The sequence below is a fragment of the Rhodococcus sp. NPDC060090 genome, assembly GCF_042729855.1.
In the GTDB taxonomy this organism is placed as follows: domain Bacteria; phylum Actinomycetota; class Actinomycetes; order Mycobacteriales; family Mycobacteriaceae; genus Rhodococcus.
Window position 1 is genome coordinate 195,143 of sequence record NZ_JBHWXB010000003.1, and the last position, 194,281, is coordinate 389,423.

Consider the following 194,281-nt stretch of genomic DNA (forward strand, 5'->3'; position numbering starts at 1 on the left):
CACCCTCGTCGGATTCGTAGGCCTTGTCGATGTCCTGGAATGGGACGATCTCACCGCATTCGCTGCACACACGCTGGTATTTGATCCGGCCGCCGTCGGCGGCGTGGACCTGATGAAATCTGATGTCGTGGCTTTCCGTCGCCGAGTACACCTTCACGGGCACGTTCACAAGCCCGAACGCGATTGCACCCTTCCAGATCGATCGCATGGTTCCATCATGATCGACGAGAACCCGGATTGCTGGGCTTCACCGGATACCCCGCAGGATCGACCCCCGCACACCGGACGGAACAGCGCCGAACAACCGGCACATCCCGTCAAGGGTGCCCACGACGTCGGTCCGGCGTGACAGATAGGAACGTTGCCGGTCGATGGGCAGGTCGAAGAACGCAGCGAAGAACTCGGGGACCTCGGCCGGGCGCAGCCCACCGAGCAGTACCCGCAGCCCGACGTTCCGGATCGCCGCGACCGCGCGTGCAGATCTCGGCCACAGGAGCCGGTACGGATCCGAACCCGATCGGATCGCCGCCGCCAGCGGATCCGCGGCGGTGAGCGCGGCGGCGACCGCATAGCCGGTCGCCGGGTGCATCAAGCCTCCACAGGCGCCGAATCCGAGTACACCGTCGTGTCGCCGTGGACCCCCGTCGACCGAGAACCGAACCCGCTCGACGGGGGCGGTCGCAGGCACTGCGACGCCACGGGTGGACAGTCGTACCCCGAGCCTGTGTTGAAGTTCGGCGAGGGGGAGCGCAGGCCGTCCCACCAGGCACGTTTCTTCGAGAAGTACTCGCTCGTCATCCAAGGGCACGGCATACAGGAACGACGGTGTGTCCGTCTCGGCGGTGCCGTTGTCCCGCCGCCAATCCATGAACCATGCAGAGCGGCCCTCCAGGGCCGCGGCGGCGGTCTCCGCGTCGGTCACCACACCGAAAGCCGTCTGCTGCGCGGATTTGGATGCGACCGGCACACCGCGGGCGTCGAAGACGTGTGTGGCCCGCAGCCGTTGACCGTCGTCGAGGATCACCTCGCCGGGCGCGAGGGAGCGGACCCGGGCCTGTGTCACTGCCACGGACTCGAGCGACAGCGACCGCTGGAGCGCCGCGGTGTCGAGCACGGTATAGGGACGGTCGAGGACATGGGGACGGGTGGTCCATACGCCCGGGGACTCGACCCGGGCCGCGAGGACGTTCTCGGGCAGCCACGACGGTAATTCGTCTGCCCATGCGCCGTATGTGGCGGTCCACACCCGATGCGGTGACGGATCGACGGCGCGCACCGACAGGCCGGCGTGGGCGCAGCGGGCCGCCAGCGCGCGCCCGGAGGGCCCAAGGCCGGCGACCAGCACGTCCGCGGTCCGAACGGCAGTCATGCAGTCCTCGCGGTGATCATGGTCATCACACTAAACCGTTCGCACCCCGACGTAGTGCATCTCACCTCGTGAAATAGCTCGTGGCGCGGTAAAATCAATGGTTCGTGCGCCGCCTGTCCGGCATCATGACCCACACACTCTTACCCATCGAGGAGCTTCACGCGTGATCACCGCCACCGACCTGGAAGTCCGCGCCGGCGCGCGGACGCTGCTCTCTTCACAGGGGTCAGCGCTGCGTATCCAGGCGGGTGACCGGATCGGGCTGGTCGGGCGCAACGGCGCGGGGAAGACCACGACGCTGCGCATCTTCGCGGGGGAGAGCGAGCCGTACGCGGGCACGGTGATCCGCTCCGGTGACCTCGGGTACCTGCCGCAGGACCCGAAGGAAGGCAACCTCGAGGTCCTCGCCAAAGACCGGGTTCTCTCCGCGCGAGGTCTCGACGAGATCCTCCGCAGCATGGAGAAGCAGCAGGCATTGATGGCCGAAGCCGTCGACGACAAGGTCCGAGATCGCGCCGTGCGCAAGTACGGGTCGCTCGAGGAGCGGTTCTCGACGCTCGGCGGGTATGTCGCAGAGTCCGAGGCCGCCCGGATCTGCCACAGCCTCGGCCTGCCCGACCGCGTCCTCGGTCAGGCACTGAACACCCTGTCGGGTGGTCAGCGTCGTCGTGTCGAACTGGCCCGGATTCTGTTCGCTGCATCCGACGGATCCGGTGGCAAGTCGGACACCACACTGCTTCTCGACGAACCCACCAACCACCTCGACGCCGACTCGATCACGTGGCTGCGTGGTTTCCTGCAGAACCACGAGGGTGGCCTCGTGGTCATCAGTCACGATGTGGACCTTCTCGCCGATGTGGTCAACAAGGTGTGGTTTCTCGATGCCGTGCGCGGCGAGGCCGACATCTACAACATGGGGTGGAAGAAGTACCTCGACGCCCGCGCGACCGACGAGGCGCGCCGTCGTCGTGAACGCGCGAATGCGGAGAAGAAGGCCTCCGCCCTGCAGAAGCAGGCCGCGAAGCTCGGTGCCAAGGCGACGAAAGCCACCGCGGCGCAGAACATGGCCAAGCGTGCCGAGAAGCTGCTGGGCGATCTCGATGATGTGCGAGTGGCCGACCGGGTCGCCAAGATTCGTTTCCCCACGCCCGCGGCCTGCGGCAAGACACCGCTGATGGCGAAGGAACTGACCAAGGTGTACGGATCCCTCGAGATCTTCACCGGCGTCGACCTGGCCATCGACCGGGGCAGCCGCGTTGTGATCCTCGGACTCAACGGTGCCGGTAAGACGACTCTGCTGCGTCTGCTGGCGGGTGTCGAAACCCCCGATCTCGGCGAGCTCGTGCCCGGTCACGGCATGAAGGTCGGCTACTTCGCGCAGGAGCACGACACGATCGACGATGGTGCGTCGGTGTGGGAGAACATCCGGCACGCCGCACCCGACGCAGGCGAACAGGACTTGCGCGGCCTGCTCGGTGCGTTCATGTTCACCGGACCGCAGCTCGATCAGCCGGCAGGCACCTTGTCCGGTGGTGAGAAGACCCGTCTGGCGCTCGCGGGTCTGGTGTCGTCCGCGGCAAATGTGCTATTGCTCGACGAACCGACCAACAACCTCGATCCGATCTCGCGCGAGCAGGTGCTCGATGCGTTGCGGAGTTACGAGGGCGCTGTGGTTCTGGTCACGCACGATCCGGGAGCTGCCGAGGCGCTGAATCCCGAACGCGTGATCATGCTGCCGGACGGAACCGAAGACCATTGGTCGCAGGATTACCTCGAATTGATCCAGCTGGCGTGACAACCCGGGCCGGGGCATGTACACCCGGCCCATGGTTTCCGCCATCGATCCGGTCGGCGTTGCGCGATCCGCTCCGGGCGCTGCCTGCGTGATCTAGCCTGGGTGCTGGGACCTTCGGCGAGGCGACGGGAGGATTCGATGGCGCGAAATCCTGACACTGGGCAGCCTTCGTACGCGAAGGGAGCCAGAGTGACCGGTGAGTCCAGAGACCGCTTACAGGCCGAGCTCAAGCGACGCTACGAAGCGGGCGCGAGTATTCGGACGCTGGCGCAGGAAACCGGGCGATCCTATGGCTTCGTGCACAACGTGCTGGTGGAGTCGCAAGTGCGCCTACGAGGTCGAGGCGGCCCGAACCGACGGCGTGCTGCGCCCGCGAGCAACGGTGCCAGCTGAGAATCGTGCGTGGCGCTCGGTACTGAGCGCGGTCAGTCGCGTCGGCGGACCGATTCTTCGACGAGGTCGAGTACTCGGCCGAGTTCGTCTTCCGCGTGGCCGGACGCGAGCCGGGAGATGAGCCCGTCGAGGACCAGATCGAGATATGCGACGAGTACTTCGGTCGGCACATCGTCGCGGAGCTTCCCGGCCTCACGCTGTCGTTCGAGACGGCCGACGGTGGCCTCGGTCAATTCGGCGGAATGCTGGGTCCAGGCCCTCGCGAACTCGGGATCGGTGCGAAGTCTGCGCGTGATTTCGAGTCGTGTGCCGAGCCAATTGAACTGCTCAGGTGTGGAAAGCATGTCGCGCATGACCTGGACGAGGCCCTCGTTGCTGGCGACGTCCGCCATGCGTTTGGCGTCTTCCTGCGCGAGTGCGAGGAACAGCCCGTCCTTGTCTTTGAAATGATGGAAAATCGCGCCGCGAGAGAGGCCGGTCGCGATCTCGAGGCGTCGTACGGTCGCTCCGTCGTAACCGAAGTCGGCGAAGCAGCGGCGTGCACCGTCGAGGATCTGGCTGCGCCGCGCGGCGAGGTGATCCTCACTGACCTTGGGCACTACCCACATCCTTCCGGAATCGGATCATGGCGGGAACTGGACGGCCGGTGGTGGCACGGCGGGCCCGAGACGAGTGGTGTCCCGAGCCCGCCGCTGTTGCACCGGAGTGACCGTGGCGGTCACGAATCCGATCAGCTACGGATCATGTTCCGCAGCACGTATTGCAGGATTCCGCCGTTGCGGTAGTAGTCGGCTTCACCGGGCGTATCGATACGGACGACCGCGTCGAACTCGACCTTCTCGCCGTTCTCCTTGGTGGCGGTGACCTTCACGGTCTTCGGAGTGACGCCGTTGTTGAGCTCGGCGATACCCGAGATGTCGAAGACCTCGGTGCCGGTCAGGCCGAGCGATCCCGCCGACTCGCCCTTCGGGAACTGCAGCGGCACAACGCCCATACCGATCAGGTTCGAGCGGTGGATGCGCTCGAAGGACTCGGTGATGACAGCCTTGACGCCGAGCAGGCTGGTGCCCTTGGCTGCCCAGTCACGCGACGAACCCGAGCCGTACTCCTTGCCGCCCAGGACGACCAGCGGGATGCCGGCAGCCTGGTAGTTCTGCGACGCGTCGTAGATGAACGCCTGCGGCGCGCCTTCCTGCGTGAAGTCGCGGGTGTAGCCACCGGAGACGTCGTCGAGCAGCTGGTTGCGCAGCCGGATGTTCGCGAACGTACCGCGAATCATCACCTCGTGGTTACCGCGACGCGAGCCCAGGGAGTTGTAGTCCTTGCGCTCGACACCGTTGGCGTCCAGGTACTGGGCGGCCGGAGTGCCGGGCTTGATTGGACCTGCCGGGCTGATGTGGTCGGTGGTGACCGAATCGCCGAGCAGCGCAAGGACGCGAGCACCCGAGATGTCGGTGACCGGAGCCGGATCCATCTCCATGCCGTCGAAGTACGGGGCCTTGCGGACGTAGGTCGAGTTCTGGTCCCACTCGAAGGTGTCACCTTCGGGGGTCGAGAGATTCTGCCAGCGGCTGTCGCCGGCGAAGATCGTGGCGTAGGACTTGCGGAACATGTCCTGGCTGATCGCCGTCTTGATGGTCTCTTCGATTTCCTGGGTGGACGGCCAGATGTCCTTCAGGAAAACCGGGTTGCCGTCGGTGTCGTTGCCGAGCGAGTCGGTTTCGAAGTCGAAGTCCATGGTTCCGGCAAGACCGTAGGCGATCACGAGCGGCGGGGAAGCCAGGTAGTTCATCTTGACGTCGGGGGAGATACGGCCCTCGAAGTTGCGGTTACCCGACAGCACCGCGGTGACCGACAGGTCGTTGTCGTTGATGGCCTTGGACACGGCCTCGGGGAGCGGTCCGGTGTTGCCGATGCAGGTGGTGCATCCGTAACCGCCGAGGTAGTAACCGAGCTTCTCGAGGTACGGCCACAGGCCGGCCTTCTCGTAGTAGTCGGTGACGACCTGCGAACCGGGAGCCATATTGGTCTTGACCCACGGCTTGGTGGTCAGGCCCTTCTCGACAGCATTGCGTGCGAGAAGTGCGGCACCGAGCATGACCGACGGGTTGGACGTGTTGGTGCAGGACGTGATGCCGGCAACGACGACGGCGCCGTGATCGAGTACGAACTCGCCGGCGTCGGACTTGACGACCACAGGCTTGCTCGGGCGACCTTCTGCACCGTTGGCTGCAGACAGAACGTCGACGGCTCCGTCGTCAGCGAAGGACAGTGCAGCCGGATCGGAAGCGGGGAAGGACTCTTCGACGGCCTCGTCGAGCTGGGTGTGCTCGGCCGGAAGCTGCTCCTCCACGTAGTTGTGGATGTCCTTGCGGAACGCCGTTTTGGAATCCGACAACAGGATCCGGTCCTGCGGGCGCTTCGGGCCTGCGATCGAAGGAACAACCGTTCCCAGATCGAGCTCGATGTACTCGGAGAAGACGGGCTCTTCGTCGGGGTTGTGCCACAGACCCTGTTCCTTGGCGTATGCCTCGACGAGCGCGAGCTGCTCGTCGCTGCGGCCGGTCAGGCGCAGGTATTCGATCGTTTCGCTGTCGATCGGGAAGATCGCTGCGGTGGAACCGAATTCGGGGCTCATGTTGCCCAGGGTCGCGCGGTTCGCGAGCGGAACCTCGGCGACACCCTTGCCGTAGAACTCGACGAACTTGCCGACGACGCCGTGCTTGCGCAGCATCTCGGTGGCGGTCAGCACGACGTCGGTTGCGGTGACTCCGGGCTTGATCTCGCCGGAGAGTTTGAAGCCGACGACGCGGGGGATGAGCATGGAGACCGGCTGGCCGAGCATTGCTGCTTCGGCCTCGATGCCGCCGACGCCCCAGCCGAGCACGCCGAGGCCGTTGACCATGGTGGTGTGCGAGTCGGTGCCCACGCATGTGTCGGGGTAGGCCTGTCCGTTACGGGACATGACGGTCGGTGCCAGGTACTCGATGTTGACCTGGTGGACGATGCCCATTCCCGGGGGGACGACCTTGAAGTCGTCGAATGCGCCCTGACCCCAACGCAGGAACTGGTAACGCTCGCCGTTGCGCTCGTATTCGAGATCGACGTTGCGCTCGAGCGCATCGGCCTGGCCGAAGACGTCGAGGATGACCGAGTGGTCGATGACCATGTCGGCGGGGGAGAGCGGGTTGACCTTGTTCGGGTCGCCACCGAGCGCGGTGACGGCCTCACGCATCGTCGCGAGGTCGACGATGCAGGGCACGCCGGTGAAGTCCTGCATGATCACGCGGGCGGGCGTGAACTGGATCTCGACGCTCGGCTCGGCCGACGGATCCCAGCCCGCGATCGCGCGGATGTGGTCGGCGGTGATGTTCGCGCCGTCTTCGGTGCGCAGCAGGTTCTCGGCGAGGACCTTGAGGGAATAGGGGAGTTTCTCGGTGCCGGGGACCGACGACAGGCGGAAGATCTCGTACGAGTTCTCTCCGACCTGCAGCGTCCCCTTGGCGCCGAACGAATCAATACTGGTGCTCACATCAGCTCCACTCGTCGTTACGGCTCGCCGCCGACGGGGCTGTGTCGACGGCTCAAGCGAGGCTCACGGCCATGTCCGGGGGTTGACCGGTGCCGCGGCATCTCGCCACAAGTCTAACAGTACGCTTGTCCTACATAGGCCCGGGGGAGGCTCTCGAAGCGATTGTGACGGACGGTGCCGGGTGAGGCGCGGTTGCAGGGACATGCCGGTTCATCGCGTAATGTGCGGTGGTGCCGTACGAGTGCGGCATGCCTGCGACACCGTCGGGACCCCGTCTCCCTCGGCTGCCGCGGCGAGTGCGGTTCGTCCGCTTCTGACCAGCACCACCGGAGAGAGATGTCTGCGCCACTGCTTCGTATACCCGGGCCCGCGGCCACGGACCTCCCTCCCGGAGTCACCCTCGAGACGATCCTCGCCGACCTGGCCGACGATCAGGTGTCGGTACCCGAAGGGGTGAAGGACTCGGAACTCGGTGGCCCCGAACTCGGTGGCCCTGAACTCGGTGGCCCCGAACTCGATACTTCCGAACTCGTCGAGCAGGTGCAGCGTGCACAGGATCACGGCATCGACCTCAGCGTCGTCGTGGTCGAGAGCAATCCGTACATGGACTCGCAGCTACGCGACCTCGCCACCGCGGTCGGGTCCGAGGACGGCGGCACCGTCCTGGTGCTCAGCCCCGACTGGGTCGGTACGTTCAGCGACTCGCTGGACCGCGTGACGCTCGAGGCGGCACAGGACCGCACTTACACGGGCGACCCGGTGGTGTCGACGACCAACTTCGTCGACTCGTTACTCGAACCGTCGCCGCCCTGGACACTGATGACCATCGTGTTGATTCTGGTGGTGGCGGCCGTCGGTGCACTGACGTATCTCGCCAAGCGGCGGCGTGCGGGCACCGAAGCCGCTGCAGGAGCCACGGGCACCGAACCCGACGTGGGCTCCAGGGGCACGCAGGTCACGCCCGGAGACGCCGGCTCCGTCTGATCTCGTTCGCGGACGCCGAACCTCCATTCGATCGAGACGGACTCCCCGGCTCCGGCGACAACCGGGTCACGCCTGTGGTCGGGGGAGTCGCCAGTATTCACGTGTGAGCGACCTGGTCTTTCCGGACGAATATCTGTGACTGTCGTGCGGGGGGTGGGTGCTGTGTCGTACGGTTCACGTGGCGCTCTTGGGGAAGAAGTGTCACAAGCCGAGTCGCGGGACGCTGACCGTGATCGGTACGAGACCATCAGCGATCGACCGCGCGACCGCGGGCGATCGGTGCTGCGCGCTCTTCTCCAGGCGTCGGGGTCGACCGGTGCGATCGGTCGGCACGACCGAGGGAGAGCACAGTGCGACGGTTCGGTATCCACGGGGGGATTCCGCGACGGTCTTCGTCATCGGACAGTGAGCTGATACGCAGATACGTGTCGTCGGATCCGGACAGGGACTTGTCCCCCCGGACAGGGCGGCGCGTTCCGCGATTGGTTGCGGGACTCGGATTGATCACGACCGTCGTCGTCGGGCTCGGCTCCACGGCCGGGGCGGTGCCACCGCCACCACCGAACCCGAGCGAGGCCCAACTCGACGCCGCCGATGCCGCGGTGAGTTCCGGCGTCGACCGGATCGGCTCACTGATCGTGCAGATCGCAGGCGCCGACCAGCAGTTGGTCGAACTCGACGCGCAGGTGGCGATCAAGCGCGAAGACGTCAACCGTGCCCTCGTGGATCTGCAGTCCGCCCGCGATGCCGCCGACGCGGCCGCGCAGGAGGTCGCATCGTCGGAACTGGCGCTGCAGGATGCGGGAGCCCGAATTCTGCACGCGCAGGACGACTTCGACGACTTCGCACGCAGCAGCTACATGCAAGGCGTCAACGGCGCGTCTCTCGCGGCCTTCCTGTCGACGGACGGGCCCGATGACCTTCTCGACCGAGCCCAGGTGATGCGACTGTTGTCATCGGGCAGGACCGCGGTGCTCGAGGCACTGGAACGGGCCCGCGCCACCGAAGCCAACAGCAACTCCCGCGCGCGTGCCGCGAAACTCGACGCCGACGCCGCGGCGACCGCTGCGGAACGACGCCGCACCGAGGCGGAAGCCGCGATCTCGACGGCTCGGGCCGCACTCGAGGCGCAGGCCGGCGAGAAACGACGCATCGAGCAGGAACGCGCCCAGGCCCAGGGCGCACTCGACCAGGCCCGAGGGAACGTCGTCGGGCTCGAAGGTCAGCGCGCCGATTATGTGGCGTGGGACGACCGTCGTCGCGCCGAGCAGGCAGCCGCGGCCGCCGCCACGCAGGTCGCTGCGCAGGCCGCATCCGAAGCGGCAGTGCGGGTCGCTGCGGACGCTGCCGCGCGGGCGCGTGCTGCCGAACTCTCGAACGGTCAGCGACCCCATACACAGCTCGACATCCCTGCGCCGGAAGTGACCGGACCGACCGTGACTGCGCCGACCGAGACGGAAGTCGCCGAAACCGAAACACCGGAGACCGCACCGACCGATCCCGGCGATACGGGCGGTGGCGCCGACACCGACACCGGAGTCGAGGACGACGAGGACGTCCGTGAATGGACGAATCCCGATCCTGCCGACGAGACCGGTCCATCGACCCCGCGCGAGTCCGGCCCCCGATCGTCCCCGCGCACGACCCAGCGTCCGACGCTGACCGGGACCGCTGCCGTCGAGACGGTCATCGACCGGGGACTGTCGCAGATCGGCGTGCCCTACGCATGGGGTGGCGGTGATGAGAACGGCCCCACCCGCGGCATTCGTGACGGTGGTGTCGCCGACACTTACGGCGACTACAACAAGACCGGCTTCGACTGTTCAGGACTGATGATCTACGCCTTCGCCGGCATCGGTGTCTCCCTCCCGCACTACACCGGGTACCAATACACCGCCGGTACGCAGGTCCCCGTGTCGGAGATGCAACGCGGAGACATGATCTTCTACGGACCGAATGCCAGCCAGCACGTGGGCCTGTACCTCGGCGACGGCACAATGCTCGAGGCACCGCAGTCGGGTGCGCATGTGAAGATCTCGCCGGTACGCTGGGACGGCATGACACCGTATGTGGTGCGCATGGTGTCGTGACGGCGATGCGGCGCAGGTCGCGCGGGGGTGACGACACGGAATACCGGTACCTGCAATAGTGGTGCCGGCAGGTGTTTCCAGCGGAGCGACAGGCGAAAGCGGTGGATTGTTGGTGACCTCACGCGAGGGTGGGACGTCGGGGACTGCAGGGTCGAACGACAAGAGCGAATCGACCGTCCAGAAGAGCGGCGAGCGAGGCAATGCGGTGAATGCCCCGGCGGGCAGCACCCCGGCAGCGAACAACGCAGCAGTGAACACGACGAAGGCGCAGAAGCCCGTTCCGCCTCGCAACGACGGCCCGACACCCGACGGCCGGAACCGAGATGGTCAGGGCGCGCCCAATGCGGTCGATCCTGCTCAGGACATCCGGCTCCTGGAGCGGGCCATCTACGAGGTCAAACGAGTGATCGTCGGCCAGGACCTGCTGGTCGAGCGGATGCTCGTCGGCGTTCTCGCCAGAGGACACGTGCTGCTCGAAGGTGTGCCCGGTGTCGCCAAGACCCTGGCGGTGGAAACCTTCGCCAAGGTCGTGGGCGGTTCGTTCTCCCGTGTGCAGTTCACCCCCGATCTCGTTCCCACCGACCTGGTCGGTACCCGGATCTACCGGCAGGGTCGTGAGGAGTTCGACACCGAACTCGGCCCGGTCGTCGCGAACTTCGTCCTCGCCGACGAGATCAACCGTGCCCCCGCGAAAGTGCAGTCGGCGTTGCTCGAGGTGATGGCCGAGCGGCACGTGACCATCGGCGGCAAGACCTTCCCGATGCCCGACCCGTTCCTGGTCATGGCCACCCAGAACCCGATCGAGAACGAGGGCGTCTACCCTCTGCCCGAGGCACAGCGCGACCGTTTCCTGTTCAAGGTCCTCGTCGACTATCCGACGGTCGAGGAAGAACGGGAGATCGTCTACCGCATGGGTGTCGCCGCACCCGAACCCAAGCAGATCCTCGGTAGCGACGAGTTGATCCGCCTGCAGAAGGTCGCCAGCCGCGTGTTCGTGCACCACGCACTCGTCGACTACGTGGTGCGGGTGATCTTCGCGACTCGTGCACCGGCAGAAGTCGGCCTCGACGATGTGCAGGGGTGGATCGCATACGGCGCCTCACCCCGCGCGACCCTCGGCATCATCTCCGCCGCTCGCGCACTGGCGATGGTCCGCGGACGCGACTACGTCATCCCCCAGGACATCCTCGACGTCATCCCCGATGTGCTGCGTCACCGCCTGGTGCTGTCGTACGACGCACTCGCCGACGATGTTTCACCCGATCACATCATCACCCGGATCCTGCAGACCGTGGGTCTGCCGCAGGTCGCGCCCCTCGCGTCGCCCCCGCAGCCGGTACGTGCCGGCGCACCGTCCGCCGGGCCCGAGGCGGGTGCGGCGCCCCGGTGAGTGAACGCGCCCCCGGGTCGCCGCCGACGTTCCGTGCCGGACAACTGCGTGAACCCGAGCTGACCGCTGCACTACGCACGCTGGAACTGACGGTCCGACGTCGCCTCGACGGTGTCCTGCACGGCGATCACCTCGGTCTGATCCCCGGTCCGGGATCCGAGCCCGGCGATGCCCGCGAATACCAGCCCGGCGACGACGTCCGGCAGATGGACTGGTCGGTCACTGCCCGCACCACCCACCCGCACGTACGGCAGACCGTCGCCGACCGTGAACTCGAGACCTGGCTGGCACTCGACCTGTCGGCGAGTCTCGACTTCGGCACCGGAAACTGCGAGAAGCGCGACCTCGCCATCGCCTCTGTCGCTGCGATCGCATATCTGACCGGCGGCGGCGGAAACCGCATCGGCGCGGTCGTGTCCAATGGCCGCGACGTTGCACGGATGCCCGCTCGTGGCGGGCGTCTGCACGCGCAGTCGATGTTGCGCACCATCGCCACGACTCCGCATCCCCCGGACGGCACCCGCGGCGATCTGCGCGGTGTCATCGACTCGCTTCGTCGTCCACAACGACGCCGCGGACTCATCGTCGTCATCAGCGATTTTCTCGGCCCCATCGAGTGGGAGCGACCGTTGCGGGCACTGTCCGCCCGCCACGAGGTGCTCGCCGTCGAGGTGCTCGACCCGCGTGATCTGGAATTGCCCGATCTCGGTGATGTTGTGCTGCACGACCCCGAAACCGGACGAACCCGCGAATTCACCACCACGCCACAACTGCGCGCCGACTTCGCGCAGGCCGCCTCCGACCACCGTGCGGCGGTGGAACAGGCGCTGCGTCGGTGCGGTGCACCTCGGTTGAGCCTGCGCACCGACCGCGACTGGATCGGCGATGTCGTCCGCTTCGTGGCAGCCCGCAGACACAGCATCGGCGCAGGACAGGGGGGACGATGAGTTTCTCCGGTTTCGCCTCACCGTGGTGGCTGCTGTTCCTGTTCGTCGTCGCGGCGCTCGCTGTCGGATACGTGCTCGTGCAGCGGCGCCGGCTCGCCCACACTCTGCGGTTCACCAATTTCGAACTGCTCGAGAAGGTCGCACCCGACAGGCCCGGTCGTGCGCGGCACATCCCCGTCGCGCTGCTCCTCGTCGGTCTCGCGCTGCTGACCGTCGCACTGGCCGGCCCCACCTCCGAACAGCGGGTTCCCCGTAACCGCGCCACCGTCGTCCTTGCGATCGACGTGTCGCTGTCGATGGAGGCCACCGACGTGGCACCGTCGCGGCTGGCAGCTGCGCAGGAAGCCGCGAAGTCGTTCGCCGACGACCTGACCCCGGGCATCAACCTCGGGCTCGTCGCGTTCTCCGGCACGGCGTCGGTTCTCGTCTCACCCACCACCAACCGGGAAGCGACGAAGACCGCGATCGACCACCTCCAACTGAGCGAACGCACCGCGACCGGCGAGGCGATCTTCACCTCGATGCAATCGATCGAGACCCTCGCCGCGGTCCTCGGCGGCAGCGATCAGGCTCCGCCGGCCCGCATCGTGTTGCTCTCCGACGGCAAGCAGACCGTCCCCGAAAGCCCCGACGACCCCCGCGGAGGATTCACCGCGGCCCGTCAGGCCGCAGAGAAGGGCATCCCGGTCTCCACTATTTCGTTCGGTACCCAATACGGCAGTGTGACGATCGAGGACGATCAGATCCCGGTGCCCGTCGACGATCCGTCACTCGAGGAGATCGCCGAACTGTCCGGCGGAAGCTTCTTCGCCGCCTCCAGTCTCGAAGAACTCGAAGGCGCCTACGACACCCTCGAGGAGCAGATCGGATTCGAGACCACCCGCGGCGACGCCAGCCGGCCGTGGCTGATGCTCGGCGTCTTCGCCGTCGCCGGGGGACTCATCGCCGCCATGGTGCTCCGTCAGCGACTTCCGTGACCGCAGTTGTGGCCGCCGCGGTGTCTTTTCCGTACTCGATCCACCACCAGATAGGTTTGTCCGCATGACTGACGCAACCAGCGCCGCACCGTCGCGGCACGTGGCCACCCCCCGTTCGGTCCTCGTCACCGGGGGTAACCGGGGTATCGGGCTCGCCGTGGCCCGCCGCCTCCAGGCGGACGGACACAAGGTCGCCGTCACCCACCGCGGTTCCGGTGTGCCCGAGGACCTGTTCGGCGTCGTCTGCGATGTCACCGACAGTGACTCCGTCGACCGCGCCTACACCGAGGTCGAGGCACACCAGGGGCCGGTCGAGGTACTGGTCGCCAACGCAGGCATCACCGACGACACCCTGCTGATGCGCATGACCGAAGACCAGTTCACGAACGTTCTCGACGCCAACCTCACCGGCGCGTTCCGGTGTGCCAAGCGCGCCAACCGCGCGATGCTGCGAGCGCGCTGGGGACGGATGATCTTCCTCGGCTCGGTTGTCGGCATGGCCGGTCAGGCAGGCCAGATCAACTACGCCTCCTCGAAGGCCGGCGTCATCGGCCTGGCACGCTCGGTGACCCGTGAGCTCGGCTCGCGGTCGATCACCGCCAACGTGGTCGCCCCCGGCTTCGTCGAGACCGACATGACCGCCGATCTGTCCGACGACATGCGCGACATGGCGAAGAAGTTCATCCCGCTGCAGCGTCTCGGTAAGCCCGAGGACATCGCCGCGGTGGTCAGCTTCCTCGCCTCGGACGATTCCGCCTACGTCTCCGGCGCGGTGATCCCCGTCGACGGCGGTATGGGCATGGGCCACTAGCAGCCCGCGACACCGGACCACATCCGAAACACACTGGAGGATCGACACACTCATGGGCGGACTGCTCGAGGGCAAGACCATTCTCGTCACCGGCATCATCACTGATGCCTCGATCGCGTTCCACACTGCGAAGGTCGCGCAGGAACAGGGTGCGAAGGTGCTCATCACCGGATTCGACCGGCTCAGGTTGATCGACCGCATCGCGCAGCGACTGCCGCAGCCGGTACCTCCCGCCGTCGAACTGGACGTACAGAACCCCGAGCACCTCGCCGGTCTCGCCGACAGGATCCGGGAGATCGCACCAGAAGGCCTCGACGGCGTCGTCCACTCGATCGGTTTCGCACCGCGCTCGTGCCTGGGCAGCCCCTTCCTCGACGCGCCCTGGAACGATGTGGCCGTCGCGCTCGAGGTGTCCGCGTACTCGTACGCGGCGCTCGCCAAGGCCGTGCTGCCGGCAACGAATGACGGTGCCTCCCTCGTCGGCATGGACTTCGACCCGGCGCGGGCTGTCCCGTTCTACAACTGGATGGGCGTCTCCAAGGCCACTCTCGAATCCGTCAACCGGTACGTCGCGAAGGAGGTCGGCCCGCGCGGTATCCGTTCGAACCTTGTCGCGGCCGGACCCATCAAGACCCTCGCCGCCAAGGCCATCGCCGGGGACGCCACGGGGCCGGGCGCCGAGATGAACAAGCTCAACGACGGCTGGTCCGCCGCGTCGCCGATCGGCTGGGACGTCGACGACCCGACCCCGGTCGCGAAGACGGTGTGCACGGTGCTGTCCGACTGGCTTCCCGGTACCACCGGGTCCATCGTCTACGTCGACGGTGGCTTCCATTCCCAGGTCGGCTTCGGCGCCTGACGGCAGGAGCATCGATCATGGTGAACACCCCCGAGGTCTACGACGCGCTGATGGTGCTGTCGTTCGGCGGACCCGAAGGCCCCGACGACGTACGCCCGTTTCTCGAGAACGTCACCCGCGGTCGCGGTATCCCGCCGGAACGGCTCGACGACGTGGCCCGGCATTATCTGCATTTCGGGGGTGTCTCACCGATCAACGCGCTCAACCGCGCGCTCATCGACGCCGTGCGTGCCGAATTCGACGCGCACGGAATCGATCTGCCGATCTATTTCGGCAACCGCAACTGGCATCCGATGATCGAGGACACCGTTGCGGAGATGACCCGCGACGGAGTCCGCAATGCACTGGTGTTCGCGACCTCGGCGTGGGGCGGATACTCCGGGTGCCGTCAGTACCACGAGGACATTGCGAGGGCACACGCCGCTGTCGACGGCGCCCCGGACCTGACGAAGGTGCGCCAGTTCTACGACCATCCGCTGTTCGTCGAGGCGGTCGCCGACGCCGTCCGCGCAGCACGTACGGAACTCCAGGACGACGCGGAATCCGCGCGCCTGGTATTCACCGCACACTCGGTTCCGACCGCCACCGACGCGACCGGCGGCCCGCCGGACGCGGGTGGCCGGCTCTACAGTCGTCAGGTCGCCGAGGCGGCGCAGCTGGTCGCACAGGCCCTCGGCGTCGGCGACTACGACCTGGTATGGCAGTCCCGTTCCGGCCCGCCGCAGGTGCCGTGGCTCGAACCCGACATCGTCGATCATCTCGACGCTCTCCACGACCGGGGTGTGGGTGCGGTGATCGTCGTACCCGTCGGCTTCGTCTCCGACCACCTCGAGGTCGTCTGGGATCTGGACACCGAAGCACGCGACCGCGCCGCCGAACTCGGAATGGGATTCGCCCGGGCGGGTACGGCCGGAACAGACCCGCGCTTCGCGTCACTGGTCCGCGAACTGGTCGGGGAGCACCTCGGAACCATGACGCCACGGCGTCTCGGGACGGAACCCCAGTTCGGCGTCGGCTGCAACGGCCGGTTGTGCGCGGTGCGGTGCTGCGAACCTCCCGCGCGACCGTCGCGACCCGCCGCTGCCGGCTGACCGGGCCCGCTCGGACCTCCCCGGGGGCGAGCGAATGGATCCTTCGCTCGATCCAATGAGACGGGTGATACATTCGCTCACTCGGGGCAGTCCGGGGACGTCGCGTCAATTGCCGGTCGCGGGCCGGCGCCGATCGAGGGCGCCGAGGGTGGCCGCGACCGCCCCGAGGCGAGCGACTCGCACCGCTGCCCACAGCGGACGCAACGCGTCCTCGCGGGCGGCTGCTGCCGACGCCGAACCTGCCTGGAGGCCTTCACCCGCGGCCGCGACGGTCAGGATTGCCGCGACCTGATCGGCGGATTCGAGAATCCGCACGGCCCGCGGGGGCAGCGCCTCCGGGTACCGGTGCTGCGCGTACTCGGCGACTTTCTCGGCGATCGCGGCCCGCGGATCGCTCCGTCGGCCGTTCGAGTCCACGGTGTGGATTTCCGTCAAGGTCGATGCGGCGTCGCGCACCGCCTCGCGCATCGCGAACTCGGCCTCGCCGAGACCGGGAGGAGCGGGCGGCTCGGGAAGTATCGGAAGTGCGAACACCGTCCAGCGCAACACATCCGGGCCCTCCACGGTGGGTACGAGTCCGATGCCGGGGGTGCCGGGCGCCCCCACCAACACCCCCTCGCGGGCCGTGAGCGCCGCCGCTGCGAACTCGGTGCCCGCGGGCAGCCCGTGCACATCACCGGCAGCCGGGAGCACCAGGCGAATCCCGGAACCACCGGCAGGGTCGGCGCGGCGGATCGTCGTGAGCAACACGGCGGCACCGTTCACCGGGCGCGTGCCGGACAGTCCGGCAGCCGCCGCAGCATCCTCGGTGTGGGCGGCGACCAGATGCATCGGCGCCCACTCGTGCAGGGCGTCGATCACATCGTCGGCGGCCGCGTGGCCGGACAGCCACGAACCCGCCCACACGGTCACAGTCAGGCTGGGTGAACTCACCGGATGAGCATAAAGCGGGCCACCGATAGGACCCAGCGCACGCCGCGGTACTCGGCGTGGCGGCCCCGGGCCGTCGGTGCACTGTCCTAACGTGGTCGGGCGTGAGCCCACGAGACATGTACGGTGCCGACATCTTTGCCGGCCATGGCCGTACGAAGAAGAAGCCGGTTCCGGAACTGGAAGCAGAGAAAGACCTGGTGGTCGAGGACGCAGCCTCCGGATGGTGTGGGGCGGTGGTCGGTTTCGAACGCACCTACGACGGTGATTTCGTCCGGCTCGAGGACGCGAACGGACGAACACGGCTGTTCGCGATGCGCCCGGCGGCCTTCCTCGTCGAAGGCGCCCCGGTGACCTTGACGCGTCCGACGCCGCGCGCCGCCGCGACACCGACCCGCTCGGCGTCCGGGTCGGTGCGCGTCGAGGGGCTCCGTGCGCGGGTGGCGCGCGGTAGCCGCATCTGGGTGGAGGGTGTGCACGACGCGGCGCTCGTCGAGCGCGTGTGGGGGCACGATCTGCGCGTCGAAGGGGTGGTCGTCGAGCAACTCGAGGGTCTCGACAATCTCGGAGCGCGGCTCGCCGAGTTCCGGCCGGGTCCCGGGCGCCGAGTCGGGGTGCTCGCCGATCACCTGGTCGCCGGGTCGAAGGAGGAAAGGCTCACCGCGAATCTGGGTCCGTACGTGATGGTGACCGGCCACCCCTTCATCGATGTCTGGGAAGCCGTCCGTCCGGCAGTGTTGGGGATCGACGCGTGGCCGAAGATTCCCCGTGGTCAGGACTGGAAGACCGGGGTGTGCCGCGAGTTGGGTTGGGGCTCACCGCAAGAAGGGTGGCGCCGCGTCTACGGTGCCGTGTCGGGTTTCCGGGATCTCGAATCGCCCCTGCTCGGCGCAGTGGAAAGGCTGGTCGATTTCGTGACCGAACCCGACGGCGCCTGACCTGCGTACGGCCGGGGCCCGGCGTCCGCGCGTCTGCGCCGGATGTCCGGATTGTGTCAGGATGGGTTTGTGACGGCATTGATTTGGCTCATCGCCGGTGTCGCGTTGGCGGCCGGCGAAGCGTTGACCGGCGACTTCGTCCTGCTGATGTTGGGCGGCGCCGCGTTGGCGACTGCCGGGGTCGCGGCCGTCACCGATCTGCCCGTGTGGTTCGACGCCTTGGTGTTCGCGATCGCCTCGCTCGTGTTGCTGCTGGGGGTGCGTCCGCCGCTGCGGCGTCGTTACGCGCAACCACCGGCGTTGACGACGGGAATCGATGCGCTACCGGGCAAGCACGCACTGGTGCTCGAACCGGTCGATGCGCATTCGGGGCGGGTCAAGATCGACGGCGACGTCTGGACAGCGCGACCATTGGACGAGACCGAATCGTACGAAGCCGGAACAACCGTGACCGTGATGGAGATCGACGGCGCAACCGCCGTCGTGTGGAGGGGTCCGTAGATGGAAGCATTGATAGTGCTCGCCGTATTGGTGGCGCTTGTGGTGATTGTGGTGGTCAGGTCGGTGGCACTGGTGCCGCAGGCAGAGGCCGCCGTGATCGAACGACTCGGCCGGTACTACCGGACGGCGTCGGGGCAGTTGACCTTCCTGGTGCCGTTCGTGGATCGGATCCGCGACAAGGTGGACCTGCGTGAACGCGTCGTTTCGTTCCCGCCGCAGCCGGTGATCACCCAGGACAACCTGACGTTGAGCATCGACACGGTGGTGTACTTCCAGGTCACCAATCCGCAGGCCGCGGTCTACGAGATCAGCAACTACATCGCCGCTGTCGAACAGTTGACCGTGACCACCCTGCGCAACGTGGTCGGTGGTATGACTCTCGAAGAGACCTTGACGTCGCGTGATTCCATCAACGGACAGCTGCGCGGAGTCCTGGACGAGGCCACCGGCCGGTGGGGGCTGCGGGTCGCCCGTGTCGAACTCAAGAGCATCGATCCGCCGCCGTCGATCCAGGAGTCGATGGAGAAGCAGATGAAGGCGGACCGCGAGAAGCGCGCGGTGATCCTCACCGCGGAGGGGCATCGCGAGGCCGCGATCAAGACCGCCGAGGGCGACAAGCAGTCCAGGATCCTCTCGGCAGAGGGCGCGAAGCAGGCTTCGATCCTCGAGGCGGAAGCAGAACGGCAATCGCGGATCCTGCGGGCGCAGGGTGACCGTGCTGCCAGCTACCTCGAAGCACAGGGCGAGGCGAAGGCGATCGAGAAGGTGTTCGCCGCGATCAAGGCCGGTAAGCCGACACCGGAGTTGCTTGCCTACCAGTATCTCCAGACGTTGCCGGAGATGGCACAGGGCGACGCGAACAAGGTGTGGCTGCTGCCCAGCGATTTCGGGGATGCGCTCAAGGGATTCGCGAAGAGCCTCGGTGCACCGAGCGACGACGGTGTGTTCCGGTTCGAACCGAGCCCGGTCGAGGAAGGCCTGCAGCGCCCCGAGGACGATTCGGCGGAGGTCGAGGACTGGTTCACCACCAAGAGCGACCCGGCGGTGGCGAAGGCCGTCGCCGAAGCCGAGGCTGTGGCGCGTAAGCCGGTCGACCCCGATGTGCCCGGATCGGCTCCGCGGCACAAAGCAGGTGGGGTCGCGGGAACGCCGCCGCAGGCGTTGCCGCAGTCGCAGCCTCCGCAAGACGGATGGATGCCCACCGGTGAGCCGGAGCAGGAGGCGGATCCCCAGCAGGATCCGCCTCGACAGCAGTAGATCTTTTCCGTGGTACCCGTCGCGGCCCGCACATCCGATGTGCGGGCCGCGACGTTGTCATGTGGTCGACCCGACCTTCGGTGCGGGGATCTTGTTGCGGCGCCGACGACCGGTGGCGAGCGGGAGTGTCATCGCCGCGACGATCATCCCGGCGCCGAGGATGGCGAGGGGTGAGATGGATTCGCCGAACGCCAGGGCACCGAGGAGCAGCGCGACGACGACCTCGAGATACGACAGACCCGACAGTTCCGCTGCCCGCAGGTGCTTGCCCGCGACGACGAGCAGACCCAGAGCGAGCAGACCGCATACGACGAAGAAGCCGGCGGCCCACGCCCAGTTCGTGGCGGTCATGCCCGTCATATCAGGGCGGGTGACCGCGACCATGGCTGCGGTGGCAACGGCCCCGAAGGCGAAGTTCCAGAAGCTGCGGACATCGGCGGGCATGTCGGAGCGGTACCGGTAGCAGAGCAGGGCCAGACCGTAGAAGATGCCCGACGCGACGCCGAGCACCGTGCCCAGGGCTTCCTGCTCGGACCCTGCCGAGGGGCCACCGCCGATCAGTCCGGCGGCCAGCAGCATCCCGGCGAACGCCGTCACCAGCGACAACACGTCCAGTCGCGTGATCGATTCCTTGAGAAGAATCCTGGCGAGCACCGTCGCGATGAGCGGACCGAGGTAGTGCAGGACGACGGTCCGTGACAGGTCGGTGAGCAGGGTGGACGACAGGTAGGTGGCCAGCGACAGACCGAGGAACACGCCGCCGAGGACGATCGACGGGGACAGTCGCGTGCGGCGGATCGCGCCGAGTCGGCGCGAGAAGACGATCAGCAGCATCATGCCCAGGGCGCCGACGAGCATGCGGCCGAGTGTCAGCGCCTCGCCGAGTGCGGCGCCGGGTGGGGTGGCCATGCGACCGAACAAGCCTGCGGCGCCCATCGCGGTCGCGGAGATCACGATGGCAGCGATGCCGAGTCGTCGGTTCGGGCTCGGCCGCGACGGCGGGGGAGTGGGCGACGGTGCGACACGGGACGGAACAGGCTGGACGCGCAGGGGTGCGCCGATGGTCAGGGCCACGGAACTTCCTCCGGACAGGGTGCATCACGCACCGGGGGCGGTGGTTCCCCGCTCTGTCATCGGACCTGAGAGCTTTCACGGATCTTGTGGGATCCGCCTACACCGTCGGTGAGCCCCGAAGGGCTGCTTTCCAGAGTTGCCTCGCGTGCGGCGGTCTGTGGGCCTGAGAGATTCCCGGGAGGTTGCTCCTTCGGCGCCCGCGGATGCGGGACTCTCCCGCCGCAGTTCAATGGCATATTCAGTTGCGCCCGCAAGTATGCCAGCCCGGCTGCGTCGGTGAGAACTCAAGTGATCAAGGCGTGGCCGACCCCACACGCGGCGGCAGCCCACAACACACTCGTCGACGTGCCGATGATGAACTGCTCGGACGCCTGCGGTTCGCGCAGTTCCGGATACCGAGCCAGCCCCTTGACCGCCATGATGATCGCGATGCCCTCCGGCCAGCCGGCCAGGATCGATGCGGCGACTGCGCCGCGTTCGAGGACGCCGATCACCCGACCGCCGCGCAATGGTCCCGGCGGCGGTGTCGGGGTCGGTCCCGCGTCGGGTTGCCGACGGGCGATCCGGAACGCGACGAGTACCGCCGGTCCGCCGCCGGTGATGGCGACGATGGTGGTGAGGGTGAGTGTCGCCCCGAGTGCGAAACCCTGAGCGGGATCGGTGGCAGCAGCGGTGAGCGCTGCGGTTCCGAGCGCGATCGCGGTGACAGCCGCCCCGATCCACACCGGAAGACGCGGAATCAAGGACAGTGCCGGCGCGACGGCTGCGACAGCGAGGAGCACCAGGGAGGCGACGGTCAACGGTCGGCCCTTTCGAGGAGTCGGTGCAGGAGCGGACGGCCGGCGAGTTCGGCCTGCCATCCGGCGGTGAGCAGGCGCTGGGACACGGCCTGTTTGCTGATGCCGAGTTCGGTGGCGATCTCGGCCTGCGGTAGGCCGGCGCGGGCGAGTGCGACGGCTTCGGCACCCTGATCGGTACGGCGCAACACGATCGTCGCGAGCAGGGTCAGGGCGGCATCGACGTCGGATGCGGACTCGGTGTCGACGCCGTCGGCGGCGATGCGGCCGGGTGCGTTCTTGGCGCGCTCGACGGCGGTGCGTGCGTGCTCGAACGCGGGACCGCGGCCGGCGCGCGTCTGGGCGGGCAGGGGCGTCTCGACGGGGCCGATGCCGATGCCGATGCTCCAGTTGTCGCGGTCGAGGAGATTCAATGCGAGGTCGAGGACGATGGCGGCGTCGTCGGCCACCGCCTGGACTTCGTCACCGGCGGTGCGTTCGAACTTCCGGAGAAGTGGGGCGGCGCGGAGTTCGGCGAGCAGATTCGCGACGCGGTCGATGTCTCGGCGACTGCCGCGTTGGTCGACCGTCAACACATACATCAATCAAGGATGGAGCCTTGAATAGTAAAAATCAAGCCTTCAGGCTTGTCTCATCGTGTTCTGGGTCGATGACGGCATCGAGTGCCGACCCCGCCGGCTGGGGCAGGCGCGCCTCGATCAGAAGTCCGCCGACGCCGAGCGCGATGCAGATCGCCGTCACCACCATCAGTCCCGGACTCGACTCCCCGGTGAGCACATCACCGAGGAGCACCACGGCGACGGTGCCCGGCAGAATCCCGACGACGGTCGCGAGCGTGTACGGCAGCAGGCGCACCGCCGACACCGCACAACAACAGTTCACGACGAAGAACGGCGCTGCGGCGATCAGCCGCAGCGACCCGACCGCGAGCCAGCCGCGCCGCGCGAGTCGCAGATCGACCGCCTTCGCAGCAGGATGCGTCAGATAGGACGCCACGACACCCCGACCCAGTGCCCGTACCAGCAGGAATGCGAGAACCGCACTGACGGCGGTCGCCGCGCTGGTGACCGCGATGCCGACCAGGGGACCGAACAGCACACCGGCGCTGAGGGTGAACACCGTCCGCGGCACCGGGCTGATCGTCACCAGCGAATGGACGGCGAAGAAGATCAGTATCAGAAAGGGGCCGTCGACCGAGTGCGACCATTCCCGGATCTGCCCGATCGACGGATGCGGAAGCAGCAGCGCCGCCGCGGCAAAGACCGCGAGAAGAACGAGGATGCCGATGACCCTGCGGTCTCTGAAGATCCTCATCACAGGGCGCCAGCCTACCTCCCGTCCTGCGCGCACACCTGGCACGGAGAGATACAGACTGCAGGATCACACCGACTCGTCCACGCGGTGAACGAACGCTAGAGAAATTGTGGTGATCCCCATGATTCCCCACCGGCGTGTGCGGCTAGCATCACAACGACATCGGCTTAATGTTTTGCGAGGCGCTACGCCCCGTCGGCCCACCCCGGCCGCCCGACAGCCTGCCCACCCGCAGTAGGAGGAAATCGCACGTGTCATTAGCAGCAGAGGCCGAGGACGCCGCGCGCGCATACGCGCAGTGGCAGCAAGCGGTCGCGGGCGTACTCGCAAAGTCGCGCCGCGTCGATCCCGCAGAACTCGGCCCGGAGCCGCAGCGTCTGCTCGAGACCACCACATACGACGACGTGACGGTTGCTCCGCTCTACAGCGGCCGCGACGAACGCCCGGAAGCACCCCTGCCCGGGCAGTTCCCGTACACGCGGGGCGGTTCGTCCACCCGCGACGTCAACGCCGGCTGGCTCGTCAGCGCCCGCTTCGACGGAACCGACGCCAAGAACCTGGGCGAACAGATCCTCGACGCTCTCGAGAACGGCGTCAGCGCCCTGTGGCTGCAGGTCGGCGACGGTGCCCTACCCGTCGACGGACTGTCCGTTGCACTCGACAAGGTCCTCGTCGACCTCGCGCCCATCAGCCTCGACGCCGGCGCTGACGTCCCTGCCGCAACCACGGCCATGTACGCGCTGCTCGACGCACGCACCGACGTCGCCGACCGCGGCGCCGTGCGCATCGCGCTCGGCGCCGCGCCGCTGACCAGCGCCTTCTCCGGCCGCGCCGACATCACCGTCGACGAGGCCGTTGCACTCGCCACCGCGGCAACAGAGCGCGTCGAGACGGTCCGCGCGTTCACCGTCGACGGCACCGCCTTCCACAACTCCGGTGCATCCGACGCCGAGGAACTCGGCGCGGCCATCGCCGTCGGCATCGAGTACGTCCGCGCGCTCGTCGCTGCCGGTCTATCTGCCGAACAGGCTCTCGGCCAGATCGAGTTCCGATTCGCGGCCTCCGACGATCAGTTCCAGACCATCGCGAAGTTCCGCGCAGCCCGTCTGCTGTGGGCACGTGTCGCGCAGGTCGCCGGAGCAGGCGACGCGGGCAATGCGCCGCAGCACGCGGTGACCTCCGCCGCCATGATGGCTCAGCGCGACCCGTGGGTGAACATGCTCCGCACCACCCTCGCCGCCTTCGGCGCCGGAGTCGGTGGCGCCGACTCCGTCACCGTCCTTCCGTTCGACTCAGCGCTGCCCGCCGGCGCCGTCGGAGTATCGGAGGCGTTCTCCGCGCGTATCGCCCGCAACACCAACCTGCTCCTTCTCGAGGAATCCAACCTCGGCCGTGTCCTCGATCCGGGCGCCGGATCCTGGTACATCGAGGACCTGACCGCACAGGTCGCGGCGAAGTCGTGGGAGTTCTTCCAGCAGATCGAAGCGGCCGGCGGCTACCGCACGGCGCTCGACGCCGGGCTGGTCGCGGACCGTATCGCCACGACCCGCGCCCGCCGCGAGTCCGACATCGCGCACCGTAAGACCTCCGTGACCGGCATCAACGAGTTCCCGAACCTCGGTGAGGCCCCGCTGCCCGCCGGCGTCGCCGACTCGGGTGCCTTCGCGGCGCGCTACGCGGCACCGTTCGAGGCGCTGCGCAACCGCTCCGACGTCTACCTCGCCGTGCACGGCTCCCGGCCCACGGTGCTGCTCGCACCGCTCGGCCCGGTCGCCGAGCACAATGTGCGCACCACCTTCGCCAGCAATCTGCTCGCGGCCGGTGGCATCGACGCGATCAACCCCGGGCCGGTGGACCCGAGCGACGACACCCTCGCCGCCGCGGTCCGCGACTCCGGCGCCACCGTCGCCGTGCTCTGCGGCACCGACGCCCGTTACGGCGAGCACGCAGGCACCGCCACCGCCGCGCTGCGCTCCGCCGGGATCACCACTGTGCTCCTCGCCGGCCCGGAGAAGGCCGTGGGGGACGCGCAGGGCGACAACCGTCCGGACGGTTACCTGACCGCGCGTATCGACGCGGTCGCTGCACTGACCGATCTTCTGAACACCCTGGGAGCGTAAGTGAGCATCCAATCCGAGATCGGCAGTTTTGCCGATGTCCCGCTGACAGATCCGGATTCCACGGAACCCGCTGCTCCCACCGCGGAGCAGACCGCCGCGCTCGTCGACTCCGTTGCGTCCGCCAACAACTACACCGTCGACGACGTCGTGTGGACCACCCCCGAGGGCATCGACGTCAAGCCCGTCTACACCAAGGCCGACCGCGACGCCATCGCCGCCGACGGCTACCCGCTCGGCAGCTACCCGGGTATCGCGCCGTTCGTGCGCGGCCCGTACCCGACGATGTACGTCAACCAGCCGTGGACCATCCGCCAGTACGCGGGCTTCTCCACGGCCGCCGAATCCAACGCCTTCTACCGCCGCAACCTCGCGGCCGGCCAGAAGGGCCTGTCGGTGGCCTTCGACCTGGCGACGCACCGCGGCTACGACTCCGACCATCCACGCGTTCAGGGTGATGTCGGCATGGCCGGAGTCGCGATCGACTCGATCCTCGACATGCGTCAGCTGTTCGACGGCATCGACCTGTCGAAGGTCTCGGTGTCGATGACGATGAACGGCGCGGTACTGCCGATCCTCGCGCTGTACGTCGTGGCTGCCGAAGAGCAGGGTGTCACCCCCGAGCAGTTGGCCGGAACCATTCAGAACGACATTCTGAAGGAGTTCATGGTCCGCAACACCTACATCTACCCCCCGAAGCCCTCGATGCGGATCATCTCCGACATCTTCGCGTACACCAGCACGAAGATGCCGAAGTTCAACTCGATCTCCATCTCCGGCTACCACATCCAGGAAGCCGGAGCCACAGCCGATCTGGAGCTCGCCTACACCCTGGCCGACGGTGTCGAGTACATCCGCGCAGGCCTCGACGCCGGCATGGAGATCGACAAGTTCGCACCGCGTCTGTCGTTCTTCTGGGCCATCGGCATGAACTTCTTCATGGAGGTCGCCAAGCTCCGCGCCGGTCGGCTCCTGTGGGCCGAGCTCGTCGAGAAGTTCGATCCGAAGAACGCGAAGTCGCTCTCCCTGCGCACCCACTCGCAGACTTCCGGCTGGTCGCTGACCGCGCAGGACGTGTTCAACAACGTCGGCCGGACCTGCGTCGAGGCGATGGCCGCGACCCAGGGCCACACCCAGTCGCTGCACACCAATGCGCTCGACGAAGCGATCGCATTGCCCACCGACTTCTCGGCCCGCATCGCGCGGAACACCCAGCTGCTGCTGCAGCAGGAGTCCGGCACGACCCGGCCCATCGATCCGTGGGGCGGCTCGCACTACGTCGAGTGGCTCACCCACGAGCTCGCCAACCGGGCCCGCGCGCACATCGCGGAGGTCGAGGAGGCCGGAGGCATGGCGCAGGCCATCTCCGAGGGCATCCCGAAGCTGCGCATCGAGGAAGCCGCTGCCCGCACCCAGGCGCGCATCGACTCCGGCCGCCAGCCGCTGATCGGTGTCAACAAGTACGTGCCCGCAGAGCCCGACAGCATCGAGGTTCTCAAGGTCGAGAACTCGAAGGTGCGTGCCGAGCAGCTCGCGAAGCTCGTCAAGCTGCGCGCGGAGCGTGACGAGGCAGCCACCCAGGCCGCGCTCGCCGAGCTCACCCGCGCCGCGTCGTCCACCGAGGACGGGGCGAGCGGAGCGACGGGGAATGTCTCGATGGAGAACAATCTGCTCGCGCTCGCGATCAACGCGGCCCGCGCGATGGCCACCGGCGGCGAGATCTCCGACGCGCTCGAGAAGGTCTACGGCCGGCATCAGGCCGAGATCCGCACGATCAGCGGCGTCTACCGTGACGAAGCAGGGGAGGCGAGCAACATTTCCACGACCATCGAACTCGTCGAGAAGTTCGCGGAAGAGGAGGGCCGCCGCCCCCGTATCCTGGTCGCGAAGATGGGACAGGACGGCCACGACCGTGGCCAGAAGGTGATCTCCACGGCGTTCGCCGACCTCGGCTTCGATGTCGACGTCGGACCGCTGTTCCAGACACCGGAAGAGGTCGCCCGGCAGGCGGCCGACAACGACGTGCACGTCATCGGCGTGTCGTCGTTGGCTGCGGGACACCTCACACTGGTGCCCGCGCTCAAGGCGGCGCTCGGGGAGGTCGGCCGTGAGGACATCATGATCGTGGTCGGTGGCGTCATCCCGCCCGGCGACTTCGACGAGCTGTACGAAGCCGGTGCCGCGGCGATCTTCCCGCCCGGCACCGTCATCGCTGATGCCGCCGCCGGCCTGCTCACCAAGCTCGGTGCCCGCCTCGGACATTCGCTCGGGAGCTGATGCGCACATGAGCGACACCTCGATCGGGACCACCGCGACGCCTCGGCGTCCGGTCGACCTCGACGCCCTCGCGGAGTCCGTACTCGCCAACGAGCGTGCCGGACTCGCGAAGGCGATCACCCTGATCGAATCGACTCGAGACGACCATCGGAAGCAGGCGCAGCAGCTACTGTTGCGCCTGCTCCCGCAGGCGGGCGGGGCGATCCGGGTCGGTATCACGGGCGTTCCCGGGGTCGGGAAGTCGACGTTCATCGACTCGCTGGGTATGTATCTGATCGGTAAGGGGCACAGGGTCGCGGTCCTCGCCGTCGATCCATCGTCGACGAGGACCGGCGGGTCGATCCTGGGTGACAAGACCCGGATGGCGCGGTTGGCGGGAGAACAGGACGCCTTCATCCGTCCGTCTCCGACAGCAGGCACCCTCGGCGGTGTCGCCAAGGCGACCCGCGAGACCATGGTGCTGCTCGAATCGGCCGGGTTCGACGTGATCCTGGTCGAGACGGTCGGTGTCGGGCAGTCGGAGGTCACCGTCGCGAACATGGTGGACTGCTTCTGTTTCCTGACTCTCGCCCGCACCGGCGACCAGTTGCAGGGCATCAAGAAGGGCGTGCTCGAGCTCGCCGACCTCGTCGCGGTGAACAAGGCGGACGGCAACCACGAGCGCGACGCGCGTGTCGCTGCCCGCGAACTGTCCGGTGCGATGCGCATGGTGCATCCACACGACGCAGTGTGGAAGCCCCCGGTGATCACCATGAGTGGGCTGGAACGCGTGGGTCTCGACACGTTCTGGGACACCGTCCTCGAACACAAGAAGGTGCTCACCGAGGCCGGGCAGTTCGACGAGAACCGCAGTCGTCAGCAGGTCGACTGGACGTGGACGATGGTGCACGACCAGCTGCTCCGCCGACTCGAGAGCAACCCGCGGGTCAAGGCGATCCGCGGCGACGTCGAAGCCGGGGTCCGCACGGGGTCGCTCACCGCGGCCATCGGTGCGCAGCGGATCCTGGATGCATTCGACGGTGTCGACGGTGTCGACGGTGTCGACGGTGTCGACGGGGCCGACGGGGCCGACGGTGTCGACGGGGCCGTCGAGAACGACGGTCCCGCTCTGTGACCCGGAGCGTCGCCGCGCGGATCGTGTTCGCGGTTTTCGGTGTGCTCGCCGCGGTGCATCTGATCGCCCAGCTCATCGATCCCGAGGCGATGCTGGTCGACGCCACCCAATGGCTGCTCATGCCGGTGCTGGCGGCAGCACTGGTCCTGGGCACGACCGCGCCCCGGTCCCGGCTCGTCGAGCTCACGTTGGTGGCATTGACCTTCTCGTGGCTCGGCGACACCGCACCCGACCTGTTCGACGGCGACACCTCGTTCCTCGTGCTCGTCGGATTCTTCCTGTGCGCGCAGGTGACGTACATCGCGGCGTTCATGCCGTACCGGGCCGACAGCGTGCTGCACACACGACGGTGGGTGCTCGCGGTCTTCGCGGTCGCGGTCGTCGTGCTGGTGGCCGTCTGCGCTCCGGGTGCGGGCGTGCTCTTGATCCCGGTGGTGCTCTACGCGTTGTGCCTGGCCGCGATGGCGATCCTCGCCACCGGGGTCGGGCCTACCGTCGCGATCGGCGCGGTGATCTTCGTTGTCTCCGATTCGCTGATCGCATTGCGCGCGTTCATCGACGACTTCCCGCTGCCGCTGTCGGGTTTCTGGGTGATGCTGACCTACATCGCAGCGCAGGTTCTGATCACACACGGCGTGATGACCCGAGCCCGGGCGACCCGGAGCGAGAACGATGACCGGACTGCGGTTCGTCAACTGGACTGATCGACGGAGAACGGGCGTGGTCATCACAGCTGTGATGACCACGCCCGTGTCGTCGCAGAGGGGGACCTCTTGATCAGAGGCCGAGAAGCTCGGTGGCGACTCCGACCGCAGCCGGCCCGTCCAGGCTGGGGAACTCGGCCCATTGCCCGCCGGTGACCGAGACACGCACATCCGGGAACTCGACGGTGGTGACGGTGATGCCGGCAACGGCTGTGCCCATGTTCATGGTGTACGCGACGCCACCATTGGACTCGACGGCGCTGTCGGAGAGCACTTCGAGTCCTGCGGTACCGAGTACCGAGGTGTCGGACACGGCGCCGTTCCCTGTTTCGATCATGACCTCGACCGTGCGGATGTCGTCGAGGCTCGTGGCAGCTTCGGGTGTAGTCCAGGTGCAGTACACGCCGTAGTCGCTCGAGCCGTTGTTCGGATCGGCGTCGAGCCCTTCGATGTACTGCTCCACGGCGGGTGCGACGTCGTCGCAGCTCGTGAACTTGGCGAGGAGGTCGGCGTCGAGTGTCTCGACGCTGACGTCTCCGTCGGAGAACGAAGCGTCGGCGGTCTGTGAGGCGCTGTCGCCATCGGATGAGGACGAAGCGTCGTCGGAGGAGCAGGCGCCGAGGATGAGTGCGCAGGCGAGGAGTGCGGGGAGGGCCGCGAGACGGTGTCGATTCACGCGGCGAATGCTATCCGGTGTGGTGTCCCGCACTGATCTTGGTATGGGTGTTTTGTCCGTTCACGTGGCGTGCTAGATTTTTTGGCCCTGCGGGTCTTCCTGCAAGACCGCGGGGGTCGGAGCCTCGAGCTTTTCGAGACCACCCGACGACTCGGCCGGGGTGAGCTTCGAGCGCTTCCACGACACGACCAGCAGCGTGATCCACCCGGCGATGAGCAGCATGTAGAGCAGCGTGGCGACCATACTGGACACCTCGAACGTGTCGAACAACTTGTACAGGTTGGTCACGACGATGACACCGCCGACCGCGGTCCCCAGTAGCGTCGCGGGAACGCGCGAGACCAACCATGCAGCCACCGGAGCAGCGAGCGCACCACCGATCGCCAACCCCGCCACGATGACCAGGTTGTCGAACGATTCGCGTCCCAGGCCGATCAGGAAGCCGATGCTGGCTGCGACGGCGACGAGGAACTCCGAGGCACTGACCGAGCCGATCACCGTGCGCGGCGCGGTCTTTCCGCGAGAGAGCAGCGTGCTGGTGGTGATGGGACCCCAGCCGCCGCCACCGCTCGCGTCGACGAAACCACCGAAGAATCCGAGCGGTGAGAGGAACTTGGCGGTGTGCGGCGAGGTACGGGCGTTCGCCACGGCGGGTGGGCGCACCGAGAAGCGCAGCGCGACATACACACCGATGATCAGCAAGATCGTCGCGGTCACCGGTACGGCTGCTTCCGTGGACAGGCCCGAGAGGACGGTGGCGCCGAGGAATGCGCCGATCGCACCGGGAACGCCGAGTCGCAACACGACCTTCCAGTCGATGTTGCGGAACCGCCAGTGCGCGGCACCGGACACCAGGGTGGTACCGACCTCGGCCAGGTGGACCGCCGCGCTCGCGTGGGCCGCGCCGACGCCACTGAAGATCAACAAGGTGGTGGCAGTGACACCGAATGCCATGCCGAGCGCACCGTCGACCAACTGGGCGCCGACGCCGACCAACGTGAAAACAAGGAGATTGAGCATGCAACGCTCCGTGCGACTGGAAGGAACCTAGACGAACACGACGAGCGGTGCGACACCGCTCAGAAGGACATCCAGGTACAACACTCGCAGTCGAAGCATGCGCCACGACGGGTAGGCCAGAACGCCATCAGCGCAAGCCGAGCGGCAGGAGCCGTCTCGATGCTCGTCGCGTGCATGATGTCCCAATTCTTTCGTCGAACCACTTCGGTCGCCGGACAGGCGACCGATCGAGCATAGCCCGTCGCCGACGACGGATGCACGTCGGCGCGGAGATTCAGGGCAGTCGGCGCGTCGAGATCTCGAAGCCCGCTGCGCGCAGCCTCTCGGTCAGCACATCACCGAACGCCACCGCAGGAGTCAGTACCCCGCCACCCGCATGGAGTGCAGAACCCCCGACTGCCAACGACAGCGCGGATTCACCCAACATCACCGCAGTCGCCTTGTATCCGGGGTCGCCGTTCGCCGCGAATCGCGCCGTGTAGCGGGCACCGGTCTCGGTGGTGGTGTACAGATCGACCGTGAAATGACCCTGCTCTCGGGTCTTCTCCGACGGGCCCTCGCCGGGTGCGGGCAACAGTTTGTCGAGCAGGTACCGGGTCGGACGGAACGACAGGCCCGCCACCAAGGCGCCCAGTCCTGCCGCGACAGCCCCGGCGATCACCGGGGATGCCACCGACGACCCGACGCTCATCACCTCCCGATACCGGAACCGCGGTCCGTAGGTGCCGTCCGTGAGGGCGCTGCTGCGCCGCACCACCCGGGTGTTGACCGATGCCATCGCGAACGGCGCCTTCCATCCGGTCACCTCGGGAGCGATCGTCTTGCCGTCGACCAGCGCGACATCGCTCTGCCTGCCGTGATCGGGTTCCTGGTCCCGGTCGGGCGACAACGAGTAGGGGCTCGCCGCGATCTTCCGGGCCGTGCGATCGGTGCGGACGACGTCGATCTGGTTGCGCAGGGAATCGATCGTGCCGCCGCTGATGCCACCACTGAACGACGTCAGGATGAATGTGGTGTCGGTCAGGGCGCCGGCGTTGTCGGCCTCCGCGGCGCGACGCAGGGCATGCACACCGAGATCGGACGGAACCGAATCGAACCCGCACGCGTGCACGATGCGGGCGCCGGTGCGGTGGGCGACCTCGTCGAACCGGTCGATGCTCTCGCGTTGGAACAGGACCTCGCCGGTCAGATCCACGTAATCGGTACCTGTCTCGGCGCACGCCTGGACCAGCGGCATGCCGTACCGGGCGTACGGGCCGACCGTCGTGATCACCACGCGGGTCTCGGACGCCATCGCGGCCAGGGAGTCGGGGTCGTCGGCATTCGCGATGATCAACGGCCACTCGGCGGCCGCGGGAGGAAGTGTCGAGCGTACGGCGGCTAGTTTGTCGCGGGAGCGACCGGCGAGACCGACCGTCAGGCCGGACGGCAGGTGGTGGGCGAGGTACTCCGCGGTCAGGCGGCCGACGAAGCCGGTGGCGCCGTAGACGACGACGTCGAGATGGCGTGAGGCAGTCATGCCGCCCACCCTACTGGCGAGTAAGTCGCGGTGCGACCGTTCTCACACGGGAGTGTCGGTGACGGGTCCACAGCACCGTCCAGGACACCACGACACACACGACGACAGCGGCGCGCACCGACCCGAGCGCCGATTCGGGATAGATCACACCGGTGAGATAATGCTCGATGAATCCGCCCGGCGGCAGCCCCGACTCACCGGCCCGGGTCCGAGCCCAGTTCTCCGCAGACGTCAGCGGGCAGTCGAAACCGATGAGCACCGACGCGGCGCCCCACACCACGGCGAGCACATGCGTGACGAGCGTGCGGGGCCACCTCCACGTGAGGAACCCGCCGAACGCGACGTAGAGCACGAACAGCAGATGGGCGAACGCGGTCGCGTCGGCGAGCAGCCGGTAAGCCATAGGACCAGCGTAGGCCGGTCACTCGTCCTTCACGACGAGCACGGGAACCGCTGCTTCGATGATCACGCGCTGCAGCCCACGCTCGAGGAGGAACTTGCCGGTCGCGGTCCGGCCGCGGCTACCCACCACGGCCCGGTCGGCGCCGCTTCGCGCGAGCAACTCGATCAGCGTTCCGACCGAATCGCCGTCGTGCACCTCGGTGAGGACCTCCCAGTCGCCCTCGCCGAGGACGCCGAGGACCTCCGCGCCTACCGTGTCGCTCTCAGCGGGATCGTCGAGGGGCGCCAGCACGACCAGCTTCTGCCCGCGGTCGGCGGCCTCGCGGGCGCCTGCACGCAGGGCGGCGCGGCCTTCGGGGGTGTCGGCATGGACGACGGCGACAGTCATGATGCTCCTAGGCGCAGTGGAACGGTGGGTCGACTGTGTACCAGTATCGCGGCCCGCACGGGTGAATCGGGCATCGGACCCCTGTGGAAATGGTCTCTGCCGTCGGAGTCCTGTCGGTCGGATCTCACCGGGCGGGCCGTCACCAGGGCGCAGACGCGTAGTCCTTGAGGAAGCACCCGTAGAGATCCACGCCCGCCTCGCCCTGCACGATCGGGTCATACACCCGCGCCGCGCCGTCGACGAGGTCGAGGGGCGCGTGGAAGCCCTCCTCGGCCAGCCGGATCTTGGTGTGGTGAGGTCGCTCGTCGGTGATCCACCCCGTGTCGACGGCGGTCATGAGAATGCCGTCGCCGAGCATCTCTTCGGCGCTCGTGCGGGTGAGCATGTTGAGCGCAGCTTTCGCCATGTTCGTGTGCGGATGCCCCGGCCCCTTGTACCGGCGGCCCGCGAATTGCCCTTCCATCGCCGAGACATTGACGACGTACTTGCGGCGCGCCGGAGACGCGGCCATGGACGATCGCAACCGGTCGACGAGGATGAACGGCGCCACCGAGTTGCACAACTGAACCTCGAGCAGCTCGAGCGGCTCGACCTCGCCCACGGTCTGCACCCAGCTGTTGGTGTGCACCAGGTCCGGAAGCAGCCCGCCGGCGTCGATCGCGATGCCCGCGGCGATTCGCTCCGGGGTGGCGGACCCGGCCACCATGGCCAGCGACGACACGGACTCCGGCGACAACGCACTACCCGAGAGGCTGCCCGCGAGTGCGGCGGGATGCGCCTCCGACGGCTTGCCGAACGTGAGCACCTCGGGACGAGGACCTGCCGGTAGGGCTGCGGACTCCGCCTCGGCGAGCGCCGAATAGGCGCCGGGGGAGCGGCGGACGGTCTGCGCCGCATTGTTGATGAGGATGTCCAGCGGGCCCTGCGCCGCGACCTCGTCGGCGAGAGCCACGACCTGCGCCGGGTCCCGCAGGTCGATGCCGACCACACGCAGGCGGTGGATCCAGTCGGCGCTGTCCTCCATCGCGCTGAACCGGCGGATCGCATCGTTCGGGAAACGGGTGGTGATCGTCGTGTGCGCGCCGTCGCGCAGCAGTCGCAGCGCGATGTACATGCCGATCTTGGCGCGACCACCGGTGAGCAGCGCGCGCCGCCCGGTCAGATCCGTGCGCGCGTCACGCTTGGCGTGATTCTCCGCCGCGCACTCGGGGCACAGCTGGTGGTAGAACGCATCGACCCGGGTGTACTTGTCCTTGCAGACGTAGCAGCCACGCGGACGCAGCAGCGTGCCCGCGCTCGCGTTCCGTGCGGACGACGTGAGCGGAACCCCGGCGGTCTCGTCGTCGATGCGGGTGGGGGAGCCGGTCGCGGTCGACTCGAGGACCTCGCGGTCGGCGGCGGCCTTGCGGTCGCGTCGCTCGATGCGGCGCAGCCGCTTGAACTTCTTGAACATGTGCCCGACGGCGCGCTGCACGGTGACCGCATCGGGATGATCGGCCGCGAGATCCCCCGCGAAATCGAGAACGCGGAGGCAGACTTCGAGATCGGCGGAATCGATCCGCTCGGAACCGAGTGCGTCGGTGAGTGTCGTTGCAGTGTCGCTGTGGGGGTCCATGTGGCCTTTTCCGGTGTGTACTGAAGCCCGACTATGGTACCGGGCGAGTGCGGACGGCCCGCTGCTCATGTCCTGAGGATCACTTCGGAGGAATGATGAGCTCGACCACACCGGCGCGTGTCAAGAAGAAGTTCGCCGATCTACCGCCGTGGCAGCGAGCCCTCGTGCTGGTTCTCGCGAGTGTCCAACTCTCCCTCGCCGCGACGGCCTGGGTGGATCTCGCGACCCGCCCCGCAGAGAAGGTCAACGGCAACAAGCTGAAGTGGGCGCTGATCATCGCCGTGAACTTCATCGGTCCGATCAGCTACTTCCGCAAGGGCGCCGCAATTGAGCGACATCCTCTCGACGAAGAAGGCCCCGATCCTGAATCAGGTTCGGGGCCTTGATATTTCGCGTGTCCGAGGGGGGACTTGAACCCCCACGTCCGTTAATAGGACACTAGCACCTCAAGCTAGCGCGTCTGCCATTCCGCCACTCGGACCGGTGCCACACGGGCACGCGGTGTGCTCCCGCTTCCGCGGGCGCTGTCGAAAACAGTAGCGCATGGATGCTCTGTTCCCCAATTCGCCTACCCCGTGGTCACCGGAGCTGAGGCGTCCGTGCCGAGAGCACTCGACCGACCGGCCGGACAACGATGAAGGCCCCGAACCTGATCGGTTCGGGGCCTTCATCGTCTGTCTCGACTCAGAGTGTCCGAGGGGGGACTTGAACCCCCACGTCCGTTAATAGGACACTAGCACCTCAAGCTAGCGCGTCTGCCATTCCGCCACTCGGACTCGAGCGCGCCCCCACTCCGGCGGGCGCTGTGAAAGATTAACGCACCACGCCCCAGCTCCCAAATCGCTACCCCCACCTGCAGTGATTCGCGGCGTCGTCGATGGTAGACATGCAGGCATGGCCACAACATCGAATGCGCACCAGCCCTCCAGAGCCGAAGCAGAGGTCGTCGACCTCGTGTCCCGGCTCATCCGCTTCGATACCTCCAACACCGGCGACCTCGCCACCACCCGCGGTGAGAAGGAATGCGCCGAATGGGTCGCGTCCCAACTCCAGGAGGTCGGATACGAGACCACCTACGTCGAATCCGGCGCCCCCGGTCGCGGCAACCTCTTCGCCCGGCTCCCGGGCGCCGACCGCGACCGCGGCGCGCTGATGCTGCACGGGCACCTCGACGTGGTGCCCGCCGAACCGGCCGACTGGAGCGTGCACCCGTTCTCCGGAGCGGTCGAGGACGGCTACGTCTGGGGTCGCGGTGCGGTCGACATGAAGGACATGGTCGGGATGATGATCGCCGTCGCCCGACGCTTCAAAGCGGAGGGCATCGTCCCGCCCCGCGATCTCGTCTTCGCGTTCCTCGCCGACGAGGAGGCCGGCGGTACCTACGGCTCCCAATGGCTCGTCGCGCACCGCCCCGACCTGTTCGAGGGCGTCACCGAGGCCGTCGGTGAGGTGGGCGGCTTCTCGTTGACCGTGCCGCGTCCCGACGGCACCGAACGCCGTCTCTACCTGGTCGAGACCGCAGAAAAGGGCCTCGGCTGGATGCGTCTCACGGCGAAGGGCCGCGCCGGGCACGGATCGTTCCTCCACGAGGAGAACGCCGTCACCATCCTGGCGCAGGCCGTCGCTCGGCTGGGCGCCCACACGTTCCCACTCGTGGTCTCCGATTCGGTCGCCGAATTCCTTGCCGCCGCGGGGGAAGAGACCGGCCTGAACTTCGACCCCGCCTCCCCGGATCTCGAGGGCACCCTTGCGAAACTCGGGTCGATCGCCCGGATCGTCGGTGCGACGCTGCGCGACACCGCCAACCCCACGATGCTGAACGCCGGCTACAAGGCGAACGTGATCCCGCAGACCGCAGAGGCCGTCGTCGACTGCCGCATCCTGCCCGGACGCCTCGCCGAGTTCGAACGCACCGTCGACGAACTGATCGGCCCCGACGTCACCCGCGAATGGATCACCAGCCTCGACTCGTACGAGACCACGTTCGACGGCGACCTCGTCGACGCGATGAACGCCGCCATCGAAGCCCACGACCCGCTCGGCCGCACCGTGCCATACATGCTGTCGGGAGGCACCGACGCCAAGGCATTCGCCAAGCTCGGAATCCGCTGCTTCGGCTTCGCGCCCCTGCAGCTCCCCCCGGACCTCGACTTCGCCGCACTGTTCCACGGCGTCGACGAGCGTGTCCCCGTCGACGCACTGCGCTTCGGCACCCGCGTCATGGAACACTTCCTCATGCACTCCTGATCACGAACTCGATCACCGAACACAACCCGAAAGGACCGGTATGGCCTTCGATTACGACCCGTACAAGTTCCTGCCCGAGCTGCCCACCTTCCAGGTGACCAGCGAGGACTTCGCCGAAGGTGACACGTGGAAGCTTCCACAGGCCAGCGGCGCGTTCGGCATCCCCGGCGGCGGCGACGTCTCACCGCAGCTGTCGTGGTCGGGTTTCCCCGCGGAGACGAAGAGTTTCGTCGTGACCGTGTTCGACCCGGACGCGCCGACCGGATCCGGCTTCTGGCACTGGGCTGTGGCGAACATCCCGGCCACCGTCACCGACCTGCCGTCCGGGGCCGGCAGTACGGACTCGGCTGCTCTGCCGATCGGTGCGGTCTCGCTGCGCAACGATGGCGGCGCATTCGGATTCATCGGCGCTGCGCCGCCGCCTGGGCACGGGCATCACCGCTACATCGTCGCCGTGCATGCCCTCGACGTCGAACTGCTCGAGGGTGTCGGCCTGGAATCGAGCCCGGCGTTCCTCGGCTTCAACGTCTTCGGGCACGCCATTGCACGCGGCCTGCTGACCGGTACGTACGAGGTCGAGTAGAGGAACAGACAGCGGGGGCCGACACCGTCGATGGTGTCGGCCCCCGCCGTCTGCCGGGAGTAGCTCAGCGACCGGCACCGACCGCATCGGCGAGCGACGCGTAGCCGGAGGCCCGCACCTTGCGGGCGAGGCCCTTGTTGAGTCGCCGCGTCCAGAACGCGCCACCGTAGATGAACCCGGTGTAGCCCTGCACCAGCGACGCACCGGCCAGGATGCGCTCCCACGCCTGCTCCGGCGTCTCGATGCCACCGACCGACACCAACGTCAACCGATCACCGACACGCGCATACAGCCGTCGCAGTACTTCGAGGGACCGCGTGGCCACCGGCGCACCCGACAGGCCGCCGGCCCCGATCTCCTCGAGGCGGGCGGGGTCGGTGCGCAATCCGTCGCGGCGGATGGTGGTGTTGGTGGCAACGATCCCGGCGAGCTTCAACTCGACGGCGAGATCGGCGACCGCGTCGACGTCCTCGTCGGACAGGTCGGGGGCGATCTTCACGAGCACCGGCACCGTCACGGTGTCGAGTACCGCCTGCAGCAGCGGCCGCAACGACTCGACGGCCTGCAGATCCCGCAGACCCGGGGTGTTCGGGGACGAGACGTTGACCACCACGAAATCGGCGAGCGGACCGAGCAGCTGCGCGCTCGCGGTGTAGTCCTCCACCGCCTGCTCGGCAGGCACGATCTTCGTCTTGCCGATGTTCGCGCCGATCGGCACCGTCCGGCGACGTTGCCGCAGTTGATTGGCGGCTTCACCGGCACCGTGGTTGTTGAACCCCATCCGGTTGATCAGCGCGCGGTCCTCCGGCAACCGGAACAGTCGCGGCGCGGGGTTACCGGGCTGCGACTGCGCCGTGACGGTGCCGATCTCTGCGAAACCGAACCCGAGTGGCCCCCACGCGTCGACCCCCTTCGCGTCCTTGTCGAACCCGGCGGCCATGCCCACCGGATTCGGGAACCGAACGCCGAACACGGTGCTGTCCAGCACCGGATCGTCGACGGTGAGGATCTTCGAGGCGAGCGCGCGGGTCGGTCCGAATCCTGTGATCAGACGCAGCACCAGGAACACCAGATGGTGAATCCGTTCCGGCGGCACGAGGAACATCACGCGAAGAAGCAAGCTGTACACGAACAACTCCCTGCAGATCCGGGCAGTGACCCGGGTGATCGATCAGCGGACGGTGGGTTCGGGGAGGTGACGGCCGGTCTTGCGGCGACGCAGCAACACCCGCCGACTGCCGTCCGGATACAACCGCAGCCGGGTCAACTCCCAGCCGTGGAACTCGGCGGAGATCGCGAGTCGGAGCGAGGCACTGATCCGCGACACTTCCTTCGGAAGCTTCAGCGGTACGTACTCGTAGTCGTCGTTGCTGGTGTCCCACCCCACCGGGAGGCGGGTGAACCGGCTCGCACTTTCGCCTGCCATCACTACCCTTCGACCGGAATCCTCTGCAGTCCGTCGCCGGTCGCGGATGCCACCACCAGCGCAGCATCGGCCGGGTCGACGGCGAGCGAGTTGGGTTGCTGCACTGTCGCGAAGCGGTGGCGCTCCCTCGGAATACCGGTCGACAGATCGTAGCCCACGACCTCGTTGCTGCCGGTCAAGGTGACCCACACCAGGTCACGTTTCTCGTCGTAGGCCACCGCGTACGGTGCCGGACCCGCCGGATACCGCTGCCGCAGGACCAGCGAATCGAGGGTGTGGACGAGTAGTTCGTCGCCGTCTGTGTCGGTGACCATCACCCGCCCGAACGGGTCGCTGGTCATCTGCGTCGCGCCCTCGCCGGCGCGGAGCGCCATGCGCAGGTTCGCATCCTCGACGTCGACTTCGTTGATGGAGGTCTGGTGCCGGTCCAGGGCCGCGAGGGTGCCGTCGGCGACCGCGAGCGCGTCGACGGAGATGAGCCCGCCGATCGTCGACTCCACGTCACCGGTCTCCGGGGCGACGATGAGGACCGTGCCGTCCGCGGTTCCGACCGCCCAGCGGCCGTCGGGAAGGACCGCAGCCGAGAGCGCCTCGCCGTCGATCGGAACTTCGGTGACGGACCCGGTGGTGACGTCGACCTGCGCGACCACGCCTGCCGCGGGAGCCAGCACGGTTCCGTCGGGGCCGACGGCGACGGTCGCCGCGCTCGCGGGCAACGGCACCTCGCGCGGCGCTGCGTCTGCTCCGTCGATCAGCAGCACCTGCTGCCCGTCGTCGACGAGGGCGGCGACGACGCCGGTCCCCGGTGCGATGACCATCGCTTCCACCGACTCCGCGAGGGGGGTGATGATGCCGGCGGGGGCAGCGGTCACCGCGGGTGACACCGCGGCGGTGGCCGGTTCGCGGGTCGGCACCGACTCGGCAGCCTCGTCGGACGAGGCGCATCCGGCGACCAGCGTCACCGCGAGCCCGATCACTACCGCGGCGCTGCGCATCACCGGTCCACCCATCGTCGTTGCTCCTCGCTGTCGTCCTGTGACTGTGGCAGTGCCCGAAGACAATGCCACCACCCAGTGTTCCCGATCGGCATCCGGTGGGTGCAGGCGCCTCCGTGCCGGTCAGCGCAGGTGTGACGCGGCGCTCACGGCGTCGGTGCGGGTCCGTCCCGATGCGGCAGTACGAGCGGGGTACCGGTCTCCGGGTGCGCGCCGACCCGTACCGGATAGTCGTAGACCCGGCTGAGCAGTTCTTCGGTGAGCACCTCGGCCGGAGCACCGTCGGCGACGAGAAGGCCCTTCTCCAGCACGCAGATGCGGTCGGCGTACGCGGCGGCGAGTCCGAGGTCGTGCAGGACCACCACCACGGCGTGACCGTGATCGGCGCGGGACCGCACCACCCGCATGATCGTTTCCTGATGCCCGATGTCGAGCGCCGCGGTCGGTTCGTCCAGCAGCAAGGTCTGGGTGTCCTGGGCCAGCACCCGGGCCAGCGCGACCCGGGCCCGTTCGCCACCGGACAACGCCGGGAACGGTCGGTCGGCGAGATGTGCGACATCGCACGTCGTGAATGCGTCGTCGACGAATTCGAGGTCTGCGGCTTGCCGGTCCGTGCGCGCCCATGCGGCGCGGCCCATCTGCACCACCTGCCGCGCAGTGAACGGAAAGCCGACGGTATGCTGCTGCGGCAGCACGGCACGTCGCCGCGCCAATGCGAGGGGAGTCCACTCGGCGAGGTCCTGCCCGTCGACCTCGACGTGCCCGGCGCTGAGCGGATGGTCGCCGGTCAATGCGGCGAGCAGCGTCGACTTGCCCGCGCCGTTGGGGCCGACCAGGGCAACGATCTCGCCGGCGCGGACCTCGAAGTCGATGCCGTGCAGAATTTCGCGTTCGCCGCGCCGCAACCGGACCCCGGTGCCGCGCAGCGTGACGGAACCGGGCGCGGATCGCTCGGGCAGGTCGCGGCGGCCGCGTAACCGACCGAATTTCTGGGCGAGCGATGCGACGGGAGAGGTCCGTGATGTGGCGAGCGTGAACGAGGATCGACTCACGCCCACCCACCCTGCTTGGCGCGGGTGCGGCGCAACATGAGGAAGAACACCGGGCCGCCGATCAGCGCGGTGAGCATGCCGAGCGGCAGGTCGGCGTTGGGCACCAGGGTGCGGGCTCCGAGATCGGCGGCGAGGAGCACCACCGCGCCGCCGAGAACGCTGGCGACCATGAGCACACGGTGGGCGGGGCCGAGCGCCAGACGCATCAGATGCGGCACCACGAGCCCGACGAACATGATGATGCCGGTGAACGCCACCGCGGCACTGACCAGCACCGCGACCGCGACGATCGCCACCTGCCGCACCCGTTCGACGTCGACACCGAGATGACGGGCCACGCTCTCGCCGAGGGCGAGCACATCGAGTTTGGGGGCGAGCACGATCGCCACCGCCACACCGACCACGGTGAGCGGGGCGACGACGCCGACGACGTCCCACGTGGCGCCCCCGAGACTGCCCAACTGCCAGAACACGATCTGGTCGCGGGCCGCGGGGTTCGCGACGAAGGTGAAGAGCGCGATGAGTCCGCCGGCCATGGCGTTGACGGCGACACCTGTGAGGATCACGGTGACCACCTCGGTGCGGCCACCCGAACGCGACATCGCGTACACGAGGAAGGTGGTGACCAGACCCGACAGCATCGCCGCCCCGGCCAGTGACCACCCGGACGAGAAGGCGCCGCCGAGCACGATCACCGCGGAGGCGCCTACGGCGGCACCGGACGACACCCCGATAACCCCGGGCTCGGCGAGCGGGTTCGCGAAGATGCCCTGCAGCAGCGCCCCGGAACAGCCGAGCGCGGCGCCGACGAGCATTGCCACGACCACCCGGGGGAAGCGCACCTCCCAGAGTGTCACCTCACCGGCCGGATGGGCCGGCATCGGACCGATGTCGAGACCGATGCGGTGCAGCACACTGCCGACCACTTCGGCGGGGCTGGTCGGCACCTGACCGAGGCATGCCGACACGATCGCCAGTCCCACGAGCGCGACGACGAGACCCGCGAACACCACGGTGGTGCGGGTGGATCCGGCCTTGCGGAGCGCCTCCACGGGCAGTCCGGTGGTTTCGCCGACCTCGCTCACCGCAGGCACTCGATCACGGGGCATCGGACGGATAGAACGCCTCGACGAGGGCCGCGAGCACTTCACCGGTCTCGGGCCCGAAGCTCAGCAGCACCGAATCCTCCATGTCGATGATGCTGCCGTTCTTTCCGGCCGGGGTCTGCGCGACACCCGGTAACGCGGCCAGGCCTTCCGGGCCGCCGACGGACTCGAGACTGCGCGTCATGATCAGGATCGTGTCGGGTGCAGAGGCGATCATGGCTTCGCTGGTGATCGGCATGAATTTCGAGTCGAGACCGGCCACGGTTCCTGCGTCGCGTCCGCCGAGGGATTCGATCAATGCATCGGCTCCGGAACCCGGGCCGCCGAGCATCTTGATCGCGGAGCCGCGCAGGTACAAGAACGCGACGGTGAAATCGGGGTGATCTTCCGGAATCGAGGCCTGCGCAGCGGCGATTTCCTCGTTGGTGCGCTGCACCAAGGCCTCGCCCGCCTCGGGAACGCCGAGTGCCGCCGCGACCGACTCGATGCCCGACGCCACAGTGTCGAGGTTGCGTTCGGGATCGACGAACACCACCGGTACACCGGTGTCGCGCAACTGCTGCTGCACGGCCAGCGGCCCGATCGAGGTGTCGGTGAGCACCACCGTGGGGTTCAATGCCAGGATCGCCTCGGTGTTGAGGCTGTGCCCGCCGGGTGTGACGTTCGTCAGGTGCTCCCCGGCGGGGAAGATCGTGGTGGAGCGGCCGACGACGTTGTCTCCGAGACCGAGCGAGAACACGGTCTGTGCGAGGGTGCCCGAGCGGTCTGCGACCACGATCCGCGACACATCGGTCACGGTGACATCGACACCGTCGACGCTGCGCACCGTCGTGGGGAGCGTCGGGGACGGGTCGGTGGTGATCGGTCGTGGATCGGGGTCGGCGACGGTCGCGGTGCGGGCACCCGCAGCGGCGGACGCGTCGGTTCCGCCGGAATCGGTGCTGCAACCGCCGAGCACGAGCACGACGATCGCCACGAGCAGCGCCGACAGGATGTTCACGGTCGAACGGAACATATCGTTCAGACCTGCGTCCGGTATCGGTCGAGATCGGCGGCCAGATCGGCGAACAGCGCGCCGTTGAGTCCGAACACGAGGTTGGCCTCGTCGATCAGCCGCTGCTGCTGGGTTCCGTCGAGGGGAGCGGCGTCGAGTTTGGCGCGGTAGGAGTCCTTGAACGGCTTGGTCTTCGGGATCTCGTCGAAGGTGTAGAAACGCAGCCCGTCACGGTCGTATCCGTAGGCGCGTTCGAGCATGCGGCGGATGATCTGCCCACCGGACAGGTCGCCCATGTAGCGCAGGTAGTGGTGCGCCAGAAACGCTTCCGGTGACCTTGCCGCGACCTGCTGCATGCGGTCGACGTAGGCGACGGTCGCGGACCGCGGCGCGAGACCGGCGCGCCACTGCGCACCGAGAAGGAACTCCAGGTCGGCCTCGAGTGCCGCCGTGCGCAGCAGTTCGGTGGACAGGAAGGGGCCGACGATCGGATCGTCGGTGTAGGTGTGCCCGATCCGTTCGAGTGTGTCGTACACGAACCAGGTCTGGGCGAGTAGTGCGGCGTGCGCGGCGGCGTCGAGTTTCCCGTCGAGCAGTTCGGTGACGAACACCGAGTTCTCGGTGTCCGAGTGTGCCTGCTGTGTCTCGATCCGGATGCGCTCGGCGAATCCTGCGATCTCGGTCGTGGTCATCGACCCCACCTCCCTGTGCTGCCGTTACCAACCCTGTTGGCAGGACAGCCTAACCTTTGTGCCAAGGATCGGCGAGCGGCGGTTCCCCCTCACGCACTGACGTCGTCGAGTGCAGCCGAGATCGCAGGCGGCAACGCCAGTTCCTCCGCGACCAGCACCCCCGTCAACTGTGCCAGATCCCGCGCCCCGACCAGGGCCGAGGCGACATGCGGACGATCACGCACCCACGCCAACGCCACCGCCAACGGCGACGTACCGAGCCCGTCCGCGGCCGTGGCAACCGCGTCGACCACCCGGATCGCGGACTTCGTCAGATACCGCTGCACCTCCTCGGTGTGTACGTCGTCGGCGCCGCGCGAGTCGGCGGGCATTCCCGAGCGGTACTTGCCGGTCAGCACACCACCTGCGAGCGGGACCGCAGCGAACACGCCGACGCCGTGATGCGCGGCCGCGGGAATCAGTTCCTCTTCGACTCCCCGGGCGAGCAGCGAGTATTCGACCTGCGTGCACACCAGGGGAGCGGGCCGGCGGGTGCGGGCCGCCGCCGTCGCGAGCTGCCATCCGAGGTAGCCCCGCACCCCCACATACCGGACGCGGCCGCTGGACACGGCGAACTCGAGGGCCGAGACGACTTCGTCGATCGGAGTGTGCGGGTCCCACGTCGCGACCTGCCAGATATCGAGGTGATCGGTGCCGAGCTCACGCAGCGTGTGGTCGAGCTGCGTGAGCAGACCACCGCGGGAGCAGTCCACCCGGCCTGCGCCGAGCTTGGTGGTGTCGATTCCGGAACTCCCCGACAACACCAGTTCGTCGCGGGGCACCACATCGTCGAGCAACTCGGCGAGGATGCGCTGCGCGACCCCGTCACCGTAGGCGGGCGAGGTGTCGATCAGGGTTCCTCCCGCGTCGACGAACGCCGACAGCTGAGCCGCGGCCTCGTCGCCGTCGGTACCGCGCCCCCAGGTCAACGTTCCGAGTCCGAGTCGCGACACGCGCAGTCCGCTCGAGCCCACAGTTCTGTGTTCCATACCTCTGCTGTCCCTCCCGACCCGAGAGAACCGGTCGATCGATACACGACCGTTCTCATGACTGGCACCTTAATGTCGAACGCTCGACGAGTGATGGTTCGCCGCGCCAAGTACTGTTTCGCGGGTGAATTGGAATCTGCGCTCATCGAATGCGGGCACCTCGACCCACCGATCATCGACCTCCCGCTACCGTGCCGAGGCATCGGCATGACCGAGGCGATGACCTGGCTGCAGACGATCATCCTCGGACTCGTCCAGGGACTGACCGAGTTCCTGCCGATCTCTTCGTCCGGTCACCTGCGCATCGTGTCCGAGTTGTTCTTCGGAACAGATGCAGGCGCGTCCTTCACCGCCGTGACACAACTCGGTACCGAGGCCGCGGTGCTGCTGTATTTCGCGGGCGACATCCGGCGCATCGTGTCCGCCTGGTTCCGGGGCATATTCCACAAGGAACACCGCGACAACCACGACTACAAGATGGGTTGGTACGTGATCGTCGGCACCATCCCCGTCGGCATTCTCGGACTGTTGTTCAAAGACGAGATCCGCACCGTGGCACGTAATCTGTGGCTCGTCGCCACGATGCTCATCGTGTTCTCCTTCGTCATCGCCGCCGCCGAGTACTACGGACGCCAGCGTCGCACCGTCGAGCAACTCACCCTCAAGGACGGCCTGATCATGGGCTCCGCCCAGGCACTCGCCCTGATCCCCGGGGTGTCGCGCTCCGGCGGCACCATCTCCGCCGGCCTCTTCCTCGGCCTGACCCGTGAGGCCGCCGCCCGCTACTCTTTCCTGCTGGCCATCCCCGCCGTCCTCGCCTCAGGACTGTTCAGCCTCCCCGATGCGTTCGCACCCGTCGGCGAGGGACTCGAGGCCTCGGGCGCACAGTTGGTGGTCGCAACACTCATCGCCTTCGTCGTCGGCTACGCGGCGATCGCGTGGCTGCTCAAGTTCGTGGTGAACCACTCGATGTACTGGTTCGTCGGCTACCGCATCATCATCGGCCTGCTGCTGTTCGGTCTGCTCGGTACGGGTGTGATCACCGCGACGTAGCCGTCGCCGGGCACGCACGGCCGCCGCGGCGCGGCAGGACATCTAGGCTGGATCACATGACGGTCATCCTGCTGCGCCACGGACGGTCCACGGCCAACACCTCGCACATGCTGGCGGGCCGCACTCCCGGAGTGGAACTCGACGAGGTCGGCCACGTGCAGGCCAAGAACCTCCTCACCCGACTGGAGGGCCTCGAGATCGCCGAGATCGTCCGGTCGCCGCTGCTGCGCTGTAGACAGACCGTCGAGCCGCTGGCACTAGACCGCGGCCTGACACCGACGATCGACGACCGACTCGCCGAGGTCGACTACGGGCAATGGACCGGCCGCACACTCGGCGAACTCGTCCGCGAACCGCTGTGGAAAGTCGTCCAGCAGCACGCGTCCGGCGCGGTATTCCCCGGCGGGGAAGGACTCGCCCAGGTGCAGGCCCGCGCGGTCGCGGCGATCCGCGAGCACGACCGTCGGCTGGCCGACACGCATGGCAAGGACGTCGTGTGGGTCGCGTGCAGCCACGGCGACGTCATCAAATCGATCCTCGCCGACGCGCTGGCCACCCATCTGGACGGGTTCCAGCGCATCGTCGCCGAACCGGCATCGATCAGCGTTGTGCGTTACACCGACACCCGGCCGTTCGTGCTGAGGGTCAACGACACTGGCGGTGATCTCACCGGCTTCGCTGCGGCAGACGCTCCGAAATCTGTTCCCGGTGGCGAAGTGCCCGGAAGTGACACCGAAGATGCCGCAGGCGATGCGGGAGAAGGACACGGCACCGGGGGCGGATAATGACAGTGACCCGCATGGCACAGTGAACGGACTCGAGGAGGTGCAATGTCCCGCGCAATACACGTCTTCCGGACTCCGGACCGGTTCGTTGCCGGCACTGTCGGTGAACCCGGCGACCGGGTGTTCTACCTGCAGGCCGTACACGACTCCCGGGTGGTGAGCGTGATCCTGGAGAAGCAACAGGTGCAGATCCTCGCCGACCGGATGGGACTGCTGCTCGAAGAAGTCCACCGGCGCTTCGGCACCACGCTGCCCGAGGCCGCCGACGTCGATACCAGCCCTCTGGAAACCCCGATCGACGCGGAATTCCGGGTGGGCACCATGGGCTTGGGCTGGGACGCCGACTCCGGCGCCGTCGTCGTCGAACTGCTCGCCGTCACCGAGACCGAACTCGACGAATCCGTCGTCCTCGACGACACCGAGGAAGGCCCCGACGCCGTCCGGGTGTTCCTCACCCCGATCCAGGCACGCAGCTTCGCGACTCGCACCGAGATGGTCATCTCCGCCGGGCGTGCCCCGTGCCCGCTGTGCGGAGAACCCATCGGCGGCGAAGGCCACATCTGTGTGCGCACCAACGGCTACTTGCGCACCCCGGGATTCGATCCGACGTCGTGGTTCGACGACGAGGAGAGCTGACGCCGTGACCGCGCCCGACGTGCGCAGCGTGCTGACCGACGGAGAGCTGACCGTCATCGGGCAGATCGTGCACGCCAGCAACGCCACTCTCGTCTGCGACGCCACGCTCGACTCGCAGACCGTGCGTTGCGTCTACAAACCCGTCCGCGGAGAACGCCCGCTGTGGGACTTCCCGGACGGCACCCTCGCCGACCGCGAGGTCGCGTCTTATCTCATCTGCGAGGCTCTCGGCTGGGGCGTCATCCCTCTCACCGTGCTGCGTGACGGCCCGTTCGGGCCGGGCATGGTGCAACGCTGGATCGACACCCGCGAAGACTCCGTCGACCGGCTCGACCTCGTCGACATCTGCCCTATCGACGCCGTCCCCGACGGATGGCTACCCGTGCTGCACGCCCGCGACATGGACGGCAGCGAGGTCGCGCTGGTCCACGCCGACGACCCGCGCCTCCAGCGCATGGCCGTGCTCGACGTCATCCTCAACAACGCCGATCGCAAGGGCGGCCACGTCCTCGAAGGCCTCGACGGCACCGTCTACGGCATCGACCACGGCATCTGCCTGCATTCACACAACAAGCTGCGCACCGTGCTGTGGGGATGGGCGAACACCTCCGTCGACCAAGCACTGCTCACCGACCTCGACAAGCTCGCCCGCCGCTTCGACGAGGACTTCGCCGACGTGCTGAGCGAACACATCACCGGGGACGAGGTCGAGGCGCTGCATCATCGCATCACCGCGCTGCTCGACCGGCCGGTCATGCCCCGCCCCATCGGGGAGCGGCGCATCCCCTGGCCCGCGTTCTGATCCTGCCCGCGTTCTGATCCTGCCCGGGTCCTGAGCGGGTCAGTGCGCTGCGGCGTTCTTCTTCCGCTTCGGAATGAAATGCACGATCAGGACGACGATCGCACCGAGAACGAGCCCGACGATCGCGGACGTCACCGTTCCTGCCGTCCACGACAGGACACCACCGAACCCGCCGTGCACGAGCTCGCCGAACCAATGCTCGAGATCGTGGAGACGATCGGCAGGCCAGTGGAATCCGGCCTCGCCGACGTTGACGATCAGGATGTGGCCACCGACCCACAGCATCGCGGCGATACCGACCACGGTGAGCACCGTCATCACCTTCGGCATCGCCGCCACCAGACCGCGCCCGATGCGCCGGCTGAATGTCGAGGTGCGCTGCGCGAGCGACAGGCCCACGTCGTCCATCTTCACGATCAACGCCACCACCCCGTACACCAGGGCGGTGATCATGACCGCGACGACGAGGAGCACCAGCAGCCGGGTCACGAACGGTTCGCTCTCGACCGACGACAGCGAAATCACCATGATCTCGGCCGACAGGATCAGATCGGTGCGGATCGCACCGTTGATCATCGACTTCTCGAACTCGGGTCCGCGCGCCGCCGCGGGAACGTCCTCCTCAGCGTGATGACCGCCGAACAGCGCTTCGTAGACCTTCTCGGCACCCTCGAAGCACAGGAACAAACCACCCGCGATCAGCAGATACGGCAGCGCCTGCGGCAAGAACTGGCTCAGCAGCATCGCCACCGGCAGGATGATCAGAAGTTTGTTGCGGATCGAGCCGATCGCGATCTTGCGGATGATCGGCAATTCGCGGTCGGGGGAGAACCCGTGCACGTACCGCGGGGTCACGGCGGTGTCGTCGACCACCACACCCGCGGCCTTGATGCTGGCCTTCCCGGCCGCAGCTCCGATGTCGTCGATGGACGCCGCGGCGGCCTTCGCGAGCACCGCAACGTCGTCCAGCAGAGCGACGAGACCACCGGCCACCGGAACCTCCCACAGTTCTTCGAATCGCTAGAGCCGAACGCACGTGGTCGTGGCCGACACCGAACCCTACCGAATCCATGGTGACGCACATCCCGCGGAGCAGGGGCGAGGCTGCGCGATTCGCCCATTCCATTAGGCTCGGGTGCATGCTGTCTTGGTCCGATGTCGCGATTCCGTCCGTGCCCGGTGAAGGCCCCCCGCTGAGGTTGTTCGACACCGCCGATCGGGCGGTGCGACCCGTCACCCCGGGCGCGACGGCCACGATGTACGTGTGCGGCATCACCCCGTACGACGCCACCCACCTCGGGCACGCCGCCACCTACCTCACGTTCGATCTGGTCAACCGCATCTGGCGCGACAACGGTCACGATGTCCACTACGTGCAGAACGTCACCGACGTCGACGACCCGCTGTTCGAACGCGCCGACCGCGACGGCGAGGACTGGGTGGTCCTCGGCATGCGCGAGACCGCTTTGTTCCGTGAAGACATGGAGGCGTTGCGTGTCCTGCCGCCGCGCGACTTCATCGGCGCCGTCGAATCGGTGGGCGAGGTGGTCGAACTCGTCGAGAAACTCGTCGCCTCCGGGGCTGCGTATGTGGTCGACGACGAGCAGTATCCCGACGTGTACTTCCGCGTTGACGCCACCGAACAGTTCGGCTACGAATCCGGCTACGACCACGCCACGATGATGCAGTTCTTCGGCGAGCGCGGCGGCGACCCGGATCGTGCAGGCAAGCGCAACCCGCTCGACGCCCTGCTGTGGCGCGCCAAGCGTCCCGGCGAACCCTCCTGGCCGTCCCTGTTCGGCGAGGGTCGCCCGGGCTGGCACATCGAATGCGCCGCGATTGCGCTCAACCGCATCGGCAGCGGCTTCGACGTCCAGGGCGGCGGCAGCGACCTGATCTTCCCGCACCACGAATTCTCCGCTGCACACGCCGAGGCCGTCACCGGCGACCGCCGCTTCGCGCGCCACTACGTGCATACCGGAATGATCGGCCTCGACGGCGAGAAGATGTCCAAGTCGCGCGGCAACCTCGTGTTCGTCTCGAAGATGCGCGGCGAGGGCGTCGACCCCGCCGCGATGCGCTTGGGTCTGTTGTCCGGTCACTACCGCGTCGATCGGCCGTGGACGTCCGAGGTACTGGAGTCGGCCCAGGCACGTCTGGATCTGTGGCGCCGGGCGGCGGCGTTGACGTCGGCATCGCCTGCGGACGACACGATCGCGCGGCTGCGCCAGCATCTCGCCGACGACCTCGACACTCCCAAGGCTCTCGCCGCACTCGACGCGTGGGCGCAGTTCGCCGTCGACCGGGGCGGCGACGACGACTCCGCGCCGCGTCTGTTTGCCGACGCTGTTGACGCACTTTTGGGAATTGCTCTGCGGTAATCGCTTGTGAGTGTGCAGTTTTCGTCGCGACACGCCGGGGGGGAGCGACGGAAACTGCACGCTCGATCCGATGCGGTCAGTGCAGGAGCGCCCGGATATCATCGGCAGTCAGGGCAGAGGAGAACATCTCCCCGTCGTCGACGACGGACGAGAACAACTCCGCCTTCCGTAGCTGCAGTGCCCGTACCTTCGCTTCGATGGTGTCGCGGGCGATCAACCGATACACCATCACGTTTCGGGTCTGCCCGATTCGATGGGTGCGGTCGATTGCCTGCGCTTCCGTCGCGGGGTTCCACCACGGGTCGAGCAGGAAGCAGTAGTCGGCCTCCACCAGGTTCAGTCCGAAGCCGCCCGCCTTGAGGCTGATGAGGAACACCGGCGCCGTCCCGGACTTGAATCGGTCGAGGACATCCCCGCGTTTGCGGGTCTTGCCATCGAGGTAGAGGTAGTCGATGCCGACGGAGTCGAGCCGCGCCCGGACCCGGTCGAAGAATCCGGTGTATTGACTGAACACCAGTGCCCGGTGCCCGCCGGCGATCACGTCGTCGAGCTGCTCGAGCAGCGCATCGATCTTCGCAGAACCGATCGTGCTGTGCGCGTCGTCGACGAGCGACGGATCCAGGCTCATCTGCCGCAGCGTCGTCAGTGATTGCAGGATCGTGAAACGGTTGCTGTCCAGGTCGTCGACGAGCCCGAGAATCTTCTGCCGTTCCCGCTGTAACTGCAGGTCGTAGAGGGTGCGGTGTTTCGGTGCAAGATCTACTTCGAGCACCTGTTCCTGCTTGTCCGGCAGGTCGGTGGCGACTTGCTCCTTCGTACGACGCAACATCAACGGCTTGATGCGCTGACGCAGCTGCACAAGCAATTCGGGATTATTGCCGCTCTCGATGGGTTTGCGGTAGTAGTCCTGGAACTTCGTGGGGTGGGGAAACAGTCCGGGTGCGGTGATCGACAGCAGCGACCACAACTCCATCAGATTGTTCTCCATCGGTGTGCCGGTGATCGCGACCTTCAGCGGCGCCTCGATCTGCCGCACGCACTGGTACGCCTTCGCCCGATGATTCTTGACGAACTGCGCTTCGTCGAGCAGCAGCATCGACCAGCCGTGTTCGAGATAGTCGCCGATGTCGAGTCGCAGTAGCGTGTACGACGTGACGACGACGTCGATACCGCCGAGCAGATCATCCAGTCCCACACCGCGTTTGCCGGCCGTCTCGGTGATCGCGACGACGTTCAGATGCGGCGCGAACCGCCCGGCCTCGGCAGCCCAGTTCGGAACCACCGACGTCGGTGCGACGATGAGCACGGGTGCATCCGAAGGTCGTTTCGCGCGCGCGTGGCAGATCAAGGCGAGAGACTGCACAGTCTTGCCGAGCCCCATGTCGTCGGCGAGGATCCCGCCGAGTCCGTGGGTCCACAGGAACGTCAGCCACCGGAATCCATCGAGCTGATACGGCCGCAGCGTCGCCTGCAATGCCTTCGGCACCCGGGTCTTCGCGGTCGACTGCACGTCGAGAAGTCCTTGTACCTGCTTCTTCCAGGCCGCGGCCTGCTTGTCGACGACACCGAGCGCCGACAACTCCTCCCATATACCCGCCTGGAATCGGCTCAGTCGCAGCCGATCCGGGTCGTCGTCCTCGTGCAACGAGCGGGCTTCGTCGACGAGCCGGCGCAGCTGCTGCAGCTCCGGCTTGTCCAACGACAGGTAGGCCCCGTCGGGAAGCATCAGATACGACGCACCCTCGCTGAGCGCGGTGAACACCTCGCGGAACGGGACCGTCTCACCGTCGATCTCGAGGGTGATGTTCAGGTCGAACCAGTCGGAGTCCCCGGTCGCCTTGGTGGACAGTCCGATCCGAAGACTGTCGCTCACGTCGCGATAGTCGGCGGGGGTGCCCTCGACCCGCACCTCCACGTCGTCGCGGTCGGACAGCAGAGGCAGCAGGTCGGACACCAGTCGTGCGGTGTCGAGGTCGGTGATGGTGACGCGCGAGAACAGTCGCCGATCGATGGTGTTGTCCAGTCCGAACGGGGCGACCACCGGACGGATCTCGGTGAGCAGTGCGTCTTCGGCGTCGCGGTCGCGGACGGTGTCGGTGAGGCGTTCGTACAGTTCGACCGCGTATTCACCGTCACCGACGGTGTACACGAACTGCCAGTGCAGATCGGCGCGGTGACCCGGCCGGAACGCGACCTGCAGCCGCAGCGTGGGCCCGGAGATCGTCGGCGCGGTGAACGAGCCGTCCGAGGAGACCACCGTCGTTGCCCGTTGCAGGCGTGGGTAGTAAGCCGTCGCGAACCGTGGCACCTGATCCGTCGGCACCGTGAGCGCACCGTTGCTCTGCAACAGGTGCTGCATGCCGTCGGTGACGGTGTTGCGCAGCCGCGCGAGTCGGAACGGGTGATCCGCCGGTGCACCGCCGTGATGGCCCGGAGGGAGATGGATCACGCCGTGGGCCGGGGCGCCGATGAATCCGACTGCTGTCGCAACCTCGTCGTCGCCGATGCGTACGGTGGGGGTGACCGTGAGGCCATCACCCGAGTCGGCCACGTCGACATGCACATCAGCGGTGCCCGGGGGCGGTACCGCACCGTGCTTCTTCTTCGCGTAGCGCAGCTCGATCCCGAGGCCGTGGGCATCGTCGAGCAGCGTCCACAGTCGCGGCGACACCGCAGACAGGTCGATGGTGGTCTGGGCGGAACTGTAGTAACTCCGTGTCGATGCGTGTACCAGCGCCGCGAATTCGAGCAACAGCTGCCTGTGCTGCGGGTTCACATCGTAGGTATAGGACAGGTTCTGCCACGAGATGTTGCCGGATACCCACCCGGTTTTGCCCGGGCGCAGCACCCGCGCAGTGAGCGCCGGTGCGGGAGTGTGTGCTCGTTGTGTCAACGCCAGTTGCAGTGCGAGGGGCACGCCGGTGTCGGCGTCGTAGTCCACGAGAATCGCTTCGAACGGTGCCTCCCATGAGGAGGCGACAGGAGCCGTGGCCTCCTGCGAGCTGAGCAGTGTGAGCAGAAGTGCCACGGTGTGTTTGCAGTCGAAGCTCACCGGGCACGAACATTCTCCGTACTCGAACTCGAGGCCCCGTGGTCCGGGGGTGAGCTGAACCTCGGCGCGATACATCTGCGTCCCGGCGATCGTTCCGAAACCGAAGAGTTCGTCCTCGTCGAATCCGCAGTCGACGACCGCACCTGATGCGGCGTAGCGCTTGCCGCGGTCGAATGTGGGTCGGCCCACCGCGTCGATCAACGACTGGACGAGGTGGTCGTATCCGGGATTCCTGGACATGGAGCAGCAGTCTATGCGCCCACACCCAGTGCTCGACTGGGGGAGCGAAGTGCTACCGGAGGCGCCTACGGTCGACGCTGCACTGGCCGCGATCGACGCGGCACGCTACGATTGCCACGATGATGACTCATTCTGATCCAAGATTGGGGGCCCAGTTCGCTCGCGGTGAGTGCTGATGCACCCCCCGACCGCGAACGGGTTCGACCCCCGACTGTCCTTCTGGCTGCGCGTGCGCGAGTTCGCCGTGCCGCCGGCCGTGATCGAAGCCGCAACCGACCGGCGTCTCGCAGGTGACTGGTGCGGCGCCTGTGCAGCAGCGGGATTCGATGTCGACATCGACCTACGCGTACTGGCCCGCACGCATGGCTTCGACGTCGCCTCGCAGGTCCTGGACGACCTGCGTCATTTGGCCCCCGACCTGCTGCGCTGGCACCTACCGCGCGTGGCACCCGACGGACTACTGCGCCCCGGGCTGACTGTCGCACTGGCCCGATACGGACCCTCGGGGAGCGAAAAACGTTGCGGCGAAACCTATTCGGTGTACCTGGTGGTCCGCACCGCTCCGGCCTGGGCGGATGCCGGGCAGAGGATCGTGCTGGCACTGTGGGACGGTTCAGCTGCCGCGAACCATCCGCATCCGCGACCCAACAGGCGGTTCCGGCTCGACCTCCACCGGCACCTGTGGGATACGCGCAGATCCGGTGATCTGCGAATACGCAGTGGGACAGGCCGAATGCCAGGCACCACCGTCCTCGACCCAGCCCTGGCCGCGGCGATCCCGGAGGGCTGCGCCGTCGACCGCTGGGCTGACGAAGCCCGCATCCTGCTCCGCGCGGACGGACAATGTGACGGTCCAGTGCGGGTGCGATGCGGAGGCCGGCACGACCTGGTGGTGGAGCCGGTCGGCGGAACCGACCCCGCCGCGGTGCATCTCGTGGACGACCACCCGCGCGGCCGGCTCGCCGCGCTCCCGGTGCTGCCCGATGCCGCAACCTGGGTGCTGCCCGACCTGGAACTGATCCGGTCGGGAGCGATCACCGCCGATCGGCTGCACCCGCTGGTCGCCGCCGTCCTGGAAACGAGCTCGTCGTCGCCGAAGCCTTCCCGGACGCCGAGCCGGGAAAACCGGGTCCACCTCGTCGACTGCCGTGGTGAACGGCACCGGATCGGACTGGTCGACGGCGGCCTGACCGCACTCGATCACGACCCCGCCGAGATTCGGCGCGAAGAACTGCTCGCCCAGCTGGGCGGCACTCCGCTGCCGTGTCTGCAGGTCATCGACCAGGCGCTTCGTCGTCCGGACTGCCTGCCGGGCGTTCGTGAACGTTTGGACCACGGAGATGCAGACGGGGCGCTGGCCGTCGTCGAAGAACTACTCGGTCCCGACGCGATTCTCCGTGACGGGCCCCTGCTGGACGAACTCCGTGCGTCCGTGGACCGCCGCACCATCTACGACCGGTTCCGCACGGCACCGGTCGAGGCGCCGCCCGCATCGCGACCACGGCGCACCGGACGGTCGCGCCGTACCCGCTCCCGCTGAACCCCTCCTCGCTCCCCGAAACTCACTGTCCCGCAGCGCAGCGCGGCCGACCGGTCGCATCCTGCTGTTCCCCCGAGATACCGCAGGTGATGCACATGTCTTCCACATTCCTTCCCCGCAATCCCGGCAACATCGAACTCGACAGTGCCGCAGCTCTGTTGGCGATGCTCGGCACCGTCACCACTGAACCTCGCCCCGACGACCAACTCGAGGCCCTCACGCTGGCGGTGTCCGCGGACCTACCGGTACTGCTGTGGGGCGAACCGGGAATCGGTAAGACCGCCGCCCTGACCCAGCTCGCCGAAGCCGTGGACCTACCACTGACCACCGTCATCGCGAGTGTGCACGAGCCGTCGGACTTCTCGGGTCTGCCCGTTCTCGGGGACGACCCGGCGACACAGGGCGTCCCGATGGCCCCGCCCGACTGGGCCGTCCGGCTGGTGGAGGCCGGGCGAGGATTGCTCTTCCTGGACGAACTGTCGACGGCACCGCCCGCCGTGCAGGCGGCCCTGCTGCGTCTCGTGCTGGAAAGACGAATCGGGGCACTGCAACTCCCACCCGAGGTCCGCATCGTGGCCGCAGCCAACCCGCCGTCTTCGGCAGCGGACGGCTGGGAGCTGAGTCCGCCTCTGGCGAACCGATTCGTGCACCTGCACTGGACCTACGACCACGACGTGGTCGTCCGGGGTCTCGGCGGAACCTGGCCACGTGCGACGCTGCCGCGCCTCGACCCGGCGACGTTCTCCGACGCGGTGACGTTCGCCCGCCGGGCGGTCTGCGAGCTTCTCACTGCCCGCCCCACCCTCGTCCCTCAACTGCCCAGCAGTCAGACCCGCCGCGGCAGTGCCTGGCCATCGCCACGCAGCTGGGACATGACCGTGCGGCTGATCGCATTCGCGACCGCCACCTCGTCGTCGAAGGACGTCCTGTCTCTGCTGGTCCGGGGGAGTGTCGGCGACGGGCCAGGATTCGAGCTGCTGGCCGCCATCGAGCGAATGGACCTTCCGGACCCCGAGACGCTGCTCGCCGATCCGGCGTCCGCAGACCTCCCCGATCGCGGGGATCTGCGCCAGGCAGTCCTCGACGCGGTGGTCGCCGCCGTCCGCCGACGGCCGGAGAAGTCCCGTTGGGACGCGGCGTGGGCGATCCTGGTCACTGCGGTGGAAAGCGGGCCACCCGACCTCGTGGTCGTCCCGGCGACCACCCTTGCCACCCTGCGCCAGGACGACTGGGAGGTGCCCGCGGCGATCGACCGGCTCGCCGGGGTCGTATCTGTCGCTCAGGCGGCAGACCTCGCCGGCGACCGTGCTGCCTCACAGGCCGGTCGATGACGGCGGCACCTGTGGTCGACGTGGACAAGATCTACGCCGCGCGGTTGTACGCTGCTCGCGTCCGGCCCTACCTCGCGACCGCCTTGTATGCGCTGCATATCGTCGCGTCGCCTCGTGTGCCGGCCATGGGTGTGGACCGTCATTGGCGCTGCTACGTCTCACCCGCCTTCGTCGCCCAGCGACCGGTGGAGGAACTGGCCTCAGTGCTGGTTCATGAGGTGTCGCATCTACTGCGCGATCACCACGGCCGCAGCGACAGTTACGCCCGCACACACGGATTGGATTCCCGCGCCGATCGGCTGCGGATGAATCTCGCTGCTGACGCGGAGATCAACGACGACGCGTTCGGCGACGGGTTACCGATACCCGACGATGCCGTTCTGCCGTCGACCTTGCGGCTGCCGGCCGGACAGCTCATGGAGGACTATCTGCAGCAGTTCGGTCTCGGTCCATGCACCGAGCGGCTGGCTTGGCTCGAGTGCGGTAGCGGCGCCGACGGGCTGGACCGGGAGTGGGAGTTGGGGGCCGACGGTGCGGACGCGCTCAGCGACCAGCAGCGGGACGCTGTCCGGTTCCGCGTGGCGAACAGCATCATCGGGCAACCGGGCAGTACCCCTCGCGGATGGCGGCGTTGGGCGGAGGAGGCCTTGCACCCGCCACAGCCGTGGCGAGCCCTTCTGGGTGCGGCGATCCGCTCGGCCACGTCGTCGTCCGGCGCCGGCGAGAACTACACCTACCGCAGGCCCGCGCGGCGTTCTGCCGCCGTGCCCGGTGCGGTACTACCGAGCCTGCGGCGCACCCCACCGCGGGTCAGTGTCATCGTCGACACGTCGGGCTCGGTCAGCGACGCGGACCTGGGTAGCGCGCTCCTCGAGATAGCCGCCATCGCGCGGGCCGTCGGCGGGCGTCGCGACCTGGTCACGGTGCTGTCCTGCGACGCGGCAGCCCGGGTCGTGCATCCGTTGTGGCAAGCCGAAAACATTCCGCTGTTCGGGGGCGGTGGCACGGATCTGCGCGCGGGATTCGCCCGGGCGTTGCGCAGTCGGCCGTGCCCCGATGTGGTGGTTGTGCTCACCGACGGGCAGACCCCCTGGCCCAGTAGCCGTCCGGGATGCCGAACGGTGGTCGGCCTGTTCCCCCGACACGTTTCCTACAGCGAATCGAACCCCGACTACGTTCCGGACCTACCACCGGAATGGGCGCATGTAGTGGAGATCGGCACGCCTGCCATCTGAATGGCATCGGAATGAAATCGTGCTGGACGAGCTGTTCGACGTTAACGGTGCTCAGCGGGCCGGTCGAGCCGTGATCACCACCTCCGATCACGGGCACATCATCGAGCGCCGCACTTCCGTCAAACGTGACCGCGTGGCCGTGTACGGGCAGCGCGCGCACGGCGACCTCGACCGTGTCGACGACGGTGAAGTCGTGGTGCGCGGTCCGCGGGTGCTCACCGACAGCGGCGCCGCCGTACTCGCCGTCGACGACACCATCCGCTACGGCCCCGTCAACGCCGGTTACCACGGCGGCGCCAGCCCTGCAGAGGTCGTTGTGCCGGTACTCGCCCTGCACACAGGGGAGTGTCCCGACACTCTCACCGCGCTCGATCCCGCCGAACCGCACTGGTGGTACAGCCCGGTGCAGGCGGATGCGCCCGAGGTGCGTGCGGAACCCGTCGCGAAACAGGCGGCGCCCACCCTGTTCGACAACGACGAGCCTGCCGCCACCAGCGCCGGTGGTGACGTGGCCGAGCAGGTGCTCGCCACCGCGGTGTTCGCCGACCAGATTCGCTTGGCGGGACGAATCATGTTGCGCGATACCCAGATTCGGATGCTGCTGAGCGCACTGCTCGCGACGCCGGCACGAGAAGTGACCACCGAGCGCGCTGCCGGTCTGCTCGGCTTGGCCCCGGGCCGTGTCGGGGGAGCGCTGTTGCAGGTCAAGCAGGTGCTCGACGTCGAGGGTTACGAGGTGCTGCTTCTCGACGGTGCTGTCGTCCGCCTGGACGAGGCGGCCTTGCGCGAACAGTTCGGGATCGGCTCATGACAGCCGCAGTGTCGCCGCGGCGCCGCCGCGAAATCCTCGACGCACTGCGCCGCGGCACCGTGCCGTCCAACGGCCTCGACCAGCTGGCCGTCGGCCTCGGCCGGTTCGAAACCGAACTGGATGCCGAGCTGTCCGTCGTCGCCGGTGGCGGCGCGATGTTCAAGGCCGTCCGCGGCGACTACGGCTCTGGTAAGACGTTCTTCGCCCGCTGGCTTGCCGACCGCGCCGTGAAACGGGGATTCGCGGTCGCCGAAGTGCAGATCAACGAGATCGACACGCCGCTGCACAAACTCGAAACCGTGTACCGCCGCAGCATCGGATCGCTGCGGACCGCGTCGATACCGCCGTCTGCGCTGCGGCCGATCCTCGACGCGTGGTTGTTCACCATCGAAGACGACGCCACCACGCAGGGCGTCGGGGTCGACGAACTGCTCGAACGGCGACTTACCGACGTCGCTACCCGCGCACCCGTGTTTCCCATGGCGATCCGCGCCTACCGGCGGATGCTCGCCGAAGGCGACAACGACGGCGCCGACGGACTCGTCGCGTGGCTCGGCGGGCAACCCCACGTCGCTGCTGCCGTGAAACGCCGCGCCGGGATCAAGGGCGACCTCGACCACTTCCTCGCCCTCGGATTCCTCCGCGGACTCCTCGCGGTCCTTGCCGACGCAGGCAACGCCGGACTGGTGCTGGTCCTCGACGAGATCGAAACCCTCCAGCGAGTGCGGTCCGATGCCCGCGCGAAGGCCCTGAACGCATTGCGGCAGCTTGTCGACGAGGTCCACGACGGGCATTTCCCGGGTTTGTATCTGCTCATTACCGGCACTCCCGCGTTCTTCACGGGGCGTCAAGGAATCCAGCTGTTGCCGCCGCTCGCGGACCGATTGCACACCGATTTCTCCCGCGACCCGCGCTTCGACAACCCTCGTGCCCCGCAGCTGCGACTGACCGGGTTCGACCTCGATCGGCTGGTCGAGCTCGGCGGGCGAGTGCGGGAATTGTTCTGCAGTGGTATCGAGTCGTCGAACCGCGTGCGCGCAACGGCCGATGACGAGTTCCTGCGCCGCTTCGCATCTGCCGTTGCCGGGGGGCTCGGTGGTCGCGTCGGTATCGCGCCGCGCTTGTTCCTGCGCAAGCTCGTCGATGTACTCGACGTGATCGAACTGCACCCCGATTTCGACCCGTACAGCGACTACGAGATCAAGATCGCGCCATCGGAGCTGTCGGACGCAGAACGCGAAGTCGTCAGCGCAGACGACGTCGAGCTGGATCTGTAGAGCGGATCCATGCGAAGCACGGTCCAGTTATCTCCGTGCATGTCCTCGGTGAGTTGCTGCATGGATATGGGGGCAACCCGCGCCGCCTTGCGCCAAGGAACGGGCAACCCTCGATATCAGGCAATCTTCGGTCTCGTCGATCACAGGCACGCAGCTCGGACCTATGGTGGATGTGCCGGTATCAGCCGGAAGGATCTGGCATGACTGAACGTACGCTCTCCTCCGACAGTCGACGCCTCCGCGCCGTGCTCCGCACTCGCAGCGTCGAGGTTGCTGCCGTCCTCGACCGGTACGGTGCCTACGACGTCAAGTTGTTCGGTTCCGCGGCACGTGGTGACGCCGGACCACAAAGCGATATCGACCTCATGGTCAGTATCAACGCACCCGAGTACGAGCAGATCGTCTCCATGCTCGGACTAACTGAAGAGCTCTCCCAACTCCTCGGACTGAAAGTCGACGTCGTCGCACGTGGCGTCGCCCGGGAGGGCGTGTCCGCGTCCGCACGCGTCGACATACTCGACGTGTGAGCCGCGAGATGATCGTGAACGTTGCCGAGCTGGGTCTGTTTTGCGTTGGTCGATCTGCCCACACCTCTACAAGCGATACTCTGGCGACAGGTGTCCAACCGATCGAGAGGATCCTCGGCGATGAACACGCCAGTGCGCTCCACGGACAGCACACGAATCATGGCTGTGTTGGTGAAGTCAGCTGAGGACATTCGACGGATCGCCGCCGAGTACGGAGCAACCGACCTCAAGATCTTCGGCTCGGTGGCGCGCGGCGACGCAGGCCCGCACAGTGACGTCGACCTGGCTGTGACGCTACCCGGTCGGCGTGTGGACAAAGTGATGTCCATGCTGGGTCTCGGAGAAGAACTGTCGGCGCTGTTGGGGGTTCGCGTCGACGTGGTTGCGCGCGGTGTACTCGAGCCCGAGTATTCGTCGGTAGCTCAGCGGGAGGAGATCGATCTGTGAGCAGGGGTGACGAGGCCCGCTGTGCTGACATCGTCGAGGTAATTGCCGCGATCCGGGAGTATTGGCCGAGGTAGCAGGGCCGAGGCGAAACATGGCCTACGACGCTGTGATACGCCAACTCGGAATCGTCGGCGAAGCGGCCGGCCGTCTCAGCGACGGAGCCAAAGCGAGTGTCACTGGAATTCCTTGGCCGAAGATCATCGGATTCAGGAATCTCGTTGTGCACGAGTATTTCCGACTGGACTTCGATGAGATATCGGTGATCGTCGAAGAGTTCTTGGAGCCGCTTCTCGTGGCGGTGAAACAGATCCGCGCAAAGTAGGCGATTTGCGTCGCACGCAGTTCCATTCGGTATCGCGCTGCGCTTGCTCCTCCGCAAAACTTGCCGACGTCACCGAATCGCATCCCAACTTCGACCGCGATGTATGTCGTCATACGGGAATCTTCACACCGCGCTGCGGGTGGTGTCGTCAATCTTGTGGCGGACGGCGGCGAGTGCGTCCAACGTCTCTGCAGGGACAGCAGCCAAGGCCGCCGCAATGGATTCCATGAGGGCGGTCCGCCGCTCGGGACGATCCGAAAGGAGGTCGAGCAGGCGCGCTCGGACGAAGGTGGACGTGGGAAGTCCAGCAGCGTCGGCCAATGCCGCGATGGCGTCGTATTCCTCGGGATTCAGACGTACCTGAAGCACCTTCGCTCGAGGGTTGCCGCGGGTGGTCGTCGCTCTCGGGTTGACCTCGAAGTCGTCGCCCTGAGCTTCGGCTTCCGCAGCGACCCGGTCGATCAGTGCTTGCGTTTCGGGGGACGGGTTCTTGTGCGTCATCGCTGCTTCTCCTTGTATCGAGCCAGGTGAGGCCCGCGCTTGATCGTGTAGGCGGTGGCGGACCACAAGGCTGCCGTCTGGTTCGCGGATGATCACGATGCGCTCGGGATCACTGAGGGCTTCTCGCACATGTTCGTCAGGCAGTTTGTGTTTGGTGGCTGCGACTGAGGTCTGCGTCGTCGATATCCACACCTTCAGTGTAATATATTTATGCCTGTTGTAATACGAGCGGTTTGCCTCGCGAGCTGCTCGGCGACCCGACCAGCCCCGCAGGGGCACGACCTCGCGCAGTGCGGCGAACACGGCTACGGCACCTGCTATCGAGGGAAGGCCATCGAGGCCGACGACGTAAGCTGGTCGTTCGAATTGTCCGTGTCGAGGTCCGGAGCTAGCCTCGCACTTTCGTGCTGATTGGTCGGGCGGCCGTGTCGAAGACGAAGAATGGTGCCCTGAACTGGGATAATTCGACTTGCTGAGGGTCGAGTTTCAACCAGTTCGAGGAGCACCATTCAGGTGAGCAAGTCTACGTCCCCCTACCCACACGTGTCCGCATCGGGCACCGGAACCGGCGTCGTCGTGTTGTTGCGCACCGCGGAGAAAACCGGCCTCACCGCGGCATTGACGACCGAGCTCGCCCGGTTCCGGAAACCGTTGGCACGCCACGATCCCGGCAAGATCCTGCTCGATCTGGCCGTCTCCCTGGCGGTCGGTGGGGACTGTCTCGCCGACATCGCACAACTACGCGCTCACCCCGAACTGTTCGGTGCGGTGGCGTCCGATCCGACCGTCTCCCGCCTGATCGGTGTGTTGGCCGCCGACGCCGAGACCGCACTGGCCGCGATCGGTCGGGCCCGCGCCACTGCTCGTGCTCACGGCTGGACCGCCGCTGGCTCCTCGGCACCGGATCACGCCATCGACGAGCAGACACCGCTGGTCATCGACATCGATGCCACCCTCGTCACCGCCCACTCGGACAAAGAACATGCTGCCCCGACCTTCAAACGCGGCTACGGGTTTCATCCACTGTGTGCGTTCGTCGACCATGGTGAGCACGGCACTGGTGAACCCGTCGCGATGCTGCTGCGCCCGGGCAACGCCGGTTCGAACACCGCCGCCGATCACGTCACCGTCGTGCAGGACGCACTGGCGCAGTTGCCGTTCGATCCGGGATATCGGGTCGGGAAGAAGGTGCTGGTCCGGATCGACGGCGCCGGCGGCACCCACCAACTGATCGAGTATCTGACCAAGCGCAGGCTCTCGTATTCGGTCGGATTCGGGTTGACCGACGCCCACGCCGAAGCAATCGATCTGGTCCCTGAGCAGGCGTGGACTCCAGCCTACGACCCGGACGGGCAGGTCCGTGACGGCGCCTGGGTCACCGAGATCACCGACCTGCTCGACCTGTCGACGTGGCCGAACGGCATGCGCGTGATCGTGAGGAAGGAGCGTCCGCATCCGGGTGCGCAGTTGCGGTTCACCGACCGTGACGGCCTGCGCCTGACCGCGTTCGTGACCAACACCCGCCGTGGGCAACTACCCGATCTGGAGGTGCGGCACCGGTGTCGCGCTCGGTGCGAGGACCGGATCCGTGCAGCGAAAGTCGCCGGGTTACAGAATTTTCCGTTGCACGGGTTCGATCAGAACCGGATCTGGCTGGCGCTCGTGCAACTGGCATGCGAGCTGACCGCGTGGATGCAGATGCTCGCGTTCACCGACACTCCGGCGCGGCGGTGGGAACCGAAACGGCTACGGCTGCGGGTGCTGTCGATCGCCGGGAAGATCGCCCGGCATGCCCGCCGTGTTCGACTGCGGCTGGCCGCGACGGCTCCTGGTGTCGATGTTCTCGTGGCCGGCTTGAACAGGCTCACTGCACTACCTGCGCCTGTGTGACCTGCACGAACCTTCATTTATCGAGACGAAAGGACACTCAGTTCGGGGCCGTGGACCTCGACGTCACCCGACTGTGTCGGGTGGTCGATCGTGGACGCACACCGGATCCACGGTCTCCACATCCAATCCGAAGACGCTCAGGCCGGCACGCCGGACTCAAGAAAGATCGAGGCTAGCGAGATTGGTTGCGAAGTTGCTCTGTCCGGGTCGACCGCGAATGATCGACGATGTGTCCGAACATCATTCGACCGAGGGATTCGATTTGTGACCGACGACGCCTTCGGCATGCTCCACCCAGGAGTCCAGTACCACCTCGCGAACACCCTGCGCTGGGATGGGCTGCGGCCGACACAGGCTGCGGCCGTCGCCCCGATCCTCGCCGGCGACGACGCCCTGGTGCTGGCGCCGACCGCCGGTGGAAAGACCGAAGCCGCAACCTTCCCGTTGCTGTCGGCCATGGCGGAACACGACTGGCAGGGCACCTCGGTGCTGTACGTGTGCCCACTGCGCGCCTTGTTGAACAACCTGCAGCCCCGCCTACACGGCTACGCACAGTGGCTCGGTCGCACCGCCGCCGTGTGGCACGGGGATGTGGGTCAATCCGCGCGGCAGCGAATCCTGCGCGATCGACCGGACATCCTGCTCACGACGCCGGAATCTCTCGAGGCGATGCTGGTATCCACGAAGGTGGACCCTCGAGTGCTGTTCGAGGGACTACGCGCGGTGGTCGTCGACGAGGTCCACGCGTTCGCCGGAGACGATCGCGGCTGGCACCTGCTTGCCGTCCTCGAACGGCTGTCCCGCATCGCAGGTCGGGAGATTCAGCGCATCGGTCTGTCGGCGACCGTCGGCAACCCGGATGAACTGCTGTCATGGCTGCAGGGCGGGTTCACCGACCGGACGAGGCGGGTCGTCGCGCCCACCGTTGCTGGGACAGTAGTCCGACCCGACATCACCGTCGACTACGTCGGCTCCGTCCCGAACGCCGCGACAATCATTGCGTCGCTTCACCAGGGAGAGAAGCGGCTGGTTTTTGTCGACTCGCGGCGTCGCGCCGAAGAGCTCGGCGCCGCGTTGCGTGAGCGAGGCGTGACGACGTTTCTGTCGCACTCATCGTTGTCGGCGGCGGAACGTCGACAATCCGAGGAAGCTTTCGCCGAGGCCCGCGACACGGTGATCGTCGCGACGTCCACCCTCGAATTGGGTATCGACGTCGGCGACCTCGATCGGGTGATCCAGATCGGCGCACCCCGCACTGTCGCGTCTTTCCTCCAACGACTCGGACGGACCGGCCGTCGCTCCGGATCAACCCGAAACTGCCTGTTCCTGTGCCTCGACGACGAACAGCAACTCCTCGCGCTCGGAATGCTGGATCGCTGGTCGCGTGGGTGGGTCGAGCCGATCACGCCGCCGCCATCCCCGCGACACATCGCCGCCCAGCAGATGATGGCGTTGTGCCTGCAGGAACACCGCATCGGAGCCGCATCGTGGCAACAGTGGTGGGGTGCACTGCCCGTGTTCGACAATACGGCCGGACAAATCATGGAGTTTCTCTGTGCTGAAGGCTATTTCGAACGTGACGGCGAATTCCTGCACATCGGCCCCGAAGCCGAACGGCGTTTCGGTCGCCGCTACTTCTCCGACCTCACCGCGGTGTTCAGCGCGCCTCCCGAATTCACGGTCCTCGCAGGCCGCAACGAGGTCGGCACCATCGGCACCGATCTGCTCGTCGAGGAGGTCGAGGGGCCGCGAGTGCTGTTGCTCGCGGGGCGGTCTTGGCAGGTCACCCACATCGACTGGTCACGACGACGGTGCTTTGTCGAACCCGTCGACTCCGGTGGGCGCGCGAAGTGGTCGGGGCTCGGGGGAGGAGTCTCCTATGAGATCGCGCAGGGAATGCGGGCGGTGCTGCTCGGCAACGACCCCGACGGAGTGACCTTGACCAGGCGTGCGCGGAGCACCCTCGACGAGCTGCGCGAGAACTACACCGAGTCGGTCGCGGCAGACGCGTCGGTGCTGGCCTTGCCGTCGTCGGGCACCGGACGCTGGTGGACCTGGGCCGGAACCGCCGCGAATCGAACCCTCCACGCGTCGTTGCCTGATCTGGTCGACCCACGGCAACGTATCGACGAGAAGTCGTTGCGTCTGCTACCCGGCGTCACGGCGGGTGATGTGTCCGATGCACTCGGTCAGGTGGCCTGGCGGACCCCCGTGGTCGCTGCGAATGCGGTGTCGGGACTGAAGTTCTCCGCGGCGCTGCCTCCTGGGCTTGCCGAGCGCACACTCGCCGAGCGACTCGGTGATAGTACGGGTGCCCTGGCGGTGGTGGACTCACCGCGCACGATCTACCGCAGCTTCGAGTAGGGGTTGCGCGCGGCCGTGCGGTCGTGAGCTCCACGGGTAGTCAGGGAACGGGCGTAGATTCTTGGCGGTCCCGCCACCAGACCGTGCGAACGGCCGCGGGCCGAAGACCTCAAATGCAAGATGGATCTCATGGCATACGTGCACCGTTTCGACCACGTCGGCATCACCGTCGCGGACCTTCCCTCGGCAACAGCGTTCTTCGTGGGGCTTGGGCTCGAGGTAGAGGGCACCGGATCGGTGGCAGGCGAGTTCGTCGAGACCGTATGCGGCATTCCCGGTGCGCACTGCGAGATCGTGATGCTGAGGCCGCCTGACGGAGGGTCCGGGCTGGAACTGGCGAGCTTCATCACGCCCGACCACGAGCCCGGATCGCCGACAGCGATGGCCAACGAGATCGGACTGCGTAACGTGTCTTTCGAGGTCGGCGACCTTCAGGCTGCGCTCGACGCCGTGGCAGCCGATGGGTACGGGCTCATCGGTGGTATCGGTGAGTACGAGAACAGTGTGCGGATGGCCTACGTGCGTGGGCCCGAGGGAATCATCGTGTCGCTGTTCGAGCAGGTCGGTTGACCAGACCGGACTGAAGACGCATGTCACCCGGTCGTCGCTGACGCACTGCACTCGACAATGAGACTGGATCGGTCTGCGTCGTCATCGACCCCCCACCGGTCCGATCCACTCGGGGAATTGCGGAGCGCGGGGGGTTCCGGGCACGACTCCGGCTGCGCGGAACGTAGTGTTGCCGCCAACTTCCAGCGTGTCTGGGTGGTTTGCCAGCCACCAGGCGGTGCAGGCGGGTTCGGCAACGTGTTTTTCCGTGTTGAGGCCTTGTGGAAGCAGACGAGTGATTCTCCAGGTGCCGAAAACGTTCCAGTCGGGCGTGCGACGGGCGCGAGGGTCGTGGTTGGCACGGTCGGTGTCGGCGATGCCGGGGAGGCCCGGGGTGTCGGCAGTGTTGTGCAGGGAGGCGGTCCATGAGATCCCGTGACGGGTGATCCTGTCGTTGGTAATGGTTTCGGTGTACACGATGTCGTCGCAGACGCTTGCGGTGATGTCGGTGGGGGTTTCGATTAGTTCGGTGATGTGGTAGCGGATGGTGTGTTCGTCGACTTGGTCCCAGTCGGTATTCCCCGAGTCGGCTCCCCTGACGATGTTCTGGATGGAGGGGCGGGGGTAGCCGATGGCTTCGCGGTATCCGGGGAATGAGTAGGTGATCGAGTACATCTCTGCTTGCCAACTGGATTCGAATGCGGCTCGGATGAGTTCTGCTTCACGGCTGAGCAGGTCGATGCCGGGTTCTGCGGACCACGAACTTGTGTAAATCGGTTCGAAATCCGGTGGCGTGTCGGGGTCGCCAGGAGCGTGTGAATTCGGTTGGGTGGTGCAGCTACTGACGAGTGCGGCGAGGGCGAGCGCGATCGCGATGCGACTGCGGTAGACCATGTAGCCTCAATTCTGGTATCTGTTGCGGTGCGTGGTTGCGCGTGGACCTGTTGGTGGGTCACCTAGGTGGCTTGACTTCGTCATACGCGAGACGAAGGCCGTACTGGTTACCCGATTCGCTCAACAGATTGGCGAGCAGATAGTCAGTAGCTGACCAACTCGCGGTGTTCCCAGATGCTGAGTAGAGCTCATCGTACGAGCGGATGTTTCCGTTCTCGTCGAATACATCGTGGTATTTGGTTCGAAGGTCTTCTGGGAAGTCCTGAAAGGCTGCCAGAGAAAAGTAACTGAGACGCTCGAAATTTGGACGATTCACATACGCTTCGGCTGCTGGGTCTGGTTTGGGGCCGATCATTGATTCCTTCATTGGCTCTCCGCCCGCGGAAATGGTATCGAAGAGTAAATCAGTGCCAGGGAGAACGTGACCTCCGAGCCACGTTACGGCGTTGTAGGCGTTGGCCTTTTGTTCGTACACAGCTAGATCTCGGGCCGCTTCGTCGTCGTACCGGTCCTGCAGCGACATTTCGATACCCTTGTCGGTCAACGCCAACAGTTGACCGGCGTTGGCGAGATGCTGGTTCGAATTCGGAGCATCAGGGTTCTCTCCGAATCGGATCTGGGCCGCGACGGACTCTTTCAGGGCGTGTGATTGGAAGTGCGTCCCAGCTTCGTCATCAGTGCTCAACGCGGCGAAGACATTTGCGGAGCCGCGGTAACTTCCAGAACCCTCGGGGTCTGTCCACCCTTCGATGTCGAAGCCGGGTCGATCAGGTACTTCGACGCTTACGAGACTCGGGATGTACGGCGTCATGCTGTGGGAAATAGTGCGCACCAGTTCGGGATTCGCCTCACCGATCGAGTGGTGGTCCGTGCCGGGACTACTCGACATCTGCTGCCACGCCGCATCTGTGCTCATGGCCGACGCGACCGCCGACATGATCTGTCCGCTACGGGTTGCCTCTGCAACATCGACGGGATCGTGGGGATCCTGGACGGCACCTTCGAGTTCGTCGAAGTCGAACATCGGCTTCACGGCGGATTCATCGGACCACGAGTGGGTCAGGACGTCTCGGACGAAATCGGATCCGTTCGCGTCTGTGACCGCCTGCTCGACGGCGACTCGATCGTCGGAGACCGCTGCGAATATCGGGTCGAGGTACGGATCACCCGGGGTGAAACCGTCGACCTCGAAGATGGTCGTTCGTCCCTGAGGATCTTGATCGTGTGTGACGTGCGCATCGAGATACTCGCGACCGGCAGCGAGGAGTTGCCTGTCGAGTTCGCTGCCGTTGCGGTACTCACCGTCTCCTGCAGAGACGATTGACGCGATGGCGTGCGTGTCTTCGACTCCGAGGACGGTGGTCTGTCTGAGTGCAGTGCCGCCGAACGCCTCGACGCCGTGCACCACCCGGTCTTCTCGCGACAGTGAGTCGCGGATGCCCTCGGGGAGAAGGTCGAAGCTGCCCCGTGCCGGGACGTCCGGGTCGCCGCTGGTAGCGACGGTGACGGTCTCGGTCGAGATGATCTGCAACGAGTTGGCCAAACCCGCTCGTGCATCGTCCGGCAGCGTCGACATCAACTGCTGCAGCTCCTGCGGGCTGAGCTTGTCGAGAGAGCGGGCCATGGTGCCCAGATATTCCATCTGGGATGCCGGAATCGATGTGGGTTCGCCGGCGCGCAGGTCGGCGAGTTGTTCAGGTGTGAGAGTTCCCGATTCGGTGATGCGGTGCAGGGTCTGGGCGTCGGGGTTTCCGGCCGCGAGGGCAGCGGCGTCGGTCATGCCCTGAGTGTCTCCGAGCGCGGCTGCGGAGGTGAAGGCGAGTCGCAGGCTGGTGCGGGCCTCGTCCAGGCTGCGCGTCAGGTCGAGGTCTGCCTGTTCGGCGAGCGAGGCGTAACGCTGCAGGTTGGTCTGCAGTCCCGTCCGGAACGCCTCGCGGTCTTCGTCCGGTTCGGTGCGGGGGTCGATCACCTCGAGTTTTTCGGTGATGGTGTAGCAGTGTTCTCGGGCGGTGGCGAGAGCGTCGCGCGCGACGTCGAGGTTGCCTTTGATCGCGTGGTATCCGGTGGTGATGGTGTCGGCTACCCGTTCGAGTGTGTCGACGATGGCGCGGGCGGTGGTGCGGTCGTTGTGGGCGCGCTCAAAGGCGGCTTCGGCGGCCACACCTTCCCAGTACTGGCCGTCGACCTTCTCGACGTGGGAGACATAGTCGTCGAAGAGTGCTTCGATGCTGGTTCCGAGGCTCAACCAGCCGTCACGCCAGGTGAGTAGCGAGCCGGGAGTCCAGTTCTCGACCTGCGTTTTCGTCGGTGTCACGCGTCGCTGCTCGTGGTCCAGGTGCCGGTGGCAGACAGGTAGGTCGCGGCGAACGGGTTATCGGTCCGGTTTGGGAACAGGTTTCGAATGGTCATTGAGATTGCGAGGGGCCGATCCACTCGGGATATTGCGGTAAGAGAGGTTCTCCGGGGATCTCTGTAGCGGGGGAGAAGGTGTAGTTGCCCAGCACTTCGGACCCGGGATGCCGTTCGAGCCACCAGTCGGTGCATGCGGGGTTGGCGATTGCGGTGGAGGCGTCGCGCCCTCCGGTGCGTAATTGGGTGATGTTCCAGGGTCCGAAGACGTCCCAGTCGGGCACGCGGCGGGCGCGAGGGTCGGAGCCATCGGGGGTGGTGTCTACGATGCCTGGAAGGCCAGCGGTGCCACCGGTGTTTGTCAGGGACACGATCCATGAGAATCCATGTCTGACGGGGGTGTCGTTAGCGTACGGATCGACTTTGACTCGTTCGTCGCAGACCTCGGCGGTGATTGAGTTGGCGGTCTCGGTGATTTCGACAATGTGATATAGGTAGGTCAATTCCGAGATCCATCCGCCTCGTGGGCGCCCTCTGGCGGCGGTGTCGGCAATTTCGCTGTAGTTGACGTTTGGATAGCCGATCGCTTCTCTGTATCCGGGGAACGACTGGCTTACTGAGAAGAACGAGGCATGACGGCCGGCTTCGATTGATGCGCGGACGAGTTCTGCGCCGCGGCTGAACAGATCGATGTCAGGCTCCGCCGACCACGAATTGGTGAAAGGGAGAGGTGGATCGGAAGGAGGCTCGGAGGGTGCGACTTCTCCTGGATCCGGTGAGTTCGTGCATCCGGATGTCAGCAATACGAAAACTGAGAGCAGCCCCAAAGTTCTTTTCTTAAACATGATTTCGTCTCACCAGGCCGTAGGCATTGCTGATAGCGGATCCTTGCCCTTGCTGAGGACCGTAGAGGTTGAATACTTCCCTCAAGTACCCTTCGCGACGATCCGCATCATCGTCTGAAACTCCTGGCTCGAATATTTCTTCGTAAGGCCTCATCGAGCCGCCCTCATCGAGGATGTCTGGGTACCTCAACGTGATTTCCGGGGAGAATGCGGGTGCATCCGTCAGTGACACATAGTAGTGCTTCGTCAATGCCGGATCGTCCACGTCGGCCATGTTCGCAGCCCCGGGTTGCGTACCAATTACGATGTCTTTGAGTGGGTTTCCGCCCGCGGACACAAGGTCGAAGAATAGATCGGACCCGGGTATCACGTGTCCGCCGACCCAAGTCACTGCATTGTATGCATCGGCTTTCCTGTCGTACATCTCCTGCTCTCGAGCAGAGGCATCGTTGTATTGGTCCTGGATGGCCAGTTCTATACCTCGATCGGTCAAACCGAGAAGACGACCTGCAGTCGTGAGGTGGTTTGTTGCCCCACCCTCGTAGGGGTTCTGGCCGTAGCGGATTTCGGCGGCAGTGGCCTCCTCCAGCGCACGGCTATTGAGGCTCTTCCCTGCCAGTTCGTCGGTGTTCAGAGCCGCGAACACGTTGGCGGAGCCAATGTAGGTCTCGTTCCTGATCGGATCCAGCCAGCCTTCGTTGTCGAATCCTGGGCGGTCGTCCAGCCCGATGTTGACGAGCCTAGGAATGTACGGACTCATGCTGTCGGCGACCGTGCGAACCAACTCCGGATTGACGTCACCGATCGATAGGTGGTCGGTTCCGGGAATGTTCAATAGTGAGGCCAACGATTCGTCGGTGCTCATGGACTTCGCCACGGCCGACATGATTGTCCCGCTGCGCGTTGCTTCTTCGACATCGATGGGATCGTTCGGGTCCTGGACGATACTTTCGAGCTCGTCGAAGGCAAACATCGGTGTCACGGACGAAGGATCCTGCCATGGGTGCATCAGAACATCACGTACGAAGTCGCCGCCGCCGGGGCCAGCGACAGCATCTTCGAGCACGAATCGGTCGTCGGAGATCGCGGCGAATATCGGTTCGAAGTACTCACCACCTCGAGGATCGAATGTTGCGTCGCCGTCCGCCACAAGGTAGGAGTACGCAGAATCGCCGTACTGTTCTTGGTCGACTCGAGCTCCCAGGTATTGGCGACCGGCGTCGAGTAGGTGCTGGTCGATGTCGCTACCCATGCGATATTCGCTGTCGCCTGCCGCGACGATCGCAGCGATCGAGCGAGCATCTTCGATGCCGTTCAGGTCGGCGCGGGGGTAGATTCGGCCGTTGACGATCTCGCTGCTGGTGACCACCCGGTCTTCCCGGGACAGTGAGTCGCGGATGCCTTCGGGCAGGAGATCGAAGCTGCCCCGTGCTGGGACGTGCGGGTCGCCGCTGGTTGCGACGGTGATGGTGTCGGTCGAGATGATCTGCAACGAGTTGGCCAAACCCGCTCGGGCATCGTCCGGCAGCGTCGACATCACCTGTTGCAATTCGTGTGGGCTGAGCTTGTCGAGGGAGCGGGACATAGTGTTGAGGTATTCCATCTGAGAGGCCGGAATCGATGTGGGTTCGCCGGCGCGCAGGTCGGCGAGTTGTTCAGGTGTGAGAGTTCCCGATTCGGTGATGCGGTGCAGGGTCTGGGCGTCGGGGTTTCCGGCCGCGAGGGCAGCGGCGTCGGTCATGCCCTGAGTGTCTCCGAGCGCGGCTGCGGAGGTGAAGGCGAGTCGCAGGCTGGTGCGGGCCTCGTCCAGGCTGCGCGTCAGGTCGAGGTCTGCCTGTTCGGCGAGCGAGGCGTAACGCTGCAGGTTGGTCTGCAGTCCCGTCCGGAACGCCTCGCGGTCTTCGTCCGGTTCGGTGCGGGGGTCGATCACTTCGAGTTTTTCGGTGATGGTGTAGCAGTGTTCTCGGGCGGTGGCGAGGGCGTCGCGCGCGACGTCGAGGTTGCCTTTGATCGCGTGGTATCCGGTGGTGATGGTGTCGGCTACCCGTTCGAGTGTGTCGACGATGGCGCGGGCGGTGGTGCGGTCGTTGTGGGCGCGCTCAAAGGCGGCTTCGGCGGCCACACCTTCCCAGTACTGGCCGTCGACCTTCTCGACGTGGGAGACGTAGTTGTCGAAGAGTGCTTCGATGCTGGTTCCGAGGCTCAGCCACCCGTTGCGCCAGGTGAGTAGCGAGTCGGGAGTCCAGTTCTCGACCTGTGTTTTTGTCGGTGTCACGCGTCGTTGCTCGTGGTCCAGGTGCCGGTGGCAGACAGGTAGGTCGCGGCAAGTTGTTCCACCGCGTCGTCATCGGCGTTCCTGTACTGGACCACGGCCTGGCGCATGACATCGGCGGTTTCCTCGAACCGTTCGGTGACGGCAGCGACCAATGCTGTGTCGAGCAGGTCGGTGGAAATGCTGATGACTGCCTGCAACGACGACAGGCACGTCGCAGGCGCGCCGATCCAGGCTTCCTGCGGTACGACCTTCAGCGTCTCGGCGCTTCGTGCGAGTTGGTCGAGTCGACCCGACAGGTGTGTGAGTCGATCAAGATCAACTCGCAAGGCATCATTCGGCATGTGTCCCCCCTTGACAGCGTTGGAGACTAGCAGAGCCGGAGCGGACGGCAGCCAACCGGAACGCGCAGTGGCTACTCTCGAAGAATGGCGGCGATTCCGGATTCACCAGTAGAGACGAACACGGCGGTATGTGGTTTCGAGAGCACCTTCGTCGACGAGCTCGGCGTCCTCACTGTGGCCTGGCAGGGCGCCGAGGTTCCGGACCCGACGCTGCTCGTGCTCAACGAGCAGCTCGCGACGTCGCTGGGGTCGGACGCCGCCACGCTACGGAGCGACGACGGGGTCGCGGTCCTGTCCGGTGCGGCGGCGCCTGCCGAATCGCAGCCGGTCGCGATGGCATATGCCGGACACCAGTTCGGTGGGTACGCCCCGCTCCTCGGAGACGGCAGAGCGTTGCTTCTCGGCGAACTCGTGGACACTGACGGTCGACGGGTCGACTTGCATCTCAAGGGATCGGGGCCCACACCATTCTCTCGGGGTGGCGACGGATTCGCGGTGGTCGGCCCGATGCTCCGCGAATACCTGGTGAGCGAGGCAATGAGTGCCCTCGGCATCCCCACCACGCGCGCGCTGTCGGTGGTGGCGACGGGTCGTGCTGTTCACCGCAACGGCGTCGAACCCGGTGCCGTGCTCGCACGGGTCGCAGCGAGCCACCTCCGGGTGGGGACCTTCGAACTCGCGGTCCGTCAGGGCGAAATCCTGAGTACGCTCGCCGACTACGCGATCGCCCGTCACTACCCGGAGCTCACCGAACTACCGGCGGAGGGCGAAGGGAACCGATACCTGGCGTTCCTCGAGGCCGTGGTCGAAGTGCAGGCATCCTTGGTCGCGCGATGGATGCTCACCGGTTTCGTGCACGGGGTGATGAACACCGACAACACGACGATCTCGGGGGAGACCATCGACTACGGTCCGTGCGCCTTTCTCGACGCCTACGACCCGGCCGCAGTCTTCAGCTCCATCGACCAGAGCGGCCGCTACGCGTTCGGCAACCAGCCCACCGTCCTGAAATGGAATCTGGCGCGTTTCGCCGAAGCGCTTCTACCGCTGCTCGATTCCGATCCGAACGCCGCGATCCCCGCAGCGACCGCGATCCTCGGCACCTTCGACGAACACTACGAAAACCACTACTCACACGGCATGGCGGCCAAGCTGGGTCTGAACGGCGACGACGTCGATCGAGCGTTGGTCGACGAACTGCTGACGCTGATGGCCGAACACGCAGCCGATTGGACAGCCACCTTCCGGGCCCTTGCAGACGAACTTCGTGGACACGCGACACCACTCGACCACCTCGTCCCACGCGAGGATATCGGTCCGTGGCTGACACGCTGGCGCGGTGCTGTCGAGGGGCGCGAGCACGACACGGCGGACGCGATGGACCGCGTCAACCCGCTCTACATCCCGCGCAACCATCGGGTTGACGAAGCCTTGCGCGCGGCGACGGACGGTGATCTCGCGCCGTTCCAGAAGCTGTTGGAGGTCGTGACGCATCCGTTCGAGCGTCGCGACGAGTGGGCCGAGTACACCACCCCTGCACCGCGGGAATTCAACGACACCTTCCGGACATTCTGCGGTACATGACGGGTCAACCCTGCACGAGTCGCGTGCGACCCGCGGCGTGTCCTTCCCAGTACTCCTCACGAATGTGCCGCTTGTACAGCTTGCCGTTCGGATCGCGGGGGAGTGCGTCCACGAAATCGATGCTGCGTGGGCACTTGTAGGTGGCGAGCTCGCGGTGGCAATAGGTCCGAAGTTCTTCCGCGAGCGCGTCGGTCGCGGCAGCGGGGTCTACCAATTGCACGACCGCCTTCACCGCTTCGCCCATCTCCTCGTCAGGGACGCCGATGACAGCGACGTCGAGCACTGCGGGATGGCCGATGAGCACGTCCTCGGTCTCCTGTGGGTAGATGTTCACCCCACCGGAGATGATCATCAGGGCCTGCCGGTCGGTGAGATAGAGATATCCCTCGTCGTCGACGTATCCCATGTCGCCGAGTGTGCGCCACCCTTTCGGGTGAGTGACTCCCGCGGTTTTCTCGGGATCGTTGTGGTATTCGAAGGGGCGCCCGCCGTCGAAGTACACGACACCGATGTCACCGGCGGGTAATTCCTCCCCGTTCTCGCCGACGATGTGGCATGCCTGCATGGGTTTGCCGACGGAGCCGGGGTGCGCGAGCCACTCTGCAGACGAGATCTGTGTTGCTCCGACATCCTCGGTGCCCGAATAATATTCGTGGATAATCGGGCCTATCCATTCGATCATCCGGTACTTCACCGACACCGGACACGGTGCCGCACCGTGCGTGACTTCCTCGAGTGACGACAGATCGTATGCCGCTCGCTCCTCCGCGGACAGCTTGAGCATCCGCACGAACATGGTCGGCACGAATTGCGCGTAGGTGACGCGGTGCCGTTCGATGAGTTCGAGACACCGGACCGGATCGAAGCTTTCCATCACGACGACGGCGGCGCCGAGACGCTGTGCCGACATGCAGAACACCAGGGGAGAGCCGTGGTACAGCGGTGCCGGTGAAAGATACACGCTTCCCGCGGTGATTCCTCGCGCCGCGATGCCCTTGGCGACCTGGACGGGCGGCGAGGTGGGATCGCCGAACGGCGTGGCCGGTAGAGGTTTGCGGACACCCTTGGGGCGTCCGGTGGTTCCCGACGAATACAGCATCTCGCGGCCTTCGACGCACTCGTCGAGCGCCATCGGCTCATTGCTGTCGAGGATCGAGGCGTAGTCGTCGAAGCCGGGCAGTGCGCCGACGGTACACACGCGGACGCCGATGTTCGCCAGATCGATACCGTCGATGACGTCGGCCATCGATGCGGTCGTGATCAGGGCGGCCGAGCCGGAATCATCGAGGATGTACTGCACCTCGGCGGCCCGCAGGTGCCGATTGATCGCCGTGTAATACAGGCCCGAGCGTTGGGCTGCCCACGCGACTTCGAGAAAGGCCCGAGAATTCTCCATGAGGATGGCGATGTGGTCGCCGGTGGTGAGGCCTTGCGCGCGTAGGTACGTAGCGAACCGTGCGGATCGATCGTCCAGTTCTCGGTAGGTGACGACGTCTCCTTCGCCCATGATGATCGCGGGCGCGTCGGGTGTGCGCAGTGCGTGGGCGGCAGGAGTCAGTGCGAGCTCCACCGGTTCGGCAGCGACTGCTGTCATGAAGGCCTCCCTGGTTCGACGTGCTGCAGAATAATATTCTTTCGTGTGAGAGTATCGTTTCGGCAATGCCTGGGCCACCCCGGGTTTTCCTGTTCCGAGCCGAACCCCGTGCTCCCGCAGTCACTCCAATGAAGGAGTCTCGAGATGTTGAACCTTTTGTGTCGCCGATCCACGATTCGACGCCCAATGCTGCTGACAGCGCTTGTCGCGTCGCTGGCCATGGTGGTGGGGGCCTGCGGGAACGGCGGTGCAGTGCGCACCGATGAGGCAGCGGTCGGCGACCCGGTCCAGGGTGGGACGGTCAGTGTCGTACAGGGAGGTGAGCCGCGTTCGCTCGACCCGGCCACTCTCGTCAACGCCTGGGTGTCGAACAGTCTCATCGGTAACGCGCTGTACGGAACTCTACTGGTCAACGATCCTGAGACCCTCGAGATCACGCCCGTTCTCGCCGAATCTTTCGACACCTCCGACGGTGGTGCGACCTTCCAACTGGAGTTGCGCGAGGGACTCCTCTTCACCGACGGAACCGCCTATGACGCTGATGCCGTCCGGTACAACTGGGACCGCATGCGCGACGAGGCCTCCGGATCCCCCTCGTTGATCCAGTCGTCACAGATCGCCGACCTCGAGGTGACCGATCCACTGACGCTGAAGGTGACACTCGACTCGCCCAACCCGCACTACGCGCAGGCCGTGGTGTGGAGCGGCCTCAACTGGATCGCTTCACCGACCGCGCTCGAAGCCGGACGGCAGGCATTCGACGAACGCCCCGTCGGGGCAGGACCGTTCACAATGACGCAATGGCGGCGACAGGACCGCATCATGCTCGAACGCAACACCGGATACGAGCCGGCGCCCTACCTGGACGGCATCGAACTGGTCCACAACGGCGACACGAACCAGCGCATCAACGCCGTGGTCTCCGGCCAGGCCGGTCTTGCCATCGAAGGAAGCTGGGCGTCTCTCGGTCGCGCCGAGGACGCCGGCCTCCGCACCATCGTCGAACCCACCGGTGGCGGGCAGTTCCTGGCACTGAACACCCGCCGTGCACCGTTCGACGACGAACGCGCCCGACGAGCGCTCGCGCTCGCCATCGACATCGACACACTGAACGAGGTCGTCTTCGAAGGCCGCGCCGAACTTCCGCGAACTCTCTTCGACGAATCCTCACCGTTCTATGCGGACATCGAGATCCCGGCGCACGACCCGGACGCTGCGCAACAGTTGTTCGACGAACTCGCCGCCGAGGGAAAGTCCGTGTCGTTCACCTTCCTGGCTTACACCTCGGTCGAGAACAAGGCCGTCGCGGAAGCTGTCCAGGCACAGTTGAGTGCGTTCGACGGCGTCGAGGTCCAGGTGGAGGTCCTGGATTTCACCTCCGCATTGCCACGGCTCAGCAGCTACGATTTCGACGTCGCGATCACATCGGCGACGATCCTCGACCCGGACACCGCACTGTGGGCCAATTTCCACGGCGATTCGACCGGGAACTTCACCGGTATCGACGACCCGGAGCTCAACGCAGCCATCGACGAAGGCCGGATCGCGGCCGAACTCGAAGAACGCAGCGCCGCCTACGAAACGGCTCAGCAACGAATCGTCGACTTGAACCCTGCTGTGTGGTACATCCGCACTGCGCCCGCGGTCGTACTCGGTGAGGGCGTCCACGGCGTGCAGATGTACGGGATGGGGTCGCTCCGGCCGGAATTGCTGTGGATGAACCGATAGTGTCCGGAGTCTCTGAGCAGAAGCGCACGGAGCTCATCGAACTAGTGAGAACGCTGATCGAGGGAACTGTTGACGACGAGGACGAGCACCGCTGGCTCGACCGGCTCGAAGCGGCGGTGCCCGATCCGCGTGTCAGCGACTACATCTACTGGGACAGGTCCGATCCGCCGCTGACCGCAGAGCAGATCGTCGACAAGGCATTGTCGTATCGTCCGATCGCGTTCGGCGGATCCGAGTAGCCGCAAAATCGACCGGCGGTGCCGATCTCAATCCGGCGAGTAATCGGGTATGGACGTCTGCTCATCGAGCGACGACGACACCGCGAGACCCTGGGCGGCCGCGGCGGTGCGGACCGCGTCGATCACCAACTGCAGCGGCCGTCGTTGTGCGTCCGCGCCGCGATGGGCGATGGAGATCGTGCGCATCAGCGGGTCGGTCAGGGCGACCACTTCTATCCCCGGTGGACGCAGGGTCAGCCCGAGGTCGGAGACGAGGGTGACTCCCAGTCCTGCAGCGACCATGGCGAGTGCCGTCGCCTGCTCACCGACCTCGTGGTTGATTCTGGGTTCGAATCCGGAATGTTGACAGGCCGAACGCACCGCCCGGCCGAAATGTGAGTTGGGTCCGGCCAGCACCCACGGATACTCGGCGAGATCTGCCAAGGACGTGGTGTTCGCAGGTTCCGAACCGGGAGGCATCACTGCGTGTAATCGTTCCACCGCGATGACCACCCGGCTCAGCTCCGGATCCCACGGCATCGGATAGTTGGAGTAGTCGATCACGAACGAGAAATCCAGCGTGCCGACCTGGACGGCACCCGCGGTGTCCTCCGGCGCGAGTTCCTTCGTGCGGACCTCGATGCCCGGATACTCGGCAGCAAGCAACGTCAGTGCCCTCGGCAGCAGGCTCGATGCGACCGACGCCCACACACCACCGATCAAACGTGCGGTGACCCCGTCCTGTGTTCGTTCGAGAGCGGTCGTCGCGCGCTCGACCGATCGGAGGATCTCCTCGGCGTGCTCAGCGAGGACGAGGCCGACGTCGGTGAGCTGCACCCGGCGACCATGCCGGACGAAAAGAGTTGCACCGACGTCACGTTCGAGCAGAGCGAGTTGTTGGGACACGGCCGAGGTGGTGTAATGCAAAGCCGCGGCAGCAGCGGTCACGGTGCCTCGGCGATGCAACTCGCGAAGCATCCGCAACCGGCGCAGAGACAGCTCCATATCGCCAGGGTAAGGGCTGTGTAGGAACCGTGAACGCAATCATTCAAGTTTCGTAACTGGACGCCGGACCGCATCCACCTGCACGCTGGCGTTGTCAGCCGATTACTCGTGGCGACGAAATTCTACTGCGGATGATTGGGGTGGCTCACTATGACCTCGACGATGGAGCGCGCGTTCGGCCAAGGCCCGGACAATGCAGAGCAAGGCCCCCGTGAGCCTCTTCTTCGGATGACCTGGACCGATCCGATCACCGGAGCACACGGATACCTCGTCGTGCACACGTCGGTCTCCGGGCTTTCCACCGGCGGCACCCGGATGCGGGCGGGCTGCACGGTGTCGGAGGTCGAGGATCTGGCTCGGGGGATGGCAGCGAAGACTGCGGTGTTCGACCTGCCGGTGGGCGGTGCGAAAGGTGGCATCGACTTCGACCCGAAGGATCCCCGAGCGATCGGTGTTCTGGAGCGGTTCTGTCATGCAATGCGTCCGTGGTTGGACACTCATTGGGTGACCGCGGAGGACCTGGGAGTGCCGCAGCATCTGATCGATGACGTCTTTGCGCGGCTCGGACTCCAGCAGTCGTACCATGCCGCAATAGGACGCTCGGAGAATCCGGAACGCACACTGCAGCGCGTCCGGACCGCACTCAATGCACCGGTGAGCGGCGGCTTTCTGCTCGGTGACGTGGTCGGCGGGTACGGAGTTGCACAGGCCTGCATCGGCACGATGCACGCGCACGAGTGGGTGCCGGCCGACACGACCGTAGCGATTCAGGGCATCGGCACCATGGGAGGTGGTGCAGCCTGGTATCTGCACGAAGTCGGCGTTCGCGTGATCGCTGTCGCCGATGCCGCGGGCACGCTGTACTGCGCGGACGGACTCGATATTCCGACTCTGCTCGATCTGCGCGACGGCTACGGCGAGATCGACCGCACCCGTGTTCCGGCACATGTTGAGCAGTTGCCGCGCGCAGCTGTAATCGGTGTAGCCGCAGATATTCTCGTCCCCGCCGCGATCTCGTATGCGATCACGTCGGACAACGTCGACCAGGTCGCCGCTCGAGTCGTCGTCGAGGCCGCAAATGCTGCGACGACCCCGGATGCCGAGGCGTCGCTGATCGGGCGGGGTATTCCGGTGGTTCCGGATTTCGTGGCCAACGCCGGGGCAGTCGCCTGGGCATGGTGGGTGCTGCTCGGTCAGGTCGGCGACGATCCGGAGGATTCATTCCTGCGGTTGCGTACCGAGATGCTGGCCAAGGTCGCGCTGCTGGTCGAGCGATGGCTACTCGACCGTGTACCGCCGCGACAGACCGCGGGGGAGTTGGTCGCGGCGCACCACAACGCGTCGGCTCTGGTGGACCCCGTTGCGGTGCCGGTGCTGGTGATCCCGTAGACGTTCCTCCCGGCGTGCGGGTTTCCTCACGAACACGACCCACGGAAACCCGCGCGACGCGAGGAAAGCTTGTGCCTCTGTAGTTACCGTCATCGCTGTTCGGAGCGCCGAGTGCACACGAGCACCGCGTTGGCACCGGCTTGGAACTCGTAGTCGACGCTACGAATATCAGTGGTGATCCCGTCGTCGGCCAGACCCTGTCGCAGGGTGTCGAGATGCGGGTACCGGTCTGGTCCATAGTTACGAGAGGGAAGAGGCGCACCTCGGTCGCGGCCACCCTCATGAGTTCACGCACTGCGTCGTGGTGGAACGACAGGTCGAGCCGGTCTGCGTAGCTGAACAACAAGTGAGAGCTGACCACCAAGTCGAACGCTTCGTCGTCGAAGGGCAATTGGGGGAGTCCGCCTGCGACGTAACGCTCGGGATGTGCAACGTGGTGGCCTGAGAACCGACGTCCGGCTTCATGGACACCGTAGCGGAAGCGGCTTTCGATTGCCGAGCCGAATCCGAGCTTTCCGCCGGTTGTGTGGGTTTCCGTGGGTCGTGTTCGTGGGGAAACCCACACGGCGGGAGGAAAGTTCACGAGGTAGGGGCCTCTCCGTCACCATGACGACGCGGACGCGCGACGTTGCTGACGACGACCACCCTTTCCGTCGTGGTTGCGCCGTCCTGGGATTCGATGTGCCCGCCGACGCAACGCCAGCTCGTGTTGAAGACGTTCGGCCGACAACTTTCCCGGTCCGTGAATGCGGCTACCGTCGGCTTGCTCGATCACTACAGACATCTCAGTCCTTCGTCGTTGTTTATGTGAACGGGACAGTATTGCGCGCGGGGCATCACCGAGGCACGCGAATTTCATGGACCTCCACAAGAGTTGCGCGCAGCTTGCACGGTCGGAGTCGCTACAGAAGATCGGCGCACGACGAGCATGAGCTCTGGACAACTCGGTTAATTGCCCCTAACTTACAGGGGTGAGCGAACGTTACCCCCTACCCGATCTGGCGGACCTGCCCGAGGACATCGTCGAACGCATCCTTGAAGTGCAGGACAAGTCGGGTTTCGTCCCGAACGTGTTTCTGGCCTTCGCGCGTCGACCCGCTGAATGGCGAGCATTCTTCGCCTATCACGACGCGATCATGCTTCGTGAGGAGTCAGGATTGACGAAGGGCGATCGCGAAATGATCGTGACCACCATCTCGGCGGAGAACAAGTGTCTGTACTGCGTCGTCGCGCACGGTGCGATCCTCCGAATCTACGAGAAGAAGACGACTGTCGCTGATCAGGTGGCTGTCAACTACCGCGTCGCCGACATCACGTCCCGGCAGCGGGTGATGCTCGATTTCGCGAGCAAGGTCAACACGCGGTCGCACGAGATCTGCGATGACGACTTCGCGGCACTGCATGCACATGGGTTCACCGACGAGGACGCGTGGGACATCACCGCAATCACAGGCTTCTTCGGATTGAGCAATCGCATGGCGAGCGTGACCGGCATGATGCCCAACATCGAGTTCTACACGATGGGACGTCAACCTCGGGCATGAAACAAGCAATATCGGCGTGAAGTCCTGTTGTTTCGAACCGGTGAGGGCGGCGACGTCACCGGGGGCACGCCGCCGCAATGATCCTCTCAGCCTTCGATGATGGCGCCGCAGATGCCGCATTCCTCCAGCTGTCGGCGCTTCCAGCGAGCGACCGGAATGAAGAACAACGTGAACTGCTTGAACTCGCGCAATCGTACCCACTGTGTGGTGTTGTGACAGCGCGGACACGTTCGGACATGCCCTGAGCCGAGGTGTTGCCGCTTGGTGCCGTATCCGAACAGAAGGAACACCACGCCAGCATAGAACGTCCCCGCGTGCTGACACTCCTGGCTGCGATGGGCATCCGTTCCTCGCCGGGCTTCCGAGCCAGGGACCAGACGCGGTTCACGACGGACCCGCCGCAGTGGGGGCGCTCGTGCCTTTCGGTATGACGGGAAGCCCGCCCGGACCCGTCTCTCATATGCCATCAAAGGATGCGGGGATCGAGAACTCCAGTGCGGACCGCTTTCACCAGCCGTCGCGGAACGCGATGGGTGACGCCGTCGACAGTCACGGGAACGAGAGCAGGGACGCCCGCCGTCCACTGGGAGCGCCGGGAGCGGGTGTTGGAGCGTGACATGCGGCGTTTGGGAACTGCCATGGCTGGATCCTTTCGAGAGAACGATCAGGGGCGGCGACGGCCGTACTTGCGTTCGAATTTTTCGACACGTCCGGCCACATCCAATGTTCTGGCGGTCCCGGTCCAGAACGGGTGGGATTCGCTGGTCACGTCCGCCACGATCAAGGGATAGGTGTTGCCGTCGGACCAGGCGATCGTGCGGTCGGACCGGGCCGTCGAGCGGGTGAGGAAAGCGGTTCCGGTGTTGGCGTCCTGGAACACCACGGGGTGGTACTCGGGGTGGATGGCTGGTTTCATCGTCGTCTTTCTTCTTCTGTCCGTGAGGTTTCCGGTTGGCTGAGAGCAGACGGCTCACAGGGGTCTTCGTGGTAGTTGCCGAACGGGTCGTTCCAGCTCGTCCACAGGTGGGGCTTCGCTAGTTCGGCATCGGTGAGCAGCGCCCGGTCCAGGGCGGCGCGGATCGAGTCGGGTTCGGTGTCGTGGGTGAGGATCGCCAGCGAGGTGTCGCGGTCGCCGAACCTCTCGTCCCACCGCAACGCGGCAAGGGCTTGCCGTTCGCTGCTCACGTCCCGGAGCTGTTCGGGCTCCATCGAGGTAAGCCACGGCCCCGCGTGGGCGACGCGCAGACCACCGCCGGCGGATTCGAGCAGTAACGCATTGTCGGGTTGTGTCGCCACCCAGGCGCGGCCGCGAGAGCGGACCACGCCGTCGAGCAGAGCGTCGATCGCCTCGTGTAGGCGTTCGGGATGAAATGGGCGACGGGCGGTGTATTCGAGCAGGTGCACTCCGCAGTCCTCGTCGAGCGGCGGTTGGCCGCGCAGGAGCGGTGAGTGCGCATCGGAGATCGTGCCGCGCCGAGCGGTCGGTGGAATACGTCGTAGCAGGCCTTCGATGTCGCCGGGTTCGCCCCAGATTACGGGCGCATCCGGTGCGAGCCGGGACAGCACAGCATGCAGCCGTGCCTGTTGCCATCCGTCGGACCCGGGACAGACGACCAGGGCATCGGCGAATTCGACCTGCCCGACGACGACCTGCGCGAGCGTGCGCTCGTCGTCGAGTTCCTCGTCACCGGTGGCATCGTCGAGCCAGGTTGCGGCGTCGACGCAGGTGATGGTGCCCTCGATCCGCACGTCGCGGGAGGCGGGGGCGTCGATCCGGCCGACGATGCCGGTGACCATCACGTGTTCGATTGCCCAGCACAGTGCTTCGGGCTCGAAAAGTGGGTCGAGCAGTAGGACGATGCGGTCGACGTTGCTGCGGTCGTGGAGGCGACGCAACAGCGGGAGTAGGTCTTGGTTCAGTGTGCAGGAGACGCAGCCGTGGGCGAGTTCGAGTATCTCGTCACGTTCGTCGTCGGTCGTGGTCATTGTGCGTCGCACGATGCCTTCGTAGACCTCCGTCAAGTTGTAGCGCACGAGGATCGTCCCGGGCCGTAGGAGGGCGTGCGCGGTCTGTTCGATCGGTCCGCGCCACCCGGCGACGAGGATCAGTGGTGTCCGGAGGTTCACCCTGCCCCTTTCGATAATGATTGTCATTTACGTTGCCCTGAGCGTACAGTCCTGATCGTTCCTTGTCGAAAATGATTGTCGTTAACGAGGCGACGGAGAGGGCATCGTGTCGGCACACTGCCAAGTCACCGGACGCGTTCCAGGATTCGGAAAATCCGTATCCCATTCGCATGTCCGCACCAACCGACGCTGGGATCCGAACATCCAGCGCAAAACCTATTTCGTGCCCTCCGAGAGAAGGCGGATCACCTTGACCGTCTCAGCGAAGGGCATCAAAACCATCGACCGTGACGGGATCGACGCCGTGGTTGCCCGGCTGCGCGCCCGAGGGGAGAAACTGTAAATGGCCCGTAACGAGATCCGCCCGATCGTGAAGCTGCGCTCGACCGCCGGAACCGGGTTCACGTATGTCACCCGCAAGAACCGACGCAACGATCCCGATCGTCTCGTGCTGCGCAAGTACGACCCGGTGTTGCGCCGGCACACCGAGTTTCGCGAGGATAAATAGCCGTGGCAAAAAAACCGAAGATCGCACGGAACGAGCAGCGACGTGTGATCGTCGCCCGCTACGCCGAGCGACGCAGCGAACTCAAAGAGTGTGTGCGGCGCCCCTCGAGCACCCCGGAGGAGCGACGAGCCGCGCAGGCCGCTCTGCAGCGACTGCCGCGCGACGCCAGCCCCGTGCGGGTGCGCAACAGGGATGTGGCGGACGGGCGTCCCCGTGGTCATCTGCGCAAGTTCGGGCTTTCCCGTGTGCGGGTGCGCGAACTGGCGCACCGGGGCGAGTTACCTGGTGTGCGCAAGTCGAGTTGGTAAGGGCTACAAGGGAGTCGCCCTGTTGTGCACGTCTCTCTCCGGCCCCGGTCCGCTGAGTACTTTCCGAACACCTGCCCACCGGCGGGACAGGACTGTCCCGCCGGCGCCGTTTTTCGTCAGGAGGGAAACATGAAAGTTCGCGCATCTTTGAAGCCACGCTCTGGACATGCGTCGTCGTTCGGTTGGTCGGCGTCGCGGCCTGTAGGGGGGGCGGTCCGGCCGGTCGATCTCCAGCACCCGCCGGATTCATCGTCGATCAAGAACGCCGATGCGGACGTGATCGGCCCCATGCTGCCCTGACGCGATGATCGTGGCCGCATGACGATCGTCGAGCATGGAGGTGGTTTCCGAGAAATTGACGCCTGGATCGAGAAAAGTCAATATAGACGGATGTCGAATCAGCAGTCGAACGAAGGCGCTCCGTGCTGCCCGCCCCTCGCACAGAAGCCGCTGACTTCCGATTGGGCCACCGATCTGGCCCGCATGTTCAAGGCTCTCGGTGATCCGGTGCGCCTGCGCATGTTGAGTCTGATCGCCGGCCATCAGGGCGGGGAGAGCTGCGTGTGCGACATCAGTCCTGAGTTCGATCTGTCGCAGCCCACCATCTCGCACCACCTCAAGGTGTTGCGCGAAGCGGGCCTGCTCGAGTGCGAACGTCGCGGCACCTGGGTCTACTACCGTGTACTCCCCGAAGCCCTCGAACAACTGTCCGCGGTGCTCGCGACCGAATCCGGTGTGCTGCAGGGATCGGCCTGCGCCTGCGCCTCGACCGAACCCTCTCAGGAGACGGTCTCGTGACCACCACGACCGAAAACCGTTCAGTCGTCGGCAAGATGTCGGTCCTCGACCGGTTCCTGGCCGTGTGGATCGGCATCGCCATGGTCGCCGGCCTACTGCTCGGCCGACTCATCCCCGGACTCGGCGACGCACTGAGCGTCATCGAGATCGACAACATCTCCCTGCCGATCGCGCTCGGTCTGTTGATCATGATGTATCCGGTGCTCGCGAAGGTGCGCTACGACCGCCTCGACACCGTCACCGGCGATCGCAAACTGCTGATCTCCTCATTGATCCTCAACTGGGTGCTCGGCCCGGCGCTGATGTTCGCCCTCGCCTGGCTGCTGCTGCCCGACCTGCCCGAATACCGCACGGGCCTGATCATCGTCGGCCTTGCCCGATGCATCGCGATGGTCATCATCTGGAACGACCTCGCCTGCGGCGACCGTGAAGCCGCTGCCGTCCTGGTCGCGATCAACTCGATGTTCCAGGTGATCATGTTCGCGGTGCTCGGCTGGTTCTACCTGTCGGTCCTGCCCGGCTGGCTCGGTCTCGAACAGACCAGCCTCGATGTCTCGCCGTGGCAGATCGCCAAGTCGGTGCTGATCTTCCTCGGTATCCCACTCGTCGCCGGTTTCGTGACCCGCCATGTCGGTGAAAGGGCCAAGGGTCGCCAGTGGTACGAAGAGACGTTCCTGCCGAGGATCGGCCCGTGGGCGCTCTACGGACTCTTGTTCACAATCGTGATCCTGTTCGCGCTGCAGGGCGAACAGATCACCTCGCAGCCGTGGGACGTGGTGCGAATCGCGCTGCCACTGCTCGCGTATTTCATCCTCATGTGGGGCGGCGGGTTCCTGTTCGGTGCGGCGGTCGGGCTCGGTTACGAGCGCACCACGACGCTCGCGTTCACCGCTGCCGGTAACAACTTCGAGCTCGCCATCGCGGTGGCTATCGGCACCTTCGGGGTCACCTCTGGTCAGGCTTTGGCCGGGGTGGTCGGTCCGCTCATCGAGGTACCCATCCTCGTTGCCCTGATCTACGTCTCGCTCGCCCTGCGGAAGCATTTCACCCGCTCGCCGGCCCCCGTCGTGTCGTGAGGATCCGTGGGTAGGTCCCAAGGGATCGTGCTGAAGTGGTGATCACCATGAGCTGCAGCGATCCACGACGATATCGATCTCCGGGCGCGCGCTCGGCTCACCGATTTCGATCCCGCCTCGGTGTGAACCCACTTCGACAGGACGTTGCACTTCCATGACCACCGATTCCTCGACCGGTCGCATGTCCTCGGTGTTGTTCGTCTGTGTGCACAACGCCGGCCGTTCCCGGATGGCCGTGGGCTTCCTCACCGCGCCGGCCGGCGACCAGGTCGAGGTCCTGCTCGCCGAACTCGTTCCTGACGAGGACCCCGCCCGACCATCTCGAAGTGTGTGACCGATGCTCCCGGATCATCGGTCACACAAACAGCACCGTACTGCGGGTCTACCGATGCGACTCAGCTGATGTCGGCACCGGCGACGCGTAGCGTAGATCAGTGCGCCCACCGCCACGACGGCCACACCGGCAAGGACCGAACTGCCAGGCAGGCTGAACGCCAGCATCAGGCACCCCGCCAGCCCGAATACCGGAATGCCGCGCCCGAACCATCTCTGGGCCGGGGGGAGCGTCCAGGCGGAGGCGTTGGCGACGGCGTAATAGAGCAGTACACAGAAGGACGAGAATCCGATCGCGGCGCGCACATCGGTGGTCGCGACGACGATGGCCACCACGGCACCGACGGCGAGCTCGGCGTGATGCGGCACCGCGAATCGTGGGTGCACCGCCGCCAGGATGCGCGGTAGATGCCGGTCGCGTGCCATTGCCAGGGTGGTGCGGGAGACGCCGAGCACCAGAGCCAGCAGCGAACCCAATGCCGCGACGACGGCGCCGACACGCACCACGGGCTCCAGCCATCCGGCTCCGGCTGCGGCCACCGCGCTCGACAGCGGTGCGGTCGCTTCGGATAGGCCCTGTGGGCCGAGCGCCATCAGTGCGATGACGGCGACGGCCGAATACACGACCAAGGTGATGCCCAAAGCCAGCGGGATTGCGCGGGGGATAGTGCGCGCCGGATCGCGAACTTCCTCACCGAGGGTGGCGATTCGCGCGTACCCGGCGAAGGCAAAGAACAGCAGCCCGGCCGCTTGCAACACACCACCGACCGTGATGTCGGAAGCCCATTCCAGTCGCGCAAGGTCGGAAGCCTCGGAGGTGGACGCCGCGACGACGACGGCGGCGAGCACGGCCAGCACGATCGCCACGATCACCCGGGTCAGTAGCGCCGACTTCTGGACGCCGCGATAGTTCACCGCGGTCAAGGCCACGACCGCCGCGACAGCGACCGCGTGGGCCTGCTCAGGCCAGGCGTAGGCGCCGACGGTCAACGCCATGGCTGCACACGAGGCGGTCTTGCCGACAACGAAGGACCAGCCCGCGAGATAGCCCCAGAATTCGCCGAGTCGTTCGCGCCCATACACGTACGTGCCGCCGGAGACCGGGTACCGCGCCGCCAGCCGAGCCGACGAGGTCGCATTGCAGTACGCGACGAGCGCCGCCACACCGAGTCCTATCAGCAGCCCGGACCCGGCGGCCCTGGCAGCCGGCCCCAGGGCCACGAAGATACCCGCTCCGAGCATCGAGCCGAGACCGATGACGACGGCGTCCGTCAATCCCAGACGCCGCTTCAGTTCATCCGGTGTACCCGCCGCGATCTTCTTCGGCATCATGCTCCCGTCACACACCGATGACCAAATTACATCAATCTAGTTTGATGTATCTGATGATATCCTCGTGGCGTGGAGCTGTCGCGTCAACTCGTCCCGTCCTTCGTGCAACTGGCCGCTCATCCGCTGCGGTGGCAGCTGTTGGCGATGCTGTCCGGCGGCGACTATCGGGTTCGGGAGATGGTGACGCTGGTCGGCGAGTCGCAGAACCTGATCTCATACCACCTGCGCTTGCTGCGCGACGGTGGGCTGGTGCGTGCCAACCGCAGCAGCTTCGATGGCCGCGACAGCTATTACCACCTGGATCTGGACAGCTGCAGCCAGATGCTGGCCGGTGCCGGCGCCGCACTTCATCCGGCACTTGTCATGAACCCCACACCCCCGAAGCTCGGGTCGACGACGCCGGCGTCAGTCCTGTTCGTGTGCACCGGTAACAGTGCCCGCTCTGCGATCGCGGAAGCGCTGCTACGCCACCACGCCGGTGCTCGGGTCGACGTACTCAGCGCCGGTACTCGCCCCAGGCCGGAGATGCACCCGAATGCGGTCCGGGTGCTGCGAGGAGAGTTCGGGATCGACATTTCCGATCAGCGGCCCCGCCACGTGGACACCCTCGCCGACCGCCGGTTCGATAGGGTGATCACCCTGTGCGACAAGGCTCGCGAAGTCTGCCCGGAGTTCGGCGACTTCACCGGCTGGGCCCACTGGAGCATCCCCGACCCGGCAGCATCGGGCGGCGCCGACGACGATATCTATCCGACCTTCCAGGCCACCGCCGCTGAGATCGACACCCGCATCCGGTATCTGCTGCCGATGCTCACCGCTCAGCTGTGAAGTCGGCTTCACTCTGCGCACCAACCCGGCTCCCGCCTTCGCCGACGTGATCCGCGGCTCGTTGCGGATTCTGCTGTCGGCGCGGCCAGTTCGGGGCGCGCATCGATGGTCGTTCAGGTGAGATTCTTGCTGAGCGCCCTCGGGGGAGTCTGGTTGTGGTGTTGAAGATCGAGCCGTCGAGTGCCACATGCTTCGCAGCGGACGTAGAGCACTCGTCCCATCGACGTCTGGTGGCTCGACTCGACCAGCCACCCGTGTTCGTGGACGGTGCTCTGTGCGCCGGCGGGTGTGGGGCTGTCGTGGGTTTCCCGTGTGATCATGCCTACCACCATGATGTAATGGCATTATGCATCTCAACCCTTACGGCGAGTACGCGGTCGTCCTGGCTGCGTCACTGGCCAATGATTGGCCCGCCACTCGCGCCGAGATCGAGCAGCGGACGCGAGACGTCGGGATGACGATGGAATTTGCTGAAGCACCGGACGATCATGCACTCACTCGGGCCGTGATCGACGAGTGGTTGACCGTCGTGGACGCATCCGACCCGCAGGTGCGCGCACGGCTGCTCAACGCGCAGATGGCCACGGCCTCGGCCTATCCACGGCTGACCGATCATGACGGTGAAGGGTGGCATCTGCACTACCGCGCTGAGGAGAAATCGCTCCCCGATGTCCTCCGATCCATCATCAGCGTCGGCACCGCACTGCACCTGACCACCCGCGGAATGCATCGCCTCGGACGGTGCGCCGCGGGGCAGGTTCCGGGGGATCCGTGCTCTGCCGTGGTCGTCGATGTCACCCGTAACGGCCGCCAGAGGTATTGCTCCGTGCGGTGCGCGAATCGCGATGCCGTTCGTCGGCATCGCGCGAGGGTGAAAGCCGATCACTGAGCGCAGGGGAGCATCAGGGACCGAGACGATTCAACCCGTTCATCACCCCACTCCCTTCTTACTTTGAAGTAAGGTCTGGGCATGGAACCCGTCCTGACATCGACATACCGGAGCTGGCTGAAGTTGCCGCGCAACGCCGTCGGCTCCGCGCTCTTCTCAGTGGGCATGTGCGTGCGCGTGCCCTATTTCGCGACAGTGCTACCTCGTGTCACGCACCTCGAACCGGGCCGCTGCGAGGTGCGAGCCCCGAAATGGTGGGGCGTCCACAACCATCTCGGTACCTTCCACGCGATCGCCGCGTGCAACCTCGCCGAAGCCGCCATGGGGATGCTCGCCGAAGCGACAGTGCCCTCGACGCATCGATGGATCCCGAAGGCCATGTCCACCCAGTACCTTGCCAAGGCGGAATCTCGTCTTCGCGCGGTGGCCGAACTCGGCTCGCTCCCGGACTTCGCATCCGATTCCGAAGGTCTGGAACTGGTTGTCCCGGTGCGTGTTTACGATACCGGCGGAACCGAGGTCGTGCACGCGGACATCACGATCTGGGTCACGCCGCGCTAGCGCACCCGGTATAACGTCTCCTTCTCCATCATCGTGAATCAGTTGGAGTCCTTGACCTCGAGTGGACTCGAGGTTGCACCGTGGAGTTGTGGTTCAACACCGACAACGAGGAGGAACAACGATGCGGCAAGTACTGCCTGACCTGTGGGAAACACAACAAGACAATCCGTTTCCCGGCCTGACCACGCATGCCTACCTGTGGACCGGAAACACCAACGTGCTGTTCTACTCGGTTGCCGGCGAGGCAGACTTCGCCGAATTGGAGCGACGGGGTGGATTCACGGATCAGTATCTGTCTCATCAGGACGAAGCGGGCCCGATGCTCGGAAGGATCGCCGTGAAATTCGGTGCGAAGTTGCACGCACCCGCCGCCGAAGCCGACGCGATCGGCCGGCACGCACGCATCGACGTCCCGCTGGCGAACCGGCACACCGATCACAATGGAGTGGAGGTGATTCCGACACCCGGGCACACCATCGGCAGTGTCTGTTATCTCGTTCCGGGCGCCGACGGAGCTCGCTACCTGTTCACCGGCGACACGCTGTTCGTCGGTGCGTCAGGAGAGTGGACGGCGGGGTACATCGAAAGCTTCAGCGACGCCCGCACTCTGGCCGACAGCCTGCGGCTGCTGGGCGCGCTCACGCCGGACGTGGTGATCTCCAGTGCCTTTCCCAGCGAGTCGGCGGTACACAGGATCGACCCACAGGAATGGCGATCCCACCTCGAGCAGGCCCTGGCCGGGCTGCCTGCTGCGGTGCAGCGGTGAGGTCAGCGCGGGTCGAGTATGGCGGATGCCGCGTCGAGATCGGAAGCTTCTCCGGTGGTCAGGGCGTAGAGGGCATATCCGATGGGGGAAGCGTCCCATAGGTGTCTTGCCTGGGCCGCGAGACCGGGGTGAGTCTGTCCGCCGGCGGCGGCATAGGAGTCGATGGTGGCCTGCAGCATGTCCTCGCCAGCAGCACCGTATTGGGCGGACAGGTCGCGGGCAGGGTCGTCGACGCGGGCGGTGGTCCAGTCGAGAACCCCGGTGATCGAGCCGTCCTCGTCGAGCAGGACGTGCGCCGGATAGATCTCGCCGTGTGTCATGACTGTGACTTCGGGCCAGCAGGTGTCGTCGGCGAGCCAGGCCTTCCACGCTCGGCTGAGGGTAGGCGCGACGGTGAAAGCCGCACTCACCCGGTCGATGTCGTCGCGCCACGACTCGCGTACCTGGGCGGGCGAGCGAACCTCGACGCCCGCGGTCTCTGCTTGCTGCGCGCCGATGGAGTGCAGGCGGGCCAATAGGTGTCCCAGGCGTCGGGCGTAGTCGGGGCTGGCAGGGTCGATGTGCCAGACGGGTTCTCCGGTGTCGGTGAGGGTCAATCCGGGCGCACCGGGTAGAGCAGGATAGGCGATCAGCTCAGGGGCGCGGATCTGCCAGTGTGGGACGGCGATACTGTCCTCGGCCAGGACGGGGGAGACCAGGTCGAGAATGCGCATTTCGGTGGCCATGCCCGCAGAGACGTCGTCGCGGCGGGGCACGCGCAGCACCCAGCGTTGCCCCGCGTCGTCGGAGGCCATGACTACGCGGTAGTCCAGGCCGGCTTCGTTCACCGTGGCGTCCTCCGCGGACAGGTGCAGGCCGTGCGCTGCGGCGAGCGAGGTGGCGTCGGTGGCGTCGAAGGAGGTCATGACACTCACCATTTCACCCATGTGAAGGGCTGGTCCAACGAGTTTCACTCGAATGCGGCGGAGACCCGGTCCTCGGCGAGCTTTCGCTGAGCCGGTACCAGCCCGATTCGAGTGCGGCGATCGAGCACGTCGCCGACGTCGAGTGCCCCCTCGTGGCTCACCGCGAACTCCACTTCCGCTCGGGTGACATCGATTCCGGGTGCAAACCGCTCCAAACGCGCAGGATCGGTGGTGAGCAGGGATGCTTCGGTCCCGTAGCGCTGCACCAGCGACTGCGGCGCCGTCAGCGTGCGGAGCACGGCGGAATCTGCAGCACCGACCACCGGAAGTTGCCGGGTACGGCACGGCCCCGCAGTCAGGCCGGCCACTTCGACGGCCGCATCGACAGCGTCCTCGGCCATCTTCCGGTAGGTGGTGAGCTTGCCGCCGACAATGCCGATCGGTCCGCCGTCCGAGCAGATGACGGCGTGTTTGCGTGATAGGTCGGCTGTGGCGCCCCCGGCGTCGGAGGTGGTGGTGTCGAGCAGCGGGCGCAGTCCGGCGAAGGTGTCCAGGACGTCGTCACGGGTCAGTGGTGTCGCGAGTGCCGTATTGACCGTGTCGAGCAGGAACTCGATCTCACCGTCGCTGGCGTGAGGCACATCCGGCAGCTCACCCGGCGCTTCTTCGTCGGTCAACCCGAGGTAGACGCGACCGAGCTGGGCGGGCAGGGCGAACACGAACCGGTTGCGTTCACCTGGGATCGGCACCGTGAGCGCGGCCGTCGGGTTCCCGAGTGCTGCTGCGTCGAGCACGAGGTGGGTACCGCGGCTGGGTCGCAGCCTGATGGTGGGGTCGACACGACCGGCCCACACTCCGGCGGCGTTCACGACGGCCCGGGCCCGGATATGTAGGTTTGTGCTGGTGAGGGTGTCGCGGAGCGTTGCGCTGTTGCCGGTGACGTCGCGGGCTTCGACGCGGGTGAGGATCCGCGCCCCGTACGCGGCGGCCGTGCGGGCGAGCGCAACGACGAATCGCGCGTCGTCGACGAGTTGACCGTCGTAGGCGAGGAGGCCGCCGCGCAGCCCGTCACGCCGAACGGCCGGGGCAAGCGCTGCGGTGTGCGCCGCGCTGACGCGCCGGGACCGCGGAAGAACGGTGGCCGGTGTTCCGGCGGTGGCGCGCAACACGTCACCGGCGAGAAATCCGGTGCGCACCAGAGCTGTGTCGGCGGCTCCTACGGAGGGCAGGAGGGGTACGAGCTGGGGGAGTGGCCGCACGAGATGCGGTGCGGTGCGCGTCATGATGATGTTGCGTTCGACGGCGCTCTCCCGGGCGATGCCGACATTGCCCGTGGCGAGGTAACGCAATCCGCCGTGTACGAGCTTCGAGCTCCAGCGGCTGGTGCCGAAGGCCAGATCGTGGCGCTCGGCGAGCACGACGCTCAATCCGCGGCTGGCAGCATCGAGGGCGACACCGGCTCCGGTGACACCGCCACCGATGACGAGGACATCGACGTCGGAGTGTTCGCCGAGTTCGTCGAGTTCGCGGCTACGGCGGAGGGCATTGAGGGCGCTCGACCCGGTGGGGGTCATCAGGGGCGCCTTTCCGTGGGAGCCAGGTAGGAGTCGACGGCGTGTCCGAGTTCGTCGAGCAATGTTCGGTGGTCGACGACCTCGCTGATCATGCGGACGGATTGCACCGTCGATTGGGCGGTGAGCAGCACGAACGCAGCGAGTGCGCGTGGGTCACCGGTCCGGACGGATCCATCGTGCTGACCTTGTTCGATCGCAGTGACGAGGACGTCGAGGATGACGCGTTGGCTGGTGCCGAGCCGGTCGACGATGTAGGTGATGAATATTTCCGGGTCTGTGCGCAGGACCTTCTCGAAGATCGGGTGGGTGCCGATGTCGTAGGCGGCAGCGGTGACCGCCGAGACCAGGAGCGGACGAATAGGCCCGACGCCGCGTGTGTCGGGAATCGCGGCTCGGATTTCCCTGGTGAGCAGGTCGGCGAGGACCGAGTCGGTGTCCGGCCACCGACGGTAGACGGTGGGTCGGCTGACGCCGGCTCGTCGAGCGATCTCGGCGAGGGTGGTGCGCCGCAACCCGAAGTCGAGCAGACAGGAGCGGGCGGCGTCGAGGATCCTGTCCTCGACGCTGTTGTCGGTCCGGTCTGCTGCGGGCGACATCGAGTGCTGCGCGGATACCGCGTCACCGAATTTGTCGTTACGAACAGTCGTCATGTGTAAAACTGTAACGCATGACTGAGAGCGTCACGCCCCATCGACCCGACCAGCCCGCCCCGGACATGGAGTGGGACGCGTGGGGAACGGCCGAACACCGAACCGAACTCGGCCCCGAGGTGCACACCCTGCTCGAGCAGGCGCTCGGAGTGCGTCCCCGTCGAAACCCGCTCGCCGAATTCGACGTCCGGCTCGCCCCCGCCCAGCTGACTCCGGAGCGCCGAACCGGTCTCGTGCACCTTCTCGGCGCCGAGCATGTCCTCGACGACGACGCGACGCGCCTGCGTCACGCCGGCGGGAAAAGCACCCTGGACCTGTTGCGCCGGCAGGATCGCGACCCGCAGCCCGCACCCGACGCAGTTATTCTACCCGCCGACCATGACGAGGTCCTTGCGATTCTCGAATACTGTGCAGCACAGTCGATCGCAGTTGTTCCCTTCGGTGGGGGCACCAGTGTCGTCGGGGGCGTGGACCCCGACTCCGGTCACCTCTCTGCCGTGATCGCCGTGGATCTGCGCCGACTGAATGCTCTCAGCCATCTCGATCCCATCTCACGTATCGCCACTCTGCAGGCCGGTGCCACTGGGCCTCAGGCCGAAGAGTTGCTCAGCGCGCACGGCTTCTCGCTCGGCCACTACCCGCAAAGTTTCCGCCACGCGACCATCGGCGGGTTCGCAGCCACTCGGTCCTCCGGTCAGGCCTCGGCCGGATACGGGCGGTTCGACGACATGGTCGAACACATGACCGTGGCGACGCCCCGCGGCACCATCCAGGTCGGTCACCCACCGGCTTCGGCGGCGGGCCCGGACCTGCGGCAACTCTTCCTCGGATCCGAGGGCACGTTCGGCATCATCACGGAAGTCGGTGTGCGGGTCCACCCCATTCCTGCCGTGGTCGAGCACCGGGCATGGACCTTCCCCGATTTCGCTACCGGCGCGGACGCGCTGCGAACTCTTGTCCAGAGCGGCCTGCCGCCGACCGTGCTCCGGCTCTCGGACGAAGCCGAAACCGGCCTCAACCTCGCCCTGCACAAGGACATCGGGCGCACATCTCCTGGCGGATGTCTTGCGGTGACCACCATCGAGGGCGACGAGCGATACGTGCGCGACCGTGCGGCAGCGGTGCAGGAAATCCTCGGTGCGGCAGGAGGTGCCGACCTCGGTGCGGAGCCTGCCCGCCAATGGGAACACGGACGATTCGGCGCACCACACCTGCGGGATGCGCTGCTACAGGCGGGTGCCCTCGCGGAGACCCTCGAAACCGCGACCACCTGGTCGAATCTGTCGCGACTGCGTGCCGCGGTCACCGAGGCGCTCACCGGCACACTCCGCGAGGGCGGCACGCCACCCTTGGTGATGTGCCACATCTCGCACACATATCCGGCCGGTGCGTCACTGTATTTCACCGTCGTGTGCGCGCAGACCGACGATCCGGTCGGCCAATGGGTAGAGGCGAAGAAGGCCGCCACCGCCGCGATGGTCGCCGTCGGCGGCACCGTCACCCACCATCACGCAGTAGGGCGCGACCACCTGCCGTGGATGACGGACGAAATAGGTCACTGCGGTGTGGAGGTGCTTCGCGCAGTCAAGAACGCGCTCGATCCGCACAACGTCCTCAATCCCGGAAAGCTCATCCTGTGAGCACCAGGTCGATTGTCGTGCTGAGCAATCCCGCTGCCGACAAGGATGCCCACCACACGCTCGCGGTGGCCAGCGCGCGACTACGTGAACACGGGTTGCGCATCGCCCACATCGCCGCCGATTCCGTCGAGGAATCGATAGCATTGGCCCGCCACGCTGTCGAGGACGGCGTCGACGGGATTGTCGCAGTGGGCGGAGACGGTATTGCCTGGCAGGCGTGGCAGGCAACCGCCACCACGGGCACACCCGTCGGCATCGTCCCCGCCGGAACAGGAAACGACCTCGCCCGGGTCCTCGGAATTCCCCACGACCCGGCCGCGGCAGCCGAGGTGATCGCCGCCGGCCGCCTACGCACGATCGATCTGGGGCGCGTGAGCTCCGCCCACGGCCCGGACCACTGGTTCGGCACCGTCCTCGCCGGTGGCTTCGATGCCCTCGTCACCGATCGCGCGAACCGCATGACATGGCCGCGGGGCAGACTGCGCTACAACGCCGCCACCGTCGCCGAACTCGTCAACCTGCGGTTACTCCCGTACCGGATCACCTTCGACGACGAACCGGCCATCGAACTCGACGCCACACTGGTGGCCGTCGGCAACGCCTCCACCTACGGGGGCGGCATGCGCATCGCACCGGGCGCGCTGCTCGACGACGGACAGCTCGACGTGGTGGTGGCCACCTCCGCGAACCGCTCTCGCCTGCTGCGCTTGTTCCCGACCGTGTATCGGGGCACCCACGTCGACCTGCCCGAGGTGATGGTGCGCCGAGCACGGCGGGTACGGCTCGAGAGTCCCGGCATCACGGTCTATGCCGACGGCGAACCCCTCCGCCCGCTGCCGGTCGATGTCGAGGCGGTGCCGGGCGCCGGGACCGTGTTGGTGCCGAACCCCTGACCGTGCCCACACCGCGGTCCGGAGCGTCACGGCGGCAGCCCCACGATGAGCGCAAACACCGGCGCAGGCAGGTCATCCCCGAGTTCTGATGCGGATCGACCTGCGCTGAGGACACTCCCGCGTCCACCATCGTGAGGGTGCGCAGCACCGGACATGCGTGCTTGACCGCACCAGTGCAGGCAACGTTTCCGCCGTATTGTCCCGACATTCATATCGGCCCAGCGATAGGAGTGCGCGGATTCGTCAACTTCTCTCCCCATGCCCTTGTCACGTAGATCATTTCTCACCGCTGATCTGGGAATCAGCATCGTCACCACGGTCACCTCCGTCAGCGCCACCGGCTGCGGCCGCGCGAGAGCGTCCGGATTGAAGGGCGACCCGTTCATGCTCGGGGTCGCCTCGGGCGATCCGGCACCCGACGGGTTCGTCATCTGGACCCGGCTCGCGCTCGACCCCATCGCCGACGACAGTCTCGGCGGCATGCCCAACCGCAGCATCCCAGTGCAGTGGGAGGTCGCCGAAGACGAGCAGATGGCCCGGGTCGTGGCGCGCGGCGAAGAACAGGCAGTCCTCGACAGCGCTCATTCAGTACACGTCGAACTCTTCGGGCTTCGACCGGGACGCGAATACTTCCACCGATTCCGCACCGGCGACCACATGAGCATCGTGGGGCGCGCGCTGACTACTCCGGCAGCGACCGAGACGCCCGCCGCACTGGCCATGGCCTTCGCGAGCTGCGCCCAGTACGAACACACCACCGGCGAGTACGTCAGCGACACCGGACTCGTGCGGGCTGTCGACGGCCCCCAGACGGTCACGCTCGAGAACTACCGGCAGCGTCATGCTCGTACAAGTCAGACGCCGATCTGCAGGCAACCCATGCGATCGCGCCGTGGCTCGTCGGCACCGACCGGCCACGACATGAAGATCTTCCGGCGCATCCAGTGGGGGAACCTCGCCAACTTCCACATGCTCGACACCCGTCAGTACCGCGACGATCAGGCCGCAGGCGATGGTTGGCAGGAGAACATGGCCGAGCGTCACGACGAAGCGCGCACGCTGACCGGAGCCGAGCAGGAGGCGTGGCTGCTCGACGGATTCCGAACATCCACCGCACACTGGGACTTCCTGGGCCAGCAGTTGTTCTTCGCCGAACAGGACAAAGATCCGAGCCCGACCACCGACGAAGTGAGCATGGACAGCTGGGACGGATACGCCGCGTCCCGGCGCCGCATCACCGAAGGCTGGGTCGATTCGCCGGTCCGCAACGCGGTCGTGCTCACCGGTGACGTGCACCGGCACTGGGCAAACGACATCAAGGTCGATTTCGCCGACCCCGATGCACCGAAGGCGTCCTTTGAGATCGTGTCCGGGCAGCCGGGATTGCAGGAGAAGGCCTGACGACGAGCTTCACGCGCGGACGCCAGCTTCCCACTGCAGCGATTGCGTGAGCGGGAATCAAGGATGGTCGCGGGAACGGAGTGCCACGACGGCGGTCAAGCGCTTAGGTGGTCCGTCATCGACGTTTCCGCTTCTTCTTGCGGTTTCGCGGGCGCGACCGCCGTGCGCGTTTCGCGGTCGGATGCTCCACGGGGTCGTCGGCCTCGGCAGCAGACTCAGGCATCTGCTCCTGCAACGCCCGCTCCATTTCCCTGCGCAGACTGTCCATCAGTTCGGGGGAGCGAAGCAGAAACGACGCCTCCTGCAGTGCGACGTACCGCGCCTTCGAGATCAGCACCGCCGTGTCACGTTTCCCGGTGATCTCCACGGCAACCGTGTCGTCGTTGACCTGTCGAATCAGGTCTTTCAACTGTCTGCGCGCGGACTTCACCGTGGTTGATGGCACCCGCATCGGCTCCGTTCGTCTACTCGTCTGACTCGCGCATCATCCCATCACCGGACCCGAATCGGGTGCGGGATGCGATCCCGCGTGTCAGAGCACAGACACGCGATGAATTCCGCGCCCCCCGGAGGTCGGTACCGATAACCGTGATCCGTGTATCAACCGAATGGAGTGGTGATGCCCCCGAAACCCCGTGGTCTGCGAATCTGCTTGCCGATCTCCGATCGTACGAATTCGATGATCTTCTACCGAGACACGTTCGGATTCGAGCTGGTGGGCGAACCGGCCGACGACGGCGTACCCGAACCGTTGATGTTCCGTGTCGATCAGCAGACCATGTTGATGCTCATCCCCGCGGGCGGTTTCGGTTGGGCCCTGGGAGAAGGTCGTGAGCTCGCCCCCACCGGGACCAGCGAGTGCATCGTGGACGTCGGCGTCGCCGATGAAGACGAGGTCGCCGTTCTCGTCGAGCGCATCCGCAGTGCAGGGGGTAAGGTGCTCGGCGAACCACAGCGCAAGCCCTGGGGATACGAAGCCACGTGCACCGACCCCGACGGTCATGTGTGGCAGGTCAGTGTCGAGCCCTGATGCGGCAGCGCGAAAAGTTCACCACTGGGCACGCGGACACGATCCAGCCGAAGCGCCGTTCTGCACAAGAACTCCTCGACGAAGCGTGGAGGCGCCCGAGGTCGCTCCGGCGGGTTCACATGATCGTCCGGTCTGCCCAACCTTGAACGATTTCCTGCTGATCTTCGTCGATGCCGAGCTGCACGCCCCGACCTGGCCGCAATGCGTTCCATGGAGTGGTCTGCGGTTTCCGGCAGGTGCTGCGCCTGGCGATGCGGGCCCGGTGGAGCCCAGGACCGCGCTCGAGCGTGCCGTCATGACCACCTACGATTCTTCGGTGACCGAATACGACGACTTCGACATGTTCGGCGGCCTCGACGCCTCCACGTTGCCGCCCCGCCAGCAGCGGATTCTGGTAACGATCCGGGATTGGGTGGCAGCGCACGGATGCCCGCCGAGCACCCGACAGATCGCGGACGCGGTGGGCCTGAGATCGACGTCGTCGGTGTCCCAGCACCTGAAGAGCCTCGAGGAGAAAGGCTTTCTCCGAAGGGGCACGTCCATGGCCCGCCAACTGGACGTACGCCCGTTCTTGGCCGGCACCGAGCAGGGCCGTTCGAACGACAACAACGTGGCAGTGCCGGTGGTTGGCGACATCGCGGCCGGCGCACCGATCCTCGCGGAGGAGTACATCGACGAGACCCTGACGCTTCCCCGCGAGCTCGTCGGCTCCGGCACCGTGTTCGCGCTGCGGGTGCGCGGGGACTCGATGACCGACGCCGCGATCTGCGACGGCGACGTCGTCGTGGTGCGCCGCCAGGACGAAGCCCATTCCGGCGACATCGTCGCCGCGATGATCGACGGCGAGGCCACGGTGAAGGTACTCCGCCGCCGCAACGGTCATGTCGTCCTCGAACCCCGCAATCCCGCTTACACCGAGATCGACGGCGACGGTGCAGTCGTCCTGGGTAAGGTCGTCTCGGTCATGCGCCGCATCTGACGAAACGCAGCGAGTCCACGAGAATGTCGTCCTCGACTATCGACGGAGATGCTCCAACAATTCCGGGATCACTCGCTCCTCCATCACAGCTCGCCCGGACCGCTCCAGGGCCGTTGCCAGTTCGGGATCCCACGGCGACTCGGCGCGTGTATCGGTGGACTTCAACGTCTCGGAGTCCCCACGGTTGAGCGCCTCACGATACGTAGCCGCATCCATCAGCCAGGGCAGTGCGTCGAGTTCGGTGCATGCGCGACCGGTGGTGCGCAGCCCGGTCCAATCGAAATCGCCGCGCCAGTACACGGTTCCGCGGGCCGTGCTCATCAACCTACGGACGGCCTCCGACGGCTGTCCCTCCGTGCACACCAACGGCTTGCACAGTGCACCCAGTTCACGTTCGGCGGCCTGGACGACGGTGGGATTTTCACACACGTACACCTCGTCCGCAGTCAACGTCGCAGTCCACGTGCGAAGCTGCGCCAGTGTCCACACTTGATGGATCCCCGCGTCCGCCGCGGCCTCGGAGATCGTCACTGCTGAGGGGTGGCCTCCGAGTCGTACACCGAGGGTCAGTACGCGACTCGTCAGGCCGCTGTCGAGTACCCCGAACTGTTCCCACAGCGCGGCGCGCTCGGCACCGGTCGAGGGTGGGGAGACGCCACGCGCTGCCGCGAGAATGCGCAGGACCCATCGGCGTACCGGTGTATCGGTCAGGGCCTTGGTGTCACCGAGCGCATGATCGGCAAGCTCGACCGGTGACGCGCCCTCGGCGGGCAGTGCCACGAGAATGTGGGCGACGTCGCGCATCGTCCCCGATATCAGGTCGGGTGTTGTGACTCGCGCGGCGTTGAGGAGTTCGAGCCACTGCCGATGCTCGGGCGCCGCGAGAATCGTATGGATCCGGTCCCACGCGCGGTCGATGGCCTCCTTCTTGGCGGCCCGCTCGGCGGGTCGGTCGACGAGCGGTGACTCTGCGTGCAGCACTTCGAGCAGCGAGCGACCGCCGTTGAGAGGGAGTCGGAGAAAGATGTCGAGAGATCGGATGTAGATGGGCACCGTGGGCGAGGCACTGTTCACATCGACTCCGCGCATCGCGAGCGCCAGTCGATAAAGATGGGGCGCCTCCTCGGTGACCGGCACCGTGATCTTCCCGGTCACCTGAAGTCCGTTGCGCTCGAGATGCCGGCGGGCCCTGTCGAGCACCGCACGCAGTTCGTTGCTTCCGGCCCAGCTCATCTACTCTCCCCGGAATCCCATGCCGATCAGGCGAACTCGAACGCACCATCCACCGGCTGCGTCACCCGCCGCGTACCCGGCGACCCCAACGCCGTCGCCAGATCCGACCCGTCGTGCTCGGCGAGCAACTCACCACCGGACCACACCAGCAGCGTCGCCGCGACCGTGTGCTCCACCACCGAATGCGACAGATCGTAGTGCGCACACCCCGGCACCCCACCGTAGGTGATCCACAGATCGAACCCGGTCATGAACAAGTCGAGGTCGAATTGCACACACAGGCCCAGCAACTCGCTGCGCCCGGTGTCGTCGACACCCGCGAACGCCTCATCGAGCGCCAGCAACCGCGGCGCATGCGGATCGGCGGAATCGAGCATCACGTGCGCCGCCGCGAACAACGGCAGATGCAGCGACACCGACTGCTCACCACCGGACAACGCCGAATGCCGTGCCGGCGTCAACCGGTCCTCACTGCCATCCGACCCGATGAGGCTGAACGAGAACACCCGCCAGCGCCGGTAATCCAGCGTCGCCGCGAGGATCTCCGGGTACGACCGCTCCGGATGAGCCGCCCGCTCCGCGCGGATCCGCGACGCGAAATGCGCCCGGATCCCCGCCAGATCCTCCGGCGACAACGCCGACGCATCCCGATCGAGCAGTTTGCACACCGCCCGCGCCCGCTCGTCCAGATGATCGGCGAGCACCCAGTGCACCCCGATCGTGTTTCCCGACGACATGTGCCGCTGCCGCATCTCGGTCCCCATCCGGCCGATCAGATCGCGGGCATCGACAGTGCGTTCGTGGATCTGCTGAGACAACCCGGTCAGCAGCGCATCCTCGAGGATGCGACGCTCCGAATCGGTGAGCAACGCCTCCTGCTCCTGCCGCGCCCGCGCGATGCGCGCCGCGAACCGCCCGACCGAGGTGTAGCCCTGCTCGTCCTGCACCTGCACCACCGTCACCCCGTCGGGAGCATCCCAGGTCAGGCGATAGTCGCGTCCCCGCGCGAGTTCGGCATCGAAGTCCTGCAGCGCCGACGTCAACGCCGACCCCGTCGACTTGCGCGCAGATTCCCCGGCCGACACCGACTCCGTCGCAGTCTGGAGCGACCGGAACAACCCGGCCACCTCGACGGGCAGCACCTCGACGGGCGGCACCTCGACGGCAGCGCCGTCGACGCCTGTAGCGTGCCGGATCCGGTAGACCACCTGATCGGCATCGAGCCACGCAGCCTCGCTCGCCGGCCACATGTGCTCGCTCTGCACCTCGAGCAACGCCAACAGGTCGCGGTGCGAGAACGGCGCCAACTTACGGGCATCGACGTGACATTCCACCAGCGCCGACCGCAACGTCTGCTCCGCAGCCGTGTGCGCGGCCTCGGACTTGCCGATCTGCTCGAGTGTCGACTGGAACGCATGTCGAGCCGCGCGTTCGGCTGTTTTCGCCGACTCGATTCGAGTCCGGGCCTCCTCGAGTTGCGCATCGATGCGCTCGGCGCTCGCGCCGATCGACTCCCGCAATGTCTCGAGCCCCTGCTGCTGATGTGCCAACGACTCCGCGGCCTCGAGAGACTGTTCGGCGGCCTCGTCCGCCGCGACCCGCGCCTCGTCGTGCCGAGACTGTGCTTCCCGCAGACGTTCGGCTGTGTTCGCCTGATCACGCAGCGCCCGGAGCAGCGTCTGGCCCTGCGTCCGGAAATGCCGGATCGCAGCGTCGAGGCTGTCCAGCTCGACGGCGGTGAGCGGGCTGCGGTGCCGCGCCGCAGCCGCACGCAGCTGCTGTTCCTTGACCGACGCATCGGCGATCGCCTGATCGTGATCCCGGTCGGCCGCCGCCGCCGAGTCCTGCGCGGTACGCAACGCACCCGCACACTCGGTCACCTTCCGCAGCGCGGCGAGGACCGAGCCGGTGCGGGGAAGTGCCTTCACTGCCCGGTCGAGAGCCGTGAGACGGTCGCCGAGCGACTGCTCTTCCTCACGCAGGGTCTGCGCCTCCGCGCGGGATTCGGCAATGGTCGCTTCGAGTTCGGCGATGCGCCGCTGCCGTCGTCGTGCACGGGCCGTCGCCCCGATGAACTCCGCATGATCCTTGCTGTGACGACCGAGCTGCACACCCTGCCGATATCCGCCGCGCACATCCACCGCGACGCCACTGCCCGGCTCCGCCGTCAACGCGATCGACGCGAGTACCTCCGCGACCCGAGACTCAGGTACCGGCGTATCAGATTCGGGCACGAGAACATCCGACAGGGTGCGGCCGGTCGGTCGTTGCTCGGGCGGCAACGCCAGCAGCAGCTGCTCCGATTCGAGATCCGGGATTTCACCGGCGCCGCCGACGAGCCACCCGTCGAGCAGATTCGCTGCCTGCAACGCCGCCTCGACGCCCGCCGCGTCCTCCGCCGACACATCGTCCCGGAATCGCACGAGCTGCCACAGCGGCGCGCCGTCCATATCCGCTCGGCTCCCGCAGCGCGCGGGAAACGGCGGGGGAGCGTCGTCCCGCTCGGCTGCCACCGCGGCACGCTCCTGCTCGAGCTCACCGATCCGCACCCCGAGCGCATCGATCTCGGAGACCGTCGCGCGCCGCCGGAACCGGATCTCCTCGACGACCGGGCCGGTGTGCTCGGCCAGCACCGCAGTCGGCGAGGTGGCGTCATCTTCACCGACCACACCGAACGCGGCATCGAGCGCCTCGAACACCGGTGTCGACAATCCCACGCCGGACAGGGTGTTCGTGTGCTCGGTCCACCAGCGCCGCAGCTCGTTCGCCGTCTCACTGCGGGCCAGTTCGACGACGGTCTCCGCTGCCTCCACCGCCGCCAGCGCCGTGTCGCGCTGACCGCGGCTGCGCGTCGCCGCCACCTCCGCTCGCGTACGCGCCGCAGCCGCCCCCTCGACCTTCGACAATGCGCTGCGCACCGCCCGCACGTCGGCGTCGCGTTCCTCGGCGTTCGCCTCGATCACCGCGACCAGCCGCTCCGTCCGATCGATGTGCTCCACACCCGACCATGCGATGGACGCATCCTCGGCCGCAGCCTGCATCGCATCTTCCGTGCGGCGCCGCGTCGACGTCGCGGCGGTCACGGCGTCCTCGGCACGAGTCTGCTCGCCGACCCGATCGGCCAACGCAGCCTGCGCCCGCGTCGCATTGTCGGTCTGCGCCGCGGTGGTGCGTTCCAGGTTCGCCACCACCGACGCGAGGTCGTCGAGCTGCTGCTTGCCCTCGTACGCGCTCGACCGCTGCAACGCATCGAGCGTGGTGCGGGCCTGCTCGTGCTCCCGCTCCGCACCGGCGAGCCGCTCCTCCGACTCGGCGCGCGCAGCCGTTGCCTCCTGCTGCGCGGCGCCGGCCTGCCGCAACGCGAGCACCGCGGCGTCGACGGCCTCGAGCCGCCCCGCCACCTGCTCCACCGTCACCCGCGCCTGCTGCCGTACATACTTCGAATAGACGGTGACGAACCGCTGCGCCGCATCATCGGCGGCTGCCAGCGACTCCAGCGTGCGGGCCACCTCCTCCATGTCGGAGAACGACCGGGCCGCTTCGACGACCAGCTCGTCGTCGAGCGGCCGCAACCCGTCGGTCAGGGCCTGCGACAAGCCCTTAGGATCGAGATTCTTCGCCAGCTGCGGACGCCGCAACGTCAGGATCAGATTGATCAACTGGTCGTACCGTTGCGCGCCGAGACCGAACATCCGCGCATCGATCGCCGCCCGATACTCGATCGGACGTTCGGTGATCGCATCGGCACCGACCTGCTCGATCAGCTGCTTCTTCGTCAGCGGCCGATCCTCGTCGTCGAGCAGCGAGAAGTCGACACCGACCCGGCCGTCCACCACGAAATGCCAGCGGGTGACCTTGTCGTTGCCCTTCGTCGCGCGCATCCCGACCCCGACCGTCACAGCCTCCGGGTCGTCGCGCTGCCCGCGGCTGAACTCCATCCACACATACGAATGCGCGCTCTCCTGCCCCTGATACAGCAGATTCGAGCGCATCGTGCGTTCCTCACCGGCGAACGGGTTCAACCGGCGCGGCTCGATGCGCCCGTCCAACACGAACGGAAACAACACCTCGAGGGCCTTCGTCTTGCCCGAGCCGTTCGGACCACGCAGCACCAGACGACCGTCGGCAAACGAGAACTCCTGATCGCGGTAGTCCCACAGATTGATGATCCCGGCACGCGTCGGGCGGAAACGGGCGCTGCTCATGAGATCTCCGTGTCGATCGAATCGGAAACAGTGGAAGCCGAAGTGCTGGAAAGATCAGGGTCACTGGGCGCGGGCCCGCCCGGAGGCGGATCATCCGCCGACGCATCGGGAAACAGATCGAACTCCGGATCACGCTTGCGCACACTGACCGTCACGCCACGGAACCGCGCCAGCGCCGGCAACGCCAGCACCCCGCCGGGCGTGCGCACCACCAACCGCATCTGCTCGAGCCGCTCCGTCGCCGCCTGCGCGAGCCCCGCCGGGTCCGCCTGCCACTGCGCAGCGAACGTCCGCCCATAAGTCTGGACGAGCCGCCCGATCGTGCCCGCGATCCACGAATCCTCGATCAACGGATGCATCGGGGCCGGACGCTCCGACTCACCCTCGAGACGATCGACCAATTCTCCCGGCGCCGCGGACGCCAACGGGGTGAACAACCCCGACCGCGGAATCGCACCGTCGATCGCCGCCGCCAGAGCACCATGCCGATCAGAGGGCAACGGCATCCGCTCCGGCGCCGCAGCATCCGGATCCAGCACCCGATCGCACATCTCCCCGGCCAACAGCAACGCGACCTGCGCGACCGTCCCCGTGTTCGGGAACCGCACATCCGACAACCGGCCCGACGTCTCGACCAGCGCCACCCCCTCGGCGCGCCGCTCACACACCAGCCCCGTCAACAACTCCACCTCCTCGGTGGTGCGCGGCAACGCCAACTGCAACGCCTCGTCGTCCGACAACTCCTCGGCGTAGACCACAGGCTTCTGCACCAGCGCGCGACGCACCCGCCGCCGCACCTCACCGGTGTCGGTGTGCGGCACGGACGAGCCGAGCAGCGCCCGCACCGACGTCAGGTGCTGCAACGCCCGCGGAGGACGGAACACCGCGGCCACCACCGCACGATCGATGTCGTAGAGCGCCTCCCCGCGCCCCGGGTCGCTCGCCCAGCCACTCGCATCACCATCGGCGAGCGCCAGCGCACCCCGCGCCGTCAACCACGCCACCGCATCGACGAACGCATCCCGATCCGCGCTGCGCTCGGTGTCGAGATCGATGCCTTCCACCCGGCTCGCATCCGACGCCACATGGTCGGCCAACTCCGACAACGTGATCTGACCACCACCGCGACCCAACGCCGCGATCGACAACGCCAGAAACGCATACCGGCGACGATCGAACGGCCGGTCCGTCGCGGTACTCGTACCCGCACCCGGATCGAGCCGATCCGCGACCGTGAACAACCGCGCCGTGGTCTCGGTGACCTCGAGCCGATACCCGAACGTGGCGAGGAGATCCTCACGCAATTCCGTCGCCCACCGGCGCAGCGACGACAACGCCGACCGATCCGGGAACGTCGCCGTCACCAGATGATGCGTCAGGATCAGCCGCGCCGCCCGCTGATACGCATCGAGATCGACCGACGCAATCGCACGCGCCCTCACTGCACCTCCACCGACAGATGATCCAGATACAAACTGCCCCGCGCGGTGCGCACCACCATCGACTCCTCACTCGGCCGCAACGTGAGCTTCACCCCGTTCTGTGTCCCCGACGTTCCCTCATCGGACCGCACCCGCCCACTGACCGGCACCCGCGCAGACAACGCCGCATCGAGCAGACTCAACAACACCTCGGCCTCCGGCTCCGAAAGCTCCCGCTCCCGCACACCACCGACCGCGAGCGACTTCGCGGCCTGCGCGCGGCGCCGCTGCGTCTCGAGCTGCTTCTCCCGCAACCTGCGCACCCCGGCATCATTACGCTGGATCCGTCCGGGCGCTCCCGCAGCGGGACGCCGCCCGGTTTCCGCGAGCGTGCGCGAGATCTCCACCGGCGGCGCCTCCCACCACGAACGGGTGACGGGGATGACGTCCGCGTCGGGATGCGGTATCGAGAAATGCCGGGGCCGGCCGAGGTCGAACACGGCGCCGAACAGGGCATGCGCGGCGTCCTCTGTGGGCGCGTTCGCGAACCACCCCGCCAGGTGCCGCAACTGCGATTCGCGGCTGACGCCGCCGCGTCGTTGCTCGGTCAGGCGCCGCAGCAGCGACAGCACCGCCGAGATGGCATTGATCGTCGCGCCGCGCAGCCGCTCCGATTCGCTCGGCGCGGACCCCACACCGACGAACCAATGCTCGACACCGCGCCAGCGCATCCGCCAGTCGGCTTCGCGTTCCTCGAACGAGAGCAGCACCCGCTCGTCGTGCTGCGCCGCCAGCGTGGGCAGTGTGTCGGAGCCGGTGGCATGGACACGGTCGAGCGCCGCGGTGAGCTTCGGGGCGTAGCGGGCAAGATCGGAACTGAACTCGCGCATATGCGTGAGCAGCGCGTCCTTCTGGTCGAGGAACACTTCCGGGGTGATCTCGGTGGTGCGCACCAGATCGCCGAGCACCAGGTAGAACCGGGCGGCGCGTTCGGCCATGTCCGACAGCGTCGAGTCGAGCCGGCTCAATTTGCGGTAGACGAGTTCACCGTCACCGGCGGCGTTCGCGTCGGCGAGTTCGGTGAGATCGGCGAGCAGATCGGCCAGCGCCAGCCGCGACAGGGACACGTCCTCCCCGCGCGCCGACAGCACATCTTCCACTGCGCGGAACGCCCGGTAGCCTGCCTGGCCGAACTGGTAGACGTAGTGGCGGTTGCGGTACTCGGCGAGCGTTGCGGCGCGGGTGCCGTCGTAGCTGCGCTCGAGAACACCCCACGCGTGGAGTTGCTCGAGCAGAGCCGGAAGGTCGGAGGCCTCGGGCGCGTCTCCGGGTCGGTCTGCTGCGATGCGGTTCAGGACGGTCTCGACGTCCCCGGCGTGCAGCAGCACCGTGTAGTTGCCGCGCGCGTGGTCGAATGCGCGCAGAACCCACAGGTAGTGAGTGCGTTTCTCGGCGGTCGCGAACGAGAACAACCGCAGCCGATCGTCCCGCACCAGCGGATCCTCGACCGCTCCGACGGGGGATCGACCTGTTTCGTTCACTGTGACAGGGTAGGCGGACGAGGCACTCGGGCCTGCATCACCCACGGCCCGTGTCGGCGACCGGCGTGCGCGTTCGCCCCCCGCGTGGGTCGCGCGGGCGGTAACGTCCCTGGCCATGAGACGACCCACGCGTCGTGTGCTCGCGGCGATCGTCATCGCAGGTTCTGTCGCGGTGCCAGGGTGGGCCCACGCCACCCCGAGCGCGGGAATCTCGGGCGTGACATGGGTGGACATCGAGGTTCCGCCGAACCTTCTACCGTTCGTGCCCGACGGGGTGCACGCCGTGGCGCGCGAGATCACCATCGACCCGGGTGGAACGACAGGGTGGCACTACCACGACGGGCCCGTTCTCGGCATCGTCCGGGCGGGCACGCTCACACATCCCGGAGCGGATTGCGCGCCGGTGATCTACGACGCGGGTGACGTGATCGACGAACCCGCGGGGGCTGACCACATGCACGAGGGCCGCAATGCAGGGACGGTGCCGGTGATACTCGACGTCGTGTATCTCACGCCGATCGGAGCGCCGTTGTTCGAGGATGCGCCGGCCCCCGCATGCGCCGCGATCTGAACCGGCCATCGAGGGCGTCCGCGACCTTCCCCATGGATCTAGAGTGGGCACCGACGCCGGGAAGGGAGCAGATCGCGCTGCCCGGCTCCACCTTCGACCACAGGAGGACACGTTGCCGAGCGTGCCGAGTCGTCTACTGCCCACGGTCATCAAAGCGATGCGCCGAAACCGCAACTACCTCGACCCGGCCACCGCGCGCGACCACCTGAAGGACGTCTCACTCCGACCGCGACCCTACGGGCCGCCTGCCCGGTTGCGCCGCGACGTGACAGTGACCATCGACCGGAGCGGACAGTGGCCGATCTACACGATCACCCCCGCCGCGGGAGAACCCCACGGCAACACCGTCTACGTTCACGGCGGGGGGTGGGTCAACGAAATCGTCTCGCAGCATTGGGATCTCGCGGCACAGATCGCCGCGGAGGCACAGACGACCGTCACGGTGCCGATCTATCCGCTGGTGCCGTTCGGTACCGCCGGGCAGGTCGTCCCGGCGATCGCCGAACTCGTCCGGGCCAACCACGACCTGCACGGCACCGTGTGCCTGGCCGGTGACTCCGCGGGCGGGCAGATCGCGCTCTCGGCCGCAATCGCGCTGCGCGACGAGCACGCGCTGATACTGCCGCGCACGGTACTCATCTCGGCGGCGCTCGACCTGTCCCTGTCCAACCCCGAAATCGATGACGTCCAACCCACCGACCCGTGGCTCGCCCGCGAGGGCACCCGCGTGTTCATCGACCACTGGCGGCGCGACCTCGCCCTCGACCACCCCTGGGTCAGCCCCCTCGCCGCCGACCTACACGGACTCGGACCACTCACCGTGTTCATCGGCACCCGCGACATCATCTACCCCGACACACGCCTGGTCGTCGAGAAAGCGACGACCGCAGGCGTCGACGTCGACTATCACACCGGCGACGGGCTTCTGCACGTCTACCCGCTGACCCCCACCCCCGAGGGGAAAGCCGCCCGCAGCATCATCGTCGACCGACTTCGGGCACGACGACCCGTGCAGCCCTGACCTGAGTGTTCAGGCGCCTACGGGCACTCAGCGATGAGGATCGTTCGGGACTGTGGCACTTGCCTGCGACTTCCTCGTCCCCCTTTCACGTTATACACGATCGGTGCCGCTCATGAGGCCCGGAAAATTGGTCCATACTCGCCTCTCGCATTCCGAGACCACAGGTCAGGAGCAGGGAATGGGCTATGTGCTGGGCTTCGACGAGGTCGACCGCACAAATATCGCAGAGGTCGGAGGAAAGGGCGCGAACCTCGCAGAATTGTCGCGCCTCGCAGGCATTCAGGTGCCGGACGGCTTCTGCGTGACGACGGAGGCCTACCGCCGGGTCATGACCGACGCACCGCAGATCGACGCGCTGCTCGAACGACTCTGGGAGCTCGACGAGCGCGACCGCGAAGGAATCCGAGCCTCGAGCGCCGACATCCGCCGCGCGATCGAACAATGCGCGATCCCCGACGAGGTGGCGGCCGCGATCGTCGGCGCACACGCTGAACTCGGCGAACACGGCGCATATGCCGTCCGCTCGAGCGCGACCGCCGAAGACCTCCCGAACGCCTCCTTCGCCGGCCAACACGACACCTACCTCAACATCGTCGGAGCGCAGGAGATCCTCCGGCACGTCAGCCGGTGCTGGGGTTCATTGTTCACCGAACGCGCCGTCACCTACCGGCTGCGGAACGGGTTCGACCACCGCACGATCCGGATGGCGGTCCTCGTGCAGCACATGGTGTTCCCGCAGGCGTCCGGGATCCTCTTCACCGCAGACCCCATCACCTCCGATCGCACCGTCGTCTCCATCGACGCCGGATTCGGATTCGGCGAAGCTCTCGTCTCCGGCCTGGTCGACGCGGACGTCTACACAGTGCGCCGCGGTGAAGTCACGGACAGGGCCGTGGCGAGACAAGAACTCGCCCTCGAGGCAGAACCCACAGGCGGAACGAGAATTCGGTCCCTCGCACCCGAGCAGCAGAACCGGCCGGTGCTCACCGATGCGCAGGCAGTGCGGCTCGCGCAGCTCGGTCGCGACATCGAAGCCCACTTCGGAAGTCCCCAGGACATCGAATGGTGCCTCATCGACGACGAAATCCGGATCGTCCAAAGCCGGCCGATCACCACACTCTTCCCGATCCCCGAAGCCGCCGACGACGCCAACCGCGTGTACGTATCGGTCGGCCACCAGCAGATGATGACCGACGCCATGACACCGCTGGGGCTGTCCGTGTGGCAGATGACGAGCACGGCGCCCATGCGCGACGCCGGAGGCCGGCTGTTCGTCGACGTCACCGAACGATTGGCATCACCCACCGCGCGCGCCGGCCTGGTGGCGGCGCTCGGCAGTTCCGAACCACTCGTCGGCGATGCATTGCGCACCCTCGTCGACCGCGGCTTCGTTCCTACCGTCCCGGACACCGATCCGGTCGAGGCGCCGACCGACGGTGCCGCACCCGCGCCGATCCAGCCCGACGAGGCACTCGTCACCGAACTGATCGCCGACAGCGAAGCCTCCACCGCAGCATCGACCCGCGACATCCGCACCCGAACAGGGCCTGCGCTGCTCGAGTTCATAGCCGACGACATCGGGGAACTCCGACGGATCCTGTTCGCGCCGAAGAGCTACCGAGCGATCACGGCCTCATTGGACGGCGCAACCTGGCTGCGCGACCACCTCGAGGAGTGGTTGGGGGAGAAGCACGCGGTCGACACCCTCACCCAATCCGTTCCCCACAACATCACCTCCGAGATGGGCCTCGAGCTGCTCGACGTGGCCGACGTGATCCGGCCGAATCCCGAGGTCGTCTCCATCCTCCGCCGTGTCGAGGACGCGGGAATGGACGAGGCGCACTTCCTCGACGCATTGGCCACGGTCCCCGGTGGGCGAGAAGCCCGCGCTGCCATCGACTCCTTCCTCGACAAGTACGGGATGCGCTGCGTCGGAGAAATCGATATCACCCGGCCTCGATGGCGCGAGCACCCCACCGCGCTCGTCCCCACCCTCCTCGGCAACGTCGCACACTTTGCACCGGGGGCCGCCCGCCGACGTTTCGACGACGGACTGCGCGCTGCACAGCAGAAGGAACACGAGGTGCTCGAGCGGCTGCGCGCACTACCGGACGGTGCGCGCAAGGCGGACGAGACCAAGGAAATGATTGACCGCGTCCGCGCGTTCGCGGGGTACCGCGAGTATCCGAAGTACGGAATGGTCTGCCGCTACTTCGTCTACAAGCAGGCCCTCCTCGGCGAAGCCGAGCGCCTCGTCGGGGCCGGTGTGCTTCGGCGCGCGGACGACATCTTCTACCTGCGATTCGACGAACTCCGCGAGGTCGTACGCACGCAACATGCCTCCGCCGAGCTCATCCGCGAACGACAAGAGGCGTTTCGCTCGTACCGGCTTCTCACACCGCCACGCGTGCTCACCTCGGACGGCGAGACCGTCACCGGTGTGTATCGCCGAGACGACCTTCCCACCGGAGCACTACCCGGCCTGGCAGTATCCACGGGGGTCGTCGAAGGACGCGCCCGCGTGGTCGCCGACATCGCGCGGGCCGATCTCGACGCGGGCGACATCCTGATCACCGCGTACACCGATCCGAGCTGGACGCCACTGTTCGTCGCAATCGCCGGCCTGGTCACCGAGGTAGGCGGACTGATGACCCACGGTGCGGTGATCGCGAGGGAGTACGGTGTGCCCGCCGTCGTCGCGGTGCCCGATGCCACCCGGGTGATTCGCGACGGGCAACGAATCCGGGTGAACGGAACGGACGGGTACGTCGAGATCCTGTCGGACGAGACATGACATGACATGGCAAGGCACGCAGATACGCCTGTCCGACAGGGAAGTTCAGCCGACGGCGTGAACCTTCTGCCAGTGATAGTCCATCTGCCGCGCGACGCGGAGCGCGAGGATATCGTCGACCAGCGACACCAGGTGCAGGGCGAGGTCGATGCCCGCAGAGATTCCCGCGGAAGTGTAGACGCCACGGTCGTGCACCCACCGCGGTTCGGTCAACACGGTCAGGTCGGGGAACCGACGTGCCAGTTCGGCCTGGTCCTCCCAGTGTGTGGTGACGCGATGATCGGTCACCACGCCCGCTGCGGCGAGCAGAAACGCGCCCGTGCACACCGACGCCACCACGGGAGCGGAGGATCGCGCCGCGATCCAGGACACGACGGCATCGTCGTGCTCGACCCGATCGGTGACACCGCCGGGGACCAGAAGAACATCGAAGTGTGGGGCGTCGGCGATCGACACGTCCGTCTGTACCCGCAGGCCTCCACGCGCTGTGATCGTCGACCACTCGGGGTAGGCGGCCACCAGGACGGCTCCGGCGATGTCGGTCGGGCTCAGGCGTGCGGCAACGGAGAACACCTCGAACGGACCGAACGCGTCGAGCACCTCGACGTCGTCGAACAGGAGGATGCCGTAGCGGATCGGTGTCACGCCAGCATTGTAAGGGCGTGGTCGCGGGGCCCTGCCCGTCGAGCTGCCAACTCTCAGTGCGTGCGATCGTGCTCGATCTGCGCCGCGAGGATCTCGGGCACGCTGTCCTCCACGAGGAACAGGAGGGTGAGGAGCGGAGTGACGATGCGGTGCCCCAGGTCGGTGAGCGAGTACTCGACGTGCGGGGGGATGGTCGTGAGGACCTCGCGGTGCACCAGGCCGTCGCGTTCGAGGGTCTGCAGGGTTTGCGAGAGCATCCGTTCGCTGATGCCGTCGACGTGGCGGCGTAGTTCGGAGAAGCGGTGGGTCTTCTCGGACAGCGCCGCGAGGACGAGGGCACCCCAGCGTCCGGTGATGTTCTGAAGCACCGGACGGGACGCGCAGTCGCGCGCGAAGACATTGGCTTCGGGGAGGTCGGCGGTGCTCATGGCTGCCCATTTTACCTCGCGAACCTTGAAGAAGCACTGAGGAAAATGTTGCACTATCGAAAAGTAAGCGTATAACTAGTGGGGAAGTTGAAGCATCAACAGTTCGCGCGCTTCGGCGAGCGGGCCCAACACGAGGAGGCACACATGACCATCGCCGTGACCGGAGCTGCCGGACACCTCGGCCGCCTGTCCATTGCCGCACTGCAGGAACGCGGCGTCGCCGCCGCCGACATCGTCGCAATCGTCCGTGACACCGCCAAAGCCGCCGATCTCGCCGCCACCGGCGTTCAGGTCCGTGCAGCCGACTACACCGATCCGGCTGCGCTCCGCGAGGCCCTCACCGGCGTCGACAAGCTGCTCCTCATCTCCGGTAGCGAGGTCGGCCGGCGCCTGCCGCAGCACACCAACATCATCGAGGCAGCCAAGGCAGCCGGAGTCGGATCCATCGCCTACACCTCGGTCCTGGCCGCGGACACCAGCCCCTTGGCGCTCGCCGCCGAACACAAGGCCACCGAAGAACTGCTCGCCCAGTCCGGAATCGCCCACACACTGCTTCGCAACGGCTGGTACTGGGAGAACTACGAGACGGCCGTCGACACGGCCAGGGCCACCGGCGCACTGTTCGGCGCGGCCGGCACCGGGCGCGTCGCCGGAGCCGCACGCAAGGACTTCGCCGATGCTGCCGCTGTCGTTCTCACCACCGACGGCCACGACGGCGTCACCTACGAACTCGGCGGCGACCAGCACCTCACCTACACCGACATCGCCGACGTGCTCTCCCGCGCTATCGGCACCGCCGTCACCTACAAGGACCTGCCGCAGGCGGAGTACGCCACCATGCTCGAGGGTGCTGGAGTGCCGGCGCCATTCGCTCGGATCCTTGCCGACTCCGATGCCGGAATCGCTGCAGGCGTACTCGACACCGATCGCGACGACCTGCGACGCCTCACCGGACGTCCCTCCACGCCGTTGGCGGATGTCCTCGGCGCCTGACACTCAGCGCACCTGGAAGAGCACACCTGAATACTGAGTCGATGTCCACACCCCGGAGACGCGTCGCCGCCTACGTGATCCGCCACCGCGCGGGCCCTGAACTGCTCGTGTTCGACCACGTCGGTATTCCTGACGCGGGCACCCAGATCCCGGCCGGAGGTATCGAACCAGGGGAGGACCCACACGCAGCCGCGCTCCGGGAGGTCACCGAAGAAACCGGACTCGACACCTGCACCGTGATCGGGGTGGTCGGCATCGATCACCGACCGCACCCGATCACCGGGCAACCACGCCACACCCATGTCCTCCACCTCCGCGTACCCGACGACGCTCCCGACACCTGGACCCACACCGTCCGCGGCGACGGCACCGACACCGGACTGCAGTTCGCATGCCACTTCGTGCCGCTACCACTGCCCGAACCGCTCGCCGACGAGCAGGATCTGTTCCTCGGCCACCTCGATCCCGACTGGACGACCCTGACCCGCCGATAGCAGCACTCGCACGCACCGACACACGCAGGCCGACCGGAGGGGACCAGAAACCGGCGTGGCAATGGCAGGATCGGATCCGTGAGTTCCGCGAACCTTTCCCGAGCCGAAACCGCCGCGCGCGCCCGCGCTCTCGACGTGCACTCCTACCACGTCGAACTCGACCTGCGCGGTGCCGTCGACCAAGACCGCACCGGCTTCCCCACGGTGACCACGATCGAGTTCACCGCTTCCACACCGGAGACCTGGGTCGACTTCCTCGGGGACTCGGTCGAATCCGTCACCGTCAACGGCGACCTGATCCCCGTGGTCTACGACGGCGCACGGATCAGTATCAGCGGACTCCGCGAAATCAACGTCGTCACCATCGTCGCCACCGGCCGATACAGCAGGTCGGGGGAGGGCATGCATCGCTTCCTCGACCCGGTCGACGGTGAAACGTACCTCTACACCCAGTACGAACCCGCCGACGCCCGCCGCGTCTTCGCCTGTTTCGAACAACCCGATCTCAAGGGCGCATTCACATTCGTCGTCACCGCACCCGCACACTGGCAGGTGGTCTCCAACCAAGCCGTCGATCACCGGCAGCGCGGCGGCGACAACCAGACCGTCACGTTCGCCCCGACCCTGCCGATCTCCACCTACATCACCGCTATCGTCGCCGGGCCCTACCATCGCGTCGACTCCTCGTGGAGCAGGGGAGAACTCACCGTGCCGCTGCGGGTGCTGTGCCGCGCCTCGCTCGCCGAACACCTCGACGCCGACGAGATTCTCCAGGTCACCACCGAAGGTCTCGACTTCTACGCCGAACACTTCGACTACCCGTACCCGTTCGGCAAGTACGACCAGGTGTTCGTCCCCGAATACAACCTCGGCGCCATGGAGAACCCCGGCTGCGTCACCTTCACCGAGGCCTACGTCTTCCGCGGTGCCGCCACCGAAGCCCAGTACCAGGGCCGCGCCAACACGATCCTGCACGAGATGGCGCACATGTGGTTCGGCGACCTGGTCACCATGAAGTGGTGGGACGATCTGTGGCTCAAAGAATCTTTCGCCGACTACATGGGATCGCTCGTCAGCGCCGAGGCCACGAAATACACCGACGCCTGGGTCGCGTTCGCCAACCGCCGCAAGGCCTGGGCGTACCTGCAGGACCAACTCCCCACTACCCACCCCGTCGTCGCCGACATCGTCGACCTCGAAGCCGCCAAACTCAACTTCGACGGCATCACCTACGCCAAGGGCGCCAGCGTCCTCAAACAACTCGTCGCCTACGTCGGCCGCGACGCCTTTCTCGAAGGATCCCGTCGCTACTTCCGAGCCCACGCCTACGGCAACACCACCCTCGATGATCTCCTCACCGAACTGTCCGCAACCTCCGGCCGCGACCTCACCGAATGGGCGCGCGCGTGGCTGCAGACCTCCGGTGTCTCCACCTTGGTCCTCGAACCTGCAGGCGACGGCCGCTACGACATCCTGCAGACCGACCCGCGACCCCACCGCCTCGCGGTCGGCTGCTACGACCACGATCCCGCCGGCGACCTCGTGCGCAACCACCGCATCGAGGTCGACGTCGCAGACGCCCGCACCCGGCTCGAATTGCCCGACGCACCACTGATCCTGCTCAACGACGACGACCTCACCTACGCCAAGATCCGCCTCGACGAACGCTCCCTGACCACCGTCGAATCCGCACTCGACCGGGTCCGCGACCCCCTCGCACGCGGTCTCATCTGGTCGGCACTGTGGAACGCGACCCGCGACGGTGAGCTCACCGCCCCCCGCTACCTCGCGATGGCGAGACGCTTCTCGACGAACGAACCGAACCTCGCGCTGCTCACCGCTGTCCTCGCCAACGCTCCCGCGGCCATCGAGCATTACCTTCCCTCGGCGGCCCGCCCCGACGCGCGCGCAGCGTGGCTCGACGCAGTCTGGCACGGACTCGAGATTGCGGAACCCGGCAGCGGCGCCCAACTCGCGTTCGCTCGCGCTGTCGGCGCAGCCGCCACCATGGACGCTCACCGTGCCGCCGACCTCCGGGCACTCCTCGACGGCATCACACCCGCACCCTCGGGACTTGCACTGGACGCCGATCTGCGATGGACCTGGTGGACGGCGCTCACCGCTACCGGATTCGCCGACAAGCCCGACCTCGACGACGAACTGAGCCGCGACGACACCGCCACCGGCCGCACCGCGCACCTGCGGGCCATGACGGCCCGCCCTCGTGCCGAAGTGAAAGCCCACGCGTGGGCGGCCATCTTCGCCGATCACACCCTGACCAACGACCACCTCGACGCCACCATCGGCGGTTTCCACGCCGGCGCGCGCCGCGATCTGACCGGCCCTTACGACCACGACTACTTCGCGGTCCTGCGCGACACCTGGTCCGAACGCAGCATCGAGATCGCCCGCCGCATCGTCCTCGGGCTGTTCCCCGCGACCGACAACCTCGACCAGGTCGACGCGTGGCTCGAATCGAACACCGACGCACCCGGCGCACTGCGCCGCCTCGTCGTCGAGCAACGCGACCACCTCGCCCGCGATCTGCGCGTCCAACAGGTCAGCGAGGCCTGACCGATCCCATGAGCACCGAACACGTTCCCGAGGTCGTCGTCCCGGCAGACCTCGCCCACTACACCCCGCAACCCCCGGACACCATCGCCGACGCCATGCGCCGGCTACGGGACAAGGCCGCCTCCGACAACACCCGTGCCGCACAACTGAACGACTGGGACACCTACACCCGCTGGTGCCAGAGCACCGGCCACAGCCCCCTCCCGGCGACACCCGACCAGATCTCCTGGTTCGTCACCGAGAAATCGGTCGAAGTCCGCGCCGACGGCCGCTACGCCTATGCGCCGTCGACGCTGTCCCGCTGGGTATCGACGATCAACAAGATGCACTCCCTGGCCGGACACCCGAAACCCGGACACCACGAATCGGTCCGCGAACTCCTCCGCGGAATCCGCCGCGACCGAGCCACACCGCCCGCCCGGCGGACCCCGCTGCTCACCGACGACATCCGCACGATCCTCACCCACATGCGCGCCGACGCCGCGGCCGCAGGCTGGGCCGAACGCGCCGCCGAACGCCGCGACGCCGCCCTGCTGCTCATGGGTCTCGCCGGGGCACTGCGCCGCTCCGAACTGACCGCCCTGACCGTCGTCGACGTCGTCCCTCACCGCGCCGACGGCCTCTACGTCACCGTCCGCCGATCCAAAACAGACCGCGATGCGCGTGGCCGCACCGTGACCCTCCCACACGGACACGACCCGCACACCTGCCCGGTGTGCGCGTATCGGCGCTGGCGGGAAGTACTCGACACCTGGGACGCCGGAGGCAGACCCGCGGTCGCGGCGCTGCTCGAACACGGCGACGAGGGGCCGGTGCAGCATTGCTGCCGGGGCCTCGCTGCCGGAGCCAAGGCGGGCGGTCACCGTGCGCTGTTCCGGCCGGTCCACCGCACCGGGTCGCTCGGCGCCGAAGCGTTGTCCGGACAATCCGTGCATTCGATGATCCAGCGCCGCGCCCGCCGCGCCGGATTCAGCGACGAACTCGTCGCGACCCTCGGCGGACACAGCCTGCGCGCCGGATTCGTCACCCAGGCCGTGCGGGGCGGCGCCACCACTCAGACGATCATGACGCAGACCGGGCACGCCGACGAACGCATGGTCGCGCTGTACAGCCGCCAGCACGCGGGCCTCGTCGCCAACGCCGTCACCCGACTCGGACTGTGAGCAGTCGTATCAGCCCACCCGCAAGGTCTGCACCTGCGGCCAGATCTCGTTCCACGGCATGGTGCGGCCCGACAGCAGCCACACACCGGTATCGATCTCGTCGCTCACGGGCCCGCGTAGCTGCGTGACCTCGGTGAAGAAGGGAGCGAGTGTCGACGGGTCGGTCCCGGCGAACAGGACCTCGGTCCGCGAGTCGTCGGGTAGTGGGAAATACCCGTAGGCACGGTTCGGGCTGTGGGCCGGTGGCAGATCGACAGTCGCCGCGTATCCGTCGAGATAGGCGGCGATGATGTACGACTGGCCGATCACCGCGATACGGTCACGATCGTCGGACAGTTCCCGGTACGCGCCGGCTGTGCTCTCCGCGATCCGTTCACCCACATCACTGTTGGAGATCCCCACCGACGTCGCGAGCACCACCCCGGCGATGAGTGCACTGACCGCGAACGCCGGCCACGCCGTCCAACTCCAGCGGTGCAGACCCCGTTCGCGTCGCCGCTGCAATCCCACCGCCCCGACTGCGATGAGCGCGCCGTGGAACCCGGCGAGATAGTAGGGCCGCCCTGCGGTGACCGTGAAGATGATCAGCAAGGCAAGGAAGGCGACCGCAAGAAACCGATAGTGGCGGAACTCCCGATCGCGCAGCAACCACCACAACCCGAGCAGGACGAGCACCGTGCCCGCCACACCGGCCCACACCAGCATTTGAATCGTGACCGAAGCCCGGCCTCCGTACAGCACCTCTGCTTCCTCGGCAACGATCTCGGACATCAGCAACTGCGGCCAGCCGTGGCGCGCCTGCCACACCAGGGTCGGTGCGGTGATCACGGCTCCGACTGTCACACCGGCCCAGAACATCGGTCGCCGTAACACTTCACGCGGCCCGCACACCAGCACAGCGACCACCAGCGCCGCACACAACAACATGACCTGAAACTTCGTCTCCGCAGCGATCCCCGCCACCACACCGACAAACAAGAGCAACCGGTCGTCGCGGAGCCGCACCCACCGGACGAACAACCACAACAGAAGCAACCACTGCACCGGCTCGAGAGTGTACGGCGTGAGCCAATGCCCGAACAACGCCGCCGAAATCGACGTCGCCTGCGCCGCCGCAGTGATGCCCTGCGCCCGCCGATCCCCGCCGAGTTCGCGCGCGATCAGCGCCGCCACGACCACCGCCGCGACCGTCGCCACGATGGGCACAAATCTCAGAACCAGGATCGAACCCGGCGCAACGACATCCGACACCCGCGCCAGCAGCGGCGCGACCGGCGGCTGATCGGCAGATCCCCAGTCCAGGTGATCGCGGCCGATCGCGAGCATGTACACCTCGTCGAACCAGTAGCCGTCACCACCCACCACCGCCGCCACCAGATGAGCGACCGCGACGACCGCCGCGATCGGCCACACGACGCGGCCCGCAAACGAGTGCACCTGCTCGTGCACGAAGGACGCAGCGCCATCTGTGCGCTGTTCCGCTGCTCGGGCCCACGCCATGGGCACTCAACTCCCGAAGCTGCTCGATCCGTGCGAGTGTCTACGGCCACGCCGCGCAGGAGCGACCGGCCTCCTCACGGGCCACCCACCAATGAATCCGAGATCGACGAGTGAGACGCCTGTGCGGTGGGTACCGTTCTTCCAGAGGGTACGCGCTCGAGCCGATCGTGCAGCACGTCGTCACGGGCGGTCGCCGACAACGAGGAGCCCGATGCAGATCTCCGACACCGCTGACTCCAGCGCCCTGACCGGCGACGGTCTCCATGAACTCCATGCATGGTGGCGTGCCGCCAACTACCTGTCGGTCGGGCAGATATACCTCATGGACAACCCTCTCCTGAGGGAACCGCTGCGTCCCGAACACATCAAACCGCGTCTACTCGGCCACTGGGGCACCACCCCGGGACTCAACTTCATCTATGCGCACCTCAACCGCGCGATCCTCGCCCGGGACCTCGACATGATGTACGTCATGGGCCCCGGCCACGGCGGACCTGGACCGGTCGCCGCAGCGTGGCTCGAAGGCACCTACAGTGAAATTTATCCCGACGTCTCCCAGGACGAATCGGGCATGCGCCGCCTGTTCACCCAATTCTCCTTCCCCGGCGGCATACCCAGCCACGTGGCTCCGGAGACCCCCGGGTCCATCCATGAAGGAGGCGAACTCGGGTATTCACTGTCCCACGCATATGGCGCCGCGTTCGACAACCCCGACCTCGTGGTCGCAGCAGTCATCGGAGACGGCGAAGCCGAAACCGGTGCACTCGCCGCCAGTTGGCATTCCAACAAATTCGTCGATCCACGCCGAGACGGCGCCGTGCTCCCGATCCTGCATCTCAACGGATACAAAATCGCCAACCCCACGCTTCTCGACCGCATCGGCGACGACGAACTCGAATCACTGCTCCGCGGATACGGGCACGAACCCATCGTCGTCTCCGGTCAGGACCCCGACTACATGCACCGGCACTTTGCCGACGCGCTCGACCGCAGCCTCGACCGCATCGCCGAGATCCAGCAAGAGGCACGACAATCCGGTCGCAGCGACCGACCCGTGTGGCCGATGATCGTGCTGCGTTCCCCGAAGGGCTGGACCGGACCGGTCGAGGTCGACGGACTCCCCATAGAAGGGACGTGGCGGGCACATCAAGTGCCCTTCGCGAACGCCCGCGACAACGACGAGCACCGGCGCATCCTCGAACACTGGCTGCGCAGTTACCGGCCCGACGAATTGTTCGACGACCATGGAACGCCGATACCGGCCGTCCGTCACCTGCACCCCGCCGGTACTCGGCGCATGAGCGCCAATCCGCACACCAACGGTGGCCCCGCCGTCCGCGACCTCGCCCTGCCCGACTTCCGCGACCACGCTGTCGCCGTCGACCGACCCGGACACGAACAGGCGGAGGCCACAAAGGTTCTGGGCACCTTCCTTCGCGAAGTCATGCGGTACAACCCGACAACCTTCCGCATGTTCGCACCCGACGAGCACAACTCCAACCGCCTCGGCGACGTCCTCGACGCCACCGATCGCACCTGGAATGCCGACATCCTGCCGACCGACGAACACCTCGCACCCGACGGCCGGGTCATGGAGATCCTGTCGGAACACACCTGCCAGGGATGGCTCGAGGGATACCTGCTGACCGGACGGCACGGACTGTTCTCCTGCTACGAGGCGTTCGTACACATCGTCGACTCGATGGTCAACCAGCATGCCAAATGGCTGCGCACCACCAACCGGATCGAGTGGCGCCGACCGATCCCGTCCCTCAACTATCTCCTCACCTCACATGTGTGGCGGCAGGATCACAATGGGTTCTCCCACCAGGACCCCGGATTCATCGATCACGTCGTCAACAAGAAGTCCGACGTGATCCGCGTCTACCTACCACCGGACGCCAATACGCTGCTCTCGGTCGCCGACCACTGTCTACGCACCCGCCAATACATCAACGTCATCGTCGCCGGGAAACAACCGGAGCCGCAGTACCTGTCGATCGACGACGCCATTGTTCACTGCACCAAAGGCATCGGGATCTGGGACTGGGCGGGCACCGACCGCGGCGCCGAACCCGACGTGGTGCTCGGCTGCGCAGGCGACGTTCCCACCATGGAAACTCTTGCCGCAGTCGAGATCCTCCACGAGTGGTTTCCCGACCTGTTGATCCGAGTGGTCAACGTCGTCGACCTGATGAGGCTCCAAGACGACAGGGGACACCCGCACGGCCTGCCCGACCCCGACTTCGACGCCCTTTTCACCACCGACACACCCGTCGTGTTCGCCTACCACGGGTACCCGTGGCTCATCCACCGGCTCACCTACCGCCGCCGCAACCACGACAACATCCACGTGCGCGGATACATCGAAGAGGGCACCACGACAACCCCATTCGACATGTGCGTCCTCAACAGGATCGACCGCTTCGATCTGGCGCTGGACGTCATCGACCGCGTCGAACGCATCCGCCCGGTCGCCGCCTACGCCCGCGAACACCTGAAGAACACGTTGATCAGGCACCGGCAGTACATCCGGGAGCACGGCGAGGACATGCCGGAGATCGCCGACTGGCGCTGGCACGGCCTCAACCCTTGAACAGCCGCAGAGTCAATGTGCGCGCCGCTCCAGTCGTCCGGCGGCGAACGCCTCACGGTCCACATCATCGAGCGAGGTCACGACGAGATCTGCACCCGCCCGCGCCAATTCGTCCTCGTCATCTGCACGCGCCACACCGAGCGTAACCAACGCTCCCGCCTTCGCGGCCTGCACACCACTGACCGCGTCCTCGACCACCACACACCGCTCCGGAGCCACACCGAGTTCGGCGGCCGCGGTGAGAAAAATTTCCGGATCCGGCTTGCCCCTGGCGAAATCGCGACCCGACAGGTCTGCGTCGAACACGTCGAGCAGCGATGTGTCGAGCAAGGATGTGTCGCCACCGCCGAACTCTCCGAGCCGGATCGCCCGTAGGAAGCGATGTGCATTCTTCGAGGACGACGCCGCGGCGACGGGAATGCCCGCGGCGCGCACCGCCAGCACCAACCGAACCCCGTCGGCATATGCGTCGAACCGGGCCTCTTCGATCAACCGGAGCAGCATCGTCTGCTTACGCTCCGCGTACTCGCTCTCACGCTGCTGCGCGTCGGGTACCTCGAAGTACTCGAGGCAGGCCAGTGCTCCCTCGTGCCGAGGTTTCCCGGACAGAACCTCGCGGTAGACCCGCGAGGTGAATGCGTCCGGCGACCATGAGGAACGCTCGGCCGCGTCCTGCCACGGGCCCGTCATGAGCTCCGCCAGCGACTCCCGCCAGGCCACTTCGTGTGGTGAATCGACGAGAACGCCGTCGACGTCGAATATCACACCTGCGAAACCCATTGCGGGCGAAGTCTCATCGCGTGTCATGGCGATCCGCTCGCTCAGGCAGGTAGGGGAGTGGTCGGGACCTGGAACTCGTGCGATTGCCCCGCTTCGAGCCGCACCGTCTCTCCGTTGACTCCCACCCGCACCGGCACCCGGAACCCCTCGACCTCCGCGAGCACCGACAATGTCTCACCCGAGATCTGCACTCGCAGCGGGGTACCCCGATACCTCATGGAGAACGACACCCCGTCGAGGTGGGGGAGCAGCCGCGGCCGGAACATCAGCACACCGTCGTAGATCCGGGCGCCGACGTAATAGCGCTGTACCAGATCCAGCGTCCCGGCCATGACCCCCATGTGGATGCCCTCCTTGGTGGTGCCGCCCTGCAGATCGCTCACATCACTCTCGAGGGCCACCTTGAACCGCTCCCACGACGACTCGGGATCGAATCCCGCCAGTACACCCGCGTACGCGACGAAACTGAGAGTGGACCCGTGAGAGGAACGCTCGTCGTAGTAGTCAACGGTGCGTCGCACGAGATCCCGGTCGTACTCGTAGCCGAGACGCTCGAAGATCGGCCGCAACTCGTTGTCGTCGAACAGGAAGAACAGCATCACCGCATCCGCCTGCTTGGACACCTTGTACCGATTGGGATCATGCCCCTCGGCCCGTAGAATCCGGTCCATCCGCTGAATGTTCGGATACGACGCGCGATAGTGTTCCCAGTCGATCTCGTCGAGCTTCTCGTAACCCTCGAACTGACTGATGACACCGTCGTGGAACGGCACGAACATCTTGCGGCTCATCTCCGACCAGCGCGCCAGTTCCTCGTCGGTCACCCGCAGGGCAGTCTGCCTGCTCGTCGAAAGCAATTCGAGCACCTCGATTGCCTTCGACGCGATCCACGCCACCATCACGTTCGTGTATGCATTGTTGTGCAGCCCCGGCTCGTCCGACCCGGGGTAGCGCTCATGGAACTCGTCGGGCCCCATCACCCCGTGGATCTCGAATCGATCCAGCTCTGGGTTGTATTCGGCGATCGACGCCCAGAACCGGGTGATCTCGAGCATCATCTCCGCACCGTGGTCGGCCAGGAACTCGAAGTCGTCGGTCGCCTGGTAGTACCGCCACACGTTGTAGAAGATCGCGGCACTCACGTGTCGCTGATGACGGCTCAGGTCGGGATCCCACAGACCCGACATCGGATTGAGGTGGACCAGCTGGGTCTCCTCGGTACCGTCCGATCCGCTCTGCCACGGGTACATCGCACCCCGGTACCCGGCCTCGGACGCAGCGGCCTGTGCCTCGACCAACCGCCGGTACCGATACATGATCAGGCCCTTGGTGACTTCCGGCATCCGCAGATCCAGGAACGGATACACGTACAGCTCGTCCCAGAAGACGTGCCCGCGATACGCCTCGCCGTTGAGCCCCCGCGCCGGGACCCCGGCATCGAGGCGCGACGTGTGACGCGAACACACCTGGAGGACATGCGCGACGTGCAGACGCAGCAGCAATTGGGTCCGTGGCTCCCGGGGGAGCCGGATATCGCAGATGTCCCACAGCTCTTCCCACGCCGCGGCGTGTTCGAGATGCGCCGCGGCGAAATCGGAATATCGCAGCACATGGCGGCCGGCGGATGCGAGCGGCTCGGTGATCGCGTCATCACGCGAGGTGAACATCGCCACGATCTTCTCGACGCGGATCGTATGCCCCTCGGTGACGTCCAAGGCCAAGACTTGTTGGATGTAGTCCTCGGTCTGATACAGGTCGCGTTCGACCTCGGTGGGCTCGGTGTCGTTGCCGGAGAACACCCGCGTGCGTGCGGCCTGCGCGATGTAGATGTCCGACTGCCGGATCTGCACTTTCAACGCGATCGTCTCGGGTCCGAACGTGCGGGGCGTGACCGGATCGAGATGGCGACCGACGAGATCGCGGTAGCGGGCGACCGCGCGGTTGGTGACACGGCCGTCGAGTGCCGAGACGATCTCGACGTGGCCGGACCAGTTCTCGGGCGTGAGTGTCCATTGGAGTGCGCCCTGATGCGAATGCGCCATGCTGACGAAGCGTCGACTCGTCAGCGATGTCTCGCGGCCGTTCCGATCGCGGAAGCGGAGTTCGCGGATGACCGTCGCGGTGCGAATGTCGTAGACGTGCCGGTACGACAACACCTCGACATTCGACAGCCGGATCGCGTCTTCGCCATCGATGCGCAGTTTGAGGACGAGCCAGTTGGGAAGGTTCACCAGATCCTCGTTGAGGACCGGGCTTCCGCCCATGATCGTCGTCTCGCGGTTGTAGCAGCGGTGCGCGTAGGTGCCGGGATAGTGGACCTCGCCCATGTCTTCCCACTCGGCGGTGCCGCGCGTGCAGAAGTAGCCGTTGCCCGTAGAGGTCATCGATTCCCGCAGGCCCTCCGCCTCGGGATCGAACCGGTCGTAGTCGAGGGTGAACTCGGGGTCGTACACGGAGTACCTCCTGGCGGTCGAGCCGTTCGGTCACATGCTGGTCAACATCCCAATTCGGAGAGGAAGCGTGCTACGTCATCCACCGACGTGAGCCCGAATTCGGCTGCGGTGACCCGATCTTTCATCTCGGGATCGTCGGGGCTGCCCACGAGAATCCCGATCCCCGTGCCGCGGATGACAGTGAATGCGTCCTCGTCGGTGATGTCGTCGCCGAGGTACATCGGGACGATATCGTCGGAATCGAGGCCGAGCACATCGATCAGGTGCAGGACTGCCTTGCCCTTGTTCCAGTCGACCGCCGGCCGCAGCTCGTACACCATCTTCCCCGGGACGACCTCGAGGCGATCGGGCATCTCGGCGAGCAATGCGTGGACGATGTCGTGGACACGCCGGCGTTCCTGAGGCCCGGCATTGCGATAGTGCACGGCCACCGAGGCCTGCTTCGGTTCGAGGGTGACCCCGTCGGTGTCGGCGAGCCGGTCGCGCAAGGTGGCGGTGGTATCAGCGACGAGTTCGGTGAAGTCGCCGAGGGAATCAGGAGAGATTGCACCCTGACCGGGCCTCCAGATGTCGAAGCCGTGACTTCCCGCGACGGTGAGATCGTCGACCCCCATCAACTGCTGGACGACCGCGCGGTCGCGGCCGGTGATGATGCAGACGGGGCAGCGGTCGGCCAAGGCACGGACGATGGCTCGCATCGTGTCGGACAGGACCGCATCTTCGGGTCGGTCGACGATGGGGGTGAGCACGCCGTCGTAGTCGAGGAATACCGCGGGCCTGCGGCCGCTCGAGCGCTTCCCCAATGCTGCCGAGTCGAGCGCCGAGGTAAGGCCCTCGACCGCCGATGTGGAATCCATCTCGGTCGAACCTCCTGTTACGCGTGTACTGCCACCCCGAACCGTACAGGGACTCGGCGACCCGGTCAGTGGACGGGCCGACGCCAGTGCGCTTCGTCGGCGGTGAGCTGCGCACGCAGATGTTCCGCAGCCTCCTGATTGCGGAACGGGCCGGACAACAGGTCTGCGTACACGTGCGACGGAGCAACCCTCCGCAGTGCCCCGGAGCGTTCCATTCGGTCGAAGACCACCGGCGACCACGGAATCGCGACCACCACGTCGCCACCGCGATCGACGGGGCGCAATCCCAATGCCCCCGCGAAGTCGTCGGGGTCGTCGGCGTACAGCTCGAGCACATCGGGTTGTGCGTAATCGGTGGCGCCGACACCGCTGAGGGCGTAGGTGATGTCGATCCGCTCGGCGAGCTGGTTGCGCACGATATCGAGGCCGTCCGGTGCTGCGAACCGGCGCGTCGCGCACATTTTGCGATCGGCGGCCCAGGCGCGCAGCATCTGTTCCCACCGGACTTCGGTGATGCCACCGCGGGGGATTCGCCGGATGAGCTCGCGTTCCACCAGGACTTCCACCACGCGGTAGGTCGCGCCGGTGGATGCCCCGGAGAGTGTGATCAGCTGGGGCACCGTCATCTCACCGGAGTGGTCGGCGAGGGCACGGACCACACGGTCGGACGGTTCCCCGGTCAGGACACCGGAGGGGCGCCCCGGCCCCCGCCAGGGATCTGCGTCGGCGCCACGATTGCGTACCCATACGGCGGGCCGTGACGCGACCAGCGTGAGATTTCCGGTGGCGTCCGCGTAGGAGATTCCGTGCTGATCGAATTGACGGCGAACAGGATCGGACAGGTAGTGCGCGCACACGAAGCCGCGGTCGGAGTCGGAGAGTTCGGCAACGATGCGCGCGACGTCGCCGCTGAGGACACCCCGTGATGCGACGATCGCGAACGACACCGACTCACCGTCGGGTGCGGTGACGACGAGACGCTGCGGGGCCTCGGGGGAGCGCGGCCTGTCGCTGGACATCGTCCACCCCAGAGGCAGGCACGCGTCCAGGCACACCGACGCGCGGCGATAGATGTCGATCGGCCGTTCCGGCTTGGGGCCGGCGGCGGTTTCGACGGCGTCCGATGGGTCCTGTTGCATCACATCCGTCACACTAACAGTCTGTACAAGACGGAATACCTAATTAAACGAAATGACGGTGCTGTAACGCGCGTCACGTCAGTACAACCCGCAAAGTGCTGTAGGTGCATGCGCTAACTTCATCGATATGAGTGACACCGCGCGCCGTATCGCGTTCATCCAGGCCACATGGCACCGCACTATCGTCGACCAGGCGAAGGAAGGCTTCACCGACGAGATCGTTGCCCTGGGGTACGCGAAGGACTCGCTCGATTACTTCGAGGTGCCGGGAGCGTTCGAGATCCCGCTGCACGCCCAGCGCCTCGCCCGCTCCGGCCGGTACGACGCGATCGTCGCCGCCGGCCTGGTTGTCGACGGTGGTATCTACCGGCACGACTTCGTGGCGACGGCCGTGATCGACGGTTTGATGCGCGTCCAGCTCGACACGGATGTTCCTGTCTTCTCGGTCGTGCTGACCCCGCACCACTTCCACGAGCACGACGAGCACGTCGGCTACTACACGCGCCACTTCGTCACCAAGGGCGCTGAAGCTGCGCGTGCCGTCGATGCGACGGTCAAGTCCTTGCGGGCACTCCCGGTGGGGGAGTAGCGCTGAGCCCGGGAGTTGTCGCTCCCTCGAATGAGGGGGGATTCCCTGGGGGCCGCGAGGGTCTCCCGGGGAATCGGGGGAGTGAGCACCTGATCGAGTCGATGTAGAGAAACGCCCGCGTAGTGCGGGTGAAAGATTGTCGCCGAGGGTAGTTCGATCCAGACCGCAGCGTGCCTTCAAATATTCTGCATTATACGGAACAAATAGAAAAACAGAATATCCACACCACTTCCCGCCTAGCCTCACCCATCAAAGACGGCGTGGACTTTGCTCACCGATCGGTTGCGGGCGTCGAATCCGCAGGCATGACCAAGGGCGCCACCACTGCGAGCAGTACCGCAGGCACGATGAACGCCGCGAGCGGATGCGTGGCATACAGGGGAGTCAATGCGACGGGTGCCAGGGCTGCACCGCCGAAGCGAAATGCCAGGACCACCGAGACTGCGCCACCTCGATTGCCGCCGGAGTCGCCGAGGACCGCGGCGTTCGCGGCCACCAGGACGCACTGCGAGGCAATCCCGGCGACGAACCACACCACCGCGATGACGGCAATGCTGCCCAGTGTCCCCGCTGCGACGACGAGGACACCTCCGGCAACTGCCCCGATCAGTACCGCGCGGTGCGCGCCGATCCGGTCGATGAGCGTACCTACACGGCGGGCCGTGAGGATCCCTGCCAGCCCGAACACCGTGAGCAGCGCACCTCGCCCTGCGGGAGAGAGACCGAAGTCGTCCTCTACCCGGAACGCAAGAAGGAACCCCAAGCCGCCGAGCGCTCCGAAGCCGAGGAGCGCGACCACCCCCACGCGGAGCACCCGTGGCCGCAGTGCGTCACGGAGCCGAGCCGAGCCATCCTCCGCCTCGTCCATCCGACCGGGCAGGCCGATCACGGCGAGTACGACCGCTGCGGCGGCGAGCACAACGAACGCCCACCTCCAGTTCACTTCGGCAGCGAGACCCCCGACGAGCGGCGCCGTGGTCTGCCCGGCGGCCTGCATCGCGCCGAACAGGCCGAGCGCACGCCCGAGGGAGGCACGAGGAGTGATTGCGGCCAGGGCTGCCAGCAACAGGGGAGTGGTGAATGCGTTGCCTGCACCCTGCAGCATTCGGGCGCCGATCAGCAGTGAGAACGTCGGCGCTAGTGCTGCAGCGATCGAGACCACCGCGTACATCACGTATGCGGTACGCACCGTCCGCAACCGGCCCCAGCGGGCGCCGAGGGTCCCGGAGAACAACATGAAGACGGCAAACACACCCAAGTACGCGGTGACTGTGGTCGCGGCGACCCCTGCGGAGACCCCGGTGTCTTCCCCTATTTCGGGGAGCATCGACACGACGACGCCACCGCCGAACGGACCGAGGAATCCACCGATGTAGAGCGCCGCGCGCTGGATGGGTTCGCGGAGCCCGTTCACTGAGCGAACCCGCCGGGGCCTCTCCTTCGCAGATAGCGTTCGAATTCGGCGGCGAGTGCATCACCGTCGATCTTGGAGATGACCTCGGAGATGTCGGTTTCTGCGTCGCCGGCTTCTTCGAGGCTGCGGACGTAGTCGCTGATGTCTTCGTCGTCCTCGGTCATCGAGGTGACGGTTTCTTCCCATTCCTCGGCGAGTGCGGGGAGTTCACCGAGTGGAACCTCGACGTCGAGGACGTCTTCGACGCGGCGCAGCAGCGCAACGGTGGCCTTGGGGTTCGGTGGATGCGACACGTAGTGGGGGACGGCCGCCCAGAAGGACACAGCGGGGATTCCCGCGCGCACGCAGGCATCCTGTAGGACCCCGTTGATGCCGGTCGGTCCTTCGTACCGGGACTTCTCGAGGTTGAACCGTTTGGCTGCTTCGGCGCTGTAGGCGGTGCCGGTCACGGGTACCGGGCGCGTGTGCGGGGTGTCGGCGAGCAGTGCGCCGAGCACGATGACGGTGTGGATTCCCAGGTCGTCGATGAGTTCGAGGATCGCGTCGCAGAAGCTGCGCCACCGCATGTTGGGTTCGATGCCGCGCAGTAGGACGATGTCTTGGTCGCTGCCCGGCGGGGAGCATGCAGACAGGCGCGTCGCGGGCCAGTCGATCTGTCGGGTCACGCCGTCGACGAGGCGGGCCTGGGGGCGGTTGACCTGGTAGTCGTAGTACTCCTCGGAGTCCAGTTCGGCGAAGGGTTCGGCGTCCCAGATCAGTTCGAGGTGCTCGACAGCCCCGGTAGCGGCGTCGCCTGCATCGTTCCATCCTTCGAATGCGGCGACGAGCACCGGGTTTCTGAAGTCGGGAACGGCCTGCTCCGGGGTCTCGGGATACTCACTTGCACTCACCCGTCCAGCCTACGGCGGGGTGCGGTTTGCGTGCCCACTACTCTGGTTGCCATGTCCACCCCACTGAACTCTGCCTTGTTCGATGCGCTGAAGCAGCGCGTTGTCATCGGAGATGGGGCGATGGGCACCATGTTGCAGGCCGCGGATCTGTCGCTCGACGACTTCCGCGGCCTCGAGGGGTGCAACGAGATCTTGAACGAGACTCGTCCCGATGTGATCAAGGGGATCCACCGGGCGTACTTCGAAGCCGGGGCCGACATCGTCTCGACGAACACCTTCGGCTGCAACTTGCCCAACCTCGCCGATTACGACATTTCCGACCGGATTCGTGACCTTTCCGAGCGTGGCACCCGGCTTGCACGGGAGGTGGCGGATGAGATGGGTCCGTCCGCCGACGGTGTGCCTCGGATGGTGTTGGGTTCGATGGGACCCGGTACAAAATTACCCACCCTCGGTCATGCGCCGTTCGACGTGCTGCGCGATGCATACGGCGAAGCCGCGCTGGGCATGCTCGACGGTGGTGCCGATGCGATCCTCGTCGAGACCTGCCAGGACCTGCTGCAGGCGAAAGCCGCGATCATCGGTAGTCGCCGCGCCATGGAACAGGCGGGCAGGCGGGTCCCGATCATCGCGCATGTCACGGTCGAGACGACGGGCACGATGCTGCTCGGTTCCGAGATCGGAGCGGCCCTCACTGCGTTGGAACCTCTCGGTATCGATCTGATCGGGTTGAATTGCGCGACGGGGCCCGCCGAGATGAGCGAGCACCTGCGGTACCTGTCGCAGCACGCCCGTATCCCGGTGTCGGTGATGCCGAACGCAGGTCTGCCTGTGCTGGGGAAGAACGGTGCCGAGTACCCGCTCACGCCCGCGGAGCTGGCCGACGCACTGGCCGGGTTCGTGTCGGAGTTCGGTCTGGCGCTGGTCGGTGGGTGCTGCGGCACGACTCCCGAGCATGTCCGTCAGGTTGCCGCCGCGGTGCGCGAGGCGCAGCCTGCGCAGCGGAACCCGGAACATGAGCCGGGTGTGTCGTCGCTGTACACGGCGGTGTCTTTCGAGCAGGACGCGTCGATCCTGATGATCGGTGAGCGCACCAACACGAACGGGTCGAAGGCGTTCCGTGAGGCGATGCTCGCCGGCGACTGGGAGAAGTGCGTCGACGCCGCGAAGGACCAGGTGCGCGACGGTGCGCACATGCTCGACCTCAATGTCGACTACGTGGGTCGTGACGGCGCACTCGATATGGCGGAGCTCGCATCGCGGTTCGCCACCGCATCGACACTGCCCATCATGATCGACTCGACCGAGCCGGAGGTGATCCGGGCGGGCCTCGAGCATCTCGGTGGTCGGTGCGCCGTGAACTCGGTGAACTACGAGGACGGTGCGGGGCCGGGGTCGCGGTTCCAGCGGATCATGGAGCACGTCGCCGAGCACGGTGCCGCAGTGGTGGCACTGACGATCGACGAGGAAGGTCAGGCACGTACGGCCGAGCACAAGGTGCGTATCGCCGAGCGTCTGATCACGGACCTGACGGAGAACTGGGGCCTCGATCCCGACGACATCATCGTCGATGCGTTGACGTTCCCCATTTCGACTGGGCAAGAGGAGGTGCGACGCGACGCGATCGAGACGATCGAGGCGATCCGCGAGCTCCACCGTCTGCATCCGCGGGTGCATTTCACTCTCGGTGTGTCCAATGTGTCGTTCGGTCTGAATCCGGCCGCGCGGCAGGTGCTCAACTCGGTGTTCTTGAACGAGTGCACCGAGGCGGGTCTCGATACGGCGATCGTGCATGCGTCGAAGATTCTGCCGATGGCGCGGATTCCCGACGAGCATCGGCAGGTCGCGTTGGATCTGGTGTACGACCGCCGCCGCGAGGGTTACGACCCGCTGCAGAAGCTGATGCAGCTGTTCGAGGGGGTGTCGGCGGCGTCGGCGCGCGAATCACGCGCGCAGGAGCTTGCTGCGCTGCCGTTGTTCGAACGCTTGGAGCGGCGGATCGTCGACGGGGAGCGGAACGGACTCGAGGCCGATCTCACCGAGGCGATAACGGCGGTGCCTCCGCTGGAGATCATCAACGAGACGTTGCTGTCGGGGATGAAGACGGTCGGTGAGCTGTTCGGATCGGGACAGATGCAGTTGCCGTTCGTGTTGCAGTCCGCCGAAGTGATGAAGGCGGCGGTGGCGCATCTCGAGCCGCACATGGAGTCGACGGGTGACGACGGCAAGGGCCGGATCGTGCTGGCGACCGTCAAGGGCGATGTGCACGACATCGGTAAGAACCTCGTGGACATCATCCTGTCGAACAACGGGTACGAGGTGGTCAACCTCGGTATCAAGCAGCCGATCGCAACGATCCTCGATGCGGCGATCGACAAGCGCGCCGACGTGATCGGAATGTCCGGTCTGCTGGTGAAGTCGACCGTGGTGATGAAGGAGAACCTCGAGGAGCTGAACTCTCGAGGTGTTGCGGATCAGTTCCCGGTGCTCCTCGGCGGCGCGGCGCTGACCCGGAGCTACGTCGAGAACAATCTCGCAGACGTGTATGCGGGTGAGGTGTCGTACGCGCGCGATGCGTTCGAGGGCCTGTCGTTGATGGATCGTGTCATGGCGATCAAGCGCGGGGAGGGTCCGGATCCGGACAGTCCGGAGGCGCTCGAAGCCGCGCGCAAGGCGGCCGACCGCAAGGAGCGGCACGAGCGTAGTAAGCGGATCGCGGAGAAGCGTAAAGCGGAGGAGACTCCGGCGGTGATCCCCGAGCGCAGTGATGTGGCGGCGAATCTGCCGGTGCCTGCGCCTCCGTTCTGGGGTACACGGGTGGTCAAGGGCATCGCGTTGGCCGACTATGCGTCGTTGGTGGACGAGCGGGCGTTGTTCCTCGGGCAATGGGGGTTGCGCGGGCAGCGTGCCGGTGACGGTCCGTCGTACGAGGAGTTGGTGGAGACCGAGGGCCGGCCGCGGTTGCGGTACTGGCTGGACCGGTTGTCGACCGAGGGCATCCTGCAGCACGCTGCGGTTGTGTACGGGTACTTCCCTGCGGTATCCGAGGGCGACGATGTGGTGATCTTGACGGAGCCGCGTCCGGATGCTCCGGAACGGTATCGGTTCACGTTCCCGCGTCAGCAGCGGTCGCGGTTCTTGTGCATTGCCGATTTCGTGCGGTCGCGTAAGGATGCGATCGAGTCGGGTCAGGTCGATGTGTGGCCGTTCCAGTTGGTGACGATGGGTCAGCCGATCGCGGATTTCGCGAACGAGTTGTTCGCGGCGAACTCGTATCGCGACTACCTGGAGGTACACGGCATCGGTGTGCAGTTGACCGAGGCCCTGGCCGAGTACTGGCATCGGCGGGTCCGGCAGGAGCTGGCGTTCTCCGGTGGCGGTACTGCTGCGGACGATGATCCGGACGATGTGGCCGAGTATTTCAAGCTCGCGTACCGGGGTGCTCGTTTCGCGTTCGGTTACGGCGCGTGCCCGGATCTCGAGGATCGGATCAAGCTCGTCGAGTTGCTCGAGCCCGAGCGGATCGGGGTGGTGTTGTCGGAGGAGTTGCAGTTGCATCCCGAGCAGTCCACCGATGCGTTCGTTCTGCATCACCCGGAGGCCAAGTACTTCAATGTCTGAGTTGATCAGCAACGTATCCGGTTCGACGAGCGGGACGGGTGCGTTGCAGGCGGTGTTGTGGGACATGGACGGCACGCTGCTCGAGTCGGAGCAGTTGTGGGACATCGGGATGCGGGAGTTGTCGCTGCATCTGGGTGGGCCGATGTCGGAGGAGACGCGGATCTCGACGATCGGCGGTCCGCTGGATCTGTCGGTGTGGCGGACGTTCGACGGTCTCGGGCTCGCTCCGACGCCCGACGAGCAGACCGCGGCGGAGGACTGGCTCAACGCGTACATGTCGGAGTTGTTCACGCAGGGGTTGCCGTGGCGGCCGGGTGCGCGGGAGGCTCTGGGGTCGGTACGGGCTTCGGGTCTCGGGCAGGTGTTGGTGACCAATACCGGCCGGAGGTTGTGCGATGTTGCGCTCGACACTCTCGGCCGCGACCATTTCGATCACACGGTGTGCGGCGACGAGGTGCCTGCGGGCAAGCCGGATCCGGCGCCGTATCTGCGGGCGGCGGAGTTGCTCGGGCTCGATCCGGCGCAGTGTCTGGCGGTGGAGGATTCTCCGACCGGGGCGGCGGCGGCGGATGCGGCGGGCTGCACGGTGCTGGTGGTGCCGTCGTTGACGACGGTGCCTGTTTCGCCGCGGCGGGTGTTCCGATCGACGCTGGAAGGTCTTTCTGCGGCTGATCTGCACGTGCTGTACGCATCCGGTCGGCAGTGATCGTGGCTGTTCCGAAGATCGTCCTGTTCTACAAGTTCACGGCGTTGCCGGATCCGGAGGCGATCCGGTTGTGGCAGTACACCCTGGCTGCGTCGAACGGGTTGACGGGCCGAATTCTGATCTCCGAGCACGGCATCAACGGCACTGTCGGTGGCGATATCGCGGCGGTGAAGAGGTATGTGCGGGGGTTGCGCAGCTATCCGGCGTTCCGCGATGTCGACGTCAAGTGGTCCGACGGCACCGGCGACGATTTCCCGCGGTTGTCGGTGAAGGTGCGCCCCGAGATCGTCACGTTCGGTACGCCCGACGAGGTCGAGGTCGACGAGAACGGTGTCGTCGGCGGTGGGACGCATCTGTCGCCGCTCGCCGTGCACGCGTTGATGGCCGAGCGGGACGACGTGGTGTTCTTCGACGGCCGAAACAGGCTCGAGGCACAGATCGGGCGGTTCCGGGATGCGGTGGTGCCCGATGTGGATACCACCCGTGATTTCGTTGCCGAGCTGGACAGTGGCCGGTACGACCATCTCAAGTCGAAGCCGGTGGTCACGTACTGCACGGGTGGGGTGCGGTGCGAGGTGTTGTCGGTGTTGATGCGCAATCGTGGTTTCGAAGAGGTGTACCAGCTCGACGGTGGGATCGTCCGGTACGGCGAGACGTTCGGTGATGCCGGGTTGTGGGAGGGCTCGCTGTACGTGTTCGACGGTCGGATGAATGTGGAGTTCTCCGAGGATGCGGTCACGTTGGGTCGCTGTACGTTGTGCGGGGCTCCCACATCGCGGTATCGCAATCATCCCGATGTGAACGGTCGTGAGTTGACGTTGGTGTGTGAGGGGTGTGTTCCGGACGGTGTCGTCGAGGGCGCTGCCGGAGCCGGGTCCTGACGTGAGTAGTGCACCGTTGCCGGTGCGTGACGGGTTGGGGCCGGATCGTCTCCGGATGCCGGCCGAGGGTGCCGCGCGCACGGTGCTCGGGTTCCTGATCGAGGAGCATCCGGAGGAGGATTGGCACACTCGGATGGCCGCGCGGGAGCTTGTCGACGAGCATGGGCGGCCGGTGGATGAACTGACCCGGTTCCAGCCGGGCCGGTTCGTGTATTTCTATCGTGAGCCGCCGCCGGAGACGCCGGTGCCGTTTTCGGTGGAGGTGTTGTATCGCGGCGATGGGCTGGTGGTGGTCGACAAGCCGCCGTTTCTGTCGACGATTCCGCGGGGTGCGCATATCCGGGAGACGGTGACGGTGCGGTTGCGGCGGGATCTGGATTTGCCGGATCTGGTGCCGGTGCATCGGCTCGATCGGATGACTGCCGGGGTGTTGCTGTGTACGAGTGATCCGGCGTTGCGACGCCCGTATCAGGGGTTGTTCGAGCAACAGCGGGTGCGCAAGGTGTATGAGGCGATCGCGGGGTATCGGCCCGAGCTGGAGTTTCCGCGCACGGTGCGGACGAGGATCGTCAAGCGGCATGGTGAGTTGACGGCGACGCAGGTGCCCGGCGAGCCGAATTCGGAGACTCGGATCGAGCTCGTCGAGCATCGTGGCGGTCGGGCGCGGTATCGGTTGTTTCCGCGCACGGGGCGTACGCATCAGTTGCGGTTGCACCTGTTGTCGTTGGGGGTGCCGATCGAGGGGGACAATTTCTATCCGGTGTTCGTCCGCCGGGCGCCGGGGCAGTTCACCGATCCGTTGCAGTTGCTGGCGCGCACGTTGGAGTTCACGGATCCGGTGAGTGGTCGGGTGCGTCGGTTCGACAGTGTGCGGGAGTTGTCCTGGTGAGTGGACCGGTGTCCTGATTGTGGGTGCGGGGCCGCGGCATGAAACAATCGGTTTCCGTGAAGACCTTCGAATCCCTGTTCGCCGAGCTGACCGAGCGTGCTGCGACCCGCCCTGAGGGTTCCGGCACCGTTGCTGCGTTGGATGCCGGTGTCCATGCGCAGGGCAAGAAGGTACTCGAGGAAGCCGGCGAAGTGTGGATCGCCGCCGAGTACCAGTCCGATGAGGAGCTCGCCGAGGAGATCTCGCAGCTGCTGTACTGGACGCAGGTGTTGATGGTGGGGCGTGGACTGAAGCTCGAGGACATCTACAAGCATCTGTGACGGCCGGTGAGCGTCGCCTCGGTGGCGGGTGCGCCGTCCGTGCCCCGGATGTGTCCTGATCGAATCTTCGTGTCCTCTTCTGTCTGAAAGGTTTTTTCCATGCTGCGCGTTGCGGTTCCCAACAAGGGTTCGTTGTCCGAGTCCGCCGCCGAGATTCTGAGGGAGGCCGGTTACCGCTGGCGTACCGATTCTCGGGATCTGACTGTGATCGATCCGGTCAACGAGGTCGAGTTCTTCTTCTTGCGTCCGAAGGACATCGCGATCTACGTCGGGTCGGGTGAGTTGGATCTGGGGATCACCGGCCGGGATCTGGCGTTGGATTCGGGTGCGCCGGTCAGCGAGCGGTTGTCGTTGGGGTTCGGGTCGTCGCGGTTCCGGTATGCGGGTCCGAAGGATCGGGCGTGGAAGATCGAGGATCTGCAGGGTCTGCGGGTCGCGACGTCGTACGCGAATCTGGTGCGTAAGGATCTGGCGGAGCGGGGTATCGAGGCGACGGTGATCCGGCTCGATGGTGCGGTGGAGATCTCGATCCAGCTCGGTGTCGCGGATGCGATCGCCGATGTGGTGGGGTCGGGTCGCACGCTGCGGCAGCATGATCTGGTGGCGTTCGGTGAGTCCCTGTGCGATTCGGAGGGTGTGCTGATCGAGCGGGAGGGCGCGGATCGGGCCGATCGGGCTCGTAACCAGTTGATTGCCCGGCTCGAGGGTGTGGTGTTTGCGCAGCAGTACGTGATGATCGATTACGACTGCCCGAAGCACTTGCTCGACGCCGCGGTGAAGGTGACCCCGGGTTTGGAGTCGCCGACGATCTCGCCGCTGGCGAACGATTATTCGGTGGCGGTGCGGGCGATGGTGTCGCGTAAGGGTCACAATGCGGTGATGGATCAGCTTGCGGAGCTCGGTGCCCGCGCGATCCTGGCGTCGGACATCCGGTCGTGCCGTGCGATGCGGGGCGTCGCGGGCGAGTGAACGGTGCCCCCTGCCGGGGGTGGGTGACGGGTGCGGTCTCGCGTCAGCGGGGCCGCACTTGCACGTTCTGGGTGATGCGTCCGAGCGGGCCGTGTTGGTCGTGGAGTGCTCCGGTGGTCATGCCGATGCCGTCGGGGCCGACGGAGGTTTCGGCGGAGATGCCGGTCCAGTGGCTGCTGGGTTCGCGGAACAGGTGGACGGTCAGGTCGGTGTTGAGGAACAGCCAGTGTGCGGGGTCGAGTTTCGATCCGATGCCGTTGGCGACGTCGGCGACGGTGAAGAGTCGTTCGAGGCAGGTGGGGGTTTCCCCTTCGACGAGGTCGAGGCGGGCGCGGAGCCATGCGGCGGACGGCCCGGGTACTCCGAGTGGGGTCACGATGTGCCAGTCGAGGGTGTCGATGTAGCCGCTGAGCCCGAACAGGGTCATGTCGGAGGGCTCGGCGGCGGGGTCGATGGGGGTCAGTGCCGGTTCGGAGGTGCGGGCGACGTCGGGGAGGTCGTGGGTCTGAAGGCGCCATCCGGTGCCGCGCGCCACGGCGCGTGCGGTGCCGCCGGGGGTGGTGGCCCACAGTTCGGCGACGACGAGTTCGATCTGGCGGCCAGGCCGGTCGAGGCGGGTGCGCACTTCGATGTCGGTCAGCGGTACGGGGCCGAGCAGGTCGATGCAGAGGCGGGAGAGCCGGGTGTCGGGGCGTGGCAGGTGGCGGGCGAGGGCGCGGGCGAGTAGGGCGGACGGGGGTGCGCCGTGCTGCAGGTCGGGACCCCAGGTGCTGACGGTGTGGCGGGTGGGTCGGAAGTATTCGACGTGGGTGTCGGGTGGGGTGCGCTCGCGTGTGCTTTCGGGTGCGGGGATGGGCACGAAATAGGCGGTGTCGCTCACGCGGTCGGTCTCCCGGGTCTGGTCGAGTATGAGCTTTCGATGATGGCAGGGCCGGTGGGTGTGGGGTGCGTGGGGGCTCACCTGCGGTCACCTGGCAGGCTGGTGTGCGGCCTGGCACCGTGTCGGGTCTGGCGTCACGGGTGTGGCGGTTGCATGTAGGTGAAGGTGGCACGGCGATGGCAGTAGGCGGACTCGGGCGCAGCGGACCGTTCGAGGTGGGCGATCGGGTGCAGTTGACCGACGCCAAGGGCCGCAAGTACACCGTGGTGCTCGAGCCGGGTAAGGAGTTCCACACCCATCGCGGTGGGATCCTGCATGACGATCTGATCGGCACGGACGAGGGCACGGTGGTGACCTCGACGAACGGCACGCCGTATCTGGCGTTGCGTCCGCTGCTGGTCGATTATGTGCTGTCGATGCCGCGCGGGGCGCAGGTGATCTATCCGAAGGATGCGGCGCAGATCGTGCACGAGGGCGACATGTTCCCTGGTGCCCGTGTCCTCGAGGCAGGTGCCGGGTCGGGTGCGTTGACGTGTTCGCTGCTGCGGGCGGTGGGCCCGGAGGGCAAGGTCATCTCGTACGAGGTGCGCGACGATCATGCGGTGCATGCGGTGCGCAATGTGGAGACGTTCTTCGGGGAGCGCCCGGCGAACTGGGATCTGACGGTCGCCGATGTCGCGTCGTACGACGTCGAGAAGCACGGGCCGGTGGATCGGGTGGTGCTGGACATGCTGGCGCCGTGGGATGCGTTGCCTGCGGTGGCGAATGCGTTGGTGCCCGGTGGTGTGTTGATCGTGTATGTGGCGACGGTGACGCAGTTGTCGAAGGTCGTCGAGGCGATGCGTGAGCAGACGTGCTGGACCGAGCCGCGGTCGTGGGAGTCGATCGTGCGGGACTGGCATGTGGTGGGGTTGGCGGTGCGGCCGGAGCATCGTATGCAGGGACATACCGCGTTCCTGGTGTCGGCCCGCAAGTTGGCGGAGGGGACTGTCACGCCGAGGCCGCAGCGGCGCCCCAGCAAGGGCTGAGACGCCGCCGTCGGGAGAGCGCCGGTTCACTCGCAGGTCAGGCGACCCAGTTCGAGGAGGGAGCAGGTGCTGTCGTCGGCGAGCAGCCATGTGTCGTCGACCTCGGTGAAGGTGAGTGTCAGGGGCGCGCCGCCGTGCGGGCCGTCGACCTCGGTGACCGCGGTGACCGTGGTGTCGTCGACGCCGGTGACTTCCCCGACCGTGGCGGTGAGCGGGTAGCCGGTGAGTATGTCGTTGAACTGGGTGAGCACGGCGGTGCGGGCCTCACCGTTTTCGATGACGGTGACCTTGGCGTCGACGGGGGCGGCGGGGTCGAAGAACACGTCCATCTGTGTCTGGAGGTCGGGGGCCGTGACGGGCGCGTCGACGGTGCCGGTGGGGGCATCGAGTGCGTCGGCGCTGGTGGGGGTCGTGGTCGACGTTTCGGTGGTGGTGTCGTTGTCCGAGGAGCAGGCGGGCAGCACGGTGACGGCGAGGACGGTGGCCGCAGCGGCCCAGAGGGTGCGGGTGTTCACAGAAGTGGTCCTTTCGGGAACATACGTAACGGCACGAACGTCGAGATTAGGTAAGGCTAACAGCGTGGCGGCCGGGTGTGCCGCCGTGGAGCCGTGACAGGAGCGACACGCGTTCGCAACACCCGGATTTCGTGTCACCCCCCACTTTTCGGTGAACTGCCGGTAGCGTGGAATGACCAAGTGGAGGGAGTCGCACATGAGCTCGTCAGAGAATCCGGACTCGGGTGCTGCCGCACGGGAACTCGAAGAACTGCGCGCCGAGGTGGTCGCCCTCCGGACCAGGCTCACCGAACCGTCCGACCGGCTCCGCGACCTCGAGTCGCGGCTCGAATCGGTCACGATACGTAACGGGAAGCTGCTCGAGACTCTCAAGGAGGCCCGGCAGCAGTTGCTCACGCTCCGCGAGGAGGTCGATCGTCTCGGTCAGCCGCCCAGCGGGTACGGGGTGTTGCTCGAGGCGTTCGAGGACAGCACGGTCGATGTGTTCACGTCGGGCCGCAAGATGCGGGTGGGGGTCTCCCCGAATCTCGACGTCGAATCGTTCCGGACGGGCCGGACGGTGCGTCTGAACGAGGCGTTGACGGTCGTCGAGGTCGGCGGGTTCGAGCAGGTCGGGGAAATCACCACGTTGCGTGAGTTGCTCGGCGACGGGCGCCGCGCGCTGGTGGTCGGGCATGCCGACGAGGAGCGGGTGGTGTGGCTGTCGGAGCCGCTTGCGCAGATCGCGGCCCGCACTCTCGATTCGTCGGTCGAGGAGGTCATCGACGAGAACGGTGACCGGTTGACGTTGCGCTCGGGTGATTCGTTGCTGGTCGACAGTAAGGCCGGGTACGCGTTCGAGCGGATCCCGAAGGCCGAGGTCGAGGATCTCGTGCTCGAGGAGGTGCCGGACGTCGACTACGGCGACATCGGTGGTCTGGGTCGGCAGATCGAGCAGATCCGCGATGCGGTCGAGTTGCCGTTCCTGCACAAGGATCTGTTTCGCGAGTATGCGTTGCGGCCGCCGAAGGGTGTGCTGTTGTACGGCCCACCCGGGTGCGGTAAGACTCTCATCGCGAAGGCGGTCGCGAATTCGCTGGCGAAGAAGATCGCTGAGGCCCGCGGTGAGGATTCGAAGGAGGCGAAGTCCTTCTTCCTCAACATCAAGGGTCCGGAACTGCTCAACAAGTTCGTCGGTGAAACCGAGCGGCACATTCGGATGATTTTCCAGCGGGCTCGGGAAAAGGCGTCCGAGGGCACTCCGGTGATCGTGTTCTTCGACGAGATGGATTCGATTTTCCGTACCCGCGGTTCGGGTGTGTCGTCGGATGTGGAGACGACAGTGGTGCCGCAGCTGCTCAGTGAGATCGACGGTGTCGAGGGGCTCGAGAATGTCATCGTCATCGGTGCCTCCAACCGTGAGGACATGATCGACCCGGCGATCCTGCGGCCGGGCCGGCTCGATGTGAAGATCAAGATCGAGCGTCCCGATGCGGAGGCGGCGCTCGACATCTTCTCGAAGTACCTGACCGAGCAGTTGCCGGTGCACGCCGACGACATCGCCGAGTTCGGTGGCGACCGGACGGCGTGTGTGCGGGCGATGATCGAGCGGGTGGTCGATCGGATGTACGCGGAGTCGGAGGAGAACCGGTTCCTGGAGGTCACCTACGCCAACGGCGACAAAGAGGTCCTGTACTTCAAGGACTTCAACTCGGGTGCGATGATCCAGAACATCGTCGACCGCGCGAAGAAGTACGCGATCAAGGCGGTGCTGGACACGGGGACGAACGGTCTGCGGGTGCAGCATCTGCTCGACTCGATCGTCGACGAGTTCGCCGAGAACGAGGATCTGCCCAACACCACCAACCCCGACGACTGGGCGCGGATCTCCGGGAAGAAGGGCGAGCGGATCGTGTACATCCGCACGTTGGTCACGGGCAAGAATGCAAGCGCGAGCCGCGCGATCGACACCGAGTCGAACACCGGCCAGTACCTGTAGGACGCCTCATGCCGTTGCCGCGTGTGCTGGCCCGGGTCAATCGGGTGGCCACGAATCGGATTGCGACACCGGTAGCCCGGTTTCTGCCGGGCGCCGGTGTCGTCGAGCATCGTGGTCGTCGGTCGGGGCGGCAGTACCGGACACCGGTGTTGTTGTTCACCGACGGTGCGCGGTTCCGGGTGGCGTTGACCTACGGCACCGACACCGACTGGGTCCGTAACGTGCGGGCCGCCGGGGGTGCGGTGCTACTCACCCGGGGTCGGCGGGTGCCGGTCACGGACCCGACCATCGGATGTGATCCGGGGGCGGGGTGGGCGCCGTGGCCGGTCGGGGCGGTGTTGCGGATGATCGATGCGTCGAGCTATCTGGATTGTGCGGCCCGCCGCACGGGCGCGGGGTCCTCGATCACCTAGTCTCGATGGTATGCAGCGGATCATCGGTATCGAGGTCGAGTACGGGATTTCGTCGCCCAGTGACCCCACAGCGAACCCCATCCTCACGTCCACCCAGGCGGTGCTCGCGTACGCCGCGGCGGCCGGGGTGCCGCGCGCGAAGCGGACCCGGTGGGATTATGAGGTGGAGTCGCCCTTGCGGGACGCCCGCGGGTTCGATCTGGGGCGGTTCAACGGCCCGGCGCCGGTGATCGACGCCGACGAGGTCGGGGCGGCGAACATGATCCTCACCAATGGGGCGCGCCTGTATGTCGATCATGCGCATCCGGAGTTCTCGGCACCGGAGGTCACCGATCCGCTCGATGCGGTGATCTGGGACAAGGCCGGCGAGCGGGTGATGGAGGCCGCGGCGCGGCATGCGTCGAGTGTGCCGGGAGCGCCGCGCCTGCAGTTGTACAAGAACAACGTCGACGGTAAGGGCGCCTCCTACGGCACGCACGAGAATTACCTGATGGCGCGGGACACCCCGTTCTCGGCGGTGGTCGCGGGGCTGACCCCGTTCTTCGCGTCCCGGCAGGTGATCTGCGGGTCGGGGCGGGTGGGGATCGGGCAGTCAGGGGACGAACCGGGTTTCCAGTTGTCGCAGCGCGCCGATTACATCGAGGTCGAGGTCGGATTGGAGACCACCCTCAAGCGCGGCATCATCAATACCCGCGACGAGCCGCACGCCGATCCCGACAAGTATCGGCGTCTGCATGTGATCATCGGTGATGCGAACCTGGCGGAGATGTCGACGTATCTGAAGGTCGGTACGACCGCGTTGGTGCTCGATCTGATCGAGGCGGGGGTCGATCTGTCGGATCTGCAGTTGGCGCGGCCGGTCACGGCGGTGCATCACATCAGTCACGATCCGACCTTGCGGAAGACGGTGGCGTTGTCCGACGGCCGGGAGGTCACGGGTCTGGCGTTGCAGCGTCTCTATCACGAGCGGGCCGCGAAGTTCCACGACGGCACCGACGATGCGCGGGTGCTCGACATTCTCGATAAGTGGGCGATGGTGCTCGATCTGCTCGAGCGGGACCCGATGGAGTGCGCGGATCTGTTGGATTGGCCCGCGAAGCTGCGGTTGCTCGAGGGATTCCGGCAGCGGGAGTCGCTGGCCTGGTCGGCGCCGCGGCTGCATATGGTGGATCTGCAGTATTCGGATGTGCGTCTCGACAAGGGCCTGTACAACCGGCTGGTGGCCCGCGGGTCGATGCAACGTCTGGTCACCGAACAGCAGGTGCTCGATGCGGTGCATTCCCCGCCGACGGACACCCGCGCGTATTTTCGTGGTGAGTGTCTGCGCCGGTTCGGTGCCGATATCGCAGCGGCGTCGTGGGATTCGGTGATTTTCGATCTCGGGGGTGAGTCGCTGGTGCGGATCCCGACTCTCGAGCCGTTGCGGGGCAGTCGCGCGCATGTCGGGGAGCTGCTCGAGACGGCGCAGTCGGCTGCGGAACTGGTCGATCAGCTCACTCACTGACCTTCCGATGCCCGCACAGGTGCGGGGCGGTGTGGTTGCGACACGCGCCGGGACGCCGCGCGCGGTCGCCTCTGCTCGGTAGTGTGGAGAGCAATGTCGTGGTGTGCGGCACGGTCGCCGACCGGGGTCGTGTGCCACTCGAGTACAGGAGGAGGTCGCGGCTATGGCGCAGGAGCAGACCACACGCGGTGGCGGCGGAGACGACGACGAGGTGACCGGCGACGGCGGTGCGGGTCAGGAACGCCGTGAGAAGCTGGCCTCGGAGACCGACGATCTCCTCGACGAGATCGATGATGTGCTCGAGGAGAATGCGGAGGACTTCGTCCGGGCGTATGTGCAGAAGGGTGGCCAGTGACAGCGGACAGATCATCGCTTCCTTACCGCGAGGTGCAGGGTCGCCTGCACCTCGCGTCCCCGTTGTCGTCGTTCACCGATCATTTGCGGGCGTATGCGCCGGAGTTGTTGCCGGAGAACCGGTTCGTGCGTGAGCAGGGTAGTTTCGGTGAGCTCGCACCGCACGGCACGACGATCGTGGCGGTCACGTTCGACGGTGGGGTGATCCTCGCGGGCGACCGGCGGGCCACGATGGGCAACATGATTGCGTCACGTGACGTGGAGAAGGTGTTCGTCACCGACGCGTATTCGGCGGCGGGTATTGCCGGCACGGCGGGTCTGGCCGTCGAGATGGTGCGTTTGTTCGCGGTCGAGCTCGAGCACTACGAGAAGATCGAGGGTGTCTCGCTGTCGTTCGACGGTAAGGCGAACCGGCTGGCGTCGATGGTGCGCGGCAATCTCGGGGCTGCGATGCAGGGTCTTGCGGTGGTGCCGTTGCTCGTCGGGTTCGATGTGGATGCGTCGGATGTGCGGCGGGCAGGGCGGATCGTGTCGTACGACGTGGTCGGTGGCCGCTACGAGGAACGCGCCGGGTATCACGCGGTGGGGTCCGGGTCGGTGTTCGCGAAATCGGCGCTCAAGAAGCTCTACCGCGCCGACGCCGACGAAGCGGCTGCGCTGCGCATCGCGGTCGAGTCGTTGTACGACGCGGCCGACGATGATTCGGCGACCGGTGGCCCGGATACCACCCGCGGGATCTATCCGACCGCGGTGGCGGTCACCGCGGCCGGGGCAGTAGTGGTGTCGGAAGCGTTGTTGGCGGAGTTGGCGCAGGCAATCGTGGTCGACCGTACTGCAGGAGGTATCCGATGACGCTGCCGTATTATGCGTCCGCCGAGCAGATCATGCGTGATCGCTCGGAGCTGGCCCGCAAGGGCATCGCCCGGGGACGCAGTGTGATCGCGTTGATCTATTCCGACGGTGTGGTCTTCGTGGCGGAGAATCCGTCGAAGGCGCTGCACAAGATCAGTGAGCTGTACGACCGGCTCGGGTTCGCGGCGGTGGGCAAGTACAACGAGTTCGAGAGTCTGCGGCGGTCGGGGATCATGCGTGCCGACATGCTCGGCTATTCGTACGATCGGCGGGATGTGACGGGCCGGTCGTTGGCGAACGCGTACGCGCAGACCCTCGGGACGATCTTCACCGATCAGCCGAAGCCCTACGAGGTGGAGATCTGTGTCGCGGAGGTCGGTCCGGCCGACTACACCGAATCCGCGCAGCTGTACCGCATCACCTACGACGGGTCGATCGTCGACGAGCTGCAGTTCGTGGTGATGGGCGGCAACACCGAACCGATCCTGACGGCGGTGCGTGAGTCGTACCGTCCCGGACTGGACTTGGCGGCAGCGATCGAGGTGGCCGTGTCCGCATTGCAGAAGGGTACGGCGACCGGACAGGATGCCGCGGGGCGTGTCCTCGGGCGCGGGGAGCTGGAAGTCGCGGTGCTCGAACGGTCCCGGCCGCGTCGCGCGTTCCGACGTATCTCCGGTGCGGCCCTCGACGCGCTGCTGCCTGCGGCCACCGCGGCAGCTGCCCCGTCCGATACCGCGACCGAGAACACTCCGGACGACGGTGGCACCGATCAGGGTGCGAGCTGAGCATCCGTTAATCGGTACACGGTCAGCGCCGTCGGGACCGCTTTCACCTCGAAGGCCGTACCGTCGGCGCTGACTTCTCCGTCGGTCGCCAACGCGACCGGCGGTCCGCCCAGCCGCACCGACACCGACGTGACGTCACGCTGCTGGTACACGGCGGTGCTGCCGAGGGTGCCGGTGGCGGCCGCGAACAACAGCCGCGTGCGCGACCAGCGCCGATCGGCACGCAGGTACCGCACGTCGAGGGTGCCGGCATCGAGAGCGGTCCGCGACATCGGCACCTGGTCGGTGGGCCGATAGTGGCCGTTGCCGATGAACAGCAACCACAGCGCCGTCTCGGTGCCGTCCACCCGCGCCCGTATGGGGGTGGCGGTGGCGAGTACCGCGATCATCGCGGCGGCCGCGGCGGGCCATTTCCCGATGCGGGGCTCCCACAGCTCCCGGAGTCGCACCGAATCCGGGTAGCCGCCGAGACTGGCGGTGTTGAGGAAAATCCGCTCGCTGTGTCCGTGGGGGCCGGTGACGGTCACCGCACCGAGGTCGATGCGCGCCGCGAGTCCACCGGTGACGGCGCGGGCCGTGTCGCCGGTGGTGCCGGAGCCGACATCGAGGGCGAAATGATTGAGGGTGCCGCCGGGGAACACCGCGAGCGGTAGGTCGTGACGGTGTGCGAACGCGGCGACGGTCGCGACGGTCCCGTCCCCGCCGCACACCCCCAGCGCCCTAGGTCGGACGGTGGTGACGAGTTGTTCGAGGTGTTCCTCGAGGTCGGTGTCGGGGTCGAGTAGTTCGATGCGGGCCTGTGGAAGCAGTTCCGCGAGGTCCGCTGCGATGGTGTCGCTGCTTCCGGACTGCGGGTTGACCACCACCAGCAGCCCACGGCCGCCGGGCAGTGCCGGGGCATCGGCGGCGGTGTCGACGCGGGCCGGTTCCGCGGTGCGGACCGCCCACCAGCGCCGGGTGGACAGCGCGACCGCGGAGCCCACGGCGGCACCGACGAGGACATCGCTGGGCCAATGCACCCCGGTGTGGACCCGTGAATAGGCGACGGCGGCCGCGAGCGGGGCCAGCACCGCGCCTGCCACCGGTGATTCGAGTGCCACCCCGGTGGCGAATGCTGCCGCCGAGGCGGCATGCCCGGACGGGAACGACGAGGACCGGGGGATCGGCACGAGGCGGCGCGCGAACCGGGGGTCGGTGCGGGCCGGAGGGCGGCGGCGGGGAAGCAGTGGTTTGAGGGCAGCGTTGGCCAGCGCACTGGCACCGGCCACCGACAGCAGCCCGCGGACCGCGCCGCGGCGGGCCCGGCCGCCGTACAGGACGCACACCGCGGCGCACCCCATCCACAGGACACTGTGATCGGCGCTGCGGGTGAGTCGGCGGAAAGTCGAATCGACAGCGGTCGGAACACGGTCGGTGAGCGTGAAGAGCGCATGGTCGGCGTCGCGGGTCTGTCGGTGGAAGGTCACAGGTGGGAACTGTAGATGCGTTGCACCCGCTCGGGGTCGGGTGTGCGCGGTACTGTCGAAGTGTGCAGCGACGAATCATGGGTATCGAGACGGAGTTCGGCGTCACGTGCACCTTCCACGGGCATCGCAGGTTGAGCCCGGACGAGGTGGCCCGCTATCTGTTCCGGCGGGTGGTGTCGTGGGGTCGCAGCTCGAATGTGTTCCTTCGGAACGGGGCACGCCTGTATCTCGATGTGGGTTCCCACCCGGAGTACGCGACCGCCGAGTGCGACGATCTGCTTCAGCTGGTCGAGCATGATCATGCGGGCGAGCGGGTGCTCGAGGATCTGCTCGTCGATGCGGAGGAACGCCTCGCCGAGGAAGGTATCGGCGGCGACATCTACCTGTTCAAGAACAACACCGATTCGGCCGGGAATTCGTACGGCTGTCACGAGAATTTTCTGGTGGCGCGGGTCGGGGAGTTCTCTCGCATCTCCGATGTGCTGTTGCCGTTCCTGGTGACCCGCCAGTTGATCTGTGGGGCCGGGAAGGTGCTGCAGACGCCGAAGGCGGCAACGTTCTGCCTGTCGCAACGCGCCGAACACATCTGGGAGGGTGTGTCGTCGGCGACGACCCGGTCGCGGCCGATCATCAACACCCGCGATGAGCCGCACGCCGACGCCGAGAAGTACCGGCGGTTGCATGTGATCGTGGGCGATTCGAACATGTCGGAGACCACGACGATGCTCAAGGTCGGGTCGGCGTCGTTGATGCTCGAGATGATCGAGGCCGGGATTTCGTTCCGCGATTTCGCGTTGGACAATCCGATCCGCGCGATCCGGGAGGTCAGTCACGACTTGACCGGCCGCCGCCCGGTGCGGTTGGCGGGGGGCCGGCAGGCCAGCGCCCTCGATATCCAACGCGAATATCATGCGCGGGCGGTGGAGTATCTGCGGCACCGCGAGCCGGATGCGCATGTGGCGCAGGTGGTGGATCTGTGGGGTCGGGTCCTCGACGCCGTCGAATCGCAGGATTTCGCGAAGGTCGACACCGAAGTGGACTGGGTGATCAAACGCAAACTGTTCCAGCGGTATCAGGATCGCTACAACATGGAGTTGTCGGATCCGAAGATCGCCCAGCTGGATTTGGCGTATCACGACATCAAACGGGGCCGGGGTGTGTTCGATCTGTTGCAGCGCAAGGGGTTGGCGACGCGATTGACCACCGACGATGCGGTGGATCGGGCGGTGGATACGCCGCCGCAGACCACCCGCGCGAAGCTGCGTGGTGATTTCATTGCCGCCGCGCAGGAGGCGGGCCGTGATTTCACGGTCGACTGGGTGCATCTCAAGCTCAACGATCAGGCGCAACGCACCGTGTTGTGCAAGGACCCGTTCCGGTCGGTCGACGAGCGGGTCGATCGGCTCATCGCGTCGATGTAGCGGCCGCCGCCCAGCGACACGGCCTCGAGTCCCGGCCACTCACCCGCCCGCACGGATGCGGGCGGGTGAGTGGGCGTCGGGGGCATTAGGGTTGGCCCGTGGCGATCTCGAAAGTCGAACGGTTGGTCAACCTGGTCATCGCGTTGCTGTCCACCCGCCAGTTCCTCACCGCGGAGAAGATCCGTGCCTCGGTGGCGGGTTATGCGGAGTGTGCGAGCGACGAGGCGTTCAGCCGCATGTTCGAACGCGACAAGAACGAACTGAGGGACCTCGGGATTCCGCTCGAGACGGGGGTGCCGTCGCGCTACTCCACCGTCGAGGGCTATCGCATCAACCGGGACGCCTATGCGTTGCCGGAGATCGAGCTGAGCCGCGAGGAGACCGCCGCGGTGGCGGTCGCGGCGGCGCTGTGGGAGTCGCCGGAGTTGACGTCGGCGGCGCAGGGCGCGCTGCTCAAGTTGCGGGCCGCCGGGGTGCAGGTCGACGCCGACCCGGCGGGTACGGTCGCGGCGATTCCGGCGCGGGCCCGCGGTTCCGAACCTGCCCTGCAGAAGTTGCTTGCCGCGGTCGACGAGCGACAGGCCGTGCAGTTCGAGCATCGCAGTGCCCCCACCGATCCGTGGACACTGCGCACGGTCGAACCGTGGGGTGTGGTGACCGTGCACGGCCGCTGGTATCTGGTCGGGCATGACCGGGATCGCGCCGCGACCCGCACGTTCCGCCTGTCGCGCATCTCGGATGAGGTCACGGTGGTCGGGGACCGGGGTGCGGTGCAGATCCCTGTCGGGGTGGATCTGCGGGCCCGGGTGCTCGCCGCAACCCGCCCCGGGGATGTGACCGGGTCGGCTCGGGTGTGGGTGGCTGCGGGCCGCGCGTACGAGGTGCGCCGGCTCGGACGGGAGCTCGGGGCGCGGCAGATCGGTGACCGCGACGGCTCCGTGCTCGAGGTACCGCTGCGCTCCGGGGAATGGATCGCCCGCACCCTTGCGGGGCAGGGCGCCGACGCGTTGGTGCTCGACCCGCCGGAATTGCGCGACGAGGTGCGGCAGATCCTGTCACGGGTCGCCGCCGGTGGCGCGGCAGAACTCGACAACACGGCAGACCGCAGCATGGGGGACGACACGGTGGGGGAGGAACGTCGATGAGCAGTACCCGACTCGCCGGGCGCTTGACCCGGCTATTGAATCTGGTGCCGTACTTCACGGCCCGGCCGGGGATCAGCGCCGCCGAGGCCGCCCGCGATCTGGGTGTCACCCCGAAACAGATCATGGACGACCTGAATCAGCTGTGGGTGTGCGGGCTGCCCGGCTACGGCCCCGGTGACCTGATCGACCTGTCGTTCTCCGAGGAGAGCATCGTGGTGACGTTCACCGCGGGCATCGACCGCCCGTTGCGGTTGACCTCTACCGAAGCGACGGTGCTGCTCGTCGCACTACGGTCCCTGCTCGAGATGCCCGGGGTGGTCGATCCGACGGCAGCGCAGAGCGCCATCGCCAAGATCGAGGCGGCCGCCGGGAGCGCCGCGGCGGGCGCGGACATCGCGGCTGCTCCGGTCCCCGACGATCCCGTCGCCGCACGCGTGCGCGCGGCCGTCCGCGACCGGCGTGCAGTGCACCTGACCTACTATTCGGCGTCCCGCGACACCGTCTCCGAACGCGATGTCGACCCGATCCGCATCGTGCTCATCGACGAGCACACGTATCTGCAGGCGTGGTGCCGCACCGCCGAAGGCGTGCGGCTGTTCCGGTTCGACCGGATCGACGAGGCTCGGGTCCTCGACGAACCTGCGCGGCCCCCGCAACGGGCCCTCGACGACGATGAACACCTCGAACTGTTCGCCGGGGACCCGTCGTTGCCTGCCGCCCGGCTGCGGATCGCCCCGTCGTACACATGGCTGCTCGACTACTACCCGCTCACCGACGTGACCGTGCTGCCCGACGGTAGTTGTGAGGCGGTGCTGCGGTTCGCGTCGCCGGAGTGGCTGGTGCGGCTTGTGGTGGGCCTCGGTGCCGGCGTGCGGGTGCTCGGCCCGCCACCACTGCGCGACGCGGTGCAGGCCCGGGCGGCCGCGGCGCTCGACGCCTACGTGGCCCTCGGGGGCGACACGGCCGTGTAGAGCCGACACCGTCGTGTGAACACTGCGCGAACTGTGGGGGGAACCGCTTCTGCCGGGCCGTCGATGTGCTGTGGGTCCGGTAGCATCGTGCAGAGCCAATCAGTGGAGGTTGTAAATGGGTGCAATGAGCCCGTGGCACTGGGCCATCGTCGCGTTGGTCGTCATCATCTTGTTCGGCTCGAAGAAGCTGCCGGATGCCGCGCGCGGTCTGGGCCGTTCGCTTCGGATCTTCAAGAGCGAGGTCAAGGAGATGCAGAACGACGGCGCGTCGACGACGGCCCCGCAGCCCGCGCCGAACCCGTTGCCCGCAGCGGCGGAGCCGACGCAGCAGATTCCGACGCAGCAGGCAGCTCAGCCCGACCAGCGGTCGGCCTGACCGAGTTCTCCCCACCGGGGCACCCGCCGGGTGTCCCGGTTTCCGCTGACCCCAGTGCCCCACCGCGGTGGTGGCCCTGACAGGAGCTGAGATCCGCACCGTGCGCATCCCGTTCGATCCACGCCGCAGTCGGCGCAAGACCAATCCCGACGGCAACATGTCGCTGGTCGAGCATCTCTACGAGCTGCGCACACGGCTGCTCATCGCCGTCGCCGCGGTGATCGTCACCACCATCGCCGGGTTCTTCTGGTACAGCCACGGCCCGTTCGGCACGTCGAGCCTCGGTGAGATCCTGCTCGAACCGTATTGTTCGCTGCCTGCCGCGTCCCGCGCCGACTTCAGCAGCGATGGCGGCTGTTATCTGCTGGCCACCGGCCCCTTCGAACAATTCATGCTGCGGTTGAAGGTGGCCGCGACCGCCGGTGTGGTGCTCGCGTGCCCGGTGTGGCTGTATCAGCTGTGGGCGTTCATCACCCCCGGCCTGTATTCGAAGGAACGGCGTTACGCGGTCGGGTTCGTCACCTCCGGCGCGGTCCTGTTCGTCACGGGCGCGGTCCTGGCGTATCTCGTGGTCACTCACGCGTTGTCGTTCCTGTTGACCGTCGGCAACGACGTGCAGGTCACCGCGCTGTCCGGTACCGAGTACTTCGGGTTCATGATCAACCTGCTGGTGATCTTCGGGGTGTCGTTCGAGATCCCGCTGGTGATCGTGGCGCTCAACGCGGTCGGGATGCTCTCCTACGAGAAACTCAAGGCCTGGCGCCGCGGCCTGATCATGGCCGTGTTCGTCTTCGCTGCGATCGCCACCCCCGGGCAGGATCCGTTCTCGATGCTGGCGTTGGCGTTGGCCCTGACCCTTCTGGTGGAGATCGCCATCCAGATCGCGCGCCTGAACGACAAACGGCGCGCCCGTAAGGCCCGCGCCGAAGGCTGGGGTGATCTCGACGACGAGGAGGGTTCGGCGATCCCGTCTCCGACTCCGGTCGAGAAGCCGTCTTCGGCTCCGGCACCCACCGACTATTCCGACACGCTGTGACGGGCCCCTCCGATACGCCGCGGGCGGATATGGCGGCGCCGCACCTGGAGACGTTCGCGTCCGGTCTGCCGTTTCCGCTGGACCCGTTCCAGCAGCAGGCGTGCCGCGCGCTCGAGGGCGGGCATTCGGTGCTGGTGTGTGCGCCCACCGGCGCCGGGAAGACCGTGGTCGGGGAATTCGCGGTGCATCTGGCCGTCGAGGCAGGCACCAAATGCTTCTACACCACCCCGATCAAGGCGTTGAGCAACCAGAAGTACGCGGATCTGTGTGCCCGGCACGGCAAAGACCGGGTGGGGTTGCTCACCGGCGATCAGTCGATCAACCCGAACGCGCCGGTGGTGGTGATGACCACCGAGGTGCTGCGCAACATGCTGTACGCGTCGTCGCCGACGCTGATCGGGCTGAGCCATGTGGTGATGGACGAGGTGCATTTCCTCGCCGACCGGTTCCGCGGTGCGGTGTGGGAAGAGGTCATCCTGCATCTGCCGGAGGATGTGCGGCTGGTGAGTCTGTCGGCGACGGTGTCCAACGCCGAGGAGTTCGGTGAGTGGATGACCACGGTGCGCGGCGACACCACCGTCGTCGTCGACGAGGTGCGTCCGATCCCGCTGCATCAGCACATGATGGTCGGGCCCCGTCTCTACGACCTGTTCGACGCCCGCGCCGAACCCGCCGACACGCCCGCGGCCGAGCGTCGCCGCGGGGTCGTGGTGGATCCGGAATTGGCGGCGCAGGTGCGGCGCCGCGCGAGCATCGACGGCGACCGCTGGCAGTCCCGCGGGCGGGGCACGTTCCGGCCGATTCCGCGCCCTGATGTGATCGCCCGCCTCGACGCAGAGGGGCTGCTGCCTGCGATCACGTTCGTGTTCTCCCGCGCCGGGTGCGACGCGGCGGTCTCGCAGTGCCTGCGGTCCGGGCTGCACCTGACGACCGAGGAGGAAGCCACCGAGATCCGGCGGATCGTCACCGAGCACACCCGCGAATTGCCGCGCGCCGACCTCGAGGTGCTGGGTTTCGCGTCGTGGCGCACCGCGCTCGAACGTGGCATCGCGGCGCATCACGCGGGAATGTTGCCCGCCTTCCGGCACACCGTCGAAGAACTGTTCGTGCGGGGTCTGGTGCGGGCGGTGTTCGCCACCGAGACCCTCGCCTTGGGTATCAACATGCCGGCACGCACCGTGGTGCTCGAACGGTTGGTCAAATACAACGGGGAAACCCACGCCGAGCTCACTCCCGGCGAGTACACGCAGCTCACCGGGCGGGCCGGACGTCGCGGTATCGACGTCGAGGGACATGCGGTGGTGTTGTGGCAGCCGGGTGTGGAGCCGGCCGCGGTGGCGGGTCTGGCGTCGACGCGCACGTTCCCGCTGCGCAGTTCGTTCCGCCCGTCGTACAACATGGCGGTCAATCTCATCGACGCGGTCGGCGTCGAGCGGTCCCGCGCGCTGCTGGAGATGTCGTTTGCACAGTTCCAGGCCGACAAGTCGGTGGTCGGCGCCACCCGCGGCATCGAACGCAACGAGGCACAGCTGGCGAAGATGCGCGAGCAACTCGGCGGCGCCGACAGCGAGATCTTCGACTATGTGCGGTTGCGGGCGGATCTGACCGACGCCGAGCGGCAGCACGAGCGCACGAAGCGCCAGAATCGTCGGCAGGAAGCGGTCGAGTCGCTGGTGGCGTTGCGGCCCGGTGAGATCGTCGCGGTCCCGGCGGGCCGGCGCACCGGGTTGGCGGTGATCATCGACCCCGACCGGGATCTGAGCGATCCGCGTCCGTATGTGGTGACCGCCGACGGGTGGGCGGGTCGTCTCTCGGCGGGCGATTTTCCCACCCCCGCGGTGGTGGTGGGACGGTTGAAGTTGCCGCGGCACGCCGATCCGAGCACCGGTCGGGGCCGGCGGGACATCTCGTCGGCGTTGCGGTCGAAGGAGCTGGTGCCGCCGCGCCGCACCAAGCGGTCCCGCACAGGTGGCGGCGACACCCGCGAGATCGATTCGTTGCGCCGCGCGCTGCGCGGGCATCCGGCGCGGGAGAACCCGGATGTGGAGGCGTTGGCGCGGGTCGGGGAACGCTACAACCGGTTGACGCGCGATACCGAGCATCAGCGACGTAAGACCGCGGCGACCACCGATTCGTTGGCGCGCACGTTCGAGCGGATCGTGTCGTTGCTGACGGAGCGGAGTTATCTGACCGGTGGGGACGATCCGGCGACGACCGAGGCGGGGGAACGGCTCGCCCGGATCTACACCGAATCGGATCTGCTGGTCGCCGAGTGTCTGCGCACCGGAGTGTGGGCGGGGTTGTCGCCGGCGGAGCTTGCGGCGGTCGTCTCGACGGTGATCTTCGAGTCGCGGGGCGACGAGGTGCCGGAGGTGCGGGGTCCGACCGGGCCGATCCGGCGGGCGTTGGCCGATACGGTGCGGTTGTGCGACGAGTTGCGGGCCGATGAGCTACGGAATCGGTTGCCGACGACCCGCGAACCGGATTTCGGGTTCGTGTCCGCCGCGTACACGTGGGCAGGGACCGCATCGTTGACTGAGTCGCTGCTCGCGGCTGTCACCACGGGCAGTGAACTGTCACCGGGTGACTTCGTGCGGTGGTGCCGGCAGTTGATCGATCTGCTCGATCAGATCCGCACGACTTCGCAGGACCCGGCGTTGGCGAAGGCGGCGGGGCGGGCGGTCGGCGCGATCCGCAGGGGGGTCGTCGCCGTCGATGCGACCGCGGTATGAGCGGTGCCGCACGGGTGTCCGGGACGTGGGCGGCCTCCCCCCGGTCCGGTATGTGTGGTTTGATACGCGCGCTGCCACACGGGGGACCGGTCGCTGGTGGGTATTACGGTGAACGTATGAACGATGGCGAGTGGAGGCGACGATGACCGGGCCGAACGATCCGCAGGACCCGCACGGCAACGAGCAGGGACGTGACCCGTGGGCCCCACCCGCGTCCGGCGCCGACCACGCCTCACCGCAGGCAGCTGCACCGCAGTGGGGTGCGCCCACGGGCGACTCCCCGGCGGCTCCGACCCAGCAGTGGGGAAGCGCGCCCGGGGGTGACCCTGCCGCAGCGACGCAGCAGTGGGGTGCCGCTCCCGGCGGCGATGCCGCGGCGCCCACCCAGCAGTGGGGACAGCAGTCGCAGCAGCAATGGGGAGCGGCGCAGCAAGGTCAGGCCGGCGGAGCCGCGTGGGGACCGCCGCAGGGTGGTCAGGCTCCGCAGGCGAACGGACAGTGGGGCCAGCAGCAGCCGCCGCAGTGGGGCGCCCAGCCCGGTCAAGGACCTGGTCCGCAGGGCTGGGGCACTCCTGCGCCGCCTCCCGCGCAGCCCGGGTGGGGACAGCCTCCCGGTCAGCCCGGACCGGCGGGCGGCCAGCAGTGGTCTCCGCAAGGTCAGCCCGGCCAGTCCTGGCAGCAGCCCGGAGTCGGGCAGGGCGGTCAGCCCGCATGGGGTCAGCAACAACAACCCGGTGGCGGTCCCTGGCAGCCGCAGCAGCAACCCGACGGCGCGTCCGGGGGCACTAATTCGAAGCTGCTGTTGATCCTCGGCGGTGTGGGCGCCCTCGTCGTGGTGGTGATCGTCGCGGTGATCGCGTTCATGACCCTCGGCGGGGGCACGACCCTCGATTCCGAGGCCGCGCAGGCCGGTGTCGCGCAGGTCCTCACGGAGTCGTACGGCGCCGAAGAGGTCGGCGACGTCGCGTGCCCCGACAATCAGACGGTCGTGGCCGGTGCGAGCTTCGAGTGCACCCTCACCGTCGACGGGCAGCACCGGTCGGTGACGTTGACCTTCACCGACGACAACGGCACCTACGAGGTCAGCCGACCGAACTGACCGTCTCGAGTCGATGATCGACGGTCCGGCCAGTCCGGCGCAGGGGATCGTGCAGCCGTATCGGCCGAACGACGAACCGGTTCACCGGGGCCTCGCCAGGATGCCCCGTCGTTCACGGCGGGCAGGAATAGCGTTCGACATGTCGGACCCTTCTGTTGTCATGAGGAGATGAGGACCGCATACAAGGTCCGGGCCTACCCGGACCCCGAACAGTCGGCGCTGCTGCGCCGCACATTCGGCTGCGTGCGCGTCGTGTGGAACAAGACCCTCGCCGACCGGCAACGCCGGTACACCACCGAGCAGAAATCGACCTCGTACAAGGAAACCGACGCCACGCTGTCCGAGTGGAAGAAAACCGAGGAGCTTGCGTTCCTCGGCGAGGTGTCCTCGGTGCCGCTTCAGCAGACGCTGCGCCACCAGCACACCGCGTTCCACTCGTTCTTCAAGGGCACCGCCAAGTACCCACGGTTCAAGAACCGGCATTCTCGCCAGTCCGCGCACTACACACGCTCCGCGTTCCGCATCAAAACGGACGGGCAGTGGCTGGCGAAGACCACCGCGCCGCTGCGGGTGGCGTGGTCTTGGCCGGACATCGACCTTGCCACGCTCGACCCGACAATGGTGGTTGTCTCCCGCGAGGCGGACGGCCGGTGGTTCGTGACGTTCGCCGTCGACACGACCGATCCCGCCCCGCTGCCCGAGACCGGCGAATCGGTCGGCGTCGACCTCGGCATCAAGGACTTCGCGGTCCTCTCGACCGGGGAGAAGATCGCGAACCCTAAGCACATGGCCCGACATGAACGCGGCCTGCGGCGTCAGCAGAAGCGCCTGGCCCGGATGCAGAAGGGATCGAACAACCGCGCCAAGCAACGCCGGAAGGTGGCACGCAGCCACTCCCGCGTCCGCGACGCCCGACGCGACTTCCTCCACAAGACCAGTACCGACTTCGCGGCGCGGTTCGACACGATTGCCGTCGAAGACCTCGCCCCGCGCAACATGGTCCGCAACCGCCGGTTGGCGAAGTCGATCAGCGAATGCGGGTGGGGTGAGTTCCGGTCGATGCTCGAGTACAAGGCCGAGCGGGCCGGACGCCGGTTCGTGGTGATCGACCGCTGGTATCCCAGCTCGAAGACGTGCAGTGCGTGCGGGCATCTGCTCGCCGTGCTGTCCCTCGGGACACGCCACTGGACGTGCCCCGACTGCGGCACCCGGCACGACCGGGACATCAACGCCGCGAAGAACATCCTCGTCGCCGCCGGGCTGGCGGAGACACCGAACGCCTGCGGAGGCGATGTCAGACGGCACGGGTCCTCCCGTCCGCAATCGCCGGTGAAACAGGAACTCTCGGATGTGAGTCCGAGAATCCTCGTCCTTCAGGGCGGGGAGTAGTCAAGTCCATTACGCCGCCCACGGTGCGGACCCAGTACTGCTGTGTCTTCCTCCTGAGGGTGCCCGGCTGACCCGCTCGGGGCGGAAGATGCGGCAGCCGCTGCACACCGAACACGTCACAGTGGGTGGAGATGAAGTCCCAGCGGCAGGTCTTCACTTCATCTCCTGTGCGAAATAGGCGGCTGCCCGGCGCAGAATCTCACGTTCGAGCGGCCATTCCTTCTCCGAGCTGCGCAGCCGGGCATTCTCTGCCCGCAGGCGCACCAACTCGTCGGCTGCAGTCTCACTGCCGCCGCCCGCTGCGGCGGCTGAGCCGTGCGCCGAGGCGTTGTCCTTGCGGACCCAGGGTCGCAAGGTCTCGCCGCTGATGCCCAGGTCCGAGGCCACTGCCGTGTAGGTACGGGTGCCGCGAGGCCCCGCTGCGGCACCACGGACTGCAGCGGTCAGGGCCGGTCGAGGTCTGCGAGCCAGTCCCGTATCCGTTCGACTCCTTCCGTGGTCGTCTGCAGCCCGAGAGCCTGGGCATGTTTTCCATCGAGCACGAGAATGCGGTCGGTACGCACCGCCTCCAGCTCGCTGACCGCAGGATTGGACAGAATCGAGTCGAACGATTCTCGTCCGGCACCGAGCAGGTCGACCAGCAGGATCGCGTCCGGTCGTGCCCGAACGAGGTGTTCGGGGTCGGCGAACCCCGTGCGGGTCAGTCCGGTGCTGTCGGCAGCGTTACGGCCGCCGGCACGGGCGAGCAGATCGAGGGTGAAGCCGTTGCCCGCGTTGATCATCGGCCGTCCGGCTTGATTACTCAGGACCAGCACCGACGGACCGGGCCCCGATACCGGGGCGATGTCGGCGAGATCACGCTCGATGTCCGCGGTCAGGACGGTGGCCTGCTCCGACGCTCCGATGGCGGTGCCGATGGTGGTGATGTTGGCCAGCATCTCCTCGACGGTCCGCCAGGAGTTCGGCAGGGTGAGAACCGGCACCGACGATGCTTCGAGCAGAGCGGCCGTATCCGATTCGCCTTCGTGTCGTGGAGTGATGATTGCCAGATCCGGGTCGGTCGCGAGAATCTGCTCGGGATCCGCCGCTCCGTGAGCTGCAAAGGTCGTGCCGACCGACTGCATCACAGGCAGATGATTGGTCAAGGCCGGGCGGGTTTGGGTGTCGGGCACGAGAACGAGCCGATCACCTGCACCGAGCGCAGCGACGGTTTCGGCGACATCGGGCGAGATCGCCGCGATTCGTTGGGGGGCAGCGGGATCGGTGGATGCTTCGGCTGGGCCGGAGACACTCGTGCATCCGGCGAGGAAGCCGATCATGACGACGGCGACGGTGCCGGAGATCAGGCGAGGACGGAACGAGACGGTCATGATGCTCCTGCAGGCGATGGTCCGGGGAAGGCGGTGACGCGGAGTGAACGGGTGGTGCGGTCGTGGTGGATGTGCACCGGCACGCCGTAGACCCGCTCGAGGCGGTTCGGGTCGAGCACGTCGGCGGGAGTTCCTGCTGCCACTATCCGTCCCGCGTGGAGCAGCACCAGACGGTCGCAGTATCGGGCCGCAAGATCGATGTCGTGGAGGCTGACGATCACCGCCGCGCCGCGGTGGTCGTCCGGTGGGGTGTCGGCGTGGGCACGCGCGAGGGTCAGAACGGTGATCTGGTGGGCGAGGTCGAGCGCGGAGATCGGCTCGTCCATCACCAGGACCGGCGCGTTCTGGGCCAGGGCGCGGGCGATGTGCACCAGTTGACATTCGCCGCCGGACAACCGCGTTGCGGGCCGGTCGGACAGATACTCGCATCCCGCACGTCGCAGTGCTGTGTCGACCATCCGGTCGCGGTGTGTAGCGTCGCCGGTCACGAGTGTGCCGAGGGTGACGATCTCCCGGACGGTCAGGTCGAAGTCGAGGCGGGTGTGCTGCGGGACGAGATCGCAGTACCGGCACCGAGCGCGGACAGCAGGGTGGTTTTGCCGGAGCCGTTGGGTCCGATCAGACCGACGACGGTACCGGGTTCGATATCGAGATCGAGTCCGTGCAGCACCGTGCGTGGGCCTCGATCGATGCGCAGTCCGCGCAGCGAGAGCAACGGTGTAGTCACGAGCGGCCTCCGTGGGAGCCGCTGTTACGCAGGACGAGGTAGCCGAAGACCGGTGATCCGATCAGTGCGGCGACCGTGCCGGTCTGCAGGATCACGGGGTCGAACAGCAGGCGGGCTCCGAGGTCGGCGAGGACCAAGAAGGCAGCGCCGGTGAACATCGAGGCCGGCAGTAGCAGGGCGTGACGTGAGCCGAGAAGCAGCCGCACCGCGTGGGGTACCACCAGTCCGACGAACCCGATCACGCCGGCGACGGCGACCGCGGCCCCGGTGACGGCGGCGCCGGTGAGCAACAGCACCAGCTGTTGTCTGCGGACGTCGATGCCCATGCTGGTGGCGGTCCCCTCGCCCAGGAGCAGAGTGTCGAGGGTTCGGTGCCGGCTCAGCAGCACCGCGGTGCCCAGGAGGATCGGTCCGGCGCACAGGGCCACGTCGTTCCAGGTGCGGGCGGTCAGATCGCCGTTGATCCAGAACATCACCGAGCGGACCGCGGAGTCTTCGGGGGCATTCGCGACCAGTGCTGCGGTCAGTGCCGAGCAGAACGATCCGATGGTGACGCCGACGAGGACGAACGTCACCGGGGAGGTGTCCCGTCGCACCCGGGCGACGATCAGCAGCACGAGGGTGGTGATCGCGGCACCCGTGAATGCGCCGATGGGAAGCGTCGCGGCGCCGAGGATCGAGGTGCCGGTGACGAGAACGGCGACTGCGCCGACGGCGGCGCCGGAGGCGACGCCGGTGATGCCGGGGTCGGCGAGGGGGTTGCGGAAGACCGCCTGCATCACGGCGCCGACGACCGCCAGTGCGGCGCCGACGAGCGCGACGACGAGAACGCGGGGGGCGCGGACATCACGGACGAGGGAGGCGTAGGGAATGTCGTTGTCGGTGAACGCTTTCAGGACGTGATCCCAAGGGACGGTGACGGGGCCGAGGGAGATCGCCGCGATCATGACGGTGATCAGAACGAGTGCCGGTGCGCCGATCGTGGCGCTGCGGGTACGTCGACGAGGGGGTCTCGGCGGGTCGGCCGGCTCGGCGGAGTCGGGGTCGACGGTGAGGCTGGTGGGGGGCACGGGGAGTGGGCCTTTCGTGCGCTAAGCTCCGATATCGTCATAAACGATAACAGTTGTCATTAACGTTAAGAGGAGGTGGTGGCGAGATGAGTTCCCTGGGACGGCGTCTCCCCATCTGCAGTTTCGTCCGGGCGAGCGTGATCTCGGCCTGGCTCGGCACGGTCGCGACGTGCCTGATGTACCTTGCCGTCGGGGACATCGCGGCAGGTCCGACCGTTTCGACCCCCTGGTGGATCGCGGGATGCGCTACCGGCGTGATGGCCGCGACTGCCGCCGCGACACCGCTCGTCGACGAGCGTGCCCAGCGCCGCGTCGAGCATGCGGTGCGCGTGGCGTTGCAGCGGCGGATCCTCGCTGCGGACACCGCGATCGCCCGGTCGCAGCTGCCCGCGGCGGGTCGTATCGTGTCCACCGGCACCGACGGCGCCGCCAAGATCGCTGCTCTACGTGGCAGTTTCGTGGCGTCGATCGTGGCAGCGGCCACTGCGCCGCTGATCGTGCTGGTGATCGTCGCCGTGGCGGTGGACTGGGCACTGGCCGCCCTGCTTCTGGTGCTCGTGGTGCTCGCACCCGTGGCGGCCGGTGGTGTTCAGCAGTTGTTCCGGCGCACGTCCGCAGACCACCGCGCCCAGTCGCGGCGACTGGCCGGCGAGTTCCTCGACGCGCTGCGGGGCCTGCGAACGGTGTCGCTGCACGGGCGTACCGCCGAGCAGGCCGCACACCTGGCCGCCGAAAGCGAAGGGCAGCGGCGGACCGTCATGCGCTTGCTGCTGGGCAACCAGGTGGTTCTCCTCGTTACCGACATCGCCTTCTACGGCGTCGTCATCGGTACCGCCACCGCCGCGGCGGTCCACCTCGGCACGACCGGTGACCTCGATGCCGGTCGGGCGCTGGCCCTGATCCTGCTCGCGGTGCTGCTCACCGCACCGATCGACTACATCGGCCAGTTCTTCTACATCGGGATGACCGGTGCCGCAGCGGAAAAGGAGGCCACTGCCCTGATCGGCGAGAGCGGGGCACCGGTCCCGGCGGCGCCGCGCACCCCCCGGACGGCTCCGGTGTCCTGCGCCCTCCGCAACGTCGCTGTGACCTATCCCGGCCGGGAGACGACGTTGTCGGCCGTGACCCTCGACGTCGCGGCCGGTGAAACAGTCGTCCTGACCGGGCCGTCGGGAAGCGGCAAGTCCACGATGCTCGCCCTGCTGTCCGGTGACCTGCGCCCCGATACCGGTACCGTCGAATTCGACGGCGCCCCAGCAGATCCCCGAACATTCACCGCTGTCGTACACCAGAACACCTACCTGTTCACCGGGTCCGTCGCCGACAACCTTCGCCTCGCCTGTCCCGCCGCCTCGGATGCACAGTTGTGGACCGCGCTCGAACGTGCGCACCTGGCCGACGAGGTTCGCGCCCTGCCCCACGGACTGGGTACCGAACTCGGCGAATTCGGTACCGGACTGTCGGGCGGTCAGGCACAAAGGCTCTCACTGGCGCGGGCGCTGCTATGCGACGCTCCCGTGCTGCTTCTCGACGAGGTGACCAGTCACGTCGACTCCCGCTCGGAACTGCTGATCGCAGACACCCTCGCGTCCCTCGCCGGGCACAAGACCCTGGTCCTGGCGACCCATTCCCCCGGCCTGCTCAGCCTCGCCGACCGTACCCTCGACATCGGAGCCCAGCTGTGATCCTCCCCCGCGACACCGGACTCGACAGCGGTAGGTCGATGACCGGATGGCTCCTGGCCTTCGGGCGTCCTGTGGTGTGGCCGCTGGTGATTTCGGCGCTGTGCCGCGTCACCGAACTCACCGCCGGCGCCGCCTTGCTCGGATTCGCGGCCTATACGGCGGTGACCGCCATCTCGACCGGCACCGGATCGCCTGCGACGGCATTCGCTGTCGTCGTGGCCCTGGCGACGCTCAAAGGGTTGTTCCACTATCTCGAGCACTACACCGGCCACTGGGTCGCCTTCCGGGTCCTGGCGATGATGCGAGTGTTCTTCTACGAGCGGCTGGCCGCGCTTGCGCCCGCCGTGAGTTACCGGCATCGCACCGGCGACCTACTCGCCCGCGTCACGCGTGATATCGATCGTCTCGAAGTGTTTTTCGCCCACTCGGTCGTGCCCGCCGTCGCTGCGGTGGTCATGCCGGCCGGTGTGCTCGTGTGGTTCGCCGCGGCGGGCTCTCCGGTGGTCGCGGTCGCGGTCGCCCCATTCTTCGTCGCGCTGGGGGCGATTGTTCCGTTCCTGGGTCGACGGGGCGCACAGCGAGCGGAGTCGGAGACCGTGCGGATCGGGGGCGTGGTCTCGGCGCACCTGGCAGACACGATTGCGGGGCTGCGGGAGGTCACGGCGTACGGCGCCGGCGAGCGGCGGCTCGCCGAACAGGCTGCGTTCGACGACGAGGCCGCGTCCCGGCGTGGGGTGGTGGCCCGGTGGGTCGCCGTGCGCGCGGCTGTCACGCGTGTGACCCAGGTGGCAGTGGTGCTGACGGTCGTCGCGATCGGACATGCTGTCGACGTCGACAGCGCGGTTGTCGCGGCGATGGCTGCGGTCACCGTGGCGACTTTTCCTGCTCTCGCTGCTGTCGAGGGGTTCGCAGCACTGCTCGGCAGTACCCGCTCCTCGGTGCAGCGTGTGCGCGCCATCGCCGACGAGGAGCCCGATACTCCCGACGTGGATGCATCGACCGCATGGATCCCCGGGACGCAGGCTCCGCAGGTTCACCTGGACAATGTCGACTTCGTCCATCCCGGCCGGAGCGGTCGGACGCCGGTGCTGACCCGGACCGAGCTGACGATCCCGGCCGGCGCGACCGTCGGGTTGCTCGGCCCCACCGGCAGTGGCAAGTCGACGATCGGGGCACTGCTCGCGCGGATATGGGATCCCACCGGCGGCCGGGTGCTGTGGGACGGGCACGATCTGCGACACATCCCGCTCGCCGAGCTGCGCCGCCGAGTCACCGTGGTGGACCAGGAGCCGTTCTTGTTGCGTGCCTCCATCGCAGCCAACCTTCGGCTCGCCGCACCGGACGCCTCCGACTCTGCTCTGTGGGACGTTCTACGCTCGGTGGATCTCGAACATACGGTGCGGGCGATGCCCGACGGACTGGACACGAGCGTCGGCGAACGCGGTGCGGAACTGTCCGGCGGTCAACGCCAACGCCTGGCACTGGCGCGCGCACTGCTCCACGACGGTCGGCTCGTCATCGTCGACGAGGGGACCAGCCAACTCGACGAGGGAACCGAGGCACGCGTACTCGATCGCCTGCAGTCGGCGTGGGCGGATCGCACGGTCCTGTGGATCACACACCGCCCGTCCACTCTCCGGCTGTGTGACACTGTGTTCCGGATAGACGCAGGTGAGGTCGTGCCGTGGGGTGACGAAGAGGAGTTGCTCGCAGCGGCGCATCCATGACGTACCCGCGCACCGTTCGATATCTGCCGTGCAGCGTCGTCGACCACCTCGTCTCGTGTGCGACGACGCTGCGGGGTCCGTATCGAGCGAGTCGATACGGACCCCGCGGTGTGCGCGTCAGATGGTGGCTACCGCGTCGGCCAGGACTGCGCGGTGGCGCGAAGCCAGGCCATGTAGTCGGTGTTCTCGGGCAGATTCGCGGTGACCTCACCTTCGGTTTGCACGTTGTAGATCAGCGCACGCACACGCTTGTCGCCGACGAGGGCGAGAGTCTCCGCAATCGCAGCAGGCGAGGGGGCGTTGCCGGCACCGCCGTACGAGTTGTTCACCTCGACTTCAGGTCCTGGGCAAGATGGCGATGGAGAAGATGCTCGCCGGCCTGTCGACTCTCCGCTCCCCGGTCGGCCTCGAACCAGTAGGGAACGACCGAAACATCCTCTGCAACAAGCAAATCTGCCGTGTCACGCAAGTTCCTAGCGATGACCGAAACCGCCCTGCGTCGACTGCACCAGTTGTTACACCAGGGGCAGCGCGTTGTCGGCGCTCCGGATGCTCGTCAGCCGACGCGTCCGGATGTGTGACAGTGGCGACGCGATTGTGCAATTCCTGCTCTTCGGGGGGATCGTGTACCGGTGAGCTTCCATCCCGACACCCCATACGAGGCAGCGGCGGTCGACCGCCCGGCCGTCATCGACGCCGCGCGCCATATCGCCCCGATCGTGCGACGCACCCCGGTACTCACCGCGACGGTCCCCACCCCGAACGGCCCGATCGAGGTGGCGTTCAAACTCGAACATGTGCAGCACGGCGGGTCGTTCAAGGTGCGCGGCAGCCTCAACGCACTCGGCCATGCCCGTGAGAGCGGCACACTGACCGACGCGGGTGTACTCATCGCGTCCGGAGGCAACGCCGCGATCGGTGCCGCGTGGGCCGCGCGATACTGGGACACACCGTGCACCGTGGTCGTTCCCGAATCTGCGCCGCCGGCGAAACTGGAACGGTTGCAGCGGCTCGGTGCGACCGTCCACCGAGTGGGGTCGTCCTACGCCGAGGCCGCCGCACACGCTGCGACCCTCGCCGGTGAGCTCGGTGCCCTGCAGTTGCACGCCTACGACCTGCCCCACATCGTCGCCGGCGCCGGCACCATCGCGCTCGAACTCTCCGAGCAGCTGTACACGCCCCTGGACTATCTCGTCGCGGTCGGTGGTGGGGGCCTGGTCGCTGGAATCGCCGCCGGCGCCCACGACACCGACCTGATCCGCGGGGTCGAGCCCGTTGGAGCCGCAGCCCTGCATCGCGCGCTCGCCGCGGGAACACCGATCGACATCGAGCTCGACAGCATCGCCGCTGATTCGCTCGGTGCGACCCGCATCGGGAACCTCGCGTGGGCGGCGGCGAGCACCGGCCGTATCGACAGCCTCGTCGTCGACGACACCAGCATCGTCGAGGCGCGCCGCTGGTTGTGGGACGAACTGCGCATCGTCGTCGAACACGGCACGGCCGCGGCACTCGCACCCGTTCTGACGGGGGCGGTCACCGCGACCGCGGGCCGGACCCTGTGTGTGGTTCTCTGCGGCGCCAACACCGCGGTGTCCGACCTGGGCTGAGAGATCGCCGCAGATTCAGGCGACGTCGAACCGATCCAGATTCATCACCTTGTCCCACGCCGCCACGAAATCTCGGACGAACATCGGCTGGGCGTCATCGCAGGCATACACCTCGGCGATGCCGCGCAGCTGTGAGTTCGAACCGAAGACGAGATCGACGGCGGTCGCGGTCCCTCGGTGGGCACCGGTGACCCGGTCGCGGCCCTCGTAGACGTACTCCTCGGTGGTCGAGGGCGACCATTCGATACCCATATCCGTGATGTTCACGAAGAAGTCGGTGGTCAACATCCCGGGCCGGCCGGTCAGCACGCCATGAGAGCCTCCGCCGTGGTTGGTGTTCAGCACGCGCATCCCGCCGAGCAGCACCGTCATCTCGGGTGCCGTCAAGGTGAGCAGATTCGCCCGGTCGAGAAGGAGCCGTTCCGGTGGTTGTTTCTCGCCGGCCCGCAGGTAGTTGCGGAATCCGTCGGCCTTGGGTTCGAGCACCGCGAACGACTCCGCGTCGGTCTGATCCTGTGTGGCGTCGGTGCGGCCCGGCGTGAACGGGACCGTGACATTGTGTCCCGCCGCCGTCGCGGCCTGTTCGACGGCGGCGCATCCGCCGAGGACGATCAGATCGGCGAGCGAGACCTTCGTGTCTCCGGTCTGCCCGTCGTCGAATTCCTGCCGGATCCGGTCGAGCACCGCGAGGACCTCCGCCACGGCGGCGGGTTCGTTGACTTCCCAATCCTTTTGCGGTGCCAGCCGCAGGCGTGCCCCGTTGGCGCCGCCGCGTTTGTCGGTGCCGCGGAAGCTCGCCGCGGCCGCCCACGCGGTGGTCACCAGTTGCCGGATCGACAGACCCGAGTCGAGGATCGCCTGCTTCAGCGCGGTGACGTCGCCGTCGTCGACGAGCCGGTGATCGACCGCGGGCACCGGGTCCTGCCACAGTTGCGCCTCGGGAATCCACGGGCCGAGATAGCGGGTGATCGGACCCATGTCGCGGTGCAGCAGCTTGTACCAGGCCTTACCGAACTCCACCTCGAGTTCCTCGGGGTGATCGAGCCAGCGGCGGGTGATCGGACCGTAGATCTCGTCGAAACGCAACGACAGATCGGTGGTGAGCATTACCGGCGGATGCCGCTTCGACGGGTCGTGCGCGTCGGGCACCGCATCGGCCGCGGCGCCATCCTTCGGGATCCACTGGTACGCGCCGGCGGGGCTCGTCGTCTGCTCCCATTCGTAGCCGTAGAGAGTGTCGAGAAACGAGTTGTCCCAGGTCGTCGGAGTCGGCGTCCAGGTGCCTTCCAGGCCGCTGGTGATCGCGTGGGCACCGACGCCGGTCCCGTAAGAACTCTTCCAGCCGAGACCCTGCTGTTCGACCGGGGCGGCTTCGGGTTCCGGACCGACAAGGTCGGCGGGACCGGCGCCGTGGGTCTTGCCGACGGTGTGGCCGCCGACGATCAACGCGGCGGTCTCGACGTCGTTCATCGCCATCCGCCCGAAGGTCTCGCGGATGTCGACGGCGGCGGCGATCGGATCCGGGGTGCCGTTGGGGCCTTCCGGGTTGACGTAGATCAGACCCATCTGCACCGCGCCGAGCGGACCGGCGAGATCCCTTTCGCCGCTGTAGCGTTCGTCGCCGAGCCAGGTGTCCTCCGGACCCCAGTACACCTCGTCCGGTTCCCAGATGTCCTCGCGGCCGAACGCGAAACCGAAGGTCGTGAAGCCCATCGATTCGTAGGCGCAGTTGCCGGCGAAGATGATCAGGTCGGCCCAGGAGATCTTTCTGCCGTACTTCTTCTTGACCGGCCACAGCAGCCGACGGGCCTTGTCGAGGCTGGCGTTGTCAGGCCAGCTGTTCAGCGGTGCGAGCCGCTGTGCGCCCTGACCACCGCCGCCGCGGCCGTCGGCGATCCGATAGGTGCCTGCCGCATGCCAGCTCATCCGGATGAACAGCGGCCCATAATGGCCGTGGTCGGCAGGCCACCACGGTTGCGACGTCGTCATCACCTCGAAGACGTCACGCTCGAGCGCATCGACGTCGAGGGATGCGAACTCGGTCGGATAGTCGAAGTCCGCACCCATCGGGTCGGTGGCAGGGGACTGCGGACGAAGAACGCTCAGGTCGAGTTGGTCGGGCCACCAGTCGCGGATCGTTCGAGGTCGGTGTGCTTTCGGTGTGGGGGAGGGGATCGCCGGGTTCTCGGATTCGCTCTTGGACACGGTGCCATTCCTTCCGGGGTTCGGTGAATGGGACGGTGCTCACGGAGATGGTCGATGAATGCGGGATTCCCGTGACGAGCTTGACCACGCGGCGATACGTTCGCCGCGGAGTCGATGCCCCCGTGAGCGGGTCACCTCTCCATGATGAACCTGTCGCGGGGACGGGTCCAGGAAGGTGCGCGTGGCCTCTCCGAAGGAGCAACGCGCAGCCCGACCGCGTCAACCGGGCTGCTGCTCCAACCGCGTTGCGCGGTACTGGTAGCCGTCCTGATCGGCAACCTGCTCCCAGTCGAGCATCACGGTTGCCCCTACCGGCACCGTGCGAAAGCCCTCGCCGATGATGTTGCTGTAGTGCGCCCAGCATCCGCCGGGTGTCTCATCGGAGTCGATCACTCCCCAGCCCTCCTCGTCGTTCCACATTCGTACAGTGCCGGTCGTGTGGCCGGTTATCCGAGGAACGGTCGGAACCGGCTGTGCAGGTTCGTCGGTGAAATGTTCCTCCTCGATGCTGCCGTCAGGATGGACCGTCCATGCCCGCGCCCCGAAGCCGGATGGTCGAAGGTAAGGCTGTCGGCCGGCCGGCCAGGCCCGCACACATTCGTAATCGAAACCCGACTCCGTCGTGTCGAGCCGGACCCATTCGAACTCGACCGCCTCGCCCTGTGCCAGGTGAGGAAATCCGTCCACTGCGACGGCCGCGAAACTGACGTGACACCCACCGGGTACGTCGTCGCCGTCGATCACGCCCTGCATGCTCTCGATGTCCCAGCTCCGGACCAGTCCTCGACTCGGCATCACTCCGGCACCTTCCTCCTGGCCGGCACCCGTGTCGCCACGGAACGGTGCAGCGTCGAAACTCGACGCGGCGCTCCCGGCAAGTGCGCCGATGACAGCCGACAGCGTGAGTACCGCTGCGGCACCCATAGCCAACCTTGATCTGCGCACGCTGGTTCCTTGTCGCCAGGGATCATCCGACCGTCACCACCGTAAGCGTCGGTTCTGATCAATGGGTCGGTTGTGTTGCTCGTCGACGCCGGCGACGGTGAACCGCCGTGGTGTGGAGCGGATGCGGCCTGGTTGTCGCCCTCGCGGACCGTCGGCCTCGGATTTCCGCGGTAGACGGCAGGCACAGCCACGAGGATCGTCCCCCAGGGGGCGGCGCGCAGGTGAGGAGAATCGGTCGGGCAGACTGACCGGCATGGGTGCCGAGGGGAGCAGGTCGGGGGCGGCGACGCCTGATGTGCGGGCGAGTGCAAACCCGACGATGCCACGACCCGCGTGGCGGATGCCGGTGATCGGCGACGCATTACGGCTCGATCCGAAGCGGCCGGTCCAGCGCGAGATGGAGTTCGTGCGGGAACTGGGCGACGTGTTCGAGATCAGCATCGTGGGCAGCACGCTGATCGTGGTCGGAGGCGGCGACGCTGCGGCGGAGGTGTTCGACGAGTCCCGATTCGCCAAGGCCGTCGTGCCTCCCGTGAGCAATCTGCGCGAACTTGCCGGTGACGGGTTGTTCACAGCGTTCAACCGCGAACCGGCGTGGGCACAAGCCCACAATGTGTTGATGCCGGCATTCAGCCAGTCGTCGATGCGCAGCTACCACGACACGATGACGCAGTGTGTCGATGAACTGTGCGACTACTGGACGGAACAGGCCGAGCGCGGCCCGGCGGATATCTCGTCGGACATGAACCGTCTGACCTTGGAAGTGATCGGGCGTACCGGATTCGGATACAGTTTCGATTCCTTCGACAATCAACGACACGAGTTCGTCGAGGCGATGACGCGGGTGCTGTCGTTCGCGTCGAAGGCTGCGAACGACGTCCCCGTTCTCCGGGAGATTCTCGGCTGGAAGGCGCTGCGGCAGAACCCGAAGGACATCGCCCTGCTGAAGCGTTCGGTCGACGATGTCATCGCCGCGCGTCGTGACGGAACGACACCGAGGCAGGACGATCTGCTCCAGCGCATGCTCGAGCATCCTGATCCCGACACAGGCGAATTGCTGGCGGACCGGAGCATTCGCAACCAGGTGCTGACATTCCTGATCGCGGGCCACGAGACGACGGCGGGGACATTGTCTTTCGCCCTGCACTATCTGTCGCTGAACCCGGAGATGGTGGACAAGGCGCGCGCCGAGATCGAGGCAGTTATCGGGAATGACGGTGCGCCGATACGGTTCGAGCAGGTCGCGAAGCTGCGCTATGTGAGGCGGATCGTCGACGAGACATTGCGGCTGTGGCCGTCGGGGCCCGCCTTCTTCCGTAAGGCACGTGCGGACACGACGCTGTCCGGGTATCCGATCGGGAAGGGCGCCACGATTCTGGTGGTGCTGCTTGGCGACCGTCGGTTGTGGGGTGAGGATGCGGAAGAGTTCGATCCGGACCGGTTCCTTCCCGCTGCCGTGCGTGCCCGGCCTGCACATGCCTACAAGCCGTTCGGGGTGGGTGCGCGTGCATGCATCGGCAGACAGTTCGCGCTGCACGAAGCGGTGCTCGCCCTGTCCCGGATCCTCATGCGGTTCGACGTGGTGCCGACCCCGGGGTACGAGTTGTCGGTGTCCGAGTTGCTGACGATCAGACCGAAGAAGCTTCGGCTGCACCTGCGAGTTCGGTGAATGCGGAGTTCGGTCGCAAGAGTTGGTGAGCTGCCGAGATCGACGGGTCTGCCACTACGCCGGACGCCGACGCCGAGTGGGCTGTCACCTTCAGGGAAGGAGCGCATCGCGCGCTTCGATGTCGACCCGTTCGATGAGGAAGGCCCCGATTTCCGCTGCTACCTCGGCCGGACGTTCGAGGTGCGCCAGATGTCCGGTATCCATTAGGTCGACGCGGCGAACATCGGGACCCATCCCTGCAATGAACTCTGCGATCACCCGAAAGTTCTCCACATCGTCCGCACCGGTGATCAGCAGCACCGGCACGGAACCCTGCGGTCGTTCGATCCTCGGAGGCGCCACACCCGCGTAGGTCATACCGCACCCGGCGGTGTGTCGCCGTGAGCTGCGGCCACAGCGGATCCCAAGTGGAATGATCACCGCCTGCGCCGGGTACGAGGACATGCGGTGAACCTTTCCCGGTGACCTCCGCCCATAATTCGACGCCTGCTGCTGTGATCAGGTGCACTTTCTGCACGTCGTCTCCTTGAACGTAGCGAGCTCACATCGACTGGTCGGAGACGTCGGGTTCGGCGGCGGTGGGTGAGAGTGCGGGGCGGACCCTGGCATGTTCCGCGCGGGCCGCGTCGGCGTCGGACCGCAGTGCGGACAGTTCGACACGGAGCGCAGTGATCTCGGCGCGGAGTTCATCGCCGCGGTCGCGGGCGGCGGTTTCTGCGGCGCGCGCGGTGGCGGACGTGACCCGTGCCTCTTCGAGTGCATCTCGGAGTTCGGCGACGCGGGTCCGTTCGGTGCCGAGATCGGATTCGAGACGGCCGATGGTGGCGGCGTGTCGCTCGGTGTCGGCGCGGGCGCGTTCGACGTCGGTGTCGGCGCGGGCGAGCCGGTCGCGGGTCTCGCCGAGTTCGGTGCGGAGATGGTCGCGTTCACTGGTCGCAGCATCGAGGTGTTCCCGCTGTGTGGCGATCGTCGCGTGCAGTTCGTTCACGGTCTGTTCGTGCTCCGCGACCGCGGCTGCGTGTTCGTCGCGATGTCGACGTAGGGCGTCGGCATGTTCTTCGGTGAGGCGGGCCAGTTCGTCGTGATGTGTGGTCTCGAGTGTGCGGATCTTCTCGGTGTGCGCCGCGCGGGCGTCGGATAGTTCGCGGTCGACGGCCTCGACGGCGGCGTCGGCGTTGTCTCGGTCGTCGGTGGCCTGAGTGAGTCGCTCTTTGAGTCGGGCGATCACGGCGTCGGCATCGGCCTTGACCTTCGCGAGTTCGGTGGCGGCCCGGTGCAGTTGCGCGTCGAGTGCGCCGGGGTCGGTGAGTTTGTCGAGGGCTGCGCTGATCTGCGTGGCGACGGCGGTGTGCTGTTCGATGCTCGCGGCGGTGAGGGCGCGCAGTGCGGTGACTGCGGCGGTGAGGTTCGCGGCCGCATCGAGCGGTGTGGCGGGGTCGGTGAGTTCGGCGAGTTGTTCGGCTTCTTTGCGGCGCCGCGCGCGTTCGCGGTGGGCGCGGACCCGGTCGGCGGGGGAGTCGTACTTCCGGGGTCGGCCGACGCGTGGCTTTTCGGCTTCTGCGCCCGTGGCGGGGTCCACATCCGCAGTTTCGCTCATTCGAGTCCCTTTCGACCGTTTCCAACCATGTTATAAGAGTACATAACATGAAACGAAACACGAAATGAAACTTTATTAAATATCAAACACCCAGTTGGGAAATCTTCGAGCTCCGACCATTGGGAATTATTGTGGCGTTCCGTTACAGATCGAGCACTCATATGCGTAATTACGCATGGAATCGGTTTGATCGTCATAATTCACACTTATGACGATCAAGACTTTTGAGGGTCCGAAAACTGTGCACCCTCGGAGATAGGGCATCGGCGGGCCGCGACGCCCGTCGACCGCCCATCGAAGAGTGCCGCCCGGAACTGCCCTCGATGAACGGCGCTCGGGCCGACAACGCCTACGGTGGGCCGCCGGCCCGAGGGTGGGCCCTCACTTCAGGTGCCGGCCGAAGAACCGGTTAGCCTCGTCGCCCGCGTGCTGTGGAACGCCGGCGTGACCGCCCATATTGGCGTGCAGCGCCTTCTCTGTGGAGCCGAAAGCGTCGAACAGGTCCAACGCTGATTGCCGGTCGTTACCTTCGTCGTCCCATTGCAGCAGGACATGCAGCGGAATGGTGACCTGCCGGGCCTCCTCAACGATGGTGCGGGGCACGAAACTTCCCGCGAACAGCACGGCGGCAGAGATCCGCGGCTCGAGCACCGCCAGCCGGACGCCGATGGCGATCACCCCACCGGAATACCCGACCGGGCCGTCGATCTCGGGCAACGAAAGCAGGACGTCCAGGGTGGCCCGCCATTCCGGGACGGCCTTGTCGACCAGTGGGAGGACGAGCCGGTCGACGATCTCGTCGTCGATCGGCCCGCCGGCTTCCAGCGCCCGGTGCAGGTCGGTTCGGGCCTGATCGGTGGCCGCCGATCGAGGCCGGCTACCGCTCCAGGGCAGCTCGATGGTCGCCGCGGCGTATCCCTCTGCTAGCGCGGCACGCGCCCGGGCCACCAGTCGCGGGTACATCGTGTCCAGTCCTAGTGGAGGATGACCGAGCAGGATCAGCGGGACCGGAGTGGAGGCGGATGCGGCCGTCCACAGGATGCCGGGAATCTCGCCGAGAGTGAATTCGCGCTCGCGGACACCGCCGTCGAGACGATGTTCGGAAGTGAAGTACATGGCCGTGCCTTTCGGGAGTGCTCATGAATGGCGCTCCCGGACGACCTACCGTCCGACCGTGACCCCGGAGGGGAGCACCCATGTCGATCCTGCGTTCACCGGGTACCACCTCCTCGTTCTCTCGCACGGCCTCCGGAAAGTAGCAGTGGCCGCGGCGGCCGGGCAACAGGTTTTGCGAAGGACCGGGAGTCCACTTCGTGACAATCACGCACTGCCACGGCGTTGGGCCGTGGGGGTTCTGCATCTGCACCGAGCGGTATCGTGACCGTCTCCATTTCGTGCCCCGTCGCCTCTAGAGTGACGGACATGCGTGATCAGGGGACCGCGACCGAGCAACCTCCGGCACATCGAGACCGGTTCGTAGGCGATGTGTCCTTGGGCGTTCTGGGAGTGGCAACACTGGCATGGGCGCTGACCTGGTTCATCAACGGCAACGCTTCAGCAGGTATCGCCGGGTGGTTCCTCTCGCCTCTCGCATGCGTGGTCTTGTGGTCCGCGTGTGTGTGGCGGGCGCATCGAGCCGGCACCTCCACTCCGGTGCGTTATCGCTGGGTCCTCGCAGTTGCGGTCGTGTCCCTGCTGCCCTCCGTCGCAGGGTTCTTCGGTCCCCTGTTCGCCGTCGCGCTCGTGGTACTGGCCCTGGCAATTCCGGAGCGATCGACCACGATGAGCGCGATTGCGGCAGTGGTGCTCGTCGCGAACCTGCTGACCGCGACGGAGCTGGGCCGGACACTCGGGGTTGGCACCATCGACACCGTGTTCGGCTTTGTTGCGATGGGAATCGGTATCGCTGGTGTGCTCATCGCAGTCTGGGGCCTGAACGGAGTCGCCCGCCACGTGCGACCGTGTTCTGACCAGACATGAGCCCGCCGCCCCAGCGATAATGTTGCGGCAGGAGAGAACTGAGCGCCTCTGTTCGGAGCATGTGCCGTGCGCATCGGTCGGCGGTCCTCAATTGGGCTGCTGCTCTATCCGAGTCGCGCCGTACCGGTAGCCGTCCTGATCGGTGACCTGTTCCCGTCTCGAGACGGGAACACTCGAACTCGACCTGCTGGCCCCGCGCCAGGCCCGGAAACCCGTCCACCGCGACCGCCACGACACTGACGTGGCACCCAGCTGGACGGTGTCACTGTCGATCACGCCATCCTGCGCTCGAGGTCCCAGCTGCGGACTACTCCTGGACTCGGCACCGAACCGGTTGCCTCCCCGCTGTCACCGGCACCATCACCAATGGCGATAGATGCGCCGTCGGAATCGGACGCGGCGCTACCGGCCGATGCCCCGACTGCCGCCGCCGTTGCCAGCATTGCTGCGACAGCTACGACCAAAAGCGTCCTGCGCACCACAAATTCCTCGAAATCGGTGGCGATCTGTCAACGGCGAGTGACGTCCGATTCTGCCCCACTTTCCGTGACCAGCAGGCCAGGGCCCAGGCAACGAGAACTATGATGGCTTCTATATAGAACGTGATTCATCCTCGACGCCGACGCATCGGGTACAGCAATGGATCACGGTCTCGGCGTCCTCGAGCAAACGATGGATCCACCTCGAACGTGGCACGCGGAGTTCGCATTGTCCTGAGTTGGAGGCCTGCCGCCGCTATGCTCACGGCGTGGCCTTCCTGTATGCAGCCCAATTATCGCCCACCAAGCCGGAAGTAATCGCCGCCTGGCTGTCGTCCGCCGACTACTACCCGGGAACGACGCCTGTGCTCGAGCAGGTCGGTGCGTACCGCTTCGACGATCCCGACGGTGAAGTCGGGATCGAAATCCATCTGGTGCGCGACGCGGACGGGTCCGTCTTCCAGGTGCCGTTGACCTACCGCGGGGCACCGCTGCCGGAAGCGCGACCGGTGGGGGAGATGGAGCATTCGGTGCTCGGGCACCGCTACATCTACGACGCCACGACCGACCCCGTCTACGTCGGGCAGTTGCTTGCCACCATCGATGGTGCCGGACGTGAAGCCGAGCAGTTCGTACACGTCGACGGCACGGAGCCACGGAAAGTCGAGAACACGGTGCACGTCCGGGGCACCGGGTCCGGATCGGGGGTTGTTCCGACGGTCACCGAGCTACGGACAACCGCTGCCGGAACCGACACCGTGATCGAGGCGGGAGATACGACGGTCGTGGTGCACCACCGCCCGGTCGACACCGAACCGACCGGCCCCGCGCTGGTCGGTGAATGGAACACCGGCCGAGCGCTTCTCGCGCACATCCGATAGGCGAGACGCCGGAACATAGTCCAGACGCCGGAACACGGGCGGCAGCCGCGCCGTGTGTCCGGGCGCCGGGGGGACTACCGGGTCAGCCCCGTGATCTCGTGCGGGCCTGTCCGATCGTCGTCGTTGTCGCCGCTCAGGATGCCCTTCTGCAGCGCCCCGAACACGGCCAGGCCCTGCCCGACCATGCCGGAGATGGTGTCGTTGACACCTTCCTGACCGTTGAGGATGGTCAGGTTGGAGTTGGCCAGGCCCTTCGCGGCGGCCTCCACGATGAGCGGCAACTGCTCGATCAGCGTCTGATCCAGCGCGACACGACCGTTGGAGGCGGCGGCCTCGGCCAGGATCCGAATTTCTTCCGCCTTCGCCTTCGCCAGGATCTCGGTCTCGCGGGCCTTCGCCTCGGCCGGCTTGATGACCTCGCTCTGCAGCTGCTTCTCCCGCAGTTCCGCCTGTTTGATGGCCAGTTCCGACTGCGCCTCGAGGACCTCGCGCTGCGCGGTGGCCTGCGCGAGCGGTCCGGCCTGCGCGGACTCCGCCTTTGCGCGGTCGGTCTCGGCCTGGATCTCCGATTCCTTGATCGCAGTCTCGCGTGTGTATTCGGCCTGACGGCGCCGGGATTCCTGCTGCGCTTCGGCGGAGGCCCGATCTGCTTCGGCCTGCGCGATCTTCGCTTCCCGCTCCACCTGCGCGAGGTGCGGTGCGCGCAACGAATCGATGTAGCCGGAGCCGCAGTCGTCGATGGACCGGATCTGCATCGAATCCACGATCAGACCCATGCGGCCCATCTCCACGTTGGAGCTGTCGAGCACCTGTGAGGCGAGGACTTCACGCTGACGGATGATCTGTTCGACCGTCATCGAACCGATGATGGACCGCAGGTGACCGGCGAAGATCTCCCCGACGGTGCCGGCCATCGCACCTCTCTGGGAGGACAGGAAACGCTGTGCGGCGTTGACGATCGATTCGTTGTCGTTGCCCACCTTGAATGCGACCACCGCGCTGACGGACAGTTCCACCCCTTGGGTGGTCACGCAGGTTTCCTTGATGAGAGCCTCGTGCAGGTCCAGCGACAGGATGTCTGCTTTACGCAGGACGGGGATCACGAACGCACCCTGACCGGTGACCACACGGAACGGTGCCCCGTCGCCCCCTCGACTCCCACCGGAAATGAGTAGGGCCTCGTTGGGGGCAGGTACTCGATATCCGAACATTCGATCTCCTTTTCGTCAGGTACTGCCTGTCTCACGTTCGAAGTTCAGATCCAGCCACGGCTCGACGTCCAGGGCACGACCACCGCGGCTGCCGACCACCAGGACGGTGGACATAGTGGGAAGCGGCCCCGTGGACCATGCGGTGTAGGTTTCGCGGCCACCACGAATCGTCAATTCCACTTGTCCGGGTCCGTCGGCACCGCGGGTGGCCAGGGTGAGACGTCCGATCGTCCCGATCGGATTCTGGTCGCTCATGCGGGTCACTGTCCGGCGAGGGCCGCGGTGAGCGACCCGACGGACCGTTCGACACCCCACCGCTGCGCGAGCGCGGTCAACGCGTCCGCATCGGCCGGCGACGACGGCAACTCGTCGGATTTCGAATGTTGCACCGGCGCGTCGGTCGCGACCCGTATCACCGGCATCGCCACATCGAGGTAGTCGGAGGCGGCGACAAGTTTGCTGCGGAGGCCTTTCGCCATCGACGTCGACCCGTCGAGCGCCGCTGCGCGCACCGCGGCGAGCGACCCGTACTGCATGAGCAGTCCGGAGGCGGTCTTGTCTCCGATGCCTTTGACGCCGGGCAACCCGTCCGACGGGTCGCCGCGCAGCGCCGCGAGTTCGGCGTAGGCGGCGCCTGCCCGGTCCAGAGGCACTCCGTATTTGTCGGCGACCAGCGCCGGGTCGTACAACTCGGCTTTCGCCAGGCCTCGACCCACATACAGCACCCGCACGGGTACCGGACTGTCGGTGACGACCTGCAGCAGATCCCGGTCGCCGCTGACCACCACCACCGGATCGGTGCGTTCGGTGGCGGCGAGGGTGCCCATCACGTCGTCGGCTTCGAAACCGTCGGCGCCGCCGGTGGCGATGCCCGCGGCGGCGAGGATGTCGAGGATCACCGGAATCTGCGGGCTCAGCGCGGGCGGGACGTCTTCGACGGTGCCGTCGAGAGAGTCGGCAGCGACGCGATGCGCCTTGTAGCTGGGCACCGCCGCGACCCGGAACGCGGGCCGCCAATCCAGGTCCAGGCAGGCGACCATCCGGGCGGGGCGATGACGGCGAATCAGCGTCGCAACCATGTCGACGAACCCGCGGATCGCGTTGACGGGGGTGCCATCGGGGCCGGTGAGGGAATCGGGCACGCCGTAGAACGCGCGGAACCACAAGCCGGCGCTGTCGAGCAGCAACAGCGACGGCGCCGGGGTGTCGGGTTCGGTCACGGACCTCATCCTGCCATCCACCGCCGGGCATTAGGCTCGACGGCATGAGCACCGCTGAGTCCCGCTTCCCCGCCGTCCGCTACGGAGCCCGACTGCGCCGCGCCGCCGAACTCGGCGCCGCCGCCGGACTCGATGCACTCCTGATCACCCCCGGCCCCGACCTGCGGTATCTGATCGGGTCCCGCGCCGAATCCTTCGAACGACTCACCTGCCTGGTGATCCCCACCGACGGATCGACCGCCGCGGTCGTCGTGCCACGTCTGGAACTGGCGTCGCTGACCGAGTCCGCCGTCGCCGAACTGGCACTTCCGGTGCGCGACTGGGTGGACGGGCAGAACCCGTACTCGATCGTCGCGGAGCTTGTTCCGGGCGGTGAGAAGATCGCGGTCGCCGATGCGATGCCGGCGCTGCACCTGGTGCCGCTCGCCGCCACCTTCGACTGTGTCCCGGTGCTCGCCACGTCGGTCATCCGGGAACTGCGCATGATCAAGGACAGCGACGAGATCGAGGCATTGCGCCGCGCCGGCGCTGCCATCGACCGGGTGCACGCCCGGATGGGTGAGTGGCTGCGCCCGGGCCGCACCGAAGCGCAGGTCGCCGCGGACATCTCCGCCGCGATCCTCGCCGAGGGCCACACCGAGGCCGCGTTCGTGATCGTCGGGTCGGGTCCGCATGGCGCCGACCCGCACCACGAGGTGTCCGAGCGGGTCATCACCGCCGGAGACATCGTGGTCATCGACATCGGGGGGCCGGTCGAGCCGGGCTACAACTCCGATTCGACCCGCACCTACAGCATCGGCGACCCGGATCCCGCGGTGGCCGAGAAGATCGCGCTGCTCGAGGCCGCACAGCAGGCCGCGGTCGACGCCGTGAAACCGGGCGCGCGCGCCGAAGACATCGACGCCGCAGCCCGCGATCTGCTCGCCGCCGAGGGCCTCGCCGAGGTGTTCGTGCACCGCACCGGGCACGGCATCGGTCTGTCGGTGCACGAGGAGCCGTACATCGTCGGCGGCAACACCGAACTGCTGCGGGCCGGCATGGCGTTCAGCATCGAGCCGGGCATCTACTTTCGCGGCGAATGGGGTGCCCGTATCGAGGACATCGTCATCGTCACCGACGCCGGGTGCGAGTCGGTCAATCGGCGTCCGCACGGGCTGACGGTGTTGCCGGGCTGATGCTCGGCTCAGCACGGTGAAACCCGTGGTGGAGAAGCAAGGCAGACCGTCACAATGCGTTTAGTGCGATATTATCAACTGCACAGAACGCATGTGGAGGTATGTGATGCACCCCGACGCAGCAACACCGGAAGACGTGGCGATGGCCGTCGCATCCGACCTGGCACAGACTCGACGCAATGTCACCGCGCTCGGCACAGCGATCCGCGCAGCACATCTGACAGCGGCATCGCCCGCGTTGGCGCGGGCAGTGCAGGCCCAACAGAATCTGTATGACCGCATCGACGCGGAATTCGGCCTACTCACCAGCGCGCAGGCCGCTGACCGGATGAGCTCTCGTGCCGTTGCCCGGCGGAACGCGGCCACGGCAGCCCGCAGCGAGGGGCGGTTACTCGCGCTGCGACGCGGAAAATATCTGCTGTACCCGGCCTTCCAGTTCGCGGCGGTCGGCATCCTGCCCGTGATCGCAGCGCTCCGCGACATCGGGGATCAGCACGGCTGGGATGAGGCGAGCCTGATCGAATGGATGATGGCGCCGACGACCTACCTCGGTGGTGATCGGCCCGTGGACATCATCAATGATGCCGACCAGCTCCTGGCGGTCGCCACGGAAGCTTTCGGAGTCTCCTGGTGAATGCGGCCGGCGCGCCGCCGCAGCCGTTCGACGCCGACACCAACCCCCTAACTGCAGGTCAACGCCTATATCGGGTACACAACAACACTCGCACGGTCGGCGAGTTCAATCACGGATTCGGCAGCCGAACCCGATTCGCATTTTTCGGCAGACCCGCGGTGCCGGTCCTGTACGCCGCTGATACAGAAGAGGCAGCGCTGGCCGAGTCCTTGCTGCACGACATTCCAGTAAGCGGTGGCGTCCTCCCGTATGCCGCATACGCGAACACAGTGATGGGGAAGATCGAGGTGACCCGCAACCTGCGGCTCGCCAATTTGCGTGGCCTCGGCCTGCGTCGCCTCGGCGTGGAGGCCCGGCATGTCACCGATACCGAGGCCAGTGAATACCCGCGCACCGTGCTGTGGGCGGAGGTTGCCCACGCTGCGGGCTTCGACGGGCTGGCGTGGACCTCCCGCACATGCAACGACACCCGGGCTGTCGTCCTGTTCGGCGACCGCTGCAGCAACGCACTTCGACAGGACAGCTCGTTCGGCCGCATCTTCCAGTCCGGCCCCGGCCTCGACTGGCTCATCGAGACCTGCAGCCCGCTGCACGTCGACGTCCTGCCGCCGGCGCCGAGATGACCCCTCAGCACACGACCGCGGGATCCCGACAGTCGGTGGGGATGCGTTCGACGATCCCGCCGGCGAACACCTCGTAGAGCGGCAGCGTTTCGAGATGCACATATCCGATGTGGCAGTCACAGACCGTATTCGGGCAGGGACGCGGCCGTAGTGCGTGCAGATAGGTGCCGTCGTAGAGGTTGCCGAGCGGCGCCGCGACGAAATGGCAGCGGCGCACCAGCCCGTCACCGTCGACGCTGATCACGCTCTCCCCGGTGCGGCACGGCAGCCCCACCGACGGGTGCGGGTGCGCCGAGTATGCGAACAGCGGATCGAGCGCGGTCCACACCGCTTCCTCGGCCGGGTCGTAACTGCGGCCTTCTTCGGCGTTGACCCACAGATAGGTGTGCCCGGGTAGCGCCGCGCGCAGGTCGCGTGCGGCGTCGAGGTTGTCGGCGAGCCCGACGATCCCCACCGAATGCCGGATCCCGATGGCATCGAGTTCGGCGGTGCGCGCCACGAATCGCTCGCGGGTGGTTTCACCGGGATGGTAGGTGCACCACAGGGCGAGCCGGGTGGGGTCGGCGGCAGCGAGCCAGCCGGTGCGGCACGACAGGTTGGTCTGCACCGCCACGGTCCCCACGTGCGGCAGGTGCGACAGCGTCACCAACGCCTCGCGGTACCAGGAGCGGGTCAGCGCTTCGCCCCACGGGGTGAACAGGATCGAGAGCTGCCGATGCCCGTGCGGGTTACGGGTGACCCAGCCGACGAATCGGGTGAGTGCCGCCCGGTCGGCGCGCAGCGTCGCGGGACTGTCGCGGCGCTTCGCGAACGGGCAGTACGGGCAATCGTAGTTGCAGCTCGCCAGCGGACCGCGATAGAGGATCGTCAGCTCGGGTGAACGAGGGCCGCTGGTCATCGGGTTGCGGCCGCGGCCATCGCCGCGCGGATCGTCGTCGACACCAGCCATGGACCGATGACGTCGGAGTGAGCGAGCCCGTCGTCGGTGAGCCGGATCAGGGTGCCACCGGCCGGGTCGGGCCGGTGGAGGGACCAGCCGCGGGCGGTCAGCTCGGCGAGTTCGGGGATGTCGACGGTCGGGTCGGTGCCGAACCGGGCGGTGTAGTCGGCGGTGCGCATCCCGTCGGTGCGCAGCAGGGTTTTGATCAGCCAGCGGCGGCGCTGTTCCTGCGCGTCGAGGTGCACCCCGACGGTGGCGCGGGTGAAATCGGTGGTGGCGCTGTATTCGTCGAGGATCGCCCGCACCGCGGGGATCCCGACGGCGTAGTCGAACGAATAGTGCAGGGTGTCGGTGTAGGAGCGGGCACCACAGCCGAGCCCGATCATGCCGTCGTCCTGGCAGCAGTAGTCGGTGTCGTCGCCGGGCACATCGGCGCGGCGGAACTGGCGCATCGACTGTTGCCGATAGCCGGCGGTGGTGAGCGCGGCAACTCCTTGCCGGTACAGGTCGAGGCGACGAGCGTCCCATTCCGGGTCCGGCAGCTGCTCGTCGGCGGCGCGGCGACCGAGCCCGGTCAGCGGCCGCACGTACAGCGGATACAGATAGATCTCCTCGGGACGTCGCGCGAGCGCGGTGTCGAGGGAGCACTGCCAGGTGTCGGGGGTCTGCCCGTCGATGCCGTAGATCAGGTCGAGGTTGACGACGGGAAAGCGGCCGCCCTGGATGCGGTCGAGGGCCGCGTCGACGTCGGCGCGGTGCTGGGGGCGGCCCGCGGCGTGTGCTTCCCGATCGAGGAAGCTCTGCACCCCCATGCTGATCCGGTGCACCCCGCGGTCGGCGAGCACCGTGAGCCGATCGGCGGTGGCCGTCGCGGGAGAGGTTTCCACCCCGATCGACAGCTGCGGCAGTTCCGGGGCGAAGCCGGTGAGGATGTCGAACAGTTCGTCGAGTTCGACCGGTTCGAGATAGGTGGGGGTTCCGCCGCCGATCGCGGCGGTGGCGACGCGGGCATCGCGGCCGGTCGCGTCGAGTTCGGTGCGGACCTGCTGAGCCTGGCGGCGTAGTGCCCGCAGGTAGTCGGCGACGCGGCCCGAGGGTGGGCGGGCGGTGGTGAACAGATTGCAGAAACCACACCGCATCTCGCAGAACGGGATGTGCGCGTAGAGGAACAGCGACGAGAGGTCCTGCCCGGCCCACACGTCCCGCAGGCGTGGTGCCGGGTCGAGTGGCCGGTAGGCGCTCTTGTGCGGATACGCATACAGGTATCCCTGGTACGGGGAGGCATCCAGATCGATGCGCGTGTCGTTCATGCGGGGACTCCAGGTGTGTTGTGCGGCAGGACGGTGTGCGCGTACGGCACCGTCCACACGCAGTCGTGCGCGAGCCGATGCCCGTGCCGGTTGTCGTCGCCGTATGCGGTGCCATGATCGGAGCACACGATCAGGAACACCGGTCGGGGAGCGGTGCTGAGCAGCGCAGTCAGCCGCGGGATGCGCGAATCGACGTATCTCAGGGCCGCGGCGTGGCTGGCCAGGGTGTCGGGGCGGCGCGTCTCGGGGGTGCTGGCGATGCCGTCGAGGTAGAAGTGGTTCGGTTGGTGCAGGGCTGCGACGTTGACGAACACGAACCGTGGCCGCGGATCGTCGACCACGAGGCGGCGCTCGAGGATGTCGAGTTGATGATCGACACTGGCCGGGTCGGTCACGCCGGTGGCCTCGGACCAGTGGCGTTCCTCGAACAGATCGGGCAGCACCGAACCCACGGCGGTCTGCCGGTTGAAGAAGCCGACGCCGCCGATACACATGGTGCGGTAGCCGGCGGCGGCGAGCGCCTCGACGACCGTGGCCTGGCCGAACAGCCAGGTGCCGGACCCGAGGAGAGCTTCGGTGTGCCCGGGGAATTTTGGGGCGAACAACCGCTCGTGGTCACCGCCGTCGGCCGGGGTGGGCAAAAACCCGGCGAAGAACGCCTGATGCGCGGGGAAGGTGAACGTCGCGGGGGTATGGCGACGCTCCCACCGCCCACCCGGAAGCAACGCGGCGAGGTGCGGGGTGCGGCCGGCGGCCAGTTCGGTGGCGGCGACGTCGAAACGCAAGGTGTCGAGGGTGACGAACACGATGTCGTGAGTGCCGACGACGTCGCGGAACGCGGGGATCTGGGTCATGCGGTGAACACTCCGGTCAGGCTGTGAATCTGGGCGTCGTAGGTGTCGTGCTCACGGCAACGCAGGCCGGGCAGGTTCGGCAGCAGATCACCGAAGGCGTTCACCTCGGCGACGGCCACCGGGATGGGCTGCGGCCCCGACGATGCGGCTCTCGCCCCGACGAGCACATCGACGCCGACGGTGTGGGTGCGAGGAAAACGCCGGGCGGTGGTCTCGGCGACGTCGAGCACCCGCCGCCACCCCGGTTCGCCGATCGCCGCGCGCAGCGCCGCGACGTCGCCGCGGGCGTTGCCCAGGTGCAGGTTCGTCACCGACCCGTGCGATGTCCGGACCACCGCGTGGGTCGCGGCGCCGGCCACGACCAAGACCCGCACATCGACGGCCCGGCCCTGCAGCACGAGTTTCGGGAACCACTGTTCGATATGCAGTCGCTGCGGAGCGAGCGCATCGATGAGCGCACCGACCTCCTTGTCGCCGCGGAACACTCCGGTACGGAGACTGTTGACCGGCTGCCCGTCGTGCCACCGCACCGGGCCACGGGCGAGCACATCGGCACCGGTGCCCTGCCCGCGCAGTTGCAGCGCAAGCACCCCCGACGCCGAGGAGCCGTGTGCGGGTTTGACGAACACCCGGGACCAACCGCGGTCGCGGAGCCGAGCCCGTACCTCGTGCCAACCAGCGACCGCGGTGATGCCGGGCTCGTCGAGCGCAGCGGGTACCGGGATGTCGGCGGCGGCGAGACGCGCGTGGCAGGTGGCTTTGTCGAACAGCACCGCGAGGTCGTCGGGATCGGCGGTCATCCGCGCGCCTGCCGAGTCGGCAGCGGCACCGAGCCCGCGGGCGGCGGTGGTGAACCCGGCGTACCACGCGGGCCCGGCGGTGATCGTCCCGTGCGGCGCGCACCGGGGAGCACCCCTCAACAACCGGTCGACGACCGGGTCGTCGCCGGGGGAGTCGATGCGCACCAGCATCGGCGCCCCCGGTGTGGCCAGGGCCTCGGTGAGGACTGCACCCGCGTGAGCGGGCCCGTCGGCGAGGACCGCCCGCCAGCTCAACACCCGCGGCGACGGGCAACCCGCCCGATGCAACGCCGCGGTGAGCAGGGTGGTGCGGCGACTGCCCGGGTTCCCGACCACCAGCATCCCCGATGTGGATCTCATTCGGAGACAGCGGTATACAGGTAGACCTCGTCGTTGTACGTCTCGGGTTCCTGCCGGTCGGCGGCGGAAATCTCGATCTGCGGGTGCGCCGCGCGCAGCCGCGTCAATGCCTCGTCGGACACGAAATGATGGTCGAGGATCAGGCTGCGCACCGCTCCCAGATCGGCAGCGGCGAGCGCGTCGGCGCCGGTGTCGGTCAGCGTGCCGTTCGACAGGTCGAGCGCGGTGATGCGCAGCAGAACCGGTGCCTGCTGTAGTGCCGCGGCGATGCGGTCGGCGAGGTCGCTGTTGCGTAACCCGAGGCGGGTCATCGCCGGGAACCGGTCGCCGGCGAGCAGGCCGGTGAGCGGATCGAGATCGGTGATGGCTCCGTAGTTGTCGACGCCGAGCCAGAGCTCGAGGTCGGTCAGGTCGGGTGCGTCGATCGCGAGCAGCGCGTCGAGGTAGCCCTGCTGCAGCCCACCGGATTCGACGGTCAGCGACCGCAGGCGCGGCAGCGTGGGTGTAGCGAACGAGACCGGATCGTTGACGATGGACGTACTGCCGCCGCGCAGCTGGAGGGTTTCGAGTTTCGGGATGACCGCGAGGACCGCGCCGAGATCACCCCAGTCGATCCACGAGATCTCCGACTCTTCGAAAGTCATATCGCCGACGAACAGGTGCCGCACGGCGGGGAACGCCGCGAGCAGCGGCACCACCTTGTCTGCGGGCAGTGGATCGCTGGCCTCGGTCCAACATCCGAACACCAGCGTGGTGATCTGTCCGGCCCAGGGTTGACCCGCGAGGGACAGGAGATCGTCGACGAATGCGTCGTCGCCGCGCCGCCAGTCTGTCGCGACCTTCCATGCGACCGCGGCGGGATCGGCGGGGGCCGTGGTGTCCGAACTGTAGTGCTCGACGGGGAGTCCAGCGAAGGTGCTGGTGGGGGTGTCGATCGTCACCGGTGATGCTCCGTTTCCGAGGAGTAGGTCGGCCGAAGTGCGCCGTCGGCACCCTATGACACGACCCCGACTCGTTTCCGAGAGAGCCGCGCGGCACACTGGCATCATGAGCAACACCACAGCCGGTTCGGCGGCAGCGGGCATCGTCGTCGTGTTCGGCGGACGCAGCGAGATCGGCGTCGAGATCGCCGCCCGGTTGGCGCCGGGTCGCACCGTGGTGCTGGCAGCGCGCCGCGCCGACGACCTCGCGGGGCCGGTGGCACACGTGCAGGCTGCGGGTGCGGCGGCGGTGCACACCGTCGAATTCGATGCCGACGCACTCGACACCCACACCGCGGTGCTCGACTCGATCAGTGCTGCGCACGGCCCCATCGATGTGGCGGTGCTCGCCTTCGGGATCCTCGGAGACCAGGCTCGCGCCGAAACCGATGCGGCGCACGCGGTCGCGGTCGTGCACACCGACTATGTCGCCCAGGTCGGGTTGCTCACCGTCCTGGCCCAGCGCCTGCGGGAGCAGGGCAGCGGCCGCCTTGTGGTGTTCTCTTCGGTCGCCGGGTGGCGGGTGCGCCGCGCGAACTATGTGTACGGGTCGGCGAAGGCCGGCCTGGACGGATTCGCATCCGGGCTGGCCGATGCCCTGCACGGCAGTGGTGTGTCGCTGCTGTTGGTGCGGCCCGGGTTCGTGATCGGCCGGATGACCGCGGGGATGAGCCCGGCACCGTTCTCGAGCACGGCGCCGCAGGTGGCGGACGCGACGGTGCGGGCACTGCACCGCGGTCGCGGTGAGGTGTGGGTGCCTGCGGTGCTGCGGCCGGTGTTCTTCGGGATGCGGTTGCTGCCGCGCGCGGTGTGGCGGCGGATGCCGCGGTAGGGACGGGTTGGTCGTGGGCGCAGGCCTCGTTGGCTCATGGACTTCTTCTCCGTGGGAACAGTGCTCGAGCGCACTGAAGGGCGCGTCGTCGAAGCAGCGTACGAGCGAATGACTGCCGACCTGTTCGTCTTCGAGAACTCCGTCCAAGACAACGGTGGTACCGCACAGTCCTACAGTGGATTGCGTGTCATCGATCAGGAACCTCTCGGTAGGGCTACCCATCCGATCGGGGCACGTTCTCGTGCTCGATGGTGTGGACCGGGTGACCGGCGAAGCGTTTCACCGCGCGATCGGTGGCGGCATCGAGTTCGGTGAGACTGCGGAGATCGCAGTGCGACGAGAATTCACCGAGGAACTGGGCGTCACCCTCGGTGCTACCGAACTACTCGCAGTGGTGGAGAATATTTTCGAGTACGAGGGCAACCCCGGACACGAGATCGTCCACGTCTTCGCGGTTGACTCGGTCGAGATCGATGCGATCCCTCGGAGCGCGCAGTTGCGGGTGCTCGACGAAGGCAGCCCGATTCGATGGGTCTCGATCGGTGAGGCGAACCATCCTTTCTATCCGACCGGCGTTGCGGACATCCTGGATACGCTTCTGCGCGAATCATCGAGCTGAAGATGGGCGGGTCCGACAGCGACCGGCTGACAACGTGGGACGATCTTCGCCGCATACGGTAGACAAGGATACGAAAATGGCCGTTTCGGCCTACCGACTTACCGCACTCATGTCGGGCGCCCTACTCATCGTGCTCTATTTCTGGAACCATCTCACCCGAAAAACAACGCCGGCGACGCATTGGTGTCGTGACCGTTACGGCTTCCCTTCGCAATTCGACTACCTGTTACCCGATCGTGCGGAGCGAATCGGAGCTGCCATCATCGATCCGTGGGGCTTGTTTCCGCCCGGGGCGACATGTGTCTTTCGGGACGTGGTCACGAACGAGGCTGTTGTTGTCAGTCCGGAGCCTTGGCGTGGCTATCTCGCCATCATCCTTGCTGCTTGCTTTCTCGTGTCGAGCACCGCGTACATTTCCCTCCGGCGCCGTCGAGCTGCCTGATTCGCGACGATATCGGTTAGCGCCCGCGACCACGTCACTACCGAGAAGCCGTCGAGACTGAGCACACCTAGCCGGACTGAGCCGGTGGCGAGGCGCCGTGGATTCGTTCGCGACGTGAACGCCAATCCCGGTGAGGAGGTGTCGGGCGACTGACCCGGACATTGTGTGTCGCCGTGGGCCGCTACCGTGGGCGAGTGAATGATCGCTTTCAGTTGGTGCCGGCTGTATATCTGCTGCTTCGTCGCAATCTCGTTGGGCGTGAACAGGTCCTGCTCCAATTGCGGGAGGGGACCGGCTACCTGGACGGGCATTGGGCTCATGCTGCGGCAGGGCACGTCGAGCGGGGCGAGTCGGTCTTCGATGCCGCTGTGCGCGAGTGTGCCGAGGAGCTCGGAGTCGCGGTCGATCCTGCTGATCTGGTGTCGCTGACCACGTTGCATCGCCGGCAGCTCCCCGGCGACTCCTACAAGGACCACCGCGTGGACTTCTTCGTCGAGTGTCGCAGTTGGTCATCAGAGCCGCGACTGATGGAAACGGACAAGGCAGCCGCTCTGCAATGGTTCGATGTAGAAGAACTTCCGACTCCGATGGTTCCGCATGAAGAGTTCGTGCTCGGCGCTCTGTGCTCTGGCCGTCTGATGCCGCTTCACTGCATCGGATTCTGAGCTCGTCACGCATCGTTGACCTAGTGCTCAGATCGCACCTGCGGTTCAGTCGGCCCGGATCATCATCGCCGATGTCCCGAGCATCAGGCGATGAACCGGCCGCGCATCAGCGGCAGCCTGAGCCTCGAGAGGCCAAGATAGAGGAGACGCATGACCGACGAATTCGCAGCCCACCGCCACACCGTAGGCGGCATCAGCTACATCGATGTCGGTCAAGGCCCGGTCACGCTGTTCGTGCACGGTGTCTTCACCAACGGCAGACTCTGGCGTAACTGCGTCCGACTGCTGTCCGATCACCGTCGTTGCATCAGCATCGATCTCCCCGGCCACGGACACACGCCTCCGCTCGGGAATCCTTCGGTGTGGGGGCTCGCTGATGCGGTCGACACCGTCATTCGCGAGCTGGATCTGCGCGACATTCACCTCGTCGGAAACGACACCGGCGGCGCCGTCTGCCAGATCGTGTTGACCCGAGATCCGGGGCAGTTCGCGTCGTGCGTGCTGACCAACTGCGATACCGAGGGTAACTTCCCGCCGCCGGCGTTCCGGCCTGCCGTGTGGGCGGCCAAGGCCCGGATGTTGTACGCAGCTCGTCCACTTTCTCGCCTTCCCGAAGTCGCCAAGCACATCTACCGCACCGGCTACCAGAACGTCTCCGCTGTGCCCGACGACGTCATCATCGATTATCTGGCGCCGCCCCTGAGCAGTCTCGACGGTGCTCGTTTCATGACAGCGCTGCTCTCGTCGATGACACCCTCTTTGCTCGCTCCGATACGGCCGGCTCTTGGTGCGTGCGAGGTGCCGACCGCCATCGTGTGGGGCACCGGCGATATATTCTTCCGTCGTTCCTGGGCGGATTGGCTCGTTGATCTGATTCCTGGTGCGACCGAGGTCGTGGAAGTGCCTGAGGCACGGTTGTTCTTCCCGGACGAGCGAGCGCGCGAACTCGTCGACGCGCTGGAATCCCACTGGAAGTAAACCGCTGCGCACTACGAGGAGCAGGACTCGTGAGGTGGGGTAGGGCCGACAGCCTTCTCGGGACGATGCGCGATGCGGCCGTCGACAAGGGCATACTGAGCCGATGCAGTCGTCGTTCTTCGATGCCCTCGACGCGCTCGCTCGCTCGGCGCCGATCCGGATCGACCGAGCCAAAGGGTCTGCGCATCCTCGATTCCCCGACGTGACCTATCCGCTGGACTACGGTTTCCTCGAGGGCACCACCACTGTCGACGGTGAGGGAGTGGACGTGTTCGTCGGCAACAACGCAGGTGCCGGTGTCACCGCGGCCGCGCTCACGGTCGATGCCGGCAAACGTGATGTGGAGGTCAAGGTTCTGATGGATTGCACACCCGGTGAGATCGATGAAGTCTTCGCGTTTCTGTCCGGGACGCTTCTGCTCGGGACCACGATCATTCACCGGTGAGCAGTCGCAGGAGAGACCGTATCCGAGGAGAGAGGACGCGATGACCTGGTCTACACGCTGCATCGTGTCCATGGCGCTGGCCGCGTCGGTCAGTGCGGTGACGACAGCGTGCGTCACGGTCGATGTCACCGGTTCGCGCGCCGCCGAATCCGAGCGAGCGGCGCCGGGGTCTTGTGATCGCTTCGACTCGTTTTCCGGGCAAATGCAGGTGGGGGATCCTGCGTTGACGCGACCCACCATCGTTCCGGGGGACCGCTCACTCGAACTCGGCGAGAGCGTCCCTCCCGTGATCCATCCGGTGCTGGAGTCGGTCGAACTCGGCGACGGCAACACCGTCGTCTTCGCGGTCAGCGGTGATGGAGCGATCGGGTGGTCTGCCCGTTTCGTGCAGGAGTCCCGACTGCGCGCCACCGACGCCGTCGTGCCGGTCGCGGGTTCGTGTCTGCTGCAGATTGATCTGAGCGGAGTGGAAACCGGCACTCCGTGGCACCACAGCGCACTGCCGGCCCGGCTGTCACCGGAGGGCGAGGCCGCTGCGGTGGTCGAGGTGCTGAGCTATCCCAGCAGCGCCACCATTGCCCAGTCGTACCTCGGAATCCGGGCCAGTACGCCCACGGTGACGGTCGAACCTTCCTCGGAGGCAGGCACTCTCACAATCAGAGTGAAAGCCGAAGAACGATGAGCCGCAACGGCCTATCGGGTCGGTGTTCATCCGGCGACCTGGACCGCTGGTAGATCCGGAATTGACGAGTGCAGCGCTGATCCCTGTTGCTCTCCTCGCCCGAACCGAACGCGATTAATTCCGGGTCCGCTCCCGGTCAACACTGCAGAGCAGATCCGTTCGACTTTGGAGGCACGATGACCCATCCGACAGCCGGCTCCCTCCCCCCGGTCGTGGACCAGCAGACCTGGCAGACAGCGCTCGACGACCTGCGTCGGCGGGAAAAGGCCGCCACCCGTGAACTCGACGCCATCGCCGCACAGCGCCGCAGACTGCCGATGGTCGCACTACCCGACTACACACTGATCGGTCCGGACGGCCCGATCCGGTTGATCGACGTGTTCGACGGCCGTTCACAGCTCATCGTCTACAACCACATGTGGTCCGACGGCGCGGAGTGGCAGTGCGGCGGTTGCACCAGCCTCACGTCGCAGTGGACTCGGCTGGGCATCCTCGACAACTACGACGCCCGCTTCGTCATTGTTACCAACGGGCCCATCGAAGACGCACTGGCCTACAAGGCGAAGGTCGGCAACAAAATGGACTGGTATTCGTCGTCCGAGAGCTCGTTCGCCGCCGACGTCGACGCACCGCCCGGCGGGGGATTCGCGGTCAATGTCTTTCTCCGCGATGGCGACAAGGTCTACCGCACTTGGCACACCACCGGCCGCGGCACCGAACAGCTCAGCTACACCTTCGCCTTGATCGACCTCTTGCCGTGGGGTCGCCAGGAGGAATGGCATGATTCGCCCGATGGCTGGCCACAGTCGCCCACCTACTCCAAGTGGCTCGACTCTCCCGACGTCGCCCGACTCTACGCACACGGCGACGTGCAGTGACGCCCCGAGTGAGGACCGCGCAGTGGTCACCTGTCGCTCGACGGCCTGAGCATCTATCACGAGGTGTGCGGCAAGCTCGGCAAGTCCGGACGGCGTCCGCCTCACAGACCAAAGCCTTCCTCCACGTGCACGGCTTTCCGTGGCCTCACGACCTGCAGAAACCCGTGTAGGCGGAGGAAAGTCCCGGAGGATGACGCGCGGGCCGGTGCGGATTCTCGTGCGGTACCTTCGGGCGACTCAGTCGCCCCGCACGGGAAGCCGACGAGGGCCCGGACCCTCCTTCGCGAGCACGTCGCCGGGGTTCGCCAACGGACAACTCTTCAGGCTCAGACACCCACACCCGATGCATCCCGAGAAATCGTCACGCAACTCGGTCAACGCCTCGATGCGGCGGGTCAACTCGTCGTGCCACATCAGCGACAGACGCGCCCAATCCTCCGCGGTCGGCACCCGACTGTCGGGCAGCGAATCGAGGGCGTTCTTGATGTCCTCCAGCGACACCCCCACGCCCTGCGCGATCCGGATGAACGCCACTCGGCGCAATGTGTCGCGCCGGTAGCGTCGCTGATTGCCGGACGTACGACGGCTGTCGATCAGCCCGCGGGATTCGTAGTAGTGCAACGTCGACACCGCAACGCCGGAGCGTTCGGACAACTGTCCGGGAGTCAGCCACACGGCAGCAGTCATCGGAAGCCTTCCTCGAATAGGAAACGCACGGTAATCAAACTTGCGCTGCACAGTACCGAAGCATTGCCGCACGGCTGATGGCCTGAGCCGCCGACACCGGAAATGATCGCGGATCGACGTTCCGGGCAGGGGGAGGGGAGCGGTGCGTCGGGCACGCGTGTGCGCAGTGTCAACGGCACCTGAAAACTGACCCCTTTCCGGCAACCGAAAATTGACCCCTCGAGTCATGCGACAGCCACTACCCCTCTGCAGCACGGCCAGT

The 194,281-nt window shown here is 66.6% G+C and carries 179 protein-coding genes, 2 tRNA genes, 5 pseudogenes and 1 riboswitch (1 of these 187 only partly in view); of the genes and pseudogenes, 104 read left to right on the top strand and 82 right to left on the bottom strand.

Features of this window, described 5'->3' with window-relative positions:
• Positions 1–208, bottom strand: the beginning of a protein-coding gene (locus ACFWCF_RS05545; RefSeq protein WP_378558207.1) for a Ku protein. Its footprint begins 737 nt before the window's first position; the window shows 208 of its 945 coding nt (coding positions 1–208); its start codon is at positions 206–208; its stop codon lies off the left edge, out of view.
• A 39-nt stretch (positions 209–247) separates the two neighbouring features.
• Positions 248–1,369, bottom strand: a complete 1,122-nt coding sequence (locus tag ACFWCF_RS05550) for a lycopene cyclase family protein (RefSeq protein WP_378558210.1) — start codon at positions 1,367–1,369, stop codon at positions 248–250.
• Positions 1,370–1,532: 163 nt separating this feature from the next.
• On the opposite strand from ACFWCF_RS05550, the gene ACFWCF_RS05555 reads away from it, so the two are divergent.
• Positions 1,533–3,164, top strand: a complete 1,632-nt coding sequence (locus tag ACFWCF_RS05555) for an ABC-F family ATP-binding cassette domain-containing protein (protein WP_378491948.1) — start codon at positions 1,533–1,535, stop codon at positions 3,162–3,164.
• A gap of 138 nt (positions 3,165–3,302) precedes the next feature.
• The gene (locus ACFWCF_RS05560; RefSeq protein WP_378491947.1) at positions 3,303–3,557 is read left to right on the top strand and encodes a helix-turn-helix domain-containing protein; all 255 of its coding nucleotides are present in this window, start codon (positions 3,303–3,305) and stop codon (positions 3,555–3,557) included.
• Between the two features lie 32 nt (positions 3,558–3,589).
• Here ACFWCF_RS05560 and ACFWCF_RS05565 read toward each other — a convergent pair whose 3' ends face one another.
• Both ACFWCF_RS05565 and acnA read right to left on the bottom strand, forming a co-directional pair.
• Positions 3,590–4,156, bottom strand: coding sequence for a TetR/AcrR family transcriptional regulator (locus ACFWCF_RS05565; protein WP_378491946.1), 567 nt, complete (start codon positions 4,154–4,156; stop codon positions 3,590–3,592).
• 131 nt (positions 4,157–4,287) lie between these two features.
• Entirely contained in the window at positions 4,288–7,089 is a 2,802-nt protein-coding gene (acnA, locus tag ACFWCF_RS05570; RefSeq protein WP_378491945.1) for an aconitate hydratase AcnA, read from the bottom strand.
• A 336-nt stretch (positions 7,090–7,425) separates the two neighbouring features.
• Here acnA and ACFWCF_RS05575 point away from each other — a divergent pair, with 336 nt between their 5' ends.
• From ACFWCF_RS05575 to ACFWCF_RS05610, 8 genes are all read left to right on the top strand, one after another.
• Positions 7,426–8,073, top strand: coding sequence for a DUF6676 family protein (locus tag ACFWCF_RS05575; RefSeq protein ID WP_378491944.1), 648 nt, complete (start codon positions 7,426–7,428; stop codon positions 8,071–8,073).
• Positions 8,074–8,573: 500 nt separating this feature from the next.
• Positions 8,574–10,163, top strand: coding sequence for an NlpC/P60 family protein (locus ACFWCF_RS05580; protein WP_378558215.1), 1,590 nt, complete (start codon positions 8,574–8,576; stop codon positions 10,161–10,163).
• 112 nt (positions 10,164–10,275) lie between these two features.
• Complete coding sequence (locus ACFWCF_RS05585; RefSeq protein WP_378558218.1) at positions 10,276–11,553, top strand: AAA family ATPase; 1,278 nt, start codon at positions 10,276–10,278, stop codon at positions 11,551–11,553.
• Positions 11,550–12,500 (top strand): DUF58 domain-containing protein, encoded by a 951-nt coding sequence (locus ACFWCF_RS05590; protein ID WP_378558221.1) that lies wholly within the window; start codon positions 11,550–11,552, stop codon positions 12,498–12,500. The genes ACFWCF_RS05585 and ACFWCF_RS05590 overlap by 4 nt, the downstream gene beginning before the upstream one ends.
• Positions 12,497–13,477, top strand: coding sequence for a VWA domain-containing protein (locus tag ACFWCF_RS05595; protein ID WP_378558224.1), 981 nt, complete (start codon positions 12,497–12,499; stop codon positions 13,475–13,477). The genes ACFWCF_RS05590 and ACFWCF_RS05595 overlap by 4 nt, the downstream gene beginning before the upstream one ends.
• 64 nt (positions 13,478–13,541) lie before the next feature.
• Positions 13,542–14,288, top strand: coding sequence for a 3-oxoacyl-ACP reductase FabG1 (fabG1, locus tag ACFWCF_RS05600; protein WP_378558227.1), 747 nt, complete (start codon positions 13,542–13,544; stop codon positions 14,286–14,288).
• 52 nt (positions 14,289–14,340) lie between these two features.
• A complete protein-coding gene (gene inhA / locus ACFWCF_RS05605) occupies positions 14,341–15,147 on the top strand; it encodes an NADH-dependent enoyl-ACP reductase InhA (RefSeq protein WP_378558230.1) in 807 nt (268 codons plus the stop codon).
• Between the two features lie 17 nt (positions 15,148–15,164).
• On the top strand, positions 15,165–16,238 hold the full coding sequence (locus ACFWCF_RS05610; RefSeq protein ID WP_378558233.1) for a ferrochelatase: 1,074 nt from the start codon (positions 15,165–15,167) through the stop codon (positions 16,236–16,238).
• A gap of 105 nt (positions 16,239–16,343) precedes the next feature.
• Here the strand turns inward: ACFWCF_RS05610 and ACFWCF_RS05615 are convergent, their stop codons facing one another.
• Positions 16,344–17,171 (bottom strand): hypothetical protein, encoded by an 828-nt coding sequence (locus tag ACFWCF_RS05615; RefSeq protein WP_378558236.1) that lies wholly within the window; start codon positions 17,169–17,171, stop codon positions 16,344–16,346.
• Positions 17,172–17,287: 116 nt separating this feature from the next.
• Between ACFWCF_RS05615 and ACFWCF_RS05620 the strand changes: the two genes are divergently transcribed.
• The 3 genes from ACFWCF_RS05620 (at position 17,288) to ACFWCF_RS05630 (ending at position 19,864) form a co-directional block, all read left to right on the top strand.
• Positions 17,288–18,106, top strand: a complete 819-nt coding sequence (locus ACFWCF_RS05620; RefSeq protein ID WP_378491976.1) for a DUF3097 domain-containing protein — start codon at positions 17,288–17,290, stop codon at positions 18,104–18,106.
• Between the two features lie 69 nt (positions 18,107–18,175).
• A complete protein-coding gene (locus ACFWCF_RS05625) occupies positions 18,176–18,607 on the top strand; it encodes an NfeD family protein (protein ID WP_378491935.1) in 432 nt (143 codons plus the stop codon).
• On the top strand, positions 18,608–19,864 hold the full coding sequence (locus ACFWCF_RS05630; RefSeq protein ID WP_378558239.1) for an SPFH domain-containing protein: 1,257 nt from the start codon (positions 18,608–18,610) through the stop codon (positions 19,862–19,864).
• Positions 19,865–19,921: 57 nt separating this feature from the next.
• Here ACFWCF_RS05630 and ACFWCF_RS05635 read toward each other — a convergent pair whose 3' ends face one another.
• The 4 genes from ACFWCF_RS05635 to ACFWCF_RS05650 form a co-directional block, all read right to left on the bottom strand.
• Positions 19,922–20,938, bottom strand: coding sequence for a DMT family transporter (locus ACFWCF_RS05635; protein WP_378558242.1), 1,017 nt, complete (start codon positions 20,936–20,938; stop codon positions 19,922–19,924).
• Between the two features lie 141 nt (positions 20,939–21,079).
• A riboswitch (glycine riboswitch) is annotated at positions 21,080–21,167 on the bottom strand.
• Between the two features lie 55 nt (positions 21,168–21,222).
• Positions 21,223–21,738: a hypothetical protein gene (locus ACFWCF_RS05640; protein ID WP_378493193.1), complete on the bottom strand. Its 516-nt coding sequence runs from the start codon at positions 21,736–21,738 to the stop codon at positions 21,223–21,225.
• A complete protein-coding gene (locus tag ACFWCF_RS05645; RefSeq protein ID WP_378558245.1) occupies positions 21,735–22,316 on the bottom strand; it encodes a hypothetical protein in 582 nt (193 codons plus the stop codon). Before ACFWCF_RS05645 ends, ACFWCF_RS05640 begins: the two co-directional genes overlap by 4 nt.
• A gap of 31 nt (positions 22,317–22,347) precedes the next feature.
• A complete protein-coding gene (locus ACFWCF_RS05650) occupies positions 22,348–23,049 on the bottom strand; it encodes a TVP38/TMEM64 family protein (RefSeq protein WP_378558248.1) in 702 nt (233 codons plus the stop codon).
• 251 nt (positions 23,050–23,300) lie between these two features.
• On the opposite strand from ACFWCF_RS05650, the gene ACFWCF_RS05655 reads away from it, so the two are divergent.
• The 4 genes and pseudogenes from ACFWCF_RS05655 to ACFWCF_RS05670 all read left to right on the top strand — a co-directional run bounded on the left by ACFWCF_RS05655 (position 23,301) and on the right by ACFWCF_RS05670 (position 29,261).
• On the top strand, positions 23,301–25,169 hold the full coding sequence (locus ACFWCF_RS05655; RefSeq protein WP_378558251.1) for a methylmalonyl-CoA mutase family protein: 1,869 nt from the start codon (positions 23,301–23,303) through the stop codon (positions 25,167–25,169).
• Positions 25,170–27,443 carry a methylmalonyl-CoA mutase gene (gene scpA, locus ACFWCF_RS05660; protein WP_378493176.1) on the top strand — a complete coding sequence of 758 codons (2,274 nt, stop codon included), beginning with the start codon at positions 25,170–25,172 and terminating at the stop codon, positions 27,441–27,443. It abuts the gene before it with no gap.
• Between the two features lie 7 nt (positions 27,444–27,450).
• Positions 27,451–28,467 (top strand): annotated as a pseudogene (gene meaB, locus ACFWCF_RS05665) (methylmalonyl Co-A mutase-associated GTPase MeaB); the annotation flags it as partial.
• Between the two features lie 86 nt (positions 28,468–28,553).
• The gene (locus ACFWCF_RS05670) at positions 28,554–29,261 is read left to right on the top strand and encodes a lysoplasmalogenase (RefSeq protein ID WP_378558254.1); all 708 of its coding nucleotides are present in this window, start codon (positions 28,554–28,556) and stop codon (positions 29,259–29,261) included.
• Between the two features lie 73 nt (positions 29,262–29,334).
• On the opposite strand, the gene ACFWCF_RS05675 is transcribed toward ACFWCF_RS05670, so the two are convergent.
• From ACFWCF_RS05675 to ACFWCF_RS05700, 6 genes are all read right to left on the bottom strand, one after another.
• A complete protein-coding gene (locus tag ACFWCF_RS05675; protein WP_378558257.1) occupies positions 29,335–29,937 on the bottom strand; it encodes a hypothetical protein in 603 nt (200 codons plus the stop codon).
• Between the two features lie 72 nt (positions 29,938–30,009).
• Positions 30,010–30,957 carry a sulfite exporter TauE/SafE family protein gene (locus tag ACFWCF_RS05680; RefSeq protein WP_378558260.1) on the bottom strand — a complete coding sequence of 316 codons (948 nt, stop codon included), beginning with the start codon at positions 30,955–30,957 and terminating at the stop codon, positions 30,010–30,012.
• 274 nt (positions 30,958–31,231) lie between these two features.
• Positions 31,232–32,476 (bottom strand): saccharopine dehydrogenase family protein, encoded by a 1,245-nt coding sequence (locus ACFWCF_RS05685; protein WP_378558263.1) that lies wholly within the window; start codon positions 32,474–32,476, stop codon positions 31,232–31,234.
• A 10-nt stretch (positions 32,477–32,486) separates the two neighbouring features.
• Positions 32,487–32,879 (bottom strand): DUF2784 domain-containing protein, encoded by a 393-nt coding sequence (locus ACFWCF_RS05690; protein WP_378558266.1) that lies wholly within the window; start codon positions 32,877–32,879, stop codon positions 32,487–32,489.
• An 18-nt stretch (positions 32,880–32,897) separates the two neighbouring features.
• Positions 32,898–33,266, bottom strand: coding sequence for a universal stress protein (locus ACFWCF_RS05695; protein WP_378493157.1), 369 nt, complete (start codon positions 33,264–33,266; stop codon positions 32,898–32,900).
• 139 nt (positions 33,267–33,405) lie between these two features.
• The gene (locus tag ACFWCF_RS05700) at positions 33,406–34,881 is read right to left on the bottom strand and encodes an SDR family NAD(P)-dependent oxidoreductase (protein WP_378558269.1); all 1,476 of its coding nucleotides are present in this window, start codon (positions 34,879–34,881) and stop codon (positions 33,406–33,408) included.
• Between the two features lie 95 nt (positions 34,882–34,976).
• Here ACFWCF_RS05700 and ACFWCF_RS05705 point away from each other — a divergent pair, with 95 nt between their 5' ends.
• Entirely contained in the window at positions 34,977–35,267 is a 291-nt protein-coding gene (locus ACFWCF_RS05705) for a PLDc N-terminal domain-containing protein (protein WP_378558657.1), read from the top strand.
• Positions 35,268–35,276: 9 nt separating this feature from the next.
• Here the strand turns inward: ACFWCF_RS05705 and ACFWCF_RS05710 are convergent.
• Both ACFWCF_RS05710 and ACFWCF_RS05715 read right to left on the bottom strand, forming a co-directional pair.
• Positions 35,277–35,362 (bottom strand) — tRNA-Leu (locus ACFWCF_RS05710).
• Positions 35,363–35,571: 209 nt separating this feature from the next.
• Positions 35,572–35,657, bottom strand: a tRNA-Leu gene (locus ACFWCF_RS05715).
• Between the two features lie 118 nt (positions 35,658–35,775).
• On the opposite strand from ACFWCF_RS05715, the gene ACFWCF_RS05720 reads away from it, so the two are divergent.
• Positions 35,776–37,128, top strand: coding sequence for a M20/M25/M40 family metallo-hydrolase (locus ACFWCF_RS05720; protein WP_378558272.1), 1,353 nt, complete (start codon positions 35,776–35,778; stop codon positions 37,126–37,128).
• A gap of 40 nt (positions 37,129–37,168) precedes the next feature.
• The gene (locus ACFWCF_RS05725) at positions 37,169–37,711 is read left to right on the top strand and encodes a YbhB/YbcL family Raf kinase inhibitor-like protein (protein WP_378558275.1); all 543 of its coding nucleotides are present in this window, start codon (positions 37,169–37,171) and stop codon (positions 37,709–37,711) included.
• A 64-nt stretch (positions 37,712–37,775) separates the two neighbouring features.
• Here ACFWCF_RS05725 and ACFWCF_RS05730 read toward each other — a convergent pair whose 3' ends face one another.
• From ACFWCF_RS05730 to ACFWCF_RS05765, 8 genes are all read right to left on the bottom strand, one after another.
• Complete coding sequence (locus tag ACFWCF_RS05730) at positions 37,776–38,840, bottom strand: quinone-dependent dihydroorotate dehydrogenase (protein ID WP_378558278.1); 1,065 nt, start codon at positions 38,838–38,840, stop codon at positions 37,776–37,778.
• A 42-nt stretch (positions 38,841–38,882) separates the two neighbouring features.
• Positions 38,883–39,137: a DUF5703 family protein gene (locus ACFWCF_RS05735; protein WP_378492824.1), complete on the bottom strand. Its 255-nt coding sequence runs from the start codon at positions 39,135–39,137 to the stop codon at positions 38,883–38,885.
• 2 nt (positions 39,138–39,139) lie between these two features.
• Entirely contained in the window at positions 39,140–40,147 is a 1,008-nt protein-coding gene (locus tag ACFWCF_RS05740) for a hypothetical protein (protein ID WP_378558281.1), read from the bottom strand.
• A 131-nt stretch (positions 40,148–40,278) separates the two neighbouring features.
• Positions 40,279–41,091, bottom strand: coding sequence for a heme ABC transporter ATP-binding protein (locus ACFWCF_RS05745; RefSeq protein WP_378558660.1), 813 nt, complete (start codon positions 41,089–41,091; stop codon positions 40,279–40,281).
• A gap of 89 nt (positions 41,092–41,180) precedes the next feature.
• Complete coding sequence (locus tag ACFWCF_RS05750; RefSeq protein WP_378558662.1) at positions 41,181–42,242, bottom strand: FecCD family ABC transporter permease; 1,062 nt, start codon at positions 42,240–42,242, stop codon at positions 41,181–41,183.
• Between the two features lie 40 nt (positions 42,243–42,282).
• Positions 42,283–43,305 (bottom strand): hemin ABC transporter substrate-binding protein, encoded by a 1,023-nt coding sequence (locus tag ACFWCF_RS05755; protein ID WP_378558284.1) that lies wholly within the window; start codon positions 43,303–43,305, stop codon positions 42,283–42,285.
• A gap of 5 nt (positions 43,306–43,310) precedes the next feature.
• Positions 43,311–43,976 (bottom strand): heme oxygenase (biliverdin-producing), encoded by a 666-nt coding sequence (locus ACFWCF_RS05760; RefSeq protein ID WP_378558287.1) that lies wholly within the window; start codon positions 43,974–43,976, stop codon positions 43,311–43,313.
• A gap of 89 nt (positions 43,977–44,065) precedes the next feature.
• Positions 44,066–45,004 (bottom strand): aldo/keto reductase, encoded by a 939-nt coding sequence (locus tag ACFWCF_RS05765; protein ID WP_378558290.1) that lies wholly within the window; start codon positions 45,002–45,004, stop codon positions 44,066–44,068.
• 207 nt (positions 45,005–45,211) lie between these two features.
• On the opposite strand from ACFWCF_RS05765, the gene ACFWCF_RS05770 reads away from it, so the two are divergent.
• Genes ACFWCF_RS05770 through ACFWCF_RS05785 form a run of 4 tightly spaced genes read left to right on the top strand, consistent with a single transcriptional unit; the run spans position 45,212 to position 48,280 of the window.
• Positions 45,212–46,057, top strand: coding sequence for an undecaprenyl-diphosphate phosphatase (locus tag ACFWCF_RS05770; protein ID WP_378558665.1), 846 nt, complete (start codon positions 45,212–45,214; stop codon positions 46,055–46,057).
• A gap of 56 nt (positions 46,058–46,113) precedes the next feature.
• Complete coding sequence (locus tag ACFWCF_RS05775) at positions 46,114–46,842, top strand: histidine phosphatase family protein (protein ID WP_378558292.1); 729 nt, start codon at positions 46,114–46,116, stop codon at positions 46,840–46,842.
• A 45-nt stretch (positions 46,843–46,887) separates the two neighbouring features.
• A complete protein-coding gene (locus ACFWCF_RS05780) occupies positions 46,888–47,478 on the top strand; it encodes a DUF3090 domain-containing protein (protein WP_378492818.1) in 591 nt (196 codons plus the stop codon).
• 4 nt (positions 47,479–47,482) lie between these two features.
• Positions 47,483–48,280, top strand: coding sequence for an SCO1664 family protein (locus ACFWCF_RS05785; RefSeq protein WP_378558295.1), 798 nt, complete (start codon positions 47,483–47,485; stop codon positions 48,278–48,280).
• 39 nt (positions 48,281–48,319) lie between these two features.
• Here the strand turns inward: ACFWCF_RS05785 and ACFWCF_RS05790 are convergent, their stop codons facing one another.
• Positions 48,320–49,273 (bottom strand): DUF808 domain-containing protein, encoded by a 954-nt coding sequence (locus ACFWCF_RS05790; protein ID WP_378558298.1) that lies wholly within the window; start codon positions 49,271–49,273, stop codon positions 48,320–48,322.
• A 146-nt stretch (positions 49,274–49,419) separates the two neighbouring features.
• Between ACFWCF_RS05790 and mshC the strand changes: the two genes are divergently transcribed.
• Positions 49,420–50,661: a cysteine--1-D-myo-inosityl 2-amino-2-deoxy-alpha-D-glucopyranoside ligase gene (gene mshC / locus ACFWCF_RS05795; RefSeq protein WP_378558301.1), complete on the top strand. Its 1,242-nt coding sequence runs from the start codon at positions 49,420–49,422 to the stop codon at positions 50,659–50,661.
• A 76-nt stretch (positions 50,662–50,737) separates the two neighbouring features.
• Here mshC and ACFWCF_RS05800 read toward each other — a convergent pair whose 3' ends face one another.
• Positions 50,738–53,953: an SNF2-related protein gene (locus tag ACFWCF_RS05800; protein ID WP_378558304.1), complete on the bottom strand. Its 3,216-nt coding sequence runs from the start codon at positions 53,951–53,953 to the stop codon at positions 50,738–50,740.
• Positions 53,954–54,128: 175 nt separating this feature from the next.
• On the opposite strand from ACFWCF_RS05800, the gene ACFWCF_RS05805 reads away from it, so the two are divergent.
• The 8 genes from ACFWCF_RS05805 to ACFWCF_RS05840 all read left to right on the top strand — a co-directional run bounded on the left by ACFWCF_RS05805 (position 54,129) and on the right by ACFWCF_RS05840 (position 61,443).
• Positions 54,129–55,493 (top strand): hypothetical protein, encoded by a 1,365-nt coding sequence (locus ACFWCF_RS05805; protein WP_378558307.1) that lies wholly within the window; start codon positions 54,129–54,131, stop codon positions 55,491–55,493.
• Between the two features lie 89 nt (positions 55,494–55,582).
• A complete protein-coding gene (locus ACFWCF_RS05810; RefSeq protein WP_378558310.1) occupies positions 55,583–56,824 on the top strand; it encodes an AAA family ATPase in 1,242 nt (413 codons plus the stop codon).
• On the top strand, positions 56,821–58,059 hold the full coding sequence (locus tag ACFWCF_RS05815; RefSeq protein ID WP_378558313.1) for a VWA-like domain-containing protein: 1,239 nt from the start codon (positions 56,821–56,823) through the stop codon (positions 58,057–58,059). The genes ACFWCF_RS05810 and ACFWCF_RS05815 overlap by 4 nt, the downstream gene beginning before the upstream one ends.
• A 19-nt stretch (positions 58,060–58,078) precedes the next feature.
• The gene (gene pglZ, locus ACFWCF_RS05820; protein ID WP_378558316.1) at positions 58,079–58,870 is read left to right on the top strand and encodes a BREX-2 system phosphatase PglZ; all 792 of its coding nucleotides are present in this window, start codon (positions 58,079–58,081) and stop codon (positions 58,868–58,870) included.
• Positions 58,867–60,147 (top strand): BREX system ATP-binding protein BrxD, encoded by a 1,281-nt coding sequence (brxD, locus tag ACFWCF_RS05825; RefSeq protein ID WP_378558319.1) that lies wholly within the window; start codon positions 58,867–58,869, stop codon positions 60,145–60,147. The genes pglZ and brxD overlap by 4 nt, the downstream gene beginning before the upstream one ends.
• Positions 60,148–60,347: 200 nt before the next feature.
• Positions 60,348–60,674, top strand: coding sequence for a nucleotidyltransferase family protein (locus ACFWCF_RS05830; RefSeq protein WP_378558322.1), 327 nt, complete (start codon positions 60,348–60,350; stop codon positions 60,672–60,674).
• Between the two features lie 120 nt (positions 60,675–60,794).
• Positions 60,795–61,121, top strand: coding sequence for a nucleotidyltransferase family protein (locus ACFWCF_RS05835; protein WP_378558325.1), 327 nt, complete (start codon positions 60,795–60,797; stop codon positions 61,119–61,121).
• 91 nt (positions 61,122–61,212) lie between these two features.
• On the top strand, positions 61,213–61,443 hold the full coding sequence (locus ACFWCF_RS05840; protein ID WP_378558328.1) for a DUF86 domain-containing protein: 231 nt from the start codon (positions 61,213–61,215) through the stop codon (positions 61,441–61,443).
• Between the two features lie 123 nt (positions 61,444–61,566).
• On the opposite strand, the gene ACFWCF_RS05845 is transcribed toward ACFWCF_RS05840, so the two are convergent.
• The gene (locus ACFWCF_RS05845; RefSeq protein ID WP_378558331.1) at positions 61,567–61,944 is read right to left on the bottom strand and encodes a plasmid mobilization protein; all 378 of its coding nucleotides are present in this window, start codon (positions 61,942–61,944) and stop codon (positions 61,567–61,569) included.
• A gap of 513 nt (positions 61,945–62,457) precedes the next feature.
• On the opposite strand from ACFWCF_RS05845, the gene ACFWCF_RS05850 reads away from it, so the two are divergent.
• From ACFWCF_RS05850 to ACFWCF_RS05860, 3 genes are all read left to right on the top strand, one after another.
• Positions 62,458–63,834 carry an IS1380 family transposase gene (locus ACFWCF_RS05850; protein WP_378558334.1) on the top strand — a complete coding sequence of 459 codons (1,377 nt, stop codon included), beginning with the start codon at positions 62,458–62,460 and terminating at the stop codon, positions 63,832–63,834.
• A gap of 285 nt (positions 63,835–64,119) precedes the next feature.
• Positions 64,120–66,198, top strand: a complete 2,079-nt coding sequence (locus ACFWCF_RS05855; RefSeq protein ID WP_378558668.1) for a DEAD/DEAH box helicase — start codon at positions 64,120–64,122, stop codon at positions 66,196–66,198.
• Between the two features lie 129 nt (positions 66,199–66,327).
• On the top strand, positions 66,328–66,768 hold the full coding sequence (locus ACFWCF_RS05860) for a VOC family protein (RefSeq protein ID WP_378558337.1): 441 nt from the start codon (positions 66,328–66,330) through the stop codon (positions 66,766–66,768).
• An 81-nt stretch (positions 66,769–66,849) separates the two neighbouring features.
• On the opposite strand, the gene ACFWCF_RS05865 is transcribed toward ACFWCF_RS05860, so the two are convergent.
• The 5 genes from ACFWCF_RS05865 to ACFWCF_RS05885 all read right to left on the bottom strand — a co-directional run bounded on the left by ACFWCF_RS05865 (position 66,850) and on the right by ACFWCF_RS05885 (position 73,451).
• Complete coding sequence (locus ACFWCF_RS05865) at positions 66,850–67,422, bottom strand: hypothetical protein (protein ID WP_378558340.1); 573 nt, start codon at positions 67,420–67,422, stop codon at positions 66,850–66,852.
• A gap of 277 nt (positions 67,423–67,699) precedes the next feature.
• Positions 67,700–69,955 (bottom strand): hypothetical protein, encoded by a 2,256-nt coding sequence (locus tag ACFWCF_RS05870; protein ID WP_378558343.1) that lies wholly within the window; start codon positions 69,953–69,955, stop codon positions 67,700–67,702.
• Positions 69,956–70,046: 91 nt separating this feature from the next.
• A complete protein-coding gene (locus tag ACFWCF_RS05875; RefSeq protein WP_378558346.1) occupies positions 70,047–70,835 on the bottom strand; it encodes a hypothetical protein in 789 nt (262 codons plus the stop codon).
• Positions 70,828–73,110: a hypothetical protein gene (locus ACFWCF_RS05880; RefSeq protein ID WP_378558349.1), complete on the bottom strand. Its 2,283-nt coding sequence runs from the start codon at positions 73,108–73,110 to the stop codon at positions 70,828–70,830. The genes ACFWCF_RS05875 and ACFWCF_RS05880 overlap by 8 nt, the downstream gene beginning before the upstream one ends.
• On the bottom strand, positions 73,107–73,451 hold the full coding sequence (locus ACFWCF_RS05885; protein WP_378558352.1) for a hypothetical protein: 345 nt from the start codon (positions 73,449–73,451) through the stop codon (positions 73,107–73,109). Before ACFWCF_RS05885 ends, ACFWCF_RS05880 begins: the two co-directional genes overlap by 4 nt.
• Before the next feature lie 84 nt (positions 73,452–73,535).
• Between ACFWCF_RS05885 and ACFWCF_RS05890 the strand changes: the two genes are divergently transcribed.
• Positions 73,536–75,035: a YdiU family protein gene (locus ACFWCF_RS05890; protein WP_378558354.1), complete on the top strand. Its 1,500-nt coding sequence runs from the start codon at positions 73,536–73,538 to the stop codon at positions 75,033–75,035.
• A 4-nt stretch (positions 75,036–75,039) separates the two neighbouring features.
• Here the strand turns inward: ACFWCF_RS05890 and ACFWCF_RS05895 are convergent, their stop codons facing one another.
• Positions 75,040–76,629, bottom strand: a complete 1,590-nt coding sequence (locus tag ACFWCF_RS05895; protein ID WP_378558356.1) for an acyl-CoA synthetase — start codon at positions 76,627–76,629, stop codon at positions 75,040–75,042.
• 186 nt (positions 76,630–76,815) lie between these two features.
• On the opposite strand from ACFWCF_RS05895, the gene ACFWCF_RS05900 reads away from it, so the two are divergent.
• Entirely contained in the window at positions 76,816–78,357 is a 1,542-nt protein-coding gene (locus ACFWCF_RS05900) for an ABC transporter substrate-binding protein (protein ID WP_378558358.1), read from the top strand.
• Positions 78,357–78,596: a hypothetical protein gene (locus ACFWCF_RS05905; protein ID WP_378558360.1), complete on the top strand. Its 240-nt coding sequence runs from the start codon at positions 78,357–78,359 to the stop codon at positions 78,594–78,596. Before ACFWCF_RS05900 ends, ACFWCF_RS05905 begins: the two co-directional genes overlap by 1 nt.
• 27 nt (positions 78,597–78,623) lie before the next feature.
• Here the strand turns inward: ACFWCF_RS05905 and ACFWCF_RS05910 are convergent, their stop codons facing one another.
• Entirely contained in the window at positions 78,624–79,580 is a 957-nt protein-coding gene (locus ACFWCF_RS05910) for a LysR substrate-binding domain-containing protein (RefSeq protein WP_378558363.1), read from the bottom strand.
• A gap of 150 nt (positions 79,581–79,730) precedes the next feature.
• On the opposite strand from ACFWCF_RS05910, the gene ACFWCF_RS05915 reads away from it, so the two are divergent.
• Positions 79,731–80,969, top strand: coding sequence for a Glu/Leu/Phe/Val dehydrogenase dimerization domain-containing protein (locus ACFWCF_RS05915; protein ID WP_378558366.1), 1,239 nt, complete (start codon positions 79,731–79,733; stop codon positions 80,967–80,969).
• Positions 80,970–81,297: 328 nt separating this feature from the next.
• Here ACFWCF_RS05915 and ACFWCF_RS05920 read toward each other — a convergent pair.
• A pseudogene (locus ACFWCF_RS05920) lies at positions 81,298–81,552 on the bottom strand (hypothetical protein); the annotation flags it as partial.
• 388 nt (positions 81,553–81,940) lie between these two features.
• Here ACFWCF_RS05920 and ACFWCF_RS05925 point away from each other — a divergent pair.
• Positions 81,941–82,513, top strand: coding sequence for a peroxidase-related enzyme (locus ACFWCF_RS05925; protein WP_378558369.1), 573 nt, complete (start codon positions 81,941–81,943; stop codon positions 82,511–82,513).
• Between the two features lie 86 nt (positions 82,514–82,599).
• On the opposite strand, the gene ACFWCF_RS05930 is transcribed toward ACFWCF_RS05925, so the two are convergent.
• The 4 genes from ACFWCF_RS05930 to mrf all read right to left on the bottom strand — a co-directional run bounded on the left by ACFWCF_RS05930 (position 82,600) and on the right by mrf (position 84,640).
• Complete coding sequence (locus tag ACFWCF_RS05930; RefSeq protein ID WP_378558372.1) at positions 82,600–82,806, bottom strand: zinc-ribbon domain-containing protein; 207 nt, start codon at positions 82,804–82,806, stop codon at positions 82,600–82,602.
• A 173-nt stretch (positions 82,807–82,979) separates the two neighbouring features.
• The gene (gene rpmF, locus ACFWCF_RS05935) at positions 82,980–83,153 is read right to left on the bottom strand and encodes a 50S ribosomal protein L32 (protein ID WP_378558375.1); all 174 of its coding nucleotides are present in this window, start codon (positions 83,151–83,153) and stop codon (positions 82,980–82,982) included.
• Between the two features lie 24 nt (positions 83,154–83,177).
• Positions 83,178–83,429, bottom strand: coding sequence for a type B 50S ribosomal protein L31 (locus tag ACFWCF_RS05940; protein WP_378558378.1), 252 nt, complete (start codon positions 83,427–83,429; stop codon positions 83,178–83,180).
• Positions 83,426–84,640: a ribosome hibernation factor-recruiting GTPase MRF gene (gene mrf / locus ACFWCF_RS05945; protein WP_378558381.1), complete on the bottom strand. Its 1,215-nt coding sequence runs from the start codon at positions 84,638–84,640 to the stop codon at positions 83,426–83,428. The genes ACFWCF_RS05940 and mrf overlap by 4 nt, the downstream gene beginning before the upstream one ends.
• Positions 84,641–84,746: 106 nt before the next feature.
• Here mrf and rpmB point away from each other — a divergent pair, with 106 nt between their 5' ends.
• From rpmB to ACFWCF_RS05975, 6 genes and pseudogenes are all read left to right on the top strand, one after another.
• Positions 84,747–84,983, top strand: a complete 237-nt coding sequence (rpmB, locus tag ACFWCF_RS05950; RefSeq protein WP_378558384.1) for a 50S ribosomal protein L28 — start codon at positions 84,747–84,749, stop codon at positions 84,981–84,983.
• Positions 84,984–85,148 (top strand): 50S ribosomal protein L33, encoded by a 165-nt coding sequence (rpmG, locus tag ACFWCF_RS05955; RefSeq protein WP_378558387.1) that lies wholly within the window; start codon positions 84,984–84,986, stop codon positions 85,146–85,148. It begins immediately after the preceding gene.
• 2 nt (positions 85,149–85,150) lie between these two features.
• Positions 85,151–85,456: a 30S ribosomal protein S14 gene (rpsN, locus tag ACFWCF_RS05960; protein WP_378558390.1), complete on the top strand. Its 306-nt coding sequence runs from the start codon at positions 85,151–85,153 to the stop codon at positions 85,454–85,456.
• Positions 85,457–85,846: 390 nt separating this feature from the next.
• Entirely contained in the window at positions 85,847–86,254 is a 408-nt protein-coding gene (locus tag ACFWCF_RS05965) for an ArsR/SmtB family transcription factor (RefSeq protein ID WP_378558394.1), read from the top strand.
• Between the two features lie 35 nt (positions 86,255–86,289).
• A complete protein-coding gene (gene arsB / locus ACFWCF_RS05970) occupies positions 86,290–87,330 on the top strand; it encodes an ACR3 family arsenite efflux transporter (RefSeq protein ID WP_378558670.1) in 1,041 nt (346 codons plus the stop codon).
• 154 nt (positions 87,331–87,484) lie between these two features.
• Positions 87,485–87,628: pseudogene (locus ACFWCF_RS05975) on the top strand (heat-shock protein HtpX); the annotation flags it as partial.
• A gap of 50 nt (positions 87,629–87,678) precedes the next feature.
• On the opposite strand, the gene ACFWCF_RS05980 reads toward ACFWCF_RS05975, so the two are convergent.
• Positions 87,679–88,995 (bottom strand): APC family permease, encoded by a 1,317-nt coding sequence (locus ACFWCF_RS05980; protein WP_378558397.1) that lies wholly within the window; start codon positions 88,993–88,995, stop codon positions 87,679–87,681.
• Positions 88,996–89,064: 69 nt separating this feature from the next.
• On the opposite strand from ACFWCF_RS05980, the gene ACFWCF_RS05985 reads away from it, so the two are divergent.
• Complete coding sequence (locus ACFWCF_RS05985; protein WP_378558399.1) at positions 89,065–89,823, top strand: ArsR family transcriptional regulator; 759 nt, start codon at positions 89,065–89,067, stop codon at positions 89,821–89,823.
• 113 nt (positions 89,824–89,936) lie between these two features.
• Here the strand turns inward: ACFWCF_RS05985 and ACFWCF_RS05990 are convergent, their stop codons facing one another.
• Positions 89,937–90,143, bottom strand: a complete 207-nt coding sequence (locus ACFWCF_RS05990) for a hypothetical protein (RefSeq protein ID WP_378558402.1) — start codon at positions 90,141–90,143, stop codon at positions 89,937–89,939.
• Positions 90,144–90,169: 26 nt separating this feature from the next.
• Between ACFWCF_RS05990 and ACFWCF_RS05995 the strand changes: the two genes are divergently transcribed.
• The 3 genes from ACFWCF_RS05995 to ACFWCF_RS06005 all read left to right on the top strand — a co-directional run bounded on the left by ACFWCF_RS05995 (position 90,170) and on the right by ACFWCF_RS06005 (position 92,039).
• Positions 90,170–90,712, top strand: a complete 543-nt coding sequence (locus tag ACFWCF_RS05995) for a CGNR zinc finger domain-containing protein (protein ID WP_378558405.1) — start codon at positions 90,170–90,172, stop codon at positions 90,710–90,712.
• 81 nt (positions 90,713–90,793) lie between these two features.
• Positions 90,794–91,273, top strand: coding sequence for a hotdog fold domain-containing protein (locus ACFWCF_RS06000; protein ID WP_378488728.1), 480 nt, complete (start codon positions 90,794–90,796; stop codon positions 91,271–91,273).
• 121 nt (positions 91,274–91,394) lie between these two features.
• Complete coding sequence (locus ACFWCF_RS06005) at positions 91,395–92,039, top strand: MBL fold metallo-hydrolase (RefSeq protein WP_378558408.1); 645 nt, start codon at positions 91,395–91,397, stop codon at positions 92,037–92,039.
• Between the two features lie 2 nt (positions 92,040–92,041).
• Here ACFWCF_RS06005 and ACFWCF_RS06010 read toward each other — a convergent pair whose 3' ends face one another.
• Genes ACFWCF_RS06010 through ACFWCF_RS06020 form a run of 3 tightly spaced genes read right to left on the bottom strand, consistent with a single transcriptional unit; the run spans position 92,042 to position 95,168 of the window.
• The gene (locus ACFWCF_RS06010) at positions 92,042–92,944 is read right to left on the bottom strand and encodes a macrolide 2'-phosphotransferase (RefSeq protein ID WP_378558411.1); all 903 of its coding nucleotides are present in this window, start codon (positions 92,942–92,944) and stop codon (positions 92,042–92,044) included.
• A gap of 44 nt (positions 92,945–92,988) precedes the next feature.
• Entirely contained in the window at positions 92,989–94,518 is a 1,530-nt protein-coding gene (locus ACFWCF_RS06015) for a glycerol-3-phosphate dehydrogenase/oxidase (RefSeq protein ID WP_378558414.1), read from the bottom strand.
• Positions 94,518–95,168 (bottom strand): TetR/AcrR family transcriptional regulator, encoded by a 651-nt coding sequence (locus ACFWCF_RS06020; RefSeq protein WP_378558417.1) that lies wholly within the window; start codon positions 95,166–95,168, stop codon positions 94,518–94,520. Before ACFWCF_RS06020 ends, ACFWCF_RS06015 begins: the two co-directional genes overlap by 1 nt.
• A gap of 17 nt (positions 95,169–95,185) precedes the next feature.
• On the opposite strand from ACFWCF_RS06020, the gene ACFWCF_RS06025 reads away from it, so the two are divergent.
• The 3 genes from ACFWCF_RS06025 to ACFWCF_RS06035 all read left to right on the top strand — a co-directional run bounded on the left by ACFWCF_RS06025 (position 95,186) and on the right by ACFWCF_RS06035 (position 99,102).
• A complete protein-coding gene (locus ACFWCF_RS06025; RefSeq protein ID WP_378558420.1) occupies positions 95,186–96,808 on the top strand; it encodes an FAD-binding oxidoreductase in 1,623 nt (540 codons plus the stop codon).
• Positions 96,805–97,701, top strand: coding sequence for a diacylglycerol kinase (locus ACFWCF_RS06030; protein ID WP_378558423.1), 897 nt, complete (start codon positions 96,805–96,807; stop codon positions 97,699–97,701). Before ACFWCF_RS06025 ends, ACFWCF_RS06030 begins: the two co-directional genes overlap by 4 nt.
• Before the next feature lie 258 nt (positions 97,702–97,959).
• Positions 97,960–99,102 (top strand): alkaline phosphatase D family protein, encoded by a 1,143-nt coding sequence (locus tag ACFWCF_RS06035; protein WP_378558426.1) that lies wholly within the window; start codon positions 97,960–97,962, stop codon positions 99,100–99,102.
• A gap of 115 nt (positions 99,103–99,217) precedes the next feature.
• Here ACFWCF_RS06035 and ACFWCF_RS06040 read toward each other — a convergent pair whose 3' ends face one another.
• Positions 99,218–99,553 (bottom strand): type II toxin-antitoxin system Phd/YefM family antitoxin, encoded by a 336-nt coding sequence (locus ACFWCF_RS06040; RefSeq protein ID WP_378558429.1) that lies wholly within the window; start codon positions 99,551–99,553, stop codon positions 99,218–99,220.
• 168 nt (positions 99,554–99,721) lie between these two features.
• Between ACFWCF_RS06040 and ACFWCF_RS06045 the strand changes: the two genes are divergently transcribed.
• Both ACFWCF_RS06045 and lexA read left to right on the top strand, forming a co-directional pair.
• Positions 99,722–100,132, top strand: a complete 411-nt coding sequence (locus ACFWCF_RS06045) for a VOC family protein (RefSeq protein ID WP_378558430.1) — start codon at positions 99,722–99,724, stop codon at positions 100,130–100,132.
• 295 nt (positions 100,133–100,427) lie between these two features.
• On the top strand, positions 100,428–101,111 hold the full coding sequence (gene lexA / locus ACFWCF_RS06050) for a transcriptional repressor LexA (RefSeq protein ID WP_378558432.1): 684 nt from the start codon (positions 100,428–100,430) through the stop codon (positions 101,109–101,111).
• 36 nt (positions 101,112–101,147) lie between these two features.
• On the opposite strand, the gene ACFWCF_RS06055 is transcribed toward lexA, so the two are convergent.
• Genes ACFWCF_RS06055 through ACFWCF_RS06070 form a run of 4 tightly spaced genes read right to left on the bottom strand, consistent with a single transcriptional unit; the run spans position 101,148 to position 109,448 of the window.
• Positions 101,148–102,344 carry a DUF2399 domain-containing protein gene (locus ACFWCF_RS06055; protein ID WP_378558436.1) on the bottom strand — a complete coding sequence of 399 codons (1,197 nt, stop codon included), beginning with the start codon at positions 102,342–102,344 and terminating at the stop codon, positions 101,148–101,150.
• A 26-nt stretch (positions 102,345–102,370) separates the two neighbouring features.
• Positions 102,371–106,549 carry a TIGR02680 family protein gene (locus ACFWCF_RS06060; RefSeq protein WP_378558439.1) on the bottom strand — a complete coding sequence of 1,393 codons (4,179 nt, stop codon included), beginning with the start codon at positions 106,547–106,549 and terminating at the stop codon, positions 102,371–102,373.
• Complete coding sequence (locus tag ACFWCF_RS06065) at positions 106,546–107,991, bottom strand: TIGR02678 family protein (RefSeq protein ID WP_378558442.1); 1,446 nt, start codon at positions 107,989–107,991, stop codon at positions 106,546–106,548. Before ACFWCF_RS06065 ends, ACFWCF_RS06060 begins: the two co-directional genes overlap by 4 nt.
• Positions 107,988–109,448: a TIGR02677 family protein gene (locus tag ACFWCF_RS06070; protein ID WP_378558673.1), complete on the bottom strand. Its 1,461-nt coding sequence runs from the start codon at positions 109,446–109,448 to the stop codon at positions 107,988–107,990. The genes ACFWCF_RS06065 and ACFWCF_RS06070 overlap by 4 nt, the downstream gene beginning before the upstream one ends.
• 178 nt (positions 109,449–109,626) lie before the next feature.
• On the opposite strand from ACFWCF_RS06070, the gene ACFWCF_RS06075 reads away from it, so the two are divergent.
• From ACFWCF_RS06075 to rph, 3 genes are all read left to right on the top strand, one after another.
• Positions 109,627–110,082, top strand: a complete 456-nt coding sequence (locus tag ACFWCF_RS06075; protein WP_378558445.1) for a cupin domain-containing protein — start codon at positions 109,627–109,629, stop codon at positions 110,080–110,082.
• 121 nt (positions 110,083–110,203) lie between these two features.
• Complete coding sequence (locus ACFWCF_RS06080; protein ID WP_378558448.1) at positions 110,204–111,103, top strand: alpha/beta hydrolase fold domain-containing protein; 900 nt, start codon at positions 110,204–110,206, stop codon at positions 111,101–111,103.
• Positions 111,104–111,281: 178 nt separating this feature from the next.
• Positions 111,282–113,897 carry a rifamycin-inactivating phosphotransferase gene (gene rph, locus ACFWCF_RS06085; protein WP_378558451.1) on the top strand — a complete coding sequence of 872 codons (2,616 nt, stop codon included), beginning with the start codon at positions 111,282–111,284 and terminating at the stop codon, positions 113,895–113,897.
• A gap of 45 nt (positions 113,898–113,942) precedes the next feature.
• On the opposite strand, the gene ACFWCF_RS06090 is transcribed toward rph, so the two are convergent.
• Both ACFWCF_RS06090 and ACFWCF_RS06095 read right to left on the bottom strand, forming a co-directional pair.
• Positions 113,943–114,542, bottom strand: coding sequence for a DJ-1/PfpI family protein (locus ACFWCF_RS06090; protein ID WP_378558455.1), 600 nt, complete (start codon positions 114,540–114,542; stop codon positions 113,943–113,945).
• 53 nt (positions 114,543–114,595) lie between these two features.
• Entirely contained in the window at positions 114,596–114,970 is a 375-nt protein-coding gene (locus tag ACFWCF_RS06095; protein WP_378558458.1) for a winged helix-turn-helix transcriptional regulator, read from the bottom strand.
• A gap of 144 nt (positions 114,971–115,114) precedes the next feature.
• Between ACFWCF_RS06095 and ACFWCF_RS06100 the strand changes: the two genes are divergently transcribed.
• The 4 genes from ACFWCF_RS06100 to ACFWCF_RS06115 all read left to right on the top strand — a co-directional run bounded on the left by ACFWCF_RS06100 (position 115,115) and on the right by ACFWCF_RS06115 (position 120,194).
• A complete protein-coding gene (locus tag ACFWCF_RS06100) occupies positions 115,115–115,963 on the top strand; it encodes an SDR family oxidoreductase (RefSeq protein WP_378558461.1) in 849 nt (282 codons plus the stop codon).
• A gap of 41 nt (positions 115,964–116,004) precedes the next feature.
• Positions 116,005–116,457 carry an NUDIX domain-containing protein gene (locus ACFWCF_RS06105; RefSeq protein WP_378558464.1) on the top strand — a complete coding sequence of 151 codons (453 nt, stop codon included), beginning with the start codon at positions 116,005–116,007 and terminating at the stop codon, positions 116,455–116,457.
• Between the two features lie 78 nt (positions 116,458–116,535).
• On the top strand, positions 116,536–119,031 hold the full coding sequence (gene pepN / locus ACFWCF_RS06110) for an aminopeptidase N (RefSeq protein ID WP_378558467.1): 2,496 nt from the start codon (positions 116,536–116,538) through the stop codon (positions 119,029–119,031).
• A gap of 8 nt (positions 119,032–119,039) precedes the next feature.
• The gene (locus ACFWCF_RS06115) at positions 119,040–120,194 is read left to right on the top strand and encodes an integrase (RefSeq protein ID WP_378558470.1); all 1,155 of its coding nucleotides are present in this window, start codon (positions 119,040–119,042) and stop codon (positions 120,192–120,194) included.
• Positions 120,195–120,203: 9 nt separating this feature from the next.
• Here ACFWCF_RS06115 and ACFWCF_RS06120 read toward each other — a convergent pair whose 3' ends face one another.
• Positions 120,204–121,694, bottom strand: a complete 1,491-nt coding sequence (locus tag ACFWCF_RS06120) for a glycosyltransferase family 39 protein (RefSeq protein ID WP_378558473.1) — start codon at positions 121,692–121,694, stop codon at positions 120,204–120,206.
• Positions 121,695–121,905: 211 nt separating this feature from the next.
• Here ACFWCF_RS06120 and ACFWCF_RS06125 point away from each other — a divergent pair, with 211 nt between their 5' ends.
• On the top strand, positions 121,906–124,290 hold the full coding sequence (locus ACFWCF_RS06125; protein WP_378558476.1) for a phosphoketolase: 2,385 nt from the start codon (positions 121,906–121,908) through the stop codon (positions 124,288–124,290).
• Between the two features lie 12 nt (positions 124,291–124,302).
• On the opposite strand, the gene ACFWCF_RS06130 is transcribed toward ACFWCF_RS06125, so the two are convergent.
• From ACFWCF_RS06130 to ACFWCF_RS06145, 4 genes are all read right to left on the bottom strand, one after another.
• Positions 124,303–125,097: an HAD family hydrolase gene (locus ACFWCF_RS06130; protein WP_378558479.1), complete on the bottom strand. Its 795-nt coding sequence runs from the start codon at positions 125,095–125,097 to the stop codon at positions 124,303–124,305.
• Between the two features lie 14 nt (positions 125,098–125,111).
• A complete protein-coding gene (locus tag ACFWCF_RS06135; RefSeq protein ID WP_378558482.1) occupies positions 125,112–127,523 on the bottom strand; it encodes a glycoside hydrolase family 65 protein in 2,412 nt (803 codons plus the stop codon).
• Between the two features lie 41 nt (positions 127,524–127,564).
• Positions 127,565–128,380: a trehalose-phosphatase gene (gene otsB / locus ACFWCF_RS06140; protein WP_378558485.1), complete on the bottom strand. Its 816-nt coding sequence runs from the start codon at positions 128,378–128,380 to the stop codon at positions 127,565–127,567.
• Between the two features lie 65 nt (positions 128,381–128,445).
• Complete coding sequence (locus ACFWCF_RS06145; RefSeq protein WP_378558676.1) at positions 128,446–129,519, bottom strand: helix-turn-helix domain-containing protein; 1,074 nt, start codon at positions 129,517–129,519, stop codon at positions 128,446–128,448.
• A 127-nt stretch (positions 129,520–129,646) separates the two neighbouring features.
• On the opposite strand from ACFWCF_RS06145, the gene ACFWCF_RS06150 reads away from it, so the two are divergent.
• On the top strand, positions 129,647–130,108 hold the full coding sequence (locus ACFWCF_RS06150; RefSeq protein ID WP_378558488.1) for a 6,7-dimethyl-8-ribityllumazine synthase: 462 nt from the start codon (positions 129,647–129,649) through the stop codon (positions 130,106–130,108).
• 271 nt (positions 130,109–130,379) lie between these two features.
• On the opposite strand, the gene ACFWCF_RS06155 is transcribed toward ACFWCF_RS06150, so the two are convergent.
• Together ACFWCF_RS06155 and ACFWCF_RS06160 are read right to left on the bottom strand one after the other, a co-directional pair.
• Entirely contained in the window at positions 130,380–131,522 is a 1,143-nt protein-coding gene (locus ACFWCF_RS06155) for an MFS transporter (protein WP_378558491.1), read from the bottom strand.
• A complete protein-coding gene (locus ACFWCF_RS06160; protein WP_378490517.1) occupies positions 131,519–132,412 on the bottom strand; it encodes a PAC2 family protein in 894 nt (297 codons plus the stop codon). The genes ACFWCF_RS06155 and ACFWCF_RS06160 overlap by 4 nt, the downstream gene beginning before the upstream one ends.
• Positions 132,413–132,463: 51 nt before the next feature.
• Between ACFWCF_RS06160 and metH the strand changes: the two genes are divergently transcribed.
• From metH to hisG, 6 genes are all read left to right on the top strand, one after another.
• Positions 132,464–136,033: a methionine synthase gene (metH, locus tag ACFWCF_RS06165; protein ID WP_378558494.1), complete on the top strand. Its 3,570-nt coding sequence runs from the start codon at positions 132,464–132,466 to the stop codon at positions 136,031–136,033.
• Positions 136,026–136,739: an HAD family hydrolase gene (locus ACFWCF_RS06170; protein WP_378558497.1), complete on the top strand. Its 714-nt coding sequence runs from the start codon at positions 136,026–136,028 to the stop codon at positions 136,737–136,739. Before metH ends, ACFWCF_RS06170 begins: the two co-directional genes overlap by 8 nt.
• Before the next feature lie 2 nt (positions 136,740–136,741).
• Complete coding sequence (locus ACFWCF_RS06175) at positions 136,742–137,620, top strand: rhodanese-related sulfurtransferase (protein WP_378558500.1); 879 nt, start codon at positions 136,742–136,744, stop codon at positions 137,618–137,620.
• A gap of 1 nt (position 137,621) precedes the next feature.
• Complete coding sequence (locus ACFWCF_RS06180) at positions 137,622–138,509, top strand: pseudouridine synthase (protein ID WP_378558502.1); 888 nt, start codon at positions 137,622–137,624, stop codon at positions 138,507–138,509.
• Between the two features lie 38 nt (positions 138,510–138,547).
• On the top strand, positions 138,548–138,829 hold the full coding sequence (locus ACFWCF_RS06185) for a phosphoribosyl-ATP diphosphatase (protein WP_378490512.1): 282 nt from the start codon (positions 138,548–138,550) through the stop codon (positions 138,827–138,829).
• 99 nt (positions 138,830–138,928) lie between these two features.
• Positions 138,929–139,798: an ATP phosphoribosyltransferase gene (hisG, locus tag ACFWCF_RS06190; protein ID WP_378558505.1), complete on the top strand. Its 870-nt coding sequence runs from the start codon at positions 138,929–138,931 to the stop codon at positions 139,796–139,798.
• Between the two features lie 43 nt (positions 139,799–139,841).
• On the opposite strand, the gene ACFWCF_RS06195 is transcribed toward hisG, so the two are convergent.
• The gene (locus tag ACFWCF_RS06195) at positions 139,842–140,678 is read right to left on the bottom strand and encodes a thioesterase family protein (protein WP_378558508.1); all 837 of its coding nucleotides are present in this window, start codon (positions 140,676–140,678) and stop codon (positions 139,842–139,844) included.
• A gap of 176 nt (positions 140,679–140,854) precedes the next feature.
• Here ACFWCF_RS06195 and ACFWCF_RS06200 point away from each other — a divergent pair, with 176 nt between their 5' ends.
• Positions 140,855–141,706 (top strand): tRNA (adenine-N1)-methyltransferase, encoded by an 852-nt coding sequence (locus ACFWCF_RS06200; RefSeq protein WP_378558511.1) that lies wholly within the window; start codon positions 140,855–140,857, stop codon positions 141,704–141,706.
• Positions 141,707–141,732: 26 nt separating this feature from the next.
• Here the strand turns inward: ACFWCF_RS06200 and ACFWCF_RS06205 are convergent, their stop codons facing one another.
• Complete coding sequence (locus tag ACFWCF_RS06205) at positions 141,733–142,221, bottom strand: nuclear transport factor 2 family protein (protein ID WP_378558513.1); 489 nt, start codon at positions 142,219–142,221, stop codon at positions 141,733–141,735.
• Positions 142,222–142,417: 196 nt separating this feature from the next.
• Here ACFWCF_RS06205 and arc point away from each other — a divergent pair, with 196 nt between their 5' ends.
• The 6 genes from arc to prcA all read left to right on the top strand — a co-directional run bounded on the left by arc (position 142,418) and on the right by prcA (position 148,107).
• The gene (arc, locus tag ACFWCF_RS06210) at positions 142,418–144,199 is read left to right on the top strand and encodes a proteasome ATPase (protein ID WP_378558516.1); all 1,782 of its coding nucleotides are present in this window, start codon (positions 142,418–142,420) and stop codon (positions 144,197–144,199) included.
• Between the two features lie 8 nt (positions 144,200–144,207).
• On the top strand, positions 144,208–144,612 hold the full coding sequence (locus tag ACFWCF_RS06215; protein ID WP_378558519.1) for a nitroreductase/quinone reductase family protein: 405 nt from the start codon (positions 144,208–144,210) through the stop codon (positions 144,610–144,612).
• A 10-nt stretch (positions 144,613–144,622) separates the two neighbouring features.
• Complete coding sequence (dop, locus tag ACFWCF_RS06220; RefSeq protein ID WP_378490505.1) at positions 144,623–146,116, top strand: depupylase/deamidase Dop; 1,494 nt, start codon at positions 144,623–144,625, stop codon at positions 146,114–146,116.
• Between the two features lie 163 nt (positions 146,117–146,279).
• Complete coding sequence (locus ACFWCF_RS06225; protein ID WP_169690235.1) at positions 146,280–146,471, top strand: ubiquitin-like protein Pup; 192 nt, start codon at positions 146,280–146,282, stop codon at positions 146,469–146,471.
• Positions 146,468–147,322, top strand: a complete 855-nt coding sequence (prcB, locus tag ACFWCF_RS06230) for a proteasome subunit beta (RefSeq protein ID WP_378558522.1) — start codon at positions 146,468–146,470, stop codon at positions 147,320–147,322. The genes ACFWCF_RS06225 and prcB overlap by 4 nt, the downstream gene beginning before the upstream one ends.
• Complete coding sequence (prcA, locus tag ACFWCF_RS06235) at positions 147,319–148,107, top strand: proteasome subunit alpha (RefSeq protein WP_378558525.1); 789 nt, start codon at positions 147,319–147,321, stop codon at positions 148,105–148,107. Before prcB ends, prcA begins: the two co-directional genes overlap by 4 nt.
• On the opposite strand, the gene ACFWCF_RS06240 is transcribed toward prcA, so the two are convergent.
• On the bottom strand, positions 148,092–149,573 hold the full coding sequence (locus ACFWCF_RS06240) for a bifunctional phosphatase PAP2/diacylglycerol kinase family protein (RefSeq protein WP_378558528.1): 1,482 nt from the start codon (positions 149,571–149,573) through the stop codon (positions 148,092–148,094). The genes prcA and ACFWCF_RS06240 overlap by 16 nt on opposite strands.
• Positions 149,574–149,635: 62 nt before the next feature.
• On the opposite strand from ACFWCF_RS06240, the gene pafA reads away from it, so the two are divergent.
• From pafA to ACFWCF_RS06280, 8 genes are all read left to right on the top strand, one after another.
• A complete protein-coding gene (gene pafA / locus ACFWCF_RS06245) occupies positions 149,636–150,994 on the top strand; it encodes a Pup--protein ligase (RefSeq protein WP_378558530.1) in 1,359 nt (452 codons plus the stop codon).
• Between the two features lie 98 nt (positions 150,995–151,092).
• The gene (locus ACFWCF_RS06250; protein WP_378558533.1) at positions 151,093–152,139 is read left to right on the top strand and encodes a helix-turn-helix transcriptional regulator; all 1,047 of its coding nucleotides are present in this window, start codon (positions 151,093–151,095) and stop codon (positions 152,137–152,139) included.
• The gene (locus ACFWCF_RS06255) at positions 152,136–153,110 is read left to right on the top strand and encodes a helix-turn-helix transcriptional regulator (RefSeq protein ID WP_378490499.1); all 975 of its coding nucleotides are present in this window, start codon (positions 152,136–152,138) and stop codon (positions 153,108–153,110) included. Before ACFWCF_RS06250 ends, ACFWCF_RS06255 begins: the two co-directional genes overlap by 4 nt.
• A gap of 115 nt (positions 153,111–153,225) precedes the next feature.
• Positions 153,226–153,486, top strand: a complete 261-nt coding sequence (gene tatA, locus ACFWCF_RS06260) for a Sec-independent protein translocase subunit TatA (RefSeq protein WP_378490498.1) — start codon at positions 153,226–153,228, stop codon at positions 153,484–153,486.
• Positions 153,487–153,586: 100 nt separating this feature from the next.
• Positions 153,587–154,522 carry a twin-arginine translocase subunit TatC gene (gene tatC / locus ACFWCF_RS06265; protein ID WP_378558536.1) on the top strand — a complete coding sequence of 312 codons (936 nt, stop codon included), beginning with the start codon at positions 153,587–153,589 and terminating at the stop codon, positions 154,520–154,522.
• A 29-nt stretch (positions 154,523–154,551) separates the two neighbouring features.
• Entirely contained in the window at positions 154,552–157,254 is a 2,703-nt protein-coding gene (locus tag ACFWCF_RS06270) for a DEAD/DEAH box helicase (RefSeq protein ID WP_378558679.1), read from the top strand.
• A gap of 142 nt (positions 157,255–157,396) precedes the next feature.
• Positions 157,397–158,353 carry a DUF4333 domain-containing protein gene (locus tag ACFWCF_RS06275; protein ID WP_378558540.1) on the top strand — a complete coding sequence of 319 codons (957 nt, stop codon included), beginning with the start codon at positions 157,397–157,399 and terminating at the stop codon, positions 158,351–158,353.
• 168 nt (positions 158,354–158,521) lie between these two features.
• A complete protein-coding gene (locus ACFWCF_RS06280) occupies positions 158,522–159,742 on the top strand; it encodes an RNA-guided endonuclease InsQ/TnpB family protein (protein ID WP_378558543.1) in 1,221 nt (406 codons plus the stop codon).
• A 94-nt stretch (positions 159,743–159,836) separates the two neighbouring features.
• Here ACFWCF_RS06280 and ACFWCF_RS06285 read toward each other — a convergent pair.
• From ACFWCF_RS06285 to ACFWCF_RS06305, 5 genes and pseudogenes are all read right to left on the bottom strand, one after another.
• Positions 159,837–160,150 (bottom strand): annotated as a pseudogene (locus tag ACFWCF_RS06285) (transposase); the annotation flags it as partial.
• A gap of 35 nt (positions 160,151–160,185) precedes the next feature.
• Positions 160,186–161,112 carry an ABC transporter substrate-binding protein gene (locus ACFWCF_RS06290; protein WP_378558546.1) on the bottom strand — a complete coding sequence of 309 codons (927 nt, stop codon included), beginning with the start codon at positions 161,110–161,112 and terminating at the stop codon, positions 160,186–160,188.
• Positions 161,109–161,636, bottom strand: coding sequence for an ABC transporter ATP-binding protein (locus ACFWCF_RS06295; protein WP_378558682.1), 528 nt, complete (start codon positions 161,634–161,636; stop codon positions 161,109–161,111). Before ACFWCF_RS06295 ends, ACFWCF_RS06290 begins: the two co-directional genes overlap by 4 nt.
• The gene (locus tag ACFWCF_RS06300) at positions 161,633–161,839 is read right to left on the bottom strand and encodes an ATP-binding cassette domain-containing protein (RefSeq protein ID WP_378558548.1); all 207 of its coding nucleotides are present in this window, start codon (positions 161,837–161,839) and stop codon (positions 161,633–161,635) included. Before ACFWCF_RS06300 ends, ACFWCF_RS06295 begins: the two co-directional genes overlap by 4 nt.
• Positions 161,836–162,909: a FecCD family ABC transporter permease gene (locus ACFWCF_RS06305; RefSeq protein WP_378558551.1), complete on the bottom strand. Its 1,074-nt coding sequence runs from the start codon at positions 162,907–162,909 to the stop codon at positions 161,836–161,838. The genes ACFWCF_RS06300 and ACFWCF_RS06305 overlap by 4 nt, the downstream gene beginning before the upstream one ends.
• Before the next feature lie 86 nt (positions 162,910–162,995).
• On the opposite strand from ACFWCF_RS06305, the gene ACFWCF_RS06310 reads away from it, so the two are divergent.
• Both ACFWCF_RS06310 and cydC read left to right on the top strand, forming a co-directional pair.
• On the top strand, positions 162,996–164,594 hold the full coding sequence (locus ACFWCF_RS06310; protein ID WP_378558554.1) for an ATP-binding cassette domain-containing protein: 1,599 nt from the start codon (positions 162,996–162,998) through the stop codon (positions 164,592–164,594).
• Positions 164,591–166,321, top strand: coding sequence for a thiol reductant ABC exporter subunit CydC (gene cydC / locus ACFWCF_RS06315; protein WP_378558557.1), 1,731 nt, complete (start codon positions 164,591–164,593; stop codon positions 166,319–166,321). The genes ACFWCF_RS06310 and cydC overlap by 4 nt, the downstream gene beginning before the upstream one ends.
• 128 nt (positions 166,322–166,449) lie before the next feature.
• Here cydC and ACFWCF_RS06320 read toward each other — a convergent pair whose 3' ends face one another.
• Positions 166,450–166,650: a hypothetical protein gene (locus ACFWCF_RS06320; protein WP_378558560.1), complete on the bottom strand. Its 201-nt coding sequence runs from the start codon at positions 166,648–166,650 to the stop codon at positions 166,450–166,452.
• Between ACFWCF_RS06320 and ACFWCF_RS06325 the strand changes: the two are divergent.
• Positions 166,568–166,827, top strand: a pseudogene (locus ACFWCF_RS06325) (IS256 family transposase); the annotation flags it as partial. The gene ACFWCF_RS06320 and the pseudogene ACFWCF_RS06325 overlap by 83 nt on opposite strands.
• 126 nt (positions 166,828–166,953) lie before the next feature.
• Complete coding sequence (locus ACFWCF_RS06330; protein WP_378558563.1) at positions 166,954–167,928, top strand: serine/threonine dehydratase; 975 nt, start codon at positions 166,954–166,956, stop codon at positions 167,926–167,928.
• 15 nt (positions 167,929–167,943) lie between these two features.
• Here the strand turns inward: ACFWCF_RS06330 and katG are convergent, their stop codons facing one another.
• Both katG and ACFWCF_RS06340 read right to left on the bottom strand, forming a co-directional pair.
• On the bottom strand, positions 167,944–170,133 hold the full coding sequence (katG, locus tag ACFWCF_RS06335; RefSeq protein WP_378558566.1) for a catalase/peroxidase HPI: 2,190 nt from the start codon (positions 170,131–170,133) through the stop codon (positions 167,944–167,946).
• A gap of 219 nt (positions 170,134–170,352) precedes the next feature.
• The gene (locus ACFWCF_RS06340; RefSeq protein WP_378558569.1) at positions 170,353–171,057 is read right to left on the bottom strand and encodes a cold-shock protein; all 705 of its coding nucleotides are present in this window, start codon (positions 171,055–171,057) and stop codon (positions 170,353–170,355) included.
• Between the two features lie 340 nt (positions 171,058–171,397).
• Here ACFWCF_RS06340 and ACFWCF_RS06345 point away from each other — a divergent pair, with 340 nt between their 5' ends.
• Positions 171,398–172,747: a cytochrome P450 gene (locus ACFWCF_RS06345; protein ID WP_378558571.1), complete on the top strand. Its 1,350-nt coding sequence runs from the start codon at positions 171,398–171,400 to the stop codon at positions 172,745–172,747.
• Positions 172,748–172,837: 90 nt separating this feature from the next.
• Here the strand turns inward: ACFWCF_RS06345 and ACFWCF_RS06350 are convergent, their stop codons facing one another.
• The 3 genes from ACFWCF_RS06350 to ACFWCF_RS06360 all read right to left on the bottom strand — a co-directional run bounded on the left by ACFWCF_RS06350 (position 172,838) and on the right by ACFWCF_RS06360 (position 175,460).
• Positions 172,838–173,191, bottom strand: coding sequence for an alpha/beta fold hydrolase (locus tag ACFWCF_RS06350; protein WP_378558574.1), 354 nt, complete (start codon positions 173,189–173,191; stop codon positions 172,838–172,840).
• Between the two features lie 97 nt (positions 173,192–173,288).
• The gene (locus ACFWCF_RS06355; RefSeq protein WP_378558575.1) at positions 173,289–174,344 is read right to left on the bottom strand and encodes a hypothetical protein; all 1,056 of its coding nucleotides are present in this window, start codon (positions 174,342–174,344) and stop codon (positions 173,289–173,291) included.
• 381 nt (positions 174,345–174,725) lie between these two features.
• The gene (locus ACFWCF_RS06360) at positions 174,726–175,460 is read right to left on the bottom strand and encodes an alpha/beta hydrolase (RefSeq protein WP_378558578.1); all 735 of its coding nucleotides are present in this window, start codon (positions 175,458–175,460) and stop codon (positions 174,726–174,728) included.
• 306 nt (positions 175,461–175,766) lie between these two features.
• Here ACFWCF_RS06360 and ACFWCF_RS06365 point away from each other — a divergent pair, with 306 nt between their 5' ends.
• Positions 175,767–176,324 carry a hypothetical protein gene (locus tag ACFWCF_RS06365; RefSeq protein ID WP_378558580.1) on the top strand — a complete coding sequence of 186 codons (558 nt, stop codon included), beginning with the start codon at positions 175,767–175,769 and terminating at the stop codon, positions 176,322–176,324.
• A gap of 748 nt (positions 176,325–177,072) precedes the next feature.
• Positions 177,073–177,684: a hypothetical protein gene (locus ACFWCF_RS06370; RefSeq protein ID WP_378558582.1), complete on the top strand. Its 612-nt coding sequence runs from the start codon at positions 177,073–177,075 to the stop codon at positions 177,682–177,684.
• 74 nt (positions 177,685–177,758) lie between these two features.
• Here ACFWCF_RS06370 and ACFWCF_RS06375 read toward each other — a convergent pair whose 3' ends face one another.
• Genes ACFWCF_RS06375 through ACFWCF_RS06385 form a run of 3 tightly spaced genes read right to left on the bottom strand, consistent with a single transcriptional unit; the run spans position 177,759 to position 180,124 of the window.
• Complete coding sequence (locus ACFWCF_RS06375) at positions 177,759–178,895, bottom strand: flotillin family protein (protein WP_378558585.1); 1,137 nt, start codon at positions 178,893–178,895, stop codon at positions 177,759–177,761.
• 15 nt (positions 178,896–178,910) lie between these two features.
• The gene (locus ACFWCF_RS06380) at positions 178,911–179,150 is read right to left on the bottom strand and encodes a hypothetical protein (protein ID WP_378558587.1); all 240 of its coding nucleotides are present in this window, start codon (positions 179,148–179,150) and stop codon (positions 178,911–178,913) included.
• A gap of 5 nt (positions 179,151–179,155) precedes the next feature.
• Complete coding sequence (locus ACFWCF_RS06385) at positions 179,156–180,124, bottom strand: 5'-3' exonuclease H3TH domain-containing protein (protein ID WP_378558590.1); 969 nt, start codon at positions 180,122–180,124, stop codon at positions 179,156–179,158.
• A 35-nt stretch (positions 180,125–180,159) separates the two neighbouring features.
• Between ACFWCF_RS06385 and ACFWCF_RS06390 the strand changes: the two genes are divergently transcribed.
• The 3 genes from ACFWCF_RS06390 (at position 180,160) to ACFWCF_RS06400 (ending at position 182,547) form a co-directional block, all read left to right on the top strand.
• Complete coding sequence (locus tag ACFWCF_RS06390) at positions 180,160–181,290, top strand: M24 family metallopeptidase (protein WP_378558593.1); 1,131 nt, start codon at positions 180,160–180,162, stop codon at positions 181,288–181,290.
• Positions 181,291–181,396: 106 nt separating this feature from the next.
• Complete coding sequence (locus tag ACFWCF_RS06395; RefSeq protein ID WP_378558595.1) at positions 181,397–181,924, top strand: hypothetical protein; 528 nt, start codon at positions 181,397–181,399, stop codon at positions 181,922–181,924.
• Positions 181,921–182,547, top strand: coding sequence for an RES family NAD+ phosphorylase (locus tag ACFWCF_RS06400; protein ID WP_378558598.1), 627 nt, complete (start codon positions 181,921–181,923; stop codon positions 182,545–182,547). The genes ACFWCF_RS06395 and ACFWCF_RS06400 overlap by 4 nt, the downstream gene beginning before the upstream one ends.
• A gap of 4 nt (positions 182,548–182,551) precedes the next feature.
• Here ACFWCF_RS06400 and ACFWCF_RS06405 read toward each other — a convergent pair whose 3' ends face one another.
• The 5 genes from ACFWCF_RS06405 to ACFWCF_RS06425 are packed head-to-tail and all read right to left on the bottom strand — an operon-like array spanning position 182,552 to position 187,752.
• Positions 182,552–183,496: an STM4011 family radical SAM protein gene (locus ACFWCF_RS06405; RefSeq protein WP_378558600.1), complete on the bottom strand. Its 945-nt coding sequence runs from the start codon at positions 183,494–183,496 to the stop codon at positions 182,552–182,554.
• Positions 183,442–184,797, bottom strand: a complete 1,356-nt coding sequence (locus ACFWCF_RS06410; protein WP_378558602.1) for an STM4012 family radical SAM protein — start codon at positions 184,795–184,797, stop codon at positions 183,442–183,444. The genes ACFWCF_RS06405 and ACFWCF_RS06410 overlap by 55 nt, the downstream gene beginning before the upstream one ends.
• Positions 184,794–185,651 (bottom strand): STM4013/SEN3800 family hydrolase, encoded by an 858-nt coding sequence (locus ACFWCF_RS06415; protein WP_378558604.1) that lies wholly within the window; start codon positions 185,649–185,651, stop codon positions 184,794–184,796. The genes ACFWCF_RS06410 and ACFWCF_RS06415 overlap by 4 nt, the downstream gene beginning before the upstream one ends.
• Entirely contained in the window at positions 185,648–186,811 is a 1,164-nt protein-coding gene (locus ACFWCF_RS06420) for an STM4014 family protein (RefSeq protein WP_378558606.1), read from the bottom strand. The genes ACFWCF_RS06415 and ACFWCF_RS06420 overlap by 4 nt, the downstream gene beginning before the upstream one ends.
• Positions 186,808–187,752, bottom strand: coding sequence for a hypothetical protein (locus ACFWCF_RS06425; protein ID WP_378558608.1), 945 nt, complete (start codon positions 187,750–187,752; stop codon positions 186,808–186,810). The genes ACFWCF_RS06420 and ACFWCF_RS06425 overlap by 4 nt, the downstream gene beginning before the upstream one ends.
• 106 nt (positions 187,753–187,858) lie before the next feature.
• Between ACFWCF_RS06425 and ACFWCF_RS06430 the strand changes: the two genes are divergently transcribed.
• From ACFWCF_RS06430 to ACFWCF_RS06465, 8 genes are all read left to right on the top strand, one after another.
• A complete protein-coding gene (locus tag ACFWCF_RS06430; protein WP_378558611.1) occupies positions 187,859–188,623 on the top strand; it encodes an SDR family NAD(P)-dependent oxidoreductase in 765 nt (254 codons plus the stop codon).
• Positions 188,624–188,807: 184 nt separating this feature from the next.
• Positions 188,808–189,242 carry an NUDIX hydrolase gene (locus ACFWCF_RS06435; RefSeq protein ID WP_378558614.1) on the top strand — a complete coding sequence of 145 codons (435 nt, stop codon included), beginning with the start codon at positions 188,808–188,810 and terminating at the stop codon, positions 189,240–189,242.
• Positions 189,243–189,318: 76 nt separating this feature from the next.
• A complete protein-coding gene (locus ACFWCF_RS06440; RefSeq protein WP_378558616.1) occupies positions 189,319–189,684 on the top strand; it encodes a hypothetical protein in 366 nt (121 codons plus the stop codon).
• Positions 189,685–189,878: 194 nt separating this feature from the next.
• A complete protein-coding gene (locus tag ACFWCF_RS06445) occupies positions 189,879–190,349 on the top strand; it encodes an NUDIX domain-containing protein (RefSeq protein ID WP_378558619.1) in 471 nt (156 codons plus the stop codon).
• Positions 190,350–190,499: 150 nt separating this feature from the next.
• On the top strand, positions 190,500–191,327 hold the full coding sequence (locus ACFWCF_RS06450; RefSeq protein ID WP_378558622.1) for an alpha/beta fold hydrolase: 828 nt from the start codon (positions 190,500–190,502) through the stop codon (positions 191,325–191,327).
• A 103-nt stretch (positions 191,328–191,430) separates the two neighbouring features.
• A complete protein-coding gene (locus tag ACFWCF_RS06455) occupies positions 191,431–191,772 on the top strand; it encodes an inorganic pyrophosphatase (protein ID WP_378558624.1) in 342 nt (113 codons plus the stop codon).
• Between the two features lie 40 nt (positions 191,773–191,812).
• Positions 191,813–192,454 carry a hypothetical protein gene (locus ACFWCF_RS06460; RefSeq protein ID WP_378558627.1) on the top strand — a complete coding sequence of 214 codons (642 nt, stop codon included), beginning with the start codon at positions 191,813–191,815 and terminating at the stop codon, positions 192,452–192,454.
• A 176-nt stretch (positions 192,455–192,630) separates the two neighbouring features.
• The gene (locus ACFWCF_RS06465) at positions 192,631–193,332 is read left to right on the top strand and encodes a DUF899 domain-containing protein (RefSeq protein ID WP_378558630.1); all 702 of its coding nucleotides are present in this window, start codon (positions 192,631–192,633) and stop codon (positions 193,330–193,332) included.
• A gap of 237 nt (positions 193,333–193,569) precedes the next feature.
• Here ACFWCF_RS06465 and soxR read toward each other — a convergent pair whose 3' ends face one another.
• Positions 193,570–194,019 (bottom strand): redox-sensitive transcriptional activator SoxR, encoded by a 450-nt coding sequence (soxR, locus tag ACFWCF_RS06470; RefSeq protein ID WP_378491249.1) that lies wholly within the window; start codon positions 194,017–194,019, stop codon positions 193,570–193,572.
• Positions 194,020–194,281 lie beyond the last annotated feature (262 nt).

Excerpts from the sequence above, each read along its gene's own strand:
- ACFWCF_RS05550 (WP_378558210.1), bottom strand. The coding sequence starts at position 1,369 with ATGACTGCCGTTCGGACCGCGGACGTGCTGGTCGCCGGCCTTGGGCCC.
- ACFWCF_RS05560 (WP_378491947.1), top strand. The coding sequence starts at position 3,303 with ATGGCGCGAAATCCTGACACTGGGCAGCCTTCGTACGCGAAGGGAGCC.
- ACFWCF_RS05575 (WP_378491944.1), top strand. The coding sequence starts at position 7,426 with ATGTCTGCGCCACTGCTTCGTATACCCGGGCCCGCGGCCACGGACCTC.
- ACFWCF_RS05595 (WP_378558224.1), top strand. The coding sequence starts at position 12,497 with ATGAGTTTCTCCGGTTTCGCCTCACCGTGGTGGCTGCTGTTCCTGTTC.
- fabG1 (WP_378558227.1), top strand. The coding sequence starts at position 13,542 with ATGACTGACGCAACCAGCGCCGCACCGTCGCGGCACGTGGCCACCCCC.
- inhA (WP_378558230.1), top strand. The coding sequence starts at position 14,341 with ATGGGCGGACTGCTCGAGGGCAAGACCATTCTCGTCACCGGCATCATC.
- ACFWCF_RS05610 (WP_378558233.1), top strand. The coding sequence starts at position 15,165 with ATGGTGAACACCCCCGAGGTCTACGACGCGCTGATGGTGCTGTCGTTC.
- ACFWCF_RS05620 (WP_378491976.1), top strand. The coding sequence starts at position 17,288 with ATGTACGGTGCCGACATCTTTGCCGGCCATGGCCGTACGAAGAAGAAG.
- ACFWCF_RS05630 (WP_378558239.1), top strand. The coding sequence starts at position 18,608 with ATGGAAGCATTGATAGTGCTCGCCGTATTGGTGGCGCTTGTGGTGATT.
- ACFWCF_RS05645 (WP_378558245.1), bottom strand. The coding sequence starts at position 22,316 with ATGTATGTGTTGACGGTCGACCAACGCGGCAGTCGCCGAGACATCGAC.
- ACFWCF_RS05650 (WP_378558248.1), bottom strand. The coding sequence starts at position 23,049 with ATGAGGATCTTCAGAGACCGCAGGGTCATCGGCATCCTCGTTCTTCTC.
- ACFWCF_RS05680 (WP_378558260.1), bottom strand. The coding sequence starts at position 30,957 with ATGCTCAATCTCCTTGTTTTCACGTTGGTCGGCGTCGGCGCCCAGTTG.
- ACFWCF_RS05685 (WP_378558263.1), bottom strand. The coding sequence starts at position 32,476 with ATGACTGCCTCACGCCATCTCGACGTCGTCGTCTACGGCGCCACCGGC.
- ACFWCF_RS05690 (WP_378558266.1), bottom strand. The coding sequence starts at position 32,879 with ATGGCTTACCGGCTGCTCGCCGACGCGACCGCGTTCGCCCATCTGCTG.
- ACFWCF_RS05695 (WP_378493157.1), bottom strand. The coding sequence starts at position 33,266 with ATGACTGTCGCCGTCGTCCATGCCGACACCCCCGAAGGCCGCGCCGCC.
- ACFWCF_RS05700 (WP_378558269.1), bottom strand. The coding sequence starts at position 34,881 with ATGGACCCCCACAGCGACACTGCAACGACACTCACCGACGCACTCGGT.
- ACFWCF_RS05705 (WP_378558657.1), top strand. The coding sequence starts at position 34,977 with ATGAGCTCGACCACACCGGCGCGTGTCAAGAAGAAGTTCGCCGATCTA.
- ACFWCF_RS05720 (WP_378558272.1), top strand. The coding sequence starts at position 35,776 with ATGGCCACAACATCGAATGCGCACCAGCCCTCCAGAGCCGAAGCAGAG.
- ACFWCF_RS05725 (WP_378558275.1), top strand. The coding sequence starts at position 37,169 with ATGGCCTTCGATTACGACCCGTACAAGTTCCTGCCCGAGCTGCCCACC.
- ACFWCF_RS05735 (WP_378492824.1), bottom strand. The coding sequence starts at position 39,137 with ATGGCAGGCGAAAGTGCGAGCCGGTTCACCCGCCTCCCGGTGGGGTGG.
- ACFWCF_RS05740 (WP_378558281.1), bottom strand. The coding sequence starts at position 40,147 with ATGGGTGGACCGGTGATGCGCAGCGCCGCGGTAGTGATCGGGCTCGCG.
- ACFWCF_RS05755 (WP_378558284.1), bottom strand. The coding sequence starts at position 43,305 with ATGTTCCGTTCGACCGTGAACATCCTGTCGGCGCTGCTCGTGGCGATC.
- ACFWCF_RS05760 (WP_378558287.1), bottom strand. The coding sequence starts at position 43,976 with ATGACCACGACCGAGATCGCAGGATTCGCCGAGCGCATCCGGATCGAG.
- ACFWCF_RS05765 (WP_378558290.1), bottom strand. The coding sequence starts at position 45,004 with ATGGAACACAGAACTGTGGGCTCGAGCGGACTGCGCGTGTCGCGACTC.
- ACFWCF_RS05770 (WP_378558665.1), top strand. The coding sequence starts at position 45,212 with ATGACCGAGGCGATGACCTGGCTGCAGACGATCATCCTCGGACTCGTC.
- ACFWCF_RS05775 (WP_378558292.1), top strand. The coding sequence starts at position 46,114 with ATGACGGTCATCCTGCTGCGCCACGGACGGTCCACGGCCAACACCTCG.
- ACFWCF_RS05780 (WP_378492818.1), top strand. The coding sequence starts at position 46,888 with ATGTCCCGCGCAATACACGTCTTCCGGACTCCGGACCGGTTCGTTGCC.
- mshC (WP_378558301.1), top strand. The coding sequence starts at position 49,420 with ATGCTGTCTTGGTCCGATGTCGCGATTCCGTCCGTGCCCGGTGAAGGC.
- ACFWCF_RS05800 (WP_378558304.1), bottom strand. The coding sequence starts at position 53,953 with ATGTCCAGGAATCCCGGATACGACCACCTCGTCCAGTCGTTGATCGAC.
- ACFWCF_RS05805 (WP_378558307.1), top strand. The coding sequence starts at position 54,129 with ATGCACCCCCCGACCGCGAACGGGTTCGACCCCCGACTGTCCTTCTGG.
- ACFWCF_RS05810 (WP_378558310.1), top strand. The coding sequence starts at position 55,583 with ATGCACATGTCTTCCACATTCCTTCCCCGCAATCCCGGCAACATCGAA.
- ACFWCF_RS05815 (WP_378558313.1), top strand. The coding sequence starts at position 56,821 with ATGACGGCGGCACCTGTGGTCGACGTGGACAAGATCTACGCCGCGCGG.
- brxD (WP_378558319.1), top strand. The coding sequence starts at position 58,867 with ATGACAGCCGCAGTGTCGCCGCGGCGCCGCCGCGAAATCCTCGACGCA.
- ACFWCF_RS05830 (WP_378558322.1), top strand. The coding sequence starts at position 60,348 with ATGACTGAACGTACGCTCTCCTCCGACAGTCGACGCCTCCGCGCCGTG.
- ACFWCF_RS05835 (WP_378558325.1), top strand. The coding sequence starts at position 60,795 with ATGAACACGCCAGTGCGCTCCACGGACAGCACACGAATCATGGCTGTG.
- ACFWCF_RS05840 (WP_378558328.1), top strand. The coding sequence starts at position 61,213 with ATGGCCTACGACGCTGTGATACGCCAACTCGGAATCGTCGGCGAAGCG.
- ACFWCF_RS05845 (WP_378558331.1), bottom strand. The coding sequence starts at position 61,944 with ATGACGCACAAGAACCCGTCCCCCGAAACGCAAGCACTGATCGACCGG.
- ACFWCF_RS05855 (WP_378558668.1), top strand. The coding sequence starts at position 64,120 with ATGCTCCACCCAGGAGTCCAGTACCACCTCGCGAACACCCTGCGCTGG.
- ACFWCF_RS05860 (WP_378558337.1), top strand. The coding sequence starts at position 66,328 with ATGGCATACGTGCACCGTTTCGACCACGTCGGCATCACCGTCGCGGAC.
- ACFWCF_RS05865 (WP_378558340.1), bottom strand. The coding sequence starts at position 67,422 with ATGTACTCGATCACCTACTCATTCCCCGGATACCGCGAAGCCATCGGC.
- ACFWCF_RS05875 (WP_378558346.1), bottom strand. The coding sequence starts at position 70,835 with ATGTTTAAGAAAAGAACTTTGGGGCTGCTCTCAGTTTTCGTATTGCTG.
- ACFWCF_RS05885 (WP_378558352.1), bottom strand. The coding sequence starts at position 73,451 with ATGCCGAATGATGCCTTGCGAGTTGATCTTGATCGACTCACACACCTG.
- ACFWCF_RS05890 (WP_378558354.1), top strand. The coding sequence starts at position 73,536 with ATGGCGGCGATTCCGGATTCACCAGTAGAGACGAACACGGCGGTATGT.
- ACFWCF_RS05895 (WP_378558356.1), bottom strand. The coding sequence starts at position 76,629 with ATGACAGCAGTCGCTGCCGAACCGGTGGAGCTCGCACTGACTCCTGCC.
- ACFWCF_RS05900 (WP_378558358.1), top strand. The coding sequence starts at position 76,816 with ATGCTGCTGACAGCGCTTGTCGCGTCGCTGGCCATGGTGGTGGGGGCC.
- ACFWCF_RS05910 (WP_378558363.1), bottom strand. The coding sequence starts at position 79,580 with ATGGAGCTGTCTCTGCGCCGGTTGCGGATGCTTCGCGAGTTGCATCGC.
- ACFWCF_RS05915 (WP_378558366.1), top strand. The coding sequence starts at position 79,731 with ATGACCTCGACGATGGAGCGCGCGTTCGGCCAAGGCCCGGACAATGCA.
- rpmF (WP_378558375.1), bottom strand. The coding sequence starts at position 83,153 with ATGGCAGTTCCCAAACGCCGCATGTCACGCTCCAACACCCGCTCCCGG.
- ACFWCF_RS05940 (WP_378558378.1), bottom strand. The coding sequence starts at position 83,429 with ATGAAACCAGCCATCCACCCCGAGTACCACCCCGTGGTGTTCCAGGAC.
- rpmG (WP_378558387.1), top strand. The coding sequence starts at position 84,984 with ATGGCCCGTAACGAGATCCGCCCGATCGTGAAGCTGCGCTCGACCGCC.
- ACFWCF_RS05965 (WP_378558394.1), top strand. The coding sequence starts at position 85,847 with ATGTCGAATCAGCAGTCGAACGAAGGCGCTCCGTGCTGCCCGCCCCTC.
- arsB (WP_378558670.1), top strand. The coding sequence starts at position 86,290 with ATGTCGGTCCTCGACCGGTTCCTGGCCGTGTGGATCGGCATCGCCATG.
- ACFWCF_RS05980 (WP_378558397.1), bottom strand. The coding sequence starts at position 88,995 with ATGATGCCGAAGAAGATCGCGGCGGGTACACCGGATGAACTGAAGCGG.
- ACFWCF_RS05990 (WP_378558402.1), bottom strand. The coding sequence starts at position 90,143 with ATGATCACACGGGAAACCCACGACAGCCCCACACCCGCCGGCGCACAG.
- ACFWCF_RS05995 (WP_378558405.1), top strand. The coding sequence starts at position 90,170 with ATGCATCTCAACCCTTACGGCGAGTACGCGGTCGTCCTGGCTGCGTCA.
- ACFWCF_RS06000 (WP_378488728.1), top strand. The coding sequence starts at position 90,794 with ATGGAACCCGTCCTGACATCGACATACCGGAGCTGGCTGAAGTTGCCG.
- ACFWCF_RS06005 (WP_378558408.1), top strand. The coding sequence starts at position 91,395 with ATGCGGCAAGTACTGCCTGACCTGTGGGAAACACAACAAGACAATCCG.
- ACFWCF_RS06010 (WP_378558411.1), bottom strand. The coding sequence starts at position 92,944 with ATGACCTCCTTCGACGCCACCGACGCCACCTCGCTCGCCGCAGCGCAC.
- ACFWCF_RS06015 (WP_378558414.1), bottom strand. The coding sequence starts at position 94,518 with ATGACCCCCACCGGGTCGAGCGCCCTCAATGCCCTCCGCCGTAGCCGC.
- ACFWCF_RS06020 (WP_378558417.1), bottom strand. The coding sequence starts at position 95,168 with ATGACGACTGTTCGTAACGACAAATTCGGTGACGCGGTATCCGCGCAG.
- ACFWCF_RS06025 (WP_378558420.1), top strand. The coding sequence starts at position 95,186 with ATGACTGAGAGCGTCACGCCCCATCGACCCGACCAGCCCGCCCCGGAC.
- ACFWCF_RS06035 (WP_378558426.1), top strand. The coding sequence starts at position 97,960 with ATGCCCTTGTCACGTAGATCATTTCTCACCGCTGATCTGGGAATCAGC.
- ACFWCF_RS06040 (WP_378558429.1), bottom strand. The coding sequence starts at position 99,553 with ATGCGGGTGCCATCAACCACGGTGAAGTCCGCGCGCAGACAGTTGAAA.
- ACFWCF_RS06045 (WP_378558430.1), top strand. The coding sequence starts at position 99,722 with ATGCCCCCGAAACCCCGTGGTCTGCGAATCTGCTTGCCGATCTCCGAT.
- lexA (WP_378558432.1), top strand. The coding sequence starts at position 100,428 with ATGACCACCTACGATTCTTCGGTGACCGAATACGACGACTTCGACATG.
- ACFWCF_RS06055 (WP_378558436.1), bottom strand. The coding sequence starts at position 102,344 with ATGAGCTGGGCCGGAAGCAACGAACTGCGTGCGGTGCTCGACAGGGCC.
- ACFWCF_RS06060 (WP_378558439.1), bottom strand. The coding sequence starts at position 106,549 with ATGAGCAGCGCCCGTTTCCGCCCGACGCGTGCCGGGATCATCAATCTG.
- ACFWCF_RS06075 (WP_378558445.1), top strand. The coding sequence starts at position 109,627 with ATGAGACGACCCACGCGTCGTGTGCTCGCGGCGATCGTCATCGCAGGT.
- rph (WP_378558451.1), top strand. The coding sequence starts at position 111,282 with ATGGGCTATGTGCTGGGCTTCGACGAGGTCGACCGCACAAATATCGCA.
- ACFWCF_RS06095 (WP_378558458.1), bottom strand. The coding sequence starts at position 114,970 with ATGAGCACCGCCGACCTCCCCGAAGCCAATGTCTTCGCGCGCGACTGC.
- ACFWCF_RS06100 (WP_378558461.1), top strand. The coding sequence starts at position 115,115 with ATGACCATCGCCGTGACCGGAGCTGCCGGACACCTCGGCCGCCTGTCC.
- ACFWCF_RS06105 (WP_378558464.1), top strand. The coding sequence starts at position 116,005 with ATGTCCACACCCCGGAGACGCGTCGCCGCCTACGTGATCCGCCACCGC.
- ACFWCF_RS06115 (WP_378558470.1), top strand. The coding sequence starts at position 119,040 with ATGAGCACCGAACACGTTCCCGAGGTCGTCGTCCCGGCAGACCTCGCC.
- ACFWCF_RS06120 (WP_378558473.1), bottom strand. The coding sequence starts at position 121,694 with ATGGCGTGGGCCCGAGCAGCGGAACAGCGCACAGATGGCGCTGCGTCC.
- ACFWCF_RS06125 (WP_378558476.1), top strand. The coding sequence starts at position 121,906 with ATGCAGATCTCCGACACCGCTGACTCCAGCGCCCTGACCGGCGACGGT.
- ACFWCF_RS06130 (WP_378558479.1), bottom strand. The coding sequence starts at position 125,097 with ATGACACGCGATGAGACTTCGCCCGCAATGGGTTTCGCAGGTGTGATA.
- otsB (WP_378558485.1), bottom strand. The coding sequence starts at position 128,380 with ATGGATTCCACATCGGCGGTCGAGGGCCTTACCTCGGCGCTCGACTCG.
- ACFWCF_RS06145 (WP_378558676.1), bottom strand. The coding sequence starts at position 129,519 with ATGCAACAGGACCCATCGGACGCCGTCGAAACCGCCGCCGGCCCCAAG.
- ACFWCF_RS06150 (WP_378558488.1), top strand. The coding sequence starts at position 129,647 with ATGAGTGACACCGCGCGCCGTATCGCGTTCATCCAGGCCACATGGCAC.
- metH (WP_378558494.1), top strand. The coding sequence starts at position 132,464 with ATGTCCACCCCACTGAACTCTGCCTTGTTCGATGCGCTGAAGCAGCGC.
- ACFWCF_RS06170 (WP_378558497.1), top strand. The coding sequence starts at position 136,026 with ATGTCTGAGTTGATCAGCAACGTATCCGGTTCGACGAGCGGGACGGGT.
- ACFWCF_RS06185 (WP_378490512.1), top strand. The coding sequence starts at position 138,548 with ATGAAACAATCGGTTTCCGTGAAGACCTTCGAATCCCTGTTCGCCGAG.
- hisG (WP_378558505.1), top strand. The coding sequence starts at position 138,929 with ATGCTGCGCGTTGCGGTTCCCAACAAGGGTTCGTTGTCCGAGTCCGCC.
- ACFWCF_RS06200 (WP_378558511.1), top strand. The coding sequence starts at position 140,855 with ATGGCAGTAGGCGGACTCGGGCGCAGCGGACCGTTCGAGGTGGGCGAT.
- arc (WP_378558516.1), top strand. The coding sequence starts at position 142,418 with ATGAGCTCGTCAGAGAATCCGGACTCGGGTGCTGCCGCACGGGAACTC.
- ACFWCF_RS06215 (WP_378558519.1), top strand. The coding sequence starts at position 144,208 with ATGCCGTTGCCGCGTGTGCTGGCCCGGGTCAATCGGGTGGCCACGAAT.
- dop (WP_378490505.1), top strand. The coding sequence starts at position 144,623 with ATGCAGCGGATCATCGGTATCGAGGTCGAGTACGGGATTTCGTCGCCC.
- ACFWCF_RS06225 (WP_169690235.1), top strand. The coding sequence starts at position 146,280 with ATGGCGCAGGAGCAGACCACACGCGGTGGCGGCGGAGACGACGACGAG.
- prcA (WP_378558525.1), top strand. The coding sequence starts at position 147,319 with ATGACGCTGCCGTATTATGCGTCCGCCGAGCAGATCATGCGTGATCGC.
- ACFWCF_RS06255 (WP_378490499.1), top strand. The coding sequence starts at position 152,136 with ATGAGCAGTACCCGACTCGCCGGGCGCTTGACCCGGCTATTGAATCTG.
- tatA (WP_378490498.1), top strand. The coding sequence starts at position 153,226 with ATGGGTGCAATGAGCCCGTGGCACTGGGCCATCGTCGCGTTGGTCGTC.
- ACFWCF_RS06270 (WP_378558679.1), top strand. The coding sequence starts at position 154,552 with ATGGCGGCGCCGCACCTGGAGACGTTCGCGTCCGGTCTGCCGTTTCCG.
- ACFWCF_RS06275 (WP_378558540.1), top strand. The coding sequence starts at position 157,397 with ATGACCGGGCCGAACGATCCGCAGGACCCGCACGGCAACGAGCAGGGA.
- ACFWCF_RS06280 (WP_378558543.1), top strand. The coding sequence starts at position 158,522 with ATGAGGACCGCATACAAGGTCCGGGCCTACCCGGACCCCGAACAGTCG.
- ACFWCF_RS06290 (WP_378558546.1), bottom strand. The coding sequence starts at position 161,112 with ATGACCGTCTCGTTCCGTCCTCGCCTGATCTCCGGCACCGTCGCCGTC.
- ACFWCF_RS06310 (WP_378558554.1), top strand. The coding sequence starts at position 162,996 with ATGAGTTCCCTGGGACGGCGTCTCCCCATCTGCAGTTTCGTCCGGGCG.
- ACFWCF_RS06340 (WP_378558569.1), bottom strand. The coding sequence starts at position 171,057 with ATGGGTGCCGCAGCGGTACTCACGCTGTCGGCTGTCATCGGCGCACTT.
- ACFWCF_RS06345 (WP_378558571.1), top strand. The coding sequence starts at position 171,398 with ATGCCACGACCCGCGTGGCGGATGCCGGTGATCGGCGACGCATTACGG.
- ACFWCF_RS06350 (WP_378558574.1), bottom strand. The coding sequence starts at position 173,191 with ATGTCCTCGTACCCGGCGCAGGCGGTGATCATTCCACTTGGGATCCGC.
- ACFWCF_RS06355 (WP_378558575.1), bottom strand. The coding sequence starts at position 174,344 with ATGAGCGAAACTGCGGATGTGGACCCCGCCACGGGCGCAGAAGCCGAA.
- ACFWCF_RS06360 (WP_378558578.1), bottom strand. The coding sequence starts at position 175,460 with ATGTACTTCACTTCCGAACATCGTCTCGACGGCGGTGTCCGCGAGCGC.
- ACFWCF_RS06365 (WP_378558580.1), top strand. The coding sequence starts at position 175,767 with ATGCGTGATCAGGGGACCGCGACCGAGCAACCTCCGGCACATCGAGAC.
- ACFWCF_RS06375 (WP_378558585.1), bottom strand. The coding sequence starts at position 178,895 with ATGTTCGGATATCGAGTACCTGCCCCCAACGAGGCCCTACTCATTTCC.
- ACFWCF_RS06380 (WP_378558587.1), bottom strand. The coding sequence starts at position 179,150 with ATGAGCGACCAGAATCCGATCGGGACGATCGGACGTCTCACCCTGGCC.
- ACFWCF_RS06385 (WP_378558590.1), bottom strand. The coding sequence starts at position 180,124 with ATGAGGTCCGTGACCGAACCCGACACCCCGGCGCCGTCGCTGTTGCTG.
- ACFWCF_RS06390 (WP_378558593.1), top strand. The coding sequence starts at position 180,160 with ATGAGCACCGCTGAGTCCCGCTTCCCCGCCGTCCGCTACGGAGCCCGA.
- ACFWCF_RS06395 (WP_378558595.1), top strand. The coding sequence starts at position 181,397 with ATGCACCCCGACGCAGCAACACCGGAAGACGTGGCGATGGCCGTCGCA.
- ACFWCF_RS06405 (WP_378558600.1), bottom strand. The coding sequence starts at position 183,496 with ATGGCTGGTGTCGACGACGATCCGCGCGGCGATGGCCGCGGCCGCAAC.
- ACFWCF_RS06410 (WP_378558602.1), bottom strand. The coding sequence starts at position 184,797 with ATGAACGACACGCGCATCGATCTGGATGCCTCCCCGTACCAGGGATAC.
- ACFWCF_RS06415 (WP_378558604.1), bottom strand. The coding sequence starts at position 185,651 with ATGACCCAGATCCCCGCGTTCCGCGACGTCGTCGGCACTCACGACATC.
- ACFWCF_RS06420 (WP_378558606.1), bottom strand. The coding sequence starts at position 186,811 with ATGAGATCCACATCGGGGATGCTGGTGGTCGGGAACCCGGGCAGTCGC.
- ACFWCF_RS06430 (WP_378558611.1), top strand. The coding sequence starts at position 187,859 with ATGAGCAACACCACAGCCGGTTCGGCGGCAGCGGGCATCGTCGTCGTG.
- ACFWCF_RS06440 (WP_378558616.1), top strand. The coding sequence starts at position 189,319 with ATGGCCGTTTCGGCCTACCGACTTACCGCACTCATGTCGGGCGCCCTA.
- ACFWCF_RS06450 (WP_378558622.1), top strand. The coding sequence starts at position 190,500 with ATGACCGACGAATTCGCAGCCCACCGCCACACCGTAGGCGGCATCAGC.
- ACFWCF_RS06455 (WP_378558624.1), top strand. The coding sequence starts at position 191,431 with ATGCAGTCGTCGTTCTTCGATGCCCTCGACGCGCTCGCTCGCTCGGCG.
- ACFWCF_RS06460 (WP_378558627.1), top strand. The coding sequence starts at position 191,813 with ATGACCTGGTCTACACGCTGCATCGTGTCCATGGCGCTGGCCGCGTCG.
- ACFWCF_RS06465 (WP_378558630.1), top strand. The coding sequence starts at position 192,631 with ATGACCCATCCGACAGCCGGCTCCCTCCCCCCGGTCGTGGACCAGCAG.
- soxR (WP_378491249.1), bottom strand. The coding sequence starts at position 194,019 with ATGACTGCTGCCGTGTGGCTGACTCCCGGACAGTTGTCCGAACGCTCC.